Source organism: Nostoc sp. C96 (assembly GCF_059384975.1).
Genome location: NZ_CM182020.1, coordinates 3,344,798 through 3,575,483, shown reverse-complemented (window position 1 = coordinate 3,575,483; position 230,686 = coordinate 3,344,798). Strand labels below are relative to the sequence as shown.

Below are 230,686 nucleotides of genomic sequence, written 5' to 3'. Positions count from 1 at the left end.
CTTTGCTCCAAGTTAAAAGTAAAAAATAAAAAGACAAAAGTAAGAAGTAAAAATAAATATGAATCACTAAAATTTCTATAAATTCTCTTTTTACTTTTAACTTTTTACTTTTAACTTATAGTTGTTGTTCCATGACAGCAACTAAAGATTGCAAGTCGAAATCGCGATCGCGTCCACTCAGACAAATACCAGAACTAATTACCGTCAAATCAGTTTTAGCGATCGCACTACTGTGACGCACACCATCCGCAGTTGTCCAATCAACTGTCCAGTAATCACCGCGATCATGAAATTGGTTTAATTCACCACCACCCATCTGCAAAGCTTTTTTCAATCGCTTTTCATCTTGTTTGGTTTGATCAAAACCCTCAATCCGCTTAGTTGCTAATTCATACACAGTGCGAATTTCTGGAGTCAAGTCCTTAAACTGCAATTCCTCCACTGGAATCAGTCGCTTCACAGCAGATTGTAGAGTTTCTACAATTATCGGATCTGTACGGCGATCAAGATCCTCAAACCAGCAAGATTGTCCATTCCTACGAGCGATAATTTGCTCAAATACTCCAGCCTCAGTTACTAAATGTACTGCGATCGGCTTTACTACCTGCGATCGTTGACGCACATCTACTTCATTCACCGGATATGCTAACCAAGTTTTTCCCTGTAATTGAAGTGCTAACCGCAACCTGATTTGAGGAAAATGTTGCAAGTATTCTCCAATGTGGGGTAAGTCGGCTTCTTCGACAACCTTTGCTGTCTTCGTATCCACAGGCTGAAAAATACCCCAACCTTCAAATTTACTCGGCTTTGGTATGAAGGTGTAAACCATCCCCGCAACCTTTGTGCGAACTCGTCCACCTTTGACACAAGGCGCGAGAAATTCGGTAGTAAATAACTCGGCTTCTGCATTAGCAATTTGATTAATTAGCTTACGTATATTAGTCATAGCGAAGAGTGATTTACGCAAAATTACATAAGTTTTTTATAAAATTTAAGTATATAAATGATATGTCACTTTTAGTGGCAAATTAGAGATTAAATTAAGAAAAACAGAAGGCATTTACACCAAGTTTGAATAGGTTGTAAAAAAGAAGATATTTAAATCTCACGCAAAGGCGCAAAGACGCAAAGAGTATGAAGACATAGTATGTTCATTTGCTACTTGGAATTGCTATATTTGCACCATCAAAGTAAAAATCATGACTACAGAAATACAAGAGTTATCAGAGTCTCGGAAAAAGTTAGCATCTGCTTATCGAGCAGTTTACGCAATTGGTGTTTTGTGTACCTTTTTCGGTTTAGTAGTTTTAATTGCCGTAATTTTAAGTGATGAGCATCGAAACGCTGAAGATTTGGTATTAGGAATTTGTTTTTTATTTTTTGGTATACTCTATACATTTTTAGGTTTTTTTGTCCAACGTAAATCTAAAATTGCATTAGGTATTGCAGTCGGATTAATGTCGATAAATGTGTTCAATGGCATTTACAATTTGATTCAAACTGGTAAACCATTTGGCTTACTCATTCCCCTCGTATTTTTTAGTCAGACATTAGAAGGATTCAAAGCCATACAATTATTAAAATCCAAGACTTGAGGTAAATTTGAATCTTGTTATTGCTTCCCAACTATGAATATAATCCCGCGTGCAAGTTGATGGAGCATTGCGTTTTCTTAGTTACTAGAGGGACTCCACTGGTGAGTTATTACACACTCTTTAAAAGATGGCTACTTTCAAGCCAACTTCCCAGGTTCTTCGCACTCCCCGTTCACAAACGCCCACTGCATTTGACAGTGTTACTTTTCCTCTCGTACTAGTATGTAGGCTCCAATAGTCAGGTCACGCAAGAGATGAATTAAGGTTTTTAGCAAAGAGTAAATATTGATTTTTTGCGCCCTTGCGCGAAACAAAAAACATTCTACTAATCAGCAACACCAAAATTGCTTGAGGTTATTAAGTGCGTCAAGTATAAACATAACGCACCCCTTTTCGATTCTACTTATCCTCACGCACAGGCAATGGCATATCTAGAATCTCCATTAGCAAGTCTAGGCGAGAGGGACGTGTTAGCAGTGGAACAAGATTAGGCAAGCTGTAATAGTCGCCGGCGAAGGTGAAGGTTTCTACTGGTGCTTGCTGCTGCTTGAGTTGAGTTTCTAGCCAGTTGTAATAAGTACCAAGACGAACAATTACAACATTAGGCATAACTGCAAACTCACGACAGTAAGTCTTATAGGCTTCACTGAAGTAAGGTGTAGCATTTTCACCTTCATCTGTCACCAGAATAATTTGGTCAACTACCTGCTTTTTCTTCCGCATTGCTTCCAATGCACAGCCGATACTCGTACCACCGCCTGCATTGATGTGCTGGAAGGCACGCTCCCAATCTGTTAACTCTTTGCCTTTAGCGGTGACAGGGTAAGGAATGGTATCGAAGGCGTAGACAAACAATTCTGCTTGGGTGATACCAGAGATCAGCGCAGCAAGTTGCTTACCAAGAGCGATCGCATTATCCATTGAACCAGATTTGTCAATCAGCAAAGCGGTTGGACGCGCAATTGTTCCGCGTCGTTTCACCTGCTCATTAGTGACTTTTTCTAGTCGCGCAACGGTATCTGCGTCTAAGTCTGCGGTGTTTGCGGCAATCTGGGCTTTAAATGCAGCCACACGCCCACTTTTAGATGCTTCTTCCAGCTTAGAATCAATCAGCTTTTTGACTTCTGGATGATCCATTGCACCCCGCGCCTGGAGTGACTTGAGGTTATTGATCACTTCTTGGGGAGTCATGCTGTTGATTAACGCCACCAAAACAACTGGTGTGAGTTGTTGGATTGCACCGATCGCAATAGTATAGGGAATCTTGAATTCCACAATCAATCTTGCTTGTTCGGCGGTACTTTTTGCCTTAGCCAGTTGCTTCAGCACATTTGCCAAAGAACCCTCTGGTGGAGTGTCGCGGAATAAAATCGCATTTGCACGTTCGTTTGGTTTGATGTGCAGAGACGCATACAAATGCTTCATGGCTTTACGTCCTCGCAGCGCCGCGCGATCGAATAAAACCGGATTGCTTTCTCTGGTTTTGAGGTAACGTCGCACCGCAGTCCGCGCCGAACGTGGCATTTTATTCTGCTGCTGCTTCATAAAATCTACTACACGAGCCACCTGATAAGGCGGAAACTCTTGCAGCATCATAAAACCAGCTTCTCTGTGTTCAGTCAAATTGCTGGTGAGCAAGTGAGCCACAAACACTTCCTTGTGATCGCGGACATCACCATAACGCTGATACCAAACTGCCAAATGTCCGTAAAATATGGGGTCGAGTTCAACTATTAACTTATGAATTTCTGCAACTTGCTCAAGTTTGCGGTGAGGCGTTGTCAGCAAACTATTGAGCATTTCTAAACGCAAGTCGCGTTCTGTAGTATTCATAATACCTCCTCTAGTTATGTTGCATCAGGAGGCAGATGTTGCACGCGGGGTGATATTGTCACCGCGCAAGTTGTAGAAGCATTGGTGTAACTGATTCAGAGTTATGTAAGCTTCTGCGATCGGGGCGCGGCAACAACTGCCGATATTATGTTATTGGAGAGAAACAACAGCACCAGTTTCCTCTAGTTGCTGTTTGAGAGTTTCAGCCGCTACTTGATCCAATCCTGACTGCACCACTTTAGGAAGAGAATCTACAAAGTCTTTTGCTTCTTTGAGTCCCATTCCAGTTAGCGCACGGATGACCTTGAGTAAGGCAATCTTTTTCTCCGCCGGAACCGATACCAATAAAACATCAAATTCGGTCTGAATTTGCGGTTGAATTTCATCTTCATCTCGTTTACCAATCCGAACTAATTTCGGTGTGGAACTATCAACATTGAAGGTTGCTTCAATCTGCTTGACTAATTGAGTAGTTTCATTGGTAGTGAGAGACTTGATTTGTTCTAAAATTTCTAAAGTTTTCACAGACATATAGCAATCCTAAATCATTTATTAAATTCTCTTTGTTCTCTTTCTTTGTGTCCTTTGTGTCCTTTGTGGTTCGTTAAAAAAATATTTTTCACAACTCAGGCAGGATTGCTATATCAAACTCCAATGAGTTGCATTTAACTCATAATTTGTGATGAATAAAATCACTTCATGTAAGTCGAAAAAGCTGTTGATTCATACACGGGGGTTGTAGATGCCCTATGGGCAGCTTCCCGAAGGGTACCCGTAAACTCTTGCTTTTAAGTCAAGTGCCTATTCCAATTCGGCTAGTATGTATGCCTTTGCGGTTAGGACACGAAGTGAAAAATTTTAAGTTTGAGAAAGTTGTTTTAAAATCCATCGGAGTTGTTTTTTATTACACTGTTGTTTTTTCACAGCATAAATTCCACCGGCTGAACAATACTCATTAAGTACACCTTTAAAAATATCCTTTGTATAATCTTTTGGGTCATAGGGAAAATCTTCAAAAGTAACGAGATACCATATATCTTTTATTTTTTGGTATTGATGATAATTATCAATGGGAATAACATCATTATTGTTTGGGAGACTCCACCTATGAGTTACTCGCCTTGCTACACAAAGAATCCCAGTTTCTGGATGAACATAGAAACAATTGCGGTCAATCCCATCTAATTTAATTCCATACCACCGATAAGACTTCCCATACAAGACACCATCAATGATTTCTACGTGGCGTTCAACTAAATCCCACAAATGACCAATAACGTGCTGTCCTGTCATTGTGTTATTCTTTAAACGTTGACAGAGTTTGCTATAAACATCATCCCAAGGTTGTCCAACATTACAGCGCAAAAACCGACGCAAAGGGCCAAGCTGATCTGAAGGATACTTTGTTCTATGTCTGCGGTTAGTTTTAATTATGTAGGGATTGAATAACCCATATTCAGTTGCTTCTTGGGTGAGTTTATACAGTTGCTTTTGATAGCCTGTCTGCTTTTTTAAACTAATTCTTCGACCATGACGAGGACGTTCAATCACAACTTCGCTCAAACGATGTTCGCTCATAACTTATGTTATTCAAAAATAGTTTTACTGATGGGTTTTTGTGGCTACATAAGTTATGGAACATCATGGAAATCACCTCTCTATGATTGAATTAATGTTTTAGTTAAATACAATTTCAATTATTGGAATTCCGCACAAGTTAGCAAAGCTATTTCACAGTCGCCTTTACCAATTAGGCCACGCTCCCATTAGTGGAAGCGGTAGGAATTGAACCTACATATCCGTTGCCGGATGGTGTGTAGGCTTTACAAGTTAGGGCGCGGAATAAATTCTTAAAGAATTCCGTGCAAGTTCAAAAAGCTTTTTACAACTACGGCCGTTCTTACCAAATATTGGCAGTGGACACGCACGCTAAATCTGCGAGAGACTTAGAAATCATGCTTCGCTAGTTCGATCGCTCGAATTTTACTACCTTAGAGCCGTTATCAATATGTATGTATGCTTGATGTGTCAGGACACGGAAAATTAGGGTCTTCAACCGTAGACAGCTTCAGGACGCACAATCAAATCACCACTAGGGCGGCGATCTACGATGTAAGCAGAAAGGCGATCGCTATTGACATCTAAATGTCTAGCTACCTGTTCTTTGACTGCTACATCATTCATCTCTGCAACAATGCCTAGTTGTCTTTCTGCAACATCAACAGAACGTCCTTCAAATCGAATATGAACCATTGGAATCACCTCTTTTAAATTACAAATGAGTATTAGTGGATCTGATCGGAATTGAACCGATACCCTCCCTGTGAGAGTTGCACTCACTCCTCATGCAAGTTGAAAAAGCCGTGGTAACACACGCAGGAATCGCACCTGCAACTTATCGTTCTCAAGACGATCGCTCTACTTATTGAGCTAGTATGTAAGCTTTTTCGGTTAGGACACAAGTGGAATCCGGGAACTCTACCGTTAGAGCTACAGACCCATGTTTTCATGATTGCAATGCTCTGATTGAAATCAAAGTCATTGCAAATGGAGCCGTTGGGAATTGTAGGCTTTGCCTTCCCGAAGGGTACACAAATCCTGCAACCGTCCGTTTGTTGGTTTCGGAGCAGTCGAACGCCAATCGCGGCCCCAACAGTGGATAATGCCGAAAATAGCTGTGTTTATCGATTCATCAAGGTTCTGCAAGAATTCGTGTTTGCTTTTTGAGTGGGCTGCCACCTTTGTATTACATTTGTAGTATGTATTTCAAATAATGTCAAGAGGATAGTTAAAAGATTTAGGGAGGTAGCACCGCACCTCTACTTCGCTCGGCGACCAGCGTAAAGAAGATTCTTATACCGTTTCACGAAAAAAATGATAAAAGTTTATGGGTTTTTCATTCTTTCCCCCTGCTCCCAGCCCCCTGCGGTTTATTTGTATCAAACTTAAAGTGAAATGGTATTACCCCTTGCACCCAGCACCCAGCCCCTTATTCTCTTCAATAAGTCGGACATCTTTTTGGGCTATATATTGAAATGATTTTGTGAATATTCCGGGACGAATTTCACCGTATAAATACTATGAAAAAATATCATCCGTCTTGAATATTGTGGAAAATACGGTTATTTAACTAGTTTTAGTAAATGATATTTTATCCAGAATTTTATGCTGCATTTATCTAACATTAATTGAATAGAAACTACATTAGTAAGACAGTTATTTAGTCATACTAACAATGTCGATAAAACACAAAACAAAATTTGCTGTGATTCCTCTATCTCTAGCAACAGTTACCTTAGCGAGTTTAATAGAACCAGCTATGGCTGTTAATTTGGGAGTCGCGCAAGATTATAATGTCTTCGTGTTTGGAGACATGAATCAAAGTTCTGACTCTGAAGGTCGGGTAGCTGTTGGTGGTAATGCTACATTCAGCAATTTTGGGATTGCTGACCGTCTAGCTAATTCTAATGGTACAGATACTAGATTGATTGTAGGTGGAGATTTAACTTACAACGGCGGTCAAGTTTTTGGTGGTAATGCTGTCGTAGGTGGTAGTGTTAAAACCCCTGTTAATTTCAACTGTTCTCCAAACTGTGGTGTTCGTTCAGGTACACCGCTTAATTTTGAGACAGCCCGCCAAGAATTAACTTATCTTTCTGACTCTTTAGGTGGGTTAAGTGCAACAGGTACTACAGAGTATAAATGGAGTGGAATTCATCTTCAAGGCAACAATAGTGATTTAAATATTTTCACTATTGATGGTTCACAGTTTTCTAACAGCAGTTATTTGAATATTAGTGGAGTAGGTACTAATTCTACAGTAATTTTTAATATTTTAGGTAATAGCGTCAACATTAGTAACTTTGGACTTAATCTGAATGGACTGAATAAACAAAATATTTTGTTTAACTTTGTTGATGCTACTCAAGTAAAAACAACTGGGTTCTCTTTCTACGGTAGTGTACTTGCAACTAAAGCTAATGTCCTCTTTAATAACGGGAATGTAGAGGGAACTTTAGTAGCTTCTTCGTTATCTGGTAGTGGTGAGTTTCACAATACTCAGTTTGCTGGGAACTTACCTAACATACCCAAGCCACAGCCACAAACCCCAACTGAACCAACGAATCCAACTCCAGAAACACCTGTAACTCCAACGAATCCCACTCCGGAAACACCTGTAACTCCAACGAACCCCACTCCGGAAACACCTGTTTCAACTTCAGTACCAGAACCAAGTACGGTTATGGGGTTACTTTTTGTAGTTGGTTTATTTGGCTTTTCTCGCCGGAATAAATTATTCATTAAATCAGCCATAACTAGTGAGAAAATTTAGTCAGTAACATTCAATTATGTCTGAGAAACTAGATCCCCGATTTCTTTGAGAAGTCGGGGATCTAAGATTCTAAGTTATTAAATGTTTGATTTATAATTTTTGACATGAATCAAAATCAAATTCATTCCCAAAACTGGTTACAAGAAAGTTATATTAAGGCGTATAAATTTGCTGCGATCGCTCATCAAAATCAGAAGATGCCAGGTTCAGAACTGCCTTATATTATGCACCTGAGTTTTGTGAGTATGGAAATTATTGCAGCTTTGAGCGTGGAAACAGTAGCTGATGGTGATTTGGCAATTCAATGTGCAGTTTTACATGACACCATCGAAGACACAGATACAACTTTTGAGCAAATTAAAGCTGAGTTTGGTGAAGCAGTCGCCCAAGGTATACTTGCATTAACTAAAAATAATAATCTGGCAAAGCATCTTCAAATGGCGGATAGTTTAAGGCGGATAAAACAACAACCGCCAGAAGTCTGGATGGTAAAGTTGGCAGATAGAATCACTAACCTCCAAGCACCGCCACATTACTGGAATCAAGAAAAAATTGCCAAATACCGAGAAGAAGCTATGCAGATATACACAGCTTTGAAAGATGCAAGTCCATTTTTGGCTGCACGGTTGGCTAGTAAAATTGAAGGCTACAAGGCATTTATCAATTCAGAGGATGTTTAAACCAGTTGAAATCAGGTAAATTATGCACTGTTGATGTGAGTTTTTTGACTAGTAAGGGAAGACTACTATTAGTTGGGTGTCAATAGAACTAAAGGAAGGGATTTTGATATTTGATTGATTTTCCTTTAACACATTGCTATTGAAGATTCTTCTACGTAGATATCCAGGAAATAACTCCATTATGATTCAAACATCTTTACTCGACGACGAGATAAAATCGTTAGAACTACCGATAGAACGTGATCAGTTTCTGCGGACTATTATCCGAGAATTAGCTGGAACTTTACAAGATGTGGTTGGTATTGAAGAAGCAGCAGGTTTTTTGAATGTAGTTGGCTATCGAACTGGTCAGCACGTCAACCAGATATATCATAACGGCTTGCAACTATCCAATCTCTCCCGTGAGCAGGTAACAGCAGTTCTTGTCGATTGGAAACGCCGGATTCAAGGCGACTTTTATGTAATTGAAGAAAGTGATGAGAAAATAGTTTTAGGCAATCGCAGATGTCCCTTTGCAGAACAGGTAGAAGGGCGCGAAGCTATGTGTGTGATGACATCGAATATATTTGGTGCGATCGCAGCGGATAATCTCGGTTATGCAAGAGTCGAGTTAAAAGACACAATCGCTAGAGGTGCAAAGGAATGCACAGTGATTATTCATCTCAAACCGAGTGAAGAAGTAGAGGATTTTGCTGGACAAGAATACTTTAAAGTTTAGTAGCAGCATGAAGCTGATAATCTCGTGGCTGTAATATGTCTCGGCTGAAGTTGATTCCCTGAAACATAGCTGAGTCTTTTCACTTTTACTCTGTTCGTGTTCCGTGCAACAGCAAAGATACGGCTGCTATACCTCAAGATCATGACACCTGATCAATTTTTAACCTTTGCCCAGGTTTTGCCAGAACCTATGCTGCTGATAACTAGCACAGGTGAAATTTTAGCAGTCAATCAAGGTGCAACTAAATTGTTTAATAAACCTAGTAAAGCACTGATTGATCAGTCTTTTAGTGAGTTTGTCACTGATTCGCCAGAGAAGGTAGCTGATTATCTTAAAGCTTGCGCCCAAAGTCGTCAAATGATTTTGGGCGCTTTTAGTATTCACCAAGCCCAAGGAGAGGGAATTGCTTGTCGTAGTCAAGGGGGGGTAGTTCAGCCGCGATCGCCTCAAAGCCCCGCAATCATTTTACTACGGTTAGAAAAGCGCAAGAAAAATGAATTTGTTGTGCTTAACCAAAAAATTCATGCACTAAGTAAGGAAATTCAACAGCGCCAACGCATTCAGGTTGAACTAGCACAATCGAATGAAACCTTAAAACACACTCTGATCAAACTGCAAAATGCTCTGGAGGCTGTGCAAACAGAAAAAATGTCTGGGTTAGGACAGTTAGTTGCCGGAATTGCCCATGAAATTAATAATCCCATTAGCTTTATTCATGGAAATCTCGCTTATGCCAGTGAATACTATGATGATTTACTCAAACTAATTCACCTCTATCAACAAGAGTATCCCCAGCCAACACCTAAGATTGAGCAAGCAATTGACAACATAGATCTTGATTTTCTGCAAGAAGATATCCAAAAATTACTCCAGTCTATGCAGATGGGTTCTCAGCGGATTGCTGAGATTGTCAAATCTTTGCGAAACTTTTCTCGATTAGACGAAGCAAAATTCAAGTTAGTTGATATTCATGAGGGTTTAGAGGCGACATTGATGATTTTACAAAGTCGCCTCAAACCTAGCGCTGAGTATTCTGGCATTGAAGTGATTAAGGAATATGGTGAATTGCCGTTGATTTATTGTTCTCCTGGGCAACTCAATCAAGTATTTATGAACATTGTAAATAATGCGATTGATGCTTTAGAAGATGCGGAAAGATGGCGATCGCTGGCAGCGTCACCAGAATTAAAGCAAAATTATCCTAGTCGCATCTGGATTCATACAGAGAAACTCAACGATTGTTACATTGCCATTCGCATCAAGGATAACGGTAACGGTATACCCTCCCAGATTCATCACCAAATATTTAATCCTTTCTTTACTACTAAGCCTGTTGGTCAAGGCACAGGATTAGGCTTATCAATTAGTTACCAAATTATTGAGAGCCATAATGGTCGAATTAATGTGATGTCTGATCCAACCTGGGGAACTGAATTCAGCATTGAATTGCCGATTGTGGAAGAATCAGACCTAGAGTATTAAGCAACAACACAGACAGGTTATAAATTAACGCAGAATAGAGATATGGCTATAGTCCTTATAGCCTATTGTTTGTTTTACCTGAAATCCCTGTGCGTAACCGTAACCTGGAAGAAACTCATTTAAACCGCGCCCGTGCTAGTCTCCGACAAGCGTTATCTTGGTATGGATATCTTCGCAAGTCAGGACAGTTATCATTTAACCCAGAATTGGCGGGTTTGGTAAAGCCGGAATTAGAGGTTTTGAATGCCACACTCAGTAAACTGGATTCTAATTTAATTAAAATAGCTGTTTTTGGTTTGGTGAGTCGGGGAAAATCGGCAGTGTTGAATGCGTTGCTGGGAGAGAAGATTTTGCAAACAGGGCCGTTAAATGGGGTGACTCAATGGCCGCGTTCTGTGAGATGGCAACCAGCAGGAGGCAAGATAATTGTAGAGTTAATTGATACTCCGGGATTAGATGAAATTGCTGGGGAATCACGGGCGCAAATGGCGCGAGATGTGGCGCGTCAGGCAGATTTGATTTTATTTGTGGTGTCTGGTGATATTACGCGGACTGAATATCAAGCATTGCTAGATTTACGTCAGGCGCAAAAACCGCTGATTTTGGTATTTAACAAAATTGACCTTTACCCAGATACAGATAGAGGGGCAATTTATCAAAATTTACAACAACTTGGTGCAGGACATCCCCAAGGTAAGCCTTTGTTACCCGATGAAATTGTGATGGTGGCGGCGGAACCTGCACCGCTGGAAGTACGAGTAGAATGGCCGGATGGGCGAGTGAGTTATGAATGGGAAACGCCACCACCGCAAATTGAAGAACTTCAAGAAACTCTGTTGAAGATTCTTAATCGTGAAGGCCGATCGCTTTTGGCTTTAAATGCACTACTACAAGCACGGGAAGCAGAAGCGGCGATCGCGCAAAAAACTCTTGATTTACGCGAACAAGAAGCAGAAGCCATTATCTGGCAATTTACTAAATATAAAGCTTTAGCTGTAGCGCTCAACCCGATTGCTGTTTTAGATGTGCTTGGGGGAACTTTTGCCGATTTAGCTTTAATTCGGGCTTTGGCGCGGTTGTATGGTTTACCAATGACTAGCTATGAGGCGGGGAAAATTTTTAAAACTATTTTAATGAGTTCTGGTGGTTTATTAATTGGAGAATTAGGCAGTAGTTTTGTATTAGGATTAGGTAAAAGTACCGCAGCGATCGCTAGTGGTGATAATCCAGCAAATATTACTGGCTTTGCTGGTAGTGCGATCGCGCAAGCGGGAATTGCTGGTTATGGTGCTTATGCTGTTGGCAAAGCTGCTCAAGTTTATCTTGCAAAAGGCTGCACTTGGGGAGAATTAGGCGCTAGTACTGTGATTCAAGAAATTCTCTCGCAGGTTGACCAAAATACAATTCTGTATCGTTTGCAACAAGAATTAGGCTTGAAATATTGAGAATTTCAAAGAATTATTTCCCTAATTATTACTGTTTATCAGCCTTTATCAACTTGTATCAAATTCTGCTGATAATTGCCCTAGATGCCTAATTTACAATGCACTATAAAAGTGTGAAGTAGGAAATTTATAGCTAAACATAGCTATGCAGAAGCTAAAAACATTTTTAGTCTCTGAAAAGGCGATCAGTTTTATACTTTGAGACTTCAGACTTCTTACCTTTTTGCATCAAAAATGACAAGAGGGATTTCCCAATTAATTTAGTTTATTAAAAGAGGGTATTCACCACAGCAATATTTTTTTAGCTTATCTAAACTGAAAGTATTGGCTTGTGAATTTCACAGCAGCACACATCTCTCTCTATCTCAGTAAACAAAGGTAGATTTATCATGACAGCAACTTACGACAGATTCGACACTGCAAACCAATCTGAGCAAAATGGTAGCAAAACCATTGAACAAGCAATTTTTGAAGCGATCGCAGAAGCTCGTTCCACTTGTGAAGTAACCGGGGATGGATCTCCTAACTGTGCTGTAGCTTGGGATATCGTCGAAGAATTACAAGCTGAAAAATCTCATCAACAGCAAGCACAACACCGCAAAACCTCTCTAGAATCATTCTGCGACAGACACCCAGAAGCTTTAGAGTGTCTGATTTACGATGTTTAATTCTCGCGTAAATTAGCCATTGCTGATTTCGTCAATTGTTTAATTACATCTAAATTTGGCGGTGGTGTTTCACTTTCCATCCCTAACCATAAAAGATATTCTACATTCCCGGCCGGGCCTGTAATGGGCGACCAAGTTAAGCCTTTGTATTTCCAGCCTAATTGATCTGCGGCTTGTAATACCTGAAAGATGGCATCAGCTTGGTCGTTAAAATCACGCACTACACCTTTTTTGCCAACGCGGGATTTTCCTACTTCAAATTGTGGCTTCACTAACAATACGGCTTCACGGGGAGCTTGAGTTAATTGCCACAGTGCAGGCAAAATCTTGGTTAAGGAAATAAACGATACATCCACCACCGCTAAATCGGGAATGCGATCGCCTTCACTATACAATTGTTGGGGTTGTAGTTGTCGTAGATTTGTGCGTTCTCGCAAAATCACCCGTGCATCATTTCGCAACCGCCAATCAACTTGGCCGTAACCGACATCAATACCATAAACTAAACTGGCTCCTGCTTGGAGCAAACAATCAGTAAAGCCGCCTGTAGAAATTCCACCATCTAGACAAACCCGTTCAGCGGTAGGAATGGCGAATTTTTCTAAAGCTTTTGCGAGTTTTTCGCCTCCACGGGAAACAAACCGCGATCGCTCTTTAACTTTGATTTGCGCCGCAATATCTACTTCTGTTCCCGGTTTATCAACTATCTGCTGATTAACAGTCACTTCTCCCGCTTGAATTAGTCTTTGTGCTAAAGCGCGAGAAGTACATAAATTTAATTCTACTAATAATATATCGAGTCTTTGTTTAACCAACTAATATTAGTTCTCCTTTATTAAAAATCGAGTAGTTCAGATCCCCGACTTCTTTAAGAAGTCGGGGATCTTATTCTCCTGATAATATTAAGTCTAAAGCACGGTTAATAATTTCTTCGCTGTTAACCAGCTTTTCTAATTCTTCTGGTTCATAACGACCTTCTTCTACTTCTAAAGAAGCTTGATCAATGGCATTTAAATAAGCTTCTGCCAAAGTTTCTCGGAGTTCTTCTGACATGAGATAATAACCTCCGGCTTTACGGCGCTTATTTTCTCGTTGAATTTCTCGAACTGAATTCCGAATGGAGACATCCCAAGAACGAGTTGTGCGATTTTCAGCTTGTTGTTTAATTAGATGCAACAACAAAATTACAGCATAGCTACGAATCGTTTTGATGATGTCATTGCGGCTCATTTCTGCTAATTCTTCTACTATAATTAATGCTCCTGGGATATTACCTTGAAGCAGCAATTCTTTCAGAGTTAATAATTCTTCCATAATTAGCGCCTCATACCATTTTGCATTTTAGTACAAAAATAGTAAGGTGCGTTAAGAGGTTGTTTTAAAAGTCATAAAAGATACTAAAAACCCCTCTCCAAACCTCTCCCCGACGCGGAGAGAGGCTTTAAAACCCCCATTCCCTCGTAGGGAAGGGGGGCTGGGGGGTTAGGTTTTTAAGATTTTGATGTTCACAATAATACTTTCCAAACATCCTCTAAGAGAGTATTCCTAACGCACCGAAAATCTTGGATGGTGTAGGGTTATGTATTTTAAACTTTATTAGATATTTCTTCTGTGCTTCCTTTCAAGCGAGTGATTGAACTTTTGCGGATGCGATCGCTTTTGCGAACACCACCAGCCATCTCATATTCCGTGCTGTCATTGCCATATTTAAAAGCAACCCCAATTAGCATTTTTTCATTAAGAGCGCCTAATTTTTTTTCTAACTCTTTCATTGCCATTTTGGAAGAGTCAATCACAGCTAGAGCAGTATTATAAGCATCAATTTTGCTACGATATTGCTCAATTAGTTGTGTCATATTTTGCAAATTGCGCTCGTCTCCAAAATCCATATTTGGATCAATTGCTTTCAGTCCAGAGACTCTTAATTCAGCTTTTTCTAAAACGCGGGGTGTACGTTTTTTCAGAGACATAGCTATTCTCCTAATAATACTTCTAGAGCTAGTTTGTCTTAATCTAACTGCATTCCGCGTCAGCAAAATTCACAAACATTAATATTTGTTATCTGATTTTTTTGGGTAAAAACTGGTGTTTTTGCTTAAATTTAAAAGACGTTGCATTGCAACGTCTCTACATTTTGCTTATTGCATCAAAATTGACCTAGTTAAAATACTCATCACTTCGGCTGGATTGACGGTTGGGAGTAGTGGACTCCAATCTCCCACACTGGCGTAGCCAATTACTTGCAAATAGTGAATTGTACTGGTGACGGCTTTGGGTGAACCAATTAATAAATGTTTAATAGGTTCTCGGTGGGGAAATGGCTGTTGAGAAATTTGATTGAGGATGGAGGAATTGCTATCTTCGCCTAAGAACTGCGCTAATTTTGATTGGGCGGAATTTGGTAATTGTGCCATCATGATATTTATACTCCGATATTGGGGTTTGTATAAAGGCGATCGCTTTCTTCTTCGCGGGATTGGGCGATCGCTTTTATCATGTCTTTTAATGTAATGTATAATTTTATACTTGTCAATTACTAAAGCAAAGATTTTTGTTAAAAATTTGCTAGTTTTTACAGAGACAAATTATGTTGCGTCAGAGTAATCTTAGTAAGACTACTTAACAGAATTACTGCAATTGTGAACAGTGATTTAATTTAGATAAAGTTGATAATTTGGCTAAGTACAATTACTAAGTGAATATAGGATTTTGTATTGATTACTAACGACAAGGTTTCGTGTAGTGACGACAAGGTTCTGATTACTAACGACAGAGTTCTGTGTAGTGACGACAAGGTTCTGATTACTAACGACAGGGTTCTGTGTTGTGACGACAAGGTTCTAATTACTAACGACAGAGTTCTGTGTTGTGACGACAGGGTTCTGATTACTAACGACACAAGATGTAGATGTAGGTTAGATGTATAACGATGTGAAACCCAACATTTCCGAATTTTTATTAGAGGATATCTCAGAAGCATTCCTGCTAACATCTAAGTTTTAAAAACCTAGCCCCCTTCCCTACAAGGGAATGGGGGTTTCAAAGCCTCTCCCCGAAACGGAGAGAGGTTTGGAGAGGGGTTATTAGTATAATTTTCGACTTTTCAGACATCCTCTTAAGCTGAGTGAAGTGGAGCGCAGTCTACTCTTCTATGATTATTCAACTAAATGAACCCAAGGCAAAACAAAATGAACCTGATTAAATAAACGTTTATCACCTGTGTAGAAGTTTGCCTGAAATCTTTGGGCTAATGCTAAATAATGAGCATCATAAGTAGCTGGGAGGTTCAATTGTTGCGCGATTTCCCAAGCTTGTTGATGAAGTTGCTGATCACCGTAAAATTGAATAGATAAATTTAAAATATTATTGAGACATTCTTGAGCTTCTGTAGGCAATAATTGTTTTGCCAGTTGCATTCTATGAAATACATTTGTGACTTCGTAGCATAAAAGAGTTGGAGCAATAATCTGAGCTTGGTTCTGTTCCCAGTTATCCCATAAAGTCAAGTATGGCGATGTTTTTGAGGCTGAAGTAACTAACTTAACTAAAAAATTAGCATCTACACAAATAAATATTGCAGTCATGATTGTTGTTGACTGGGTAACTAATCTGCTAACAATTGTTGATCTCGTTCTTCTCGCATTTGATGAATTATTTGGTCAATATCTGGCTCAAAGGGTTGCCCATTATATCTTTGTTGAATAGCTTGAGCATGAGTTAAAATTTTGGTTCGTACCTCTTGCCAATTAGATTTATGTGCTAATTTTTGCTTTAATAGTTCTTGTTCTTCAACAGATAAAGCTTTGATGGCATTAACTAAAGATTCAACAAGCTGAATGTTCATAAGTTGTTGCAATATAATATTAAAATAAGCATTGTGTTGATTGTTAACTAAAGTAGCATAGTTGCAGTATCTAACAGTAAACTAGTTCGAGTCTATTGCAACGCATTGGATTTAAAATCTAAAGTTTTGCTTTAAATTGCGTAATTTAAGCCTAAATACTTGTGTTACTAAATAAGTAGGATGCACCTAAATTAAAGTAGCACATGGAACCTTTAACTACTGCTGACGACAAGCCGCCTCACGTCTACACACTTGACTCTGTAGCCACCACTAAAACCTTACAAAAAACGGGTAAGAGAACAGTTAAGAGATTATTAGCTGTAGGTGCAGTTTCTTTATCTTGCCTGTGGTTGTCTGTAGTGCCGATGGGTAAAGCATGGACGCAAACTAGCAAGAATGCAGAAGTTTCGACTTATATTAAAGAGTTAAAAGACAAAGATGCAGAGGTTCGCTACAAAGCTGCTGAAGCCCTGGCGGAGATGGGAGGAGAAGCAAAAGCGGCTATTCCGGCTTTGATTACGGCTTTGCAGTCTGACAAAGATGCAGAGGTTCGCTACAAAGCTGCTGTTGCTCTGGGGAAGATGGGAGGAGTAGCAAAGGCGGCAATTCCCGCTTTGATTACGGCTTTACAGTCTGACAAAGATGCAAGTGTTCGCTCCTTTGCTGCTATTGCCCTGGGGAGTATGGGAGGGGAAGCAAAGGCGGCAATTCCCGCTTTGATTACGGCTTTACAGTCTGACAAAGATGAAAGTGTTCTCTCCAATGCTGCTATTGTCCTGGGGAGTATGGGAAGGGAAGCAAAGGCGGCAATTCCCGCTTTGATTAAGGTTTTGCAGTCCGACAAAGATGCAAATGTTCGCTCCTTTGCTGCTGCTGCCCTGGGGAGTATAGGAGGGGAAGCAAAGGCGGCGATTCCGACTTTGATTACGGCTTTGCAGTCTGATAAAGATACAAGTGTTCGCTCCAATGCTGCTTATGCCCTGGGGAAGATGGGAGGAGAAGCAAAGGCGGCGATTCCGGCTTTGATTACGGCTTTGCAGTCCGACAAAGATGTAAATGTTCGCTCCTATGCTGCTATTGCCCTGGGGAGCATGGGAGAGGAAGCAAAGGCGGTGATTCCGGCTTTGATTACGGCTTTGCAGTCCGACAAAGATGTAAATGTTCGCTCCTTAGCTGCTGCTGCCTTGGGGAGCATAGGTGAAAGCTTTCAAGACAAAGCAGGTACTATGCCTTTTGCAAAGTTAGACAAAGCCATAGCAGATTTAGAAAAAGCACTCAAAGCCTTAAAAGATAGTAAAGATAAAAATTTAGGCAACAGCATCGCCTCTATCACTCGATCGCTTGATGCCTTAAAAACCAAAAGACAATCGCGCCTCCTCGACAGAACTCTAGAATGGATAGCAAAACACCCTTGGGTAACAGGGGCATTAATTTACATTATCTTCTTCCCTTCCCTCTGGCTTATCTTATTACGAGTGCGTCCTTTATGGATATTACACGTCAACAACGCCCTCAAACCTTTATCTAGTTTTAAATTACCCGATGCCTTTGGCGGTTTAACTTTCCCTATCCGCACATTATTATTTATCGAATTCTTTAACTATCACCCCAGAGTGCTTGATGCTTGGGTAGAAAAACGCCTCAATTCCGCCAAACAAGGATTTAACAAAAAGAAAACCGTCACAGAACGTTCTGTTTACGTCCCCATTCCCGTAGTTTTAGATAATCATAATCTCGCACAACTCACAGCCACAGATTTACAACCAATATTTAATCAAAAACGCGCAACATTATTAATTTGGGGAGAAGGTGGTGCTGGTAAAACTAGTCTCGCTTGTACTTTGGCGCAATGGGCAATGAATGACAATGAAACTCAGCGCCTTGCTAAACACCGGATGTTACCAGTGTTAATCGAACAAGAATTAGATCATCCTTTAAAAGAAACCATCGGCGGGCAATTGCAAGCACTAATTAGTGAAGCTCAAGCAATTGACAATGAATTATTAACAAACTTACTGCGCCAACGCCGCATCTTAGTTATAGTAGATCACTTTTCGGAAATGGGTGAAGCGACACGCAACAAAATTCATCCAGCCGAAACAGATTTCCCAGTAAACGCCCTCATTGTCACTTCTCGCTTAGAAGAAAAACTAGACGAAGTACCCAAAACCACAATTCAACCGTTGCGCGTTGCAGGTGATAAACTCTCATCTTTTATGGAAGCGTATTTAACCCAACGCCGCAAACGTGATTTGTTTACCGATGTGGAATATTTTGATGCTTGTCGTCGTCTTTCATTGATGGTAGGACAACGCAATATTACCGTATTGCTGGCAAAACTTTACGCCGAACAAATGATTGCTACAAAAGAAGGAACAGCAATTGATTTACCAGAAAATATTCCTGATTTAATGCTGGCATATATTAATGAACTAAATCGAGATAGATTAGCAACTGAACCAAATAATCGTACCGTTCAAAAAGATGCTCAAGTAATTGCTTGGCAATGTTTAAAAACAACATTTCATCCTACATCTGCCAAACTAGAAGATATTTTAGCTGCACTTGATGACAGTGACACAGCACCAGAGCGTTTACAATTTTTAGAAAAACGTTTGCGATTAATTCAAACAATCGGCGCAGCGCAAGATAAAGTTCGTTTGGCATTAGATCCATTAGCAGAATATCTCGCTGGTTTATATTTAATAGATACCTACGGTGCAGATACAGCATCATGGCAAGATTTTCTCACTCAAGTTAACGCTATATCAGATGTCGAATTAATTAAAGGTTTCTTGTTAGCTGTGCGAGATTGTTGTTTAGCCAAGGGTAAAGAAGCCGGAGTTCCAGATTTTGTAGCGGATGAATTAGCATTGAAGACTGGTTTAACTACGCCAGCACCTGCGGTATTAATTAATTCTTAATTTGTACTTTGTAATTATGTGATGTTTACAACGCGAGAAGTTCAGATACCCGACTTCTTAAAGAAGTCGGGTATCTCGTTGTATCAATAATCAACGTGCGATGGTTGTGCGGTAGGCGATCGCTATTTGTAGATAGAATAAATTAAAGTGATTTTCAAACAAAAACATCATCATGTCTTCGCTTCCCGTCAACGAAGCTCAAAAGCAGTTACAACAGCTAATCGACCAAGTTGCAGAACAAGGTCAACCTGTAATTATTCAAGGCGATCGCGGTAATGCTATTCTGCTGTCAGAAAAAGATTGGTCAGCAATTCAAGAAACTCTGTACTTATTATCTGTGCCTGGAATGCGAGAATCTATCAAAGAAGGACTAGCAACTCCTATTCAAGAATGCGATGAGGAATTGAATTGGTGAGTTGGCGTTTAGTTTACACAAAGCAAGCACAAAAAGATGCGAAGAAACTAGCCTCTAGTAATTTAAAAGAGAAAGCTGAGGAATTACTCGCCATCCTTGAACAAAACCCTTGGCAAAATCCTCCACCTTACGAAAAGCTAGTTGGCGACTTAACAGGTGCGTATTCTCGCAGAATAAATATACAGCACAGATTAGTATATGAAATCATTGAATCCGAGCAAGTAGTCAAAATAATTCGGATGTGGACACATTATGAGTAAATGCCTAAATGCGTAGAGACTCGTCTTCAGTCATCACCTTTCATCTTAAATAACTGTAGTATGCTTACATAACCCGTGTAAATCATACTAATGAGTTTGGTAAACCTAACTACAGCTAAAGTTTCAATTATTATTCCCACTCTCAACGAAGCCGGAAATATTAAAGGAGCGATCGCCAGCACTCAATCTAGTGCAAATATAGAAGTGATTGTGGTTGATGGTGGCTCTAGTGATGACACAATAGCAATTGCTCAATCATTAGGTGCTAAAGTTATTTCATCATCTCCCGGTCGTGCAGTGCAAATGAATGCAGGTGCGGTGGTAGCAAGTGGCGAGGTGTTGCTGTTTCTTCATGCAGATACTCGTTTACCTGTGGGGTTTGATGCAATGATACGCACAGCACTGCAACAGCCTGGAAGTGTCGCTGGTGCGTTTGATTTGCAAATTGATGCCGCAGGTTTAGGTTTAAGGTTGGTGGAATTGGGAGTAAAATGGCGATCGCATTTAATGCAAATGCCTTATGGTGATCAAGCAATCTTTTTAACTCAACAAGTATTTCAACAAATTGGTGGTTTTCCTGAGTTACCTATCATGGAAGACTTTGAATTAATCCGGCGATTAAAGTCTACAGGAAGCATTGTCATTATCAACACGCCAGTTATGACTTCAGCGCGGAGATGGGTAAAAAAAGGCATTATTCAAACTACCTTACTGAATCAAATTATTATTATTGCTTATTTGTTTGGCGTTTCCCCTGCGCGAATTCGTAGCTGGTATCGCCGGGAAAAGTTTAAGAGAATTTAAGCTATCTCTCATTTAAATAGCTTATCTTAATTAAAGACTATATAACGAACCACAGAGACCCAGAGAATACAGAGAGATGTTTGCACAAATGATTTAGGATGGACAAATCATGGTGACACAATCACAGCCAAAACTCAAGGGCAAACTTAAGTTTTTACTATTAACGATACTTGTAGCGGTAGTGATAATTGCTGCGAAAATTTTTAACCTTCCAGCAATTTTTACTACTTTAGTTGTTCAGGTCAACAGCCTGGGTGTTTGGGGTATAGTTGCTTATATAGGCATTTACAACTTAGCAACATTATTATTGATTCCTGGTTCAGTTCTAACTTTAAAAGCAGGTTGTTTATTTGGTTTGTTTTGGGGTTCAGTATATGTTTTAATTGCTGCCATTATTGGTGCAGTTTTAGCATTTATGATTGGACGTTATGTATCTAGAGATTGGGTGTCACGCCAAATTGAGCAACATCCTAAGTTAAAAGCCATTGATGTAGCAGTTGCTAAAGAAGGATGGAAAATTGTTTTGTTAACGCGGTTATGTCCCTTATTCCCCTTCAACTTATTAAATTATGTTTTTGGTGTCACGCAAGTTTCTCTTAAAGATTATGTATTAGGTTCTTTTGGCATTATTCCTGGAACAGTCATGTATGTCTATATTGGGACATTAGCAGGCAATTTAGCCATGAATAATATGCCAACTTCAGCCCTCACTCCAGAGACAAAAACTTATCAATTAATTATGCAAATTATTGGTTTACTGGCTACGGTGGCTGTAACTATTTATATTACTAAAATTGCCCATAAAGCTTTAAATCAAAGTATTGCGGAAATAGAACCAGTACAAGAGCAAACAGAAAAATATGGAAAATAAATTATTCATGCTCAGTTGGCGGAAATCAAGCCAATTGTTTCTGCCAATGTTAGCAATAATAACTGTAGCGATCGCAATTTTATTTCACCCAGAATCAGCCCTTGCTCAAACAGCAGCACCAACAACCTCATTCAACCCCCAAGTTATTTTACGGAATGCTTTGCAATGGATTGAGAGTTTAGGAACAGTTGGTGCATTAGCTTTTATTGGGTTGTATATTATTGCCACCGTGGCTTTTTTACCTGGTTCAATTCTCACCTTGGGCGCGGGTGTAGTTTTTGGTGTAGTTTGGGGTTCATTGTATGTATTTGTGGGTGCAACTCTGGGCGCAACAGCCGCATTTTTAGTCGGACGTTATTTAGCCAGGGGATGGGTTGCAAATAAAATTGCCAATAATCAAAATTTTGCTGCAATAGACCGCGCGGTAGGTCGAGAAGGATTAAAAATTGTTTTATTAACTAGACTTTCTCCCATATTTCCCTTCAACTTATTAAACTACGCCTTTGGTGTTACAGGAGTTTCCCTCAAAGATTATTTTATTGGCTCCGTTGGTATGATTCCTGGCACAATTATGTATGTTTATATTGGTTCCTTGGCGGGAAATTTAGCCCTAATTGGTACAGACAGTCAACCAAGTAACCCCACAATACAATGGGCTATTCGGCTAATTGGCTTTATCGCCACAGTTGCAGTCACAGTTTATGTCACCCGCATCGCCCGGAAAGCTTTAGCAGAAGAAGTAAAAATAAACGATGAAGCCTGAAATCTAAAATTTAGTACTTAATATTCTATAATTCACGCGATGTGCAACTTATTCTTGAAACCCCTCTCCAAACCTCTCCCCTGCAAGGAGGAGCCACTGCGTTGCGCGGGTTTACCGCGTTGTAGCAAGTGGCGTTAGAGGCTTTGAATCTTGCCCCCCTTCCCTTGTAGAGAAGGGGTTGGGCGTTAGGTTTGAGAGAAAGTTGCACACCAAGTTAATTCATAATTTACATTTCATACTTCATAATTCACACTTCATACTTCATTATGGAATTAGCAAGAGTCATTGTTCGCCCAGTAGATGAGTACAACCAAAAATTAGTGTCTCACGTACATCCTGCTAACTGGGTAAATCCCCAACCTGCTGATTGTTACGACTTGGTAGTTATTGGCGCAGGAACAGCGGGATTAGTTGTAGCCGCAGGTGCAGCAGGTTTAGATTTAGGTTTAAAAGTCGCATTAATCGAAAAGCATCTCATGGGTGGAGATTGCTTAAATGTGGGTTGTGTACCATCAAAATGTATTATCCGTTCTGCGCGGGTGATTGGTGAAATTTGGGACGCAAAAAATTTAGGAATTAATATTCCCAAACAACAAATTGAAATTGATTTTCCCGCAGTTATGGAACGGATGCGGCGAGTGCGGGCGGGTATTAGTCATCATGACTCGGCGGAACGTTTTAAAAATATTGGTGTTGATGTTTTCTTAGGTAATGGTCGATTTGCCAGCAATAATACTGTGGAAGTTGCAGGTAAAACTCTGCGGTTCAAAAAAGCGGTAATTACTACAGGTGCAAGGGCTGTAAAACCCTCTATCCCCGGTATTGAAAATGTTGGTTATTTGACTAACGAAACTGTTTTTTCCTTGATTCAACGCCCAGATAAGTTAGCTGTAATTGGTGGGGGGCCAATTGGTTGTGAATTAGCGCAAACCTTTCAACGTTTGGGTTGTGAAGTTACACTATTACATCGCGGTTCTCACCTGTTAAATAAAGAAGATGCTGACGCAGCAGAAATTGTGCAGAATGTCTTAATTCAAGAAGGCATTCGCGTGGTGTTAAATTGTCAATTAGAAGAAGTGGTGGCTGTGACCGAAGGAAAAAGACTTTACTTTTCGACTAACGGTTACAGAGATTCGGTGACAGTGGATGAAATTTTAGTAGGTGCGGGACGCGCGCCCAATGTCGAAGGTTTGAATTTAGAAGGTGTGGGTGTAGAATACGACACGCGGCGCGGTGTCAAGGTAAATGATTATCTGCAAACCACAAATCCTAAGATATATGCGGCTGGGGATATCTGCATGGATTGGAAATTTACCCATGCTGCTGATGCAGCGGCGCGAATTGTCATTAAAAATACCTTGTTTTCACCTTTTGGGTTAGGGCGTGCTAAACTCAGCAGTTTAATTATGCCGTGGGTGACATACACATCTCCAGAAATTGCCCATGTAGGAATGTATGAACATGAAGCGAAAAAACAAGGTATTGATGTAGCGACAATTAAGATTCCTTTTAGTAGTGTAGACCGCGCGATCGCAGATAATGAAGAAGCCGGATTTCTCAAAATTCTCCACAAAAAAGGCTCAGACGAAATTCTTGGTGCAACCATCGTTGCCAGTCATGCAGGTGAGATGATTTCGGAAGTTACTACCGCAATTGTCAATAAAATCGGTTTGAGTAAATTAAGCAGTGTCATTCATCCCTACCCCACCCAAGCCGAAGCGATTAAAAAAGCCGCCGATGCTTACCGTCGCACTCTGTTGACTGCGAATACCAAACGCATTCTCGGATTTTTGACCAAGTTATCCTAAAAATCTTGAGTGTTTAAGAAACATTGTCTTGAGAATATTGCTGAGTCAAATCAGCAGAATGAGACTCTACATTACAGTTGCCAGCATTAATTAACAGTGAATTTGCCACATTAACAGCGGAAATTAGATAGAAGTTGACTAAAGGTAAAAAAAGTTACACTCTTTAAGGTTTCATCTTCCCGCATTGTCTCATAGACTAGGGGCAGGAACCTTATTAAAACTGGCTGAGGAAAGTGGAAATTGACTGAGACGAACAACCTAAACTCTTCCTTTCAGGATGTGACCCGCAGAGAATTGCGCGATTTAGTGAGAAATCAACTGCAAATGCTGTTAGAAGCAGCAGATTTACAAGCAGCAAAAGCAATTCTTGTACCTGTACAGCCTGCGGATATTGCGGAAGCGATTGAAGGTTTACCAGAAGCAATGCACGCTTTAGCTTTTAGGTTGCTTTCTAAAGATGAAGCGATCGCAGTTTATGAATATCTTGACTATAGCGTGCAAGAAAGGCTAATTGAAGAATTAAAAAGTCAAGAAGTCCGTGATATTGTTGATCAAATGTCTTCAGATGACAGAGCTAGGCTATTTGATGAATTACCTGCAAAAGTTGTCAACCGCCTCCTAGAACAATTAAGTACTACAGAACGTCAGGCTACAGCTTTGCTGTTGGGTTATGAACCTAATACAGCCGGGCGAATTATGACTTTAGAGTTTATTTCTCTAAAAGAAAATATTACAGTTACTCAAGCTCTAGAGCGAATTCGCCGCTTGGCTAGTGCCAGTGAAATCATTTATTATCTTTATGTCACCGATGCAGAAAGACGGTTAACAGGGATTGTATCTTTGCGAGATTTGGTCACATCTCAGCCAGAACAAATCATTGGTGAAATTATGACCCGTGACGTTATATTTGTTCGCACAGATACAGACCAAGAAGAAGTAGCGAGAATAATTCAAAGATATGACTTTTTAGCTGTGCCTGTAGTGGATAAACAACAGCTTTTAGTCGGAATTGTTACAGTTGATGATGTCATTGATATTTTAGAAGAAGAAACCACCAAAGATATTTATGCTTTAGGTGGTGGTGTGCAGTCGAGTGGCGATAATTATTTCCAGATGAATTTAATGGAAGTAGCGCGTAAACGAGTGCTATGGTTATTTGTTTTATTAATCACTAATACAGTTACAGGCACAATTATTAAATCCCAAGAAGATATTTTAACCAAAGTAGTCACACTAACAGCTTTTATTCCTTTATTGACAGGAACTGGTGGTAACGTTGGCGCTCAATCTTCTACAGTAGTGATTCGTGGGATGAACACAGACGAAATTCGTTCCCTTGGGCCATTACAAGTAATTGGCAGAGAAGCGATCGCTGGTTTATTGTTAGGTGGTATGTTGGGGATAGTAGCTACAGTCTGGGCTTACTTTTTGCAAGGACGAATTGAAGTAGCGATCGCAGTTGGTAGTAGTTTAATTGCAATTTCCATCTTAGCTTCCGTGTCTGGTTCCGCACTGCCATTCTTATTTCGTCTGTTGCGTTTAGACCCAGCTTTAATGTCAGCACCATTTATTACCACAGCCGTCGATGTCTTAGGAGTTTTAATTTATTTCAATCTGGCACGAGTCATATTACAGTTATAAACAAGATAAAATCTCAAACTCTTGATTTTCTCTGCGTCTGTGCGCCTCTGCGTGAGCAAATTTACCCCGCATCGCTCAATTCCCCCAACTACTTAACTTCAAACCCCCGCAACCCTTCTGGTTTCTCATACTCAGTCACCACCTCTTGCACTATCGCCGCAGGTGGGCCAGCGTGACACCAGCGAAGCATTTCCTCTACAACCTCCCGCGCCCCTTCAAATACCGCTTCTACCCGACTATCAGGAAGATTTCGTACCCAACCAGTTAAACCCAACTGGCTGGCGGTATCAACTGTTGCATAGCGATAGCCCACTCCTTGAACTCTGCCAGAAATTAAGACATGGGCGCGAATTATTTTTGGTAGTTGTGTGGAATCTTGCATAAACTGGTCAATTCTTTACGATTTCCAGTCTACCTGTTATGTGAATCTAGTACAAAATTTTAATTGCCAACTCAATTTTTTGGCATATCAGTTGTTTAGCAAACATAACTGCTGTAATAGTAGCTAAAGATAATGATAAATTATTGTTTGTACATCGTCATAATCAGCGGATGCCTGCATCCCTAATTACAGATTACCATCTATCAATCTGCTAATTTTAAAATTTGAATTCTGCCTTACTTATGTCTAATTTACCACCTTTAAATCCCGATACAATTTGGGGAATCCTCAAAGATCAAATTGATGATGTTACAGTCAATCAGTTAGTTTGGTATTACTTAGGATATCGCTATAACTCCACAACAGATCAATGGGAAAATAACGAAGTTATCTCCGAATGGCGAAATGAATACCCAGAACCGCCTAACTTTCTCGAAAGTCGCCCTGCAACCATGAAGTTAACTCGTTCTATCCCCAAAGAATATAAACAGATTGTCAAAGAGAAATTGGGTTTTAAAGGTTACAAAATTGGGGAATTTACGCCTAGAGAAACACGCAGAGCCACAGCCGCCAATTGGTTGTTAAGTTATTGGCAGCAACAAAATCCCGAATTATAGTTACTTGGGAGGTTTAAGATATTCAATAAATCTTGAGTAGTTAAGCCCAAACTATAAGGCAACTTCATATAACCGCCATACTAATATTCAGTTGATATGAGAAGAGTTCAACTGAATATTATTTTTGAAATATCATATATAAAATTAATTTTACTTATTTGAAAAAATCTATCGGCTGATGGTAGATAGTTAATTATTGACGGATATTCTGTATTTTTCGTAATTATCCTGCAAAAAACACCCATTTAGATATTATCTAGTCTCTCCACAGATAGAGGAAGTGATTATTTAATTATTTCCGTAGACCGATTTGCAAATTGATTAATAATTACGAAAATACTCATATTCGCTTTATATACTTGAAAAATTTTTATGGCTAATCCCATTGAATTTACTTTATTTGCCCCTTATAACAAAGGCGCTGCATTAATTGGTTCTTTTTCAGATTGGCAAGACATTCCAATGGAAAAAGGAGAAGATGGTTATTTCCGCACAACTGTAGAATTAGAAGATGGTGCTTATCAATATAAATTTCGTGTGCAGTCAAAATCATGGTTCTTTGAAGCAGATCAGTGGGTAGAGGTAACAGACCCTTATGCAACTGATATTGACGAATTAGGTGGTAAAGATAATAGTATAATCCGCATTAAAGATGGACATAAAATTGTTGATACTTATGTCTGGCATCATGATGATAAATCCTTACCAGCAGACCATGAATTAGTTATTTATGAATTACATGTTGGGGATTTTTCTGGTGGTGAAGATGACCCTTATGCCAGAGGTAAATATAAACATGTTATTGAAAAGTTAGATTATTTATCTGATTTAGGAATTAACGCTATTGAGTTACTACCAGTTAAAGAATATCCTGGTGATTATAGTTGGGGTTATAACCCAAGATATTTTTTTGCAACTGAATCTAGCTATGGTTCTACAGAGGGTTTAAAGCAACTTATAGACGAATGTCATAGCCGGGGTATTCGAGTAATTATGGACGGGATTTATAATCACTCAGAATCTTCTAGTCCTTTAACTCAAATAGACCATGATTATTGGTATCACCATGCGCCGCGTGACCCTGATAATAGCTGGGGGCCAGAATTTAATTATGAGTTCTACGACGAAAATTTAGAGACTTATCCCGCACGCAAATTTATTGGTGATACAGTCCGTTTTTGGGTGCAAGAATATCATATAGATGGCATTCGCTACGATGCAGCTAGACAAATAGCTAATTATGATTTTATGCACTGGATAGTTCAAGAAGCGAAAAAAACTGCTGGTGCTAAACCTTTTTATAATGTTGCGGAACACATCCCAGAAACTACTAGTATTACCAACATTGATGGCCCGATGGATGGCTGTTGGCATGATAGTTTTATGCACACAGTCACAGCACATATTTGCGGTGATAGGTTTGATTTAGAAAACCTTAAGGATGTGATTGATCCGAAACGTCAAGGTTTTATGGGTGCGACTAATGTCGTTAATTATCTCACCAACCATGACCATAATCGCGTGATGGTTGAGTTAGGTAATCGGAATATTTTCGATGAAGAAGCTTTTAGGCGCATTAAATTAGGTGTGGCTATTTTGATGACGGCTGTTGGTGTACCTTTGGTATGGATGGGACAAGAGTTTGGCGAGTATAAACCTAAAACTCAAGAATCATCAAAAATTGATTGGACACTACTAGGTAATGATTTAAATCGGAGTTTATTTGATTACTACAAAGGCTTGATTCATTTACGGAAAAATAGTCATGCCTTATACACCGAAAATATTGATTTTATCCACGAAAACGCCGAAGCTAAGGTAGTGGCTTATAGCCGTTGGAATGATGAAGGTTCCCGTGTAGTTGTGGTAACAAATTTTTCCGAAAACTTTTTAGGCGGCTATCACGTTCCTAACTTTCCTTGTAGCGGTACTTGGCATGAGTGGACTGCCAATTATGATGTCGAGGCTGGCGATGATGGGATTATAACTGATCTTGGCCCTTATGAAGCTAAAGTATTCGTTTGGCAATAACAGGATTCTCTGACATTGAGTTAGGCAGATTATAACGAAGTTAAGGGGGTGATATTTGCCCCCTTTTTATTCATGATTAGACAATGGGCGATCGCCCCAATTTTCCCCGTAACCAATTACAGTTAAACTATCAATAGACTCAGGAATAAAGTCTGTTTAAATAAAAATCTATGAATTGATTGTTGTGCTTTTGACTTAAAATGTGTATATTACTTTTCACTCCAGCAACGAGATCATCAAAATCTCCAGAGTCTCTCCATGCACAACAAATTATCTAATACTAACATTAAAAGTTCACACATCTTATTAACGCCTCACGACGTTAAGACAAGATTGCCACTCACTAAATCGGCAGAACATACAGTTTTAAAATATAGAGAAGAACTAGAACATATTTTAGATTTTCAGGATAGCAGAAAATTTATTGTAGTTGGGCCTTGTTCTATCCACGACACAAAAGCAGCGATAGAATATGCTGAGAAATTAAAAATATTAGCGGATAAAGTCAAAGATAAACTCTTATTAGTTATGCGAGTTTACTTTGAAAAACCTAGAACAACAGTAGGCTGGAAAGGTCTAATTAATGACCCTGATATGGATGATTCTTTCCATGTGGAGAAAGGCTTATTAACTGCCAGAAGCTTACTATTAAAAATTACAGAATTAGAATTACCCGCTGGAACAGAAGCCTTAGATCCCATCATCCCACAATATATTAGTGAATTAATTACATGGTCAGCCATTGGGGCAAGAACCACAGAATCACAAACTCACAGAGAAATGTCTAGTGGACTTTCCATGCCTGTAGGTTTTAAAAATGGCACTGATGGTAATATTCAAGTAGCTTTAAATGCGCTCCACTCCGCTAAAAGTCCCCATAATTTTTTAGGGATTAATCACAAAGGACAAGTCAGCGTTTTTCAAACTAGAGGTAATCCCTACGGTCATGTAATTTTACGGGGTGGAAATCAGCCCAACTACGATGTAGCTAATGTCAAACTAGTAGAAGAAAAATTAAAAGAGTCTAACTTACCACCAAGAATTGTGATTGACTGTAGTCATGGCAATACAAATAAAGACTACAGATTGCAGTCTCAGGTATTTGAAGATGTGATTCAACAAATCGTTAATGGTAATACATCAATAGTAGGTATGATGTTGGAATCGCATTTATATGAAGGTAATCAACCATTAAATTGCCAGCCAGAAGAATTAAAGTATGGGGTTTCTGTAACCGATAAATGTATTGGCTGGGAAGAAACAGAAAGAATTATTTTAGCAGCCCATGAAAAATTGAGGTAGTAGCAGAGACGTTGCAATGCAACGTCTCTACATTAGATTCACAAAAGAGTGCTAACTTCTTTCAAATAAACTCTGGTAAATGGTTCATCTTCTCCCAAGGTGTAGTCTTCAATTAACCCTTTACGTTTAATGGAAACATCATTGCCTTTTTTAATTACTACTGTGGAACCATCAACCAAATCACGCACTAACATCATTTCGGTTTCAGTGGGGTTATCTAAAATGACAATGTTGCTACCTTGATAGAACATCCCCTCTGTATTCAAAGTCTCTGATTCATACTCAGCAATTAACAAATCTAGTTTGGGATTCCGCAGTAAACTTTGAAGATTGCTGTTGTAATCTGGGCGGAGAACTTTTTGTGAGCGATTAACAAAAACAGCTTCACGACAAACAGCGCCTATTGTCCATTCAGGATGTTGTAATAAAATATGGTCAATGGTTGTTTGTAGTTCCTGAACGGAGATTTTGTTAAAGGTAATAGTGGGAATTCTGGCATCAATTCCAGATGCAAAAAAAGTTTCTAAGATGCGAGAAGGAACATCAACACTTTCGCCCACGGCTGGGTTGAGGTGCATCAAAATACCAGGGGCGGCATTGATTTCTAAGATGGCAAAGTTCCCCTGTTTCCAAGATTCGGCTAAATCTTCGGTAATTACATCAATGCCAAGACAAGTTAGGCGAAAATGTTGGGCAATGTCTTGAGCCAGGATAATATTATCATCATGAATTGTATGGGTGGCATTGATACTCACGCCACCAGCAGAAAGATTGGCAACTTTCCGCAGGTAGATAGTTCTACCTTTTTCTAGAATACTCTTCAAAGACAAACGCTGTTCTTCTAGATACAATTCCATCGCCTCATCAATTTGAATTTTACTCATTGCTGAGGTGGGTGAATCTAAACGTTCAGGTTTGCGATTTTCTTGACGGATTAATTCGTTAATGCTGGAGTAACCATCACCTGTCACCGATGCGGGACGGCGTTCTGTGGCGGCGACAAATTTGCCGTTAACACACAGTAAGCGAAAATCTTTACCCGCAATGCTTTTTTCCACAATTATACGTGCAGGTTGATTATCGGGAATTGCTGCAAAGGCGCGACTATAAGCTGATTCCAACTCGTAAGAATCTTGTACTTCGGCGGTGACACCAATTCCTTTATGACCAACTACAGGTTTTACAGCTACTGGGTAGCCAATTTCTCTAGCTACTATCAAGGCTTCTTTTTCACTAGAGACAATTTCACCTTTGGGAACTGGAAAGCCTAAATTACCCAGAAAGTCTTTACAGTCATCTTTGCGGGTGGTGAAGTCAGAATCTATATGGCTATCACAGTCAAAGGTGGTAGCGACACCTCGAACGTGTTTTTTTCCCCAGCCGTATTGCATCAGTCCTTCATCCCAAAGATAAAAGGCGGGGATACCTTTTTCGTCGGCGGTGCGTAATAAGGCGTAGACTGTGGGGCCACCATAGACAGATTCGCGGAATCTGGTTTGTAAATTTACTAGTTGGTCATCAAAGAGAAAATCTTCGTCTTGACCGATCGCTTCAAACCAATCCCAAACACAATAAATTACGGCTCTAGTTGTGCGAGGATGCAGTGATTGAATGCTAATGCGGGTAAACTTGTCCTCTGGCTTGACATTGAAGTGGCCTAGGTGCAAGTCCATTTCCAGCTTTCCCACTTCTGAGGCGGTGCGTGCAAACAAATGGGCGTAAGATTCATAAGTTTGATTGCCTATAAGGGGATAGCGATCGCTAATTCTGGCAACATAATCTTCTATGGGCAAAGGTTCTCTATACCCAGTCAGCGCCACATCAAATACTAATGCGCCTCTATCTAGATAGGGGTTCGGCCCGGCGTAATGCTGGAAGTTGAAAACATCAAACACATCTGTTCTTCTGGCATTTACACGGACTAAATTGGTGCTTTTTTCTTGAATCATTGATTCTCAACCTTTGCTAAACACCCTGAAATTTCAACTTTAATTTGTGGTTGCTTAGACTCAATCAATTATTGTAGATTGATTCAATTTAACTTGGGCAAGCCATAACTTTGTCTTTGACTTTGTTAACCTCACCCTAATTGTAATCATTAAGTATTTTCAACTATCTCAGGGCATAATTAAATTCATCCAATATTGAATAAAAACAAGAGCATCTTACACGTAATTGGCAATGATAAAAATATACCCTTTGAAGGGTGATTTTTTTTTGAGAAAAAGATATAAGTAGAAAAATATGGTTTCGAGGAGACAGCCAAATATGAATAGCACAAAAGCTGATCTCAGAGATGAAGTTAGAGAACTTGCCGAGGAAGCTTTTCACTGTAAGCTGATTTCGGGCTATGGAGATGGCCCAGATATCAACGAATTTCAAATTGTCTACCAAGGTAAACCAAGACATTTACCTCTGGAACAAGCACGTTTATTTTTAGTGAACTTGCTTTACAAAATTCGTCCCCAGTAGGAATCTTTTTTTAGATGTGTAGATGACTATACTCAAATTCATTGAGCTAAGACAATAACACAAGCCAGTTATAACACTTCTCTTTTCAGCTTTATCATCATTGATAGAGCATATAAAATAGTCCCTAAAAACTATGAGGTTTTAGTGAGATTACTTGAGAAGAGTTATACATAAATTATTACTACATAAGTAATTGGTAATTCTGCCAAATGAATTACCAATTACGAAAAATGCTATATTTGACAACACTTTTTATATATACATAAAGTTATATATAATTTAACTTTTACTAGTAAAAATTAATCTGCCCAACGGCTGATTTGATTGTGATAATTGTCATGTTTTATTGAAATTAATCTAAATTAAATTCTAATCCGGTTATCCGGGGGGCATTATGACAGAAACTGCACATAAACGCCAGTTGGTAATTATTGGTGGCGCAGAAGATAAAGAAGGAGATTGTGTGATTCTGCGAGAATTTGTCCGTCGGGCTGGGGGTATAAAAGCCAATATTGTAATTATGACGGCCGCCACAGAACTGCCTAGAGAAGTGGGGGAAAATTATATTAGAGTTTTTGAACGGCTAGGTGCAGAACACGTTCGCATTATTGATACAGAAACTCGTGAAGATGCTAGGTCTTCTACGGCTTTAGAAGCTATTGCTAAGGCGACTGGGATATTTTTTACTGGAGGAGACCAAGCGCGAATTACTAGCATCCTCAAGGATACCGAAATTGATGCGGCTATTCATCAACGCTACGCTGAAGGTGCAGTGATCGCAGGTACTAGTGCGGGTGCGGCTGTGATGCCCGATAAAATGATTGTTGAGGGTGATTCTCAAAGTACACCACGGATGGAAATTGTGGAAATGGGGCCAGGTATGGGTTTTCTCCCAGGGGTAGTTATTGACCAACATTTCTTACAAAGGGGACGCTTAGGACGTTTAATTACAGCTTTAATTCACGAACCTGCGGTGTTAGGATTTGGAATTGATGAGAATACGGCGATCGCAGTGACTGATGACCAAATCGAAGTTATTGGTGAAGGTTCGGTCACAATTGTGGATGAATCGGAATCTACATATAATAATGCAGACCAAATTCTCCGCGATGAACCTTTAGCAATTTGCGGTGCGAAGCTGCACATTTTGCCACATGGTTATAAATTTAACCTGAAAACTCGGCAAGCGATTTTGACTAATGGTGTTGCGGCTAGTGAAGCTGTGAATGAATCTGTAGTAGGCGTTTAAGGAAAGTAGGTTGGGTGAAGCGACAGCGAAACCCAACAAACAGAATCTCATACGGTTTTTAACAAACCACAGAGACGCAGAGGTCGCTGAGAGAAGATCGCACTACACTTTATGATCAAACCACCAAGGGTCTTGATTTGAGTTGGTTTTAATCAAAAACGCTTTTTTCCGCAAAAATCGTTTGATGGCGGCTGCACCCATACGTGAACCGCCTAAACCGGAGAATTTGAAAGCGTTTTTTTCACCTTCGTGCATAATGGCGGTGAGGGCGGCATCATTAATACTGATAGCACCTGCATCTATTTGTTGGGCAACTGTGATAGCTTCAGTTTCGGTTTCCGCAAACACCGCTGCACTCAGTCCATAAATTGAATCGTTGGCTAAATTTACTGCTTCCTCTACTGTGGCAAAAGGCATGATTGGCATGATCGGGCCAAATGTCTCTTCGGTCATGACTTTCATTGTATGGTTAACATGAGTCAGTACTGTGGGATGACACCACCAACCACCGCCTAACTCTTCAACTTTACCGCCACAATGAATTACTGCACCTTTCTGCACTGCATCGGCGAGATGTTCGTTAATTATGCCGGCTTGTCTTTCAGCAATAATGGGGCCGATTTCGCCACTTTCAATCGCCGGATGGGCTAGTTGTAGGCGATGCGCTTTAGCTACTAACAGATGATAAAACTTTTCAAAGATAGATTCGGCAACGTAGATTCGCTCAATTGATAAACAAGACTGTCCGGTGTTAACGACAGAACCCCATAAAATCGCTGATGTGGCTAATTCTAAATCGGCAGATTCCAACACGAGCGCCGGATCTTTCCCGCCTAATTCCAAAAAAGCGGGGATAAATCTTTGTGCTGCGGCTTCTGCAACTTTGCGTCCAGTGGCGACACTACCTGTAAAACAAACTAAATCTACATTCTCAATCAAAGCCGCGCCAGTTTCTCCCGCACCTTCCACAAAACTGAAAACATCACGCAAGGCGGGAACTTGATTAATTGCAGCTATCAGTGGGGCGATGAAACGCGGTGCAATTTCACTGGGTTTAACAACTACAGCACAACCCGCCAACAGTGCGGGAATGGTATCTATCGTAGACAGCAACAGAGGGAAATTCCAAGGACTAATTACCCCAACTACAGGGTAAGGCGTTGATGTTTGTTGTAAGGCGATGAACGGAATTGAAGTATTTTTCGCCGAATCTTGTAATAAATCTGGCGCTAATCCACACCAGCGATCGATGCTAGAAAGGAATGAGTCGATTTCCATCACTGATATAGATAATCTACCCGTATCATTGACCAAAGCATCTGTGAGCTTTTCGCGTCCAGCCAAGATTGCTTGCTTCCATTCTTTTAAAGCTGCAACTCTCCCCTCTACGCCCAGTTTTTGCCAACGCACTTGCGCCCTTCGCGCCCGGTTACATTGCTGCGCCAGCAGTTTCGGCGGCGGTGGGATAATTACATAATCATATTTTCCCGTTCGCGGGTTACGGACTTCGATTGGTTTTGTCATTTGTCATTTGTCATTTGTCAATGGTCAATGGTCAAAAGAATCTAATTTCAGACTTCAGACTTTTAAATCACTCCTAACTGAGATAGGCGTTCTATAGTTTGTTGCTGTGTTTGGATGAAGTGTTGGCGATCGCACTCTTGATTTAGCATAGTGTTTGCTGGATAAAATTGTGACTGGCTATAGCTTTGGGCGTAGAGTTCAAATCGCTGGCGAGACAGTAAATTATTTAACCCTGGACGACGGCGATCGCGTCTTAAAGCAGTTAAATCTATCTCTGCAAAAGCTGCCATACTTTCGCCTGCACCTGTTTCTGCTAATACGATACCGCGATAGTCAACTATTTTTGAGCCACCATCAACAGAAGCGCTGGGTATAGAACTATTAGCTAGACCTGCGGTATTCGCAGACACAACGTAAGCCATATTTTCCACAGCGCGAGAAATTTTCGCCGCATCTTTAGGTGTGAGGTTTTTGCTATAAACTTCAGAGGTGGAATGCAGAAAAATTTCTGCACCACGCATTGCTAAACACCGCGCCACTTCTGGATACAAAATTTCTTCGGAAGCTAAAGCGGCTAAATTGCCAATTGCCGTTTTCGCCACAGGAAACACCCCTTCTAAGCCGTAACAATCAAGATATTTATCCCAAACATCATGAGGTGTTGGTGCAAATAACGAATTTAGCCGCCGATACCGCAAGACAATAGCACCAGCAGGGTCAATCACAAAGCAAGTTTGAAAGTATAAGCCAGGAAAATTGGGGTCGAGTTCGTAGGCGTTACCAGCTAAAAATATCTGATGTTTTTGGGCAATTTTACCGAGAGATTCATACTCGACACCGTGCATTTCTATACAAGCTTTTTCTCCCCAAACAGCCAAAGGTTCACCCATCGGGAAACCTGTCAGAAAATATTCTGGTAAAACAATTAAACGACAGTCAAAACCAATAAAAGCAATACTGGCGGCGATTTGTTGCGCCAAGCGGTTGATAGTATGATGAATGATTTCTTGGACAGCGTGGCGATCGCTCGCTTGATTCACAGCATGACAGCTAACTTGCAGTGCTAAGGCACGGTATGATGCGATGGAATTTGGAATATCTGCCATGCTGTTTGCTGCTCAAAAACGCCTCACTATCAATTTACTAGGATATGTTCACTCTTCCTAGGCGATCGCGCGACATTCCCATAAATTATGCCTCTACCGCATCATTGTTAAATTCATGGAAGCTTTACCTGATAATTGGTCAAATATTCAACCTGACATTGTATATTTTTCAACCAGTGGTTTGCTTGTGTCATTTGCAAACGAACAAATCAAGTTAGGATTGAAGTATGATTCCAAAGGAAAACATTTAAAAGCGATTGAGAAAGGACAAGTATCCCCTCGCGGTAATGTTGGTCTAGTGACTTCCCAAGAATTAGGCTACGATTTAAAGTCGAAAATCTTAGGTAAAGGTGGCGATGCCTGCGGCGGGCTGCGCCTACGCCGATTTCATGCAAAATTTATTGATGGTATATCGCACTTTCCCGGTTTAGTAACAGAACATTAAGCCCACATAAGCATGACAAGACTTCAATTAAAGAATCACCAAGTTTGGCAAGATTTAACTGAATTATTGGAAAATCTAGATGCCAATATTCTTGTTAAAGAACATCTTGAACAATGTGAGTATAAAATATTTGGCTACTGGGATGAACAAGATGAATACCATGAAACAATTACTTTACCTTGTGATTTAAAGGCTGAATTAGTCAGTAGTTCTATTGGTGTTAGTCAAAAAGAACGCTTTTTAAAATTAAAGTTTTTACTCATCGCTGCTGTTGATGCTACCACGCAAACACCAAATAATCACACACACAAAATTGGGGAATTAGTTCTTGTCTATGATGAAAACTTGGAATTTATTGATGAGAATTGGTTGTTAGATATCGATTCTCCAATGTTAATGCAATGATAAAAGAGAAGTAGCAAGCGCTTAACATAACGGTATTGTTTTAATTCCTTTACTCCTCACGGGAATGGAAACCTGTTGATCATGTCGGTTTCTTTACTTTTCCCCCTCACGGGGATGAAACCCTAGCAAATGACAATTGATCAAATAGCTGACTGTCAGCAATTGCTTACATATCAAAAATTCCGTATTGAACACAAAATAGTTAAGAATAGACGCATATTTAGCACCTACACCTAAAACCTGCGATGATAGTTTTCGCAGTTCTGGCAACTGGCTGGAGAATAAAGTAGTTTGAGTGGCTTGATCTGGTGTTGCCGATTTAACTATAAACTGACTATTAATGCTGCAACTTTTATTCTGCCAGTTTGGCTATTTATCGGGACTGTACCCGGAAGCCAGTAGGAAGGCGGGAATAAGTACTAGTAAATGACCAACAATTTTGCTGATGAGAATTTGGACTGCAATAGTTGTACTAACTTCTTCTTGGCTAGTTTCCGGGTTGGTAGCTTCTCAGCCAATCAATGCTACAGTAGCGATCGCCGACGAAAAAATAGCATCATCAGGGTCAATTTCTCAAGCAAACAATACTAAAAAGTCGGTAGCGATCGACAAAGCTGAGTTTGGCATAGCGAGAGTTGATGCTAGAGGTAAAGTTAACTTCATCCCCACATTCAGAGTCCCACTACAAGAAGGTAGTAAATATGGGTGGCGAATTCAACTCAAAGACTACCAAGGCGAAGTTACATGGCGAGAAGTCCTACGCTTACCAAAACCCCCAGAAACTTGGGCTACAGATGATGGTGAAAACTTCACAGTCTCCGCTGACGGTACAGAGTCGGTAATGAGGCGCAAAACCATAGCTAATGATGGTGTAATCGAAAACTATTGGACGATCGCCGCAGGTGATCCACCTGGTAAACATAAAATACAGGTATACGTTGATGATCGTCTAATTGCAACTTTCGATTTTGACGTTTTTCCCGTAGACAGACAACAATCAACAGGCAGAAATCGCAGCTTATAGCAATTTTAAATCATTAGTAAACAACAAAATACCCGACCTCTTAAAGAAGTCGGGTATTTTAGCGCTAATCCAAAATTGATATTAGCCAATAGATTCAAGATTCAGCTTGATAACCTTTTTCTTTTCTTCTTCGGCTTTAGGCAAAGTCAGAGTCAAAATACCATCTTTATAATCAGCAGTAACATTGGTATTTTGAATGCGAGTTGGTAAAGGAATCAAACGTTGGAATTTCCCATAATGGAATTCACTCTTGGTTACACCTTTCCCTTCTGCTTTAGTTTCAGATTTCCGTTCACCGCTGATATATACAGCTTTTTCTGTAACTTGCACATCTAGGTCTTTAGCTTCAATTCCTGGTAATTCTAGCTTGAGATGAATAGCTTCTTCAGATTCGTGTAATTCAGCCGCCGGAACTTTTGTAAGACTTCTTTCAAGTAAAGTAGATGGGAGCATTTCGTCTGCAAATAAATTGTTGATTTGTCTTTGGAGAGTGTTCATTTCTTGCCAAGGATTCCAACGTACTAATGTCATATCTCCACCTCGTTTAATTTCTAATTTTGTGTAGTCGATTTAGGTTTAAATCATTTGCGTTGTTTTTATAGTATTCACAATCCAGTACAGTGTAAATTCGGTTTTTATCACCAATTACATCATGATTTCCGAACCTTAGTATTAGTACGGTAAACCCCCATAATATTGGTGTGGTAAACTGAACTTTAGAGATTACCAACTTCTTTACTAATTCGGGAATATGAATATTTTGATTTTTGCCTATCTCATCAGCTAACTATAAATGTTGTCAAAATAGCAGAATTAGTTAATAGATTAAATATAGAATTTTGACTCATTATGCTTGTCGAAAAATCATATTCCCATCATCACCTTATAATCAATCAATAAACATGGTAAATAGTTGGCTTTATCTCATTGCAGCAATCTTATTTGAAGTTGCTGGTACAACTTCCATGAAATTGTCTGAGGGGTTTACAAGAACTATTCCCTCGGTTTTAATTTTTATCTGTTATGGAATTTGTTTTAGTTTTTTAACTTTAGCTCTTAAAAAAATTGAAGTCAGCATTGCGTATGCTGTTTGGTCAGGTTTAGGCACAACTGTAATCGCTACTATTGGGGTAATTTGGTTTCGTGAATCAATGTCTCTTACCAAACTTTTCTCAATAGCTTTAATTATCATTGGCGTAATAGGGGTAAATTCTGCCAAATAAAAAAAGCCCTCGTACATTTTGCGATGAACGAGGTGAGGATAGGAGTAATCAATGAGGACTTCCTGTTATATTTGTCCTTTTAGAGATAAAGAAGTTTGATGTCGATCGCTACAATAAAAACAGCAGCAATCTCTCAAAAGAGTGAGCAAAATAAGCAACCAACCTAAATCCGTCCGTTGTTAATGCTTTAGCATGTTTAGTGTAGTAAAAGTTGGTTTATCAAGCCCGCAAGTTATTTCCCATTCATAATTTAGCAGTGCGGCTTAGGTATATGTAGCCAACTTGGCAGGAATACAGTCAATATGCTTCAAAGCCAATATGAATTAGAATGTGTTACGGCTATGCAAGAATTTGTTAGTTTAAGAGAATAAGGATTAGCCGTAACGCACCGAGAGATATGGTGCATTAACCACTGCTATAAATAGATATGCAAAAACCCCTAGATATTAATTAATATCAGGGGCTTACGTCAATTAAAATTTTTCTTTTTTACATCAGGAGTATTAAGGCTTGCTGGCTACTCTTGGTTGGTCTAAATAGCCGTAAACAATTCGAGAAACTTGACTGATAAAATCTCGCGCTTTTAAATCATTAAAAGGTCTTCTGACAAAAATTCCGGCTAAGTAGCGCTTACCAGATGGCATTTGAATAATTCCGGCATCACCTAGTACAATGCCTAGAGTTCCGGTTTTGTGAGCAATTACCGCACCTTTACCCAAACCAGAGGGTAATAACTTGGTGTTGTGAACACGCTGCATAATATCCAAAACTTTGCTACGGCTAGAATCAGTCAATAATTGATTTTTTGCAACCAACGCAGACAGCCTGACTAAATCTTTAGCGCTAGTTGTATTAGTTCCCTTAAAGTCGCCGAGTAAATTCCGCACAACGGTGTTTTGCAGACCCCAACCACGAAAACGCTGATTTAACTTAGCTTTACCACCTAATCGGTCAATTACCATATTGGTAGCTGTGTTGTCGCTGATGGTAATCATCTTAGTCACGGTTTCTATCAGACTAAAACGAGTTCCCGCACGCTTGTATTGAAATTCTCCAGAACCTCCAGTTATTAAGTCACGCCGCATAACTAAGGTTTCATTCAGTTTGACTCTACCTGCATCTACTTCTTGAAATAACGCTACTAAAATGGGAAACTTGATTGTACTAGCAGCCGGAAAGACTTTCTCACCATTTAAATCTAGATAGTTACCAGTATCTAAATCTAAAAAGAACATTCCTGCATTCAAAGAACGATAACGAGCAGCTAAGGCTTGTACCTGCGATCGCAATTGTGGTATTTCCTTACCTAACGGTACAACTCCCGCAAACAAAGAAACATCACTCACGGAAACCGGAATTTGCTCTTCACTAGTTGAAGAAACATTATTATCAACAGGATTTTGAACCCGTTGTACCGATGGAAATTTCACTATCCAATGAGTGGAAGAATCACCTTGCAGCAGTAACTTGTTAGGGTCTACAGTGTATCCAGGTGCTAATTCAACTACTAATCTTGTTGTGTTATCGTCAACCTTACCAACACGGATTTCGCGTACTGTGGAACCAAAGTTTTTCCGAACTGTATTTGTGTTCAGTTGTGTACCAGGAAGATCGATAACTAACCGCGTGGGATTTTGAATTAAAAATGCTCTTGGTTTAACACCAGATACAGTAGTAATATTCAGTTGATTTTGTGCGGTGTCAAAACTCCAAGATTCTAAGCGAGATGCTCTTACTGGAGAAGAAAGCAGGACAATACTGACAACGCTAAACAGAAATAAGCGTAATCTCATGCGTGTGATTATGTAGAGCGAAAGTTGAATTTACTTGCACCAATTTTCGAGGATGTCTCGGTTGATCCGGACTAAACTCGAATCATAATTCGTTGCAAATCATTACGTCAAGACACGGAAACCGCATAATAGTTCCTTTACACCAAATTTAATTAGGAATAGAGGCAGAAAATAGAACTGATATGTATCGATTTTTGACGCTATGTTTTATAAACTTAGTTATAGAGTGTCAGCAATGATAAATTTTCTCTATAAAGGTTATTTTTGTCAAAACTCTACAATCTATAGTCAAAAATCAAGCTTCTTTGGACTAAAGACTATTGACAAAAAATTTGAGATTTTTTGGTTCAGATTAACTAGAAATATATGAAACGCCGCTTTAACCGTCAGATAATTGGCCTAATGGTGTCGGTAAACCATCAATGCTGATGCTGTTTTTCTGTTGTTGATATTCTCGGACTCCCTGTTCGCCTTTTTTAGCAGCCCAATTTACTAGTGTTTGGCGTTGACCTTGGTATTCGTAAAGAGGAACGCCGAAACCACAGGAACTTTGCACAATCTCAATATCTGCTACGATAATTTGACGAGTTCCTGGTAGCGGCGGAAACACTGAATATACAGAATCCCAATCAGGATAGCCCGGTAAAATTACGTATCCTTGACCGTACAGTCGCAAGATGCGCGCTGGTTCAGTAAAGGCGCAAAACATGAAGGTAATGCGACCATTTTCTTGCAGATGGGCTGAAGTTTCGTTACCGCTACCTGTGAGGTCGAGATAGGCGACTTTGTGGGGTGATAAAATCCGCAAGCAATCGAGACCTTTGGGTGATAAATTAACGTGACCTGTAGCACTCAGAGGCGCGGTTCCTACAAAGAAAAGGTTTTGGGCTGCAATAAACTCTTGCAGTTCTTCGGTGATTGAGTCAAATAGTTTAGCCATAGACGATTAAGAATACAAATGTCAGATATTCCAATGATGTAATTTTTTGGGCGTTGAGTAAGTTAGTACGCAAAATATACTTTAACTCTCAACGTCGGGCGATCGCTTCTCAAGCAAAGCTACAAACTACTGCTCTGTTTAAATTTGTTGCAAGTTCTTATTAGTAATTACTCTGTTCAAAACCACCTCTCGCAAAAGTCAAGCAATAAAGCCAAAAATTCCTGAGTTAGCTTTTCTCAACTGTATACTTACACAAATACTTCAATTATCAGGGTTGTAGCGAATCAAGCCTTGAACAAGAATGAATAATTATGTCATCAAAACTCAACCGAATTTGACATAGCTTTTTATTTTGTCTACTCCTTATTGATAAGATATATCATTTAGTACCGTAAACTGCTAGTCTAACTGTAACGTTGTCCATTTAGTTCCTAGAGATATTGCCCATGTATCAGTTGTTTGTAGCAGGTGGCGTAGTCATGTGGCCGCTGCTGGCGTTTAGTGTGGTGGGAATTGCTTTAATTATTGAGCGAGTGCGCTTTTGGTATCGCATCAATACTCGGCAAAACCGCATAGTCCGAGAAGTGTTGAATCTCTACCGCCTTGATAATGTTGTTGGCGCGTTGGATAAGTTGCAAAAGAATGCAGATTTGCCTGTAGCCCGGATTTTTTTAGCGGCGTTGCAATTAGAAGAACCAACCCCAGAAGAATTTCGGCTTGCACTAGAAAGTGAAGCGCAAGCCGAAATCCCGGTTCTCAAACGTTTTCAAAATATGTTTGACACAATTATTGGTCTTGCACCACTTTTAGGTCTACTTGGTACTGTATTGGGTTTGATTGCTTCTTTTGCATCATTAAACTTGGGTGATGTAGGCGGGACAAAAACCGCAGGAGTTACAGCAGGTATTAGTGAAGCGCTGGTATCCACAGCTTCAGGTTTAATTGTGGCTATTTTTATACTTTTATTTGCTAATACCTTTCGAGGGTTATATCAACGTCAGATTGCCGCAATACAAGAATATGGTGGACAATTAGAACTGCTCTATCGCCGCCGCTATGAACGAGGAGACAGAACCTATGCGTCTACAAGATGAGCCAGATTTACCACCGCAAATCAACATCGTGCCAATGATTGATGTGATATTTGCGATTTTGACATTTTTTATTATGTCAACATTATTTTTAACTCGCTCAGAAGGTTTACCCGTCAACTTACCCAAAGCTGCGACAGCTAAACAGCAGCAAGTTCCAGCTAAAATTACCGTTACAGTCGATAAAGATGGCATAGTCAGTGTCAACCGTCAACCAAGCACTGTTGAAGGTTTAGCTGGACAATTGCGTACCTTGGTAGGCGATAACCAAGAAGCATTAGTAATTGTGAATGCTGATGCAACAGTCACCCACGGTAAAGTAGTGGCAGTGATGGATCAAGTCAGACAAGTCCAGGGGGCAAAATTAGCGATCGCCACCCAAAAGCCTTAGTTTATTAGTTATGAGTAATTTGTCATTAGTCATTTGTCTTGACTAATGACACTCTTAACCTGTCTGCTACTTTTGCCTGCTGCTATAATCGATAAAATTCAGCTGATGACTCTCGTAGTTTTCCAGCATTGAGGAAAACTTATGAGCATTTACCAAAATTGACTATATAATTGATTCCCCACTCCCCATTACCAGCGGGATCTACCATCAATACGTGAGAGTCAATCATAATCTAGGGAAATATCGGGGTTAATTTAGTAAAAATTTTTATGCAGTTGCGCCTGTCAGATAATGATCTGCTGCTTAAATCCCGATTGTCCAAATCCCCTAAATCCCAAAGGAAAGCAGTTATGCCAAACTTGTAGCACCCCCTTGGTGCCACTATTAAGAAATCGCTTTCGGGTGATTCGGGTGCTTTCCGATGAGGGGGGATTTGGCAGAACTTATTTATCTGAAGATACCGATAAACTCAATGAACTGTGTGTAATTAAGCAATTAGCACCGAAATTTCAAGGAACTTGGTCGCAGAAAAAAGCAATGGAGTTATTTGCAGAAGAAGCCAAGCGACTGCAAGAACTCGGCGAACATCCGCAAATTCCCACACTAATTGCATACTTTGAACAAGATAACTGCCTTTATTTGGTGCAACAGTTTATTAATGGGCAGAACTTGTTAAAAGAGTTACAACAGCGCAAAGTCTATAAAGCGAATGAAATTCAAGCAATTTTACTTGATTTACTGCCTGTACTCAAATTCATTCACGATCGCGGTGTGATTCACCGAGACATTAAACCAGAAAATTTAATTCGCTGTCGATATGATGGGCGCTTAAGTTTGATTGATTTTGGTTCTTCTAAGCAATTAACCGAAAAAGTCAAGAATAAAAATGGTACATCCATTGGTTCGCATGGTTATTCTCCACTGGAACAAATCAGAGATGGGAAAGCTTACCCCGCTAGTGATTTGTTCAGTTTGGGCGCTACCTGTTTTCATCTGCTAACAGGAACATCCCCTTTTCAATTGTGGATGGAACATGGCTATGGCTGGGCGAACAGTTGGCGGGAATATTTGCGTAGTCCTTTGTCGCCAGAATTGGAAGGGGTGATGACAAAGCTGTTGCAAAAAGACTTAAGCCAACGCTACCAGTCAGCCGATGAAGTGATTAAAGATTTGATTCCCTCACTCCCACGCGCCTTACCCGCCGCTGGACAATCATCAGGAAAATTCACCGTAACTCAACCAAGGTCAAAGTTCTCCTTTAAATATGCTTTTGTCAAAAGTTTAGTTTTAGGCGCTGCTTTCATTTTGTTATTTGGTTTTAGTGATACTTGGTATCAAAAATATCACCAAATTCAAACTAGTTTGTTATCGAGACTAAAGCCAGGAAACTACAGTCCTACTCAGGGTGAAGTTGTTTTTGGTCAGTCACCCAATGTTCCCGTTAAAAATATTTCCTTAGCTAACACCCTCAAAGGAACAGCAAAATCTGTTGTCTCTGTCGCCATTAGTCCCGATGGGCGGACAATTGCTAGTAGTGGCGAAGGGGAACGCATAATTAAAATGTGGAATCTGACCACAGGAAAAGAAATACTAACCCTGAGTGGACATTCGCAAAAAGTTAATGCTGTGGCTATTAGTCCCAATGGCAAAACTTTGGTCAGCGGTAGTGATGATCAAACTATTAAAGCCTGGAATTTGGCAACAGGTAAAATAGTCTACACACTAACAGGACATACTGATTCCATTCAAGCATTAACAATTAGTCCCAATGGGAAAATTTTGGTGAGTGGTAGCGATGACAACACTCTCAAAGTTTGGAATTTAGGCACAGGAAAGCTAATTCGCACACTTAAAGGACATAAATATTGGGTGCGGTCAGTTGCTATTAGCCCAGATGGACGTAACTTAGCCAGTGGAAGTTTTGATAAAACCATTAAACTTTGGCATCTTTATCAAAATGACCCAGCCCGCACACTGACGGGAAATCCCAATACAATCACATCAGTAGCATTTAGTCCTGATAGTACCACCTTAGCCAGTGCCAGCCGCGATCGCACTATTAAACTTTGGGATGTCGCATCCGGCGAAGTTATTCGCACCTTAACAGGTCATGCAAACACCGTTACCTGTGTGGCTTTTAGCCCAGATGGTATGACATTAGCCAGTGCCAGCCGCGATCGTACCATCAAACTTTGGAATTTAGCCACAGGAGAAGTCTTAAATACATTAACAGGTCATGCAGATACAGTGACATCTGTCGCTTTTAGTGTTGATGGTAAGACTATTATCAGCGGCAGCGAAGATAATACCATCAAGGTTTGGCGTGTATCACAGTAAAGATGGCTTTTGGGTGATTGTATTTTAGTTTGTAGTGAGAGCGATCGCGTTTTATCCTTGAAGCTTCGGGTTTAAAACGCGACAGTTCAGGCTTGAAATGAGAATGTTCCTGTTCAAAACAAGAACGTTTTAGTTTGAAACTAGAATGCTTTAGTTTGAAACGAGAATATTCCTGTTTCAAATGAGAATGCTTTAGTTTGAAACGAGAATATTCCTGTTTCAAACGAGAACGTTCGAGTTCAAAAGCTGAAATTTGGTGTTCATAACTCAAAATGACACCATCAAAACACATCTAAAACTCTTCTTTGCGCCTTTGCGCCTTTGCGTGAGACAAAAATAGAGGACACAGAGAACACAGAGGGAGAGAAAAGAGGTGGTAATTTATCTACCAAAGATTTCATTGACTGTAATTGTGACATCAGAGAAACCTGGAATTGACAAACTTTCTCCACCAGCAAACTTTTGTATATGCTGATATCCTGTGGCGGTTGGTTGTTGATAAACTTCCACAACTTGCTCATTAATATCTACTAACCAAACCGCAATTATATTTGCTTCTGCATACAAAGGAATCTTTTCTTCTCGGTCATACATTATTGTTGAATCAGCAACTTCAATTAGTAAGAAAATATCTTGAGGTTGGGGGTGTGCGGTTGCATAAAAATCATCACGGGGTTTGAGTAATGCTACATCTGGCTGCGGTTGTGAATTATCGCTCAGTTCCACAGGGTCTTGAATAGCAATGAGAACTCTATCCCTTAACTTACTAGACAAGAGTTTATTTAAGCACTTTACACAAGCAGCGTGTTTTGTCCCAATAGGCGACATCTCAACAATTTCTCCCCGGATTAATTCAACTCGGTCATCTTCTGTGAGAATCCCCAACTCAAACATTTTGTGGTATTGCTGCACTGTGAATTTATATCTTAATAACTGCACAGTCATCACCGCCTCCACAGTCGCTTGTATTTTAATTATGTAATATCAATGACTGGAGCAAGCTAAAATACTCCTGAATCTTTGTGGTTAAAGCTCGATACTTACAGTTATTTTAAGAATAGATATACAATGCTTCTCGGATAAAGGTTGATTCATTCTAGATGCAGATCCCCCCGCCTACGGCGACCCCCTTAAAAAGGGGGTAAACAGAAAAATAGCCCCCCTTTTTTAAGGGGGGTTGGGGGGATCTGCAAGAACTCATAACGCTAAACCGAAAAGTATTGGGATAAGTGAGTTTTTTCTGTTGCCTTTTACTCTATGACAGCAATTACATTAAACCTAAATTCTATAATTCAACTCACAAGAGAACAATTTTATCAACTCTGTGAAGAAAATCCCGATTTAAAATTAGAACGCAATGCCCAAGGAGAATTAATTATCATGCCACCCACGGGAGGAGAGACAGGCAAAAGCAATTCTCATGTTAATGGTCAAATATGGTTCTGGAATGATCAAAATCAGTTAGGCGAAGTATTTGATTCATCTACTGGGTTTACTTTACCAAATGGTGCTGACCGTTCGCCCGATGTTTCTTGGGTAGCAAAATCTCGTTGGGATGCGTTAACGAAAGAGCAAAAAGAAAAATTTATTCCTCTGTGTCCTGATTTTGTCATTGAGATACTCTCACCTAATGACAGCTTAAAGAAAACTCAAAATAAAATGCAAGAGTATATGGAAAATGGCTGTCGTTTAGGTTGGTTGATTAATCGCAAACAACAAGAAGTAGAAATTTATCGTCCGGGAAAAGCTGTGGAAATTCTCAAATCACCTCAAATCCTTTCCGGTGAAGATGTGCTACCTGGATTTATCCTCAGTATGCAGAGAATTTGGGCGTGATGTCAGCAGGAATTTATGAGATTGAAATGAGAGAACAATGCTACATTGCTCAATTACAAATTCCGAATTAATATAACTTTCTCCTCACTCTCTGTACCTCTGTGCCTCTGTGTGAACCTTAAAATTTTTATTTTTAACTATTCCGCTAACGATATGTTTCTTTTAAAAACTTTGCATAATTTCCCCGCACAGTCATAGTATGAGGATGACCCACACCCAAACTACGCTCACAAATTGCCAAGGCTTGCTGAAAAAGAGGTTCGGCTTCACTGTACCTTCCTGTTGAATGGTAGAATAATGCCAAATTATTGAGGCTAGTAGCAACATCGGGATGTTCTTTTCCTAACAGGCGTTGTCTGAGTTCTAAAGCTTGCAGATACAGAGGTTCGGCTTCACTGTACCTCCCTGTCGCACGGTAGAGTGCTGCCAGATTATTCAGGTTAGTAGCGACATCGGGATGTTCTTTTCCTAACAGGCGTTTCAAAAGTTCTAAAGCTTGCAGATACAGAGGTTCGGCTTCACTGTACCTTCCTGTCGATTCGTAGAGTTCTGCCAGATTATTCAGGCTAGTAGCGACATCGGGATGTTCTTTTCCTAACAGGCGTTGTCTGAGTGCTAAAGCTTGCAGATACAGAGGTTCGGCTTCACTGTACCTTCCTGTCGCACGGTAGAGTAATGCCAGATTATTTAGGCTAGTAGCGATATCAGGATGTTCTTTTCCTAACAGGCGTTGTCTGAGTTCTAAAGCTTGCAGATACAGAGGTTCGGCTTCATTGTACCTTCCTGTCGCACGGTAGAGTTCTGCCAGATTATTCAGGCTAGTAGCGACATGGGGATGTTCTTTTCCTAACAGGCATTTCAAAAGTTCTAAAGCTTCCTGAAAAAGAGGTTCGGCTTCACTGTACCTTCCTGTCGATTCGTAGAGTGCTGCCAGATTATTCAGGCTAGAGGCGACATAGGGATGTTCTTTTCCTAACAGGCGTTGTCTGAGTTCTAAAGCTTCCTGAAAAAGAGGTTCGGCTTCACTGTACCTTCCTGTCGCAAGGTAGAGTTCTGCCAGATTATTCAGGCTTTGTGCGACATGGGGATGTTCTTTTCCTAACAGGCGTTTCAAAAGTTCTAAAGCTTCCTGAAAAAGAGGTTCGGCTTCACTGTACCTTCCTGTCGCACGGTAGAGTTCTGCCAAATTATTTAGGCTAGTGGCGACATGGCGATGTTCTGCACCAAGGCGACGTTTAATTGATTCTAAACACTGACTTAACCAAGGTTCTGCATCTTTATACAATCCTTGTCCTTGATAAAACCAACTTAATCCGGTAAAAGCCCAAATTAAATCTTCATCCTTAATGAATGCTGTTAAATGATTAGTAGCTTCTGCTAGATGAGAAATCAGGGGTGTGAGTTGTTGAATTAAATAAAGGCTAGGCTGTTGAGGGATTTGCTTTGCTATTTCTACCATCTGCACGGCATAAACTGTCTTCACCTCATCTGCATCACTTGACTCATCCAACTTTATTTGGAAATATTGCCGAATTAGAGGATGTAAACGAGAAATTCCTTTACTTTGCCGTTGTAATAAATGCAGTTTTAGCAAATCAGCAATGGCTTTCTCTTGAGTTTCTTGCTGTTCATCATCTTCCATTTCTTCCACATCAAAAGGAATATCAGCCAAAGCATATAAACTTAGCCGACAACCAAGTTCTTTTGCTTTCTCATCCAACTGTTCCCAACTCAAATCAAAAGCTTCAGCTACACCGTACTCATAACGCATCAACGGGTTAGCTTTAGCCATTGCTTCATGTTCCAGCCGCTTTCTCTCTAACCGTTTCAACAGAGTTTGCAGTAATAAATCTGGCATTGTATCCAGATATCGTCCCACCAACTCTAAAGCTAAAGGCAAATATCCCAAGAATTTACAGATTTCTCTCGCCACTAAAGGCTCATTTTTGAGTCTGTCTCTCCCCACCAGCGACTTTAATAATTGCATCGCCGCCAATGGTTTAAGAACACCGAGGCTTAATTGCGGTAGAGTTCTATCAGATCCCAGGCGAGTTGTAAGCAATACTTTAAACTTTGATGAGTTCGCAGGGAGATAAGGCTTAACTTGGGTTTTGTAGTCTGTGACATCATCAAACACCAGCAAAACATCCCCAGCATCCCACCTATCCCAGCAAAGTTTTACCCGGTCTACTAATTCCCTATCATCCGGCGCAATAAATTTAAACTTCGCTTCCGCAAATCTCAGAATTTGAATCCCTATATCAATACCCTGTGCTGATAACCAGCAAACCCCACCAGAATATTTTTGCAAATTTTGTTGAGCATACTGGGTTGCGAGTTCAGTTTTCCCCACACCACCCATCCCCGCCACCGCGACAATAGCAACTTGCTGAGATTGTTGTATCATCTCGTGCAGTCGTTGTAATTCCGCTTCTCTCCCAACAAACCTTTCCCAAGGTACAGCCGGGGGGATATTGTGCTGAATTTCTTTTTTCGGCTGGGTATCGCTGACACCTTTAGATTTTTTTGTTAGGTAAGCCTTTAATGTTTCCAGTTTTCCGCGTTTAGAGGTAGCTAACTCAGGACAACTCCCAGCAAACTTGTCATACACCTCAGTCATGCGCTTTTTGAACGCCGCCGCACTGATATTAATCTCGCTGGCTAGTTTCGCTTCACTTTTACCGGAGTTTTCCGCTTGTAACCTGACTACAAAGGCCGCCGTTTGCTCTGGGGATAACTCATGAGTAGCAGCTTCTTTTGTTAAAAACTCATCCCATTGCATAGACAGCCTGAAAAAATCTACTTGATTCTACTTATTTTCTATTTTGCTTCTACTTTATCTCTATTTCCCAGGAATTTCCGGCTGTGATGGCAAGAATACGATTTACACAGTCGAGTTTTTCACAAAGTTAACCATGAATAACACTTCTACTAACTCCCAAACTTCACAGTTAATTCCCGCAACTTCCCCAGTAATTGAAAAACCTTCTGCTTGGATACGCGATGGGTACAGTCCAACAGAAATCATTCTTGCAGCAGCAATTTTAACTTCCTTATTAATGGGCGGAACGGCTACTGTAATTATGGCAATGACTGGGTTAGTCAAAACTGTAGTCCCAAGACAAAAAAGAAAGTAGTCGCTTGTTAACTACCAGTACCATTAGCCAGTGAGTTTAATCGCTGGCTAATGGATATACCTTATGTCACCGAGAATTGATATAACCATCGAGGCGATCGCACAACCTTAGAAAATCTACCTGTATTAGTCCGATATAATATTGTGTCATTCTTTGTTTTCCTAACTGGAGAAACCAATGGGTCGCGCCAAAAAGGTTGTCTTAGCATATTCAGGTGGTGTAGATACTTCTGTGTGCATTCCTTACCTCAAGCAAGAGTGGGGTGTGGAGGAGGTGATTACTCTCGCAGCAGATTTAGGCCAGGGAGATGAATTAGAGCCAATTAAAGAAAAAGCGCTCAAATCGGGTGCTAGTGAGTCTCTGGTAATTGATGTCAAAGACAGCTTTGTGAAAGATTACGCTTTCCCGGCGATTCAAGCTAACGCCCTTTACGAAAATCGCTATCCTCTAGGAACGGCGCTGGCTCGTCCTTTAATTGCCAAGATATTAGTAGAAGCAGCAGAGAAGTATGGTGCTGATGCGATCGCACATGGTTGTACTGGTAAGGGTAATGATCAGGTACGCTTTGACGTTTCCTGTGCTGCCTTAAATCCCAGCCTGAAAATTTTAGCACCCGCGCGGGAATGGGGTATGAGCCGGGAAGCAACCATCGCTTATGGGGAAAAGTTTGGTATTCCTGCACCTGTGAAAAAATCTTCGCCTTTCAGTATTGATAAAAACTTACTCGGTCGCAGTATTGAAGCGGGTGTGTTGGAAGATCCAGCCGCCGAACCCCCAGAAGAAATTTATCAGATGACAAAAGCGATCGCAGATACTCCCAATGAGCCAGAATATATTGAGATTGGCTTTACCAAAGGTATACCCACAACCGTCAACGGTACAGCTAAAAACCCCGTTGAATTAATTGAAACACTCAACGAGTTAGCAGGCAATCATGGCATCGGTCGCATTGACATGATTGAAAACCGCTTAGTAGGCATCAAATCACGGGAAATCTACGAATCACCAGCCATGATCGTTTTAATTCAAGCCCACCGTGATTTAGAAAGCCTCACCTTAACCGCAGATGTCACCCACTACAAGCGCGGTATTGAAGACACTTATACCAAATTGGTCTATAACGGTTTGTGGTACAGTCCCCTAAAAGCCGCCCTAGATGCTTTCATTCACCAAACACAAGAACGCGTTTCGGGAACAGTGCGGGTGAAACTGTTCAAAGGTAACGCCACTATAGTTGGCCGCTGGAGTGACAACACACTTTACACCCCCGACTTAGCCACCTACGGCGCAGAAGACCAATTTGACCACAAAGCCGCCGAAGGCTTTATCTACGTTTGGGGTCTTCCCACCCGTATATGGGCGCAACAAGATAGATAAACTGGCTAATTAATAGATAAATTACGCAATGTGCGATTTTATCTCAAACCTAACCCCCAACCCCTTACGCCAGTTGCTACAACGGGGGAAACCCTCCGAAGTTTGCTCAACGGGGGAAACCCCCGCACGCAACTTCTCTCCGCAATGCACTGGCTCCCCTACAAGGGAAGGGGAGCCAGAATTAAAGCCTCTCTCCGTTGCGGGGAGAGGTTTGGAGAGGGGTTTTAAAAATAAGTCGCACATCGCGTTAAATGATGTTTCGCGCCTTTGCGTCTCTGAGCGAAACATTTTTTTATGCAGATAATTTTAAACACATCGGTGTTGAAATCTATGCTTTTTGTTACGGAAATCTGGTCAAAAAAATAAGTTATGTATGATATGTTAGGGATTTTAAATTATGCCAATAAATATTAACATTTAAAACGTGATACCCTTGCTGTGAGAGATTTACAAAGAATATTCTGAGTTAAAAATAATGCTGGAAAACAGCAATAATTGATACAACTGCTAATTTTTGAAAACTAGTCTTCATTACAACTTTAAAAATGATTTAGTCGCACAATGGGGGCAGAGAAAGATTACTAAATATTTGCGCTCGGAGACGAATAATGGTAGCGATCGCAGAAAATGTTCAGCATCGGCTTACTGTCCAAACTGTAGAAATTGCCCCAAACACCACGGCGATTCGCTGTCTTGACTGGGATCGCGATCGCTTCGATATCGAATTCGGATTGCAAAACGGTACGACTTACAATTCTTATTTAATTCGGGGCGAACAAACAGTTTTAATTGACACTTCTCACCAGAAGTTTCGCCAACTGTATTTAGACACCCTCAAAAGTATCGTCAACCCCAAGACTATTGATTACATTATTGTCAGCCACACAGAGCCAGACCATAGTGGCTTGGTGGAAGATGTATTGCAATTAGCGCCGCGAGCCACTGTTTTAGCTTCTAAAATTGCCTTGCAATTCTTAGAAGGTTTGGTACATGATCCTTTTTCCAAGCGGATTGTGAAAAGTGGCGATCGCATTGATATTGGCAAAGGTCACGAAATTGAATTCGTGAGCGCGCCTAACTTGCATTGGCCTGATACCATCTTTAGTTTTGATCGCAAAACCCAAACCATCTATACTTGCGATGCTTTTGGGATGCACTTCTGTGACGATCGCACCTTTGATGAAGATTTAGAAGCGATCGAAGCTGACTTTAGGTTTTATTATGACTGTCTCATGGGGCCAAATGCGCGATCGCTATTGAATGCGATGAAGCGGATGGGCGAACTCGGCAAGATTAAAATCATCGCAAACGGTCACGGGCCTTTACTTTATCATCATCTAGATATCCTCACCGAGTGCTATCAAAGCTGGAGCCAAAGACAAGCCACCGCCTTAACCACCGTTGGCTTATTCTACGCTTCTGATTATGGTTATAGCGATCGCCTCGGTCAAGCCATTTCTGAAGGCATTCAAAAAACTGGCGTTGGTGTAGAAATGCTCGACATCAGCACCGCCGAAGCTCAAGAAATTCAAGAACTCGCAGGTAGAGCCGCAGGTATTATCATTGGAATGCCTCCTTCTACTTCCGTTGCGGCGCAAGCTGGGATCAGTTCCTTAATATCAGTCGCTAAAGACAAACAATTCTTTGGCTTGTTTGAATGCTTTGGTGGTGATGATGAACCAATCGATACCCTGCGCCGGAAATTTATCGACTCAGGTGTCAAAGAAGCCTTCCCAGCAATTCGGATTAAACAGGCTCCTTCTGCATCCACATATCAATTATGTACAGAAGCTGGCACAGACTTAGGACAAGCCGTCACCCGTGAACGTAACATCAAGCAAATCAAAGCTCTTGATGTGAACATGGAAAAAGCCTTGGGACGGATTAGCAACGGCTTATATATTGTTACAACCAAAAAAGGTGATGTCAGTAGTGCGATGTTGGCTTCTTGGGTGAGCCAAGCCAGCTTGCAACCGTTAGGATTTACAATTGCCGTTGCTAAAGACCGCGCCATTGATGCTTTGATGCAAATAGGCGATCGCTTTGTGCTGAACGTCTTAGAAGAAGGTAACTATCAAGAACTGAAAAAACAATTCCTCAAACGCTTACATCCCGGTGCTGATAGATTCGCAGGTGTGAAAACCCAAACCGCCAAAAACGGTTCACCCATTTTGACAGATGCTCTCGCATACATGGAATGTGAAGTGCAAAGCAGTATGGAGTGCAGCGACCACTGGATTTTGTATTGCACAGTCCAAGACGGTCGTGTTTCCAAACCCGATGGCTTAACCGCAGTTCGCCATCGCAAAGTAGGTAATTACTACTAAATCAAGTCTGAATTATGAAGTCTGAAGGATGAATTGTTATGACTTCACACTTCATACTTCAATACGGTTCGGTTAAGATCCCCCCGCCTACGGCGACCCCCTTAAAAAGGGGGTAAAAGATAATTTTCCGCCCCCCTTAAAAAGGGGGGTTGGGGGGATCTCAAAATACTAAAACGTTAACCGAAGCGTATTGGGTAACAGACAACAGCATAAAAAGACTTTCCTATTTCCAACTTCATACTACCCTGTGGGAAGCCACCCAAAGGGTGTCTACACACTTCATACTTCATCATGTCTTTTACAGATTTTATTCAATCCGTTAAAGCTCGGTTTTTCCCCTTTTTATCTCCACATCACCCAACACCTATGAGCGATTCCAAACCCCGTGACGTACAGGTTTTTCCCATTGCGACAAACACCAGAGTTCTCAGAGCGCGTAGTCAGTCACGTTTGCGGTTTGAAATTGAATACGCATTAGAAAGAGGTACAACCTCTAATTGCTATGTCCTTGAAGGTGATAAAACTGCGATTATTGACCCACCTGCTGATACCTTCACCACAATTTTTTTGGAAGCGTTACAGCAGACCATCCATTTGAAAAAATTAGATTATGTTATTCTGGGACATTTTAGCCCTAACCGAGTGGGAACCCTCAAAGCATTACTGGAAGTTGCTCCCCAGATTACCTTTGTTTGTTCACTACCTGGTGCAGCTAATTTAAAGGCGGCTTTTCCAGATGATAGTTTAAATATTTTGGTGATGCGAGGGAAAGAAACCCTAGATTTAGGTAAGGGTCATGTGTTGAAATTCTTCCCCACTCCCAACCCCCGCTGGCCAGAAAGTCTTTGCACCTACGACCAGCAAACCCAAATTTTGTTCACTGATAAACTTTTCGGCGCACATATCTGCGGTGATGAAGTTTTTGATGACAACTGGGAACAAATCAAAGAAGACCAACGTTACTACTACAACTGTTTGATGGCTTCTCAAGCGAAGCACGTCGAAGCAGCTTTAGAAAAAATTTCTGATTTCCAAGTGCGGATGTATGCAGTTGGTCACGGGCCGATAGTTCGCACTAGCTTAATTGAACTGACCAAAGCATATAGCGACTGGAGCCGTTCTCAAAGAGATCGAGAAATTTCGGTGGCGTTACTATATGCCTCCGCTTACGGCAATACTGCCACATTAGCACGAGCGATCGCTTTGGGATTAACTAAGGGCGGCGTTGAAGTTCAATCTATCAACTGCGAATTTGCCAGTTCTGAAGAAATCCAGGCGGCGGTAGAAAAATCAGACGGTTTCATTATCGGTTCCCCTACTATCGGCGGTCATGCACCCACACCTATTCATAGTGCTTTGGGCATTGTCCTGAAAGTTGGCGATAACAACAAAGTTGCGGGTGTCTTCGGTTCCTACGGCTGGAGTGGCGAAGCCGTGGAAATGATTGAAGGTAAATTGCGCGATGCTGGCTATCGCCTTGGTTTTGAAACCTTAAAAGTTAAATTCAAACCCGACGATGTTACCCTCAAATTCTGCGAAGAACTCGGTACAGACTTCGCCCAAAATCTCAAAAAAGCCAGAAAAATCCGTGTTCCTCAACAAGCTGCAACACCAATAGAACAAGCAGTAGGCCGCATCGTGGGTTCAGTTTGTGTAATCACCGCCAAGCAAGGTGATGTTTCTACCGGAATGTTGGGCGCTTGGGTATCACAAGCCACCTTTAACCCACCAGGTTTAACTGTAGCGATCGCCAAAGAACGCGCCATAGAATCTCTCATGTATCCTGGTGGTAAGTTTGCCTTAAATATTTTGGCAGAAGGCAATCAACAAGAATATATGAAGCATTTCCGCAAGAACTTCGCTCCAGGCGAAGATAGATTCGCCAACTTTGGCACCACTGCGGCTGACAATGGTTGCACAGTTCTTACCGATGCTCTCGCCTACGTCGAATGCTCAGTTGAACAACGTATGGAATGTGGCGACCATTGGGTAGTTTACGCCACTGTTGACAACGGTAAATTAATTAAACCGGATGCGGTAACAGCAATTAATCACCGCAAAACAGGTACTCATTACTAACAAATTTCCCTTTTCCCTACCGCCCTGCGGACATTTACAATAAAAGCCAGTGCTGAATTTTCTAGGCAGCACTGGCTTTTTTTTGTTCCGTCACTAGATGTGATTTTTCCTAAATTTTGATGAGTATTTGTAGGGTAGACATTCTCTCGTAAAACCTCAATAAATCCAGAATATAGTATTTAATGCCTATCTTACAAAAAGCCAGGAATTAGTCAAAATTTCCTCTAAAGTTCTCAACTTCACGTCTAACTCTTCTGGGTGCGTCATTGTAGGGAACTTCCTGACATCCCCTTCTACCTCGGAACCAGTAATAGCCATCAGCATTGGTGACGTATCTGTCTCTGGGACAGGCATAAAAAACTCTAGGACGACGTTGACCGCCATTGATAAATTCAGATGCTTCATTGTCTAATTCTTGGAGTAAAGTAGAGGTTTCACTCATGATTTTTCCCTCCGATTTGACTAATTTAGTTAATTTTGCAATGATTAACAAAACAAATTTTTGTTCTGTACAAACTTAATATTCACTGCACGTAGTTTAAATAGTTCACTACTAATATATCGTCATACTATATGTATAATAAATTTAGTTAAAGTTAATTCTCTAGATAGAAGTATTCCAAAAATAAACTATTCGCATCTCTATTGCTTTCGCTCATCGGCGGTTTTCAATCCTTGCTCAAATTCATCAATAGCTTGAATTGAATCTGAAATTGTCAGACATTGTTCTAGCAAAGAAATATCTAATTCTGGCAGTATTTCACTTTGAGAGAGAGGTTCATACCCGTAAGTGTCAGGGTAAACAGTGGCTTGCTCTTTCTGAGAATTGTCTCGTAAATGATATAACTTAAACTGATTTCTCTCCCAAAACCAGACTTCTGTAACTCCTAATCTACGGTAGATTTCCAGTTTGCTGACACTGCCACTTGTTAAAACTACTTCTATGGCTAAATCTGGTACTTTTTTCTCTTCACCTATACAGTAACACTCGTCTGGTTCTGCACCAGCTTTTTTTGCTTTGTTTTTAAAAGTAGAACTTCCCATAGGTACAAACCGAATGCGCTTGCTGTAAAAGAAACGCTCTAACAGCATCCCTAAATTCGTTTTGATTTTTTCATGTCTGATTGATGGCGACACGATTTCTAATATTCCATCTAAATAATTAACACGGTAATGAGAGTTATTTTCTAGTTTCGCCAATAGCGATTCATAGCTGTCCCAACTCACACCACTACTGATAAACCTTTCTTCTGGGTCGTTACTATGACCTAATTCTGGCTCATCAATTAGTTCTTTCAGGCTGCTGACCATTGTCATTTCTCCTGTTAATTTTTATATGGTAAATTGAACTGAGCGATCGCACAAATCAATTTTGATAAGCTTGGCATTGTTGGGTTACACTGCGTTTCACCCAACCTACATTTATTTTATTTTTATAAGTAAAACTTATTTAAGTATATTTCAGTAATAAATCGGTATTAAAATCAGACATTATCGCATTAAAATGCTTTTAATTAATGTATAAAAAGAGGCATATCATATTATTTAATGAGTAATAATTTTAATACTGTCAAAGAAGTAAAACAGTGGAGAAACTTTCGATTTAATGATCAACTCTACGATTTATCACATCTTAATGCACACTGGGCTGAATATCTTGACGACAGAGACGAGAGTAATCCAATTACATACAAGTTTATAGTAACGTATGGCTTACACTGCTTCACTAAAGAATCAAATGAGCTTTCCACCAGTACCGAATCACAATTATTGATATACCACGCACCAAACGAGTCCAGACAATTCAATTTTGAGAGATATGAACTCTCAAAGCAGTTACCTAGCATTATTAAGTCACTACATGAAAAGACAACATTAGTCTGCCACGCAGGTTACGGTAGGTTTGCAATTGTTAAAGTTTTAAATTCAAACAGTATTGAGGTTGATTATTTTGTTGTTTTCACAGTATTTAAAGAAAGCAAAAAACTTAGATTACAGGCGTTGCATAATAGAGGGATGACTTGAGGGTATCTACTGTGCAATGTCCATACTGCGGATCTACGAAAATTCGTAAGAACGGAAAGCGAAGAAGTAAACAAAATCACATTTGCGTATCATGCGCTCGCCAATTTATTGATTTGTACGAGCCACCAAAAGGATATTCTGAGGAATTGAAACAAGAATGCTTAAAAATGTACCTTAACGGTATGGGTTTTCGTGGGATTGAACGAGTCAAAGGAGTACATCATACTACTATTATTTATTGGGTCAAACAATTGGGAGAGAAACTTCCGGACGTACCGAAAGAAGATGTAATTCCAGAAGTTGGAGAACTTGATGAATTAGAGACATTTGTTGGTTCAAAAAAAACAAAATTTGGTTATGGACAGCAGTAAATCACTTTACTCAAGGTATTTTAGCCTGGGTTTTGGGAGACCATAGTGCCGAAACTTTTGAGCCATTGTGGAAAATTGCTAAACAATGGAAAAGCTATTTTTATGTGACAGATGGCTGGAAAGTTTACCCAAGCTTTATTCCAGATGGAGACCAAATTGTCAGTAAAACATATATGACACGAGTTGAAAATGAAAACACTAGGCTTAGACATTATTTAGCACGCCTTCACCGAAAAACTTTATGCTATTCCAAGACAGAAGAAATGCTGAGATACTCGGTTAAATTATTACTTCATTATTTGAAGTATCAAACTGTACCTACATAAATCGATTCATCCCTTCATTCAGCAACGCCAGATTACATATTATGAGTGCTTACCCTAAAGACGAACGCATAGGTAAAGTAAAAAAAGTAAGCTTTTTCATCATAGCCAAAAACTTATTGAATAATAAAAAATTACCGAGTTCATAAATAACAAAGGCTCCTTGAGGAGCCTTCGCCAAAAAATTTTTTTTGGTATTCAGAACGTCTTTACCGGAATTCCTCGACCTCTAAGGGTAACGGGATGTCATGTTCAAAACATGTCTGCTGCATCCATATCAATAGTATAGTGCATACTTCTAATTGGGTCAAGTCAAGTAACAATAGTTTAATGGCAACTGTTTAGCCCACATTCCGCAGGTGATTTGTAAATCTGGCTATTTTCCATAACCCATATAGAGCAATGCTTTGAGGTATTTAACCTTTATTCTGCATTCTGCGATCGCAACTGAGTTGAGCGTCAAAATGAAGCTTATTGATACTATTCTCAATAAATTTAGTCTGTTTGACCTTCCATACTTCTATAACCCCCTATAGATAATAAAAAGCCTGAAGTGTTTGTAAAAGTTGAGTTTTAGCCATTTTGTAAAAATTTGGATTTTGGCAAAAATACCTGCGGAGAGCAAAATTTTGAGTATATTTACTCATGCGGAATATGGGGTTTAGGAAAGTTTTCGACCAAAATAACGATAATTTCTTTGCTGACCTGCAAAAATCAAAATATTAGTTGTAGGATAAGTCAATTGCTCATCCCACAAAACTGTAAAAATCCATTGTAATTATTAACTACGCTGCCAGATTTTAATGGTTTTATCTAAGCTGGCGCTGACTAACATATCACCGGAAGTAGTGAAGGCTAAGGCTGTAACTATATTGCTATGTCCGGTAAATGTGCCAAGTAATTCTCCGGTGTTGAAATGCCATAGTTTAATGGTTTTATCTGCACTACCACTGGCGATAATTTGTTCGTCTGGACTAAGAGCGATCGCATATACTCGATCAGCATGGCCTTTGAGAGTGCGAATTAATCTCCCTGTCTCTAAATGCCAGATTTTGATTGTCTGATCCCAACTACCACTAATTAGCCACTGGCCATCAGCACTGATGGTTAAGGAACGCACAATGTGAGAATGTCCGGTTAAACTATGCAGTGGTTCGATTTCTTGCAGGGCGTTACATTCTGAGAGTTGGGCTGTTTTCCAGACTTTGATTTTGCGGTAACTACCAGTCACCAAGGTTTTGCCATCTGGACTCAAGGCGAGGGCATGGGCGGCTGTATCATCTAAAGATAGAGCGACCGCTACCTGACGATACATTAAATCCCAAAAAAGCACTTTTCGATCATCGCCACCAGTCGCTACCATTCGCCCATCGGGGGTAAAGGCTGTACAGCGCACTACACCATTATGTTTGTGCAGAATATCGATTAGTTCTGGTGCGCCGACGTGCCAAATTTTCACTGTGGAATCTGCGCCAACACTGACTAATGTATGACCATCGGGACTGAAAGAGATAGAATTCACATCATCCACTAACCTTGATGCTATCCAAGGAGATTCGGATAATGTATCAATTAATTCACCTTTGCTTAAATCCCATAATCTTGTTTCGCCGCGACTCCCACTAGCTAAAATTGGCATGACATTGCCATTGTGACAGCGAGAAGTAAAATCAAGGCAATGAATACCTTTTGTATGACCTTTTAATGTCTGCCAAAATTCCCAATCACCAATGATTTCTTTTTGGGGATGATCTGATGAAACAATTTGAATGTTTTCCGCGATCGTTTGCTCTTCAACTGTCGGCAATATATCTTTTTTAGTAGTCTTTTTCGCTGTTAATGACTCTAAATACCAACTTAATCCCCCCGCATATAACAAGTTACTAGGAGTAACAGATAATTTAGTTTCTGTGAATTCCAGTTGATAACTAGGCAAAAAGCCAGCAATTACAGCGTGCTTTTCATAGCCTAATTTGCCATTAGATGGATAAAACAGACACAAGAAAATTAATACTTGGTGGTTGAGTAAATCATCTTGCGTGACTGACCACCTAATTTTATCTTTCTTGATACCGTTAAAACTTTCTCCATCGGCAGCATAAACTAACACACTCTGTTTGGGATTATCAGCCAGGAAGTATGTAAATTTACTTTCACCACGTAAATTGCCTTCATCATCTAACACCATATTTTGGATAGTGTCTTGGGGCAACTTTTTCACTAATTTACCTAAACGTTCCGCCATCACTTGTTCAACAATTTGCTCTCGCAAAAGATAATCTTCGGCTTGTTGTTGAAAGTGTTTAGGGTAAGGAATCACCCTATCAGGCGGTTCGGGATATTCTGGCGGTATAGGCGGCGGATTTTTGGCGAGAATTTCGGCTTGGTGGCGCGAAAATTCTTGAATTTTTGCCAATGAATCACCCCAAAATGCCATAATTTCGCTGTGACAACCTTTAACTTGACTGTCTAATAAAGATAAGTCGTAAGTTTTAGGTTTTTTCACACGTTGAAGGAAATCAGCTTGCTGGGCTTTGAGTAAGCTAATCCAATCCATTTGCATTCCAACGGCACAATGTTGCATACCTACGGTAAGCTATACCAACGCAATGACTCAAGTTTATAACTTCTAGTAAAATAAAAATTCGGTAATCTTCGCAGTCTAACAGAACACATTTATGGATATGTATCTGTAAAATTCAGTGTGAGAACATCATTTAAATCTAGTCACAATGATCTAATTGATACCAATCTGGGATCAGCAAGCTGCTTGGAGATTGTTCAGAGAAACTTTTAGTTCAAACTTTTTTCCGACAATCTCAAATCAGCAATTGGTATGAGTTAGATAGAATTAAATGATGTCAAATAATTCTATCGAAACTAGAGAATAAGATACTGTTTCTAGGAAACAGTAATCTTGTTCAAGACGAGTATGATTTAAACAGAACTTGCAAGTTATTAGCATAGTTACTCAAATTCAAGCTGATAATAAATATTTTTGCTAAATTATTGAGATTATGCTCTCAAAGTTGCAGAAATATTTCCCATAATTGTGTATACTAAAAAGCTGCAAAAATGCGTGATGTAATAAGTATTTAGGAAATAGAATGATGATTGCGATCGCTTGATTCTAGCTGTTTAATTTTTTTCTGTAAATCAAATTCTTCATTACTCACGATCGTTTCTAAATTAGCTATTCTTTGCTCTAATAGTTTCAATTGCTGTGGTTGTAAAGAAGCAGCTTTGGATTTCTTATCATCAGCACGCCATATAGCGATTGTCCCAGCTGTAGCACCACCAATAGCAGCTAAAGGAAGTAGCGCACCACTTCTAGTCACAGCAGAAAGGGGAATACAAACTGCTAAAATACCCACTGTGATTCCCCAAATTCGTGTGGTAGATATTACTCTTACATCTTGAGATTTTTTAGTCATCAGTCTTGCTCTATATAGAGTTACTGACTAGATTCGCATGATCATCAGCAAAAATACCTCCTACGATGGGATTAATTAGTTGAGACTGGGTGTGTGGAGGTAAGGTTATGGGGGTGTAAGGGTTTTAAATACCTACGCCCTAGTTACTGAACGCATTCGAAGTACACTCTCATACCCCTCAACACTGCGCTAAAATTTGAACTTTTCGTTTTTTTGCGTAAGTCTTAACTTTGATAAAATCCCTGGAGCGAAAGTAATTACTAATTCAGCAATTAATCATGACAAGTGAATCATACATTTTTCTGGCTGGGGCAAGTCGTGGCGTTGGTAAAGAAATTGCCAACTGTTTAACAGCACAAAAACTCCCAGTCAAAGCACTTTTGAGAAATGAATCGGCTGCGGCTGAATTAACAGCAACAGGTGTTGAGGTAGTTATCGGTGATGCGTTGCATGTTAATGATGTGGAAGCAGCCATGATTACCAATGAACCAATCCATACTGTAATTAGTACGATTGGCGGTTTACCCACAGACACAGAAAAACCAGATTACCTGGCTAATAAAAATCTCATCGATGCTGCAATCAAAGCTAGAGTCCAAAAATTTATTCTAGTGACTTCTATTGGTACTGGTAATAGTATTGGCGCATTATCTCCACAAGCATTAGCTGCACTGCAATCAGTTTTAGTAGAAAAAGACAAAGCCGAACAATATTTAATTGCTAGTGGACTCACCTATACTATTATTCGTCCTGGTGGGCTGAAAACAGAACCCGCCACAGGCAATGGCATTTTAACCGAAGACACAGGTATTATTGGCAGTATCCATCGTGCCGATGTGGCGCAATTAGTTTGTCGTTGTTTAAATACTGAGCGTACCAATAATAAAATTTTGTCAGCAGTAGACAAAAATATGCTATTCGGACAAATAGAATTTGCCCCATTTAGTTTAGATTAGCGAGTAGGCAAGATAGCGCCAGAAATTGATATGCTAAAAACCGAGACCAGTGAAGCAGAGCAGAAATAATTTTAAAAAATCTTACCTCCTGCCTCCTGCCTCCTGCCTTCTGCCTCCTGTCTCCTGCCTTCATCATCATTTTTGTAAACAATGCCTGCGCCTACTATCACTCCAAGCGTCGCCTCCTTTCCCTTGACTGCCGTAGTCGGTCAAGAAGCGATAAAATTAGCCTTGCTGTTAGCAGCGGTCGATCCTGGTTTGGGGGGAGTGGCGATCGCAGGTCGTCGCGGTACGGCAAAATCTGTTATGGCGCGTGCTATTCACGCCTTAATACCACCAATTGAAGTTGTTCCCGGTTCAATTAGCAACTGCGATCCCATCCGCCCCGATGAATGGGACAATTTACTATTAGCCGAATACGCCGAAAAAGAGATTCAGGATGTCCCTACACAAATCATTCCTGCGCCGTTTGTGCAGATTCCTCTCGGTGTCACTGAAGACCGACTTTTAGGTTCTGTGGATGTGGAACAGTCGGTTAAACAAGGAGATACAATTTTTCAGCCTGGTTTACTCGCCTCTGCTCACCGCGGGGTACTATACGTAGATGAAATCAATTTATTAGATGACCAGATATCAAATCAACTTTTAACAGTATTATCCGAAGGTCGCAACCAAATTGAGCGAGAAGGCATTAGTTTTCAGCATCCTTGCAGACCATTATTTATTGCTACTTATAACCCAGAAGAAGGCGCACTGCGAGAACATTTACTCGATAGAATTGCGATCGCCCTTTCTGCTGATGGCGTACTTGGTCTAGATCAACGAGTCCAAGCAGTAGAACAAGCGATCGCTTTTTCTCAATCTCCCCAAGAATTTCTCCAGCAATACTACGAAGACCTCGACGGACTAAAAACCCAAATTATCCTAGCGCGGGAATGGTTAAAAGAAGTCACCATCACCCACGACCAAATCGCCTACTTAGTCAATGAAGCCATTCGTGGTGGTGTCCAAGGACACCGCGCCGAGTTATTTGCTGTGCGCGTTGCCAAAGCCGCAGCCGCCTTAGAAGGACGCACCACAGTCAACGCCGAAGATTTACGTCGGGCTGTCGAACTGGTAATTGTACCACGGGCAACTGTAGTTCAAACACCACCACCTGACCAACCGCCACCACCTCCCCCACCACCACCACAAAGTCAAGACGAGTCGGAAGAAGAACAACAAGAGGAAGAGGAAAACGACAAAGAAGAAGACCAGCCAGAAGAACCAGAAGAGCAAGAACCCCCCAGCATTCCCGAAGAATTTATCTTCGACCCAGAAGGTGTGATTCTAGATGAAAGCGTGCTGTATTTTGCTCAAATGTCCCAGCGTCAAGGTAAATCTGGGAGTCGCAGCATCATCTTCTCCGAAGACCGGGGACGTTACGTCAAGCCGATGTTACCCAAGGGCAAAGTCCGGCGCATTGCCGTAGATGCGACCCTGAGAGCCTCCGCACCCTACCAAAAAGCTCGGCGTGAAAGACAGCCAAACAAAAAGGTAATCGTTGAGCAAGGTGATATTCGCTCAAAACGCTTGGTACGTAAAGCGGGGGCGTTGGTAGTATTTGTGGTAGATGCTTCTGGCTCGATGGCTTTGAACCGAATGCAGTCAGCTAAGGGTGCGGTGATGCAACTGCTAACAGAAGCTTATCAAAACCGCGACCAAGTAGCGTTGATTCCCTTCCGGGGGGAACAGGCAGAAGTTTTATTACCCCCAACACGTTCTATTGCTTTAGCAAAAAACCGTCTAGAAAGATTACCCTGTGGCGGTGGTTCGCCTTTAGCACATGGTTTAACTCAAGCTGTGCGCGTTGGTTTAAATGCTCGGATGAGTGGCGATATTGGGCAAGTTGTAGTCGTCGCAATCACTGATGGCCGGGGGAATATTCCCTTAGCGCGTTCTTTAGGTGAACCCCAAGAAGCAGGAGAAAAACCGGATATCAAAGGCGAGTTATTAGAAATTGCTGGCAGATTTCGGGCTTTGGGAATGCAACTATTGGTAATTGATACCGAAAGTAAATTTGTTTCCACTGGTTTTGCCAAAGAACTAGCCCAAACAGCCGGAGGTAAGTATTATCATTTGCCAAAAGCAACAGATAAAGCCATTGCTGCCATGACCAAAGGTGCGATCGCTGATCTAAAATCACGGTAGTTAGTCTATTCTAGACATTTCATCACTATGGTTCAGTCTTCTAATGAACGTTTAACTGTGGAAGAATTTCTCGCACTTCCTGAAGGTGATGTTACATACGAACTTATCGATGGTCAAGCTGTTCCGAAATATAAAAATGATGAAATGTCACCAAAATTTTTTCATGGTGCGACGACTGGCGCTTTATTTATAATATTGTCTATATGGGCAGAGAAAAAAGGCCGGGTTGTAGTTGAGTGGGCAATCAAATTAACCCGCAATCAACAAGATTGGATGCCTATACCTGATTTAACTTATGTTTCTTATAACTGTCTTGCGGCTGATTGGTTGGAAGATGAAGCTTGTCCGGTTGCACCCGAATTAGTGATTGAAGTTATCTCACCCGGACAAACTTTTGGAGATATGGCCGAAAAAGCCACAGATTATCTCAACGCTGGTGTTTCGCGTGTTTGGGTTGTCGATACACAAGCTAGAACTATTACTGTATTTGCCCCAGCTTCCTTACCTATGACGTACCGAAATCATCAAGTAATTACTGATAATTTGTTAGCAGAATTAGAAATTACCCCTAATGCTATCTTTCAACGCGCAGGCTTAAATTCCTAAAATTTATTTTAATAGTGAAGTTTTTTCGGAGACGGCACCCTGAATATCAAGCCCATCATTACCAATATGAAGCATTCAATATAATAAGTGGTTGGGCAAGATTAAATTCATTAACTGAGCAAGAGAACTATTAACAGGAAAACAATGTGTTTAATTAATCTTGTCTAAGTACTTAAATCCAGAACTTGGTTTATTTATTAGAAGCGATTTGAGTTATGGAGTTTTCCTGTCAAAAAATTTTGTAGTATCGAACATCAAGACCCTGATGCCACTACTTGTGGTTGCAAATAATTGATCAAATCATTAATGCCCTTTTGCAGATACCGCGTTACGGTCATTGGACTAGTACCAATGTTTTTAGCAGCATCCTTGCGTGAAAGTTCTTTTAAGAAGACCATTTCTACTGCCATCCGGGGTTTGTCTTCTAGCATATTGATTGCCCCTTGGAGTTGTTGGCGTTCTTCTTCTTGTTGTTGCATCACAGCAGAACGAGGACAAGGAAGAGCTTCACCTAAAGTTATTTGACAATCAACATAGTGAACTGCTGTAGCATCCAAACTCAAAGGCATCCGATTTTGTGCAGCTAACTTAGTTTCTTGCCATTCTTGCACAGATACCTTCAGTACCTTAGCAATTTCTGAATCTTTGGGAGGACGACCCAACGCCAAAGCTAATTCTTTGCGAATTTTTTGTCCTTCATTGTACAGTTCTTGCCAACGACGAGGAATTTTTAATAGCGTACTGCGATCGCGCAAGAAATGCAGCATCTCACCGCGAATATATGGTACAGCAAAGGAACTAAACGCATATCCTTGACTAGGATCAAAACGCTCAATGGCCCTAATTAAACCAAAATAACCGATTTGTTCTAAATCTTCATAAGGTTCATTACATTGATGGCTGAATTTATGAGCCATCTTCCGCACTAAGCCAGTATGTAACTGTACAAGTTGATTACGAAGTTTAATTGAGGGATTCTGGTGGTATAAGTGTAATAACTCTATCCCATCAATTCGCATAGAAGACTCAATTGCTGCCATATCAATTCCTTTGTATTAACTCCTTTTCCTGAAAAAACGGAGTTGCGTATGTGTTCTTCAAAGCTGTAATTATTTTCCTTAGACCACGCTGATTAAACCATCGTCGTTCCACTGAACTTAATTCGCCGCTATCTCAGGCATTCAGTGTTTTTACGCACGATTTTACAGACTCTGTTGTTGCCGCTGATTTTTGTTTTATCTATAAACTTGCTGAGTTAATTAATGTTTATTTTTTGCGAATAACTCTAGCTATTTTCGTGGTTAAATGCTTGGCTTATACCCAGAGATTTAGCCCTAGGTAAGCAATAGAGAAAAACTCTACAACCTTAATTTTTAACTTAAGTTAAATATCTCTCCAGAAATAAAAATCGTAGCAGAACATTAATTTTAATATTTGCTTAATAAATCGTTGATTATAAAAATTAATAAAATACCTAAACCAGAAGCATATATAAATTCGCAAAAGTTCAGCCCAAAAGCTAAAACCAACATTATCAAGACTTTGTTGGCTTGAGCAACATCAAAACCGCACCTAATATTCTCTTAATAGAAGGGTGTATTGTGTGGTGAAAATGTATTTCTCGAAATGGTTTTTTAGTATTGCTGAATTTGAGTAATTCACTTCTACCATTCAAGACCCATAGTGGCGCATATCTCAGACAAAATGTATTGATCAACAATTAAGGCCGATTTTTCTAACAAAATACCCTAGCTGCTCAATGAAAATCTTGGTAACAATAGGAATATACAGCATTTTTTCCAGCGAAAAACTCAAGTATGAGCAATACAAGTAACTTTCGTGAAGCTATCCGAGACGCTAAAACACAAGCCCTCATTGGCCCTAATGTCATTGCCAACGCCCTACCTTACGTTGGTGGTGGTCTGGTTTTAACTGCATTAGGCACCTATGGTGGTTTAGGCGTTATCCGTACAAACCCTGGAATTTTCTTCCCTACCTTTATTGGTGCGGTAATTCTAGAGTTAATTCTCTTCTTTGTCGCCCAAAATGTTGCTGAAAAAGGTAAAAAAGCTATTGCCTTGCCTTTATTGGCAACCTATAGCCTCTTATCTGGGTATACTCTCAGTGGTTTAGTATTTGTCGCCTTAAGAACCCAAGGTGTCGGTATTCAAGGCATTGGTTTAGCCGCCCTCGGTTGCGGTGTCACCTTTATTGTTGCCCGTCAAATTGGTTCAAATCTGTCTGAACAAGACGGAATGGCTTTGTCAAAGACCATCAGTCTCGGTGTTATTGCCTTGCTGGTGGTCTGTGCAACACAATTTATCTTTGCTTTGTTTGGTGTTTATACCCCAACTTGGCTAGAAATCGGTATTTCTGGTTTAGGCGTATTTCTGTTTGTGGGCGTATCCGTTGTAGACTTCTACATCCTGCCCCGTACTTACCGCAACGACCAATACCTACCTGCGGCTTTGTCGATGTATCTTACCTACATCAACCTGTTTATCTTTATCTTACGGTTGCTGATTGCCCTCAATGGCCGTGATTAACTCACGATAAATAGCAAAATTTAATAAATTTTTAACCGTGGTGCAAAATTACTAGCCACGGTTTTTTCATTGTCGTGAGATATTGAAAGTTATTTCTCTAATACAATATATAGTCTATACAAGAGAACTTGGTTCAACTGCCGCTAAAATCAAAAAAACAAATAAAATCTAAAGAGCAAACTTAGAAAATCCATCCAAGTAGCTCTTAATTTAGCAAGCACTATGGAAGTCTTAGAACTCAAACGCGAAATCGAAACGTTGTCTAGCCGCCTGGGTAAAACCCAGGACTATCTTTGACGTACCTGCACTGACAGCGAAAATTCACGACTTAGAACAAATATCCGCGCAGCCAGAGTTTTGGGAAAATCAACCCGAAGCCCAAAAAACCCTGCAAGAACTTAACGATCTTAAATCCCATCTGGACACTTACAACCAGTGGCGAGCCAGTTTAGAAGATACTAAAGCAGTGGTGGAACTGTTGGAGTTAGAAACCGACGAGTCCCTACTGCAAGAAGCGGAATCTACTATCACTAAGCTCAACCGTGACCTTGACCAGTGGGAGTTACAACAGCTACTCTCTGGCCCCTACGATGCGGAAGGGGCGGTGTTGACAATTAACGCTGGTGCGGGTGGTACAGATGCTCAAGATTGGGCATTTATGCTGCTGCGGATGTATACCCGTTGGGCAGAAGCTCATGGTTATAAAGTAGCACTCAGTGAAGAATCTGAGGGTGATGAAGCGGGCATCAAATCAGCCACCCTCGAAATTACTGGGCGTTATGCTTATGGTTATTTGCGGTCAGAAACAGGTACACATCGCTTAGTGCGAATTTCACCTTTTAATGCCAATGGCAAACGGCAAACTAGTTTTGCTGGGGTGGAAGTTATGCCACAAATAGATAATTCTGTGCAGTTGGACATTCCAGAAAAAGATTTGGAAGTTACGACATCTAGGGCTGGCGGTAAAGGTGGACAAAACGTCAACAAAGTAGAAACAGCAGTACGAATTGTACATTTACCTACAGGTCTGGCTGTGCGCTGTACAGAAGAGCGATCGCAGCTGCAAAATAAAGAAAAAGCCCTCGCCCGTCTGAAAGCTAAACTGCTGGTTATCGCCCGTGAACAAAAGGCGCAAGAAATTGCCCAAATTCGCGGTGATATGGTGGAAGCTTCCTGGGGGAATCAAATTCGCAACTACGTATTCCATCCTTATCAGATGGTAAAAGATTTGCGTACCAATTCCGAAACAACTGCGATCGCTGATGTGATGAACGGCGACCTCGATATGTTCATCCAAGCCTATCTCCGCCAAGAAAATCAGCTAGTAGACAGTAATTCTGCTTAAAGTCAATCAACAATGGGTAACAGAGTCATCTATAACCCATTGCCTGACTTTCAAACCGAAAATAGACAAAATGGCAAGAGAACTCCCAGGAAACTGTTACATTTATATGTAAAAGAGTTTGTTACGAAATAATTATGAGTGACTCTCCTTCAACGGAACCTCAACCAAGCTACGTCAAACTTGCCATGCGGAATATGGTGCGTAAAGGCGGCACTTCCATCAAACATTTTTTGTTAAGTGCTGTAGGACTTTTAGCTGTTCTAATTGGTCTTGCTTACTTAACCCGTTAAACACCCATCAAAATTCAAAGTGCTGAGGAGCGTTTGTACTTGGTGCAAGTTGAACTAAATTTGCAAGATATTTTTTCCGAGTCTTCCCCACAATTAGCCGTAAATGTTGGGGATGAAACCTGGGAGAACTGGTTTCATCGCTGGTTAGAAAATCTTCAACCTCATCTACCGCCAGCGCCAAGCTATGAAATAGGGCTGCGTTTAACAGATGATGCAGAAATTCAATCATTAAATGCTCAATATAGACATCAAAATAAACCCACAGATGTTTTAGCCTTTGCTGCTTTAGAGACTGATTTGCCTTATTATGCGGAAATGCAGGATGAACCTATGTATTTAGGTGATATCGTGATTTCGGTAAATACAGCCCAACGGCAAGCCCAACAGCAAGGGCATAGTTTAGTAACTGAGTTAGCTTGGTTAGCATCTCATGGGCTTTTACACCTTTTGGGTTGGGATCATCCAGATGATGAGAGTTTAATGCAAATGCTCAAGCAGCAAGTAATAATACTGGAGACAGTTGGTATTGATATTGACATAGAATATTAAAGATTTTTATGCCTATCAGTGTTAATTTTTAAGCATCCTCTTATAATACTCCTGTAGAAAATTGCCTGAAGTTGACCGGATAACTTCAAACAGCGAAAATTCCCAGTTTACCTAACTTTATTGTTCTATTTTTTAGCTTATGTCCCAACAAGTTTCTCCTCCACCACCAAACCAGTTACCAAAACTGATAACGAAGGAAAGGGAATTTTCGTGGCAAGTTGCCGCCAATTTACTTGTTAGTTTTAAGTATGCTTGGGCTGGCATCACCTACAGTTTTCAAACTCAACGCAATTTTCGCATTCATGTGAGTTTTTGTGCTTTGGCGATCGCCCTCAGCGTATTCTTACATTTATCACCTGTAGAAATTGCAGTCATTGGCATTACTAGCGGCTTAGTTCTCGCACTCGAACTACTCAACACAGCAATAGAATCTTTGGTAGACTTGACAGTTAAGCAGACCTACCACGAATTGGCCAAAGTAGCCAAAGATTGTGCGGCGGGTGCTGTGCTGGTCTCAGCTTTAGTTGCAATCTTAGTCGCTTGTACTCTAATACTGCCGCGATTAATAGTATTGATTATGTCAAACTTCTAAGTTTAGACATTAATTACACTCATCCATAAAAATTTCTCAACTACAAATTAAATAATTACTGACGCTGACGGCTAAAATCTGGTAATGATCGCCAGGAGTGTAGGCCGTGATTGTAGTCATCGATAACTACGACAGTTTTACATACAATTTGGTGCAGTACCTCGGAGAACTAGCAGCAGAGTTCCCCATCGCATCAGATATTCAAGTTTTTCGCAACGATAAAATCACCATCGAAGAAATTCAAGGTTTGCATCCCGACCTTGTAGTCATTTCTCCTGGGCCAGGTCGTCCAGAAGATGCGGGTATATCTTTGGATTTGATTCAACAACTTGGCCCTAGTTTGCCAATTTTAGGCGTATGCTTGGGGCATCAAAGTATTGGTCAAGTATTTGGTGGTAAAATCGTCTCTGCTCCAGAGTTAATGCACGGCAAAACTTCCCAAGTGACTCACACTAATGTGGGTGTTTTTCAAGGATTAGAAAATCCGATGACCGCCACCAGATATCATAGTTTGGTGATTGAGCGCGAAACTTGCCCCGAAGTGTTAGAAATCACCGCGTGGGTTGAAGATGGCACAATTATGGGAGTGCGACATCGGAACTATCCTCATATCCAAGGAGTCCAGTTTCACCCAGAAAGTGTGCTAACTTCTTCAGGAAAACAGTTATTGCGAAACTTTCTGGAACAATTACAGACGAGAGAGTAATTAATGAAACGACGACAGTTGATTGGCTATGCTGGGGCGGGGTTAGTCACAGCTTTAGTTACTACAATAGGTTCTCACACTGAAGCTAACGCACAATCTGGCGGTTTATCAGTTCAGTGGTTGGGTCATACTTGTTTTCTAATTAGTGGTGGCGGAGTAAAAATTCTTGCCAATCCCTTCCGCACAGTTGGCTGTACTGCTCGTTATCGTGCGCCAAAAGTTAGTGCAAACTTGGTTTTGATTAGCAGCCAATTACTAGACGAAGGTGCAGTAGAAGATTTGCCAGGAAATCCCAAGTTAGTCTACGAAGCTGGAGTTTATGAGTTCCAGGGGATTAAATTTCAGGGAATTTCGACAGATCACGATCGCAAAGGTGGGAGACAATTCGGCAAAAACACCGCCTGGAGTTGGCAACAAGGTGGAATTAACATTCTGCACTTAGGTGGTATTGCTGCACCCATTTCTCTAGAACAAAAAATCTTGATGGGTCGCCCTGATGTTCTCTTCATCCCCGTAGGCGGTAGTGCTAAAGCCTATAATGCCCAAGAGGCTAAACAAGCAATAGATGTATTAAATCCTAAACTGGTGATTCCGACCCACTACCGCACCCAAGCTGCTGATGCGAATGCTTGTGATATTTCGCCCTTAGATGATTTTCTCAACTTGGTGCAAGGTATCACGGTACGTCGTAGTAATAGTGACACTATCAGCATCACTGCTAATAAGTTACCAGAAGATAAGGTGATTCAAGTTTTAAGCTACAAATTTTAAGCTAAGTCTAATTCCTTATCATTATTAATAAATGTAGGTTTGGGCAATGTCCACAATGTAAAAATTAGGTTTTGACCGACTTTTCCGCATTGCCCGCCTAACTTAAAAGATATAACTTATCGGCTCAATGGATTTATATTCTGCACTGCCGAATTTACCTCTTTTGACCTTGTAATAAATCAACCAGACACCAAGGGAAGTGCGATGATTTTTGATCAACCACTCCCGCCATTGATGGCGATCGCTAGCATAAATCGATTGTAATTGCTCCTCAAATTTTAGCATGACCAAAAATAGGGGTAGTGTGAAGGTAGCTGCGGCCAGGAGCAAACTAAATGGTTTAGTTTATCTAACTATGGGCGAATATAGCTGACAAGAGTACTGCAAAGTATTCTATAAGCTTTACAAGATAAGCGCTTCAGGATTTGGCGCACTTTTTGAGAGAGCAATCAGCGATGCTGCGCTATGAGCGATCGCAACCATGTGCTCGATTTGGTATGAGACGCGACAAAAGGGTTAAGCTTGAAAATGACACGCACGGGTAAGGGTCATGGCGGATTCGGTCAAAATATTCAATGAGTATTCAAATCGAGACTTAGAGCAACGGAAAGTTTGGTACACGCCAGTTGTGGAAGCTTATGATCGAGGCAGACCCCGCTATCCTGAAGCATTAATTCAGCGAGCGATGGAAGCCGCTCACCTTTGTGCTGATTCAACTATTCTCGAAGTCGGCGGCGGTTCAGGAATTGCGACAATTCACTTTGCTCAGTTAGGATGTGCAATCGATGTGGTAGAACCGAATCCAGCATTCTCCCAAGTGGCAGAACGTCGTCTTGCAGCATTTCCTTTGGTTCAACTCTTTCAGCAATCCTTCGAGGAGTGGCAAGTTAAACCGCAAGCGTATGACATTGTACTAGCAGCAAATGCTTGGCACTGGATATCATCCGATATCAAGTATGTGAAAGCATCACAGACTTTACGGGCGGATGGTTCTCTCGTTTTACTTTGGAATATGACGCTTGAACCGAGCCATGAAATGTATCAAGTCTTGAATCAGGTGTATCAAGCTTACGCGCCCGCGATCGCACCGGAGTACGAAGGTCGAGAGAAACAAGCTGAAATCGTCGCAGGCTTGGGAAAACCTGTCTCTTATTCAGGATTGTTTGAGCCTCCCTCCACAGAGATCATTCCTTGCTCCCAAACCTATAGTGTTGATCGGTATCTCGATTATTTGAGTAGCGGCTCACAATATGTTGCCTTAGAGTCGCAAGTGAGAGCAAATCTATTTTTGGGATTGAGAACTGCGATCGAACAGCAATTCGAGGGCGAAATTCAACTGTTTAATTTAGCTGCATTGCAAATTGCACGGAAGATCTAATTAGTTTGCCCCTGGCCGCAGCTTCCGTAACATTACCCCTAATAGGTGATTAGCTAAATTAATATTCTCCTAACATTAATAGCGAATGCGTGGGTCAACATAAGCATTAATAATGTCAATCAAAATGCTTGCGCCAACCACAATCGCCCCAAAGAATACCAATAAACCTTGGACTGTGGGATAATCGCGATCGCTGATTGCTTGATACAAACGATTGGCTAACCCAGGCCAAGAAAATGTCACTTCCGTTAAAATCGCTCCACCCAACAAAGAGGCAAAGGTTAACCCTAAGACCGTAATTACTGGAATTAAGGCATTTTTCATGGCGTGAGAGACTAAAATCTTATTTTCTGCAATTCCTCTCGCTCTAGCCGCTTCTACATAGTCAGCACGCAAAGTTTGTTTTAAATTCACCCGCACAATACGCTCAAAAATTCCACTCAGTAAAATTCCTAAAGTGAGGCTGGGGAGCGCAAGATGGTGCAAAGAAGCAAAAAACTGTGTCAAGTTACCACTAAGTAAGCTATCAAAGGTATACAACCCAGTAATTGGTGATGGCGGCGGTAACGTCGGCGGAAAACGGTTAGAGTTGGGAAACCAACCCAGTTGTACAGAAAAAACTAATTGTAACAGCATTCCCGCCCAAAACATCGGTAAAGCATAAGTAATAATCCCAAATAACCGCCCGCCCACATCAAAATATGTTCCAGGGCGAGAAGCGGAAAGCGTACCTACCAAAATACCAACAATGAGGGCAACAGCCATACTAAATACGGCTAACTCCACTGTCGCTGGAAAATATTGTCCGATGATGTCCCAAACATTTTGCCCGCGACTTGTTAAAGAAGTTCCTAAATCAAAACGCAGTATATTTCCCAAATAATTTAAATACTGTAGCCAAATAGGTAAATTTAATCCTAATTGTTTGCGTAATTCTTCTTTGGCTGCTTCTGGCGCACGTCCACCCAAAATCGCATCGGCTGGATCTCCTGGTGTCGCTCGCAATAATAAAAATACGATAGTAATGATAGTTAATAGTTGTAGCGGTGCTAGGAGCAACCGCGAGACAATGTAATACTGTAGGGCTTTTGAGCGAGACATATTTTAAGTTATGAGTCAAGAGTCAATGGTCAAGAGTCAATGGTGAGCCAGTGCGTTGGGCGGGTTTCCCGACTTGTTCGCGTAGCGTCTCCGATTAGGAGAAGCAACTGGCGTTAGCGACGCAGGAGCGTCACCCGAAGGGTCAAGAGTCAATGGTCAATAGATAGTAATTGTGCTAATTCAATGAATCAAACTTTTATAATTACTAACTTTTGACTATGGACTTTTGACACTTGACTAATGACTATTTTTTGATGGTTTTATAAATCAAATTTTGGGTAGGGTCAAGTTGCACATTAGCTACACCTTTTTGGGCAAATACATAGTCTTTGTTTTGCCAAAGCGGGACGTAAGGTACATCATTAGCTACTTGGGTTTGAATTTGAGCGAAAATCTTCTCTCGTGCAGCGGGGTTTTGTTCTTTGCGTTGTTGGTCGATGAGTTTATTCATGGTTTCGCTATAGTAAAACGAACCTTGAGTTTGACTACCGCCATCTTCACAGCCTTTTGCATCAGAACCTTTTTGACAAGCTAAGAAGGGTTGGACGTAATTATCAGGATCTAAAAAGTCGGGATACCAATCAAGCAAAGCTGCGGGATATAAACCTTTAGAAATGTCTTTAAAGAAAGTCGGCCCTTCTACTGTGTTGACTTCTAATTGGACAATGCCATCCATTTTAGTATCGGCAAGGGATTTGAGCGTCTGGGCTGCTAAACTCCGAGTTGGTGAACTTGAAGGATACCAAACTGGGATTTTGACAGGATTTTCTTTTGAGTAGCCAGCTTTAGTTAATAATTCTTTAGCTTGATCAAATTTACCATCACCATATTTATCTTTAAATAATGGTTGGGAAACGTTGAATGTAGTAGGAATCATACTGTAAAGCGCATCAGCTTGACCGTATAAAACTCGCTCATTTAATAATGGACGATCAATAATTGCGGCGATCGCTTGTCTAACTTCTGGTTTATCTAAGGGTTTTTGATTGCGATTTAATACCAGATAACTTACCACACTACCTTGAGCCGTAATCGCTTGCCAATCTCCTTTTTTACTACCATCTTCCAAACTGCGAATTTGATCAGGTTGTAATGATAAATAAGCTACATCTACTGCACCTGTCCGAAAAGCATTAAACAAGTTAACTGGACTTGTTTGAATTTGTACGTTAACGCCTTGATTGGCTGGTTTGTCTCCCCAATATTTATCAAATACATCCATCCGCAATGAGTCTGTACCATACTGGGCTAATTTGTAAGGGCCAGTACCGACAAATGTATTAGGTTTAAATTTACCCGCACCAATTTCGTAAGCTTTGGGTGACACTGCACATACTCCAGAAAACGCGAGTAAGGAGGGAAATGCAGCAAAGGGTTTTTTGAGCTTGATTGTTAGCTCGTTTTCACCTGTAGCGGTTACTGAGTTTACTGTATCAGCTAATAAAAAAGAAGGTTTACCTTTATTTTCAATAAATCGCTGAATACTAAACTCCATTGCTTTAGCATTGAAGGGTGTGCCATCGTGGAACACTACTCCTTGGCGTAGGGGTATGGTGTAAGTTAAACCATCTGGGCTGACTTTTGGTAAACTTGTCGCCAGTTGGGGCTTAATTTCTGTACTACCTGGTTCGTAAGTGTACAGGCGATCGCTCATATTAAACACTAAACCCAACGATGCCAACTCATAAGCATCCGCCGGATCTAAAGTTCTCGGCTTTGCAGTTGTACCAATAGTAATGCGTCCATCACCCCCAGGAGTATTTGCATTACCTGACGGCGTGGTATTTGCTTGTTGTCGCGTACCACAACTGATGACTAAAAATAAACACAGACAAAATAGAGATAGGAATTGGCTAACCCGACCCCACCTTCGCACAGACAAGGGAAACAAAGTCATACCTTTCAAATTTTTCAAATCAGCGGTCAGTAATCATACTATATGTCTGGCAATAATACCCAATTTTTCCCATTGATGCAGGTTTAAGATAAGCGATCGCTATTTATTTGCTATGCAAACGAGCAATGTTATCTGAGTATTACAGAAGCTAAAAGCACAATTATTGAATTTTATTTAACTATTGAGTTATATCAAAAAATGTTACAAAATCTAATTTTGCTCACTAAGTATTTTAATGTAATATTTTAAACTCATTAGTTTAAAAATTCTGCCGACCTTATCAGACAATCTCTGCGTTTAAAAATCCGTAGAACTTGATTATTTAATTTGAATTTTGCCTACCAAATGAAATTATCTTAAATTAATAAGATTTTGTGAAAGAAAATTTGTTAAGCTGCTCAATTAGCTTTAGTTGTTAACATTTAAAGTTAGCCTATTAACTAATAAGGATAGGTTTTAAAGAGAATTATCAGGAACATTGCCATCATAGCTTCAGTGGCAAGGCAGCTTTACTTACTACATCTACCGAGAAAGTTTAGAGGGTGTTGATATCAAAATTTATAGTCAAAATAGCGAGATAAAACCGTGAAATATTTTTTTCTTTCTGAAGGATGGAATATAGGTAGAGTATGGTCATCCGATGGATTGTGGCAAATCACCGCATGGCGACGACAACCAGATATTCAGCGGATGAATATTTGTATAGTAGAAAACAATGAATTGCTCTGGCTTTATCGTACAGAAGAAGCTGTTTTAACAATAGAAGTTAAACCATCAACCTCAGAAATTGCCAGCCAAACAATTGGTCAAGTAGTGCTAAAGCGTCTAATGAGTTCCGAACAGGTAATTGAACGTCTGAATACGGCGGAAGCTAAGTGTCAGCTACAAAATATCCACTTGGTGACACAGTAATTTAGCTGAGTCAGGAATTACGTACAAAAATTGCCAGTTGAAACTGGGTGTAGGTGAGGATCTTTAAACTTATAAGTAACGCGATGTGGCACTCCTACTCCCTTACGCCCTTATATTCTCATATCCCTACACCCCTTCCTCTTCCCATTACCAGAACATACGTAAATGAAATTGTGACGGAGATTTGTGAGAAAATAACACAGATGGGATATTGATCGCATCTATTTACACGCTTGCAAACAGTTCCATCAATAGTTACACTTTTTAAAACATTCTCATTTTTGTATGGCAATTGCGTAGACGACCAAAAGGCGGCTGCCACAAAGGTAGCTCGCTCTATTACCCAAATACTCGCAAGGTATTTGCCAAGTTCTCTCAGAATAAGGGTTGGTTAAAAAAGCGATCTCTACCCCACAAGGTACAGCTACCACAGCGTCTAAGTGTTGCCAAATAAGCCACACAGTCTGAATCATCAAGACTGAGCCGTGGTTAAACTCAGAACCCTGGCAATAAAAAAACTCAGAGATTTCTTTGAGAAGCGGTCTTCGCCTATCTGAGAAATTCAGTAAAAAAATTGCTTTGTAAACATAACTCTTCGAGGAGGAGCGTAGTCGATGGGACTACCTTGGTACCGAGTACATACAGTTGTTCTGAACGATCCAGGGCGGCTGATTTCTGTACACTTGATGCACACAGCCCTGGTGGCAGGCTGGGCTGGTTCAATGGCGTTGTATGAACTAGCCATTTACGACCCCAGCGATCCAGTTCTTAACCCCATGTGGCGACAAGGGATGTTCGTGCTGCCCTTCATGGCACGTCTAGGCGTTACCCAATCTTGGGGTGGCTGGAGCGTCACAGGTGGCCCGGCGAGTGACCCTGGTTTCTGGTCTTTTGAAGGTGTAGCTGCTGCTCACATCGTACTTTCTGGTTTATTGTTCCTAGCCGCAGTTTGGCACTGGGTTTACTGGGATTTAGAACTATTTAGAGATCCCCGCACTGGTGAACCAGCCTTAGATCTGCCCAAGATGTTTGGGATTCACCTGTTCTTATCTGGTTTACTTTGTTTTGGTTTTGGCGCATTCCACCTCACCGGACTTTACGGCCCAGGTATGTGGATTTCTGACGCTTACGGAGTCACCGGAAGCGTGCAAGCGGTAGCACCAGAATGGGGGCCAGATGGCTTTAACCCCTTTAACCCCGGTGGTATTGTGGCTCACCACATAGCTGCTGGTGTTGTTGGCATTATTGCTGGTTTATTCCACCTCACAGTCAGACCTCCCGAAAGGCTATACAAAGCTCTACGGATGGGTAACATTGAAACCGTACTTTCCAGCAGTATTGCTGCGGTATTCTTTGCAGCTTTCGTCGTTGCCGGCACTATGTGGTACGGTAGCGCTACAACCCCAATTGAACTTTTTGGCCCTACCCGCTACCAATGGGATCAAGGCTACTTCCGTCAAGAAATTGACCGTCGTGTTCAAGCTAGTGTTGCTAACGGTGCAAGCTTGTCTGAAGCTTGGTCACAAATTCCTGAAAAGCTGGCATTCTACGATTACGTTGGTAATAGCCCCGCCAAAGGTGGTCTGTTCCGTACAGGGCCTATGGTTAAGGGTGATGGTATTGCTCAGTCTTGGCAAGGTCACGCCGTCTTCACAGATGCTGAAGGTAGAGAATTGACTGTACGTCGTCTACCTAACTTCTTTGAAACCTTCCCCGTAATTTTGACCGACAGCGATGGTGTTGTTCGCGCTGACATTCCTTTCCGTCGGGCAGAATCCAAGTATAGTTTTGAACAAACTGGTGTCACTGTTAGCTTCTACGGTGGCGACTTAAATGGTAAGACCTTCACAGATCCTGCTGATGTGAAGAAATATGCCCGTAAAGCTCAAGGCGGTGAAATCTTTGAATTTGACCGGGAAACCTTGAATTCTGACGGTGTATTCCGTACCAGTCCTAGAGGTTGGTTTACCTTTGGACACGCGGTATTTGCTTTATTATTCTTCTTCGGTCACTTATGGCACGGCGCTCGGACAATTTACCGAGACGTATTTGCTGGTGTAGAAGCCGATCTAGAAGAGCAAGTCGAATGGGGTCTATTCCAGAAAGTGGGTGATAAATCAACCCGCCGGAAGGAAGCCCTCTAAACAAGTATGAAGGGTGAAGTCTGAAGTATGAAATTCATTGCTTCACTCTTTATGTTTCATTTTTTACTGGCTGGATAAGCAGGAGCTTTTGATATGGAAAGCGTTGCATACATCTTAATTTTTACTTTGTGTATAGGCGTTCTGTTTTTTGCGATCGCCTTCCGCGAACCCCCCCGCATTGAGAAAAAAGACGAGTAGTAGATTACTATTCCTCAGCTTTGCAAAATATCCGCTGTTATTTAGCGATAACAGCGGATATTTTACTTATTTATATATATATATAATCGCCTTATACCATTCGGCAGATTGCAAAAGGCAATTTGTTATGTGATATAATCTTCTATCTGGAAGTCGATATGTGTTAACACTAGCTTTCTACGCTAGGATTAATAAGGATGTAAGTGTACACTGGTCTTCAGTGACTTACACAGGCATTACGATTATGTCACAAAAATTTACGGAGACTAGAACCAGGAACAAATCAGCATGGTCAATCAGAACATAACCGCTACAGAAATTGGATTTACTCACGAAGATTTCGCTGCTCTACTTGACAAATACGACTATCACTTTAGCCCTGGAGATATTGTACCAGGAACGGTTTTCAGTATAGAGCCGCGCGGCGCTCTGATTGACATCGGTGCTAAAACAGCAGCATATATACCTATACAAGAAATGTCTATCAACCGGGTAGACAGCCCGGAAGAAGTATTACAGTCAAACGAAACACGGGAATTTTTCATCCTCACCGATGAAAACGAAGATGGTCAGTTGACCCTTTCAATCCGCCGTATTGAATACATGCGGGCTTGGGAGCGTGTACGTCAGTTGCAAGCAGAAGATGCAACTGTGCGTTCTGGTGTATTTGCGACAAACCGTGGTGGTGCATTGGTACGCATTGAGGGATTGCGTGGATTTATCCCTGGTTCCCACATTAGCACCCGCAAGCCTAAAGAAGAATTAGTGGGTGAAGAACTACCATTGAAGTTCTTGGAAGTAGATGAAGAACGTAACCGCCTAGTTCTATCTCATCGTCGGGCGCTAGTTGAGCGTAAGATGAACCGCCTGGAAGTTGGCGAAGTAGTAATTGGGACAGTTCGTGGTATCAAGCCTTACGGTGCTTTCATCGATATTGGTGGTGTTAGCGGCTTGTTGCACATCTCAGAAATTTCTCACGAACATATTGATACACCTCATAGCGTGTTCAATGTCAATGATGAAGTGAAAGTGATGATCATTGATTTGGATGCAGAAAGAGGCCGGATTTCCTTGTCTACCAAGCAGTTAGAACCAGAACCCGGTGATATGATTAAAAACCGTGATTTGGTCTACGATAAAGCTGAAGAAATGGCAGCTAAGTATCGTGAGCAACTGTTAGCTAAACAACAAGGTATAACTTTAACACCAACTGCTGAAGAAGTTGTTGCTGAAGAAGATATTCCAGCAGCTACCGAAACTGAAGAAGAAATCCCAGCAGCTATTGAAGAAGAAATACCAGTAGCTATTGAAGAGTAAAATCAGTAGATAATTGCATTAAAACCTGAAAAAAGAGGGGTAATCCCTCTTTTTTTGTTGTTTATTCATAATTTGAATCTTTTTTAGCGGGGTGAAAGATTTTGGTAACTATTAAATGTCAAAATGTAAGTTTTTCTAATATTCAGGCAATTTTTTTTGACAAAAACGGTACATTAGAAGACTCTGAAGATTATTTGCGATCGCTGGGACAAAAAGCAGCACGAATTGTTGATGCTCAATTTCCCGGAATTGGCGAACCATTATTAATGGCTTTTGGGATCAATGGCAATTCTATCGATCCGGCGGGTTTATTGACAGTCGCCAGTCGCCGAGAAACCGAAATTGCTACCGCAGCTTATATTGCTGAAACTGGTAGAGGATGGTTTGAATCACTCAGAATCGCCCGTCAAAGTTTAAACGAAGCCGAGAAATATCTCGAAGCCTCTCCCGCACCTCTTTATCCTGGTAGTTTGGAATTGTTACAATCTCTCTCAACCGCAGGACTCAAACTCGGTATAATCTCAGCAGCCGTAACAGCTGAAGTTCAAGCTTTTGTCGCTAGGTATGATTTGGGTGATTATCTCCAAGCTCAAATCGGTGTGGATGATGGCCCTGGTAAACCAGATCCAGCTTTGTTTTTGCAAGCCTGTGAAGTTGTGGGAGTAGAACCAAACACTGCACTGATGGTAGGTGATGCGGTTGGCGATATGCTTATGGCAAAAAACGCCAAAGCCGCAGGTTGTATTGGGATAACCTGGATTGGAAAATCAGATCATGTCCAAGGTGCGGATGTGGTGATTCATCAACTAAATGAAATTCAAGTATTAGGTGTCTGATTTTAGTTGGATTCCAGCCTGAACTAAATCAAAATCTGGGGGAAAATGAGTACTGCGATCGCAATCTGCTTTTTCTAACTTTGCACCTTGGAGATCAGCTTGGCGGAGATCAGCTGACATCAATAATGCTCCCCGCAAATCTGCATTTCTCAAATTAGCTTGCGAAAGGTCACAAAAGCTGAAGTCAGTCCCTCGGAGATTAGCATCTGCAAGATTCGCACTGTTTAAGTCAGCATAACTTAGGTCTGAACCTTTGAGGTTTACCCCTGCCAAATCAGCATCACCGAGTTCGGCTTTACTAAAATCTCGTTCTCCCTCAGCATATTTTTCTAAAAGAGTAGCCACCGTATTAATCGGCTGTTGATAATTTATTTCAGACATAAAACAGCCTCAAATATTTTTGTTTCAAATTCATCATAAAACTGCTGATGCACAAAATTACAAGAGAAATTGCATCAATTTATCAAATTATAGTAATAGTAATTTACAGGAATTTTCTTATTCCTCACAAGTTCCTCAAATTCTTTTTATAGGTTCAAATCATGAACCATCAAAACTAATTACATTTTAAACGTGCAGATTTAAAACTAATTTTTAGTGCATGAAAGCAAGCGAAAAACATGAATGCAACCGTTATGGTAATTGGTTACGGTAATGACTTGCGTAGTGATGATGGCATTGGTCAAAGAATAGCAGATGAAATTGCCTCTTGGCATTTATCGGCGGTGAAATCCTTAGCAGTTCACCAACTAACACCCGAATTAGCTGATGCTTTGGCAAATGCAGAATTGGCAATTTTTATTGATGCTTATGTGCCTTCAGAATCTTTTGATGTGCAGGTGCGATCGCTTTCACCTTCTAGGGAAAATGAGATCGCTGGTCATGCAGCCGATCCCCAATCACTTCTAGCTTTAACCCAAACACTCTATGGCCACTGTCCGCCTGCTGTGTGGGTGACAGTACCCGGAGTTAACTTTGAATTTGGCGATCGCATCTCACAGATCACTGAAACAGGTAAAGCAATCGCACTCGGAAAAATTATGCAGATTCTCGACAAGTTTAAAAATTTCTGGATGAAATCAAACCTGTGCTGAACTCAAGCATAGACTGAAAACAAAATATGACTTACACACAAAGATTGTCTATTGAGACCGGGTATAGCGGGTAAGGGTTTTAAACCTTAATTGTTCGTTTTCTGGCGAAAAATTCATTCATTACTCAGCGAGAACTTGCGTGCGCGGGTTCCCCGCGTTGAGCAAAGTTCGGTGACTCAGCACTATTACTTAAGGAGGATTGATGCAGAAATCTCTCAAGCCCACAAGCGATCGCGCCTTTGATATCTTGCAGGCAGAGAAGCTTAATCCTCTTGATGCTATTTTTGCACCAAAGACTGTAGCTGTGATTGGTGCTAGTGAAACACCTGGTAGCGTAGGACGCACTCTGCTATGGAACTTAATCACGAATCCGTTTGGGGGAACTGTTTTTCCCGTTAATCCCAAGCGCCATAGTGTGTTGGGAATCAAAGCCTATCCCAAAATTGCCGATATCCCCGAAACTGTAGATTTAGCTGTGATTGCCACACCAGCACCCACAGTTCCAGGAATCATTGCGGAGTGTGTAGATGCGGGGGTGAAAAGTGCGATTGTCATCTCTGCGGGTTTTAAAGAAGCTGGTGCAACAGGTATCGCTTTAGAACAAGAAATTTTGACACAAGCCCGTCGTGGTAACATTCGCATTATTGGCCCTAACTGCTTAGGAGTGATGAGTCCCCTAAGTGGCTTAAATGCGACCTTTGCCAGTGCAATGGCGCGTCCGGGAAATGTCGGCTTTATTAGTCAAAGTGGCGCGCTGTGTACGGCGATTCTGGACTGGAGTTTTCAGGAAAACGTCGGTTTTAGTGCCTTTGTTTCCATCGGTTCAATGTTAGATGTGGGTTGGGGTGATTTGATTTACTATCTCGGTGATGACCCCCACACCAAAAGTATTGTGATTTACATGGAATCTATTGGTGATGCGCGGTCTTTTATTTCCGCCGCGCGAGAAGTTGCTCTCACCAAGCCAATCATTGTCATTAAAGCGGGGCGTACAGAAGCAGCCGCCAAAGCCGCAGCTTCCCATACAGGCGCGTTGGCGGGAAGTGATGCAGTGTTAGATGCAGCTTTTCGCCGTTGTGGGGTGTTGCGGGTTAATAGTATTTCTGACTTATTTGATGTGGCGGAGGTATTAGCAAAACAGCCACGTCCCAAGGGGCCGCGCTTGACTATTTTAACCAACGCAGGCGGGCCAGGAGTCTTGGCGACCGATGCTTTGATTGAAGCTGGTGGCGAACTAACAGCAATTTCCTCAGAGGCGATCGCATCTTTTGACAAAATCCTCCCCACTCACTGGAGCCACAACAACCCAATTGATATTCTGGGAGATGCTGATCCCCAACGTTATACCCAAGCTTTAGAAATTGCGGCGAATGATCCCAATAGTGACGGCTTGTTGGTTATTCTCACACCCCAAGCCATGACAGACCCCACCCAAACCGCCGAACAATTGAAAACTTACGCCAAAATCCCCGGTAAACCAATTCTCGCTAGTTGGATGGGTGGTGCAGAAGTTACGGCTGGTGAAACGATTCTCAATCGTCAATCTATTCCTACTTATCGCTATCCAGATACGGCGACGCGGGTATTTAGTTATATGTGGCAGTCTAGCTACAACTTGCGTGGTATCTACGAAACCCCTGTTTTACCTGCGGTTGATCCCAACTCAGGTATACCAGACCGCAACTTAGTCACCAAAATTATTTCCGCTGCTCGTCAAGACGGGCGAACAATCCTGACAGAGTTTGAATCTAAGCAAATATTAGCAGCCTATGGCATTCCAGTTGTAGAAACTTGTGTAGCAAAAAGTGAGGATGAAGCAGTTAAATGTGCTGAGGGTATTGGCTATCCCGTAGTTGTCAAACTGTATTCCCACGTCATTACTCATAAAACCGATGTCGGCGGTGTGCAGTTAAATCTTCGAGATACGAAAGCAGTCAGACAAGCCTATCGCACCATCAAATCCTCCATTGAAGAAAAAATAGCCAAAGACCCTCACTACTCAGCACTAAAAACTCAAAACTCAGCACTCTTCTTAGGCGTAACAGTACAGCCAATGGTGAAAACCGACGGCTACGAACTGATTATTGGCAGTAGTCTTGATCCCCAATTTGGGCCAGTGCTGTTGTTTGGTACTGGAGGGCAACTAGTAGAAGTATTTCAGGATCGAGCGATCGCTCTGCCTCCCCTGAACACAACTTTAGCGCGGCGGATGATGGAACACACCAAAATTTACAAAGCCCTCAAAGGTGTGCGGGGAAGAGAAAGTGTTGATATGGCAGCCCTGGAACAATTGATGGTGGCATTTAGCCAGTTGGTAGTAGAACAACCGTGGATTAAAGAAATAGATATCAACCCGTTGCTGGCAATTCCTCCAACTGCTTTAAACTCTGGAGGATTGATTGCTTTGGATGGGCGCATTGTTCTGCACACCCCAGATATTCAAGAACAGCAACTACCAAAATTAGCCATTCGTCCCTATCCCAGCCAATACATTAGCGAGTGGGCAATGAAAAACGGTATGTCAGTTACCATTCGTCCCATTCGCCCAGAAGATGAACCATTGATGGTGCAGTTTCACCAGACGCTATCAGAAGAAAGCGTTTATTTTCGTTACTTTCACTTGATTAAGCTGAGTCAGCGCATTACTCACGAACGACTCACGCGCATTTGCTTTATTGATTATGACCGCGAAATGGCGCTGGTAGCAGAACACCAAAATCCACAAACAAAAACAAAGCAGATTTTGGCAGTTGGGCGATTAAGTAAACTGCACGGTACCGATGCAGCGGAATTCGCTATGATTGTGAGCGATCGCTATCAGTGTCAGGGTTTAGGTACAGAACTAGTCCGGCGGTTACTACAAGTTAGTCGTCAAGAAAACATTGGCCGGGTTACAGCCAACATCCTGAGTGATAATCACGGAATGCAACGAGTTTGTGAGCAACTTGGTTTTCATCTTCAACCTACGAGTGACTCAACTGTGATGCAAGCTGAAATTGCTTTGTAATAAATTGAAAAAGCGCCGCTTGAAATACTAGCGACGCTTTTTTTAGGATGATTAACTAAAGTAAGTGCAGTTTACTCCGAGCTTTTATGCAGTTGATATGTCAGGGGTTGCTGATTATTGGGTACATCATTGGATGAATAATGAGCGATGACAAATAGAGGTAGCGTTAAAGTTAACAGAGCGATCGCGGTTCCCACAAGGTCTGCCAAACGATGGGAATATGTAGCGGTAGGGTTAGCAGACTGACTATTTGAATCCATACAAATTTGAACTTCTTCAACTCACTTGATAAGTTTTATCTCTCGGAGAGATTCTTGATGCCATTTTAGCGATTTTTTACTGACTACTGTGTAGCAGTCAAAAAAGTGAACCAGTTTGGCAGGTGTCATAACAATAATTTTATCTCCGACAAGATTGATACAAAGTTCAAGAAAAACATTTCGGAATTATCTAAGTGAATATTATGTTACAGTCTCTTGCTATGATTTGCCATCTTTTGGTTAAGCAGAGGTTAATAAATTGCATCAAAAACTACATTTTTTCTTTTGTGCTGATATAAATTATTAACTTATATTAGAGCAATTGCTTTCATTATAACATCTGCAAATACTCGATACAGGCTGGTTTTAGAGTTTAGATAATTTTACTCACAAGCAAAGTCTACCGAAATATTACTGAAGACTTTGATGATTTTTACTATGCCACTCAGCATAACAAGCAACCAATTAAAATTGGCTAATCATAATTAAATGAGCAGATAAAAATATACTCTCAATCAGCATAGACATATTCACTGACTAGTAATTGCAAATTCAGTAATCACACGAAAAATAAATTTGTTAATTTACTATACTAGTGTTATGTAACATTACTTTGGGTTTGTCAATCTATACATAGGTAGAGTACAAATACCTGAAGAATTAGAGCAGGCGATCGCCAAATATTTCTGATTTACGACTATTAAATAAATCAAAGTTTGATGACAAATTCATTACATAAAAAACCGCCACTAAATGATGGCGGTTGTCTGGTTAAGCAATCGGAGGGTAATTAAAGATTACTCTGGGAATTTTAGAGTTGCTGTAGCCGAATTTGCACTTACTGATTCTCTAAAATTGCCCATTTAAACTAACCTCTGCTATATGTATTCATCGGTTCCTTGATAAATCGAATGTAAAGATGTTTAAACGTAGACTTGATCACGCGGGGCATAGCAAAATCAATTGGCATTAATTTATCTGGTAAGCGCCAATCTGAGATTTGTAATAAATCAGGATGTAACAGCGGAAATTCAATTTCATCTAGTTCAGGACAAACCCCAAGTCTTTGGGAAGCAGCAACAGTTGGAACTTGCTGAGGTGAAACATTGAGAATTTCTAACATCGCCCTATCTAAAGCAAATACATTTGATGCTGCGGCTAAAATTCCTAAATTCCTAGGTTCTCCACCACTAGGGCCATTGCCTTCATGACCAATAATGCCATCTAAAATTGTCAAATCTGGGTTGATTGTTTTAGCCGTTTCTACTAACATCTCTCCAAAACGGTTAGCATCTTTCCCAGTTTCCATGTGCCACCAAGCTTTCATCTTACCGGGAACGCAACCAAATAAATTTTTCACGCCCATTGTTAAAGTCAATTGCAGATGTGATTTAACTTTGGGCAAATTAATAATTACATCAGCTTCCATCGCCTCTTTGCACAGTAGCAAATGGTTGAAATTTTCGCTGACTGTTTGGTAACGCTGACCATGAAATTCGACGATGGGAAGATTGAGTTCTTGAATTAAAGGTAGATAACCATTCGCAATGGCGACTCCCTTCGCACTTCCAAAAGCGGGACTATCGCCTAAAAACGGTTTACCACCAGCTTCGATAACCATTTTGGCAACTTCGTAAACCAGTTCAGCGCGGGTAGTACATTCCTTGGTAGGACGTGCGCCTGTGAGGAGATTAGGCTTGAGTAATACCTTTTGTCCGGGTTTGACAAAAGCGGTTATTCCTCCCAAGGGTTCTAGCAAAGTGGTTAAAGATTCCCGTAAAGCTGCGCTTTCGTAAGACGTAGCCCTAATTAAGCTGACAGATGGTTTGTATGTCTGCATAGGTAAATAATTGCGTGTAGTGAAGATAGGAGAAAGATAAATTTCTTTCTTGTTCTATCTTCCTACGTTGTTTGAATCGATAGATTAAGATTCTGTCTTGAGGGGTACAATACTACTCATTTGTTCTAGATTTAACACTTCGGCTAATTGGGCTTCTGTCATCAGCCCTTTTTCTAAAACAATCTGTCGTAAAGATTTACCACTAGCTAAGGATTCTTTGGCGACTTCCGCAGCATTGAGATAACCAATATGATTGTTGAGTGCGGTTACTAAAGCTAAACTACCTTCAGCATAAGCCAAACAACGATCGCGGTTGGCAGTAATATTTTGAATACAGCGTTCTGTCAGCACGGCGATGGTATTGCCCAGAATTTCAATGCTGTGAATCAGATCATAAGCAATTAACGGCATCATCACATTCAATTCTAATTGTCCCGCTTGGGCGGCAAGAGCGATCGCACTGTCGTAACCCATCACCTGGAAACACACCATTGATGTCATCTCTGCCATCACTGGGTTATATTTTCCTGGCATAATCGAGGAACCTGGTTGCACTGGGGGAAGTTGAATTTCCTTCAAACCAGTTTTCGGCCCAGAGTCCATCAATCGCAAATCGTGAGATATTTTGACTAAATCCTGGGCTAAGTTGCGTAAAGCCCCAGAAACGTTGACAAACGGTGCCATACTCTGCATAGCTGCCATTAGCTGAGGTGCAGGTTCTAAAGGCATATTCAGCAATTCTGAGAGAACTTCCACCACACGGGCGCGATACAAAGGATGGGTATTCATCCCTGTACCCGACGCACTACCACCCAAACCCAGCACCATCAAATCTCCAGATGCAGTATAGATGCGGTTTTGATGGTCTGTGAGAATTTGCGCCCAAGCTGCAAAAGTATCACCCAAACGCACAGGTACAGCGTCCTGCATGTGGGTTCTGCCAGATTTGACAATATCTTGAAATTCTACCGCTTTGCTTTCTAAGGCAGCGATCGCTTTTTCTAAAGCTGGGTGCAATGTATGAGTCAGTGCTAATAAACCACCAATCCGAATCGCTGTGGGGATGACATCATTGGTAGACTGGCCGTAGTTTACATGGTCGTTAGGATTAACTTTTTTGTAATTACCTTTTTCATCACCGAGAATTTCTAACGCCCGATTTGCTAAAACTTCGTTAACATTCATGTGGTGAGAAGTTCCAGCACCAGCTTGATAAACATCTACCACAAACTGATCGCGTAATTGTCCGGCGAGGATTTCATCGGTGGCTTTGACAATTGCTTGACTAACATCTTGAGAAATACAGCCTAATTCACCGTTAACAATTGCAGTAGCTTTTTTAATTATCAAGCAAGCATCTACGTAAGTAGGTAAAGGTTTGATACCGCTGATAGGGAAGTTTTCTGTGGCGCGTAAAGTTTGGATGCCGTAATAAACGTTACTAGAAATTTGGCGATCGCCCATTGAGTCGCGCTCAATGCGAAAATTTATATTGTCAGTCATACTATTGTTTTGGATGATCTCAAAATACAGATCATGCCATGTAAATGACCCTCAGGCCTTGTTTACTATCTGCAATCTTTCAGCAACAAATCAATTGATTTACGCTAAACTCCAGTTTAAATACGTGCAGGTAAATATTATGATTAAAACACCAACTCGCCGGATATCTTTAGAAGAATTTTTACAATTACCAGAAACTAAACCAGCAAGTGAATATATTGATGGTGAAATTATTCAAAAACCTATGCCTCAAGGTAAACATAGCATACTTCAAGGTGAATTAGTTACGACAATTAACGGTGTAGGCAAACCTAAAAAGGCTGCACGTGCTTTTCCAGAACTACGCTGTACTTTTGGTGGACGTTCCACTGTTCCAGATGTCGCTGTATTTGCTTGGAATCGGATTCCAGTAGATGAAAAGGGTAACATTGCCAATGTTTTTAATACATATCCAGACTGGACAATTGAAATCCTCTCTCCTGAACAAAGTACAACCAAAGTTACCAAAAACATTTTACATTGTTTAAATCATGGTACTAGCTTAGGTTGGTTAATTGATCCAGAAGAATATTGTGTTTTAGTTTATCCGCCTCACCAGCAAATAATATATTTAGAAAACGAAGAAGATATATTACCAGTTCCCGATTTAGTCAGGGATTTAAATTTGACATTGGGGCAATTATTTGGTTGGTTAAAATTATAAATAATTCCTCAACCCAAATCATGACTTTACCCAACTGGATTACTTTTTCTCGCCTTCTGGGTGTCCCATTTCTGCTATACGGTTTGTATAATCCTACTTCTCAGGCTAGGTGGATATGTTTGGCGATTTTTCTTGTGGCGGCGTTAACTGACTGGTTAGATGGATATTTAGCGCGGAAACTCAACCAAGTTAGTGATTTAGGTAAATTTTTAGATCCTTTAGTCGATAAATTTTTGGTGCTTGCGCCGTTGATGGTATTGATTGAGTTAGGGAAAGTTCCAGCTTGGGGAGTGTTTTTGATTTTAGCGCGAGAATTAGCGATCGCAGGTTGGCGGGTGAATCAAACGACGATCACCGGGGCGAATATTTGGGGTAAGCTGAAAACGGTGAGTCAAATAGTAGCGATCGCATTTTTGATTGCACCTTTATCATCACAATGGCAAACTCTATCATTAATTGCCTTTTGGATTTCGGTTGCTTTAACTTTAATATCAGGGTTGATTTATCTTTTACCGCCAAAGGTGAGTACTGTGGAGTAAAATTTAAACGCAGAGGTGCGCTAAGTTTACGCGTAGGTACTCGGAGTTTTTAATGAGAATTAATGAAACATTTTGGTCTTTTTCTAGCAATGAGATAATCGTCTTCTAAAATTGAGATTAAATATTGACCATAGCTACTTTTAGCCATTGGTTTAATTAATTCTTTGAGTTGATTAGCATCTATATAACCTTGATTGTAGGCAATTTCTTCAATACAAGCTATTTTTAATCCTTGCCGTTCTTCTAACGTTTGGATAAAATTAGCAGCTTGATGTAAAGATTCATGAGTTCCTGCATCTAACCACGCATATCCTCTACCTAAAAGCTCAACTCTTAATTTTCCTTGCTTTAAATAAGCCATATTCACATCAGTGATTTCTAGTTCATTCCGCGCCGAAGGTTGAAGATTAGCTGCAATTTCTCCAATTTGAGCATCATAAAAATAAATTCCGGGAATTACATATTTAGATTTGGGTATTGCAGGTTTTTCTTCTATTCCTGTTACCCAACCATCCGCATCAAATTCAATCACGCCATAAGGCCGCGGATCTTTTACTTGATAGCCAAAAACCAGTCCACCTTCTTTTAGTTGTGCGGCTCTCAGTAATACTTCTCTTAAACCATTACCATAAAATAGATTGTCACCCAAAATTAAGCAGACTGGCTGATTGGCAATAAACTCTTTTCCTAAAATAAAAGCATGAGCTAAACCTTCTGGATAAAGCTGTTCAATATAGCTAAACTGTAAACCCCATTGACTACCATATTTTAAAAGTTCCTGTAATAATGGCAAATCATTTGGTGTAGAAATAATTAAAATTTCTCGAATTCCTGCCAACATTAATACAGACAAGGGATAATAAATCATCGGCTTGTCATAAATCGGCATAAGTTGTTTACTCACAACATTAGTAATCGGATAAAGACGTGTACCAAAGCCACCCGCTAAAATAATTCCTTTCATTTGCGATTTTCGTAGTTTTGTTTCAACCAGTTTAGGTAAGTTGCTGAACGTACTTGATTGACCCAATCTGAATTATCAAGATACCATTGCACGGTTTTTCTTAAACCACTATCAAAGTTTTCTTGAGGTTGCCAACCTAAATCACGCCTGATTTTACTACAATCAATTGCATATCTTCGGTCATGTCCAGGGCGGTCTGGAACAAAATTTATCAAAGAGGAATAGGAAAAATTAGGTTTTGGTACTAATTCATCAAGTATGGCACAGATTTTGTTTACAACTGTTAAATTTGTTTGTTCGTTCAGTCCACCAATATTATAGGTTTCACCAATTTTTCCCTGTTGGAAAACTAAATATATAGCCTCACAATGGTCGATCACATAAAGCCAATCTCGAATATTCTGGCCATCACCATATATAGGTAAAGGCTTACCATCTAGAGCATTTAAAATTATCAAAGGAATGAGTTTTTCGGGAAATTGACGCATTCCATAATTGTTTGAGCAATTGGTTGTTAAAGTAGGCAATTTATATGTGTGATAGTATGCCCGCACAAAATGATCCGCTGCGGCTTTAGAAGCGGCGTAAGGACTATTAGGTGCGTAGGGTGTATCTTCTCGAAAGGCTGGGTCATCAGGTTGAAGTGAGCCATATACTTCATCTGTAGATACGTGTAGAAACCGAAATTGTTGCTGTTTTTCTGGTGAAAGTTTTTGCCAATAAAATCGACTGGCTTCTAGTAAATTAAATGTACCAAATACATTAGTTTGAATAAAAAGCTGCGGACTAAAAATAGAGCGGTCAACATGAGTTTCCGCAGCGAAGTTGATAATTACATCAGGTTGATATTGATTTAACAAATAACTCACTAATTCAATGTTACTAATATCGCCTTGCACAAAATGATAGTTGTGATCGCCTTTTAATTCCGCCAAATTTTCTAAGTTACTAGCATAGGTTAGTTTGTCTAAATTAATAATGTTAAACCAATTATTTTTTCGGGCTAAAAGAATAAAGTTTGCACCGATAAATCCAGCACCACCAGTTACTAATGCTGTGAGCATACATCTTTAAGATTTGATTTATTATTTAACTTATATATAATTGAACTTATATTAAGTATGTTTCTATAAACAAAACTAACACTAGACGAAATCTCTATTTATTTTTACTCCTCCGAATAATAATAATATGTATCAAACAGACCCTCCTCGTCCCGCAAAAAAATTCTTACCTACAATGTATGAGCTTCCTAGTGAAGATCCAAAGGAACCTGGCTTGCCCGACCAATTTCATATTTGGCAATCTCGCCTGTTAGAAGACACTTTCTCTCCACCAGAATACCCTGGAGATGAAATATTTATTGCTAGTGATTTAAATCTCTATTATGACCCTCACTATCCACTATGGTACAAGCACCCAGACTGGTTTGCGGTTGTAGGTGGTTCTCGTCTTTATGAACAAAAAGATTTACGTTTAAGTTACGTGATGTGGCAAGAAGGTATTGCACCTTTTGTAGTAGTTGAATTCCTATCTCCAGGAACAGAAAAAGAAGATGTGGGACAAACTCTGCGGGAGGTTAACCAACCGCCAACAAAATGGGAAGTTTACGAACGACTTTTGCGAGTTCCTTACTATATTGTCTTTGACCGCTACACTGATAAATTACAAGCTTTCCAAATGATCGCAGGGCGCTACAGTGAAATGGATTTAACTACACCAAGAATTTGGATGCCGAGTTTACAGTTGGGGTTAGGACTTTGGCAAGGAACTTATCAAGGAATTGAGCGATTGTGGTTACGCTGGTATGATGCAGATGGAAATTGGATTCCTACTCCCGTGGAGCAGGAAAGCCAGAAGGCTGAACAATTAGCCGCAAAGTTAAGAGAATTGGGAATTGATCCCAACCAAATATAAATCGCTACACGGCTTTTAAAATATCGTCATCTACAGAGAAATCAACTTCTTTCTTATCCCTGCCATTGGCTAGATAATCATTGTTCAAGGAATCTGTTAACCCAGAAATTAAATCATATTCGGGCTGCCAATTTAATTCTGTTTGCGCTTTTTGTACCGATGCGAAGAAATGTTGAACGCGCATCGGAAAAGCTTTGCGCTTGCCAAAATCAAACTTTTTCGGGTCGTAGTGAACTATTTTAATTGCATCTGGTGATTTGCCAGCCGCTACAGCGCAAGCACGGGCTAAACCATCAAAAGTCAGGAAGCGATCGCCTGAAATATTATAAATCTGTCCCATCGCTTTTTCATTACCCACAACCAAAGACATGGCTGTTGCTAAATCTTGCACATGACCTAACTGGGTAATATGTAATCCATTACCCGGAATGGCAATTGGGCGATCGCGCACAATTCTATCAAAAAACCAGCTTTCTAATTCGTTGTAATTACTCGGCCCGTAAATATACGTTGGGCGAATAGAGGTAAAGGGTAAGCCTTGTTCAGCCAAGTAAGCTTCTGTTTCATGTTTACCCTTATGACGACTTTTAGGGTCTACCGCATCCCCTTCAACATGGGGTAACTGGTCAGATTTGAGATATACTCCCGCCGAACTCATGTAAATAAACTGCTGCACTCTACCTTGGAAAATTTCTGCCAATGGCTGACTATCACTGAGTTCTCGACCATTATTGTCAAAAATGATGTCAAAATTTTCTTGTGATAATTTTTCTTTCAGCTGTGCTGCATCCGTGCGATCGCCTATAATTTGTCCTACTCCTGACGGTACAGAACGATTACCACGATTGAACAGTACCACCTCATGGCCTTGTTTTAAAAGTATTTGAGTTAGGTAAACACCAATGAACCTAGTGCCACCCATAATCAAAATTCGCATAAATTCCCCTTTTATATCTAATGCAGAGGCTAAAGGTTAGAGGTGAGAGGTTAGAGGCTAGAGCTTAGAAGTTAGATATATAAAATTATCTATCGGTTTTTGATACTCATCCCTAGTCCCTAGCCCCTCATCCCTACGCCCCATGTCCTACTACCCCATTTGAGGTTATCAGGTTGTTGCATCCCTCTGGAACCACTTGTGCTGGAATTCCGTCGGAAGTTCAATCTGGGGCGCTTCCTTACAATTTGTCTGACTATATTTTCCACCTACTCAAGTTAACTGTGTCCTTGAAATATGCTCTGGTTCATGAGTGGTTAACACCTAAAGCCACCGGTGGTTCAGAACTAGTTGTACAAGAAATTCTGAATCACGTTGATGCTGATTTATATGCCCTAATTGACTTTGAATCCAGCAATTCTGAAAGTTACTTGTACAAACGTCAAATTGGTACGACCTTCTTACAAAACTTTCCTTATGCGAGGAATGGAGTGCAAAAATATTTGCCTTTGTTACCCTTGGCAATTGAACAACTGGATTTGCGTCAATATGACGTAATTTTGTCTTCTTCTCATGCTGTAGCTAAAGGAGTTCTAACTACCCCTGACCAGCTGCATATTTGCTACTGTCACAGTCCTATGCGTTATGCCTGGGACTTGACTTTTGATTATCTCCAGCAAAGTAAACTAGGTAGTGGTTTACCAGGGTGGTTAACAAAGCATCTACTACATCAGTTGCGCCAGTGGGATGTCTTAAGTGCCAATCGCGTTGATTACTTTATTGCCAATTCCCAGCACACAGCGAGAAGAATTTGGCGTTGCTACCGACGAGAAGCCGCAGTTATTTATCCACCAGTTAATGTAGAAGCTTTTCCGCTTTTTCTCCAAAAAGAAAATTTTTACTTGACTGTTTCCCGTTTAGTTAGCTATAAGCAAGTATCTTTAATTGTCCAAGCTTTCAATAAATTGCAGTTACCATTGGTCATAATTGGTACAGGTTCAGAAATGGAAAAAATTCGCCAAATCGCCAACTCTAACATTAAAATACTGGGTTGGCAGCCTGATGATGTAGTAAAAAAATATATGGCTCAAGCCAGGGCATTTGTGTATGCAGCTTGTGAAGATTTTGGCATTGCCTTAGTAGAAGCACAAGCTTGTGGTACTCCAGTAATTGCTTATGGGGCTGGGGGTGCTTTAGAAACAGTGCAGGATGTGCGATCGCACAAAGAACAAGGAACTGGTATATTTTTTCCAGAACAAACAGTAGCAGCCTTGACAGAGGCAGTGGAAAAATTTGAAATGTATCGCAATGCCATCAATCCTGAGTATTTGCGATCGCACGCTACCCAGTTTTCACCGCAAGTTTTTGCACAGCGTTATCTAGATTTTCTCAACAAGTGCCACAAAAACAGACCCTACTTAGAATAATGGTCGAAATTTGTGTACGGAAATTGTGTATGCTTTTGGAACTTCCCTCCAGAAGCACCTCATTTTGGCTTTAAGATTGGGACTATGTGTGGTGTGGATTATTAAGGAGTATGATGACTGCCCAGAGCTCACTCCTCTCCGGCAAGCGAAGCCTACGGCAAGACGCTAGCTCGTCTACGCGTACTTTCTTAAAACGTAGTAAAAAAACCAAGACACCCAAGGTAAAACCCAAGGGTTTGTCCGTTCAGGCTTTAAACGGAGAGTTTGTTAAGCGACTATTCGACATCGGGTTTTCGCTATCAGTACTGATTTTGTTTTTTCCCCTTTACTTAATTTTGGCCTTACTGATTGCACTAAGCTCAGAAGGCCCGATTTTTTATGTCCAAGAACGGGTAGGTAAAAACTACAAACGCTTCAATTGTATTAAATTCCGCACAATGGTGAGCAATGCAGACGAAATACTCGTGCAAATGATGGAAACATCGCCCCAATTGCGGCAAGAATTTGAAAGCAGTTTTAAGCTGAAACATGACCCGCGAATTACCACAATTGGGAGATTTCTCCGTATTACTAGCTTGGACGAATTTCCTCAATTTTGGAATGTTTTAAAAGGAGACATGAGCGTCGTTGGGCCGCGCCCCCTAGTAACAGAAGAATTACCAAAATACGGGAATCACATTGGTCAGATATTAACAATCCGACCAGGAATTACTGGCTTGTGGCAGGTTTCAGGACGTAATGACATCCCTTACCCCAGAAGAGTTCAAATAGACCTACACTATGTGAAATTTCGGAATTTCTGGCTTGATTTGTGGATAATACTCAAAACGATTGATGTGGTCATCATGCCTAAAAATAACGGAGCTTACTGAGCAAGACTCAACATTGATCATAGGGGCAATAAATGCCCCTATTTAACTATCTATTTAGTCTTCTAGTTTCAATTTTTACCAGTCTTTAAGCCAACAACCTAATAAATAAATCCCTCAAATTTTCAATTGATCTAGGCTTAACAAAAATCAAGACTATATAAAGTTTTGGTAAAATTTACGCAATAAATTAAAAATTTACTCCAATCATTGAGTTAATCTACTCAAAATTGACTTGTTAAATAATTCTTAATTAAGTATATTTGTTTACGGCAAAATTCTGCTATCAATTAAGACCCGTAAGTTTCCCATTAGGCAATTTAGCCATTAGCTGCTAGGTTGTATCAGTTGGAATGGAACTATACAGATCAAAAATCACAAGGGATAATTGAGCATGGTGCAAACTAAGCGAGCGTTGATTACTGGTATTACAGGTCAAGATGGTTCATATCTAAGTGAGTTTTTGTTAGAGCAAGGTTACGAAGTTCATGGAATTATTCGTCGGACTTCCACCTTCAATACAGACCGCATTGATCATATTTACGAAGACCCCCACAAAGATGGTGTGCGGTTATTGCTTCACTATGGTGACTTGACGGATGGTACAACGCTGCGACGAATTTTAGAAGAAGTTCAACCAACCGAAATATACAATTTGGGAGCGCAATCCCATGTGAGGGTGAGCTTTGATTCACCAGAGTATACAGTTGATGCAGTGGGTATGGGTACACTGCGTCTATTAGAAGCGATTCGAGATTATCAGCAACGCACTGGTACTGAAGTCCGTTTCTATCAAGCCGGTTCTTCCGAAATGTATGGTTTAGTCCAAGCAGTACCGCAAAGCGAGACAACACCATTTTATCCCCGCAGTCCTTACGCTTGTGCAAAAGTTTACGCTCACTGGCAAACAGTAAATTACCGCGAATCTTACAATTTGTTTGCTTGTAACGGTATTTTGTTTAACCACGAGTCTCCACGCCGTGGAGAAACTTTTGTTACCCGTAAAATTACCAGAGCAGTAGCGAGAATTGTAGCTGGCAAGCAGAAAAAGCTGTATATGGGTAATCTTGATGCTAAACGAGATTGGGGTTACGCAAAAGATTACGTCCGAGCTATGTGGTTGATGTTACAAAAAGAACAGCCAGATGATTATGTAATTGCAACTGGTGAAACCCACTCAGTGAAAGAATTTTTAGAGTTAGCTTTTGGTTACGTCAATCTCAATTGGCAAGATTACATAGAGTTTGACGATCGCTACCTGCGTCCCGCCGAAGTAGACTTATTGATCGGTGATCCTACTAAGGCAAAACAAAAGTTAGGTTGGGAACCGTCAGTTACCTTTGAAGGATTAGTCTCCCTCATGGTGGAAGCAGATTTACAAGCATTGGGTCACACTTCACCCAATGGCAATGGTTCATCAATGCCTGTAGATATTGCTACTATTCGTCAAGAATTGGGCGCTCTCCACTTCTGATTCACACCTCTGAGGATAAAAATATGACCGCCTTAGAACTGAAAAACAAAAGGATTCTCGTCACAGGTGGGGCGGGATTCCTCGGTCGTCAGGTAATAGATCAGCTGTGTAAGGCTGGGGCTGATAATGCGAAAATTACAGTACCGCGATCGCGTGAATGTGACATCCGTGTTTGGGAAAACTGTCAACGCGCAGTTGACCAACAAGATATCATTATCCATCTAGCGGCTCACGTCGGTGGCATTGGTCTCAACCGCGAAAAGCCAGCAGAGTTATTCTACGACAACTTAATTATGGGAACCCAGCTAATTCATGCTGCCCATCAAGCTGGAGTAGAAAAATTCGTTTGTGTTGGTACAATCTGTGCCTACCCTAAATTTACACCAGTGCCATTTAAAGAAGATGACCTTTGGAATGGCTACCCAGAAGAAACTAACGCACCCTACGGTGTGGCGAAGAAGGCGTTGTTAGTTCAGCTGCAATCTTACCGCCAGCAATATGGATTCAATGGAATTTACCTATTACCTGTGAATTTATACGGGCCAGAAGATAACTTTGACCCCAGAAGTTCTCACGTAATTCCCGCATTAATTCGCAAAGTTCACGAAGCCCAAATTAACGGAGATAAACAACTTCCAGTTTGGGGTGATGGTAGTCCTACCCGCGAGTTTCTTTATTCTGAAGATGCAGCACGGGGAATTGTTATGGGGACGCAAAACTACCATGAATCGGAACCAGTGAACTTAGGTACTGGTTATGAAATCACCATCCGTGATTTGATTACCCTGATTTGCGAATTGATGGAGTTTGACGGTGAAATTGTTTGGGAAACCGACAAACCCAATGGTCAACCCCGCAGATGTTTAGATACAGAACGCGCCAAGCAAGCTTTTGGCTTTACCGCACAAGTTGGCTTTAGAGAAGGGCTGAAAAATACCATTGATTGGTATCGTCAAAACGCTGCTTAAATACAATACAAATGCTCTAGGCTAGGTTTGTAGAGACGCTGCTACGCAGCGTCTCTACAATTTTTATGAATAGATTTTTATATGGATATAGTTGATATACAGCTAGATAAAGTTAAACTACGCCGCACATTACTAAAAAAACGGCAATTGATGTCTGTTGAAGAATGGAGAGAAAAAAGCGATCGCATTTGCACTCAAATACAAACTTTTATTTTTTATAGTGACGCAAAAACAATACTCGCATATTTCAGCTTTCGCCAAGAACCTGATTTAAGTCCCTTATTTGCAGATACTAAATATCAATGGGGATTTCCGCGCTGCGTTGGTAATTCCCTATCTTGGCATATTTGGCAATCTGGAGACTCACTGCAAATTAACAGCTATGGTATTAGCGAACCATATACCGATGCACCAACTATAGACCCTAGTGAAGTCGATTTAATTCTTGTGCCTAGTGTAGCTTGCGACTCTCGCGGATATCGCTTGGGTTATGGTGGTGGATATTATGACCGCTTACTCAGTTCTCCTGAATGGACAAATAAATCAACTATAGGTATAGTATTTGATTTTGCTTACTTGCAGCGAATACCGATCGCACCTTGGGATAAACCTCTAAAAATTGTTGTGAGTGAAACTGGCTTGACTGGAAAAGATTAAAGCTTCAGGATAATGAAGACACATAATCAAATATTTTCTATGAATAATCCAGTATCATCTACCACTGAGCAGGAAGCACTGCTTGATGAGATTATAGCAACTAGTCTTCAAGCTCAACAGCAAACAGGCCCAGACCTCCGCCAAATTCATAGCAAAAGTCATGGACTCCTTTGGGGAGAGTTGATTATTGAACCCCATCTTTCTGAAGACTTGAGAGTAGGTTTGTTTAAAACCCCTCAAACTTATCCTGTGTGGATTCGTTTTTCTAATGGTGGTGCGCCTCAAAAACGTGGTACGTTCAACTCCGATAGCCAGCCTGATGTTCGCGGTATCGCCATCAAGGTGATCAATGTAGATGGACAAAAAGTGCTAGATGACGAAGAAAAAACACAAGATTTTATTCTCAACAACTATCCTATTTTCTTGACTAAAGATGTTCGTGATTATGCCGATTTAGCCAAAGCAGGTAGTGGACAACTTACACCAGAGCGAATGGAAGAACTGACTTACGCCTTTGCTATTTTGCAAAAAATTGGTAGTAAGAAGATAGGTAATCCACTTTTAATTCAATATTGGAGTATGGCTCCATTTAAGTTTGGCGATAAATTTGTCAAATTTTCCGTCAAACCACAACAGCCGGAACAACCTCCCGAAACAATTCCAGAATCGGAAAACTACCTACGGGAAGCAATAGTCAAATATTTGACGCTAGAAGGTAAAGAAGCCTCTTTTGACTTCCTGATTCAGTTTTATATAGATGATGAAAAGACACCAATTGAAAACCATATTCAGGAATGGCAAGAAGCAGATTCACCATTTATTAAAGTTGCAACTGTGCGTATTCCTAGTCAAAAATTCGATTTTGAAGAACGCAAGCGTTTAGATGAAGGTATGTTATTCTCACCTTGGCATACACTCTTAGAACATGAGCCTGTTGGCAGTGTGAATCTCTCGCGCAAGCGGCTTTACAGCGAACTTGCACAATATCGCCGAGAGCAAATTGCCCAACGCTTGCGGGAACCACAACCTCATACAGTAGTTCAAGATGAACCACTGTAAATCAGATTGAAACTGCTTAAGTTCAGGGGTTATATTATATTCGATAGCTTGCGTTAGAGACAATTGTTTCTGACGCAAAAAATACAAATTTATGTAGATAGAGATATGTAATTATCGATGATCTTTACATTGCAAACTTTAGTAGATGGCACAATAAGTTTAGAGATTTTTGATTGCAGAATTACGTTTTAATTATTTGAATAATTCCAGGTTTATAATTAGATTTCCAATTATAAAAATTAGGTTAATTATGAAATTTATCAAGCACAATCCCAAATTAAATATTTTATTAATTTATATAGTTTTAGGAGCGATCGCACTATTAACACTATTTCCGCTGCTGTGGTTAATTAGTACAGCGTTGAAATCACCCACCGAAAATATATTACAGTCGCCGCCACAATTACTTCCTAGCCAACCGACCCTAGGCAATTTTGTGAGTGTTTGGCAATCTTTACCATTTGCCCAATATTTATATAACAGTACTTTGGTTTCTGTACTGACTGTTGGTTTAAATTTATTATTTTGTGCTTTGGCTGCTTACCCTTTAGCCAGACTATCATTTCCAGGGAGAGACTGGATTTTTGTGGCGATCGTCTCGACAATCATGATTCCCTTTCAGATTGTCATGATTCCCTTATACATCCTGACAGTCCAGCTAGGTTTAGTAAACACCTATTGGGGAATGATGTTTCCTAGTTTAGCCTCGGCTTTTGGCATTTTTTTACTGCGACAAGCTTTTATAGGTGTTCCTAAAGAAATTGAAGAAGCTGCGCGGATGGATGGTAGTTCAGAGTTAGGCTTGTGGTGGCACATAATGTTACCAGCCATTCGTCCTGCGTTAGTAACTCTAGCAATTTTCGTTTTTATCGGCTCTTGGAGTGATTTTCTCTGGCCGTTAATTGTTATTCAAGACGAAAAACTCTATACCTTACCTTTAGGCGTGGCAAAATTAGCGGGTACTTTTTCTTTAGACTGGCGCTTAGTAGCTGCTGGTTCGATAATTTCCATCGCCCCAGTACTAATATTATTTCTGTTTTTACAACGCTACATCGTACCGACTGAAACTGGTAGTGGTGTTAAGGGTTAATTTTAACTAACAAGCTCCACTCTTATTCAATACAACCCAGATGGTTTTAAATATCAGCATCAGGTCATAAACTATAGACCATTTACGTTGATAATCAACATCCATTTTTACAATAGTTTCAAAATCTTTGATGCTGGAACGTCCATGAACTTGCCATTCTCCCGTCATACCTGGCTTAACTTTTAATCTTTCCCAGTGATGCGGTGCATAGTGTATAACTTCATCAGGCGTAGGGGGGCGCGTTCCCACTAAGCTCATTTCTCCCTTGAGAACATTCCAAAACTGGGGAAATTCATCTAAGCTAGTACGACGCAAGAATTTACCAATGGGAGTGATGCGGGGGTCATCAACAGCTTTAAATATGTGACCTTGAGCTTGATTTTTGACCAAATGCTTGATTTGCTCGGCATTTACTACCATTGAACGGAACTTCCAAATACGGAACGGCTTACCGTTGATACCACAGCGAATTTGAGAGTAAAATATGGGGCCGGGACTAGTGGTTTTGATGATAATTCCTATAGGAATTGCCACAATGCTTGTGATGATTAGTCCAACAATAGCCCCTAGAATGTCTATTAATCTTTTTGTGATGCTTGAGGTTGATCTGTGTAAGGGCTGTTTGACAAAATTAGCTGCTGGACGTTGATTAGCAAGAGCTAACACATCTACAGCATAACCTCCTGTATGAGGATTAACAGTAGGTCTTGACATCATAAGAAGTTACAGTTAAAGAGGGTATCGTGATCTGCCTACATCTGTACTGAGTGATAATATAAACAAAAATTGCAGCAGTAATAAATTTCGCACTCAAAATTTATCCAATCTTTGAATTCAATGGCGGATTTTAAATTTCTGGTATTGAATGTATAAAGTGATTCTAGTTAAAAGACTATTAATACCCACATACTAGCTGCCAACCCAATAGTTGCTAAATGTTGCCAAAAAAGCGATCGCAACGGTTGACGGGCTATTTTTTGTGTTAATACCATGGTTAAAAGCACGGAGAAAATTAAAGTAGCGCCTTGCAAAAAGCTGATGACTGCTGGATGTGCTATCAATACAGGCAAATGTGCGCTATTCAAGCCAAAAGTAGCCAAAGTCACGGGTAAAATTCGCCCCCCTTCTGCCAAACCTAAATGTAGGTAGTGAGCTAAATTTCCGCCTAGCACCAATGGTAAGTAGCTATATGCAAGTTCGGTGAATGATTTTGGCTTGCGTTGAAAATTGAATAGCTTGATCAAACCATATCCTACCCAAGCCACAGCAGCGGGGATAAGTAAAACTAAGAGTGATAACCCTAAATGCTGCCAAAAATCATTTAAATCCAGTTGCAGACCCAACCATGACTGCAATTCTGGTAAACGATGCAGATATACACCACCCCAGAGTAAAAATAACAATGCAACCTCATATTTGCGTGGTACATGAGTTGTCCACAGTTCAATTCCGGGGGGACGCAAGTTAAATTCAACGGAACGATGGGGACAGGCTTTTAAACAAGTCATGCACAAAACACAATCTCTGTTATCTTCTAACTGGGCTGGATGAGAATATAACGGACAGCCATTGGTTTCCATACCTTCGCCTTTTTGCGGCCCACCTTTATAACATTGATAGGTGGTGCAGGTAGCAGAACAAATACCTTGTTGCGCCCGTAGTTCCGTCATAGAGAGTTTGGCAAATAAACCATTCATTCCGCCGATGGGGCAAAGATAGCGACACCAAAACCGCCGTTCAAATATGGCGGAGAAAATCATGGCTCCGGCGGTAATTAACAACAGCAAACAAGCAGATAAGTAAGCTGTGTTTTCTAAGTGCCAGAGTTCTTCCCAAAGGAAAATTAAAGTAAATAAGCCAAATAAAAACCATCCGCCCCATTTCTCGGCTTTTTCTCGCGGCCAGCGTTTGAGTTGACGGGGAAATAACCACAGAGATAGCTTTTGGGTAATTTCGCCGTAAATCATGAAAGGACAGACGCTACACCACACGCGACCTAAAAAGGGAAAGATCAATAAAAAGAATGGCCACCACCAAGCCCAAAATAAATTTAAAGCAAAATTGCGATCGCGTGTTTGCGGCCCCACAAATAACACTGCAATGAGGATGGGAAAAACTACCACAGTAAAGCCATAGTTAATCCGGTCGGGCCACCAGTCACTGCGTAAGAACTTCCGCAACCCAGGATAGGAATTCAACAAGTTGACGCGAAATTCTTTTTTCTTGGTTTGGGCTGACCAGAAGATTTCTTCGGTTAATTCTTGTCTTACTCCAGCTTGAACAATTGCTCGTTCTACTAAATTTTTTAACTCCTTGAGATTGCCAGGAAAGTCATAGGACTGCAAGCGACGTAAGGCTTCTGGTGTAACACGGGGTTTTGGCAGTCCGCGCGATCGCACATAAAGACTGATGTAATATTCTACCTGTGCTTTAATATCAGTTTTTCGCACGCGCACTGGCGGGACTTTAATTACCCGACCGACGCAGCGTTCAATTTTCGATTGAGTTTTCTCGGAAATTATCAAAATCCGGGCTTGACTGGAACGAGGTGCAGCGGTTGGTTCGCCAGTACGAGTTACGGGGTTATAAGTGCCTGTTTTGATTAACTGCACCATTGCTGGTAATAATTCTGGGGGCAATTCTTGGATGTTGTTGAGTACTAAAGTGCCTTCTCCCAACCATTCCAACAGGCCTGGTTTGCCACCTGCACGACCAAATAAGTCTATACCGCTAGTTTGGAGAATGCCACAATTGATTTTGATAATCGGTTCCCGACGTTTAGGTGAACCGTAGTGAATGAGAGCGGCTATATTATCCTTTTCTAAGCCTGGTTCACCGAAGATTTCTACAGATTTGCGGTCAGCGGCGGCTTCTCGTATTTGTTCGCGTAAGCGTACTGCATAGCGACTTGTACCCACAATACCCCGTTGAGCTTTGGTAACTAAATAGGGACGCAACGCAACAGAACGTTCTTGTTCGTAAGTTAAAGCTGATGTGACTTGGGCTAATTCTTGCGCTAAAGAGCGAGATAAGGCTTGGGTTATTTCTGGGTATTGGCTGGCTAAGGTGCGAAATTCCGCCGCCGGGATAGCCCATAAATGACATTCCATGAGGGCAACAATTGTCGATGGAGTTAACTCATCTAACAGCAGTTCTTTGAGGTTAATTACTGCCCCTGGAAGAAAGCCACAAGCGGGGGCAAAGTTACCTTTGTTGCTAGTCTCGCTTTCAATGTGACCGTCTTTAAGGATATAAAGGGCTTCCGGGGGAGTACCTGCGCTGACTAAGTGACTGTCTTCTGGTACAACTGTTTCTTCTAGAGCTTGGGCGATCGCATTCAACGCCGCAGATGAGAGAATTCCTAAAGTCGTATGTTCTTGTAGCCAAATGACTATTTCTTGTGATGTCATTGTGGGTTATCCGTGCAGGCTGCTTGCTGTATAAATGGAATTATCCCTGATCGGAATGGTAAAAGTACTGTGTGATGAGTTTGTCTGATGTGCCTAATCTTTGGGTTCCCTTGGCGCTTTTAGGTTTAATTGTCTTGGCGGCGCTATTTTTTACCCGTAGCTAGAATTATCTGCGATCGCATAATTTTCATATAAATGTGATAACACTGTCACATTCGCTTGCTATCTTATATTTCAGTAAACAAATAGTTTGCTTCTCACATCATACCGTCTGCCCTTTTGCTTTTGAAAAGCAGTAGGGCTTTTTCAATACATCATCTTATTTGATAATTTATTTTAAGCTAATTTTTAGGTATCACTATAAACTAACTTTTAGGTTTCAATTCTAAATTGATTATGTAATTTTTATCAGTATTAGTATATACATACATCAGCCATTAGCTAGGTTATTTCTCTATCTAATGGAGGAATGAATATACCTCAAATAAGTACTAAATAAGATACTATTCCGATCACCTGACGAACTATAAATTTGAATCTTCTCGTTGCTATTTAGCGGCGGGAGATTTTTTCATAGGAGGTTATAAGTTACAGAGTTAGCAAAATCATACTCTTTTCTACTCCCTACTCAAAATCAAACCAGACTACTAAGGATTACAATACATACATTGGGCTGGGTCAGCAAATTCTCTACCATTAGGAAATAATTTTTCTTGCTTAAAACCACATTTTTGACAATGATAAATAACTGAAAGTGTCAAACTAGTGGGTATAGAACACATTTCACATGGTAGACCTGCTATTTTTTCAGTTATGGCAAAACCAGGTGCAGAACATTGTGGACATAAGCTTTTAGTTTTATTTAATAAATCTAAGGTGGCTTTGGCAATATTTTTCATGCGGGTTGGATTATAAAGCGCCCGCATATCTGTTTCTACGCTAACTTTACCATCTACAGAATTATTCAAGGCAGTTTGGATAGTTTCTTGGAGTTTTGCTGCTGTTGTAATTCCTTTGATTATTTCCATACTATTTTTAGCAGAATCTTTCCAGGAAACAACAAGACCATGTTCAGGAAATCCCACTTTTTTAGCAAAATCGTATGCTTCTGGGAGATTTTCAACGACCTGATGATTAAAGTTCGTTTCTATAGAAAATTCCTCGCCAATAATTTCTATCTCGTTTTGTTTATCTAATAAAATAACAATTTCTCGATTGGAGTAAATGTATGGTACAAGTGGATGAGGTACAAAACTACCTTCACTAGCGATCGCTAAAGTTTCACCAGTCAAGTTTAACGCTTTTTCCGCTTTTAATTTTGCGGCTGTAATTTGATTTCCAGGGCGTTTTATTTCTCTAGTAAATGTGCCAAAAACATCAGTATTAAAATTAGTTGGTACTATAGTTTTAATATCTAATTCTTGTTCTAATAATGGCGCAATCACCTTTTCTTTTTGGTGCATTGTCGCAATTACACCAACTCTTTTGCTAAATAATTGCTGAATTTGCATTGTGCAATTACCTCTTAATACGAATTAAAATAAAGCATAGGTGCGCTAACAAAGTTAAACGCACCCGAAAGAATTAAGTTTCTCAATTCATATCAGATGAAAGAGGAATTATCTTACCCAAATTTTTTGTGAAAGAGCTACTTCTCTAACTTTGTTCTTGAGGAACTTGGTTTATCTGCGCCATCAATTGTTCTTTATCACGCTTGCGTTTCTTAGCGTATAGCTGAATAGTAACCGCCATGAAAATTATCAAACCAAAAATCCCCCAAGCGGTGATATCTGTTGGTAGATTATTTTTGAATACAGCCAATAGTACAATCACCACCAACATAACTGTAGGTGCTTCGTTTAAAGCTCGTAATTGTTGACCACTCCAGCGACATTCATCCTTCGCTAACTTTTTCATCAAACGACCGCAGTAATGATGATAAGCCAATAAAATGGCAACAAATAGCAGTTTGAAGTGTAGCCAACCTTGTTTTAAAACCTCTGGTTCGGTACTCAGCAAACCTATCGCCATCGCTACTGTAACTAACATTCCGGGAGTAGTGATAATGCGATAAAGACGTAGTTCCATGATTTGATACTGATTTTTCAGTATCGTGCGTGCTGGTTCTGGTTCTTGTTCGGCTTCAACATGGTAGATAAACAGACGCACGAGATAAAATAACCCAGCGAACCAAACTACAATGCCAATAATATGAAATGCTTTAAACCAAGAATAAGCCATGAATTCTCTTCTCCATTAAGGTGGCTTTAATACATCGTAAGTTATGAAGTAGAAGGCAGGAGTAACAACCTTTGATATCAGCGAATATCTTTGATTTGCATTTTACATTTGATTATGTCTACCTACTTAGTTAACTTTCTACATTCGCTTAAGTTCGCATTAAATGCTGTGCCAAATCATCTAATTAGCTATTGGTTAAACACAGATAAATTATCTATATTTATCTATGGGTTCGTTTTTTATAATATTGATTTTTGCCAAATTTATTTCTGACTAATTATTTACACGTCTGACAAAAGGCAATAAGTCTTCTAAAATTGTTTTATGGTAATGTTCTTGAGGGTAATGCCCAACATTATTAAGCTTTACTAATTCTACATTGGGGGCAGAATCACTAAATTTTTGTGCTATGTCTATGGATAACCAAGGGTCAATCATGCCCCATTGAAGTAGAATTGGTTGTTCCCATTTTTGAAAGCCAGATTCAATTTCTGTCATTGCTTCTGGTAGTTGTAAATTACGGATAGTTGATAACAAACCTCTACCAGCCGCAGATGTTTTCAAAAAAGGTCGGCGGTAAATGTCTAAATCTTTATCTTCGATGCGGTAGCGACTACCACCTTCTAGGGTGCGGTCAACTAATAATGGGTCTTGCGTCATCATTTCACCTGCTAAAGGTAAACCCATTTGTTTGATTTTCCAAGGTAATTTAGCAGTAGTTGAAATCGGTGCATTTAAAATAGCAATGTTGGCAATTTTTTCAGGATGTCTCAAGGCATATTGTAAGCCAACAGAACCTAAAAATCCTTGAACAACTAAAGAAAATTTTTCGATTTTTAGTTCTTGAATAAATCTGTCTAAAGCTGTAATAAATGCGTCAGGAGTGTAGGCAAAATCACGTTTTTCTGGCATTGAAGAAAAGCCATAACCAATCCAATCAGGTGCGATCGCTCTTGTTCCTTGACTGGCTAAAGCTGGTAGAATATTACGCCAGCTATAACTTTGAGACACTATTCCGTGCAGTAAGATTACAGGTACTAAATCACTTTGTCCAATCGGTTCAGCTTCCCGATAAAACCACTCTAATGAATCAATTTTTACTTTATTTTCGGTTACAGACACGCTACTTTCCTAATAAAAACTGAGAATTCAGAATACAGAAGGAATATTAATTCTGAATTCTGACTTCTAAATTCTCAAATAATCATCTCACGAATCGCAGATGCTGTTGCAGGTGCTAGTAACACACCGTTACGATAATGTCCGGTGGCGAGAAGGACATTGTTAAATCCTGGCAGTTTTTCAATTATTGGTGCTGGGCAACCTTCTGGGCGGGGGCGTAACCCTGACCATGTACGGGTAATTGTGGCTGAGGCGAGTTCTGGACAAAAGGCGATCGCTTGTTGTCTAACATCGTCTAATAGTTGATGATTAGGTGGGATTTCATCGCTATCAGTCGGAAATTCCACCGTTGCGCCTAGCCAATAATTTCCGCCACCTACAGGAACGATATGTACATCATTGCAGGTAATCATCGGCTGAAACTCAGGATTACCGATGGGATTTGCTAAATGTACTTGTAATGCTTGTCCTAGAACAGGGCGGATATCAACTTTTTGGTTTAACTGGGCTGTTAGTAGTGTGGAACCCAGTCCAGCAGCCACCACAATCCAATCAGCGGCAATTTCTCCTGCTGTAGTTTCGATTGATTTTGGTGAGATATTTAGAACATTCACACCAAATTGGAAGTTCACGCCTTTTTTTTGGGCAGCGTCCACTAAGGCTAAGGTAAGGGCGGTAGGGTCAAGTTGACGGTCTTGAGGTGAATAAACTGCGCCAGTGATTTTGTCATTATGGACTTGGGGACACATACTCTTGAGTTTCGCCCTGTCCCAAATTTCTAGATTCCAACCTTGGGAATGACGAATTTCTACTAATTTTTCCCAATTCTCAAAATTTTCCTCTTCCCAACACAAGTGAAGTATACCTTGACGATTGAAAGGGATGTTACGCCCAGTTAATGCTTCCAAGTCAGGAATTAAAGTTTCGTAGCGTTCAATACTAGTTTGCCGCAACCGCCAAGCTTTGCCCTTGATTTTTTGACTGATAGCACCCATCAAAACCCCAAGGGCTGCACCTGTGGAAGCTTGTGCAGGTTGTTGTTGGTCAATAACAGTAATTTGTAACCCTGTTACTTGACTCAGTTCATAGGCGATCGCGGCTCCAATGACACCACAACCGATAATAATTACATGACTCATTGCTTGAATATTGAAGAGTTATGAGCTAGAACCGCAAGACGGAAGTCAAAAGGAGCCAGTGCGTTGGGGAGACAGCGCGGTGGGCGGGTTTCCCGACTTAAAGCGACTGTCGTCGGCTTTGCCGACTTGTAGACGCGCTCTGCGCGGCTTCTCGCAGAGTAGCAACTGGCGTTCAAAAGTCAAAAGTCAAAAAGCTTACTATACAGGCTTCTTCATTTCCGACTTCAAACTTCAGCCTTTGTTCTTCTAACTCATAACTTATCACTCAAAAATCACTGCTTACGAATCAGCTTGCTTGTTACCTTCAGGCAACAGTTGTAGAAATTTGTCAACATCTGTAAAAGCAGCTTTGTAGTTACTTGAGGCCAGTAGACTATTGCCATTACTAGCCGCTTGATCGACTTTCACCAAGTGATTTAATAAATCTTTGGTGATTTGACGGGCTGTGGTTTGGTCTTTGGGTAAAAGATGGGGTGTGATGTAAGTCATGGTCAGTCTAGCTTCTGCCATTGGGCCATGAATAAAGTTACCCACCTTGATCCACTCATTTTTTTGGATGAGGTCTTTTAGTTCGTCTGCGCGATCGCGCACAGTCTGAATTTCAGGCACATATTCCTGAATTTGGGCAATTTGATCTGCTGTATAAGTTGGAGGTGCAACGGCGACCCCAGGGCCACCACAACTAATGAGGAATGTAGCTAATAATACCAGAATGATTGAGAAAATCGAGCGTTGACGCGCCATAAACTGAACTTAACTTTTTTTAACGTTTGCCAGCTAACAGTGTAATTTTAGATCGCCAGGGTAATTTATCGTTCTAGCCAGTAGATGATTTTGCGGAAAATTCTCAAATTTTTCTTAGACCATTATTGAACGAGGGTAAAGTCTCAGACACTTTCCTAAAATTTTAAGTATAATTACTCATATATCTATATCTGAAGTTTCATACTTCATATTTCACACTTCATACTTCATACCTGAGTAATTGTTAAGGAAAGGTAATCTTTTAGTTGCGAAATTTAAAACGTCTTGATAAGCTGAAACACTAATAAGATAAGCTTTCTGGCGGTTTTCTGTCGTCGCATTGCCCTTAGCTGACTAACTATTTAGGAGTGTTTTTTAGTGAACGCATCTGAACAGGCAACTAACCTTGAACTAGCCAGCAAGATTGCCACGGTAGTTAATTTATTCAAATTCCAGTTTCCTGATGCGAAATCGGATTTGAAACCTTGGAAGAATGACCCCGAAACCAGAGAATTAGTTGATCCAGATTCGATAGACATTGGCTTTCACTTTCCTGGAATCAGCAAATCCTGGCGTAGTCGTAGTGTATTAATTCAAATTCGCTTTCATCAAGATCCAATCACAAACTTACGTCGGGCAATTGGCATAGAAGTAGCTGGATTTGATCATCGTGGTGAAGCGTGGCGACTTTCGACAGTGGAAAACTGGAACATTGTGGGTGAATCTGTACCGTCTCTACAAATCGGCGACAAGCTAAAACAATTTTGTCGGCAGATTTTAGAACTGTTTAATGAGAAGTCTGAAGTCTGAATTCTGAAATTTCCGAGACTGATGATTAAATATCAGGGTCTTCGCCTAATTCCCTTAACCGGGCGGCTAAACGTTCAGCGCGTGCTTGGGCGGCTTGGGCTTGTGCCTGTGCAGCTTCAGCTTGTGCCTGTGCAACTTCAGCTTGTGCTTGGGCGGCTTCTTCTGGTAGAGGTACAAGATTACCATCAGAGTCATAAAACCGTAGCCAGATTGCTGTTTCTCGGTCTATTGTGCCTTCCCAAGTTCCTAACCATAAACTTAAACGCTGACACCACAGCCAGCCGTGTTCATTTGCTGTTAAGGGCTGATAGTTTTGATTTGCATCTAAATGCCACCCTTGTAAAGAATTAGGGTCAAAGGGGTCATAGACAAAATAATCTGGTGTGCGGAAGGTTTGTTGATAAATCTCCTTTTTCGTCACTTTATCAACCCGCGCCGTAGATGGTGACATCAATTCCACAATGACATCTGGGTAACGGCCGTTTTCTTCCCAAACGACCCAACCTTGTCTGGGGATAGTACCATCAACGTTGAGTACAGCGAAAAAATCGGGGCCGCGGAAATCATTGTTACGTGCTTGGGTACTGCTGTAGTAGATGAACATATTACCACCTGTGTAAAAGTCGTTTCGGTCAGCCCAAGCTTGTTGCAATGACCGAATTAAGACATTCATGGCAATACGGTGGCGATTTGATTCCAATGGTTCTCCATCATCAAATATTAAATCTGTGGGTGGCATGGGGGGTTGCCAGTCCACAATATCATCTACGATATCAGTCGTTTGGGATGTTATTTCTAAATCTGGCTTACTTACTGTCATACCAACCCCCTAAAGTAGACTGTCAAGAACTGTGCATACACTAATCATGACCAATTTTGCAGCCACCATCCACACAGTAGGCTGATTGATAAGTAGTATCACGCTTGCCAAACAGAGTATAACGATTATCGCGGATTTGTTCGTAGAAGCGATCGCCTACCCATTTCATTCCCGGTAAAGCACGGTAAGCATCGACAAATAGACTTCCCATTGGCAGTAACTTGCCAATTTCTTCAGCAGCATCGCTACCTTGCCAACGTCGTTCAGGGGCATTAGCGTCAATTAATATCATTCCTTGTTGACAATCTTGAGATGTTATTCCCCACTGCGTAAGTTGTTGCTCGTTTTGCATAGAAGTATAAAGAAACAGCTTGCCTTTGTCTAATGTTTCTAAAAATTGCACTAAAGTAACGCAGAGATTGCAATTTCCGTCATATATTACGTAATAACTCATTGAAATAGCACCTCTTTTCGTATTACGGTTTAAGTATAGTGTTACACATAAATTAATTATCTCTGCGGTGAGAATGATGCAGGAAGAGACTATCTTAAAAGTTGATTTTACTCAAGAAGATGCTTGTGCAGAAGTTCTGCCGCGATCGCACATCAATTCTAGTTACCATGCTCAATGGGATAGTATTCGTTTAGATATTTACCAACAGCCTGCCCACGAAACCCCCGAACATTCGCCCCAACAACATATCATCTCTATTAACACAGCCCATCGTTTAACTAAAGCAGAACGCGTAATAGATGGACACTTTCAGCAGGAATACATCTTTAATGGTGATGTAGCGATTGTTCCTGCCAACACCCATCATATTTCCCGTTGGACATCACAAACTGAATTTTTGCTTCTTAGTTTGGAACCTGCATTTTTCAATCGCATCATCTTAGAGTCGGTTGATTTACAAGGTGTGGAGTTAACACCTTACTTTGCTGCACCGGAACCATTAATTCAGCAAATTGCTTTAGCACTGAAGTCAGAATTAGAATCAGGTGGTATGGGTAGCCAACTTTATATTGAGTCTCTCAAAACAACACTCTGCATTCACTTGCTGAAACACCACTCAATAGCCAGCGATAAAATTCCCCAATTTGCAAATAACAAAGGACTTTCGCCCAGAAAATTACGTCAAGCTATTTCATATATTCATGAAAACCTAGAAAGAGATTTGACTCTGGCGGAAATTGCTGCGGTTGTAGGAATGAGTATGTATCATTTTTCTCGCCTATTTAAACAGTCTACAGGTTTTGCACCTCATCAATATGTGCTGAATAGCCGAATTGCTAAGGCAAAAAAACTCTTGAGTGCAACTGAAAAAAGTATTGAACAAATCTCTGAACAAGTTGGTTTTCAAAGCCAGAGTCATTTTACTAATGTGTTTCGTAAATTTATGGGAATAACACCCAAAACATACAGAGAACAGGTGAAAATTTGATAATAAATAGAATCCAGTAGTCAGACAATTTTGGATTCTAGATTTGACATTTTAGATGGAAAATCTTATTTTTCAGTTAGCTGAATATCGCATTGTATTGTTCTGACTCCTGAATTTTGCTTCAAATTTTCCCGCTCATAATTCCTGACCATTGGACTTTTTTTTGTTGTTCACGACGGTAAGAAAAGAAATGTTCAGGAGTTTGGTATGTACAATAAGGAGCGATCGCTACCTGTTCTGCACTAATCCCCAAATTTTCTAACTGCAAAATATTTACCTGTCGCACATCAACTCTCACCTTTCCTGCTTCCGGGTCAGCTAATAAGGGAGAATTGGGTAGTTCGTGTAACACCTGAACAATTTTTTGGGTGTCGTTATGTGATATAATACTGGCTCCAATTTCCGCAGCTACCTCAACCGAGACTTGGTAAACTTCACCAGCGATCGCGGGGCCAAGGGCAACTCTTAAGTCCTCTAATTTACTGCCTTGGGCTTGTAACCGAGCGATCGCTTGGGGGACAATCTTCGCCGCTGTACCCCGCCAGCCTGCGTGTAATGCAGCTACCTGTCCAGTTCGCACATCTCCAATTAACACAGGTGTACAATCGGCACTTGCTACCCACACCGCTTGTAAAGGTGCTTCGGTGATTAAACCATCAGCCGAGGCAAAAGCCGATTCTTCATCTTCGGCAATTTCCCTGACTTGCGAGTCAACTTCTTGGGGAGTGAGAACTGTATTGCCATGTACCTGTTTTAAGCGATACGTTGATGCTTCTGGGTGCAGAACTGGAGTTAAATCTTGGGGCGATCGTGGCCAGAACTGGTGAGTAAAAAAGCCGTGTTGCCAATTTTCTAAAAGACTACAGGTAAGGTATGGCAGTCCTTCCCAATTGCGCCAATGCCAAGTGTGCATCTTGAACCTAACCAAAATAGAGGGTATTGAGCATAAGGTTTTGGTGATACGGGATGAAAAAATAATTTTTTTCTCCCAACTCCCAACTCCCTATTCCCTTTTATCAAAATCAGCCAATTAATGTTAACTTGAACAACGGGATTTCGGTTCATGCCTGTGGAATTTGATCGGCAAAAGTTGGAATTAGCGTTAAAAGCAGCAAGAAACTGGGAGAATTCCCCATTCTCGCTGCACATTTTTGATAGTGTCACTTCCACTAACCAAACATTGTGGAATTTGTTAGCACAAGGGGAAAAAACTGGGTCTGTGGTAATTGCCACACAACAAACTGCGGGTAGAGGACAATGGGGAAGACAATGGATTTCTCATACTGGCGGGTTATACCTTTCGATGGCGATCGCGCCTAAACTAGAAGCTAGTGCCAGTTATCAATTAACTCTTGCTAGTGCTTGGGGCATTGCTTCTCAACTGCGTTGTTGTGGCGTAGATGTGGGAATTAAATGGCCGAATGATCTAGTTTTAAATGGTCGCAAATTAGGCGGCATTTTAACAGAAACTAAAATAAATAACGGGTATATTACCCAAGCAGTAATTGGAGTTGGCATTAACTGGACAAACCCAGTACCCGAAACCGGAATTAACCTCGAAATGTGGCAAGCCTCCTACGCTACTAAACCGATTTCTTGTCTGGAAATTCTCACTTCCACCGTTTTACGGGGGATAGAATCCGGTATGGAGTGCCTTGTTCAAGAAGGAATAAATATACTCTTGTCTCGCTATTTAGAATTACTAACTAATGTGGGTGACAAGGTATATATTAATGATTTGGCAGGCACTGTAGTTGGTGTTACTTCTCAGGGTAAATTACGTGTTTCTTTGGAAACTTATGATACAACAGACATAAAAACAACAGAACTTTATATTGAACCAGGTACAATCAGTCTGGGGTACCGTAAATCTTCTGTCCCATTATAGGTTTGTTATGAATTTCGCTCTTTGGGCAAGACAAACCACTGGCATCATCTCTTTAGGCAAATTTAAAACAACTGAGAGAACCAATGACGCAGCGCAATACATCTGCCCATAATCCTTCCCACGGCTTGAATCAGCAAGGTATGACGAAAAAACGTTTTGTATCTACCCTGCCAGCCCAGAGTCTCTGTTTACTAAGTAGCTTCAGCCTGCTTAGTAGTGGCTTCGTATTTGCCCAAACAGAAACATCCATAGATAACATTGTTCCTGTAGAAAATTCCCAGTCAACAGGTAAAACAAATTTCATAAAAAAAGATATTGTTATCCCAGAAGCCCCCAAAGTACAAGGGGAATTTTCGCAAAGACGTGCTAACCTCAGCCAAAGACTCCGCAAACCAGAGGTTGCACAATCCAAAGAACCTGTTAGACAGTCAAAACCTCAAACTGAAACAGCCGTTGAGCCAGTTTTTACAACTCGCCGCCGCACCCCAGCCGTAACTGCACAGCCAAAACCAGTTAACGTCCGCACCGCCAAAACCAAGCCGGAAGTTGCTCAACCAAGTATTGGCGTGAGAGAAGAGATAGTCAAACCAGTTGCGCCTCGCACCATCCCAGAAAAACTTCCAGAAGTTGCCCAACCAGTTAATAACTCGAACAGCACGGCTGAAGCGACCACAGGAAAAATCAAAGACTCTAACAACGCCTATATTGACCCCAACAATTACGGCACTTCCGCTACAAATACCTATCAAGCACCTAATTCTGTAATCATCACAGAACGTTCTAGTGGTTGTCGCACAATTTTGCCATCGGGACAGGCTATATCACTGGGTTTTTGTAACCAAGCTCAACCTGCGGCTAATCAGCGTGTGGCTAATTCCGAAAGTAAACCAGCCCCCACTTGGCTCAAAAAAAGTCAAAATGCTCAGTTAGCTAGTGTTCCACCAGTACGGACTGGGATAACTGCTGGTAATAACTCTAAAGGCGTTGCTTATAGTGGGGAAGTCAAGACGGCTTTTCGTCCGAATCGGTTTATCCCTAATGCCAACGAATTCGGTGCTACCAGAGTCAGTAGTACTCCTGTTGCGCCCAGTGCTGGTGCTTTACCCGCACCCATGATTGAAGGGAATTTGGCACCCCGTGTAAGTACTGTGGCTTACGATATTCCCTTAGCATCAGTTCTGCCACAAATTCCATATACCAATACAATTGCTTATCGTGGCGGTAGTGGCATTAACTATCCTCTTTCGGTTCCAGCCACAATTACTTCACTGTTTGGTTGGCGCGTTCATCCGATAACAGGCGATCGCCGTTTCCACGCTGGTACAGATTTGGGTGCGCCGATGGGTACACCAATTCTCGCCGCTGCTAAAGGTCAGGTGGATACAGCCGGCTGGGTTGGTGGTTATGGTTTAACTGTCATCCTGACTCACAGTTCTGCCCAACAAACCCTTTACGGTCACATGTCCGAAATCTTTGTTCAACCCGGTCAAGTGGTAGAACCAGGTATGGTCATTGGAAGAGTTGGTAGTACTGGCAACTCCACAGGGCCTCACCTGCACTTTGAAGTACGTCACCTCACACAAGACGGATGGGTTGCTGTTGACCCAGGTGGGCAATTACAAGCAGGTCTCAGTCAGTTGATACAAACCATGCGTACAGCCCAAGTAATTGGCGAACCAGGAAGTTAAAAGTCAAAAGTAAAAAGGCAAAAGTAAAAAGAAAAATCTTTTGCCTTTCTATTTTTACTTTTTACAAATACCCGTGTTCTGCTAAAAATGCGGGACTAATTTCATTAAATCCAGTCTCATCTGTCGATGTTGACTGTTTTTTGCCAGGGTAAAGAAATTTTTCCACATATTTGCCGAGAATATCCCCTTCTAAATTCACCCAACTGCCAGGGGCAAGATAGCGAAGATTAGTATCAGAGTATGTGAGGGGGATAACAGCTACAGTGAAGTGCGAAAGTTCTGGTTCGTAGGCGGCTACCGTAAGACTAATGCCATTCACTGCTATGCTACCTTTAGGGACAATGTAGTGCGCGATCGCTTCAGGTGCAGTGAATGTCATTTCCCAAGAAGTCGCGGTCTGTTCTGCTGTGAGTAATCTACCTACACCGTCTACATGACCCATCACAAAATGTCCGCCAACTTTGCTACCCACTCGCAGCGAAGCTTCTAAATTCACATATTTTTGTTGTGTTTCCTCCAGCCCTAGCGTAGTGCGGCGCAGCGTTTCTGGGGAAGCCGTGGCAATAAACCCGTCTTTTAAAATTTCTTCAACAGTCAAGCAAACCCCATCTACAGCAACGCTATCACCATAAGCTAAATCCTGCATAATGACATTAGATGGCTGATTCACACAAGTAATTTGCCAAGAATCACCCCCTAAGGGTTTTATTGTTCCTAAAGTTTGGACTAATCCTGTAAACACGGCTGTTCTTTGAAACTAACTCTATTTATTGCCTAATTTTGCCGAAAATCAACTGGTATTTCTTACAAGAATGCAAGACATTTTAAGTATAATTTCTGACTGTTTTTATTATAAGGTTGATAACACATTCACATCTTTCTCAAGGCATACTTGGTTAAGAAGGTTATTGTCTATGTAGACTCCTTTAACTTACTCTGGTGTTCACACCAAGTTCGGAGTTTAATAGAAGCAATTATAGAGAACCTGCCTATGTTTATTCCTTCTCGATACAGCCCAAAAAAAGAGTATAAATTGTTACAATGTCTCAAACTCTCCCAGGATTGTAGAGGCTTCGCCAATGATTGAAATGAAAGTCGCTGGCATAGCATTAGATGCCATAACTCGCAGCCCGATTGTACTGTTAAAAGATGCCTCAGATCGGCGTGCTTTGCCAATTTATATTGGTCAAGAACAAGCTAGGGCAATTATGGGGGCGCTGGAGAATCAAAAGCCGCCCAGACCATTAACCCATGACCTAATTGTGAATATTCTAGAGACGTGGAACATGACTCTAGAAAAGGTGATTATTCATTCCTTGCAGAAGGATACATTTTATGCGGCTTTAATTGTGCAGCAAGGCGAAGTCAAAAAAGAAATTGATGCTCGTCCCAGTGATGCGATCGCTGTTGCCCTCCGTACAAATACGCCAATTTGGGTAATGGAAGAAGTAGTTGCTGATGCCTCAATTCCGGTAGATCGTGATGCTGATGAAGCAGAACAAGAAGCCTTTCGGGAATTTATCTCCAATCTCCGTCCTGAAGATTTGATTAAGCGCTTCGGTAATGGCGATAGCTAAAGAAAGTGCTAATTAATGAGTGCGGAGTGCTGAGAAAGAAAGATTTCAAGAATTAAAGAAGTAAAATAATTTTTCCTTCTTTCTTTTTCGCACTTCATTCTCGTACCATTGTGAATTTTAGATTTGGAACTTGGGATTGTAAAACAGTTATTTTATAAGCTTTTAGGCAATCCATCTGTCCTCATCATTTTTCCAATGGGTATCACTTCTGGTAACTTGAAGTAATGCAATACCGACGCTTTGGCAAAACAAATCTCCACCTCTCGGTTTTTTCTTTAGGGACAATGCGTTATTTGGCTGATGCTGAAAATGCTCAAAAAACTATCGCTCAAGCCTTAGCGCTAGGAATTAATCATATCGAAACAGCCAGGGGTTACGGTAAAAGTGAGGAGTTTCTTGGCCAAGCACTTCAAAGCGGGTTGTCTGTACCTCGTTCTCAACTGCATATTACTACTAAAGTTCCGCCAACAGCCGACGCTGATAGTATGCGTCGGTACATTGATGAATCCCTACAACGATTACATCTAGATTATTTAGATTGTTTGGGAATTCATGGTTTAAACACTTGGGAGCATTTACAGTGGGTACAAGCCAAAACTGGCTGTATGCAGGCCGTGCAAGAAGCGGTTGGAGATGGTCGAGTGCGACACGTTGGCTTTTCCACCCACGGAACTTTAGAAGTGATAGAGGCAGCAATAAATACAGATTTATTTGAATTTGTCAATCTGCATTACTACTATTTCTTTCAACGTCACGCCGCAGCAATTCAGTTAGCAGCTGGAAAAGACATGGGTGTATTTATCATTTCCCCAGCTGACAAAGGTGGAAAACTCTACACACCACCTCAAACCCTCAAAGATTTATGCCAACCCTATTCACCTTTAGAATTAAATTATCGATTTTTACTGAGTGACAACCGCATTACTACTTTGAGTATCGGAGCAGCCCAGCCAGAAGAATTAATCGAACCTTTACAAGTTGCTGATAGTAATAGTGAATTAACATCAACAGAAATTTCTATTTTTCAGCGTTTAGAAAATCATCAAAAAACTATTTTAAACACTGATGAGTGTAGCCAGTGCTATGCTTGTTTACCTTGCCCTGAAAATATCAATATTCCAGAGGTATTGCGGTTACGTAATTTAGCTGTGGCATACAAGATGACAGACTACGGGCAATATCGTTATGGGATGTTTGAAAATGCTGGTCATTGGTTTCCCGGAATGAAAGCTAATCGCTGTACAGAATGCGGTGATTGTTTACCGAGATGTCCACAAGAGTTAGATATTCCAGCTTTATTAAATGATGCTCACGCAAGATTAAAAGGTAAAACTGGTAGAAGATTGTGGGGATAAGTTAGCAAGTAAAGCACGGTAGAAAGCGTCAGATACCCGTCTTTTCCAAGAAGTCAGGTATCTTGTTGTTTACAAATGATTTAGGACTGCTATATACACAAGATTACTCCTGTTAAGTTAGCCTAAAATTTTCAAGACTTAACAGACAAACTTAGATTCATTGACTCTTCAAATTTACAGGTGTAATTACCCGCAGTGGCAAAAGCTTTGGCTATATGTAACACTTTTTCTTGTAAGATATCTAGCAATTCTTCACCTTCATAATCAGCAATATGTGCCATTTTTAACATATTGTAGTTAATGGTATCGTGAGGTAATTTTAGCTGCTCAAAATCTGGAGTTAAATCATACTCGCCATCCTGTAATATATGCTGATCTCCAGCATGATAATGGACATCAAACCAATCTCTTGGTATTCCTCTTCCACTTGGTGAAAAAAGTATTTGAGAATCTGGAGAATCAATGACACATTCTGAAATACCTACAGCGATAAACTCAATAGCTAACATGGCAATTAAGGCGTTTCGCATATCGGTTTCTTTATTGATTAAAGTATCCATTGCGATAATTGGTTCTGCTTGTTCAAGCTGCGCTATGAGTTTCGCTCCTTCTGGAGAAAGTTTACCTGTATGGGAATCAGCCATTATTCCGACAGAAGCCATTAACTTCTTCCAATAATCTAAATGACTACCTTCTTCAAAACCATAATCTTTGGCGATACCAGAGATTCCATATTGTAGGGAAGCTAAGATTGTTTCTCGTTCTTTACCTGTATAGTTAAAGACTAAAAGCAAATTACGACTAGAATTTTTGTCGGAAAAACGATTCAAAAACTTTTTGACATTTTTGATCACAGTTCGAGGAAAAGTTTTGACTATTCCCCAGTAAATTGCTGAATATGTTACCAGAGAAAAATAATCGCCTGCACACATCCCTTGTACTACATTAGAACCAGCCATAATTTGTTTAACTCTATGAGAGAGTTGGATTAACTCATCAGGCATTTCTGTTAGCAATCCCAACTCATCAACAAGAATTTTACCTTGTTGTAATTCTTCCAATTTAATCAAGGGTGTATTCATGATCGTTCTATTTTTACAACTGTGTGGATTCAGACTAAAGTGAACAATTATGAACCAAATTAGAGGGTGTTTTAAAAGTTGTTGCTTGTGATTATAAGTATTGGTTAAAACCCATATTTCAAGCCAATTATTACCCTAATTTTCAGGTTTTCCTGTGGAGTAAGGGAAGTTTGTAGAGTGTGTCTACAAGTTGGTATGACAAAGTTTGCGTCAGGTCGGCACAGCCGTCCACAGCGCTTTGTCACCAACATAATGGCTCCTCTTTTGCTAGAGGTATCTAATACTTTTTGTTAATAACAAGAAGGCTTTTAAAGCATTCTCTAAAGAGGATATTTGAGAAGTGTTACGTATTTATCCTAGCCCTCCAAAAATGCTTTAAAGTCTCACTTTTAAGCGTTATTTAGGAGGTTATGCAAATCTTAGCTACAACTTCAAAAAGTTTTCAAACATCCTTTAAGAGTAAGGTTAATTACATTCAAACTAATAAGTAGTATAACGTAGGTTTTTTTGATGCTCAATGAATTATTGACAATAAGTGTCACACATATTTCTCACAAATAATAAAAAATAAATTTAAATAACCTGATATAATGCTTGCTCTTTTTAATACACATTATCTTCAAATAGGCTCAAATAAATTAAGTAATAATACGTAAACTAAAAAATAGAAATGTAGATTAGTATTAACAGATTTTAATATAAATTCTCTGTTTATGAATTCATGTTTATCTCGCAAAACTCTTTTGTAGTAAGCAAAATACACTCTATATAGTATTTAAATAATCGGGTTAGATAGTAGTAATATTAAAAACAAATTTTTGATTACACTATAATTTAAGTCTTTATACAGTTCAGAGTTTTAGTATAAAAAATAAATAAATTTTACGTATATTCTTGGGGTAAATTTTAAGTTTTTGCATAAATCTTTAACTAAACTACATTTATTTTCTAGCTAGATATTTATAATTTGCTAAATCTGAAATAAAGGAAGCGAAGAAGTTGTCGCTACTAGTAGTAACCCAGTTTTGCTGAACAAATAAATTTTGGCATTGCTGAATGAAAAGATGAATTGATTTATTTGGGTACAATTTTAGGACTTACGCAAAAAAACTCTCAAAATCTAATTTCATAGTTGGAGCTTGTGGAGTCTCCAGAAGAAATCGTGGGGGCTGAAGAATTGAGGTAGGGAAGCGATCGCCTATTTTTTGTAAAATATTTATTGTTGGTTATAGCTGTTTTATTTACTCTGTATTTTTTCCTAGTTACGCAGCCAGTATAAAAAGTTGATTAATTAAAATTCTTGGGTAAAAAGTTTCAAACCTTGAGGAGTTGTGAAATCCTTTGAGGATTACTAGAGTGAACTGCGGAAGATATGTAGTTTTGGGACAATATAATGCAAACTAATTGGAAAATTGGAACTTTATTCGGCATCCCGTTGTTTTTAGACCCTCTGTGGTTCGTGATTTTAGGACTAGCAACCTTGAATTTTGGCGTGGCTTACCAAGAGTGGGGGTCTACCATAGCTTGGAGTGCGGGGATAGTTATGGCATTGTTGCTATTTGGTTCGGTATTGTTACACGAACTAGGTCACAGTTTGGCAGCGCGATCGCAAGGCATTAAAGTTAATTCCATCACTCTATTTTTGTTTGGTGGGATTGCAGCTATTGAAGAAGAATCAAAAACTCCGGGTAAAGCCTTTCAAGTAGCCATAGCTGGGCCGTTGGTAAGTATTGGGTTGTTTTTCCTACTCAGGGTTGTAGCAATCTTCATACCTGAGACTAATCCCCTCAACGTTATGGTGGGAGATTTGGCCAGAATTAACTTAGTTGTCGCCTTATTTAACTTGATTCCTGGTTTACCGTTAGATGGTGGTCAGGTGTTAAAAGCAGCACTATGGAAAGTTACAGGCGATCGCTTTCAAGCGGTACACTGGGCAGCAAGATCAGGGCAGATTTTGGGTTATGCGGCGATCGCTTTAGGATTTGCGATAGATTTCTTTACAAGAGAATTAGCCCTTGGTTTGTGGATTGCGATGATTGGTTGGTTTGGCATTCGTAACGCCAACACCTACGACCGTGTAACTACATTACAAGAAACTTTGTTGAAGATGGTAGCTAGTGAGGCGATGACACGGGACTTTCGCGTAGTTGATGCTGATCAAAGTTTACGCGCCTTTGCTGACGCATATCTATTAGATAGCGCTACACCGCAAGTTTATTTTGCGGCTTCTGATGGACGTTATCGCGGTATGGTTGCCATTGACGATTTACGCTTAGTAGAAAGAAGTGAATGGGAAACTCGCACTCTTCAAAGTATTGTTCATCCTCTCACAGAAATAGCGACTGTTACCGAATCAACTGCGATCGCTGAAGTTATCAATAAACTCGAAAATGAACAATTACCACGCGTCACGGTGCTTTCTCCGGCTGGTGCAGTAGCTGGTGTAATTGATCGGGGTGATATTGTTAGTGCAGTTGCACAAAAGTTAAATATTCCATTCACCGATGTGGAAATTAAGCGGATTAAAGAAGAAGGTAGTTATCCGCCAGGGTTGCAGTTGGGAGTAATTGCTAAGTCTACTGTTAATTAAATTTTTAACCGCTGATATACGCGGATGAACGCTGATAGTTAGGGAAGATTATCTGTGTTGATTCGTGAGTGTTGGCGGTTATTGTTTGATATCAGAATTTACTAGATTGATATAATCTGACTTTTTGCTTTGCTGCTTTCTGTCTAATACATTTAGTTTCGGCTTTATTTGGTACATGAGGTCTTTCACTTAATACTTGTTTTAATTCTTCGTAGGTAATTTTAATCCCAGAGCCTTGAGGAAAATCACCATTGTTATAGATAACATAACCACCGCGATGGAAGAACCACTCATAACAATCATTTTTAATGCCGAGAATTTGCTTTGTATGCAATGTTCTTAACCAATCTATTCCGTTCATTCATCTCTCCAGAACAATAATCAACTGCAATCAAAGTTTAAATTTACTCTTCCATTCTTCTTTGCACCTCCGCGCACGCCAGTCGCCTCAATGGGAGGAAACCCCGCACAGCGCTGACTTCTCTGCGTGAGATAAATGTTTTTTCGTGTATGGCACACTACCTTTAGTTATTAAAAATAATATAACCCACGAAAGAGTTAGAGATTAGATGTATTTTCTAACATCAGGGAAGATAGCTGAATTTTCAAGTGACATTCATGGGAGCGTATGACCGAGTAATTGCTTCTGGCTACTGACTCAAAGCTGGTTACAACATCTTGCTGCTAAAAAGGCGATCGCTTCCTATAATTGTGCGCGGGTATTTCTGCACAATGAAAAGCTAATTTCTTAGACATTCAAACAAGCGGAAAATTCTATTAAATCAAAAATGACATTTATTTTTAGAGATTCATAACTCTATATAGATGCACTAACAAAATTGCAATAAGGAAAATATGGTAACAAAAAACAGTATCCGTGCATTAGGCGTATTTGCTAACTCTCAACAATTAGAGCAAGCTATTAATAATTTGAAGGCTTCTGGCTTTTCGATGGACAGCGTTTCTGTGATTGCGAAAGATGTGGAGCAGGGAGAAAATATAGGTGAAGCGCAACTGAGCGATCGCATAGGTAATCAAGATGTGAATGCAAGCGCACCAGTCGGAGATACTCTCACAGCAACTAGTTGGGGTAGTTTGTTAATAGGTTTGAGCAGTCTGGCGCTTCCTGGCTTGGGTGCTGTACTAGCCGCAGGTTCTGTAGGTGTAGCCTTAGTTAGTAGCGTTGCAGGTGTGGCTGTAGGCGCAGCAGCAAATCAAAACTTGGTCAAAGCCTTAACTGATTTGGGTGTTCCAGAAGAGAGAGCGAGAATTTATAGCGATCGCCTGCAACAAAGTTATTATTTGCTCATCCTAGAAGGCTCAGAAGCCGAAATTCATCGCGCTGAAGCAATATTGCGCGAACAAGATATTCAAAATTGGGGTGTTTATGAGTCTAAATAGGCTGAAGTGTGAAATGAAGCAAACCTGATAGAGTTTTTTGGCGTTGCTGAATGAAGGGATGAATCGATTTATGTAGGTACAGTTTGATACTTCAAATAATGAAGTAATAATTTAACCGAGTATCTCAGCATTTCTTCTGTCTTGGAATAGCATAAAGTTTTTCGGTGAAGGCGTGCTAAATAATGTCTAAGCCTAGTGTTTTCATTTTCAACTCGTGTCATATATGTTTTACTGACAATTTGGTCTCCATCTGGAATAAAGCTTGGGTAAACTTTCCAGCCATCTGTCACATAAAAATAGCTTTTCCATTGTTTAGCAATTTTCCACAATGGCTCAAAAGTTTCGGCACTATGGTCTCCCAAAACCCAGGCTAAAATACCTTGAGTAAAGTGATTTACTGCTGTCCATAACCAAATTTTGTTTTTTTTGAACCAACAAATGTCTCTAATTCATCAAGTTCTCCAACTTCTGGAATTACATCTTCTTTCGGTACGTCCGGAAGTTTCTCTCCCAATTGTTTGACCCAATAAATAATAGTAGTATGATGTACTCCTTTGACTCGTTCAATCCCACGAAAACCCATACCGTTAAGGTACATTTTTAAGCATTCTTGTTTCAATTCCTCAGAATATCCTTTTGGTGGCTCGTACAAATCAATAAATTGGCGAGCGCATGATACGCAAATGTGATTTTGTTTACTTCTTCGCTTTCCGTTCTTACGAATTTTCGTAGATCCGCAGTATGGACATTGCACAGTAGATACCCTCAAGTCATCCCTCTATTATGCAACGCCAGTTTTTTTACTCAGCGCCTTCAAGTCAAATGAGAAGTTTATCTTTTTAAGAGTATCTATGCAGTTAAAGCCAATCAATCAGCAAGTCGTTGCAGTCGTTGGTGCTTCCAGCGGTATTGGACGCAAAGCCGCTTTGGAATTTGCTCAACGTGGTGCAAAGGTAGTTGTTTCTGCGCGTGGTGAGTTGAAGTTGAAGTCTTTAGTCGAGGAAATTCGCGGCTTTGGTGGAGAAGCAACTTATATTGTTGCTGATGTGCAAGAATTCGATCAAGTAAAAGCGATCGCCGATAAAACTGTCGAGATATACGGAAGACTTGATACTTGGGTTCATGCTGCGGCGATCGGGATGTTTGCGACGTTTGAACAAACAACCCCAGAGGAGTTTAAGCATGTTATTGATGTGAGTTTAATGGGTCAAGTGCATGGTGCAATGGCGGCATTACCTCATCTCAAGCGTGAAGGACGGGGCGCACTAATTCATGTATCTTCAATGGAAGGTAGGCGATCGCTTCCTTATCAAAGTGCTTATTCCTGCGCCAAACACGGGGTTGAGGGCTTTCTAGAAGCTATGCGCGTCGAATTAATCCATGAAAAATGGCCTATCAATGTCACAAGTATTAAGCCAGCCGTAATTAACACTCCATTTTGGAATAATGGCTTAACTAAATTAGGTGTGAAACCAGCAGGAATACCACCTTACTATGATCCAAAAATTGTAGCTGATGCCATCCTCTACGCAGCAGAACACCCCATTCGTGATTTGTTAGTTGGAGACATAGCTAAATTACTAGATTTAGCTCAAAAAATATCACCTTCGTTGGTAGATTCTTTGTTATTGTTGTTTGGCTTTAATCTACAACGTAGTAGTGGCGAACTAAAATCTGAAGATGCACCCAACAATTTTTATTACCCTGTTCCAGACGAGAGCAGAGTTGATGGAGATTATCAAAATTTAGTCATACCTAGTATTACTGATGCCCTTGGTAAATTACCACTTTTTCAATTAGGAACAGGAGCTTTATTAGCTTTAATAGCAGCACAAGTATTCAAACAAATTGAGTAATTTGCAGTTACAATTTGCAGTTACATAGACTGAAAGTAAAGTTAATGCTCATACATACCTTTTGATAGAGTTTAAATTTGAGATTTCCAGTTGAATAGAAAGTATGATATGTTGCCAAATAATCAGATTAACCAGATTGATATCTATAAGAGGTTAGTTGGCAATTATCCCAATTCTCTAAACTTATATTTGCAACAGCTTTAAATCTACAAACATTGAGGCTGTCAAAACTGTAGAGATTGTGAATTGGAATTACTATTCTCAAAAATTGAACCATAACAAGAGTAACAAAGAACATGGAAAATATCCAGACCGCAAAGATGGTAGAACGTTACTGCACTTTAACCATTGGAATTCTCTTTTTATTATTAGGTTTGGCAGGATTTACACCTGCTTTGGTATCTTTACCAGGAACTAGTGAATCCTTCGTCCCTTTAGATGCTTCTCCTAACGCTTACGCTGCGGGATTTGGTTATATATTTGGTTTATTTCCTACCAATTTTCTGCACAATTTAGTGCGTTGTGCTGTCGGACTATTAGGTATTGCTTCTTATAACAGTGCTAAAAGCGCTCGGTTATTTAATGGCGCTTTTGCGATTGCATATTTAGTAATAGCAATCATGGGATTATTACCATTTGCCAAGACATTTTTCGGGTTTATGCCACTTTTTGGTAATAATGTTTGGGTCAATTTCCTATCAGCGATCGCGGCTGCTTATTATGGCTTAGTAATTCCATCAAAAGTGGCTGGTGTGAATTTATCACAAAATGTTTAATCTCTCAAAAATTACTTAGACGAATTCCAGGAAAAAATCAGGCAAACAACAAGAATATTTTCTCAAGTATCTTTCCCTAGCTCCAGTTTTAGCGGTGATTACAATCTCAGTAGCTTTTTCTACCTGGGCAATTTTTAATTACTTTTTCCCTGATCTTCTCTTCCATCCTATGCCATAATTCAGGCAATTTTGGCTCTGAGATTTTGGATTGATTTTATAGCGTAATAGGTGCTTGTACCATCAAGGAATTATTATTCATAGATAATGAAATTCCAATTTGGTCTGAGAACACCAATTCAGTATATTTTTAAACCCCTCTCCTATGAGAAGAGGGGTATTTATTTCAAGACTAAGATTAGTTTTTGCTAAATCAATCGGTTTATTGATAGCAAATATCTGTTATTAAGATGAGAATTATATCATCTCATGCTTGATTTATATTTAGGCTAATGTTAACTGAGTTTTACTCCATCCCCTTGTAAACCTCTGGTAATCTCCACCAAGGAACATTAGGATATTCGTGATGTTCTTTGTGATAACCAAAATGGTAGCAGCTGATAAATGACCAAAAAATAGGTAGTGCAATACTTCTTGTTTGATGCACACTTGTATATCCTGATTCGAGCCTTCTATGAGGTAGGAATGTACCAAAATAAAATAATTGTATTGAACTACAAATAGATGGTATTACCCAAAATAAAATTAGATTAATTTGCAATATATTTAAGACATATCTCAAAATAATAAATACAACTATAAATCCAAGATGTTGCTTCCAACTCCAATAAGATTTTATGAAGTTAAAATACCAAGCAAAAAAGTTTTGGTATTGGTTATCGTAAAAATCTGGATCGTCTTTAGTACTAGGATAACGGTGATGTAAACAATGCTTTTTTAATAACTCTTGATAAGGAAATAGCCCATACAACAATACAAATATCTTACCTATCCAATTATTGACTTTAGGATTCTGGGGAAACACTACGCCGTGCATAGCATCATGAGCAGTAATAAATAATCCTGTATATATAAATGTCTGCCATAACATGCCTAAAAATATTAATACAATAGGAATTTTAGAAATATTTAATGACAAAAATAAAGTGATAGTTATTGTCCACAATACTAAAATAATGCAAGCGATAAAAATACCTTTGTTATTGTTTTTTTCAGTATTGATAATAAAATCTAGCTTTTTTGATTGTGAAGATACTAAATTAATCTGACTCATGCCGTAAACTCTTGATTTATGTGTTATGGGTTATCTACAAAAGCAATTATTAATTGTTGATTAGTATATTAATTAATTGACCATAAGTAAGAAAAATTTTCCAAATTAAACAGATATATGATGAGCTTAGAAAGTGACACTTATATAATTGAACAACATTAAATTACTATCTGCTTCTTAGTAACTTTTTAGTAATTTAATAATAGCTATGAACTCTAACTAAACTCTCTATCTATAGTTTCAATAGATATACTGTACCAAAGCAATATATTGGTAATACATTTTATGTATCGCCAAATACCTAATTAACTATTTAAATATAAATTGATAAAGAGATAGGAATTAATTAACTACTATATAAATGGTATTTATTAGTTTACTATATTTTTGGTATAGATATTTTTAGTTTTAGTATAAAATATTTATAGCGTTGTTTATACACCACACAAATTTATCCTGATTAATTTGGATTTCTCATCAGATTTAGGTACTATACCCATCCTCAATTAATTGTGAAATTACTTGTTGAGCTAGGGAAGAGTGAAAAGAAAAAAAGGATTTGCAAACTTACTTCGCTTTTTCACGCATGATTTAGGAATCCTATAGCAGAATTCAGAATAAGATTAGGATCTAAACTTAGCTTTAAGACTTGAATGATATACTTCACTTACTAGAAATATGCGGTATATGTTCTATGTCATGACTTTGGTGGGGGTACCAAATAATATTCTTAAATCTCATAAATCTCTAGAGGCAAGTTATCAGGGTCTGGAAAAAAAGTAAACTTTTTGCCAGTAATTTCATCAATTCTAATATTTTCTATCTCTATATTATGCAATTTTAAGTAAACAACAGTCTCTTCTATATTCTCAACACAAAAAGCTAAATGTCTTAAGCCACAAGCTTCGGGATTGCTTAATCGTTTGGGGGTATTAGGAAAAGAAAATAACTCAATTTGAGTATGCTCATTAATACGTAAATCTAATTTATAAGAATTTCTTTCGGCTCGAAATGTTTCTTTGATAATCGCAAAACCTAAAACGTTTACATAAAATTTTTTCGATTGTTCGTAGTTAGAACAAATAATCGCTATATGATGAATGCCACTCGTCTTCATAAAAACTTCTAAAAGTGTAGTAACATTCTAACAAGGCATCATCTACGAAGAAGTGATCGCGTTTTAATCTTTGATAGGGATTAATAGAAATTGTAATCGCGCCCTTACTTCATTCAATATCGGCTAATTAAAGATAAGAAAATTAAATTAATATGTAAGAATGCCTGCTTCTATCCATCTTTCCCATTTTGGGGGGTTGGCATTATGTAGTCGCAACGACTCAGCAATTTGTTGATGCTGCAACTGAATTTGACAAGCGTTATCCAGTGTTTCTTTGACACGAAAATCTGTTGCGTAGGAAGCTTTAAGCTCTCCTAGCATGATGAGGATCTCTACTACAGCAGGTATCTTAGTTGGGCGAAATTTTCCAGAATTGGGATAGATACCTACAGCTTTCAACTGATTAAATGCCTGTTGAAGTTCTTTATCTTTGGGAGATTGCCATTGCCGATCAACTCGATTGTGAGCTTTGATGTCTAGCCTCCATGTTTTGCAACGTTTTGGATTTATCCAGTTTTTAGTCTTAAGAACCAGCAAACACCACAAAACTACTTCTGCTTCACCTGGAGTGGAGTCGGCGTTGTGTAGCCTATCATCTAATAGGTCATCAATGTCATCATTCAGTGGGTTATCGGATTCATCATCCAAAAGGTCATAATTCCAATGCTCCTGCATCCATTTGTCATAGGATGAATCAAACCAGTTCAGTGAAGGAACGTCTCGCTCTTTTTTGTTGTGTTTTTGCCACAGTTGAATATAGGCATCACTTTTTACAGCATAGTGTCCTATTTCATGTAGCACATTCCACCATTCTTCATAACCATCAAAGATTGGGATATTCTCAATCCCAATTTCCTTTCCGAATAATTTCACTTCGGCAACTGTAGGTGTAAGTTTCATAGGTTTTCTTTTATCCACAGGTATTGAGAAAGTTGAATGAAATAGCGTGACACTACATCGAGACTTTTAAATCTACAAATGCACAGAAGCAAATTTCACAAAACATTCGTAAATTCGCTATGGGACTTATATTTAATATTTGAAAAACCTAGGAATTACGTAAAAATTGCCAAGAAGTTGCAAAAAATTATCAAATTATTAATATAAAAGCAAAATCAAAAATTATCTTGATGGAATCCAGCCATTTTCAGAACAAACTCCGATTTCTGCCCTTGGCGGGATACACCAATAATTCTGTCCATCAAATACCAAACCTTCTTTGATGGAATTTAACTCAGAAATTGGGTTCCATTCTTTATTTCCTTCTTCGTCATAATATCGATACTGTTTTCCTCTGACTTCCAGACCTTGATCTGTTCCTCCGAGGATATAAAATCCATCTTTAATAGGAGTAGATGATAATTCGAGCAAAGATGACTCACAAACTGTTCCTTCGCCTTTACAACCTTTTGCTATTTGTCCATTAGATAATAGGCTGTAAATTTTTCCGTCTTTTAAAAGTAGTCCTAAGCCACTGCCATCTTGCAAGATAATAGGATTGGCGAACTTACCATTATATTGAATTGAACTTTCAAATGTACCGTTCAGCTTAACTATGGTGGTTCCGTCAGGTGCGATCGCAATCGATTGACCTGTGCCACTTCCACCTAAAAAATTAAACAAGCGAGTGCCGATAAATGGTGGTTTCTCTGAATCAACAGACAGCACAGTTTGTTGATTATTATTTGTCTTTTTCTCAATTGACCAACGCCAAACTAGCCGTTCTGTATTACTGCGGTCAGCGATCGTTGCCGAAATCGACAAAAGTTCTCCAGCTTGGTTAGTAAATTCAAATAGACAAGCCCCAATTCCTGTCCCCGCACAGTCTTTCACCTCTTTATATCCGAAATCATATAATTCTTTCACAGAGGCATCCCGAAGATTAGGTGCATCACCTTGTAAATTAGGTCGCCAACCTTGTTGAATTACAAGTTCTCGTGCTTGTTGATATGGCATACCTTCTTGGAGAACAGGCTTTTTGACGGGATTGTCAGAATTTTTAGGCTGGGTTGGATTGGCCGCTGTTGATGAGTTTTTGTCTCCTTTGTCTGCAACAGTTTGACTGAGAGCATTAATATTTATACTGTTGCTTTGCTGCACATTGGGAGTTGCAAAACTGGTACATCCACTGGCGATCGCACCTAGTAAACTTGTCACAATAGCTCCAGCAAGCATAAACCCACAGAATTTCATATTTTTTAATATCAGTTATGTACCTTGATAAAAACGCCAAACTTTCAATCTCAGAAATCAATAATTTACTTAGAGTTCAAACTACAGTTGTAAATTGCGTGATTCCTAAAGTACCACTTAATCCTGTCACTTCAATCACTGTATCCGTATTAGCATTAAACCCAGCTATACTATCATTGATAACTACAAAAGCACGGCTACCAAAAGTAAATCGAGCAGCAAAGTTAGAGCCAAAATTAGACATAGTTAATCTAGCTTGAATTCCACTTGTATCAAGACTTGTAACCGAGCCAGCATTTAAAAATCCAGCGCGTGTACTTGCCACTAGAAATAGATCATTACCTGTATTAGCATTGAAATCGGTGATTCTATCAAATTTATTGAGGAGAGAATCAGTTAACTGGCGGTAGTCAAACCTATCTACACCTAAACCTCCAGATAAAGTATCAATCCCAACACCACCAAATAATCTGTCATTACCAGCACCACCACTGAGGATATTGTTACCAGAGTTGCCTGTAATAATGTTATTAGCTGCATTACCAGTACCATTAATTGCTGCTGTGCCTGTCAAAGTCAAATTTTCGATATTTGCTAAAGCAGCGATGCTGAAAGTGACACTAGAAGAAACTGTATCTACACCTGCTCCTGCATTTTCGATAATGGTGTCAGTCGTGGTATCAACAATATAACTATCATTACCTAAACCTCCCGATAAAGTATCAATCCCCGCACCACCAATAAGTCTGTCATTACCAGCACCACCACTGAGGATATTGTTACCAGAGTTGCCTGTAATAATGTTATTAGCTGCATTACCAGTACCATTAATTGCTGCTGTGCCTGTCAAAGTCAAATTTTCGATATTTGGTAAAGCAGCGAGACTAAAAGTGACACTAGAAAAAACTGTATCTACACCTGCTCCTGCATTTTCGATAATAGTGTCAGTCGTGGTATCAACAATATAAGTATCATCGCCTAAACCTCCCGATAAAGTATCAATCCCCGCACCACCAATAAGTCTGTCATTACCAGCACCACCATTGATAATATTGTTATTTAAAGTTCCATACAGAACATAATTTGTTGGATTTCCATAGCTAGACAAAATAAAGTCTGTCGTGTTAACTGCATAATTACCAAAGTCATTAAAATACCTAAAAATTGATGTATTAATTTCATCGAAAAGATAGGTTTTGTAATAACTGAGGTTAAATTGACTTGTCGTGAAATCTATTAAACTCTTTTGATTTAACTGTGCTAGTATCTCTGCCGCAGCAATACCGCCGCGTAAATGCGCCCCGCCTAGAATACCAGATAAAGAAATAGTAGTTTGCTCTGTATATATGATTCGGTTTCCGTTCACATCTCTCTCGAAGTCAGTGCGAGCAGCATTTAATCTGTAATATCTAACTGTTTTAACTCCTTGATTAGCAGAGTTAGATAAATAAGTCTCAATATTGCTGATGCTTCTTGCACTTAATCCAGAATTGATATAGCCATAATTGACAAAAAATGCTTCCCGAATTGCTGTTTCTTGAGCAAATGGATTTGTCTTCCAAGACTCAAAGCTAGTTACTCTATTCTTGCCTGTCCAAGTTCCATTAAAAATTCCATCATAATCATTACCATCACTATTGTAGTAATCTAAGTCTACAAATAAAACTTCTGAAAACTGGTACTTACCTACAGCATTTGTGTTTAAGTTTTGTGCGCTGTACTGGAGTGGATCTCCTGATTGTCTTCCCGATTCTAATGCTCCTAAAGCTTCTAAAAATTGCTCAAAATTTCCCTTTGACATTATAAAACTCCTAATAAATTAACTCAAAAACATATTTAGCGGTTATGGCAAGTAGGTATAGACAAAGATGTATTAGGTGTGGCTGTGAAATTATGAGCCACTAGTGTCACTTGGCCTTGATTATTAAATATCCAGCCAGTAGCAGGAATCAGATTTGGGATATCAACAACTTTTGGTAATTGTGTATGTGTAGCTCTAGATTGATTTATTGACGCTGTCCTATTTCTTAAGCGTGTATCTGACCAAATAACTTCACTACTTAGAGGTTCATTAGGAGTAACAGGAAGTCCACCACGCCCAGTCACTGTAAGTTGACTACCTTGAGAACTATTAACAGCAGCACAGCTTTGCTCAATTAGTTGAGAGGGATCGATAATATTTGTTGATAAAACTAAAACACTACGCGTAGGATCAACATCAGGGGTATTAATATTCACTACTCCATTAATCCCAAATTGGGAACTTGCTGTAATATCACTTGCTGGAGTATTAAAAGGTCGGCTCTGAATTCCAAATAAGTTTTGCGCTGTAATATCAATTCTTCCTCCACTGCCTGTAAAAGCATTAGCAGTAATGTCAGTATTTTCTGAAGGGATAGCGACAACAAAACCATTTGGGATATTGATTTTGATATTTCCACCATTACCACCGGATGCGTTTGTACCTGCTGTGGTAGAAATTGTACTGCCACGACGTAAGAATAATAAATTAGCAATACTTAAGTTGATATCACCACCATTGCCAGATAAAGTCTGGGCTGTAATCTTACCGCCATCTAACCGGACTAAACCGGCTGTGACATCTATATTTCCTGCCTCTGCTAAATTTCCAGTACTACTCACGGAAACTTGCGACCCATTTTGAACACGTAAAGTATCAGATGCCTTGATAATGACATTTCCACCCTTGCCAGTTGCTAAAGTGGCTGCGGATATTTCTGCACCATCCAAAATACGTAATTCAGGAGTTGTAATTCTTATTGCTCCGGCATTGCCTGTACCTTGAGTTTGACTAAACAAACCACTGGCAAATCTTTGATCTGATGATCTTCCAATCAACTCTACTGTTTTGGTAGCATTTACAGTCAAGTTACCACCTTGACCTGTACCCAAAGTACCAGCTGATACTTGTGCGCCATCAAAAACTTGAAGTATGGGAGTGTTAATTGTTAAGTCTCCTGAACTGCCTGTAGCTTGACGTTCAGCTTGAGCAAACAACCCACTGGCAAATTGACCATCTTGGGAACGACCGATGAGTTGGGTTGATTCGGTGGCATTTACAGTCAAGTTACCACCTTTACCTGCACTCAAAGTACCTGCGGAGACTTGTGCGCCATCCAATATCCGCAGTATGGGAGTGGTAATGATGATGTTGCCAGCGTTTCCTGAGCCTTGGGTTTGAGCAAACAACCCACTGGCAAATTGACCATCTTGGGAACGACCGATGAGTTGGGTTGATTCGGTGGCATTTACAGTCAAGTTACCACCTTTACCTGCACTCAAAGTACCTGCGGAGACTTGTGCGCCATCCAATATCCGCAGTATGGGAGTGGTAATGATGATGTTGCCAGCGTTTCCTGAGCCTTGGGTTTGAGCAAACAACCCACTGGCAAATTGACCATCTTGAGAACGACCGATGAGTTGGGTTGATTCGGTGGCGTTTACAGTCAAGTTACCACCTTTACCTGCACTCAAAGTACCTGCGGAGACTTGTGCGCCATCCAATATCCGCAGTATGGGAGTGGTAATGATGATGTTGCCAGCGTTTCCTGAGCCTTGGGTTTGAGCAAACAACCCACTGGCAAATTGACCATCTTGTGAACGACCAATGAGTTGGGTTGATTCGGTGGCGTTCACTGTCAAATTACCACCTTTACCTGCACCTAAAGTACTTACGGAAATTTGTCCGCCATCCAATATCCGCAGTATGGGAGTGGTAATAGTTAAATTACCTGTGTCGCCTAAGCCTTGAGCTTGAGTCAGTAAGCGACTATCTCTGCCTACCAATTCTACTGATTTAGTAGCATTGACTGTTAAGTTTCCACCGTCACCTGCGCCCAAAGAATTGACTGATATCTGTCCTCTATTTTGAATCAATAAATTACCACTATGAATTGTCAAATTTCCACTATCACCTGCATTTGCGGCGGTACTTTCTGTTTGTGTAAACAAACGGCTCCCACTACCAGTTACTTGCAATAATTGGGAAGCATTAATATTTAAATTCCCGCTTTTGCGAACTCCTGTTGTGGAAGACACAACCTCTGCCCCATCTTGGAGAAGTAATATAGGGCTGGTGATGGTTAAATCTCCAGATATAGCAGTACCTTCATTGAGAGTAAATAAGCGATTGTTACTCCCAATTAATTGCACTGATTCTGAAGCATTGACTGTCAAACCTTCACCAATACCATTGCCAAAAATCCCGACTTGAACCAACGAACCATCAGTCAGCGAAATGTTAGCGCCTTGTAGGTGAATACTGCCGCCTAGACTGCCTATTGTTGTGGCAGTAGCTTGCCGCAGATTAATATTCTGAAAGTCGTTTACACCTTCATAGTTGAGGATGTAACCTATAGATGTTGGTGTCAGGTTCACCACACTATTACTACCAACACTTCCCAGTTCAATTCGTCCATTAGGTGCTGTTACCACACCTCCTGTTAGGGTTAAATCACCACCTACAAGTGCCAACGTTGTATTTGCCTGCACTTGTAAACCTATCAACTGATTGAGGCTATCAGTAGTTCTAGACTGATTCTCAATTCTTCCTGGATTTGTACCAAACTGTAAACCAATAGGCTGGTTGATAGTTAATAAAGCATTAGCATCAGGATTTGTCGCACTAAATTCTATTCCATCTGCAAATGTCACACTACTAGCAGTACTGGCAATGAAAGAACCACCAATATTTAATCTGGCATTCGGCCCAAAAATAATCCCTTGAGGATTAATTAGAAAGAGGTTTGCTGTACCGTTAGCGCGAATTGTGCCTTGAATGTTAGATGGCATGGAACCTGTCACCCGACTAATGATATTCTGCACTGTTGTAGCGTTGTTGAAAAACGCTTCACTGCCTACTGGTACAGAAAATTCACTAAAGCTATGAAATAAATTTGTGCTTTGTGTGGCTCCACCATCAATCTGAAAATTAGGGCTGTTGTTAGTTACTTGGGTTCTTTGATTTATGGGTAAGTAGACATCAGCTTTGATTTGTTGAGCTAACGTGTAGGGCATACGCGTATAAGCAATAGCGGCCAACAAACTTAAGTTACTTGCCAGCTTCAGCCACATTATGTACCCCCACCTCAAAAATTGAGCTACTGTTTAGTATCGGCTTTTTTGCTTTAAACTTTGACGATCATACTATTTTTTGCCTGATCAAGTTACTTGCTTTTACTGTTAGTGGCACAGTTGAGTCACCTAACTCTTACACTCAGTAGACCGAAAAGTTCTGCGATCGCTCTTTTGTGAATACCTGCCCAAGTGTTTTTTCTCTAAAATCTGAACATACTTGCGCTGCACCACCAATAGATAAAGCCAGCGATAATAGTAGCGCTGCACAATATGAAACGCATCAAGTTATTTCGCGGCATTTGCTGGTTATTTTCGTACAGTATCAATCTACGCCATTATAATGCTCAAAATGAGTGTAGCAATACTCGTTAAATGTGCAGTGAGTTATAGTATTTCACGAAAAAAATGATACAAATTTATCAGTTTTCCATTCTTTCCCCTTGCTCCCTGCGGTCTATTTGTATCAAAAATTAAAGTGAAACAGTATTAGTAATAGACTGGGTTGTCCAAGTAGGGACTTGGCAGCGTGGCCCTTGTGGATTATTTTGTGCATTTTTATGCGACTTTTTTAAATTGAAAAAGAAAATTATTTAGCATATTTTAGCCACAAACTTGGGATAAATTATGACTGATATTATGCTATGAAAGTATAAAAAATAGTGTGATGCGTTATAGCTTCAGCCTAACGCACCACACTAGCGATTTACTAAAAACTAGATTAAGTCTAAAAACAATGCAAATCGGTGTTAATCATACAACCAAGTATTAGCAGCGAAATCATCTTTAGTTTCTGCTGGCATATCGGGGAGTATGTCTGGTGAGCGATGAGATTTTCTATAATCAACTGGATTGTAATATTCCTTCTTCTGGGGGACAATACTTGCCTTTGGTTGTTGTAGAGCTTTATTTTCTTCGATTAACTTAGAATTAGCTTCGGCAAGTTGCAGTGCTGTTTTTTTCGTTTCATCAAGCTCTTGTGTGAGGTGTTCTATTGATAGTTTTTGTTCAGATAAAGCTGATTGTAATTCTTTAATCTGCTTTTGCAGAGCTTTTTCTGTGGCCTGATTTTTTTCTAAAGTTGTTTGTAAGTCTTTAATAGTAGCTTCTAAATCTGCTTTTGTAGAAGTATTCCGTTTAGCAGTTGCTGACTCAGCTATTTCTGCATCTGCGGCTGCTGTTTGTTCTTCTGTAACTTCCACAGCCGGGACTTCGATTGCACCTTCATCAACTGCACTATTAGGTGTTAATTTTTGTGCTTCTGCTTGAATTAAGTCAGAGAGATTTTGTTTCCTAGCCATTATTTTCTCCAATCACGCTGTAGTTCATCAGCCACGCGGCGGTAGTCTGATTCCGCCTCCCAAGCATTCTTGCCTCGCCATTGATTGATTGCGACACCCTCTAATGCGGCTCGTTCGTGGGCTTTATAGGTACGGATGAAGCCTTTACAAACAGGGATACCTAGCTTTACGAGAGTGTTTTGCGCTTCCATAGCTTCACCAATACTCCGCGCATCGACTTTAGTTAAGAGTACACGATGAGGAACTCCTGTGGGGACGACAGCTGATTTTACTGTTTCAATGAGAACAGCTAAATCCATTGCTGCTGGGGGTGTAGGTAAAACTATATAATCTGCGATCGCTACTACTGTTGCCAATGCTTCAGAGTGCAGCGCCGGAGGCGTATCCACTACTACTAAATCGTAACCTTTTATTTTACGTAAATTTCCTAAAAGTTGAGGATCTGTCTCTTGAGATAAATCAAAGCCCATTCCTTGCTCATTGCGCCCAAACCACCAACTGGCAGAACCTTGAATATCTGCATCTACTACTAGCACTTTTCTTTGCTTGGCAAACTGTGCAGCTAAATTGATAGAGGTAGTCGTTTTGCCGACTCCTCCTTTACCGTTGAGGATAGCGACGATTTTTGGCACTGCTTATGCTTACTTCCGATCCTGCCATACAAGAATATACCGCTTTGTGTGTCCCGCAGTAGCAGAAAAACTCGCCAAAATAAAAATAGTCTTGATAAATGCAAATGCTGGCAAAATATTATGACAGTAACGAAAAGTTTGCCTGATGGGCCAAGAATCCCGTACTGGCTACGAATCATTAAGTTTATTTTTCGGCCGATAGAGTATGTTGAAGATTTTGCCAAAGTTTATGGTGACAACTTTACGGTTTGGCGTAAAGGCGATAATCATTTGGTGTATTTCAGTCATCCCCAAGCATTAGAGCAGATTTTTACTACTGATGCTAGTCACTTTGCGACTGGTGGTGGAGGAGGCGTTTTAAAATATTTGCTTGGTGAGAATTCCTTGATTTTACTAGATGGCGATCGCCACCAACGCCAACGCCAATTACTCACACCGCCTTTTCATGGTGAGAGAATGCGGGCTTACGGTCAAGCTATCCAGGAAATCACTCAACAAGTTAGCAATGAGTGGGTGATAGGTAAACCCTTTAACATCCGCGCTTCTATGCAGGAAATTACCTTGCGTGTGATTTTGCGCGTGGTGTTTGGTGTGGATGAAGGAAGCAAGTTTCAACAACTGCGCCAATTACTCAGTTCTGTCTTAGACCTCATCAGTTCTTCCCGAATGTCCGCCGCCTTATTTTTTCAGGTTATGCAACGCGATTGGGGTAAATGGAGTCCTTGGGGAAGGTTTTTAAGCCAACTGCAACAAATTGATCAACTAATTGACTCATTGATTCAAGAACGTCGTGCCGAATCTGGGCAGAATCGTCAAGATATCCTCAGTTTATTGATTTCGGCTCGTTATGATGATGGCAAGCCTATGTCAGATGCAGAATTACGCGATGAATTAATGACAATGTTAGTTGCGGGACATGAAACCACTGCTTCTGCATTGACTTGGGCTTTGTACTGGATTGACCGTTTACCAGAAGTCCGCGAAAAATTACTCCAAGAATTGCATACTTTGGGAGTTAACCCCGAACCCAGTATTGTTGCCAAATTACCTTATTTAACAGCAGTTTGCCAAGAAACCTTGCGAATTTACCCAATTGTGATCAATGGCTTCTTTAGAATCGTCAAGTCGCCAATTGAAATTATGGGTTACAAGTTACCTAAAGGAACAGCAGTTGTCCCTAGTATTTATTTAGCGCATCATCGAGAAGCGGTTTACCCACAGCCTAACTTATTTAAACCAGAACGCTTTTTAGAGAGACAATTTTCTCCTTACGAATATTTACCCTTTGGTGGCGGAAACCGTCGTTGTATTGGTTTGGCCTTTGCTCAGTATGAAATGAAAATTGCCCTGGCAACAATTTTGTCTCAGTTTCAAGTATCTTCTGTCAACAAACGCCCTGTGCATCCCGTGCGTCGTGGTTTAACTCTAGCCACACCAGCCGGGATGCAGATGGTAGCGACACCGCAAGTCAAGCAGGTGAATACACCTGTGAAAGTGTAAATTTACTAAGCAACTAGTACCGCTACGCGGAAGTTAAAAGTCAAAAGTCAAAAGTCAAAAAGCTTATATTACAAGCTTTTCACTAACTTGAAATGGTATCTTTATTTCCGCCGCGTTGTACTAGGCATATTGATTTCTCATTTTGCCTAATTGCTTGATCAAATTTTAAGTTGTTGAATTTCTGCTTGCAGATTAGCTCTAGCAGACTGTTCTCCTACCTCAAACATCAGAGGCGTAAAATATATATGCTGTCGTTGCAAAAATTTTTCTAGTACTTGTTTGCGACCTTGAATATATTCAACTTCTGCTACCCAAGCGTATTCTTGACGGATAGCGTGAGCATATTTTTGATAATCCACTGGGTCAGCAGCTAAAATTGCTAAATCAGCATCTAATAAAATGTGACTATCAATATCGTCAATAGCCGCTTGGTGGTGTTTTGTGTTGAGAATGAGACGCTGAACAATTGTGATTTGACTGATAGGAATTGCCAAATTAGTTAATAACTGACAAGCATATTCCGCACTTTTGGCTTCGTTGTCGTTAGCTTGAGGATCATAAACCACATCATGAAACCAAGCTGCAAGTTGTACAGCAGGTAAATTTTGGGTATAGGCTTGCAAAGTCTGAATGTTATTCAGAACATGATGAATATGTTGCAGTGTATGGTAATAACGGCCAGCAGTACAATATGCCGCAACTAATTGAGTAAAAGTTGCGGCAATTTTGAATTGGTCAACGCCAAAAAATTGTAGTGTGTACTGCCAGTGATTAAATAAGATATCTATTTTCTTATTCCCCACTACTTACTTCCTATTTCTTACTGTTAGTTAACTGAGAAGATAGCGCCTCCCAGTTAATTACAGCAGGTTTTGTTCCTTGGCGATCGCACCTGAGTTTAAGTTTGTTAATATTGCGGTTGAGCCTCAGTTGCTGGTGGAGTTTGATTATCAGCTTCTGGCGCAGGGTTCGGTGCTGCTTCAGGACTTGGGGTAGGATTAGCCTGCGGCGGCTGATTATTACTTGTCCCCGCAACTCTAAATTTCGGCATCTTATATATTTTCGCTAAAGCTTCAATCAGCGAAAAATCATAGACACTCAGAGCTTTATCATCGTAGCAATTGGGAGCATCTGGAGATTTTGTCATCATCTCCGGTACAAGACTTGAGAGTGCTTCAGGAACATTAGTAATATTTTCTGTGTATCTCATCTGCTCAGTTGTGATGTGTGCAAAACACAAAGCTCTAATCTGAAGCGCATCTTTTACAGGAATTTTCAGGTAATTCAATTCATCCAAATTTGATTTAAAAATACCAGCTACACCTTCAGTCCAATAGCGCTGACGATATTCTTCATCCTGCAAAGCACCATCTTTTGGAGATACTAATAAATCTTTAACTGCGCTAATAAGTGCGCCATTTGTGCGAGCTAATTGAGTTAAATTCAATAATTCTTTGTTGAGTTTTTCGGGAGTTTGCTCATTTTTAGCCAACAATTTTGAGATTTTCAGCCAAGCACGCTGATTAAAAAGATGAGCTTGTCTGAGGTTTTCATCAGTGATTGAAGGTTGAATTCTGGAATCTGGTGGATTTTTGAGGAAGAAATCAACCATGCTGAGTCGAGCATAGCGAGTCATACCTTCAATATTGTCCAGAGATGCAGCTTTTTTGTAATATTCTTTAGCTTTGACTAAATCTCCTAAATGTTCCGAAGACTCCCCTAAACCAATTTCTACTTTGGCTTTGTCTTCATCACTACTAATGAATTTTTTGGCCTGAAGAAAACTATCTTGAGCTTTCAGCCAGTTAGTATTTTGTAAATATCCTTGTCCTTGAGTAATATAAACTTTTCCCCATGCTGGTAATGATGTCGCCACAGAACCTGTAATAGCTGTCATTCCTGCGGCGATCGCTAAGGCTGTGGGTGCTTGTTTGGTAGGCGGTAACTGTAAGTTTGTAAATAGTTTTTCGAGGGTTTTTCTCCCACCACTGGTTAAGGCTGCTGCGCCACCTGCACCCAAACCGATGACTTGTAATACCGCCGCCATGTTTTGTGATAAGTCGGCTTGTTGAACTTCTTGTCCTTCAACTTTCTGGAAAAATACTTGGCTGCTATAAGCTGTAAAAGCAGCACCAACACCCAGACAAAGTACAGCCAAAGTATTGAGTAACCAGTCACGGCGTGTACCCGGTTCTTCTTCAGAACCAACGATCGCAGGTTTGAGTTCCCACCACCAGCGATTTTGCCGTTTTAAGCTATCCTTCCATTGTCTGATTTGGTTATCTTTGTTCAAATCAAGTCGGTATTGTTTTAATTTGTTGTCTAAAGTAATTAGCTGTCTAGCCAATTTTTCAGGAACAGGTTTATTGCGATACGCTTGTTCTAATGCTTCTTCTACTCCATCACGAGCCAAAAGTGCTTCTAAAAGTTGATCGGAGGACGGTGGTTTACTACTTTCAATGACATCAATTGTTTTTTCGTAACGAGCGATCGCTTCATTTGGCAAAGGAACAGAACGAGTAAAAGACCACCACCAATTCATCTCTGGTGGCTTCAGGTTATTTTTCCATTCATCAACGATATCATCGTTAGCAAAAGACCAAGATTGCGCTTTTAAGCGCTTGTCTAATTCAATAATTTTTTCAGTGAGATGACGCGGTGGTTGTTGTTGCTTAGTCCAAGCTTTCTCTACAGCGTCCCGTGCTAACAACACTTCTAATAATTCTTCTGAAGCCGCTTTTGGTGGAGCTTCCATTTCATCCAGAGCTTCTTGATAACGCTTAATTGCTTGTGCTGGGAGTGGTTCAATGTTACTTAATTCCCACCACCAAGTATTAGATGTAGTTTTACTTAAACTCTTTTTCCAATACTCCAACTTACCATCTCTAGTAATCACATCCGAGAGCGATCGCAACTTTTCATCCAGGTCGATGACAATTTTAGCGACATGTTCTGGTAAAGGTTGATTATCACGAGAAGTTTCAATGGCATCGCGTGCCAGTAATACTTCTAAAATTTGTTCTTGAGTAGGATGGGGAAGCGCTGCTGATAATGCAGAGATAGCTTGTTGATAGCGTTTTGCTACCTGGGTAGGTGACATAGCTAACGGATATTTTAAATGCCACCACCACATATTTGGAGGAGCATTGAGACTATCTTTCCATTGTGCTAGTTCATCATCCTCGCTGAGAACTTTTACTTGTGCTTTGAGACGCTCATCTAAACTCAATAATCTGGCATAAGTAATACCAGTGGGGTTTTGATCCATTTGCCTTTTCTTCTCTACCCCATCACGCGCTACTAACACAGCCACTTTTTGGTCAAATGTTGCTTGTATCGGTGATTCTTCTAAGGCAATTAGAGCGTCTTCATAAACATCAATTGCTATATCTAGTTGTGATTTTGAAGATACAGCAGGCTGTCCATTTGTATGAACCATTCTTGGAATATTCCTTGGCTAATCTATATTTGTATGAGCGATTTTATGTTTTTATATACTTTGCATTTTCTAGCATTTATCTGCTTACTCAAAAGTATCTATATTCAAAAAAATCATAAATATTAGTGCCAACGCAATGATGACACTAATATCTATATCTGCCACAGTAAATGCTTGACCTTTTATTTTTTAGAACGCTGCCAAAATCAAAATAGAGAGGACTCACCTCTCAAGTTATCTGCTACAGAATACTAGTTATTTAACAGCCTTGAGACATTAACGCATACCAAGTATTAGGGCCAACAATCCCATCAGGGTTCAAACCCTGTGTCATTTGAAAGTGTCGGACAGCATTTTCTGTTATCGGGCCAAATGCACCATCAGCACTTAGAGAATATCCCAATGCTTGCAAAGTTTGCTGCACCATATATACATCTTGGGTTTCACAGCCTTGTTGCAACAAATAACCTGGATAAGACATTTTCTCTCCTATGTTTAAAATGTTAATTTTCTGTCAAACTTTTATAGTTAATGATGTTATTTAAATCCCTTTACATGAGATTTAAAAATTCTTTATTAATCATAATTATTTGACTGATTACCACTTCCAAACAAGCCTATCAAATGCGATCAAATTGACTTGATAGAAATTTGATATTGTGAATTAATTTGGAATTGCATTTTGAGAAATTAAGTATATTTTTGTTTGCAAATTAGCGAATGTCATCAGTTGAATTACGTAAGAAGTCTAGGTAAGATATATTGCGTTTGATGAAGCTAGACGACGATTTTTGGACTTATGCAAAACTATATGCGGTAGGGGAAAGCAAAAAATGTTGGGGAGGATGGGTAACAATTCAACGGGGTAATAAACATTAATCCTCCCAACAAACTTAAACCCTGGCTCCCAGTCTCAACGGACAACTTTTCTACATCAGCCCAATGATTAATGGTTTTTAAGCTTTGCTAGTATTCTAAAATGACCAAATGCCTTGTTAATGTATAGCTTTCGAGAGGATACTCCATGACTATTTGGGTAAATGAGCAAATTGATCCATCGGGTATGATTTATGCCTGCATTGCCTGTTGTAATGAGTCTCAAGCCAAAGATTGTCATGAGTCCTTTGCAAATAATTTGACTGAGAAACAAAAAGCCGACGGTTGGACAGCAATATTACGGATAGTCGATTCTTGGGATGAAGTACCAGTTAATGCCTTAAAACTCGATTGATGAGTTGAGATGAGGTGTTAGAGACTGGTGAGAGTACCTGATGCAATTAATAACTGCGATATTTTAAGGTTAAAATAATCAGGCTTCTGAGATATCCAACTCTCAGCAGCCGTATTTTGCCTGTCACAGATAACATTTATATATGAATGCTACACAAGAACAATTAAAAATCAAATTTGAGCAGGCAATGGTGGCTGCTTTTGGTGATGAATACGCCACAGTAGACCCTATTTTAGTGCCAGCGGGGAATCCGAAATTTGGTGATTATCAAGCGAATGTAGCCTTATCGATCAGTAAAAAATTAGGACAGCAACCCAGAGCGATCGCCTCTGCTATAGTCGAAAAGTTAGATGTCTCGCAAATCTGCGAACCACCAGAAATTGCTGGCCCCGGTTTTATCAACCTCAGACTCAAAACAGCCTACCTACAAGCACAACTCCAGGCTATTTACCCAGACTCTAGATTAGGCGTTCCCCAAGCAAAAACACCCCAGCGAGAAATTGTCGATTTTTCCAGTCCGAATATTGCCAAAGAAATGCACGTCGGACATTTGCGTTCCACAATTATTGGTGATTCTATCGCCAGAATTCTAGAATTTCGCGGTCATGATGTTTTACGGTTAAACCATGTGGGTGATTGGGGTACGCAATTTGGTATGCTTATTGCTTACCTGCGAGAAGTTTACCCCCAAGCTTTAACTACTGCCAACGCCTTAGATATCGGTGATTTAGTCAGCTTTTATCGCCAAGCTAAACAGCGGTTTGATGCTGATGAAACTTTCCAAGAAACAGCACGCCAAGAAGTTGTGCAATTACAAGCAGGCGCAGCAGATACCCTTCATGCTTGGAAACTGCTGTGTGAACAATCCCGCAAAGAATTTCAAGTTATTTATGATTTGCTAGATATCCATTTAAATGAGCGAGGAGAATCTTTTTACAACCCATTGCTACCCGCCATTGTGGAAGATTTAGCCAAATCCGGCTTACTTGTCGAAGACCAAGGCGCAAAAGTTGTTTTCTTAGAAGGCTATACCAATAGAGAAGGTGAACCTTTACCTTTAATTGTGCAGAAAACTGATGGTGGTTACAACTATGCCACCACAGATTTAGCCGCCTTACGCTACCGCATTCAACAAGATGCAGCCAAACGCATCATTTATGTGACCGATGCAGGACAAAGTAATCACTTTGCTCAATTTTTCCAAGTCGCACGCAAAGCTGGCTGGATTCCAGATGATGTGGAACTAGTGCATGTTCCCTTTGGCTTGGTGTTAGGGGAAGATGGGAAAAGAATCAAAACTCGTGCTGGGGAAAGTGTAAGATTACGAGATTTGCTCGATGAAGCAATTATCCGCGCTCGTACTGATTTAGAACAGAGATTACAAGAAGATAATCGTACTGAAACAGCAGAATTTATTGCTAATGTTGCCCAAGTGATTGGTATTAGTGCAGTTAAGTATGCCGACTTAAGCCAAAACCGCACCAGTAACTACATCTTTAGCTATAACAAAATGCTGGATCTCAAAGGCAATACCGCGCCTTATATGCTTTATGCTTATGCACGGATTCAAGGTATTAGCCGTAAGGGTGGCATTAACTTTGAAGAATTGGGTAATAATGCTCAAGTCATATTAGAGCATGAAACAGAATTTGCCCTAGCAAAGTATTTACTACAATTGGGTGAAGTTGTTAGTAATGTGGAACAAGATTTATTGCCCAATCGTTTATGTGAATATCTGTACGAATTGAGTAAAAAGTTTAATGTATTCTACGATCGCACTCATGGAGTTAGGGTATTGGATGCAGAAGAACCACAGCGCACATCTCGCTTGGTTTTGTGTGATTTAACCGCCAGAACCTTAAAACTGGGATTATCACTGTTGGGAATTCAAGTCTTGGAAAGAATGTAGGTTAAAAAGGGAGTAGGGAGTAGAAAATAAACTTTGTTAATGTTTGGCAGAAAAAAACATTTTCAAAGTGTACATATCAACAGCAGTAATATTTTACCTTCTGCCTTCTACTTTACCTTTACCCAATTTTCAAGATGCAATGTGTAAGCCTACTGTATCATGAAAAAGACCAAGCTGTAGCTATGATGGGGAGGCTGTTTAACATCGGGAGCCATTTATCTGCTCATTCAGGATTCAGGACTCAAAACGCAAAATATCTATGTTAGCAGGCAAAATTTTGCAGGGTGGAAAATATACCCTCACCCAAGAAATCGGACACGGTGGCTTTGGTATTACGTTTAAGGCTACGCATCACTACTTAGGTCAAGATGTAGTGATGAAAACTATTAACGAACGCTTGCGGCAACATCCAGATTTTGCCAAGTTCGAGCGCCAATTCCAAGATGAAGCCAGACGACTAGCTACTTGTATCCATCCCAACATTGTACGGGTCAGCGACTTTTTTATCGAAGAAGGGCTACCTTATATGGTGATGGAATATATTCCTGGTGACACTTTAGGTAATGCTTTTGTCCTACCAGGGATACCCTTACCCGAAGCCACAGCTATTCATTACATCCGCCAAATTGGCGCAGCTTTACAGGTAGTTCACAATAATGGTTTGCTGCACCGCGATATCAAACCAGATAATATTATCCTCCGCCAAGGAACTCAAGAGGTAATATTAATTGATTTTGGGATTGCGCGGGAATTTAATAGTGGTGTCAAACAAACTCACACAGGAATAGTTTCTGAAGGCTACGCACCCATTGAGCAATACCTAACACAAGCACCGCGCACCCCAGCTACAGATGTTTATGGTTTAGCCGCAACCTTGTATGCTTTGTTAACAGCACAGGTTCCTATGCCAGCATTATTGCGCGATCGCGAAAAAATGGCTTCCCCAAAAGAATTACAACCCCACCTAAGTGCAGCAGTCAATCAAGCTGTGATGCGGGGTATGGCGGTTGATTCGCGCTTTCGTCCATCGACTGTGGCAGAATGGTTACAACTATTGCCTGGTAGCGAAAGCAATGGCATAGTTCCAGGCGTAGCAACTAATATAGTCGCCACCGTTGATTTATCATCCCAGCCAAGACGAGGTGTTTTCGGTAAGAAACACAAGCAAGCGCGTCTAAATCCGATTACAGCATTTACCAAACAACTAGCTGGTTTTCAAGCCTTAATTGGTGTGGGTGTAGCCTTAGTTGCAGCTACCGCAGGTTTTGGCATAACTCATCTATTCTCCTCAAATACACAGCCAGAGTCATCTTCCAAACCACTGTTTACTAACCCAATCACCAAAACAGGGGAAAACAATACTAATCCCCAAGGTTCACAGTCATCTGTGGAAGAAGCAACTAACACTAACAAAAATACTCAAAATACGGCTGTTACTGAATCAGCCTATATTCCCAAACGCCGCAGAAATAATCGTCCTGCACCCACGCCAGCAGCAACAACTAGTAGAGAAAATCCTTCCGCAACTAACTCAGAAACCTCATCTCGGCAAAATCCTGAACAAGCTGCTGTTGCGCCTAACACCTCACCTACACCATCACTAGTAGATAAACTGAGAGCTTACCGTTCTTATCGGGAAATTAATCGGGAAGGTTCAGCCAAGCGATCGCCTGATAATACTTCACCAGCTACTAGTAATCAAGCTACCCCAAATCCATCAGGCAAGCGAGCAAATCCTGTAGTGATACCAGTACCACCACCAACCACAGAATCAAAAAGCTCAGATTCTTCGGCTGTCGTTGTCCCAACTATCGAACGTAAGCAAAATTCTTCTAGTGACAATCCATCTTCCAAAGATGAAAAGCCACCAACAGATAGTAATACTAGTAACTAAGTAGTTTAGGGTCTTAACGTAAAAATGCTATCGTCTGGTGATGATGTAGGTGCAGGGATCATGAATGGTAACATCTCTGGTTCAGCCGTAGTAGCAGCGTTGGATGGTTGCAACTGTCCAAAGCGAATGAAAATACCAATCCCCAGACCAAAACAAAAGCAAAAACTAATAAAACCAAACGAAAGTAATTGCATCAATTTTTGGTTTACCATCATGCACTCCTCAAAAGATGGTATTAGTTTACTGCAACAAAACTGAAACGGGGAGATTTTTGGCTAATAGATTAAGGTGGTGAAGAAATCAGTCAATGATTCACCTGGACAACAGAATACTTTTAACGCTGTAACCTGCAACCTATCACCTATTACCTGTCCACTTTTTCCTATTATATATGGGTGTAAGGTTGTAAAAAATTAATTAGATTGATGGTGGATAGATATGTTAAAAGGTGATGGTTTTGTATTTCTCACCAAACAAGAGTATGTCTTTAATGTTTTGATGTTAAATGCTGCTCTTAATTCAATGGCTGAAATTTCGGGAACGCCAGTTGAACAAATATTTAACTACATTCGAGAAATGACAAGTGAACAGTATCAGCAACTCACTGTCGAACAAATTGAGCAAATAATTGCTGTGAATGAAGAAAAACGAGAATAATTTAATCAATTATCTGGGTAAATATTAATTAGGGTATGTGATGGCTACGTCTAGCTTTGAGCATTCGGAAGTATCATCAATAGCCGTAACGCGCCATATTTTTGGGTGCATTGCAGCAGCAAACGCTACTTGAGAGTAATCAACGGAGAGGGGGGGATTTGAACCCCCGAAGAACTTACATCCTTAACGCATTTCGAGTGCGCCGCATTCAACCACTCTGCCACCTCTCCAGATATTGAGAAATGCGAATATGTTCCTAAGTCATGATAACATCCCGATACAAAGAGCGATCGCTTGTGCTGAAAATCAGCATCAGACGATGATGATTTAAAATTTACGTGAAACTTCAGCGTTAAGCAAAACGTCAGTGTTTCAGCCATCACTTATCCCAAGCTATTCCAGATTGTAGAGGTTATCGCTGGAGAAAGTACTTGAGATAATGAGTATACAATCGGAAATCCTGAACCCCAAATTTCTATGAAGCCCTGCAATCAACTGCTAACATCACAAATACGACGCTTTGGTCTAGCCTTGGTATTACCAACCGCACTCTTGGGTGCGTTGACATTTCCTAGCCAAACGCAAACAGCAACGGCTCAATCTGCTGCGGGTAATCGCCCTTTAACCATCCGTTCTGATATCCAAGAATATGACGCTAAAAGTCAAATTATTACAGCGCGTGGTAATGTGCAAATGTTGTATCCAGCGCGGCAAATCCAAGCAACTTCGGCTCAAGCACAATATTTTAGCAAAGAACGCCGCATAGATTTCAGTGGCAATGTCTATATTTTGCAACAAGGCGGCAATAGTATTCGCGCCGAGAAAGTGACATATTTAATTGATGAAGGAAGGTTTGTGGCTTTACCCCAAGGCAATCGCCAAGTAGAGTCAATTTATATGGTGGAAGACTCAGAACTAGGCGGACAAAACACTACACCAGCCCCCAAAACACCAAATCTCAAGCCTGCCAATTAATATTTAAGTAGAACTGCTGAGAATAATCTTCTAGCTTATCCTCACAATCATAATTATGCAGGTCAACTTACTTAGTATCAATAAACGCAGATAGTGAAAATTGTTTTAGAGAATATTCACAAATCTTACGGCAAGAGAGCCATTGTCAATCGTGTCAATCTTTCCGTTATTCAAGGCGAGGTCGTTGGTTTATTAGGCCCAAATGGCGCTGGTAAAACCACGACCTTTTACATTGCGACAGGTTTAGAAAGACCAAATCAAGGGCGCGTTTGGCTAGACACTCAGGATATTACTGGTATAGCAATGCACAAAAGGGCGCGTTTGGGTATTGGCTATCTAGCGCAGGAAGCTAGTATATTTCGCCAACTGAGTGTGCAAGATAATATCCTCTTGGTTTTAGAACAAACAAATGTCCCCAAACGGGAGTGGTCGAAGCGATTAAATACTTTGCTGCGGGAGTTTCGGTTAGAAAAAGTAGCGCACAGCAAAGGAATTCAACTTTCTGGTGGTGAAAGACGGCGGACGGAATTAGCCAGAGCTTTAGCGGCTGGACAAGAAGGGCCAAAATTCCTACTGTTAGATGAACCATTTGCAGGGGTTGATCCTATCGCTGTGGCGGAAATTCAAGAAATTGTGGCAAAACTACGCGATCGCGGTATGGGAATCTTAATTACAGATCATAATGTGCGTGAAACTCTCGCCATTACTGACCGCGCCTATATTATGCGTGAAGGACAAATTCTCGCGGCTGGCACATCAGACGAACTTTACAGCAATCCTCTAGTAAGGCAATACTATTTAGGTGATAATTTTCACATTTAAATATTTAAATTCATAAATTACGAATTAACCAGGGTTGACCAATCAAATTTTGTTTGCTTATGATTGCTACAAATCAAAAGTCTTTTTATAGTATTAATTCACTGCTGCCATTTACGATTATGGATCGTTATTTGCTCAGTGAATTGCTCCCACCATTTTTGTTTGGGGTTGGGGCATTTTCTTCAATTGGCGTGACAATTGATGCGGTATTTGATCTCATCAGAAAAATTGTTGAATCTGGTCTACCTGTAGGCATCGCTATTCAAGTTTTCTTGTTAAAGATGCCATATTTTATTGTGTTAGCTTTTCCTATGTCTACGCTGTTGGCTACTTTAATGACCTACAGCCGTCTTTCTAGCGAAAGTGAACTAATTGCCCTACGCGGCTGTGGGGTGAGTGTCTATCGGATGGTGCTACCTGCGGTGATGTTAAGCTTGATAGTTACAGGTATGACATTTATCTTTAACGAACAAGTTACACCAACGGCTAATTATCAAGCAAATCGAATTCTAGACAGCGCCCTAAAATCAGACAAACCAATTTTAAAACAGCAAAATATTTTTTATCCAGAATACCGCGATATTCAAGAGGCCGATGGAAGTAAAACAAAGCGACTAGCACGGCTTTTTTATGCTGACCAATTTGATGGTAAACGGATGAAAGGTTTAACAATTATTGATAGAGCTACAGAAGGGCTAAATCAGGTAGTTGTGGCAGAATCGGCGCAATGGAATGGTTCGCAAAGTGTCTGGGATTTTTATAATGGAACTATTTATTTAGTTGCTCCTAATGGTTCTTATCGCAATATTTTAAGATTTGAACAGCAACAACTCAAACTCCCCCGCACACCGCTGAGTCTGGTAGAAAAAAGCCGCGACTACGGTGAGATGAATATTTCCGAATCATTAGAACAGTTAACAGTGGAGAAATTGGGAGGCGATCGCCAAAAAATCCGCAAGCTGCAAGTGAGAATTCAACAAAAAATTGCTTTACCGTTTGTCTGTTTAGTTTTTGGCTTAGTAGGCGCAGCAATGGGAACTGTACCTCAGCGTACTGGGAGAGGTACCAGTTTTGGCGTATGTGTGATTGTGATTTTTACTTACTATTTAATGTTTTTTATTAGTGGAGCGATCGGACAAGCAGGTATTATCTCTCCCTTTTTGGGTGCTTGGTTGCCTAATTTTATTTTCTTAGTTATAGGTTTATTTTTATTGATGCGAGTAGCTAGACGTTAACCTTGAATTTCATCAAAGTGCTTAACGCACCGTTTTATCCGGTGGTGCGTTTGGCTAAAGCCGTAACACACCCTACTAAAGATTTACTACTCCAAAATAAAGACAATGAGGGGAAAATGGAAAATGAGCGACAACTTGGTAGAATCCTACTAGCCGATCATAAAGAGATAGAGAAAAGGGTAAAGAAACATTGCAACTTAAAGACGCTTTTGCTGTTTTTTTGGCTGCGGTGTTTCTCCCTTCACCAAAGTTTGCATTTGCAAGTTTCTAGTTATACCCTCTGAATTTTAAATTTTTGCGACAATTTTTCTGATGACAACAGCAATTTCTGATCAAAATACTGCCGATTTAGCCGCTGATGATTATGTCGTTATTGGCTTGGCAACCTGCTTTATTAAAGAAGATGGGGAAGTTCATCAAGTTGAAGTAATTGAACCAATTCCCTCTGCGTCTTTAGAGGCATTAATGAAAGATATTCCGACTTCTTACAAACTGGCTTATGCTACAACCTTGGGAGCAGTATTAGATGGTGAGACACCATTATTACCCGCAGGCTTCCCCACATCGGCACAGTTTGGGGAAGAATTTGCTCAACGGGTGTTTGCAGCGGTGCGGACTTATAAACGCACCGAAAGCAGCAAAAATCTGATTCCTTTAGGGACAACTTACACTGATTTTAAGTATTCCATTGAACGCAAACGCGTGTTGAATGCTGCCAGAGTTGTGAATAAAGAAGACAATGTGAAACAGCATTCACATACACATAAAGTTCTTTAAATACAAGGAATTATGCTAAAACTTTACGGTGGTGCTTTTAGTCGGGCGGCGATCGCCAAATGGTATCTCGAAGAACTCGAAATTCCCTATCAGTTTGTTCAGTTAGATATGCAAGCTGGCGAACATCGTCAGCCAGAATATTTGCAGATTAACCCAATGGGTAAAGTCCCGGCAATAGTTGATGGCGATTTTCAACTTTGGGAATCGGGAGCAATTTTGCTGTATTTGAATGAGAAGTATGGTAAATCTTCAACTTCTCTAGAGGAACGTGCAGAAATATATCAATGGGTGTTGTTTGCTAACTCTACCCTCGCATCAGGAATTTTTACAGAATCCACCAGAGAGCGAGAAGTACCCAATTTGTTAACTCCGTTGAATGAGATTTTTCAACAAAAACCCTTCGTATTGGGCGATAAATTTAGCGTTGCGGATGTGGCGGTGGGATCGGTTCTTGCTTACATACCCATGATGCTGAAACTAGATCTCAGCGCGTACCCAGCAGTTGTGGAATATATCAACCGCATATCTGAACGCCCAGCGTTTAAAAAAGGAATTGGTGGAAAGCCTTAAAAGTAAAAAGTAAAAAGTAAAAAGTGAAAGGTAAAAAGTAAAAAGATAATCCCCATAAATAAATGGAAAATTTAGGGGATGTCGAGGATACTTTTAAAGTATCCTCTAAGGCAATTTTCTTTACTTTTGCCTTTTGACTTTTAACTTTTAACTTTTACTTTTACCTTGTTAACCTGTGATTTTAGCTAGTGCTTTATCCAAAGCTTGCAAAGCTTGGTCAACTTCAGCCTTACTCACAATGAGCGGTGGGACAAAGCGGACAACCTTTGGCCCTGCGGGGACAAGTAATAAACCTTCTGCAATGGCGGCGTTGACAACTTCACCAGCAGTTAGCTCGATGTCTGCTGCTAATTCCATACCATTGATTAAGCCCCAACCCCGCACCTCAGAAATATAATTAGGGTATTTGGTGGCGATCGCTCTTAATCCAGAACGCAGCTGTTCTCCCCTCTCTTGAACATTCTGCAAAATATTCTCTTTTTCCAAGGTTTGGCAAACACTCAGCGCCACACCACAAACAAAGGGATTCCCACCAAAAGTGCTGGCGTGTTCTCCTGGTTGAAAAACAGCACAGAATTTTTTACTCATCATTGCACCAATGGGAATTCCACCGCCTAAACCTTTGGCGCTGGTGAAGATATCTGGTTCGACACCCAGATGTTCATAACCCCATAAATGACCACTGCGCCCCATCCCGACTTGCACTTCATCAAAAATCAATAAAATGCCGGTTTCATCACAAATCCGCCGTAGTTTTTGGAAGTAAGCCACATCACCAGGACGCACGCCGCCTTCGCCTTGTAATGGTTCGATTAAAATTGCTGCAACCTGATAATCTCCTTCATCTAACTCACTAATAGCTGTTTCGACAGCGGTAATATCGTTGTAAGGTACGTAATGGAAACCAGGAACCAAGGGATCAAAATATTTTTGATACTTGGGTTGTCCGGTAGCGGTAATCGTTGCCAAAGTCCGCCCGTGGAAGCTGGCGTTAGCCGTTAAAATAATTGGCTTGTCTATTTCTAGAACTGTATGGGCATATTTACGTGCTAATTTAATCGCCGCTTCATTAGCTTCTGCACCAGAGTTGCAGAAAAATACGCGATCAGCACAAGAATGTTGGATAATCCATTTGGCTAATTCCCCTTGTTCAGGAATGTAGTACAAATTAGAAACATGATGCAGCTTTTGAATTTGGCGTGTCACAGCTTCAACCATTGCTGGGTGGGCGTGTCCTAGTGTGCAAGTGGCAATTCCTGCCACAAAATCTAGATATTCCTGCCCCTGTGTATCCCAAACCCGGCATCCTGCACCCTTGTCCAGGGCTAAAGGAAACCGACCATAAGTTGACATCACGGCTTCGTTAAAGCTATCCGTATCAAAAGGAATAGATGACACTGAACCTGATGCTGGGGGGATGCTGGCTTCTTCAACTAGAGTTTGAAAGCTCACTACCGCTCCTCCTGAAAATATTTCATCTTAGACTTACTTACTAGTTTCCTCGAAATTGTTAAAAATTTCTTGGGATTGATCGCAAATTATGATTTCTTTTAGGCTAACGCTTAAATATCCTTAAACGAAGAACACTGGTGAAAAATAACTTTGTATTCCACTCTTGAGATAAAATATCAACGCATTCAAAAAGAGTTAATGGCAGGAGCGATCGCCCTTGGGGGTGTGTTCCTGATTGGCACTTTATGGTACAGATTCGTTGAGGCGTGGTCATGGGAAGATGCCGCGTACATGACAGTCATTACCTTGGCGACTGTGGGATACGGAGAAACACACCCTCTGGGCAGCCGTGGACGCTTATTTACCATTGCCTTGATTTTATTGGGCGTAGTTAATATTGGTTATATTGTCAATAGATTTACAGAAGCCATCATTGAAGGCTACTTTCAAGAAGGAATTCGGCTACGACAACAGAGGCGGGTAATGGAATCCTTGACAGGACATTATATTATTTGTGGATTTAGTCGTACTGGTCGGCAAATTGCCAGAGAATTTCGGGCAGAAAGTGTACCCTTTGTCATCATAGATTCGGAGATTGAATCTGTACAACGGGCGCAGATGGAAGGTTATATAGTATATCAGGGTGATGCCACACTAGATGATACATTGTTCCATGTGGGGATTGAACGAGCCATTTGTATAGTTGCGGCACTACCTTCTGATGCAGAAAATTTATACACAGTATTATCGGCAAAAACATTAAATCCAGAGATTCGGGCGATCGCTCGCGCCAGTACAGAAGAAGCATTACAAAAGTTACAGCGTGGTGGTGCAGATGCCGTAATTTCACCATATATTACCGGAGGAAAACGGATGGCCGCAGCTGCCCTCAGACCGCAAGTATTAGATTTTGTCGATGGGATTCTTTCGGGTGCAGACAGACAACTGTATATGGAAGAATTTTTACTTGATCCCGCCTTCTCTCCCTTTGTGGGACAAACACTGCAAAAAGCCAAACTGCGATCGCAAACTGGTGCATTAGTCCTAGCCATTCGCCGTAGCGATGGTAATCTCATCGGTGGCCCCACTGGTGACACAATATTAATGTCAGGAGATACCCTAATTTGTATGGGTACAGCCGAACAGTTGCGGAGTTTGAATCAAGTTCTCGTTCCCATTGGTTCGCAAAAATTACGCAAGCCGAAAAATCAGTGATAGGTGATAGGGGACAGGTGATAGGTGATAGGTTACAGGGGACAGGGGATGTATGGCTCATCTTGAAAAGAGCGATCGCAATTTTTACCTCTAAACGGCTATCTTTGCAACAATAATAATAGTTATATAAATTTACTCCTACCTTCTGCCTTTTCTGCCTTCTGCCTCCTGCCTCCTACAGAGTCATCTACCCGAAACCTTATGCTTACCCAAGATAAACAACAACGGAATTGGCAACCTATTATCAAAGCATTTGAGGCTGTCCTTGGTAAAAATGGTGTAATTCAACGCCGCGAAGAATTAATTACCTATGAGTGCGATGGTTTGACTAGCTATCGTCAACGTCCCGCTGTGGCTGTATTACCAAGAACCACAGAACAAGTCGCTGCGGTAGTGAAAATATGTAATCAGTATGCTGTCCCCTTTATTGCCCGTGGTTCCGGTACAGGATTATCTGGCGGGGCTTTACCATTAGAAGACTCTGTATTGATTGTCACCTCATTAATGCGACAAATCCTTAGCGTTGATTTAGACAACCAGCGCATAGTTGTACAGCCAGGAGTAATTAATAGTTGGGTAACGCAAACTGTTAGCGGTGCAGGTTTTTATTATGCACCAGATCCTTCCAGTCAAATTATCTGTTCTATTGGCGGCAATGTTGCTGAAAATTCTGGTGGAGTGCATTGTTTAAAATATGGTGTCACAACCAATCACGTTTTTGGGTTAAAAATCGTCACACCAGAAGGCGAAATTGTCGATTTAGGCGGACAAATTCCCGAAACACCGGGATATGATTTAACAGGTATATTTGTTGGTTCGGAAGGGACTTTAGGAATCGCCACAGAAATTACTCTCAGAATTCTCAAAAGTGCCGAATCAATTTGTGTATTATTAGCAGACTTTACAAGTGTAGAAGCTGCGGGAGCCAGTGTTTCTGATATCATCAGTGCCGGGATAATTCCTGGTGGCATGGAAATGATGGATAACATTAGCATCAATGCTGTAGAAGATGTTGTGGCAACTAATTGTTATCCGCGAGATGCTACCGCTATTTTATTGGTGGAAATTGATGGTTTAGAAGTAGAAGTTGCAGTAATTAAACAACGCATTACCGAAATTTGTCAACAGAACGGAGCGCGGAATGTAACTGCTGCAAGTGACCCAGAAACCCGCTTAAAATTGTGGAAAGGACGCAAAGCTGCTTTTGCTGCGGCTGGACATTTAAGCCCAGATTATTATGTCCAAGATGGTGTAATTCCGCGAACTCAATTGCCTTACGTGCTGCAAGAAATTGAAAACTTAAGTCAACAGTATGGTTATAAAATTGCTAACGTCTTTCATGCTGGCGATGGCAATCTTCACCCTCTAGTTCTTTATGATAATTCTGTACCTGGTGCATTAGAAAAAGTTGAAGAATTAGGTGGAGAAATTCTTAAACTCTGCGTAAAAGTTGGTGGTAGTCTTTCTGGTGAACATGGTATTGGCTCAGATAAAAAATGCTATATGCCAGAAATGTTTAACAGCATAGATTTAGAATCAATGCAATGGGTACGACAAGTATTTAATCCCCAAGGTTTAGCCAACCCAGAGAAGATATTCCCCACACCCCGCACCTGTGGCGAAGCCGCAAATGCTATGAATCACAAGCAGTTTGAAGGTGTGGAAAGATATTAACCAATGTATTTTTACACGTAGATTTAAACCTAACAGCTTGTCAAACTGACTGATCAAATTTGTTTTGCATAAAATATTTGCACAAGTTTGATCAAGTCACTTTTGGCAGGTTCACCATTATGCAACCATTTTATTAAATCATGAGGATATAACCAAACGCTCTCAACAAAATCATTTTTATTGTAATTAGGTTCATAATCTAATTCAATTTCATAAACTTTCATAAAAGCAGATACCTTATGTTGATGTGGCGTTAAATATCCTAATAAACTAAATTTAACCTTGTTTAACTCTAAGTTCAATTCTTCATTAAGTTCACGTCGCAAAGCATCTTCATAATTTTCTCCACTTTCAACATGACCTCCCATACTCACATCAAGGCAAAGAGGAAAAATCCTTTTTTCTGCTGAACGTCGAGGTATCCATAACTGACCTAATGAGTTAGTAACAAAAGCATTAACAACTCTAAAATTGCATAGTCCTTGACAATATATGTCTGAACGTCTTTTCTTTCCAATAATGCAATCTTTCTCATCTACAATATCTAGTAACTCATCATCTTGGAGCATAATAAAATTCCTCTATTAAATTTTGCGTGCAACAAACTTCAAATTAAATCGCCTAAATAGAAGTACTATTATCCGGAAGATGCTAAATTATCTTGTATTTATAAGTGTCCTTTTCAAACGCAGTCAAACCTACTAATGAATCGGTTGACTAAACATTGGATTATTTACTTAATATCTTTAGAATTTATACTTTGCATCACAGTATTTTCTCTCCCTTCTTTTTCATTTTATTCTCAACCAAAGAACCAGCAAATCGTTACAGAAATTCGTGGGGTTTGGTTAACTAATGTCGCTAGTGGTGTTCTATTTGTGCCTTGGGGAATTGACCGCGCTATCAATCAATTATCAGCATTGCATTTTAATACGATTTATCCTGTGGTGTGGAACCGAGGTAATACTTTTTATAAAAGTATTGTGGCAAAAAATATTATTGGTGAAGAAGCTGAACCTGTGCTGAATTTTATCCACGGTGGACAGGATGTTTTAACAAAGATAATTAAACTTGCTAAACCAAAAGGTATAGCGGTTATTCCGTGGTTTGAATATGGTTTTATGACACCGCCAAATTCTCAGTTAGCCAAACTTTATCCTAATTGGTTAACTATTGGGCAAGAAGGTGTAAATTCTGTGAAAGAATTTTTGCCGGAAGATGTTAACAATGGGGCTGTAAGTAAGCAGGCTTGGTTAAATCCTCTACATCCAGAAGTTCAAGAGTTTATTTTAGGGATGATTTTGGAAGTTGTGAGTAATTACAATATAGATGGTATTCAACTTGATGACCATTTTGGGATGCCTGTACAATTTGGTTACGATCGCTTCACAGTCCAACTCTACAAGCAAGAACATCAAGGTAAAAATCCGCCTAATGACCCGTTTAACAAAGAATGGATGCGTTGGCGGGCTGACAAAATTACCGCTTTTATGGGTAGAATCTATCGCAGCATCAAAGAAATTGAACCGAATGCTAAATTATCGCTGTCTCCGAATGCACAAGCTTTTGCTTATAAATACTATCTGCAAGACTGGGAAACTTGGGTAAAAAATGGCTGGGTGGATGAGTTGGTGCTGCAAGTATACCGCCATAACCAAAATAGTTTTAGAACAGAACTGCAACAATCAGCGGTGAAATTAGCCCAAACTAAAATTCCTGTAGTTATTGGTATCTCTACGGGAACTTTGCGAAATCCGGTGAGAATTTCTCAAATTAAAGAACAAATTGATATGGTGCGCGATCGCTCTTTTTCTGGTACCTCTTTTTTTTATTGGGAAAGTTTATGGGGCTACATCGCACCCGAAACACCCCACAAACGGCGCAAAGTTTTCCAAGAACTGTTTAACACTAAAGCTATTAGACCTTTACCCGTAGACGAAACAGGTAGCAGACTCAGGCTTTGATCAAGGGGGGGCGCTAAGTATAGCAGAAGGCAGGAGGCAGAAGGCAGAAGGCAGAAGGCAGGAGGCAGAAGGAAAAGTCTATTCCTGGCATTCAAGCTTTCAAGTTGTCCTAACATATCTGACTACCGCTATAACTAATGACCATTGACCATTGACTCTTGACCACATTTGAACTTTTTTGATTTTTCTCGCGCTGTATAGTAATCTCTACCGTGCTTTACTGGCGAGAATTTCATGTTCTTCACATCTACTAAAACTCAATTTAGTTTTACATTGCAGTGGGCGATCGCTACTGTGGGCGGTTTTCTGGTAAGTTTGTGCTGGATTGAAGTCGGTGAAAAGTCAGATGTGGGGGTAGCGCAAGCTTCTTTGGGAGGTTTGGCGATCGCATTTCCCCAAAGTTTGATCATTCGCGATCATATTTTGTCTGGGCGCTGGGTGTTAGTTACTTTGTTAGCTTGGGCGACAATCACCGCTATTGGTGTGGGTGCTGTGGGTTGGATTGTTCCTAATACACAAACTTTTCCCCTCAGAGTATTTTGGGGGACAACTTTAGGTGCTGTTGGCGGCTTTGTGATTGGCTTGGCGCAATGGACAGCCATCCGCAAGTCTGTGGCTTTGTCATGGCGCTGGATATTTATCAGTGCGATTAGTTGGGCGATCGCTGTACCCAGCGGTTCAATTGTGGGAATAGTTTTATTACGCTTCACACGGTTATTTTTAGGTGAAGTTGCTGGTTTAGCAATTACTTGGATTGTGGTGGCAATCTTAACAGGGATCAATGCTTACCGACTATTGCGATAGTTTCTCATCACTGAGGAAGTTCAAATAATCTTGCAATATTTTGTTATTATGATGTTAATTGCTTTGTATATTAAAATAATATTAAGAAATGTAAGTTTTGGCAAATATTGCTTTTGAGTATACTTAGATATGTGCAACAATCTTAAATCATTCTTCATAAACAATGTTCAATAAGTTTGCATCCAATTGCAAATGTACTCTTACCTTCAAGGAGCTATATTTGTTGAGTTTACTGCTATTAAATTTCTGCTATTTCTGATAAGAAATAACAGAAGAACCAAATATCAGTCAAGCAAAGACTGACAATGCTTTGCTGTAGCGCTAAAAAGCATTTTTCATGACTTAGCATCATCAGGGGTAGCGCTTAGAGAAGTCATTAATAGCAGACAGGGACGCTCCGATGAATATAAATCCGGGTGAATCAACCATTGAGTTGAAACAACAATTGCATTCTCAGGTTCTCTTTGACACAGAATTAGACAAACACAGTAGCAGTAGTGAACAGTTTTTACTGAGCATCTATAATTCTGTGCAGACATCTATATTTATTGTGGATGTTCTCGAAGATGGAGATTTTCGCTACGTAGCTTTAAATCCAACCCATGAGCGATGGCTAGGAATTAGTTCCGAAAATCTGAAGGGGAAACAACCCGAAGATATTCTCTCACCAGTTGATGCGGCAAAAGTGCGTCAGCATTATGCTGACTGTGTGCGTTTTGGTAAAACCATTTCCTACGAACAATGCTTGCAATTTCAGGGAGTGGCGACTTGGTGGAGTACCACACTCACACCATTGCGGGATGCGAACTCTAGAATTTACAGACTGATTGGCACAAGTAGTAATATCACTCCCGTGAAGCAAGTAGCCCAAGCGAAAGAAATACAGACAGCCCAAGAGCAACTTTTAGAAGCGATCGCCCAATGGATTCGAGAATCGCTAGACTTAGATACACTGCTGCATCAACTTGTGAAAGAAGTGCGGCATTGTTTGGGTGGCGATCGCATTTTGGTTTACTCTATTCAACCTGACGAAACTGGTGTAGTCATTGCCGAATCGACAGTCACAGCTAATTCATGTATAGGGCAGAAATTCCCCGATTCTAGCTTGATTGGCAAATATCAAGAACGTCATGGACGTGGTTGTATTCAAATTATCGAAGATATTTATACAGTCGGCTTACATCCTAGCCAAGTCAAGTTGCTAGAATCTTGGCCAGTCAGGGCTAATTTAGTCGTACCGATTTGGTCACAACAGCAGTTGTGGGGGCTGATAACTGCCCAGCATTGCCATCAACCCCATCAATGGCAAGAAATCGAAATTGACTTACTCAAACAACTCGCAACCCAAATTGGTATAGCAGTCCACCAAGCCAAACTACATGAGCAAGTACAACATCTGCAAACCCAGCTAGAATTACAAAAACAGCTGCATCAAGTCCAAATACAGCAAGCCCAGAACTTTCAACTACTAGTGCGCCGCATTACCGAACAAATCCGCGATCATCAACCAGCAACTCTGGTAATGCAGACAGCCACTCAAGAACTAACTCAGTTATTGCAACTCCAGTCTTGTTACATTGAGATTTACAGTGCTTGCGAAACACAAACAACCGTTACTTATGAACACACAACTACCTCACCCGAATATCAAGGACTGACCAGAAAAATTGCAGACTTGCCAGCAGTTTATCAACCATTGTTAGCAAAACAACCTTGGCAATCTTTAGAAATAGTTCCCGGATGGCACCCGCAATTACAAGTTCTCACCCAGTTAGCTTGTGCAATTTTTGACGACCAAGGCATTTTGGGTAACTTGTGGCTCAATCGAGCTACCCAAGATATGTTTGATGAATGGGAAATTAGTTTAGTGCAGCAGGTCGCCAACGAATGTGCGATCGCCCTTCGCCAAGCTAAAATTGACTCTACCAATCAAGTACAAAAGCAAGTATTAGCACAGCAAGAACGCCTGAAAAACGAATTTTTAAGAACCCTTTCCCACGAACTACGCACACCCATAACTAGCATTAGCCTCGCCGCCCAAACCCTTGAAAGTGTGCTTACCCCAGAAGGCATCTTAGATATCGAAATCGTACCCCAACTATTGCAGATTTTGCAGAACGAGTGTGGGCGAGAAAGCAAGTTAATCAGCGATTTAATGCAACTCTCATATCTCGAAGCCGAACCGCAGACTCCCACATTCATCGCCATTGATTTACAAACATGGCTACCTCCTATTGTGGAATCTTTTCGAGACCTTTCCCATTGCCAAAGACAAAAATTGTACCTCAATATTAATCAGCAACTCCCACCTCTAGAAACAGACATCACTGATTTAGAACGGATTATTACCGAACTTTTAAACTATGCGTGCAAATATACCCCATCAGGCGAAGCAATTAGCGTGTTCGCTGATTTCACAGTCGATGCAGTACAACTGAAGATTAGCAACTCCGGCTTAGAAATTCCGGCTAGTGAAATGCCGCGAATTTTTGAACCATTCCATCGTCTGATGAAAAATGATCCTTGGACATATAGTGGTACAGGATTAGAAATGGCTTTAGTACAGAAGATGGTGAAGCATTTAGGTGGCTCAATCAATGTAGAGAGTGTAAATGGTCAAACTACCTTCATGATCAAATTTCCGAGATAAAGCAAAATTCAGAAGTCAGAATGAATCGTGACGACTGACTTCTGAATTTTGTTTGATCAACTACACTGTAATCCGCTGCCTGATTAACTTTACGTTGGCAAAACCAGAAAAAATCTGCTATAATCGTAATCTGTGCGGGTGACTAGCTCAACGGTAGAGCAGTAGACTCTTAATCTATTGGTTGCGGGTTCAAATCCCTCGTCACCCACTGCTTTCAGGAATTTAGAGGCAACGGCGATCGCGTTCTAAATCATAAATCACTTTTTCGAGATACCAGTTATCAGACTTACCTTTATGTAATTGCCTTTGACGCTTCAGCAATCGTTTGGCTGTTGCACTGTCGCCACGAAGCATTTCTATTAACTTATGTTGTAGTTCTCTGTTTTTTGGGTCGGTTATGTATGAACGGGAATACTTCTGGTTGCGACGTGGCTGATGTTGAGCCTTTGGTGCTGGAAATCCGTATGGTACTCTTGGTTGGAAGAGATGTTTTAGCAATTCCCATAAATAGCTGATTTTCCAAATCAGATGTATTACCAAACGCAAGAGATAAAGCAGTTGTGCTAGAACTTCCATAGATTAAGTCGCATTACCAACTCAATCCACCATGCGAAATTTTCTCAGACTTCAGCATCAGAATTTTCGCGCATTTGTTTTTAAAATTACTTTGTTGCTTCATCGCCATACTGAGAAATAGCAATCTTTGATTTGGCGATCGCAATTAGCAAAAACTGTGGTCGAGTGTGTACTTTTAAACAGGTATTAGATGAGTAGCAGATTCATCAATAAAAGCTGAATCTACTTGTAGGCGTAGTATATCAGAGATAGTGTTGTTTCAGGATTGCAATATCTGGGAACACTAAGATCTCACAGGCTGAAGGATTTAGTGGTATGTTGACAATTCCTGGATATCAATTGAGGGAAGAACTCTACAACGGTTTAAGAACACTAGTTTATCGCGGATATCGAGAAGCTGACAACAAACCTGTAGTAATTAAACTGCTAAAAAACCCTTATCCGAATTTCAGTGAACTGGTGCAGTTTCGTAATCAATACACCATTGCTAAAAATCTGCATACACCAGGAATTATTGAAACTTATAGCCTGGAAGCTTACCAAAACGGCTATGTCATAGTCATGGAAGATTTTGGGGGAATTTCTCTCAAGGATTATTTTATTTCTCAAAAACCACAATTTCATGAGTTTTTACGAGAGTTTTTAGAAATAGCGATCGCCCTCTGCAATATATTAGATAAACTGTATCGTGATGGCATCATTCATAAAGATATTAAACCAAGCAATATTTTAATTAATCCCACAACTAAACAAGTCAAGTTAATTGACTTTAGTATTGCATCGTTATTGCCCAGAGAAACTCAAACCCTAATTAATCTCAATGTTTTAGAAGGTACACTAGCTTATATTTCTCCAGAACAAACTGGAAGAATGAATCGCCTAATTGATTACCGCACTGATTTTTATTCTTTGGGTGTTACTTTCTATGAGTTACTAACTGGAGAATTACCTTTTCAATCAGACGATGTCATGGAATTACTGCATTGTCATATTGCTAAAAAGCCTCAAGAAATTACAAGTACACACATTCCCCAGGTATTTTCAGATATTGTCATAAAATTAATGGCAAAAAATGCTGAAGACCGCTATCAGAGCGCCTTAGGACTAAAGTATGATTTGGAAAATTGTTTAACTCAACTCCTAGAAACTGGACTAATTCAAAGTTTCCCAATTGCGCGGCGGGATCTGTGCGATCGTTTTATCATTCCCGAAAAACTTTATGGGCGTGAACAAGAGGTTGAAACTCTCCTAAAAGCATTTGAACGAGTTGCTAATGGTACAACGGAAATCATGTTAGTGGCTGGTTTTTCTGGGATTGGAAAAACGGCGGTTGTGAATGAAGTTCATAAACCAATTGTGAAACAACGTGGTTATTTTATTCAAGGTAAATTTGACCAATTTAACCGCAATATTCCCTTTTCGGCATTTGTACAAGCTTTCCGCGATTTAATGGGACAATTACTCACCGAAAGCGATCAGCAAATTCAACAATGGCAAGATAAAATTACGGAAACATTAGGTGAAAATGCCCAGGTAATTATTGAAGTGATACCCGAATTAGAACTAATTATTGGCAAACAATCACCTGCATCAGAAATATCGGGTAGTGCAGCCCAAAATAGATTTAATTTGCTATTACAAAAATTTATTAAACTATTTAGCACTCAAGAACATCCGTTAGTCATATTTCTAGATGATTTACAGTGGATTGATTCTGCCTCATTAAAACTTGTCCAATCATTAATTGGTGAGGCAAATGCTGAACATTTACTACTTATTGGTGCTTATCGAGATAATGAAGTTTCTGCGGCACATCATTTAACATTAGCATTAGATGAAATTGCTCAACAGGGGATAAAAGTAAATACAATAACCTTAAAACCACTAAATGAACTTAAATTAAATATGTTAGTGGCTGATACTTTAGCTTGTACAGAAAATTTGGCTTTACCACTATCACAATTAATTTATCAAAAAACTCAAGGAAATCCATTTTTTGCAACCCAGTTTATCAAAGCCTTACACAAAGATGGGTTAATTTCTTTTAATTATGATCAAAGACACTGGCAATGTGACATAGCACAAATAAATCAGCGATCGCTCACAAATGATGTCGTTGAGTTTATGGCATTACAATTACAAAAGTTACCACAACCAACGCAAGATGTTTTAAAACTAGCAGCATGTATCGGGAATCAATTTGATTTAGAAACATTAGCCATTATTTCTCAAAAATCAAAAACAGAAACAGCAATATGTTTGTGGAGAGCCTTAAAAGAAGGTTTAATTCTACCTCAAAGTGATGTTTATAAATTTTTCATAGAGACAGAAAATCCAACTGCTAATCAAGAAAATTTGGAAATTATTCCCTATAAATTCCTGCATGATCGCATACAACAAGCCGCTTATTCTTTGATTCCTGTAGAAGATAAACAATTGACTCATTTAAATATCGGTCAATTATTATTAATCAATACTCCCAAACATCAACAGCAAGAAAAAATATTTGCTATTGTTAATCAACTTAACTGGGGCATAAAATTACTTACTACAGTTGAACAACGAGATGAATTAGCACAGTTAAATCTCAATGCAGCGGAAAAAGCTAAAGCATCAACAGCATATAGTGCTGCTTGGGAATACTGCACAGTCAGCCTAAAACTGTTACCTGAAAATAGCTGGCAATCTCAATATGAATTTACTTTAACAGTATATGAAACAGCAATAGAAGTAGCTTATCTCAGTGGCAACTTTGCAGACATAGAAAGGTTAGCAGAAATTTTACTGCAACAAGCTAAAACAATCCTTGATACAATCAAAGTCTATGAAGTTAAAAGTCAGGCTTTAGCTGCTCAAAATCAACCATTAGTAGCTGTGAATACAGTACTACAAATTTTGAAATCATTGGGTGTAGAATTCCCAGAAACACCAACTCCTAATGATATTGGTTTAGCATTACAAGAGACACAATTAGCTTATCAAGGTAAAGAAATAGGGGAGTTAATCAACTTACCATTGATGACTGATCCCATGCAATTGGCAATCATGCGCTTAATATCTAGTATTTTACCTGCGGCTTTTCTTTCATCTCCTATCCTCTATGTATTACTCACATTTAAAGAGGTAAAAATATCAGTAGAATATGGCAATAATTCTATTTCTAGCCATAGTTATGCCTGTTATGCTGCAATTCTTTGTGGAGGAATGGGAGATACTGAAAATGGTTATAAATTTGGGCAACTAGCTTTAGATTTATTAAATAAGCTTAATTCTCAAGAACTGCAATGTAAAGTGAATTCTTTAGTTTATGGCTTTATTAAACATTGGCAAGATGCCCTTATTACAACTTTAATACCTCTGCGCGATGCTTATACTGTGGGATTAGAAACTGGAGATTTGCAATTTGCTGGATATGCAGCAGTCATGTACTGTGCATTTATCTACTTTGCCGGGATAGACAAGGAATTATTAGAGCTTGAACAGGAAGTATTAGCTTTTCATGATTCTATTTATCAAGTCAAGCAAATTACCGCAGTTTATTACTTTCAAATGTTGCAACAGGCAATCCAAGATTGTCAATTGGGGAGAAGTTCATCTCAACACTTGCAAGGAGATTTCTTCGATGAACAAATAATGTTACCCAAGTACATAGAATCGAACGATCGCCTGGGCATATTTTACCTAAACTTTCATAAATTATGCTTAAATTATTTATTTGAAGATTATCAACAAGCAATTATTGATGCTGATTTAACAGAACAATATTTAGATGGGGCTGTTGGTTTTCCTTATATTCCTATTTTCTATTTTTATGATTCTCTATCACGCATAGCTGCGTATAAAGAAACACCACAGGTTGAACTAGATAAGTTACTGCAAAAAATAGCTGAAAATCAGCAAAAGATGAAAAATTTTGCTGATCATGCTCCCATGAATTATCTGCATAAATTTGAATTAGTCGCAGCCGAATGTCACCAGTTATATGGCAATCACTGGGAAGCAATTGAAAGTTATGATCGTGCTATTGCGGGAGCTAGAAAAAATTGCTATATGCGTGAAGAAGCACTGGCGAATGAGCTTTTGGCTAAATTTTATCTGAAGTTAAATAAAGAACAAGCGGCTCAAGGATATATGCAGGAAGCATATTATTGCTATGCCAGATGGGGAACAAAGGCTAAAACCGATGATTTAGAAAAACGCTACCCGCAACTACTCAAACTTATCCAGCAACAGCAAAGACTTAATTTTAATTTATTAGAAACTATTGCAACAATTGCTCAAACATCCACTACTAATAGCACCAGTATTACTGATGCCATAAATTTTTCCTCCGTCCTCAAAGCTGCTCAAACTATCTCCAGAACCATTGAATTAGATGAACTTGTTACCAGCTTAACTCAAATTATTTTAGAAAACTCTGGGGCGAAAAAAGCTGCATTAATTCTCCCTGAAGAACAGGGTAATTGGCAAGTTAAAGCAATTACTTGGATCAATCATCAAGCAAATTCTCAAGGTAATATCGAATCTATAATTAACTCACAACCTATAGAGACTTGCCCAGATATTCCTAAAAGAATTATCAATTATGTCAAAAATACTCAACAAACAATTATCATCGATAATTGCAAAATAGATATTCCTGGCATAATTGGGGAATATATGCTGAAGCATCAACCTAAAAGTGTATTATGTATACCAATTATTCAACAAAGACATTTAGTCGGTATTCTCTACTTAGAAAATAAGCTCACAGGAGGGGTGTTTAATAGAGATCGCCTCGAAGTAATCCAAATGTTATCAGCCCAAGCAGCTATTTCGTTAGAAAATGCCCGTCTGTATCGAGAATCGCAAGTAAAAGCCCAACAGCTACAACAATCTCTCCAGCAACAAAAAACCTTATTTCAAGTTGTGACGCAGATTCGAGAATCTTTAGACTTAGATGCGATTTTTGCCGCAGTTACCCAAAATATTCGGCAAATTTTGAATGCTGATCGGGTGGGAATTTATCAATTTCATCTAAATGGGGATTATGAATATGGGGAATTTATCGCTGAGGATGTCTTACCGCAGTTTACTTCTGCTTTGGCTGTGAAAGTTCAAGATCATTGCTTTGGTGACAATTTTGCCACTTTGTACAAACAAGGACGCTATTGCGCCATTGATGATATCAACACAGATGCAGTCATCGATTGTCATCGAGCAATTTTAGCGCAATTTCAAGTGAGAGCATCATTAGTAGTGCCAATCATGCAAGATGACGAACTTTGGGGTTTACTCTGCATTCATCAATGCGATCGCCCCCGTCATTGGGAACAATTTGAGATTCAATTTGCCCAGCAAGTTGGCGCACAAATGGGAGTTGCACTTCAACAAACAGATTTATTAATCGAAACTCAAAAACAAGCCACCCAACTTGAACAAACACTGCAACATCTCCAGCAAACTCAACTGCAATTAGTCCAAAATGAAAAGATGTCTGCATTGGGTAATCTGGTTGCTGGTGTGGCGCACGAAATGAATAATCCCCTTGGTTTTATTTCTGCTAGTCTGGAACAAGCTAAACCAATGTTGGCTGATATTATTCAACATTTACATCTGTATCAAGAAAGCTCAACTGCTGCTAATCCTAATATTCTCAAACATGCCCAAAAAATAGATTTAGATTTTTGTTTAGAAGATATGCCACAGATGCTCGCTTCTATGATTTTAGCTTGCGATCGCTTAAAAAATATCAGCATCAGTTTACGCACTTTCTCCCGTGCTGATCAAGACTACAAGGTGCTTTTCAATATTCATGAAGGTATCGATAGTACAATTTTAATTCTCAAACATCGCCTCAAAGCTAACAACCAACGTCCAGCAATTATAGTAATTACTGATTACGGTGATTTACCAAAGATTGAGTGCTTTCCTGGACAATTAAATCAAGTATTTATGAATATTTTAGCTAATGCTATTGATGCTTTGGATGAATCAAATGTTGGGCGCACATTTGCAGAAATTGAGGCAAATCCCAATCAAATCAAAATTACAACTTCAATAGTAGAGCAGCAAATGATCATGTCTATTACTGACAATGGTAGGGGAATGAGTGAAGCAGTCAAACAGAAAATATTTGACCATTTATTTACGACAAAAGGAGTGGGAAAAGGTACAGGATTAGGATTGGCGATCGCGCGTCAAATTGTAGAAGAAACCCACGGTGGAAAATTAACCTGTAACTCTGTTCTCGGTGAGGGTACAGAATTTCTGCTGCAACTTCCTCTATAACCATCGATAATATAAAGGCTGAGTCTGTACTCTAGAATTGGTAATATTGTATTGAACTTAAGAGGCTGAAATTAGCATTTCATGAATGTTCGGGCATTTTTCCAAGCTGCGACAGTTGAAGATAGTTCTTCACCCTACAACAGCATTCACTTGAAAGTTTTCTACCCAGCCCAATTATCAGGTAGTGAACCAGAAGGGAATTTGGGTTTTGTTCCTGCTAATTCTCAAGAATCTAAGTTTCCAGTTGTTATTCTTTTCAACGGAATTAACTGTGGCCCTGAAATTTATCAATGGTTGGCGATTAAATTAGCACAGCGTGGGCTTGTTGTCGTTACATTTTCCTGGATTGCCGAAAATTTGCCTGGGCTGGTGGCTCTCACTCCAGGTATTGATCTGAAAATGTTACCTCCTATTATGTATGGCAAAGGCCCGACAGCTGCCGCTTTACCAACACTACTAAGGGTGTTAGAGAGTTTACAACAGGAAGGGATTTTGGCTGGCTTACTTGACTTAGACAAGATCATTCTAGGTGGACATTCAGCGGGTGGTAGAGTGGCGATTGAAAGTGCAGAGCCAAGATTTTGCTCACAAGTAGTAGCCGCCTTTGCTTATGGCGCACATACAGCAGCAAATGTAAACCTAGGATATGAAGCCGGCACAATCTTACCTTTACCTGATTCTTTACCTTTATTAATGATTGGCGGAACCTGTGATGGAGTGATTGCAAAGAGTAGCCATAGTTATGGAGTGACTTGGGAACAACCTACAACTCCGATTATTCGGACGTTCCAAGAAGCGATCGCAGGTGGTAGAAAAGATAGTTATTTACTTCTTTTGGAAGGAGCTAACCATTTTTCTATTACCCATCCATTTGATTCCACAACTAGTAGACCATTTCTAGACTTTCCAGCTACACAGCCAGAAGAACAACTGCGAAATTTAATCGCCGAAACGATTGGTTTATTCATTGATGCTCACGTTCGTTACCAAACAATTGCCCTGGAAGCTCTCAATCAAATGTTAGTATCTAAAAATTATTTAATTGCATTATTTGACCGTAAATGACCATGTTTTCATCTTCAATAATGCTTTTTTATGCAACAAAGTTAATAGGAAGAATAATCTCAAATTCTGTTTCTTTAGTTGGGTGCGATCGCATAGTTAAAGTGCCGTGATGTTGTTGGATAATTGAATAGCTGACAAATAACCCCAAACCTGTACCACGACCAATGGGTTTTGTCGTAAAGAACGGTTCAAAGATGCGGTTTTGAATCTCTACGGGAATTGTACTATCTGTATTGGCAATCGCAATGCGTAAGCGTTGATTGTCTATGACTTCAGTGCGAATCCGAATTTGTGGTTTTTCACCGCATTGAAAATTATCTCGTATGGCATCAATGGCATTATTGATAATATTTAGAAAAACTTGATTTAAGTGGCTAGGATAGCATTTCACCAGAGGTAAGTTACCATACTCCTTGATTACTAGGATTTCGGGTTGATTTACCGCATATTGCAAGCGATGTTGTAAAATTAAGAGTGTGCTTTCAATACCGCTGTGTAAATCTACCAGTTTAATTCCCGATTCATCCACCCGCGAAAAATTGCGTAAACTTAATACAATCTGGCTAATGCGATCGCTCCCTACATCCATTGATTCGAGAACTTTATTCACATCCTGAAACAGAAAATCAATATCAATAGCTTGACTTTTGGTTTTAATAGCTGGACTAGGTTCTGGATATTCTTGTTGATAAAGTGTTAGCAAACTCATTATGTCTTGGAAGTAACCCTTTGTATAAGTGATATTTCCTTTGATAAAACTGACTGGATTATTAATTTCGTGAGCAATTCCTGCTACTAATTGCCCCAAAGATGACATTTTTTCTGTATGAATTAATTGGGCTTGAGTTTGTTGTAACTTTGTTAAAGTTTGCTCTAAATCTTGGGCTTTTTGGTTGAGAGCTTGGGTTTTTTGCTCTACCTCTGCTTCTAAAATACAAGAATAATTTTCGATTTGTTGGTACAAGCGAGCATTTTCTAAAGAAATAGCAGCTTGAATACAAAGAAAGTTGAGAATTAGGATGCGATCGCTAGTAAACACACCGCTGGTGTTGTGATTCTTTAAATATAAAATCCCCATTAAATGTCCTTGATTAATAATGGGCAAACACAACAAACTTTTTGGTTGTTGTTGCCGTAAATATTCATCAATTACAGGTAAATTGGTTTTGAGTTCATCAATCACCACAATTTCTTGAGTATTTTTCACATATTGGATTAACTTGACAGGTAAATTGGGATGATCCTTCTAAAGGTTCGGCAAAAAGTTCTGTGTTCTCAGGTGTAGCAATGGCTCTCAACAGCCATTCTCCTTGATTATTCAGCAAAATTAAGGCACAGCGATCGCCACCAGAATTTTGCAAAATTATCTGAGTTAGTTGGTGCAGTAGTTCATTAAGTTGAATCTGACTAGAGATGGTTTGAGAAGCTTTGAGAATGGCAGCAAAATCTAGCGTTGCATTAATCGACGAGCTAGAAGAAAGGGAAGTTGTCAAGGAAGAATGAATCACAACATTGGCGGTAGACAGACTCGCTAGTGTGTCCAATGGATTCCAGTTCTGTGTAGTTTTTTGCAGAATTGGACGCAATAAATTGGGGTAGCGTTTTTCTAAATCATCAGTTTTGGCTTTTGCACCCCAATGAGCATAGCAGTAGTAAGCTTCCTGCATATAACCTGCGGCGACTTTCTCTTTGTGCCAATTGAGGTAGAATTTGGCAGCGAGTTCGTTTGCTAATGCTTCTTCTTGGATGTAATTATTTTCTTTAGCGTTGGCGATCGCCTGATCATATAATTCCATTGCAACGTAAGGTTTGCCCAAAACACGGCAGCATTCGGCTTCTACTAAATTCAATTTGTGCAAATGATTTTGGGGAACTAAATCTGCCCATTGCTGAAGTTTTGCTTGATGAAGTTGAACGCGCTCTAAACTAACTGATGCTTCACCTTCAGATCCTTGATTCAACATAGCTAACTGGGCTAAAGCATCGTAAAAAGGCAGCAAAACGCTGACAAATAACCCCGGAACGCCATCTAAGTATTGTGCAGCCATAGCAGCCTCAGCGATCGCCTGCTCATACTCACCAAATAAATAGCAGAGAATCAGTTTGTTAATCTTGGCGTGATACACAGCCGGACGATCATTAACTTCTTGATGTTGGGGTAACATTAAGTCTTCGTTGTAAACCTCCCCGATTAACTTAAAAGGAGTTTCACTACAACCCAGTAAGTTTAAAGTAGCTTGGTGATAGGTTTTTTGATAATTAAGTGCTGTGGTTTGCTTGAGTTGGGCGATCGCCTTACTATATATAGCTAACTCTTGTTCTAATGCCGTTAATTCTTTGCCAGCGCAATAAGAGTGGAAACTATAACCAAATATGCACCACACAGCCCATTCCAAATCTCCTGTTTCCCATCCACTTTGGTAGCCTTGTAATAAAGATATCAATGTAGATGTGAGAGGATCTTGCCAATGTCTAATGCAATTATTAAATACTGCTTCTATCTTGGCACGCAGTTGTTGGGCGCATAACTTCTCCATTAAATTTAAAGCTAATTGCCCAAATTCATAGCTTGTTTTCATTGCACCGGTAAAAGCACAAAGAATTAAACCATAACTTGCATAGGCAAAAGCAGATAAAGCTGTATTACCATGTTGAATAGATAAATTAACTTGCTCACAAATAATTAAAGGCAACATTTCCGGACAGCCATTATAAGCAGCCCCAAACGTACTCGACAAAATCCGCATTGCAGCATGGGCGCGAGTATCTGTCATTAAAGACAAATCGATTAATTCTGCGGTGGTTTTTCCCACCAATACTGAGTGAGTTTTCTCTAATGCTTGATTAATATCTTGGTAAGTTGGTTGAGTAGGTAAATTTATCCCCAACTGATGCAGAACCGCCACAGATATATCTAGTCCTAACCGCAGTTGATTTTGGGCAATACAAGCTTGAATTTTAATTTCATAAATAGGTACGCTATCCCAAATATTGTTAACTTTACTTAGTACTATTTTCGATAGCTGTTCCATCTGCCCAAAATCAGTATTTAGATAAGCAGCTTCCGTCGCTTCAGTGTAGATTGCCAGCATTAAGTTATATGATTCTTGCCAATGATCATTGGCTAACAATTTTCTAGCTGTTGCATAATACTGGACAGATGTGGCGTAAGCCGTGGCCATTTTAGCTCTGCGTCCGGCAATTAAGTTCAATTCAGCTAAATATTTCTGCTCTTGAGTGGTAACTAAATCGATTCCTAGTTTGAATTGATTGACCAAATCAAAGATTTTTTCTTCAAGTTCTGCTTTGTCGGTATGCTGGAGTAGCAGTTGTCCAATTTGATAATGAGTAGCTGCTTTTTGGTCTTTTGGAATTAAATAGTAAGCAGCTTGTTGAATGCGATCGTGCAGAAATCGATAGGTAATATTTTTGATATGGCTATTATTGCCGTTGGCTTGCGTGTTGCTCAAATAAAATTTATATAGTTCACTTTGGGGCAAAATCAAACCTTCATGCAAAGCTTTCCATAATGCGGTTGCAGTAGTAGTGAAAGACTGCTGAGAAACTATGGCTAAAGTTTTTAAATCAAAAGCATTACCAATACAAGCAGCTAACTGCAAAACATTTTGCGTTGGTTGAGGTAACTTCTGCAACTGTTTGGCGACAAATTTCACGACATCATCAGTAAGAGATAGGGACTGAATTTGGGTAATATCACATTCCCAATAACCTTGCTGATGATTAAATGTAATTTCCCCATCTTCATATAACGCCTTGAGAAACTGGGTAATAAAAAACGGATTACCTTGAGTTTTACGCTCAATTAATTTTGTCAGAGGTTGCGCTCGCTCGGTTTTACAACGTAAAGTATCAGCTACTAACTGATTTGTATCCTGCTCAATCAGCGGTGCTAGAGTAATAGTATTAATCGTCGTTCCAGCTTTCTTCATCTCTTCCACCATCAACATTAACGGATGTGAGGGCGACACTTCATTATTCCGATAAGCACCCAACAACAACAGATAGTTTTTATCTTCCATCAACAGTTTAATTAACCCAAAAGAAGCCAAATCTGCCCACTGTAAATCATCCAAAAATATCACCAGTGGATGTTCCGCTGTCGTCAACACCGCAATAAACTTTTGAAACAGCAAATTAAACCGATTTTGTGCCGCAGTTCCCGATAGTGACGGTGCTGGAAGTTGTTTACCAATCACTCGTTCTAGTTCGGGAATTACCTCAATCAAAACTTGTCCATTTTCTCCCACCACTGCTAAAATTTGACTGCGCCACTGTGCCAATTTTGCATCCGATTCTGATAACAACTGTCCCATCAAATCTCGCAAAGCCTGGACAAAGGCACTGAAGGGAATATTCCGATTAAATTGGTCAAATTTACCTTTGATAAAATAGCCTTGCTGACGGGTAATTGGTTTGTGGACTTCATTAATGACAGCGGTTTTGCCAATCCCGGAAAATCCCGCTACTAACATCATTTCTGATGTGCCATTGGCGACGCGCTCAAAGGCTTGTAATAAGCGATTAACTTCGGTTTCTCTACCATATAGTTTTTCGGGAATTAAGAAGCGATCGCAAATATCCCGTTCACCGATGAGAAAATCTGTAATTGCTCCTGTATCTTGGAGTTGCGCTAAACAAAGTTCTAAATCATACTTTAATCCCAAAGCACTTTGATATCTATCTTCGGCATTTTTCGCCATTAATTTCAACACAATATCTGAAAGCACTTGCGGAATTTCTTCCCTGTTCCCGATGACTGTTGGCATTTTCGCTAAATGACAATGCACCAATTCCATTGGGTCAGTGCTATTAAATGGTAATTCTCCGGTTAACAATTCATAGAATGTCACACCCAAAGAATAATAATCACTCCGGTAGTCAATGGCGCGGTTCATTCTCCCGGTTTGTTCTGGGGAGATATAAGCTAAGGTTCCTTCCAAAACATTGGGATTTTTGATTTCTTGGGTTTCTTTGGGTAGTAATGAAGCGATGCTAAAATCAATGATTTGGACTTGTTTTGTTTGGGGATGAATTAAGATATTTGCGGGTTTAATATCTTTATGAATCACTCGATTTTGATGTAATTCATGGAGACTGGTGGTGAGTTGCAGGGCTATACTCAAAAATTCTGCCAGGGAGAGGGGATGAGTTTGCATATATTCGCGTAATGCGATTCCCCCTGTATCTGCCATCACCAGAATATAACTGTTGTGATATGTTTCTAATGATAATGGCTGAATAATGCCGACAATGTTGAGATTTTTGCTAATGGTGTATTGATTGCGGAGTTGCAGTAGTTCTTGAAAGGTAGGGTATTCTGAGGTTAATAGCTTGATGACGACGGGGAGTTGATCTGATTCGCGGATAGCCCGATATACTTGGGTTCTGGAGCCTGCGTACAGTTGTGCGCTTATTTCATATCCGGGAATGATGGGGGTAGTGTTTACTGTCACCATCTATACATACCTCATGTCAGCAAAAAGTAGTGCAGAGCTTGTCTACACTCCGTTAGTATTCCCATTAACGAGATGTTGACTAACAATATATGGACAGAAGCATAGGCTTTTTACTAACTAGCGTTGCATCCATACAGGATGAATTCAGATGTTTAACTAAAATAAAAGATTTATTCTTAACGCCTTTGCGCCGACTCTGCGAGTTCCGCCTCAGTGGTGAACGAAATAAAATTCATTAAGGCATATTTGGTTTTTGTTGACATCTGTGAATAAAAAAGTGAAGCAGGGAACACTAAAACTAAGTATTTCATTTTCAAAAACTTTATGGCAACAAACGATTATGATGTATCAAAATCAGTACAAGAATGTCATAAACAGTTGGGGCTTGCTGTTCAATACCAAAAAATCTTGGCCAGGATTTTAGCGAAGATTCGGGCATCTATAAATTTAGAATCTCTGTGTTCAACTTCTTGTCAAGACATTTGTCGGCAGTTGCAGATTGAGCGTGTGGCAATCTATCAATTCAATGCTGACTGGAGTGGTAGTTTCATCAATTGTTTGGGCTTTGCTGAACCACCTTGGGATGCAATGACAGCCTTTGGACAGGATTTAGTATGGCAAGATTCCTATTTGCAAGAAACTCAGGGAGGGCGATATCGCAAAAATGAGCCGTTTGCTGTGGCTGACATGTACGACGCGGGTCATGCGCGTTGTCATATTGAAGTATTAGAACAGTTTCAGATTCGGGCCTATGCGATCGCACCTATTTTTATTGGTGCCAAACTGTGGGGTTTACTAGCTGCTTATCAACACTCTGCTCCACGACAATGGGATCGTAACGAAGTTGAATTTTTAGCTCAAGCTGCCAGCCATATTGGTGTGGCTATGCAGCAAGCAGAAATCATTGAACAAACCAAACAACGTACCGCAGAACTGCAAGATGCGATCGCTCGTCAACGTGCATTGACGGAAGTGGTCGGGAATATTCGCTCATCAGTAAATCCTGAAATTATTCTCAACACTGCTTGTCAAGAAGTCTGTAAGCTTTTAAAGCTAGAGAGGGCAGCAGTTTTTCGCTTTGATGAAGACTGGAGTGGAGAATTTGTTAGCCAATTCGGTATGGTCGAGGCGCAGTGGAATAGAACCAATCCCTTTGGCAAAAATTTAGTTTGGCAAGATACTCACCTGCAAGAAACCAAAGGTGGGCGCTACCGCAACAACGAAAGTTTTGCCGTCAATGACATTTATCAAGCCGGACATAGCCGATGCCACATTGACATTCTTGAGCAATTCAAGATTCGGGCTTATGCCTTAGCGCCTATCTTTACCGGGACAAAACTATGGGGACTGATTGCAGCCTATCAACACTCTGGGACGCGCCAATGGGCAAATTACGAAGTTGAATTTTTAGCACAAGTTGGAGCGCAATTGGGTGTGGCGATTCAACAAGCTGAGAACTTGACCCAATCAAAACAACAAGCCATTGCCCTACAAGATGCGATCGCTCGCCAACGCGCATTAACAGAAGTCGTCGGCAAAATTCGCTCTTCCCTAGATATTGATTTGATTTTGAAAACTACATGCCAAGAAGTATGTAAACTGCTGCGAGTAGAGCGAGTCGGAGTTTACCGTTTTCACGAAGATTGGAGTGGCGAATTCGTCAGTCATTTTGGCATGTTGGAAGCTCAATGGGACAGCATCAATCCTTTTGGCAAAAATCTCGTTTGGGAAGATACCTATCTCCAAGAAACCAAAGGTGGGCGCTATCGCAACAATGAAAATTTTGCTGTCAACGACATCTACCAAGTTGGACACTCGCGCTGTCACCTAGACATTTTAGAGCAATTCAAAATTCGCGCCTATGTATTAACCCCAATTTTTGTCGGACGGAATCTGTGGGGATTGCTGGCAGCTTATCAACATTCTGCACCACGTCACTGGGAGACTGTAGAAGTAGAATTTTTGGGACAAGTAGCTAGTCAACTTGGAGTAGCACTCCAAGGTTCTCAAATGGTCAGCCAAATTCAAACTCGCGCTGACGAAATGCACCAATCGGCAGAACAGCGGCGGATTTTATTTGATTTAGTCGTCAAAATTCGAGAATCATTAGATTTAGAGACCATCCTGAAGACTACAGTACACGAAGTGCGGCGATCGCTAACAGCAGATCGAGTCGGCATATTTCGCTTTGACCCTAATGTTGGTTTTTGCAGTGGTGAATTTATTGTTGAAGATGTGCTACCCAAATTCGATTCTACCTTGTCTATAAAGGTGCAAGATTATTGCTTCGGCGACCAGTTCGCACCGCAATATCGTCAAGGGCAATTGCAAGTCATTTCTGATGTCAACAGCATTGGTTCCAAAGTACCTCATTTGGATGTAATTGAACGCTTCCAAGTCAAAGCGCAGATTGTTGTGCCATTGATGGAAGGTGATGAATTATGGGGATTGTTGTGTATTCACCAATGCACCCATGCACGTCATTGGGAAGAAGAAGAACTAGAATTTGTCACCCAAGTAGCAGCGCAAATCAGCGTCGCTTTACATCAAGCCAACTTATTTCAACAATCTAGTTTGCTGGGTCAAACCCGTGAAGAAGCTAATCAACTCGCCCAAGCGTTGAATGAGCTACGTACTGCCCAAATGCAAATTATCCACGCAGAAAAAATGGCTAGTTTAGGGCAATTAGTCGCGGGAGTTGCCCACGAAATTAACAACCCAATTAATTTCATTTACGGTAACTTAGAACACGCTCACCAATATACCCAAGATTTACTGCACTGTGTGAAACTTTATCGGCAATATCATCCTCATCCTGCGCCTGAAATCCAAGAGTTTTTCAAGAAGACTGAAATAGACTTCTTATTTGACGATTTACCAAAAATATTTCAGTCTATGCAAGTCGGTAGTGAAAGAATTTGCGAAATTGTGACATCGTTGCGAAATTTTTCCCGTCTAGATGAAGCTGATTTTAAAGTCGCAAATATTCACGAAGGCATTGATAGTACATTAATGATTTTGCAACACCGCTTGAAGCCTTCAGGTGATGCTGCTCCTATTCATGTTATCAAAGAATATGATTCCTTACCTTTAATAGAATGCTATCCCGGTCAGTTGAATCAGGTATTTATGAATTTGTTATCCAATGCGATTGATGTGTTAGAAGAGCGAAACTTGAAATCTGCTCCCGAAGTAATAGCCGCAAAACCTAGCGAAATTCGCATTTCTACTTCCATACTCAATAAAGATTGGATTGTTATTCGGATTGCTGATAATGGACTCGGTATGCAGGAAAATATCCTGTCTCGACTATTTGATCCTTTTTTTACTACTAAAGTTGTCGGTAAAGGCACAGGACTAGGGCTTTCTATCAGCTATCAAATTGTCACAGATAAACACAACGGTAAAATATATTGCCACTCTGAAATCGGCCAAGGCTCAGAGTTTGTAGTTGAACTACCGATTCATCAGGTGACGAATAATAAATCGTTAGCTAAAGTCAATTTATCAGAGCAAAAATAATAAGTCTTGACACATAAATATCATTGTCTTGATATTTAAGAGAATTGGCTAACCTTAAATTTAAATGTTTGACCTTCTCTATTGATAAAGTATCGATTCAGTAATCAAAAAACACCAGTCTCTATCCTGATATCAGGAGAGATTATTCTATGATTACTGAATTTTTTTATATCTACTTTGGGCTTATACCATTTTGAATTTTAGATTTTGCGGAAAGTTGCGTGGGCGGGTTCCCCGACTTGAGCAAACTTTTCAAGACGATTTTGGATTGATAAAGGGTTTACTGGTAAGCTGTTCAGAAATCCATTTGTCGCAATCATTTTTCAAATTGGTATTATTTAAGCTAAACATCCTTTTTGTATTTCCAAAATTCATATTATTAAATATAGGACTTACGCAAAATTATGAAAAAACGTAGACGCGCAAGCAGCTTCCCGCAGGGTAGGACACGAAGTTATAAGAATTTGAGAGAGTTCTTGCGTAAATCTTCAAACAAATAAGTGTTTCTAAAAACAATGGGTTGAAAAAAAATTAACTTATCTATTACACTTCAGTCATAATTGGAGTATTGCTCAAAAGATAAGTTATGGCTATGCAATAAATGTTGGTATTACTTGTATATGTACAACAAGTGGGTTACTTGTCGCATACAACTATGAAAATTATGCCCACAAACAGCTAATGCGTGCTTATCGGATAATTTTGTCAAATCCCCAAGGAAATGTTATGAATAATTTTTAATCCCCTATTGTTAGAACTAATTCGATGACTATCTACTTTTATAGCACCCGTGAACAATATGGCTGCTTTTCTAACTTTTCAGACCACGGCTTTGTTTTGGATGATTTATACTGGTATACTAGTGAACATTATTTTCAAGCGCAAAAGTTTGTTGGCACATTCCATTTAGAACAAATTCGTTTGTTAAAAACTCCCAAAGAAGCAGCAAAAATGGGCAGAGAAAGAAGTCGTCCTCTGCGTCAAGATTGGGAGCAAGTTAAAGACGATATCATGAAGAAAGCCGTGTTATGTAAGTTTGAGACTCATTTAGATATTCAGGAAATATTACTAAATACAGGTAATACCGAAATTGTCGAAAATTCTCCCATTGATTATTATTGGGGTTGTGGAGCCGATGGTAGCGGTAAAAATATGTTAGGGATAATTTTAATGGAAGTGCGCGATATCCTACGCTCAAATGGTGGCACAAAACTGGGAAATGTTACGGTAAAATAAACTAATTGCTGTTAATATTAGCCCTTGCAGTTATCACAAGTTCAGCAATCGAGGGAGATATATTTACCAGTAATTATGACTAACAATATTTGTTAGATAAATTTATTAATCAATGTTTACTTAGAATTCCTAAAAGTAGATTGTTTATAAATTTAATTTAAGCCTAACAGAATTAGCCAGGAGGAAACAAAGGAGGCAAAAAGATGCTCTTATCAAAAATTAAAGTCAAGCAATATTGTAAATGGTTTTGGGAGGAAAGCTTGGGAGGTGAATATGATGTTTGGGGTACGAGTACTTATTTTATCGAAATTGGTGATAATCGATATCCCATAAGACAAATAGAAGTTTACGAAAATGGCAACGTGTTATTTTATGACAGTAGCCACTGTGCAGATAATTACGGTATGTTATGTGATAAAGCAATACAGGAAGAGGATATTCAAGAATTTGGGATTACTGAAGCCGAATTTGAAAAAGTATGGAATACAAAAATCCCCATAAATCGATAAGTTGGGGTAGTAGAGATAAAGTATTGCTGACTTGATTAAATAGACACATGACAACTTCGTTCCATAGTCCAATGGCGATCGCTTGATTGATACACTCTCACACCAACCAAACCCACGCTAGTAACCAACTGATTCACTTCATTTAGTGTGAGTGCAGCGTGGAGAGAATCACGAAACAATTTTTGCTGACGGTGATCAAATTCATTACCAATGCTGTCTACTAAAGCATTCATGGTGGTTTCATCTACTGGACGTAATAAATCACGAATGAGCAAACCGCCGTTAGGTTTGGTGACTCGTTTAATTTCTTGAAAAAATGGCACAGGATCAGGTAAATGGTGAATCAAGCTATTGGAAATCACCAAATCAAACATTCCATCTGCGTAGGGTAACTGTTTGGCATCCACTAATGCCAAACTAATTTGCTCATACAATCCAGCTTGCTGAATATGTTGCGCGGCAATTTTGAGCATATTTTGAGCTAAATCAATGGCCATCAATTGCCATTGGGGACGCATTTGACAGAGCAGAACAGGAATGCGACCAGTACCAGTCCCCGCATCCAGCACTAAACATTGTTCTGTCGGACAAAGCGCGATCGCTTCCTTGGCAAACGCTGTATTAACCTCGGTAAAATCCATTGCATCATAATCAATGGCTTCTTCCCAAGTGTCCATTACTTCTGGTTCCAACACTCTTTCCATGATCAATCCTGGCGTGAAATCAACAATACTAAAGTAATCTTTCTGAATGAAAGATAAACATTGATTTTGGGAACACTTGATTTACCAGCTTAGTTTAATGGTAATTGGTCAATGTCAGACGGTGAATGGAAAAATAACAAAAATACCTCTCCTACGTCAGTGCCTACAACCCGCCTTACGCCAATCAAGCGTAATACCATTACCCATGAATTTGATCCAAGTGCGGCTGACGCAATGTTTGCTGAAGACAGTGACACTCAGTTATGGGAAGCATCTGAACTATTGCGCCAAGGAATGCAACAACAACAAGCTGGAGAACTGATTGCGGCGTTGAAGTCTTTGCAAAAATCTCTAGAGTTGTTTGAGGTAATTGGAGATATACAACAACAAGAGCAGGCACTTTCTTTTTTAGCCGTAGTCACCTACGCTTCTGGAGATTATAAAAGTACTATTTCTTATGCCCAACAGTGTTTAACTTTGAAAAAAGAGACACCTGATCCATCTATACAGATGCAGGCGTTTTCTCATTTAGGTAATGCTTACAGACACTTAAATGACCATAACAAAGCGATTAAATATTTAGAAGAGTGTTTAAAAATTACCCGCAACTTGCAAGACAAACGTAGTCAAGTTGCAGCATTAAATAACCTAGGATTAGTTTATAAAGCAGCAGGCAACTTAAAACAAGCGATTGAGTATCAAGAGCAAAGCTTAAAACTCGTGCAAGAACTCCAAGATAACTGGGGTATAGAACAGGTACTAAAAAATCTGGGTAATGCTTGGTATGCTTTGGACAATTATCCTAAAGCGATCGCCCACTATGAACAGTGTGTCAAAGTAGCACGCATTCTCAACAACCCGCGTAGTGCCATTCAAGTACTCAAGAATTTAGGCAATGCCTGTTATGCTACCAGTGATTATGGCAAAGCCATGACTTATTATGAAGAACGTTTGCAACTAGCCAGAGAATTAAAAGACAAGCGTAGTGAAGAACAATCTCTTGGGAGTTTAGGCGTTACCTGTGAAGCTCTGGGAGATTACAGCCAAGCAATCAAATATTATGAACAACGCTTACTCTTAGCTAGAAGTATTAAAGACCGTCGCATCGAAGAACAAGCTCTAGCTAGTTTAAAAGTTGCTTGTTATGCCTTGGGTGATTACGCTAAAGCTATGCAGTATCAGGAATAGTCACACGATTTTGGATTCTAGATTTTAGATTGACCCCATGCCTAAAGTCAGGGGAACCTGTTATACAATTTTGGATTTTAGATTTATTAACCGAATAAATTCGGGGGAACCTGTCACCTTTTTAAATTTTGAATTTTGAATCTTCAATCCAAAATTTAAAATCTAAAATTCGGTCAAGGGTTATTGATTGTTTTACACCCCTTGCTCTCTTACATCCTTGCTTCTTGAAGATAAACTAGCGCTTCCTCCGTTTCCACTTGAGGAAATTCTGTATAAAAATTACTGACACTACGGAAAAACTCTGGTGTTTCTAAGAAAATCAGGCGATCGCACCACTGGTGTAACCAAGGAAGCAACTCTGGTGGTGCGACTGGCGCACATAGCCAAACTGCCGCTGGAGCCAGCTTTTTTATAGTAATTGCTGCTACCGCCATAGTCATCCCAGTAGCAATCCCATCATCAACTAAAATCAGCGTCGCCCCTGCTGGATGCACTGATGGACAAGCCGAACTCAAATATGCTTCTAACTCTTGAGCTTGATTCATCGCTAGATTGAGTGCAGTTTCTTGCCAGCGCGATGTATATTTCCAGCGACAAAGCTTGGGTTGGTTCCACAACACATCACCAGCCGCAGTTACTGCACCAATTGCCAACTCTGGGTTATCTGGATGACTAATTTTTTTAGCTACAACTATTGTCAAAGGACAATCTAAAAGTTGGGCAATTGGTGCTGCTACTGGTATACCCCCTCTTGGCAAAGCATAGACAATTGGTACAGGCTTAATACCAGAGTCAATTGTTTGTTGAGTCAGCATATTATGAATCACTCGCGCTAACTCAGCACCCGCCTGGGTACGATTCTCAAAAAGAGGGGTGTGTAACATACTTTTCTTGAGGGCATTGTTTTTATCATGACTTAAATTCGCTGCTACAATAAAACTCATACCAATTTCAGTATTGAGCAACAGATAAATCTAGCGAGATTTTACTGAAATTCAACATCAGGTGCTGATCCCAACAAGCGTAGTTTCATGAGCAGTGATATTCAACTCAGTCTCTTTGGTGAATCTAACTTCTCTCAAAAAGAACTGATTCCTACAGATGCCAAAATTCCCATTCTGACGGGAACCTACAACAATATGACCGAGTTGGCACAACACTGCAATCAGTGCCAGCGTTGCGAATTAGGACAAACTCGCACTCATGCGGTGGTAGGGCGTGGTCATCTCAAAGCCCCAATCATGATTGTGGGAGAAGCACCAGGGCAGAACGAAGATGAAACAGGCTTACCATTTGTTGGTAGATCTGGGCAGTTGCTAGAGAAAATCTTGGAATCTGTGAATTTAACTACTGAGCATGATGTATACATTGGTAACATCAATAAATGCAGACCACCCAATAATCGTGTTCCTACTCCTCAGGAAATGGCCGCTTGCATTCCATATTTGTTAGAACAAATTCGCTTAGTTGATCCAAAAATCATTTTGTTAACAGGTGCAACGGCAGTTAAAGGATTAACTGGCGAAAAACAGGGAATCACCAAAATTCGTGGTCAGTGGATAGAGTGGCAAGGCCGTTTATGTATGCCAATTTTTCATCCCTCCTACTTATTGCGTAACCCATCTAAGGAAAAAGGCAGCCCAAAATGGTTGATGTGGCAAGATATCCAAGCAGTACGCGCTAAGTATGATGAACTTAAACAAAATCTTTGAGAATGAAAGTCACAAAGTTTAAATCAATCTTAATTTTTACAATTTAGCTGAGAAATTTGGTACGAGAATACGGCTGATAATGAAAAATTTTGTATTCTGAAATTATTAGCAACAATCTAGTTGAACCTAATTTGATCACTATTCAATTAAATAATATTTGTCAAAATAGAATTCTGGATACATTCTGTATGAGTGGTGGATGAATAAATTGAGTTTAAAACCTCCACCAATCCTAAAAATTAGTGGGTGATTTAATTAGTCACTAAGGGATTGTGATTCTTGAATTATTCTTTAAGCTGGTGTTTTTTTTGTAGATGTTTGATAAATTACTAAAGAAATTCTCTAAATTTGCCCTAACTCGTAATTAGTGTAACTGTGCAAATTCATTCTCACCAAGAATTTGACCCCAGATCAAACAAACCTGTTGAACAGGGGTTGCGAAGAGTTTTAGATCGCTTGGTTAGCACAATGCAGCGTGATGCCTTGATTAGACAAACGACTAATCAATTGAGAGAATCGCTTCAGGCCGATCGCGTTGTTTTATATTACTTTTATTGGCAATGGCAGGGACAGGTTACTTTTGAATCCTTAAGTTCAGATAAATATTCAATCTTAGGTTCCACAGGGCAAGATAATTGTTTTACTGATGAATATGCAGCTTTGTATTTAGCTGGCAGAATTAGAGCGATCGCTGATATTGATCAAGAATCATTAGAAAGCTGTCACCGAGAATTTCTGCAAAGCATCCAGGTACGTGCTAACTTAGTTGTGCCTATTTTAGTCCCCAAAGGATTGTGGGGTTTACTCGTGGCGCATCAATGTCAAGCACCCCGTATTTGGTCGCAAGCAGATATCAACTTAATGCAAACAGCAGCCAAAACCCTAGCCACAGACTACAACATTTTAGGAAGTTAAATTATGCAAACGGCGAATCTGTGATCATTTCGCCGATAGGAGCATCTACAATAAAGTTAAGTGAATTAAGTTTCGAGGCAAACTCTTCAGGGCAGACACTTAACTAATTGCTGATAAAACTGTCGTTGATTCAGAGTTTAAGCTGTAATTCCACCATCAATCTTCAGACTCGCACCAGTGACAAAGGCGGCTCCGGGGCTTGCAAGATATGCAACCATATCGGCAATCTCGTCGGCTTGACCGTAACGACCGATGGCGATCGCTTTTTTTAACTGCTCGGCAAAAGCTCCATCGGCTGGGTTCATATCAGTATCAACGGGGCCAGGCTGAATATTGTTGACCGTGATACCACGTTCCCCCAGATCGCGGGCAAGTCCACGGGTAAAACTGGCGATCGCACCCTTAGTCAACGCATAGACAGAGCCACCCACAAAGGGAACAACATCGCTATTAATGCTACCAATCATGATAATTCGTCCCCCTTTGCCCATGTGACGTAATGCCTCCTGAGTCGCCACAAAGACTCCCTTAATGTTCACTGCAATCAATCTATCAAACTCATCGAGCGAGAACTGATCAATCGGGGCTAAGACAGCAACTCCAGCATTATTCACTAAGATATCGAGGCGACCAAAAGTTTTTACGGTTTGGGCGATCGCGTTTTTCACTGCTTCAACATCTGTACTATCCGCACGAATTGCCAACGCCTGACCGCCTGTCGCTTGAATGGCTTGCGCTAAATCCTCTGCTTTCTGTGACGAACTAGTGTATGTAAAAGCGACAGCAGCACCCTCCTGGGCAAGACGTTTGGCGATCGCAGTACCAATGCCACGCGAACCGCCAGTAACCAATGCAACTTTATCTATGAGTGGTTGATTCATTTTGGTAGATTTTTATACTATTAACATCTGCGAAGACTGGGTGTAGAGGATTAAGGGTATCTCACAAGTGTAGATTGACTCTAAAAATCATAATTTAATCAGAGTTCCATTACCCCTTACACCCTCACACCCTTCTCTAAAACCCTAATTTTTCGTTTTCTTGCGTAAGTCCTATGGTTGATATTAATTGGGATTTCCAGTTAGCTAAGTCTGCTAAAGAGCGATCGCGATAACGTCCATAACGCTCTTGTTTATTTTTGATTTTTGCACCTAAATCCGGCAAAATCCCGAAGTTGGGCGGCATTGGTTGAAAATGTTTGGGAGAAGCCGAACTAATAAAATCTAATAACGCCCCTAGCATTGTTGTTGGCGGTACAATCAACGGTTCTTTACCCAAAGCCAGTCGGGCTGCATTGGTTCCCGCCAGCCAACCACCAGCGGCGGCGGCGGTGTAACCTTCCGTCCCAATTAACTGTCCCGCCGCTAATAACGTAGGACGTTGTTTAAATTGTAATGTCGGTTGCATCAGTTGGGGTGCATTGATAAAAGTATTACGGTGCATAACTCCCAGCCGCACAAACTCAGCTTTTTCTAAACCAGGGATCAGTTGAAATACGCGCTTTTGTTCACCCCAACGCAGATTAGTTTGAAAGCCTACCATATTCCACAGTTGTCCGGCTTTATCTTCTTGGCGTAACTGCACCACAGCGTAGGGACGCTCCCCCGTGCGGCTATCAGATAAACCCACTGGCTTTAAGGGGCCGTAACGCATGGTATCTTCGCCCCGTTGTGCTAATTCTTCAATTGGTAAACAAGCTTCAAAAAACTTTGCCGTTTCTCTCTCAAAGTCCTTCAGTTCTGTTTGTTCGGCTTGACACAGAGCTTGCCAAAACTGCAAATACTGTTCTTTATTCATCGGACAGTTGAGATAGGCGGCTTCACCTTTGTCATAACGAGATGCCATAAAGGCAATGTCACGATTAATTGACTCACCAACAATAATCGGACTAGCCGCATCAAAAAAGCTCATGTACTCCATTCCGGTGAAGCGGTGCAAGTCTGCGGCTAAGTCAGGACTAGTTAACGGCCCGGTTGCTAACACTACAATGCCTTCGGGGATAGCATTGACTTCACCACGCCGAAATTCTACTAAAGGATGGTTTGATACAGCTGCTGTTAAATCTTGACTAAATTGGCCTCTGTCTACCGCCAGCGCCCCACCAGCCGGAACCGCGTGTTCATCAGCTTTAGATATAACAATAGAACCTAATTGTCGCAGTTCTTCGTGGAGTAATCCAGCAGCGCGATCGCTAGCCATCGCCCCAAAAGAATTACTACAAACTAACTCTGCCAAATGTTCTGTATGATGGGCAGGGCTAAAGCGTTTGGGACGCATTTCATGAAAAATTACAGGTACTCCCGCCTGGGCAATTTGCCATGCTGCTTCTGTCCCAGCTAGTCCACCTCCAATTACTTGTATCGGTTGTTGTTCCATAATCATCTGCGTTTATCTGCGGTTAATTACCACTGTAATGTATTAGTTCATCACATATAATTCAGGATGGTTAAAAGGGAACAGAGAACAGGAAACAGAGTGGTTTTGGAGGAGGATTTAGACCTCCCACAAAACGCTTGTCTTTCAAGACGGGGCTTCATACCCAAATGCTTTCGGGTGATTGGTAATTCCCCAGAAGCTGGGATAGTCATCTATGACGCAACAACCAATGCCATCCTGAACCTTTGCGAGTCAGCCAGGAATCATTAAAGTTAGTATGATGCTCGTCTAAATAAGGGTTATAGGCTGGATAAACATCAAAAATTGCATCATTTTCGACGCGAATTTTGAGATGACGACAACTGCCTGCAATTTCAATAGTAACAGTATCAGCAGTGGAATTACTCTCATAGGGCTTTAAAAGATACTCTCTGATGGCTGCTTGTTTTAGACGAGAAAGACAACGCACCCGCACTGTTGAATTTTGGTCAGGACTATCTAATAAATATGGTAGAAGTTGGGAGTTTTGCGGAGTATGTTTGGGAATTTCGGCATTTGCTAAAGCTGGCACTAACAGCGCCATAATTGCACTAGTAAACATGATTTTGTTCATAAATTTTTCCAAAAGCTAAAAATTGCCAAGGCGCTAACCTTGGCGTTTTCCCGTTAATTATTTTTGTATTTTTTGTAGGATGAACATTCTGCCCATCCTCATATTGAAAGTTGAATTATTTATCTTCAAGTAGTTGGTTAACTTGTTGTCCGCGACGACCAGTTTTAATTTCATAACGGCGAGTCAGGTTGTCTTGGTAGTTCATGTCTCTAGCCGCAGCAGCGTTAACGAAAGCATCGCAATTTCTACCTTGAACAACGGTTGAAGAACTACTGCTATTTTCTTCTGTGCGGTTATTGTTGTTATCACGAGATTCGCTATTATTTTGGCTACCTTGACTAGCACCACTACCGCTAACACCAATCCCAAAAATGCTGACACCACCTCCACCGCCATCATTGTGGCTGCGAGAAGCACTAGAACGAGTGCTGGTAGAGGTTGCTAAGGCGATTTTGCTGGAACTATTGCGAGTATTGTTACCTAAACCAACATCGCTACACAAGGCGCGGGGATCGTTGGCAAGAGTTTTGGGATCAACCCAAGATTGATGGTCGCCTAAACCTTGAATTTCACTATTACCTACTGGGTTACTGGGTGCAGAATTATTCACATTTGCATTACCGACAGCGCCAGGAATCACATTACCTGGTCTGAAGATACCCGCAGGTCTAACATCAAAGGGGCCTGCAAAAGCAGGGAATGTAGTGGTCAAAAGTGCAGTAGCAGTCAACAAAGAACTGGTGATATGGCAGAATTTCATGGTTGGTCTCCTAAAATTTAAGTGTTTTTCGCTTGGGTTTAACCCCTACACTCACTCAATAGGTTGACCTTGATTTTTTTATGCAGCCCCTTGGCAGATTTGTGAAAAAATTCTTTGATGTCGCCATGATGAGCAACTGTGATCACAGGAATGATCAGAGAAATAGGCGATCGCACTTTTCATCATCTATTTCCGATAAAGTAATATATCAATATGTATATATTATTTACATAATTGTAGGTAATTTACTGGTTTTGGGATTAATAGAGCAATCAACCTTGTTGCTTCTATTCAATCATGCAGTATCCTCTGGAACTTACTTTTAAATTTTGGGCATTAGCACCGCAAATCTCTATTGTTAACGCTCAGGGTAATTTGGCTTTCTACGTTAAACAGAAACTTTTTAAGCTCAAAGAAGCAATTACAATTTTTGCTGATGCTGAACAAACTAATCCTTTATACTACATCAAAGCCGATCGCATTATTGACTTCTCGGCTAGTTATGAATTTGCTGACACTAATGGGACAAATATCGGTGCAGTGAAACGTCGGGGCTTAAAATCTATTTGGCGTGCGCGTTATGACATCTTTGATGGCGACAGTACTTATTTAACTATCCAAGAGAAAAATCCTTGGGTGAAAGTTGCAGATGCTTTATTTGCCGAAATACCTATTTTGGGTATGTTTACTGGTTATGTATTCAACCCCGTCTATTTGGTGAGTCGGGCGGATGGTACGGTGGTGATGCGTTTGGAGAAAATTCCCACTTTTTTGTCACGGAAATTTATTATCAAAGCTGTTGATCAAATGAGCGATCGCGAAGAGCAGCAGATTTTGTTAAGTTTAATTATGATGCTGCTACTAGAAAAAAATCGTGGCTAATATCAATAGGCAAAATAAAATTAATATTAATTTTATTTTGCCTAACTACATAACTAAATAATTAGCCAATTAGTTTTTGCCAAGAATTTGGCCCAACAATTCCATCAGCAGTTAAACCGTTTTGCTGTTGGTATTTCTTGATGGCAGCTTCTGTTTGTGGGCCGTAAACACCATCAGCTTCCACACCAACACGGTATTGTAAATATCGCACCACCGTTCCCCCAGCGTGGTTGGGGCGGATAATACGTTTGGCTAAAATCAAATTTATCGCATTCCATGTAGATGTGTTAGCCACTCCAGATGGGGCTATTCCCACAATTTTTTGAAAGTTCTCTACAGCAGAACTAGTTATTTCTCCCAAGACATTATCTTCTACTAATGGCTTACCATTTTTATCGGTAATTTTTAAACGATTTAAAGCTTTTTGTAATCTGAGCGTTGTGGTATCAACATTCTGTTCTTCATCTGGAACTGGAGGAACAGGAGTGGTAGGAACTTTACCCGTTAAGCCTTTGACAATAGCATTAGCCATTGCTTCCGAGTTAAAAAGATTCACATCTTTTTGGGAATCAATAAAGCAACCTTCGACTAAAATCGCAGGCATATTAGTATTGCGGATCACGAATAAGTGAGAACCACTTTTAACACCCCGATTAAAAAAGCCTAATTTGACAATTTCATCTAATACAGGCTTCGCTATTTTTCTACTTGTCTCACTACCTGCAAACACTTCTGTGCCGTTGGCTTGGCCGTTAAAGGAATTAAAATGTATAGAGACAAATACTTCCACTCGATTAGCATTGGCTTTATTGACTCTTTGTGAAAGTGAATCTTTCACAGAAGAGCTAGGGCGGTCTGGTCTACATGAAATGACTTCATGCCCCAAAGCCTTTAATTTTTCTATAACTTTATTGCCGACTTCTAATGTTAAATTATCTTCTATTTTTATTCCTCTAGCTCCAGTGTCTGGGGGAGAATTATGTCCGATATCAATGCCAAATTTCATGTGCTAGTCCTTGTTTTTATTTGATACTAATTTAACGCTTGAAAGCATAAGCTTTTACTTTCAAGTACTCCATATTTGCCTAAATTTACTATTTATAATAAACTTCCACTTAATTCATTTTTATTTTAACAAATGCTAATTGTTATTTACTTTATTTATTAACATAAACGAAATTATAATAATTTGTTAATTTTTTGGTCAGAAAAAAATATCAACTCTCTTACTGCGTTAACTACATAGCGCAGTGAGGCTACTGCGTCTGATTTCAGAACGCTTGGGAATTAATCCTCCGCATAGGTTTTAAGCAAAACAAATTAAGAATAGCATGTGATCCAGGCTTGTTTCCCAGATGCTTAAGTTCACTTCATAACTCCAGTTATGGCGTATGAAGTGGTAATCAAGGTGCGATCGCCGCTAAAATGCCTACTAACAGTTGTAATATGAACGCCCGTTAGAGACATATAGCAGGAGGCAGGAGGCAGAAGGCAGAAGGAAAAGTTTTACTATACCTTGCATTCAAGCTTTCAAACTGTCCTAACATATCTGACTATCGCTATAACATCGTAATATCTCTAATTGGTGTAGTGGATTTTCCTGAAATTGAGCCGAATGAAATCTTTTGCCCTAATATTGCTCCTCATACTCTCCAGTTTCTACATATTTCCAGCTTATGCTTCTGTATGCCGTAATTACGACGGTCATCAGATTTGCATTATCAGTATTAATCGCAGCGCCAAAAATTATTGGGAATATCGGGCTATTGTGAGTGTGGATGGTGAAAAAAGACCCCTTGAGCTATACAACTGTCGTCAAAAAGTGAGAATTAAGTTAGATGGGACTGTTGTACCCTTTGAAAATAAAGACCCTGGCCAGTTCATCTGTAGCTTTTTCAAGAAACCCTGACTAATAGACAAGGGTGTAGAGAAGAGATTGACGTTTGTCTCCTCAGTTAAAAATATGCAAATTAAATGTGACTTCTAGGGTATTTATTTTCTCTGTGCGGCAAACACACAACCAATGATAAACACCGTGAATCCCACGTAACCCAATACAGTTACCCATTCTTGCCAGTCAAATGTATTATTCATCTGTAATCACAACCATACTCTCCTTTAAAATCCTAAAGGCTGGCGTTGCCACTTATTCCTGGGTGTTGTCCAAACATAGTCAGATAAATTCCCAAAAAATTTTTCTCGCTTTCCGGAATTAGTCTCGGTGCAGTGGTATTACCTATCAGTACAGCGATTTATACAGAAACTCTATATTTAAATTTGGGCAATATTGCCCCACTGCCTTTCTTAAAAGCCCGGCCATTATGGCTGGGCTTTTGAGTATAAGCAATAAGCTGGTGTACTTCCTACGACTGATACCATTTCACGAAAAAAATGATGCAAATTTATGGGTTTTTCATTTTTTCCCCCTGCCCCCTTCCCCTCTACTTCTTCGGTCAGCGTTTCATGATGACCGCTGTTTGGTGTAGTCTGGATATTTATAATTGCGTTGTAGTGCTAAATACCTTGACGAATCAAATTTAGTGCTGGTCTTCTTCATACTGAGTTAGATACCATATTGCAACGGTTAAGTGTGCTGAATGATTCGATTCAGAATCAGCTAAAGTGCATTGGTTGAATCTTGTGAGCAGTTCTCAATCTCGTAAATTGTTGGATATTACTGGTTTCTCTGACTGATTGTGCATAATTAGTTTAATTTTAGTTTTATAAATAAAATTAGATTATGGGACTCAGATATGAAGGCGATGCCGTCAAAGAGCAAATCCCTATTCTGAGTTTTTTACTGTTAATAGCTGAGAAATAATATTGAAGAAAGTTAAGTAGAAAATGTACTAAATATTCTCAGGTTGACACGGAAAGGCTGAAGAGAAGAGTTCATTTTTTGTAGCAGATGAATGGCGATCGCCCATAGGCGTACCAAGCAACTATACCTATGAGTTTGTATCTTTAACTTGAATGGCGATCGCCCAAAAATAGCCCATAATCTAAATTAGATTTTTTTATATCAAATTATGATAAATTTTTGCCGAAAAATTATGTAATTTTGCGTATAATCAAAAAGTGTCTGCTCAAACTATAAACATTAAATTTTTTCTATTGACACTCAACTGTCAGAAATTAAAATAAAAACTAATTCTCAATCCACTCCATCCTATCCCTTGTGGGATAGTTCGTCTGTCATATCAAAAAAGACGAGAAATCCCCATTGATTTTTCTGGAGAAAAGATGTACCTAGCACATTCATTCATCAGTGATGGCAAGCAGCAGAACTCTCAGAAGCCTTTAATTTTGGCAGTGGAAGATAATGATGATAATCTCCTGCTAATTAGTTATGCTCTTGAGTCGCTAGGCTGTCAATTCATTTGTCAATCAGACAGTTCCGCAACGTTTTTGGTAGCTAAAGAGTATCAGCCAGACTTGATCATGCTAGATATTTTGTTACCTAGTCTCAGTGGGATTGAAGTTGTCCGTTATCTGAAGAACGATTCGCTAACTTACAAAATTCCCGTACTTGCGGTTACAGCTTTAGCCACCAGAGAAGATCGAGAACGCATTCTCCAGGCTGGATTTGATGACTACATTAGCAAACCATTCTTAATTGAGGATTTAGAAACGGTGGTGCGCCGTCTGCTAAGGGGAAAACTAGAGCCGCATTCCAGTTATGAACTGTGTCAGGATTAGGACAAATTCGCTACTCTTTGCTTTCTTCAAGACTTTTTGGTAGTCGTACTGTAAACACACTGCCTTTACCTAGTTCAGAGGCAACTGTAATATTACCACCGTGTGCTTCGGCAATTCTATAGGAGAGATGCAGCCCTAAACCACTACCAGATCGCTTATTTCTGCCTTGACGAAATCGCTCAAAAATTCCTGCTAGGTCTTCTGGGGCGATACCATAGCCTGTATCTTCAATTGTGATGATGACCCAAGTTTTACCTTGAAGGTTGTTTGTTTCTTCCGAGAAGCGAATTGTTATTCCGCCTGTATCGGTAAATTTGATGGCGTTACCGAGGAGGTTATTGAACACCCGACGTAGTTCTAAAGCATCGCCCATCACAATACCAGGATCTGTGGGATTTGGCGCTAAACCACTGGTATCTACTTCTACATATAAATTTTTCTCACTAGTTAGGGGTGATAATTCGCTAACTACTTCTTGAACTATTTCTGGTAAGTTGCAAACTTCATCGTTAAAGGTCTTTTTCCCTGCCTCTAAACGATAAACTTCTAGCAAGGTATTGACCATTTGCATTAAGTTTTGGTTGCTGCGAATCATGACGGAAATCGCTTGTTTCATTTCTGGAGAAATTTTGCAGAATGTTTCGTCTTGAAACAAACCCAGCATTCGATCAGCCGCTACTAGAGGGGTACGCAAATCATGGGTGAGGCGAGATACAAAATCTTCTCGTTGGCGAGACATTTTTTGCTGTTCGTCTAAACTGTGCTTGAGTCGCAAAAGCGATCGCACTCTCGCTAAGAGTTCATCTGTATCAAAAGGTTTGCGAATAAAATCATCAGCACCATTGTCAAGTCCTTCCACAACGCTCGATTCATGAAAGGCGGTGATTAGCAGAATCGGAATATAACTTTTAATTTCTGGGTTCTGACGAATGCGACGGGTAACTTCATAACCATCCATCCCTGGCATCATCACATCAAGCAGAATTAAATCAGGTGGAGATTGTTCCACATATTTTAAAGCTGATTTACCGTCGGAAACTAAATCAATTTGATAACCTTCACTTTCTAAAATTGTTTGCACCAAAATCAGGTTATCTTTAGTGTCATCAACAGCAAGAATCCGATCAATTTTAGGCTTTTCCACTACAGACATGATTAATCTACTTTTGTGCTAGGGATTTATAGTTTTAGGTGAGGATACCTCATCAATGAGCGACGGGATGGGGGAGAAGATTGATGAGGATTATGAGCCGAGAAAAAAATATTTTCACCATCAACATTTAAAGCCGGGATGTTTCCGGCTCCATTTTGGGATAATATTTGTCGTGGTAGTTCAACTTTAAACATCGAACCAACTCCTAATTCGCTCTCAATAAAGATGATGCCACGCATCATCCTGACTAAGGAATCGACAATGGCTAAACCCAATCCTGTACCCGGATATTTCCGCGTCAGACTTTGATCGACTTGGCGGAAGGCTTCAAAAATGTGTTGAAAATCTTTGGGTGCTATCCCAATACCTGTATCACGAACTGCGATCGCTATCCGATTCTCAGGAAGTTCTTTGATTTCTACCCAAATAGAACCTGTTTCGGTAAACTTAATCGCATTCGATAGCAAATTGACTAAGATTTGGCGTACACGTACCGAATCATTAAATACCCAAGGGTTATCTAAATTTATCTGTATTTGCAAAGCTATTTTTTTAGCTTCTGCTAGGGATTGCATCTCGCTGACAGTTGCATTGACTACTTTTGTTAAATCAAATAATTCCGACTTTAATTCTAATCTTCCGGCTTCCAATTTAGAAAAGTCTAGAACTTCATTTAATAACATCAATAAATGCTTGCCGTTATTCAGAACCCTCTCAACCATATCAGTTTGTTGAGGTGTTAATTGACCAAATTTTGGCCGCAATAATATTTGCGAAAATCCAATAATCGCATTCATTGGTGTTCGCAATTCGTGAGACATCGTAGCTAAAAATTGCGTTTTTAGTCTTGATGCTTCGATTAACTTGAAGTTTTGCAGTTGAATTTGTTGCCGTTGTCTTTCGAGTTCTTGATTTTTGCGGATGAGTTGTTCGTGACTTTCTTTTAACTGTTGGAGTGCTAAATTTGCTTGCATTTCGGCGCGATATACTCGCATAGCATTGCGTAAAACTTGTGCCAATGTTTCTGAAGATACGCGTGATTTAGAAAGATAGTCTGTAGCACCAGCTTTCATCAATTCGACAGCAATTTGTTCATCTCCTTGTGCTGTCAGAACAACTAAAGGAACTTTGATTTCTGATGCGTGTATCCTGTGAATTAGTGTTAAGCCATCTTGATCTGGTAAGCGATAATCTAGGAAAACACAATTAAATGTGGTATTTGTCAAAGCGAGTAGTGCTTCATGGCCATTACCAGCCTCCGACAGTTCCATTTTGACACCTGCTTGTATCAAGGCGCGGCGTACTGCCATCCGGTCTACTTCATCATCATCTACAACCAAAATTCTCAGCGCTTCTTCCATTTGCTTTTATTTTCGCTGTCCAATGCGATTTGAGGTATATCATTTTTATTTTCAAGCTATCCAAATAAAAAGTATGAGAGTTGAGTTAAATGTTTGGATATAGGAATTTTTAAAAAAATTATATCTTGAGGACATTTGTCTATTCATTAATAATATCCCGATTTGGGAATTATTTTGCGGAATATTGTCAATCTTAAATTATTATTTTAGCTGGCTTTATATTTATTCCCTCCTCTGTTGTACATATTTGCTATCAACTTTTAGTAAATTAAGGTAGTTCACACAATATCCAGTATTTGTTTAGGGCGGACATTGTATCGACAAATTTATTGAATGTGAGAGGTTTGAGGATATAACCAGCAACATTTAAGTTATAAGCTTGTACTCTATCTTGATCCTGGTTTGAGGTTGTCATCACAACTACAGGGGTTGTGCATAAATTGGGATCGGCACGCAATTCTTGGAGAAATTCAATGCCGTTCATTTTTGGCATATTTAAATCTAGTAAAACTAATCTTCTCTCAGTTGGTAAATAGGGAAATTGATCTTGATTACTCCGCAACATAGCGAGGGCTTCTAAACCATTACTTGCTAGGTAAATGGGATTGGTAATATTAACTTTCTTAAATGCTCGCTTGACATTCATGACATCAACTTCATCATCCTCCACTAGTAGTATATTAGTAACCCTTTCTATCATCTTTTTAGGAAACAACTGGAAATTTTGTTTTTGTCAAATAAATCACTAATTAAAATAAATTTGATTATTAGCATTTAATTACTTATGATATTTTTAAAGTTAGTAATTAATAACTGCATAATCATCAAAGAGAAAAGCCTAAATAAGCTCACTATTATTGTAAATGAGCCTGTTAATGCCTGTCCTCAGCCATTAGTGAGAGTTGTAAACAAATATTTTGCCCCCTCAGCTTGAGCAGTTTTACTCTTGTGATTGTTTCTTCCAGGTGAAGTGAAAACTGCTACCGATACCAGAGTTTGAATCTAAATTGATCGTACCGCCTTCTGTTTCCACAATTTTTTTGACGATCGCCAATCCAATGCCTGTGTTTTCCTGGCGATCGCGGGCGGTTAAAGTTTGAAAGATGCTAAACACTTTCTGCTGATATTCTGGGGCAATACCAGGCCCGTCATCGGCTACAGTAAATTTGTAGTGACTACCTTGGTCTGTTACAGAAATATTGACCAGGCCATCAAGGCGTGAGTGATGCTTAATCGCATTTTCGATCAAGTTGATAAATACTTGTTGTAATGGCATCCGCTTCGTCATCAAAATAGGCATGTTTGATGCAACTTCAATTTTAAAAGTTGCTGGTGGTGAAACAAAATCAATTACTTCTTGGAGTAATTCGCCGACATTGACCCAACATAAATCGGTATGAGTACGCCCAATCCGCGAGTATTCCAACAAGCCATTAATCAATCCTTCCATGCGCCGAACTCGACCACGCAACAAATTTAACTGTTGCTGGTTTTCTTGGGGGAGTTGACCATTCAGGTCTTCTTCTAACCATTGTGAGAGATTAGCGATCGCTCTGAGTGGTGCTTTTAAATCATGAGAGGCGACATAAGCAAACTGATCTAATTCCTGATTCCGCTTTTGTAGAATAGCCGTAGTTTGGGTCAGGACTGTATTTAAGTCAGTCAGTTCTTTTGTACGTTCTTGGAGTGATAGTTCGATTTGTTTGCGATCGCTAATATCAATACATGAACCAATAAACCCGACAAACACACCATCCTGAGAAAACCTTGGTGTACCTGTATCTAAAACCCAGCGATATTCTCCATCAAATCGGCGCAGGCGGTACTCCATCACAAATGAGTTGCGGGCATCAAATGCCGTCGTATAAATATTGATACACCGTGCCAAATCTTCTGGATGAACGCTTTCCGTCCAACCGTGACCTAACTCTTGCACTATTGTGCGGCCAGTAAATTCTAACCAGCCTTGATTAAAAAATGTACAGCCTTGATCCAGACCAGACATCCAAATCATTACAGGTGCGGTATCTGCCATGATGCGAAATCTGGCTTCGCTTTCTTCTAAAGCTTGCTGGGTGGGTTGCTGTTCATTGAGATCAATGACTGTGCCGATATAGCCAATCACTGCGCCGTTAGCTTGAGTTTCCGCCACGGCTTGACAAAACACCCAGACAATCTTGTCTGGAGAATGGCGAAAGCGAAATTCACATCGCAAAGGCTGTAAATCTGGGACACTGCGTCGCCAGGCCTGATCTAGCATTGGCAAATCATCGGGGTGAATCGCCCTACGCCAACCTTGACCAAAGGACAATTCTGCCGCACAACCAGCTAATTCACACCATCGCTCATTCACATAAAGGTAGTTACCTGACAAATCTGTGCGAAAAATGGCGACTGGTGACATTTGTGCTAAGGAAGCATAACGATGCTCATTGTCTCGTAATTTTTGTTCATTTAGCTGGCGTTGCCTTAAATTACTCTCAGCAATTTCTGGGGAGTGATGCGATAATGAGGCCACAGATTGATCATCAGCAGTGGGTGAATCAGGCAGATTTTGACCTTGTAAAATTAAAAAAATAATTTGTCCTTGTTGATTAGTGATCGGCTTAATGGAAAAATTAAAAGTTAATAAGCGATCGCCTGCTCCTAATATCTCAACTTCGTAATGTACAGATTTACCTGTGGCGGCAGAAGCAACGGCTATTTTTATCGCTTCTTGGGTTGGCGGCGAGTTATGCCACCAGCAAGCTTCCCATAAAGGTCTACCCAGTACGTCGCTACTAGTCAATCCACAAAAATTTAACGCTGACTGATTAATTTCTAGGAGGTTGCCCTCTGGTTGCATTAATCCGATGAATTTGATAGTGTCAGACAAAATATGTTTGAGAAATTGCGAGTGTTGACTTTTGGCTAAAGCAATTTTAAGTTTTTCTAATTTATCCATTTTGTTCAGCTTTTCAGCTACTAATTATGATTAAATATTCGGGGTATTGACTATTTTGTGAATCATCATTAAAGGTTGTTAAAAGCGATAAATTGCCACAAATATTTCATATTTGGTTGTACAATATCTATATATCTCAGGCTAGATATTTAAATCTATCTATTTGAAAAAATTAAAAAATCCTACTTCTATCGGTGGATGCAAGCCGTTTGCAAGATCATCTATCTTTGGTTTGGGAAAACATAGATAAAGTGGCTGACAAAAGCGGTACTTATTAAAAGACGCAATCAATGAAGAGTGAGTGTAGCAATGAACGAAATCAGCATTATTTTAATTGAGGATCACGATCTCACAAGAATGGGTCTGAAGGCTGCATTGCAGTCTCACAGCGGATTAAAAGTAATTGGGGAAGCAGCAAATGCCACCCAAGGGATGAAACTATTAGAAACAGCCAAGCCAGATGTAGCAGTGGTAGATATTGGCTTACCTGACATGGATGGGATTGAACTCACCCGCAAATATAGACGTTATCAAGCCGAGACAGGACAAACAGCTACCAAAATCCTGATCTTGACAATGGATCATACAGAGGATGCGGTATTAGCGGCGTTTGCGGCTGGTGCAGACTCTTATTACATGAAAGAAACCAGCATTAGCAAGTTAACAGAGGCCATACAAGCAACTCACGGTGGTAACTCCTGGATTGATCCGGCGATCGCCAATGTGGTATTACGCAAAATGCGTCAAGGTATACCAGGGGAAAACCAAAAAGGTGATCAGCCCAAGACCGTGAAAATCGAAGCATTAGCCACAGAATACGAGCAAGTTCTAGAAACCTATCCTCTCACCCAACGAGAATTAGAAATTTTAGAATTAATCGTCGCTGGATGCAGCAACGGTCAAATTGCTGAGAAACTATATATCACCGTTGGGACAGTAAAAACCCACGTCCGCAACATCTTAAATAAACTCTGTGCTGATGACCGTACCCAAGCCGCCGTACGTGCTTTACGTTCTGGATTAGTCGCATAGAGAAGTTAAAAGGCAAAAGGCAAAAGTTATAGCTGTAGTTACTGGATTGATGCTCAAAAATTAGCACTTTACTCCCAAACAAGAGAGTCTTTTACCTTTTTACTTTTTGCTTTTTAAAACTAATCTTTCGGCTAAACAATCAGCAATTCGCTGTGCAGCACCCGGTTGACCCATTCGCCGCAAACCATTCTCAGCGATAACTTGTAAGCTGTCAGGGTTTTGTAGCAGCGATCGCATCACCTTCGCTGCTTGGGCTGGCTGTTCAATTAAAATCAAAGACTCTCCTAAAAGACGGCTTTGGGCTTCGGCAAAAGCATAATTGTATTGTGGCCCTTGACCAGGAATGGCGATCGCCGGCTTGCCTAAACCAACAAATTGTTCTGTAGCAGTTCCCGCCATTGCGATCGCCACATCGCCCAAATGCAAGCAATCGTTATAAGCTTGTTGGGAGATGAGTAAATAGGCATTGCGTTGCTTAAAAATTAAAGTATTAGCATCAGGTAGAGAAATCGGGGATTCCGTGTGGGGTCGCCAGCCTTGAACCTGTAAGCTAGAAGTTAATTGGCTGGTATCGAGACTGGGTGCGATCGCCGCTAAAAACACTACACTACCAGAAGTATGCCCAACTGCATCTCGTTCTTGAAAACTCGCCAGCAACGCAGAGACAACTTCCAGAATCACTTGCCAATTATTATAAGCTTCTGGTGGGCGAGAACCCGGAAGCAGAGTCACAACTAAAGGTCGTGCGAGTTCTTTTTGTTGGGTATCAACAGTATAAAATCGTTGCATCCCAAAGCTGGGCGCTAAACCATCCATCATCGGATTTCCCACATCCACAGCCGGAATCGGCCATTGTTTTAATATCTGTGTAGTCAAAGCATCTCTGGGAAACACCGCCCGACAACGGCGACGACTCATCAACCAACGTTCCCAAGGATGGTAAATTGAACCAGAAAAATTTTCCCAACGGGCAGATTTTGATTTACGTGGTAACAATCCTGTTTCATCCTGCACATAATACTCAGATTTTGCCGTACCGACAAAAGCATAATTCGCGCCACTAAAATAGGCAAATAACAGCGGGACAATATCACCCACCGCTAAAATCCCCGCTGGCTTACCTGATTTTTTTTGCGAACTCACCCACCGTCGCATTGCTTGAATTTGGCTGAGAGTCAACTGTACTAAACCACCGCGCACATCTCGCATCAGTTGACGGTTATCCATATATATAAAACCACCAGAAGGCATCGTCCGTACTGAACCAATCAAAGGAATACCCAAATTTTGATAGGCGTGTCCTTCTCCCACCAACGGTAAAGCAAAAATTTCTGGTGGGTTTGCTTGTTCCTGAAAAGCTTGCAAAATTCGGACTGCTATTATATCTTCGCCATGACCGTTACTTAAAACCAGTAAGCGTAACCGAGAACTTGTAGATGGTGACTGACTCATAAGAAACAAAACATCAAGATTTACTGTCAAAATAATTTGTAATTGATAATTCGTAATTAACCCATAGAAGTTAGCTAAGGGCTTAAAGCTTATTACTTCCGTCAATAAATTGAGGGAACCACGGCTGTTTTTACTCAGCCAGTGGCGTAGGCTTGCATCCTTTAATTACGAATTACGAATTAGTAATTATTTGTTATGCAAATTTCTAAAACCGCAATTTTAACTTTAGCTACTTTAGCGGCTAGTAATGTCACTCAACAAGCCCTAGCTGCACCAACTACCCCAGCCAAGGAGACGAAAAAAGACATAGTCGTTCCGGTAATTGAAGAAACTCCCATACGTACCGAAGCAGTTTCAGCACCAGAAACTGTGGTTACGCCGCAATTTTCCCAAAAATCCCCAGTTATTAGCAAAAATTCGCCAGTCGTACTAACTCCAGTTAATCAAAACAAGACTACTTTACCGACAGATAATAACTTAGTCGTCACAGCGACAGATGTCCAGATAGTAGGCGCAACTCCCGAATTGCAAGAAATTGTCCGCCGAGTTATCAAAACCCAGCTTGGGGGAGACACCAGCCAAAACCAGTTACAACAAGATGTCGCCGCAATTTTAGAAACTGGTTTATTTACCACTGCCAACGTCAACAGCCGCAGCACCGCCACAGGGTTGAGTGTAACCTATCAGGTGCAACCAGTCATAGTGCGATCGCTGCAACTTTCCGGTGCAAAGGTACTAACTTATCAAACTGTTCTCGAACGGTTCCAACCTCAATTTAATAGCGCCATCAGCCCCGCAGGATTGCAAAAAGCTGTGGAACAAGTCAACAAATGGTACACTGATAATGGTTATAATTTGGCGCGGGTGCTATCAATTAAACCCAGTCGTGAGGGAATTCTTAACATTAATGTCGCGGAAGGTTTGGTAAGTGAGATTAAATTTCGCTTTGTCAACGATGAAGGTCAAACCGTTGATAGTAAAGGTAATCCTGTTAGCGGACGCACCAAACCAGACTTTTTACGGCAGCAAATTCAACTCAAATCAGGGCAAATATTTCAAGAAAAATTAGTCCAACAAGATATTCAGCAACTATATCGCACAGGCTTATTTTCGAGTGTAAATGTTGCTTTAGAAGGTGATGCCACCAAGTTAGATTTAGTTTATGAACTCAAAGAAAATGGGGCGCGGGCGATTAACTTAGGTGGGAGTTATAACGCCGATCAAGGAATAATTGGTACTGTTAACTATCAAGACCAAAATGTTGCCGGAAAGAACAATATTTTAAATTTGAATGTGGGTGTCAGTAGCCGTGACTTACAATTTGATGGGAAATTAATCAACCCTTATCGCCCCAACAATCCCGATCGCCTAGGATACACCGTCAACGGCTTCCGTCGCCAAGAACTTTCTGAAACCTTTGACGACACCATCAAATTAGCCAACGGCGATAAAGTGCGAGAAGGGCAAATTGGCGGGAGTGTCAGCTTGCAAAGACCGATTGACGGTTGGGATGCTTCTCTCGGATTGAATTATACCAGAACCACAATCCGCGATCGCCAAGGTAATGTTACCGCCACCGATGCCCAAAATAAACCCCTATCTGCCAGCGGTACAGGTATTGATGACTTAACTACCGTATCTTTCACCGCCGCCAAAGACAACAGAAATAACCCACTCAACCCCACTCAAGGTTCCTTACTCAAATTAAGTACAGAACAATCTATCCCCATCGGTCAAGGTAATATTTCTCTCAACCGCGTCACCGCCAATTTCAGCCAATATGTACCAGTCAAGGTATTCGATAGTAAGCAACCGCAAGTATTCGCTTTAAATGTCCAAGCTGGTACTGTCATTGGGGATTTACCACCTTACGAAGCCTTTAATTTGGGTGGTTCCAACTCTATACGCGGTTACGATGGCGGCAAAGTTGGGAGTGGACGCAGTTACGTTTTAGCTTCCGCAGAGTACCGCTTCCCCATCCTACCCATAGTTGGCGGTGTGTTATTTGCTGATTTCGGCTCAGACTTAGGTTCTGGTAGCACCGTTTTAGGAGACCCTGCTGGTGCGCGTGATAAACCCGGTTACGGTTTTGGCTACGGTGCAGGTGTGCGTTTAGATTCCCCTCTGGGGTTAATTCGGGCTGACTACGGCGTTAACGACCAAGGAGAAAGTAAAGTGCATCTGGGCATAGGGCAGCGATTTTAACAGTGTTTACTATTGACTCTGGTTGGATATGACGGTATTTAAATGCTTAACACCCTGTAATAACTCCAACCATGTCTACCGAACAAAACAAAGCCATTGCCCTGGAATTCTACCAAGCCTTTGATACGGGAAGTATTGAACAAGCCAAAAAAATCATCGCCGCAAATTTTACAGCCCATACAACAGGCGCATCCGAACCTCTTGATTTAGATGGTTTTATCGAGTATGGGTTGATGATGCGTAATGCTTTTCCTGATGGAAAGCATACATTTGCAGATGTGATTGTTGAGAATGATAAAGTTGTCACCCGTGGCACATTCAGCGGAACTCATCAGGGAGAATTACTAGGTTTTCCGCCCACAGGTCAGCAAGTTAAATTTGCCGTGATGCACATCAATCATATTATTGATGGCAAAATCGCCGAACATTGGGGACAGGCAGATATCATGGCTTTGATGCAACAACTAGGTATTCTTCCCCCATCAATGTAAGTAAAAACTCAGCACTACTTTGCGCTTACTCCGCGTTACTCTGCGTTGGAAAAATTGTTGATTAATTTGGCTGGCTCATATAACCGTAGCACTACATCAAAAACCCAAGGCATTTTTAGGTATAACTGCCTTTATCGTCGGGACACAATATTGTATACTTAAAAAATGGCTGTCATCTGTCTTTAGATATAAAAACAATAGACTAAAGTAAATATAGCAGGGAAGCCTCTTAATTGATGAGCTTGCTTCCAACTATTATGTTTAAACTGCTGAGATATGCCAGTATTTTTCTAATTGCTACCTATTTGCTATTTGCTTGTTATGGTTCAGTACCGACTGAATTGAAACTTCCTCCCTTAAAAGTACAATTCGGCTCTTTTGTTGGGGAGTATCCAGGCATAATTGCTCAAGAAAAAGGATTCTTCAAAGCCCAAGGGGTAGATGTAGAAGTAATTTATAAAGGATACACCCAATTGGAACAAGCAAATTTCAGTGCGGGTAAGTATCATGGTATTTCCTTATCTTTAGGAAGTTTTATCGTCTTGAGTGCCACAAATCCCGATATACAAGGCGTTGTTGTGATAGATGAATCAATAGGTGCAGATGTGGTAGTCGCTCAACCACAAATTAAAACCGTTGCTGACTTAAGAGGGAAAAAACTAGGAGCAAATCTCGGCGGTTTTAGCGAAGTTTTCGTGATTGAGATGTTGAAAACTGCTCAATTAACTACCGATGATGTGAACTTAGTTAAATTAGAGGCTTCAGAAATTCCTCAATCCCTGAAAAATAATTTTATTCAAGCCGGACATACTTGGGAACCTCATCTTTCTGAAGCGATTAAATTAGGAGAAGATATTCTATTTACCAGCAAACAAACCCCTGGCTTGATTTTAGATATGATTGTTTTTCGCAGTGATATAATCCGCGATCGCCCTAATGATATTCGTGCATTTGTGCGAGGATGGTTGCAAGCATCAAACTACTGGAAAGCAAATCTTCAGGAAGGAAATGCTATCATCAGCAGGGTGTTAAAAATTCCTAACAATACAATCTCTTTAGAGGGAATAAACCTAACTGATTTAGGTGCAAATCAAAAATTATTTCAATCTAGTAACCCTAACTCTATATACAAAACTGCCAAAATCTATGCAGATTTTTTTATTCGTGCTGGAAGCGTGACGCGCCTTCCTGAGCTACAAAGTTTGTTTAATTCTTCTTTCTTAAATCCTGCTTCCTAGTTTAGAGCCATGCAGCACTTTCTTTTGGGTAGCATCCGCACAAAGTTGATTGCCTCATTTATCGTTGTTGCGTTGATTCCGTTGCTGTTATTGGCATTTATTAACAAAGAAACAACTAAAAAAGCCCTAACGGAAAACGTTCAACAAGCCTTATCTGCGGCGGCTAACCAAACCAGTAACAGAATAGATGCTTTTATTGAAAGAAGTCTGAATGCTGTGCGTGTAGAAGCACTTTTACCAGGCTTGGCAAGCTACCTCAGCTTAACTCCAAAAGAGCGAGATAATAGCCCCGAAAAGCAATTGGCAACAGAAACATTAAGCCGCCTCAGTCGCAAAGATATGCTCAATATTATCTCATACTCTTTGCTCGACTTAAACGGAAAAAATGTGTTAAATACAACAAATACACTGGACATTAGTCAAGATGAATCAGATCAAGATTATTTTAAAGAACCACTGCAAACTAAATTACCTTTTGTTTCTAGCATGAAGCGATCGCCAAAAATTCATGACCTTGTTACCATCTTTTTTAGTAGTCCAGTTCGCAATGCCAAGGGAGACATATTGGGTGTATTGCGTGTTTCATACAATGCTACAGTCATTCAGCAGTTAGTAACTAGAGAAATTAAACAGACTGGAGATAAAACTTTTGCAATTCTTTTAGATGAAAATAATATTTATCTAGCGCATAGTACTGCACCAGAGCTAGTTTTTCAATCAATTGTACCGCTGCCTTTTGATGTTTTTAATCAACTGCCAATTGAAGAGAATTATATACCAAAATTGGCAACTAATGAGTTAAAACTGAAGCAAGCTTTGGACAACAAACAGGTATATTTAACTGCTACTCTGTCAGCAACAGGGCATCAGGTTAATATGATTGCGATCGCGCATTTAAAATATAAACCTTGGTCTGTATTATTTGCACGGCCTCTTGCTGTTGCCTTAGCACCAGTAGAAAAGCAAATTCGTGACACAATGTTTTTATTTGCATTGATTGCTTCAATCGTGACAATTATTGCTTTTGCTATTGGGCAGTTGCTAACAAAGCCAATCATTTATCTGACCAATATCGTTTTACATTTTAGCGCAGGTAACTTAGAGATCCGCGCCAAAATCAACTCCAAAGACGAAATCGGTCAACTGGCGAAATCTTTTAACAATATGGCACTTCAGTTGCAAACATCTTTGGCAACTTTGGAGCAACGCGTACAAGAGAGAACCGCAGAGTTAGTCATTGCTAAAGAAACAGCCGAAAATGCCAATCAGAAACTAGAACAACTGGTAAATCTCGATGGTTTAACTCAGATAGCGAACCGTCGCTGCTTTGATGGACGACTACAAGCAGAATGGAAACGCCTCGCGCGAGAACAACAACCCCTCTCGCTAATTTTATTTGATGTTGATAAATTCAAACTTTACAACGATTACTATGGTCATCTTGCAGGCGATGATTGTCTCATCAGAGTAGCGCAAACTGTCCAACAGACTGTTCATCGTCCGACTGATTTGGTAGTGCGTTACGGTGGAGAAGAATTTTTGGTATTACTACCCAATACTGACTTAGCAGGAGCGATCAAGGTAGTGCAAAGAATTCAGCAAACAATTCATGATCTAGCGATTCCTCATGCAGAGTCTGATGTCAAGAATATCGTCACTGTGAGTTTGGGTATTACTTGTGTTATTCCCACCTTAGACATCAAGCCAAATACACTCATCGCCTTAGCTGATCAAGCACTGTACAATGCCAAAGTACAGGGACGCGATCGCTATTGCATAGCAGTATCAGAGGATACAGTATAGTTACATTAACCCGGCTGATTCATATAACCGTTGCAACATAGCGATAATTTTCGCACCATAGTCTAAATCTGCTGACCAACGACCGGAAAGTTGACTAATTAACGGCGCAATTCCGCGAGTCACAAAGCGAAATCTGGGGTCAACAACTTCATTCACCAAAGGTTCTAAACTGGCGTAAGCTTTTAAATGTTGAATATGCGCCCTAACTCCAATTCTGGCACTTTCAAAGGAAGCTGCGGCTGCGCCACCACCAATACTACCAAGTCCAGCAAAATTATTTTGTTCTGCTCTAATATCACCACCAAATCGTAAAAATCCGGTTTCTAAACACATTTGACAAAAAGCAATATCATAGTTGACACCTTCGATTGTGGCTTCTTCTCGATAGAGTTTTGGTAAATCAGGAAACTTGCCTAAAGCATTTTCATTGTTATTTCGCAAAAATAGTTGTAGCTGCACTTCTGAAGTATTTCCGCGGGAAATAATTTGATCCATTTGACCTTTGCAAATCACTAAAATTGAACGTAAGTTAACAGTGCGCGTTCCACCATCCCACGCCACAGAAATATTAAAATCTCGTAATTCTACAGCTTTCACATACACTACTCTGCGGTAAGTAATCCGGTTGACATTCTGTGCTGTTGTTAAGTCAATCCGCAGCCGATCTACTAAATCAATAGGAATATAAGCATTACCATTGACTAATATTCCTTGTTCTGAGTAATTCTGTCCGTTGATGTTGATATTGATAGATGGATAAGTTGGTTCAGTTGGAGTTCCTGGCATGGGGTCAATGACACGACTCCAAGAAGCCAGCCCATCAGCAATACCTAACGCAAAATCACGGCGACGATTTTGCAGCAAGGCGCGGTCATCAGGACTACTGAGAAATCCGACTTGCATTAATAATGAAGGCAGTGTAGTTTGACGACAAAAGGCTAAACGTCCCAAGCCACTATCTGTATCTGGCTTAACTCCACGATTGGGTAATTGGGGAATACGGCGTAACAAACCGACTAACAGCAGTTCACCATTACTTTTACGCTCATTATTATTGGCAATATAAAATACACTAGCCCCACGTACAGTTGGGCTACTGGCTGCATCAGCATGAATTTCTAGGGCGACATCACCCCGACGACCACGAGAATTTATCCAAGCGATGGAGTCAGCCGCACTTAAATCATCAGGAACTGCTAAAACTTCAAAAGTCCGCGCCCGCAGTTCTGTGACAATTAAATCTCGCAGCAGAATCATTTCTCTAGCTTCGGTGGTTCCCCCAGCGATCGAACCTGGATCGATTCCTCCTGCTTCTTTGCCTCCGTGAGCCGCCGAAATAAATATACGCCCCATCTTCAGTATTTCCTCTTAAAAAATTAAGCGTAAGCAATTTTATACATAATTCTTCGCCTAGCCACAAGAATATAATAGTTATTAAGAGTCGATGGTCATTAGTCAATAGTCCATTGTGTTGACCATTGACCATTGACCCTTGACAAATGACTAATATGCACATTCCCCGCTTGCACCCAGACACAATTGAGGAAATTAAACAACGTGCTGACATTGTGGATGTTGTCTCAGAACACGTAGTTTTACGCAAGCGTGGTAAAGATTTTGTCGGGTTGTGTCCGTTCCATAATGAGAAAAGTCCTAGCTTTACAGTCAGCCAGAGTAAGCAAATGTATTATTGCTTCGGCTGTCAAGCTGGGGGAAATGCGATTAAATTTTTGATGGATTTGGGGAAACAGTCTTTCACCGAAGTTGTGCTGGATTTGGCGCGGCGTTATCAAGTGAATGTACAAACTCTAGAACCTGAACAAAGACAAGAATTACAGCGTCAAATGTCATTGCGTGAACAGTTGTATGAAGTTCTCGCGGCGACAGCAAATTTTTATCAACACGCCCTGCGCCAAACCCAGGCGCAAAAAGCGTTACAGTATTTACTTTCTCAGCGTCAACTCAAGGAAGAAACAATTCAGCAGTTTGGCTTGGGTTATGCCCCCGCAGGTTGGGAAACGCTATATCGCTATTTGGTGGAGAATAAACATTATCCAGTGCAATTGGTGGAAAAAGCGGGATTGATTAAGCCGCGCAAGGAAGGAGGCGGTTATTATGATGTATTTCGCGATCGCCTGATGATTCCCATCCGTGATATTCAAGGGCGCGTGATTGCGTTTGGTGGACGCACATTGACTGAGGAACAGCCAAAATATCTTAATTCACCCGAAACGGAACTATTTAATAAAGGTAAAACCTTATTCGCCATTGACCTAGCTAAAAATGGGATTGCACAACTTGACCAAGCTGTGGTGGTAGAAGGATATTTTGATGCGATCGCTCTCCACGCGGCGGGGATTAATAACGCTGTCGCTTCTCTGGGTACAGCTTTGAGTTTAGAACAAGTCCGCTTGGTACTACGTTACACCGACTCTAAACAGTTAGTTCTCAACTTTGATGCTGATAAAGCCGGGACAAATGCAGCAGAACGGGCGATCGGCGAAATTGCAGATTTAGCATATAAAGGTGAAGTTCAACTTAAGATTCTCAATATCCCAGATGGTAAAGATGCTGATGAATATTTGCACAGCCACAGTACAGCAGAATACCAAGAATTGTTAAAAAATGCGCCACTTTGGTTAGATTGGCAAATTCAGCAAGTTACTCAAGATAGAGACTTAAAACAGGCGACCGACTTTCAACAGGTAACTCAGCAGATAGTAAAATTACTGAAGAATATCACTAATAATGATACGCGCAACTATTATGTGGGTCGTTGTGCCGAAATTCTCAGTTTGGGCGATACAAACTTGATATCCTTAAGAGCAGAAAATTTGTTAACTCAAATTGCTCCATCTACAACTGCTTATTCTCAGCCAATATCCACAAAAAGAGAATGGAGTAGTAAAAAAACATCCCCATCTCCCATACCCACTACAGAACGCAGTCTTTTAGAACACGCCGAAGCTTTATTACTGCGGATATACCTGCATTGTCCCGAACAGCGACCAGCAATTATTCACGAACTTGAAGAACGAAATTTAGATTTTAGCTTGTCTCACCATCGTTCGTTGTGGCGGCAGATTGTCGAATTAACAAACGGTCAAGTTAATCTAATCTCCAGTTTACAAGACAAATACTTAGAATTAGCAGAAGAAATAGAATTAATTTCCCATCTATTTCATTTGAATGAGACAGGTAAAAAAGAAATATTACGTACCCCGCAAGTTGTCCAAGCTGCAACTGCTTGTATGGAAAGAGTATTGCGCGAAAAACGCTATCGTTACTTTTTAGAACTGTGGCAAGAAACTGATCCAGAAACAGAACCAGAAAAATGGCGATCGTATTATCAGGCATTCTACACCGAAAAAATCAAACTTCAAGAACTAGATCGCCAGCGACAATTTTCCATCACTGATTTGCTGTAGTAGGCTGACTAAATCTCATGCTTTATTTTAAGTTCGCGGTTAATTTTTTCTCAATGATTTGGCGAAAAACCTTAACCTAAATTTGTACTAATTTTAACTCATCCTTTGCTCATACTGTCTGTCTTCATCAGAAGATTATGGGGTAACGAAAATAAAATACGCTAAATCTATCAAGTTTTAGTTGTATTGATCATATCAACCTTGGACAGAAGTCAAATGGGAGTTATTCATGCGGTTGAATAAATTCAAAATCGCACATTAATAAAACTTTCAAATACTGAAGTCTAGACCTGAAAAAGACGAGATGCTGCCCAGCATCAACCATCATATTGGGATTTTTTGTGTGGATTTTTTGATTGAACGTGAGGAGTACAAATGCTTGAGGCTATCGTTGTTGCTTGGCTATTATTGTTTTTTGGTGATTTTTTATCTACATTTGTTTACCACATACCTGAGCATGTTTTTGGTAGCCTCCACTTAAGAACACATCATTCTTGGAAGAAAGATTTTCGCCACTATGCCATATTAACGTTAAATCTTCAGGTACTGTTAGATGGTATTTTGGGAGCTTTGCCTTATTTAATTATGGCAGTTATGCTTTGGTCTTTCTCTCCCATTGGTGTAATTTCTGGACTGCTATTAGGGCAGTTTCATGTATGGTGGAGACACGTTAGTATTTTAGGTTGGCAAACTCCAAATATTGTGAATATTGTGTGCCAATTTCTCTTCATTACAACTCCCGAAAGACACTGGCTACACCATCATAAAACTAACCTGGGCTTTGGGGATATTTTTACTTTCTTTGAGCAACCTGCACAAGTTTGGCTCCGATGGTTGCGTCTTGTGAGAGTACGTCTGCGTTATATCAATTTTGGATTTTAGACTTTGCGGAAAGTTGAGCCAGTGCGTTGCGGAGGTTCCCTCCGTTGTAGCAACTGGCGTTGCGTGGGCGGGTTCCCCGACTTGAGCAAACTTTTCAAGACGATTTTGGATTGTAAACTGATAAAAAAGCCTCCCATATTGGGAGGCTGAAACTTTAGCGGAGACAACTTGTTAGCCTATGGGAGTAACAGCGATCGCACCACCAAATGCGGCGAAAATAGCAGAAACGACGGCTGTGGCAAATAACCACCAAGCGGCTGAGGCTGCGGCTTTGCGGGTTTCTTCGGCTTGCTTTTGGGCTTGATGCTTGACTTCCTCTAAACGGCGTTGGGCTTCATGTTGGATGCGTTCAGCACGTTGTAATACTGTGTTACGGGCGCGTTCAACTTGATCAATAATCCGGTTGGCATCTTCCTCAGAGATATCCTCACGGGAACTCATGATGGCGACTAGAGTATCACGGTTGAATGCAGATAAGCGATCGCGCAAAGCATCAAATCCTGCTTGGGGATCGTCAAATAACTGGCGTACATCGCGCTTAACTCCATCATAGTTAAGTTCTGGGCGATCTAAAGAGTTGAGATAGTTGCGGATACGGGCAAAAACTCCGTCAACTACATCCTGTATCCGTCGTTGAATACTCCGCACTTGCTCAACAAATTGATCCCGTACAGAAATCATATTATCAGCGATTCTAGCGGCTTCTTCATCGCTCATATCTTCCCGAATCTTCAGCAAGGCAATGATGGTAGAACGGTCAAAATGAGTTAGGCGATCGCTCAAACTTTCCACTCCTACCCGTGGATCATGCAGCAATAATTGCAAGTCACGCTTAATGCCTTCAGGGTTGAGTTCTTCTTTACCAGTTTGCCGCAGATATTCTTCTAAATAAGCTTTGAATGTATCCATTCTTTGCTGTGTACGCGTCGCCAACCGACGCGGCGCACGGACAACATTGCGGATGGATGTTTGCACAGAGTCAATCACTTCGTTAACTTGTTCTTCACTCAAGTCTTGGCGTTGACTCAACAATTTGACTAAGGTATCTCGGTCTACCTGCGATAACCGCCGCCGCAATGCAACTGCACCTTCTTTGGGGTTTTCAAACAAACGATTCAAATCTCGTTGAATTCCTTCGGGGTTGAGTTCTGCTTTACCAGTGTTCCGCAGATAATCTGTAATTGTGGTTGTTACAGAATCATATTGCTCTTTGGCTCTGTCGGCTACAGCTTGCGGTGCATGGCGAAGACTATGCCAAGAATCTTCAACAACATTGATAATGTCATTAACTTGGTCTTCGCTCAAATCTTGGCGCTGACTCAACAACTGCACTAAAGTATCACGGTCAAAGCGAGACAATCTCGTCCGAATTGCACTCATCCCGGCTTGGGGATCTTCTAATAATCGCTTGAGATCAGCACGAATCGCATCAGGGTTTAATTCCGCTTTGCCTGTGTTACGCAGATATGATTCCACATTCAACCACAGAGTTTCTGCTTGATATTTTGCCTGTTCTGCTATACCTTGCGCTTCAATCAAAACGCGATCGCGCTGTTTTTCCAACTCATCTAGAATTGGTTCAACTTCATATACCTGGACATCGTTGCGTTCTAGGAGGATTTTCCGCATTTCTTCACGGTCAATCACTGCTAGACGACGTGAGACAGTTTCAAAATCTGCATCTGAATCTGTCAATAAAGGATGGAAATTTTTTTCAATTCCTTCCGCGCTCAATTCTGCTTTTGGTGTCACCAGCAAATAGCTTTCGACTCGCCGTTGCAAATCTTGAGTAATTTCTCTTTCTTCTTCGGCTGTAACTGTGACTAAGACTGATTGACGCACAGCTTCTAAGCGATCGGCAATTCGCCCAATTTCGCCTTGGGTGAGTAATCCCCGCTGTTGGAGGATATTCACAAAATCATTGCGGGAAAGCCGTTCTAATTCTCTTTTAATGATCCCAGGATCGGCGGCTGGGTCATAGATAACATCCCGGAATTCTTGAGCGATTCTTTCTTGACTTAATTGCCAAGCGAATGTGTTATGCAGATAGTTCTCAACATCAGCGCGAATTGGGCTGTAAGGTTGGGATGGGGTAGGAAGACCTAGTTTATCTGCTTGTTCTGTGACTTTATCTTTAGCTGTAGATAGGGATTGCCAGATTTTTTCCACATCGATATCTGACAAATCAGTGCGTCCCAAAACAATCCCCGTCAGGGCTGTGAATCCTTGTTGTAATGTCCGCTGAATCAGGCTGGGGGCGGCTTCCTGGGTTGCTTCTTTAGAGGAACGAGTTTCGGCAATTAACTGTTCTAGTTTGGCGTTCAGTTCGTCGGTTCTGGTTTGTCCTGGTGGTAAAGATTTGAGATAGTCAACTAATTCGCCTAGACGGTCTTGAGTAGGCTGATGTTGTCCTAGTGTTTGTTGCCAAACACTATACAGTGTATCTGCGATACGCTTAACGTCACGTTTAGAAAGGTCAGTGCGACTGCTGACTAAATCAATAAATTTTTGGCGGTCGATATTGCGTAAATCTGGACTGCCAGCGATCGCTTTTAATTGCGGATCATTGAGTAATTTTTCAAATTCACCCCTGATTCTTGATACATCCAGTTCGGGGGGACGGAGTTTTTCTAAATAATCTTCGACATTTTCCCGAATGCTGATGGGGTCAATAGCACTGCCTAATTCGCGCCGTACAGCGGCGGCGGCGGCTTCTGCGGTTGCTACCACTTGCTGATTGACGGCTTTAGCGCCAAGGGCGGCAGTTGCAGTTCCCATAATCGCTTGAAAACCGGAGGTAGCAGTGTTAACCACTGAACCAATTAAAGAACCTACGGTAGTGGAACTTACCCATACTAGTAATAAGAAGTATGCGCCCCAAATTACTAAACCAAGAATGGCTCCTAGTCTGGGATCGAAAATAACTAAGCTTAATTTTACTGCTAAGAAACTGGCAATTAATAAGGCGATGGTGACGGTAACTAGTGTCCAAATTCCCACAGCCGTGCCAATTTTGCGAATGGTTCCACCAAAACTGCCAGTTTCTCCATGATTTGCATCCGCATCGGATGAATGTCCGAGGTAGGAAATACCCGCTGCAACGGAGAGATTTGTTAGCACTAGTTGAAAAGCAAAAGCAAGAATCACGCCGGAGATTAAGGCGACAAAAAAGCGTGGCCCGGATGTCAGCACCGATGCCTGCGCTGGCGTGACGCTTGAGGGATCTACAGAAATTTGTGCTACCCATAATAATGGTTTGTAGAGTCCCAACATAATTCCCGTACTTTGAATCATTGTATTTCCTTCTTTTAAAGTTTAACTTTGGAGGGATTTAAGAATGGTGTGAGCAGCAACTATGAAATTTATGTCTGTAACTATCGCCATACCTAACTCTCGTAAATCTCAGAATCCTGGAATTTAGGCGATTTCAGCATCCATCTGAAGTTTGAACAATATATCTAGCGTCGGGTAGAAGTTTGTTTATCCATAAGATTTAATTTTTAGGATATTTGTTGAATTAATAAAGCAAAACGCCCATTTATTACCAAATTTAGGCGTTTAATTCCTATTTATTAAAACTAGATAAATTACTATGTTTTAATCTTAGCCTAAGCAAAATTTAGTTAATAGTAATTTACATTTATTTACAAATATGATTTTTATCACCCTCTGAAGGCGGAGATGTTGAGACTTTCAGGCTTTTTTTAATCGTCCACAAGAAGTGCTTGGAGTTTGTACCTACAGACGGAAAGCAATCTATCAATAAATAGCTAACGTTAAGTTAAGTAACAAATGAGTTTGGAATCAAACAATGGAAACTCGCTCCTCCACGAATTTGCCAACAGTTGCTACTGAATATAACGGTATTGATCGTAATGCTTTCGTCTACGGTTGGACTCCTCAAGCTGAACTATGGAATGGTCGTTTAGCGGCGATTGGTTTTGTGGCTTATTTATTGTGGGATTTAGCAGGTTATAGTGTCCTGCGCGATGTATTACACCTAATTGGTTACTAAAACAAAAATTTGGAAATATTAGCTAATTTTTGGAGGAAAAAATGCAATCTCGGACTACAGAAACTCGTTCTTCTACCGACTTACCAGGTGTTGCTCAAGCTTATAACGGCATAGACCGCAATGCGTTTATTTTTGGTTGGAATCCCCAAGCAGAATTGTGGAATGGTCGTTTAGCGGCGATTGGTTTTGTGGCTTATTTATTGTGGGATTTAGCCGGTTATAGCGTCCTGCGGGATGTATTTCACCTAATTGGTTACTAAAGAAAAAAGTCGAAAAAACTAGTTTATTTTTGGGAGAAAAATCATGGAAACTCGTGAAACTCGTTCATCTACTGATTTACCAGTGATTGCTAATGCTTATAACGGCCGCGATCGCAATGAATTTCTGTTTGGCTGGACTCCCCAAGCGGAATTATGGAATGGTCGTTTAGCAGCGATTGGTTTTGTCGCTTATTTGCTGTGGGATTTAGCCGGTTATAGTGTTCTACGTGATGTATTGCATCTGATTGGTTATTAAGTTTAGGGAACAGGTTATAGGAAGTAGGGAACAGTAAATGAGGGTAATAGTTTTACTTACCTACACCCTTACACCTGTCAGCAGGGGGGCAGAGGGGAATGGGCAGTACTCCCCTGCTCCCCTGCTGTCTTTACGAGTAAATTTCAGAGCCGAACCGTATTCCTTACATCCCTATACCCCTAGCCTTGGGAAGGCGGAACCAAAATCTGGAACCGCCTTCTTGACGTGCTGAATAACCTATACTTCCGCCCCAATGCTCAATCGTCATACGGCAAAAATAAAGACCAATACCGCCTCTACCTGAACGATTTTGACCTTGGGAAAATTTTTGAAATAAATTATCTACCATTTCTGGTGGTACACCTTCACCTTCATCATCGATAGTGAAGCGAATATATTCTGCTTCTGCTTGTAAACCTATAGTGACAGTAGAATTTTCTGGACTGTGGCGATAAGCATTTTCCATCAGATTTGTAATGACCCGATCTAAACGCGATTGTTCACCAACAACTTTCCAATCTGCTGTGATATCAACGTCAGCAGCAAGATTTAACTGCTGATTAGTCAGAGCAAAAGTAGCTTGGAATAGCTCTATTACTTCTTGTATAGCCACTAAAATATCTGGAGACGTATGAGTATCTACGATAAAACTTTCTAGCGATCGCACCTCAGCCGAAAAAGCATCTAAAATATTTCTAATTAACATTTCTTGCTTAATAGATTGCTTGCGGGCAATTTCTAAATGTTCTTTGCCTCTATCTGTTAAATTTTCAAATTCTAGCAATGCTAAACAGCAGTTAATTGCATTTAGTTGCCCTGCTATATCATGGATGATGCAATTAATTAATACTTCTTTTTTTTGATTTTCTTTTAATAATTGCTGATAATTTAATTGTTGTTCTCTCCCTGCTTGGATTAAGTGTTGCTTGTATTTAAATTTATCTTGGGCTAATTCAATTAACAAAATTTTACTTTCATGGACACACAAAGCATAAGCTTCTAGTTGTTCTTCATAACCATTTAAATTTTTTTGACTCCAGATACCAGAACTTAGCTTGCCAATGCTATTGCTAGACCAAACATCTTCGGCATCAAACAAAAAATTTTCTAAAAAAGCAAATTCCTCTTGGGGAATTAACATATTCATACCAAATTTTAATTCTTGGCTACAAAAACGCCTCAACCAATTAGGTGGTTGAGCCGTAACTCTAAATAATCCAATATCAATTTTTTCTAAAACTAAAATATTTAAAGCTAAAAATAAGTCAGATAATATAGTTTTATTCATAACATAAATATATAGAATTTAATTATTTATTCTTTAGGTGGTTGATTGAGTAATTTATCAGATTTTTCTTGTAATAAGTTGGAACGATTTGCTTCTTGTTGCATAGCAGAGAGATGTTTTTCATCTAAAATACTATTTAATAATAATATCCAATCACCTTCCTCTGAGGGAAAAATATGGATGTCTGCACAGATACCAACCTCCATTTTAATCAAGGGTAAAAATATAGGAGTATCATCTAAAGGTAGTAAACCCTCTAGGAAAAAAACTTGCTGGCATATAGATATTCCTGGACTAAGATTCATAATGCCATACTCAGATAGTTTTCCACCCCAGGCTACTAGACAACCATCTTTTTTGACTAATAAATAGGCAAGCGATCGCTCTTCTATAATAAAGTTGAGAAGATATAAAATCACAGCATGGGGAATGTCTACCATTTATCCATTTAAGATTTTATTAGTAAGAGTTTGAAAAACTTCTTCTACACCCTGCCCAGTTTTAGCACTAGTATTAATCACAGTCCAACCTTGTTGGATAATGACATCTAGTTCATGAGCTTCGATTTCCCATTCATTGGTCATATCCCACTTGTTAAATACCAAAATAAAAGGGACTTTACCAATACTTTCTTCTACTTTAGTTTGTAGCTCAAAAGCTTTATCCAGAGTATTGCGCCGAGTGCCATCTACAACTAATATATAACCAGATGAACCTCTGAGATATGACATCCGAACTTTTTGAAACTCGTCTTCACCATAAAGATCCCAAAGGATTAAATTGACATTATTCCCCTGAAAATCCAGAGTCTTTTTGTCAATTTTGACACCTACGGTAGTATAATATTTTTCCGAAAAAATGCTGTAGATAAACCTGGAGACTAAACTTGTTTTACCTGTAGCAAATGCACCTACCATACAAACTTTTTTCTGAAGCATATTTATTTAGTTTTATCAATTATTAAGACTTGAAAAGATACTCGGCGATTTAGCCGTTTAGCATCTAAATTAACTTCGCTCTGGTAAGGTAGTTTAGAACCTACAGCCACAAGTTTAAATTTATTGATGTTAATTCCTGGAGAATTGAAATAAGCTAAGATTTTATTCGCACGGGCTTGACTGAGAAACAAATTTTGTCGTTCTGTTCCCGTATTATCAGTGTGTCCTCTAATTTGAATCTGCACATCTTTGTCGATAGAGTTGGCTGTATTGAAAAGCTTTTGTATAACGTTGCGTAAATCTGGTAGCTTGTTAGTTTCTCCGGGAATAAAATTATCTTTTCCTTCTGCAAATAAAAGTACTGTTGCGTCAATTTTCTTTTTAGCTGACTCTAATTCTCTCAGTTCAGTGGATATAAGATTTTTAGTTTGAAATTGTGTCACTCCTGGTACAAAACGCCATAGTTTCTGAGATTCCAAAATCCAGTTGTGTGGTGCATAGCCAGTGGCAGAAAGAATGCCATTATGATCAACTTCTAGCACTACAGTTTTTGGTGGTTGTAGTAGTTTGGCTGTTCTTTTAGCTATTAGTTGTGGTTCCAAAGATAGGTAAGATTGCCACTTACTAATTACTTTGTCAGGATTGAGATTTGTCGGTTGTATTAATGTGTTGGGATCTACAGCCAACGGATCACGCATTCCTGAAATAAAATGCTTCCCGTTGTAATAGCGCGTATTCACCACTACAATTCCTGGCTGAGAGTTGAGTTTATGGAGATAAGTTTGCCAACGGATATTTTCTCTGAGAGTAAAAAAGCCCCAAGTTCCAGCTGCGATCGCCATTAAACCTAAAAAAGCCCAGGCATAAGTATAATTTTGCTTTGACGCAGTTTTATACTGAATGGCTAAACAACTTTCTAAATAAGGTTCACTAGCTTGAAATGGTTCTGTTTCTCCCGCAAAGCTATACAGTTCTGTACCTAGTTTAAGATGAATTTTTTCAATAGCTGCTTGAAAAACTGCGCGTAATTCTTGCGGCGGTTTACCACGAACAATCCCGGCGATGATTGCTTGTGGCCCTGCTTCAATCCAAATTGTTAGTTCGCCAAATCGCAAACTACGTAATGTATCTTCTTGCCGGACACCAAAAGAATCTTTGACAAAATCTTGAATTGCTGTCAACATCGCCGCTACTAAATCAGGATCTTGAACAGCTAATTGCTGGAACATTACATGGTGCAGCAATAATCCTGTTTGTTTGTGAATCAGAAATATTTGTTCAACGCGGTAAATTAAAGTTCGCAGCAGGACAATTTCCGCAAATGATTTCCCTGTACGTTGTGCTTCTAACCTCCACTTTACACTTTGTAGCGACAAACTATGTTCTAGAGCTTGATTGAGCGATTGCATCATCTCATCTAAAGATGTGGCGATCGCTTTTCGCGCCGCTGGACCGATGATGGGAAAAAATGCTTCTGAAAGTACATTTTCGTCTTGGGTGACAGAAGCTTGAATTGCTTCTTCCACAGTTGAAACCATTGCTTCTACTAGTTGTTTATCTTGCTTAGAACGCAAAACAACAGCTTCGGGAAGCAAATGACTGATATCTTCTGGGAGAATTTGGGGATTATTTAATCGTTCGTAAAGTTTATTCAGTTGACTTGGTTCAACACCGAGAAGGACACTACGAAGTAAATTCAGTTCATCTTGATTGAGCGAATCTAAGTTAGAAGATTCCCCATTACGGCTTGTAGCTTCTAGAGGTACTCGATTCGGGGGATAGTTATTCATTACCCAAATCCCTTAATTTACAATTAACATGCAGTTGCATTCTATTAAATCAACTAACAAGACAATTAATTTACAATGTCTCTAGCGTAGTTGTTCTACTAAATTAATAGTCTTTGAGAGGGAACCGAATAAAGCAGTATTATTCAGGAATAATGCGAGAATATGAGCTTGATGCTCTATACACTGAAAAACATGTGAAATTCAGGATTTATTATCTGTATTCAAGCGAATTGCTAATTCTGTGAATAAAGCTGCCAGCTTAGAACGGTCTGTTTTCTCTTTTTGGAGTTCTTGGGTTTCTCGTTTCAGCACCGTTAAAATTTCTTCATACTTTTGCTGAAGGTCATCTTGTAAATTTTTCGATTGGGTCAATATCTGTTCACGCAATTCTCGTTGACGGTTAGAGGTTTGTGCGTCAACTTGAGCAATTTTATTTTCTAAAGATAGGTTAATATTTTTTTGTTCTTCAGAGTGCGATCGCATCATCCCATCGCGTTCTAGCTGCTCTTTTTTCACCTGTTCTGTTAAAGAATCAACCTCTTGTCTCACATAACTTTCTAAAGCATCTAAACGTTTGCGCGTCTCATCCCGCATATTCACAAGTTCAGCAATTAAACGGTCTTCCAAACGGGCAAATCTTTTGTCAACATCGCGTATCTGGCTACCAAAAAGAATATCTCTGACTTTATCTAAGCTGTTAGTTTCACCAATCCCATTAGTACTAAATTGCAGCTTATTGTTGACTGAATTTGACCCCCCTTGCCCTGGTTCTACAGTATTTTGATTGATATATTCTTCAGGCGGGTTCATAAGTTTGATCCTTCTTGAAGCTGAATTTGGTTTTGTTCTTATACTTATGATGCTACATTTAGAGCCTATGCAAAACCATACACTTAAGTATATTTAAGCACATTTGATAAAAAACATCCTCCTTAAGAAGGATATATTATAGATTTATGTTAATTTTAAATAAGAAACCGCACTAACACGTATAACCCCGACGTTACCAATTGCAAAAACATTACAGGAATACCGTAATGCAGAAAAGTTTTAAATGAAATGCGACGACCATGCTGTTCAGAAATACCAGCGGCAACTATATTAGAAGAAGCTCCGACAAGTGTACCGTTACCTCCCAAAGTTGCCCCAAACATCATGGCGTAAAACAAAGGTAAAACTTCAGCCGGAAACTGCCCTTGAAAGTCTTGTGCTAAAACTTCTGCTGGTGCTAATCCTACAGTCACAAGATATTGTTTAATTAAAGGAACCATCGCCACCACTAAGGGAATATTCGGCACCACACTAGATAATATCCCGACAAAAAATAATAAAAAGAGGGAACCGAGAACAATATTTTTCCCTAAAATAATTGCCAAAAACCCCGATAAACCATTAATTACTCCTGTTTTTTCTAACCCTCCAATCAATACAAAAATACTCATAAAAAATATTAATGTACTCCAATCTACATCCCGCAAAATGTTATTAACTGTATCAATGCGGGTGTGATGAGATAGTAACAAAGCTAAAGCCGCACCTAATAAAGCCACAGCCGCAGGAGAAATCGGAACTGGTAAAGATTCACCAATCACAAAAAATACTAATACGAACGCAATGATAACTGCGCCCACAGCGATAACCCGTGGATGATTAATTTGGGGATGAGGCAATTCTTCCAGGCTATCAAGTTTGGTATGCCAAATTTTCCGAAATAAAAATGGGAGTGTGGTTACGATTGTGGCAACTGCAATCACTCCTCCTAAACTTAATTGCCATAAATATTCTGTAAAACTAATATTAATGGCATCCCCAACAATAAAAGTAGCAGGATCACCTACTAAAGTTAAGAGACCAGCACTATTAGCTATAAAGACCATTAATATTAATAATGGTACAAAATTAATACCTATTTCTTGCGCCATTGGGGGAATAAGCGGCGCTAATAACATAACTGTTGTGGCATTGGGTAACACTGCACAAATAGGAGTAACAATCCCCACAATACTGAGTAACAGTCGTTTGCCGTCGCCTTTAGCTAAGATGACAATTTGAGTGGCTAAATAATCAAATATTTTTGTCGGTTCAAATGCCCGCACAAGCACCATAACACCAAAGAATAAGCCTAATGTTCCATGACTATTGCCGATATATCCTACGGCTTCTTTTAATGTCATAACGTTGGTGAAAACTAGTAACAATGCTCCCAATAAAGCCGCAATAGTCAGATGTATCCATTCCGTCATAACTAGGATAATTACACCCAAAAATGTGAAAATGCTCAGGAGAGCTTGCAAGTTTTCCACGTTGTTCCTCTTGATTTGTGCTTAATTGCATACTACAGAAAAAGCCACCTAAAGTATAGGTGACTTTTTATAAGCCTTATTTAACTAAAAGGATATCTAGAAAATTTTTGGTTTTGTAATTAAGATTTGGCTATCCCTCTTCTTTGAGGAGGGATAGGGGGATCAGGTTAAATATTTAATACTTCTCAGACATCCTCTAAAAAATTACTGCTATTTGCGACAGCAGTTATTCATCAATGCCATTGGGTATGCCTAAAATAGCACAAGGAAAATTAAAACCTAGGGTCTGAATAATTGCATGATTAATGGATCTACACCCCAGAAATAGAACATTAGCTGCCTCTAATTCCACAACTTTTGTCAGTTCTGTAGCAACATCACCGAACCGCAAATGCGATTTAAAAGAACCTTGCCATTCTTCAGCTAAACTTCGGGCTTGCCAAAGAATTCTGTCTGCTTCTTCTAGAGGAGCTACAATTTGTGCTTGTAGATGTTGGGTGATGCCTTTAAGTTTTGGTTGAGTTAATACGGATGTTGTCGATTGGTATACATCACTTACTCCACATTCGCATGGTGTTAAATAATTTGCCCAATTTACTTTATCCAAATACTTATCATTTTGGTTTTCTTCTACTACATAAACTGCTTGGACTGTAACTTGCTGATTTGTAGCTAAACGCGTTTGATGAGCAATCCAAAAAGCGAGATCTAGTGCGGTATGACTATTAGGTGAAGCGTTGTAAGCAACAATTAAGTTGACTGATGGTGCTGTTTGATAATTTGTAAAAGAACATCTTTTTGGCTCTGGTATTAATACCATTTGCTCAACTAAATCATTTCTACCTATGGCGCTTTGCAGGCGTACTAACATTGGCTTAATGTTCACAGTTTCACTTCTCCTAAAGAAAATAAATGATGAATGAGAAGCAGGGTAAATGAACTATGAAGTATGAAGTGTGAAGTATGAAATTAATAGTAAAAATTTCATCCTTGAGACTTGATCCTTCAAGATTCATTTTTGATCCTTTCTTTAAAGAAACCCCAATAACAACTGCTATTACAGCCAAATTTTTGGGAGTTCCTTCCATTACCGACGGAGTTAGCTGACGGGCTAAGACTGGAAGGTGTCTTTCTTAAAGATTAGCCCCATATATTTGGTTCCTCCGTTTCAAATCATGATTGTTGATGGATTTGAATTAGGCGACCCGCTAAAAGAAATAATAAACTAATTTACTCATTTTGGGTGAAATATCTATCGAGGAAATTCAAGGCATAATTACGCAATTCAAAATATTCTTGGGAATTACGCATAGCGGCTCGATCGCGCGGATGATCGAAAGGTACTTCTAAAATTTCCCCAATATTAGCGGCTGGGCCATTAGTCATTAAGACGATGCGATCGCTCATATAAATAGCTTCATCAACATCGTGAGTAATCATCATTACGGCTTGGCGATTATTTTCCCAAATATCTAATACTTGTCGTTGTAATTTACCTCTAGTTAAGGCATCTAAGGCTCCAAAAGGTTCATCCATCAGCAACATTTTTGGACGAATTGCTAAAGCTCTTGCAATGCCTACTCGTTGTTTCATACCTCCAGAGATTTCATCAGGATACTTATCTGCTGCCGGGGTTAAGTTTACCATTGCCAAGTGTTCGTTAACAATGCTAATTTTTTCGGCACGATTTGCATTTTTTAACACTTCATCTACGGCTAAACGGATGTTTTCTCTGACGGTTAACCAAGGTAATAAAGAATAATTTTGAAAGACCATCATCCTTTCTGCACCTGGCTTACGGATTTCCTTTCCATCTAGTCGCACTGACCCAGAAGTTGCTGTTTCTAAGCCAGCAACAATTTTTAATAAAGTTGATTTACCACAACCAGAATGACCAATTACGGAAATAAATTCATCTTCACCAATGCTGAGATTGACACCATCCAGAACCACAAAATTACTTTTATCTGGTGTCGGATAAGACTTGACTAAATTTTCAATTTCTAAGAAGTTATTACGAGACATAACTTGCTGTTCAGTATCGATTGAAGTGGGTGTATATTTCATCATCAAAGGCTCCGCTAAAATTTGAACTATTTGTTAGTCAATATTGAGAATTAATACCTAAGACATAAAAAAACGCACCGGAGATTTAGCCCGAATTTCAAAACTGTTGAGATAGCCTACCGGGTCACTAGGGTCAAAGCGTTTTTTGTCAATAAATACTTCTGCTGCTTCAACTTTGTAATCGTCTTTAGGGCATTCAATACCCATTTCTGAGGCTATTTCTCGATATAAATCTGTTCTCCAACCTTTTTCGGCTAATTCCTCGGCATCTTTAGGAAATTCCTTGATTTGTCCCCACCGGGCGGCTTGAGTCATTAACCAAATACTTCTCGACTGCCACATAAATGTTGAGTGTTCATTTGGCTGTTTGGGCAAGTTATCGGGAATATCGTAAAAGATGGTGGTGTCAGCAGCTTGGATGGTGCGGTCTTTGCCATCAAACCCGCCATAGTTGTAACTTCCCAAAATGCCTGGGGCTGTAAATTTGGTAATTGGGGCATTCTTGTTTTTTGGTCTAGCACCAGTAAAGGAACGGTTGGTAAGTAGTTCGGCGACTTCTTGGCGATTTTCTGGTTTACTACAATATTGACAAGCTTCAATCATCGCCTTTACCAAAGAACGATAGGTTTTAGGATATTTATCGATGAAGAATTCCATCACACCTAATAATCTATCGGGATGTCCTAGCCAGACTTCCTTACCTTGGGCGAAGGTAAAACCAACACCTTCGTTACCTGCAATTGCTCTGGTGTTCCAAGGTTCGGCTACCATATAAGCTTGCATTGCCCCAATTCGCACGTTTGTCACCATCTGGGGAGGTGGGACGATAATGACGCGAAACTCTTTGAGAGGGTCAACACCAGCCGCCGCAGATATATAACGCACGAAGTATTCGTAAATCGCAGAACTTAGAACTACTGCCCAAACTTTATTTTCGGCTGATTGCTTGTCAAAATAAGCGCGGAAATCTTTACCAAAGGCTTCTAATGCGCCTTCGCCATACTGTTGTTGATATTCGTACCACGGACGCAAGCCAAAATCCCACATAGCTTTGTTCATCGTCATGGCGTTACCGTGGCGATGAATGGTCATAGCTGCACACAAGGGTGCGTGGCGTGCGCCTTCCGCCCCAATTCTGGCGTTAGTTACAGCACCCGATACGACAGGCGCAGCATCTAAACGACCAAAAATTAGACCATCGCGAGAAGTTGCCCAACTCGCTTCGCGGTTGAGTTTGACGTTTAAACCATACTTGCGAAAGAAACCTTTTTTCCAGGCGATCGCAAATGGCGCACAATCATTAACAGGAACGTAACCAACAGTAATATCCGGTTTCTCTAGGTCTTGAGGCCTGACTACGGGTTTGACGGCTAAAGCTTCTTCTGTCAATCCTGATGCAGATCTATCTCCTGAAATTCCACAGGAAGATAGGGCAATTCCGGCTGTTGTTGTGCCTATTCCTAATAAAAAATCTCTTCTAGTCCAGTTATTATCACCCATTTTTGTAGCTCCACTGGTGACGAATCTTTTCTATTTCGCACAAAGGTTAATTAATGTCAGTTGGGTGAACCTCTCCCCAACCCCTCTCCGCGTCGGAGAGGGGCAAAAAATCCTTGTATTTGAGAAATAATTAGGTTTTCAAAGCCTCTCCCATCGTGGGGGAGAGGTTTGGAGAGGGGTTTTTAACATCCTTACTTTGTGTATTAATGACTGCTGAATTCTGTTATTTCGCGGTTGTTGGGCGATGAGTAACTAATTCTTGGAGTTTACCAACGGCGGAATCGAGAATTAGTCCAGTTAAACCAATAACAAATACTGCAAGGAACACTGAACTCAGATTCAACCGACTCCATTCATCCCAAACAAAGAAGCCGATACCGATACCGCCTGTCAGCATTTCTACAGCGACGATAACTAACCAAGCAATGCCTAAACTAATTCGCAAGCCTGTGAAGATATAAGGTAAACTGGCAGGCCAAATAATTTTGGTAATTCTCCGCCAGCGCGGCATTTCTAACACCCGTGCTACATCTAA

197 protein-coding genes, 2 tRNA genes, 1 pseudogene and 1 riboswitch (1 of these 201 only partly in view) are annotated in these 230,686 nt (G+C 40.2%); of the genes and pseudogenes, 109 read left to right on the top strand and 91 right to left on the bottom strand.

The annotated features are described in order from the left end of the window. Positions 1-115: 115 nt before the first annotated feature. Positions 116-946 (bottom strand): hypothetical protein, encoded by an 831-nt coding sequence (locus AC504W_RS15220; protein ID WP_494873151.1) that lies wholly within the window; start codon positions 944-946, stop codon positions 116-118. Between the two features lie 253 nt (positions 947-1,199). Here AC504W_RS15220 and AC504W_RS15215 point away from each other — a divergent pair, with 253 nt between their 5' ends. Further along, complete coding sequence (locus AC504W_RS15215; protein ID WP_494873150.1) at positions 1,200-1,595, top strand: hypothetical protein; 396 nt, start codon at positions 1,200-1,202, stop codon at positions 1,593-1,595. A 399-nt stretch (positions 1,596-1,994) separates the two neighbouring features. Here AC504W_RS15215 and AC504W_RS15210 read toward each other — a convergent pair whose 3' ends face one another. The 4 genes from AC504W_RS15210 to AC504W_RS15195 all read right to left on the bottom strand — a co-directional run bounded on the left by AC504W_RS15210 (position 1,995) and on the right by AC504W_RS15195 (position 5,681). Then, positions 1,995-3,428 (bottom strand): vWA domain-containing protein, encoded by a 1,434-nt coding sequence (locus AC504W_RS15210; RefSeq protein ID WP_494873149.1) that lies wholly within the window; start codon positions 3,426-3,428, stop codon positions 1,995-1,997. A 150-nt stretch (positions 3,429-3,578) separates the two neighbouring features. Further along, positions 3,579-3,959: a 50S ribosomal protein L7/L12 gene (rplL, locus tag AC504W_RS15205; RefSeq protein WP_494873148.1), complete on the bottom strand. Its 381-nt coding sequence runs from the start codon at positions 3,957-3,959 to the stop codon at positions 3,579-3,581. Positions 3,960-4,286: 327 nt separating this feature from the next. Beyond that, positions 4,287-5,006 (bottom strand): hypothetical protein, encoded by a 720-nt coding sequence (locus AC504W_RS15200; protein ID WP_494873147.1) that lies wholly within the window; start codon positions 5,004-5,006, stop codon positions 4,287-4,289. A 474-nt stretch (positions 5,007-5,480) separates the two neighbouring features. Further along, a complete protein-coding gene (locus AC504W_RS15195) occupies positions 5,481-5,681 on the bottom strand; it encodes a hypothetical protein (RefSeq protein ID WP_494873146.1) in 201 nt (66 codons plus the stop codon). Between the two features lie 982 nt (positions 5,682-6,663). On the opposite strand from AC504W_RS15195, the gene AC504W_RS15190 reads away from it, so the two are divergent. From AC504W_RS15190 to AC504W_RS15165, 6 genes are all read left to right on the top strand, one after another. Next, a complete protein-coding gene (locus AC504W_RS15190; protein WP_494873145.1) occupies positions 6,664-7,761 on the top strand; it encodes a choice-of-anchor A family protein in 1,098 nt (365 codons plus the stop codon). Positions 7,762-7,865: 104 nt separating this feature from the next. Then, complete coding sequence (locus tag AC504W_RS15185; protein WP_494873144.1) at positions 7,866-8,441, top strand: HD domain-containing protein; 576 nt, start codon at positions 7,866-7,868, stop codon at positions 8,439-8,441. A gap of 181 nt (positions 8,442-8,622) precedes the next feature. Then, positions 8,623-9,159, top strand: coding sequence for a methanogen output domain 1-containing protein (locus tag AC504W_RS15180; protein ID WP_103126699.1), 537 nt, complete (start codon positions 8,623-8,625; stop codon positions 9,157-9,159). Between the two features lie 141 nt (positions 9,160-9,300). After that, positions 9,301-10,641 (top strand): ATP-binding protein, encoded by a 1,341-nt coding sequence (locus AC504W_RS15175; RefSeq protein WP_494873143.1) that lies wholly within the window; start codon positions 9,301-9,303, stop codon positions 10,639-10,641. 89 nt (positions 10,642-10,730) lie between these two features. Next, entirely contained in the window at positions 10,731-12,086 is a 1,356-nt protein-coding gene (locus AC504W_RS15170) for a DUF697 domain-containing protein (protein WP_103126697.1), read from the top strand. Positions 12,087-12,475: 389 nt separating this feature from the next. Beyond that, entirely contained in the window at positions 12,476-12,754 is a 279-nt protein-coding gene (locus AC504W_RS15165; protein ID WP_096577635.1) for a Calvin cycle protein CP12, read from the top strand. Here the strand turns inward: AC504W_RS15165 and AC504W_RS15160 are convergent. The 6 genes from AC504W_RS15160 to AC504W_RS15135 all read right to left on the bottom strand — a co-directional run bounded on the left by AC504W_RS15160 (position 12,751) and on the right by AC504W_RS15135 (position 16,598). Further along, positions 12,751-13,569 carry a TlyA family RNA methyltransferase gene (locus AC504W_RS15160; RefSeq protein ID WP_494873142.1) on the bottom strand — a complete coding sequence of 273 codons (819 nt, stop codon included), beginning with the start codon at positions 13,567-13,569 and terminating at the stop codon, positions 12,751-12,753. The genes AC504W_RS15165 and AC504W_RS15160 overlap by 4 nt on opposite strands. A 70-nt stretch (positions 13,570-13,639) precedes the next feature. Further along, positions 13,640-14,068 carry a DUF29 family protein gene (locus AC504W_RS15155; protein WP_494873141.1) on the bottom strand — a complete coding sequence of 143 codons (429 nt, stop codon included), beginning with the start codon at positions 14,066-14,068 and terminating at the stop codon, positions 13,640-13,642. Between the two features lie 272 nt (positions 14,069-14,340). Next, entirely contained in the window at positions 14,341-14,724 is a 384-nt protein-coding gene (locus AC504W_RS15150; protein ID WP_494873140.1) for a hypothetical protein, read from the bottom strand. Positions 14,725-14,892: 168 nt separating this feature from the next. Further along, on the bottom strand, positions 14,893-15,171 hold the full coding sequence (locus AC504W_RS15145; RefSeq protein WP_494873139.1) for a hypothetical protein: 279 nt from the start codon (positions 15,169-15,171) through the stop codon (positions 14,893-14,895). A gap of 738 nt (positions 15,172-15,909) precedes the next feature. Then, entirely contained in the window at positions 15,910-16,338 is a 429-nt protein-coding gene (locus AC504W_RS15140; protein ID WP_494873138.1) for a type II toxin-antitoxin system VapC family toxin, read from the bottom strand. A 20-nt stretch (positions 16,339-16,358) separates the two neighbouring features. Continuing rightward, a complete protein-coding gene (locus tag AC504W_RS15135) occupies positions 16,359-16,598 on the bottom strand; it encodes a hypothetical protein (RefSeq protein ID WP_494873137.1) in 240 nt (79 codons plus the stop codon). Between the two features lie 203 nt (positions 16,599-16,801). Between AC504W_RS15135 and AC504W_RS15130 the strand changes: the two genes are divergently transcribed. The 8 genes from AC504W_RS15130 to mgtE all read left to right on the top strand — a co-directional run bounded on the left by AC504W_RS15130 (position 16,802) and on the right by mgtE (position 26,084). Further along, complete coding sequence (locus AC504W_RS15130; protein ID WP_494873136.1) at positions 16,802-19,522, top strand: HEAT repeat domain-containing protein; 2,721 nt, start codon at positions 16,802-16,804, stop codon at positions 19,520-19,522. 172 nt (positions 19,523-19,694) lie between these two features. Beyond that, complete coding sequence (locus AC504W_RS15125; RefSeq protein WP_494873135.1) at positions 19,695-19,937, top strand: type II toxin-antitoxin system Phd/YefM family antitoxin; 243 nt, start codon at positions 19,695-19,697, stop codon at positions 19,935-19,937. Further along, the gene (locus AC504W_RS15120) at positions 19,934-20,197 is read left to right on the top strand and encodes a Txe/YoeB family addiction module toxin (protein WP_190981658.1); all 264 of its coding nucleotides are present in this window, start codon (positions 19,934-19,936) and stop codon (positions 20,195-20,197) included. Before AC504W_RS15125 ends, AC504W_RS15120 begins: the two co-directional genes overlap by 4 nt. A 90-nt stretch (positions 20,198-20,287) precedes the next feature. Continuing rightward, positions 20,288-21,001, top strand: a complete 714-nt coding sequence (locus AC504W_RS15115; RefSeq protein ID WP_494873134.1) for a TIGR04283 family arsenosugar biosynthesis glycosyltransferase — start codon at positions 20,288-20,290, stop codon at positions 20,999-21,001. Between the two features lie 109 nt (positions 21,002-21,110). Next, positions 21,111-21,872 (top strand): TVP38/TMEM64 family protein, encoded by a 762-nt coding sequence (locus AC504W_RS15110; protein ID WP_494873133.1) that lies wholly within the window; start codon positions 21,111-21,113, stop codon positions 21,870-21,872. Further along, entirely contained in the window at positions 21,862-22,635 is a 774-nt protein-coding gene (locus AC504W_RS15105) for a TVP38/TMEM64 family protein (protein ID WP_494873132.1), read from the top strand. Before AC504W_RS15110 ends, AC504W_RS15105 begins: the two co-directional genes overlap by 11 nt. Before the next feature lie 266 nt (positions 22,636-22,901). Next, positions 22,902-24,443 carry a mercuric reductase gene (locus AC504W_RS15100; protein WP_494873131.1) on the top strand — a complete coding sequence of 514 codons (1,542 nt, stop codon included), beginning with the start codon at positions 22,902-22,904 and terminating at the stop codon, positions 24,441-24,443. Positions 24,444-24,683: 240 nt separating this feature from the next. Further along, complete coding sequence (gene mgtE / locus AC504W_RS15095; protein ID WP_494873130.1) at positions 24,684-26,084, top strand: magnesium transporter; 1,401 nt, start codon at positions 24,684-24,686, stop codon at positions 26,082-26,084. Positions 26,085-26,172: 88 nt separating this feature from the next. Here mgtE and AC504W_RS15090 read toward each other — a convergent pair whose 3' ends face one another. After that, entirely contained in the window at positions 26,173-26,466 is a 294-nt protein-coding gene (locus tag AC504W_RS15090) for an acylphosphatase (RefSeq protein ID WP_494873129.1), read from the bottom strand. A 242-nt stretch (positions 26,467-26,708) separates the two neighbouring features. Between AC504W_RS15090 and AC504W_RS15085 the strand changes: the two genes are divergently transcribed. From AC504W_RS15085 to AC504W_RS15075, 3 genes are all read left to right on the top strand, one after another. After that, on the top strand, positions 26,709-27,083 hold the full coding sequence (locus AC504W_RS15085; RefSeq protein ID WP_494873128.1) for a DUF1823 family protein: 375 nt from the start codon (positions 26,709-26,711) through the stop codon (positions 27,081-27,083). Between the two features lie 372 nt (positions 27,084-27,455). Then, positions 27,456-29,114, top strand: coding sequence for an alpha-amylase family glycosyl hydrolase (locus AC504W_RS15080; protein ID WP_494873127.1), 1,659 nt, complete (start codon positions 27,456-27,458; stop codon positions 29,112-29,114). Between the two features lie 258 nt (positions 29,115-29,372). Then, complete coding sequence (locus AC504W_RS15075; protein WP_096577599.1) at positions 29,373-30,416, top strand: 3-deoxy-7-phosphoheptulonate synthase; 1,044 nt, start codon at positions 29,373-29,375, stop codon at positions 30,414-30,416. Positions 30,417-30,454: 38 nt separating this feature from the next. On the opposite strand, the gene AC504W_RS15070 is transcribed toward AC504W_RS15075, so the two are convergent. Continuing rightward, positions 30,455-32,365, bottom strand: a complete 1,911-nt coding sequence (locus tag AC504W_RS15070) for an ATP-binding protein (protein WP_494873126.1) — start codon at positions 32,363-32,365, stop codon at positions 30,455-30,457. Positions 32,366-32,684: 319 nt separating this feature from the next. Here AC504W_RS15070 and AC504W_RS15065 point away from each other — a divergent pair, with 319 nt between their 5' ends. Both AC504W_RS15065 and AC504W_RS15060 read left to right on the top strand, forming a co-directional pair. After that, positions 32,685-32,888, top strand: a complete 204-nt coding sequence (locus AC504W_RS15065) for a hypothetical protein (protein ID WP_015115767.1) — start codon at positions 32,685-32,687, stop codon at positions 32,886-32,888. A 394-nt stretch (positions 32,889-33,282) separates the two neighbouring features. Then, entirely contained in the window at positions 33,283-34,137 is an 855-nt protein-coding gene (locus AC504W_RS15060) for a cyanophycinase (protein WP_494873125.1), read from the top strand. Between the two features lie 102 nt (positions 34,138-34,239). Here AC504W_RS15060 and AC504W_RS15055 read toward each other — a convergent pair whose 3' ends face one another. Together AC504W_RS15055 and AC504W_RS15050 are read right to left on the bottom strand one after the other, a co-directional pair. Next, positions 34,240-35,661, bottom strand: coding sequence for an aldehyde dehydrogenase family protein (locus AC504W_RS15055; RefSeq protein WP_494873124.1), 1,422 nt, complete (start codon positions 35,659-35,661; stop codon positions 34,240-34,242). A 62-nt stretch (positions 35,662-35,723) separates the two neighbouring features. Beyond that, positions 35,724-36,767, bottom strand: coding sequence for a nitrilase-related carbon-nitrogen hydrolase (locus tag AC504W_RS15050; RefSeq protein ID WP_494873123.1), 1,044 nt, complete (start codon positions 36,765-36,767; stop codon positions 35,724-35,726). Positions 36,768-36,882: 115 nt separating this feature from the next. Here AC504W_RS15050 and AC504W_RS15045 point away from each other — a divergent pair, with 115 nt between their 5' ends. From AC504W_RS15045 to AC504W_RS15035, 3 genes are all read left to right on the top strand, one after another. Further along, the gene (locus tag AC504W_RS15045) at positions 36,883-37,212 is read left to right on the top strand and encodes a hypothetical protein (RefSeq protein WP_494879333.1); all 330 of its coding nucleotides are present in this window, start codon (positions 36,883-36,885) and stop codon (positions 37,210-37,212) included. Positions 37,213-37,224: 12 nt separating this feature from the next. Further along, positions 37,225-37,617: a hypothetical protein gene (locus AC504W_RS15040; protein ID WP_494873121.1), complete on the top strand. Its 393-nt coding sequence runs from the start codon at positions 37,225-37,227 to the stop codon at positions 37,615-37,617. Between the two features lie 445 nt (positions 37,618-38,062). Next, the gene (locus AC504W_RS15035) at positions 38,063-38,641 is read left to right on the top strand and encodes a PM0630 family protein (RefSeq protein WP_494873120.1); all 579 of its coding nucleotides are present in this window, start codon (positions 38,063-38,065) and stop codon (positions 38,639-38,641) included. A gap of 81 nt (positions 38,642-38,722) precedes the next feature. On the opposite strand, the gene AC504W_RS15030 is transcribed toward AC504W_RS15035, so the two are convergent. Next, the gene (locus AC504W_RS15030; protein WP_494873119.1) at positions 38,723-39,172 is read right to left on the bottom strand and encodes an Hsp20/alpha crystallin family protein; all 450 of its coding nucleotides are present in this window, start codon (positions 39,170-39,172) and stop codon (positions 38,723-38,725) included. A gap of 371 nt (positions 39,173-39,543) precedes the next feature. Here AC504W_RS15030 and AC504W_RS15025 point away from each other — a divergent pair, with 371 nt between their 5' ends. Beyond that, positions 39,544-39,864, top strand: a complete 321-nt coding sequence (locus AC504W_RS15025; RefSeq protein ID WP_096577583.1) for a DMT family transporter — start codon at positions 39,544-39,546, stop codon at positions 39,862-39,864. A 503-nt stretch (positions 39,865-40,367) separates the two neighbouring features. Here the strand turns inward: AC504W_RS15025 and AC504W_RS15020 are convergent. Further along, the gene (locus AC504W_RS15020; RefSeq protein WP_494873118.1) at positions 40,368-41,657 is read right to left on the bottom strand and encodes a serine hydrolase; all 1,290 of its coding nucleotides are present in this window, start codon (positions 41,655-41,657) and stop codon (positions 40,368-40,370) included. 379 nt (positions 41,658-42,036) lie between these two features. Then, positions 42,037-42,597 (bottom strand): pyridoxamine 5'-phosphate oxidase family protein, encoded by a 561-nt coding sequence (locus tag AC504W_RS15015; RefSeq protein ID WP_494873117.1) that lies wholly within the window; start codon positions 42,595-42,597, stop codon positions 42,037-42,039. Positions 42,598-43,043: 446 nt separating this feature from the next. Here AC504W_RS15015 and AC504W_RS15010 point away from each other — a divergent pair, with 446 nt between their 5' ends. The 3 genes from AC504W_RS15010 (at position 43,044) to AC504W_RS15000 (ending at position 46,416) form a co-directional block, all read left to right on the top strand. Next, the gene (locus tag AC504W_RS15010; RefSeq protein ID WP_494873116.1) at positions 43,044-43,691 is read left to right on the top strand and encodes a MotA/TolQ/ExbB proton channel family protein; all 648 of its coding nucleotides are present in this window, start codon (positions 43,044-43,046) and stop codon (positions 43,689-43,691) included. After that, complete coding sequence (locus AC504W_RS15005) at positions 43,675-44,079, top strand: ExbD/TolR family protein (protein ID WP_103126939.1); 405 nt, start codon at positions 43,675-43,677, stop codon at positions 44,077-44,079. The genes AC504W_RS15010 and AC504W_RS15005 overlap by 17 nt, the downstream gene beginning before the upstream one ends. Positions 44,080-44,370: 291 nt before the next feature. Next, entirely contained in the window at positions 44,371-46,416 is a 2,046-nt protein-coding gene (locus AC504W_RS15000) for a protein kinase domain-containing protein (protein WP_494873115.1), read from the top strand. Positions 46,417-46,797: 381 nt separating this feature from the next. On the opposite strand, the gene AC504W_RS14995 is transcribed toward AC504W_RS15000, so the two are convergent. Continuing rightward, positions 46,798-47,361, bottom strand: coding sequence for a Uma2 family endonuclease (locus AC504W_RS14995; protein WP_494873114.1), 564 nt, complete (start codon positions 47,359-47,361; stop codon positions 46,798-46,800). A 312-nt stretch (positions 47,362-47,673) separates the two neighbouring features. On the opposite strand from AC504W_RS14995, the gene AC504W_RS14990 reads away from it, so the two are divergent. Then, positions 47,674-48,252: a Uma2 family endonuclease gene (locus tag AC504W_RS14990; protein WP_494873113.1), complete on the top strand. Its 579-nt coding sequence runs from the start codon at positions 47,674-47,676 to the stop codon at positions 48,250-48,252. 145 nt (positions 48,253-48,397) lie between these two features. Here AC504W_RS14990 and AC504W_RS14985 read toward each other — a convergent pair whose 3' ends face one another. Next, positions 48,398-51,034, bottom strand: coding sequence for a tetratricopeptide repeat protein (locus tag AC504W_RS14985; protein ID WP_494873112.1), 2,637 nt, complete (start codon positions 51,032-51,034; stop codon positions 48,398-48,400). A gap of 133 nt (positions 51,035-51,167) precedes the next feature. Here AC504W_RS14985 and AC504W_RS14980 point away from each other — a divergent pair, with 133 nt between their 5' ends. The 4 genes from AC504W_RS14980 (at position 51,168) to AC504W_RS14965 (ending at position 57,172) form a co-directional block, all read left to right on the top strand. Then, positions 51,168-51,389, top strand: a complete 222-nt coding sequence (locus AC504W_RS14980) for a hypothetical protein (RefSeq protein WP_494873111.1) — start codon at positions 51,168-51,170, stop codon at positions 51,387-51,389. A gap of 177 nt (positions 51,390-51,566) precedes the next feature. Further along, the gene (locus AC504W_RS14975) at positions 51,567-52,766 is read left to right on the top strand and encodes an argininosuccinate synthase (protein ID WP_494873110.1); all 1,200 of its coding nucleotides are present in this window, start codon (positions 51,567-51,569) and stop codon (positions 52,764-52,766) included. 608 nt (positions 52,767-53,374) lie between these two features. After that, entirely contained in the window at positions 53,375-55,093 is a 1,719-nt protein-coding gene (locus AC504W_RS14970; RefSeq protein WP_494873109.1) for a diflavin flavoprotein, read from the top strand. 366 nt (positions 55,094-55,459) lie between these two features. Continuing rightward, complete coding sequence (locus tag AC504W_RS14965) at positions 55,460-57,172, top strand: diflavin flavoprotein (protein WP_494873108.1); 1,713 nt, start codon at positions 55,460-55,462, stop codon at positions 57,170-57,172. Positions 57,173-57,380: 208 nt separating this feature from the next. Here AC504W_RS14965 and AC504W_RS14960 read toward each other — a convergent pair whose 3' ends face one another. After that, complete coding sequence (locus AC504W_RS14960) at positions 57,381-57,614, bottom strand: hypothetical protein (RefSeq protein ID WP_494873107.1); 234 nt, start codon at positions 57,612-57,614, stop codon at positions 57,381-57,383. Between the two features lie 200 nt (positions 57,615-57,814). After that, positions 57,815-58,483 carry a Uma2 family endonuclease gene (locus AC504W_RS14955; protein ID WP_494873106.1) on the bottom strand — a complete coding sequence of 223 codons (669 nt, stop codon included), beginning with the start codon at positions 58,481-58,483 and terminating at the stop codon, positions 57,815-57,817. A 237-nt stretch (positions 58,484-58,720) separates the two neighbouring features. On the opposite strand from AC504W_RS14955, the gene AC504W_RS14950 reads away from it, so the two are divergent. Next, the gene (locus AC504W_RS14950) at positions 58,721-59,197 is read left to right on the top strand and encodes a YjaZ family protein (protein ID WP_494873105.1); all 477 of its coding nucleotides are present in this window, start codon (positions 58,721-58,723) and stop codon (positions 59,195-59,197) included. Positions 59,198-59,208: 11 nt separating this feature from the next. Next, positions 59,209-59,894, top strand: a protein-coding gene (locus AC504W_RS14945) for an IS1 family transposase (RefSeq protein WP_494873060.1) whose coding sequence is annotated in 2 segments (ribosomal slippage) — positions 59,209-59,548 and positions 59,548-59,894 — 687 coding nt in all. Because the reading frame shifts where the segments join, the coding sequence is not laid out codon by codon here. Between the two features lie 778 nt (positions 59,895-60,672). Here the strand turns inward: AC504W_RS14945 and AC504W_RS14940 are convergent. Both AC504W_RS14940 and AC504W_RS14935 read right to left on the bottom strand, forming a co-directional pair. Then, entirely contained in the window at positions 60,673-62,448 is a 1,776-nt protein-coding gene (locus tag AC504W_RS14940) for a WD40 repeat domain-containing protein (RefSeq protein ID WP_494873104.1), read from the bottom strand. 538 nt (positions 62,449-62,986) lie between these two features. Beyond that, the gene (locus AC504W_RS14935; protein WP_103126194.1) at positions 62,987-63,325 is read right to left on the bottom strand and encodes a hypothetical protein; all 339 of its coding nucleotides are present in this window, start codon (positions 63,323-63,325) and stop codon (positions 62,987-62,989) included. Between the two features lie 278 nt (positions 63,326-63,603). On the opposite strand from AC504W_RS14935, the gene AC504W_RS14930 reads away from it, so the two are divergent. The 3 genes from AC504W_RS14930 to AC504W_RS14920 all read left to right on the top strand — a co-directional run bounded on the left by AC504W_RS14930 (position 63,604) and on the right by AC504W_RS14920 (position 67,077). Next, the gene (locus AC504W_RS14930; RefSeq protein WP_494873103.1) at positions 63,604-64,281 is read left to right on the top strand and encodes an SDR family oxidoreductase; all 678 of its coding nucleotides are present in this window, start codon (positions 63,604-63,606) and stop codon (positions 64,279-64,281) included. Positions 64,282-64,431: 150 nt separating this feature from the next. Continuing rightward, the gene (gene bchD, locus AC504W_RS14925) at positions 64,432-66,471 is read left to right on the top strand and encodes a magnesium chelatase ATPase subunit D (RefSeq protein ID WP_494873102.1); all 2,040 of its coding nucleotides are present in this window, start codon (positions 64,432-64,434) and stop codon (positions 66,469-66,471) included. A gap of 27 nt (positions 66,472-66,498) precedes the next feature. After that, on the top strand, positions 66,499-67,077 hold the full coding sequence (locus tag AC504W_RS14920; RefSeq protein ID WP_494873101.1) for a Uma2 family endonuclease: 579 nt from the start codon (positions 66,499-66,501) through the stop codon (positions 67,075-67,077). Positions 67,078-67,331: 254 nt separating this feature from the next. Here AC504W_RS14920 and AC504W_RS14915 read toward each other — a convergent pair whose 3' ends face one another. After that, entirely contained in the window at positions 67,332-68,117 is a 786-nt protein-coding gene (locus AC504W_RS14915; RefSeq protein WP_096577541.1) for an RNA polymerase sigma factor SigF, read from the bottom strand. Positions 68,118-68,894: 777 nt separating this feature from the next. Between AC504W_RS14915 and AC504W_RS14910 the strand changes: the two genes are divergently transcribed. From AC504W_RS14910 to AC504W_RS14880, 7 genes are all read left to right on the top strand, one after another. Then, positions 68,895-69,623 (top strand): Bax inhibitor-1/YccA family protein, encoded by a 729-nt coding sequence (locus AC504W_RS14910; RefSeq protein ID WP_494873100.1) that lies wholly within the window; start codon positions 68,895-68,897, stop codon positions 69,621-69,623. Between the two features lie 222 nt (positions 69,624-69,845). Further along, positions 69,846-70,968, top strand: a protein-coding gene (gene prfB, locus AC504W_RS14905) for a peptide chain release factor 2 (RefSeq protein WP_494873099.1) whose coding sequence is annotated in 2 segments (ribosomal slippage) — positions 69,846-69,917 and positions 69,919-70,968 — 1,122 coding nt in all. Because the reading frame shifts where the segments join, the coding sequence is not laid out codon by codon here. A 134-nt stretch (positions 70,969-71,102) separates the two neighbouring features. Further along, positions 71,103-71,258 (top strand): DUF3285 domain-containing protein, encoded by a 156-nt coding sequence (locus AC504W_RS14900; protein ID WP_015115739.1) that lies wholly within the window; start codon positions 71,103-71,105, stop codon positions 71,256-71,258. 42 nt (positions 71,259-71,300) lie between these two features. Next, positions 71,301-71,807 (top strand): rRNA maturation RNase YbeY, encoded by a 507-nt coding sequence (ybeY, locus tag AC504W_RS14895; RefSeq protein WP_494878657.1) that lies wholly within the window; start codon positions 71,301-71,303, stop codon positions 71,805-71,807. 139 nt (positions 71,808-71,946) lie between these two features. Beyond that, positions 71,947-72,399, top strand: coding sequence for a diacylglycerol kinase family protein (locus tag AC504W_RS14890; protein ID WP_494873098.1), 453 nt, complete (start codon positions 71,947-71,949; stop codon positions 72,397-72,399). A gap of 106 nt (positions 72,400-72,505) precedes the next feature. Continuing rightward, positions 72,506-73,105 carry an anthranilate synthase component II gene (locus AC504W_RS14885; protein WP_096577533.1) on the top strand — a complete coding sequence of 200 codons (600 nt, stop codon included), beginning with the start codon at positions 72,506-72,508 and terminating at the stop codon, positions 73,103-73,105. A gap of 3 nt (positions 73,106-73,108) precedes the next feature. Further along, positions 73,109-73,876: an MBL fold metallo-hydrolase gene (locus tag AC504W_RS14880; protein WP_494873097.1), complete on the top strand. Its 768-nt coding sequence runs from the start codon at positions 73,109-73,111 to the stop codon at positions 73,874-73,876. 102 nt (positions 73,877-73,978) lie between these two features. Here the strand turns inward: AC504W_RS14880 and AC504W_RS14875 are convergent, their stop codons facing one another. After that, positions 73,979-74,161 carry a hypothetical protein gene (locus tag AC504W_RS14875; protein ID WP_494873096.1) on the bottom strand — a complete coding sequence of 61 codons (183 nt, stop codon included), beginning with the start codon at positions 74,159-74,161 and terminating at the stop codon, positions 73,979-73,981. A 265-nt stretch (positions 74,162-74,426) separates the two neighbouring features. On the opposite strand from AC504W_RS14875, the gene AC504W_RS14870 reads away from it, so the two are divergent. Next, positions 74,427-75,254, top strand: a complete 828-nt coding sequence (locus AC504W_RS14870) for a class I SAM-dependent methyltransferase (protein WP_494873095.1) — start codon at positions 74,427-74,429, stop codon at positions 75,252-75,254. A gap of 75 nt (positions 75,255-75,329) precedes the next feature. On the opposite strand, the gene AC504W_RS14865 is transcribed toward AC504W_RS14870, so the two are convergent. Continuing rightward, a complete protein-coding gene (locus AC504W_RS14865) occupies positions 75,330-76,355 on the bottom strand; it encodes an ABC transporter permease (protein ID WP_494873094.1) in 1,026 nt (341 codons plus the stop codon). A 244-nt stretch (positions 76,356-76,599) separates the two neighbouring features. Continuing rightward, positions 76,600-78,252: an ABC transporter substrate-binding protein gene (locus AC504W_RS14860; protein ID WP_494879330.1), complete on the bottom strand. Its 1,653-nt coding sequence runs from the start codon at positions 78,250-78,252 to the stop codon at positions 76,600-76,602. A gap of 585 nt (positions 78,253-78,837) precedes the next feature. On the opposite strand from AC504W_RS14860, the gene AC504W_RS14855 reads away from it, so the two are divergent. The 5 genes from AC504W_RS14855 to AC504W_RS14835 all read left to right on the top strand — a co-directional run bounded on the left by AC504W_RS14855 (position 78,838) and on the right by AC504W_RS14835 (position 83,659). After that, positions 78,838-79,164, top strand: a complete 327-nt coding sequence (locus AC504W_RS14855) for a hypothetical protein (RefSeq protein WP_096577521.1) — start codon at positions 78,838-78,840, stop codon at positions 79,162-79,164. 614 nt (positions 79,165-79,778) lie between these two features. Continuing rightward, positions 79,779-81,308 (top strand): photosystem II chlorophyll-binding protein CP47, encoded by a 1,530-nt coding sequence (gene psbB / locus AC504W_RS14850; RefSeq protein WP_096577519.1) that lies wholly within the window; start codon positions 79,779-79,781, stop codon positions 81,306-81,308. A 93-nt stretch (positions 81,309-81,401) separates the two neighbouring features. Beyond that, entirely contained in the window at positions 81,402-81,506 is a 105-nt protein-coding gene (locus AC504W_RS14845; protein WP_015115729.1) for a photosystem II reaction center protein T, read from the top strand. A 288-nt stretch (positions 81,507-81,794) separates the two neighbouring features. After that, a complete protein-coding gene (locus tag AC504W_RS14840; RefSeq protein WP_096577517.1) occupies positions 81,795-82,823 on the top strand; it encodes a 30S ribosomal protein S1 in 1,029 nt (342 codons plus the stop codon). A 101-nt stretch (positions 82,824-82,924) separates the two neighbouring features. After that, on the top strand, positions 82,925-83,659 hold the full coding sequence (locus AC504W_RS14835) for an HAD family hydrolase (protein WP_494873092.1): 735 nt from the start codon (positions 82,925-82,927) through the stop codon (positions 83,657-83,659). Here the strand turns inward: AC504W_RS14835 and AC504W_RS14830 are convergent. Further along, positions 83,648-84,040 carry an Alr5209 family pentapeptide repeat protein gene (locus AC504W_RS14830; RefSeq protein ID WP_494873091.1) on the bottom strand — a complete coding sequence of 131 codons (393 nt, stop codon included), beginning with the start codon at positions 84,038-84,040 and terminating at the stop codon, positions 83,648-83,650. The genes AC504W_RS14835 and AC504W_RS14830 overlap by 12 nt on opposite strands. 239 nt (positions 84,041-84,279) lie before the next feature. On the opposite strand from AC504W_RS14830, the gene AC504W_RS14825 reads away from it, so the two are divergent. Both AC504W_RS14825 and AC504W_RS14820 read left to right on the top strand, forming a co-directional pair. Further along, a complete protein-coding gene (locus tag AC504W_RS14825; RefSeq protein WP_494873090.1) occupies positions 84,280-84,753 on the top strand; it encodes a hydrogenase maturation protease in 474 nt (157 codons plus the stop codon). Positions 84,754-84,955: 202 nt separating this feature from the next. Further along, positions 84,956-87,760: a bifunctional acetate--CoA ligase family protein/GNAT family N-acetyltransferase gene (locus AC504W_RS14820; protein WP_494873089.1), complete on the top strand. Its 2,805-nt coding sequence runs from the start codon at positions 84,956-84,958 to the stop codon at positions 87,758-87,760. Positions 87,761-87,831: 71 nt separating this feature from the next. On the opposite strand, the gene AC504W_RS14815 is transcribed toward AC504W_RS14820, so the two are convergent. The 3 genes from AC504W_RS14815 to AC504W_RS14805 all read right to left on the bottom strand — a co-directional run bounded on the left by AC504W_RS14815 (position 87,832) and on the right by AC504W_RS14805 (position 91,363). Then, positions 87,832-88,020, bottom strand: a complete 189-nt coding sequence (locus tag AC504W_RS14815; protein WP_096577507.1) for a TLTLP motif-containing protein — start codon at positions 88,018-88,020, stop codon at positions 87,832-87,834. Between the two features lie 868 nt (positions 88,021-88,888). Then, on the bottom strand, positions 88,889-89,860 hold the full coding sequence (locus AC504W_RS14810; protein ID WP_494873088.1) for an Npun_F2552 family protein: 972 nt from the start codon (positions 89,858-89,860) through the stop codon (positions 88,889-88,891). Positions 89,861-89,944: 84 nt separating this feature from the next. Continuing rightward, entirely contained in the window at positions 89,945-91,363 is a 1,419-nt protein-coding gene (locus AC504W_RS14805; protein ID WP_494873087.1) for an aspartate ammonia-lyase, read from the bottom strand. Between the two features lie 139 nt (positions 91,364-91,502). Here AC504W_RS14805 and AC504W_RS14800 point away from each other — a divergent pair, with 139 nt between their 5' ends. Both AC504W_RS14800 and pgsA read left to right on the top strand, forming a co-directional pair. After that, complete coding sequence (locus AC504W_RS14800; RefSeq protein WP_494873086.1) at positions 91,503-92,066, top strand: Uma2 family endonuclease; 564 nt, start codon at positions 91,503-91,505, stop codon at positions 92,064-92,066. Positions 92,067-92,086: 20 nt separating this feature from the next. After that, the gene (pgsA, locus tag AC504W_RS14795) at positions 92,087-92,605 is read left to right on the top strand and encodes a CDP-diacylglycerol--glycerol-3-phosphate 3-phosphatidyltransferase (RefSeq protein ID WP_494873085.1); all 519 of its coding nucleotides are present in this window, start codon (positions 92,087-92,089) and stop codon (positions 92,603-92,605) included. 49 nt (positions 92,606-92,654) lie between these two features. On the opposite strand, the gene rfbA is transcribed toward pgsA, so the two are convergent. Both rfbA and rfbB read right to left on the bottom strand, forming a co-directional pair. After that, on the bottom strand, positions 92,655-93,569 hold the full coding sequence (gene rfbA / locus AC504W_RS14790; protein ID WP_494873084.1) for a glucose-1-phosphate thymidylyltransferase RfbA: 915 nt from the start codon (positions 93,567-93,569) through the stop codon (positions 92,655-92,657). Next, positions 93,566-94,633 carry a dTDP-glucose 4,6-dehydratase gene (gene rfbB / locus AC504W_RS14785; RefSeq protein WP_494873083.1) on the bottom strand — a complete coding sequence of 356 codons (1,068 nt, stop codon included), beginning with the start codon at positions 94,631-94,633 and terminating at the stop codon, positions 93,566-93,568. The genes rfbA and rfbB overlap by 4 nt, the downstream gene beginning before the upstream one ends. 127 nt (positions 94,634-94,760) lie before the next feature. Between rfbB and AC504W_RS14780 the strand changes: the two genes are divergently transcribed. Continuing rightward, entirely contained in the window at positions 94,761-95,486 is a 726-nt protein-coding gene (locus tag AC504W_RS14780; protein WP_494873082.1) for a Uma2 family endonuclease, read from the top strand. Positions 95,487-95,490: 4 nt separating this feature from the next. On the opposite strand, the gene AC504W_RS14775 is transcribed toward AC504W_RS14780, so the two are convergent. Beyond that, complete coding sequence (locus AC504W_RS14775) at positions 95,491-96,423, bottom strand: NAD-dependent epimerase/dehydratase family protein (protein WP_494873081.1); 933 nt, start codon at positions 96,421-96,423, stop codon at positions 95,491-95,493. A gap of 281 nt (positions 96,424-96,704) precedes the next feature. Between AC504W_RS14775 and AC504W_RS14770 the strand changes: the two genes are divergently transcribed. The 7 genes from AC504W_RS14770 to AC504W_RS14740 all read left to right on the top strand — a co-directional run bounded on the left by AC504W_RS14770 (position 96,705) and on the right by AC504W_RS14740 (position 103,964). After that, positions 96,705-97,847 carry a glycosyltransferase gene (locus AC504W_RS14770; protein WP_494879663.1) on the top strand — a complete coding sequence of 381 codons (1,143 nt, stop codon included), beginning with the start codon at positions 96,705-96,707 and terminating at the stop codon, positions 97,845-97,847. Between the two features lie 113 nt (positions 97,848-97,960). Then, complete coding sequence (locus tag AC504W_RS14765; protein WP_096584941.1) at positions 97,961-98,719, top strand: undecaprenyl-phosphate galactose phosphotransferase family protein; 759 nt, start codon at positions 97,961-97,963, stop codon at positions 98,717-98,719. A 391-nt stretch (positions 98,720-99,110) separates the two neighbouring features. Further along, positions 99,111-100,190 carry a GDP-mannose 4,6-dehydratase gene (gene gmd, locus AC504W_RS14760; RefSeq protein WP_096577489.1) on the top strand — a complete coding sequence of 360 codons (1,080 nt, stop codon included), beginning with the start codon at positions 99,111-99,113 and terminating at the stop codon, positions 100,188-100,190. 23 nt (positions 100,191-100,213) lie between these two features. Continuing rightward, on the top strand, positions 100,214-101,158 hold the full coding sequence (locus AC504W_RS14755) for a GDP-L-fucose synthase family protein (RefSeq protein ID WP_494873080.1): 945 nt from the start codon (positions 100,214-100,216) through the stop codon (positions 101,156-101,158). A gap of 81 nt (positions 101,159-101,239) precedes the next feature. Then, complete coding sequence (locus AC504W_RS14750; protein ID WP_494873079.1) at positions 101,240-101,815, top strand: 5-formyltetrahydrofolate cyclo-ligase; 576 nt, start codon at positions 101,240-101,242, stop codon at positions 101,813-101,815. 39 nt (positions 101,816-101,854) lie between these two features. Then, a complete protein-coding gene (locus AC504W_RS14745; RefSeq protein WP_494873078.1) occupies positions 101,855-102,874 on the top strand; it encodes a catalase family protein in 1,020 nt (339 codons plus the stop codon). A 250-nt stretch (positions 102,875-103,124) separates the two neighbouring features. Next, positions 103,125-103,964, top strand: coding sequence for a carbohydrate ABC transporter permease (locus tag AC504W_RS14740; RefSeq protein ID WP_103126169.1), 840 nt, complete (start codon positions 103,125-103,127; stop codon positions 103,962-103,964). Positions 103,965-103,970: 6 nt separating this feature from the next. On the opposite strand, the gene AC504W_RS14735 is transcribed toward AC504W_RS14740, so the two are convergent. The 7 genes from AC504W_RS14735 to psbQ all read right to left on the bottom strand — a co-directional run bounded on the left by AC504W_RS14735 (position 103,971) and on the right by psbQ (position 112,620). Then, positions 103,971-104,681 carry a sugar transferase gene (locus tag AC504W_RS14735; protein WP_494873077.1) on the bottom strand — a complete coding sequence of 237 codons (711 nt, stop codon included), beginning with the start codon at positions 104,679-104,681 and terminating at the stop codon, positions 103,971-103,973. Positions 104,682-104,848: 167 nt separating this feature from the next. Then, complete coding sequence (locus AC504W_RS14730; protein ID WP_494873076.1) at positions 104,849-107,374, bottom strand: AAA-type ATPase lid domain-containing protein; 2,526 nt, start codon at positions 107,372-107,374, stop codon at positions 104,849-104,851. 647 nt (positions 107,375-108,021) lie between these two features. Then, positions 108,022-108,885 carry a DUF6671 family protein gene (locus AC504W_RS14725; protein ID WP_494873075.1) on the bottom strand — a complete coding sequence of 288 codons (864 nt, stop codon included), beginning with the start codon at positions 108,883-108,885 and terminating at the stop codon, positions 108,022-108,024. A gap of 145 nt (positions 108,886-109,030) precedes the next feature. Beyond that, entirely contained in the window at positions 109,031-109,615 is a 585-nt protein-coding gene (hemJ, locus tag AC504W_RS14720; protein WP_096577471.1) for a protoporphyrinogen oxidase HemJ, read from the bottom strand. Positions 109,616-109,888: 273 nt separating this feature from the next. After that, positions 109,889-110,737: an alpha/beta fold hydrolase gene (locus AC504W_RS14715; protein WP_494873074.1), complete on the bottom strand. Its 849-nt coding sequence runs from the start codon at positions 110,735-110,737 to the stop codon at positions 109,889-109,891. Between the two features lie 74 nt (positions 110,738-110,811). After that, positions 110,812-111,876, bottom strand: a complete 1,065-nt coding sequence (locus AC504W_RS14710) for an NAD(P)/FAD-dependent oxidoreductase (RefSeq protein WP_494873073.1) — start codon at positions 111,874-111,876, stop codon at positions 110,812-110,814. 279 nt (positions 111,877-112,155) lie between these two features. Continuing rightward, positions 112,156-112,620 carry a photosystem II protein PsbQ gene (psbQ, locus tag AC504W_RS14705; protein WP_494873072.1) on the bottom strand — a complete coding sequence of 155 codons (465 nt, stop codon included), beginning with the start codon at positions 112,618-112,620 and terminating at the stop codon, positions 112,156-112,158. 378 nt (positions 112,621-112,998) lie between these two features. On the opposite strand from psbQ, the gene AC504W_RS14700 reads away from it, so the two are divergent. Next, complete coding sequence (locus AC504W_RS14700) at positions 112,999-113,430, top strand: Tery_1686 family protein (protein ID WP_096577415.1); 432 nt, start codon at positions 112,999-113,001, stop codon at positions 113,428-113,430. A 25-nt stretch (positions 113,431-113,455) separates the two neighbouring features. Here AC504W_RS14700 and AC504W_RS14695 read toward each other — a convergent pair whose 3' ends face one another. Next, complete coding sequence (locus AC504W_RS14695) at positions 113,456-114,250, bottom strand: Uma2 family endonuclease (RefSeq protein WP_494873071.1); 795 nt, start codon at positions 114,248-114,250, stop codon at positions 113,456-113,458. Between the two features lie 40 nt (positions 114,251-114,290). Further along, positions 114,291-114,704, bottom strand: a complete 414-nt coding sequence (locus tag AC504W_RS14690) for a thiol-disulfide oxidoreductase DCC family protein (RefSeq protein WP_494873070.1) — start codon at positions 114,702-114,704, stop codon at positions 114,291-114,293. 76 nt (positions 114,705-114,780) lie between these two features. Here AC504W_RS14690 and AC504W_RS14685 point away from each other — a divergent pair, with 76 nt between their 5' ends. Then, complete coding sequence (locus AC504W_RS14685; RefSeq protein WP_494878655.1) at positions 114,781-115,692, top strand: AraC family transcriptional regulator; 912 nt, start codon at positions 114,781-114,783, stop codon at positions 115,690-115,692. 121 nt (positions 115,693-115,813) lie between these two features. On the opposite strand, the gene pgeF is transcribed toward AC504W_RS14685, so the two are convergent. Next, a complete protein-coding gene (gene pgeF / locus AC504W_RS14680) occupies positions 115,814-116,605 on the bottom strand; it encodes a peptidoglycan editing factor PgeF (protein WP_494873069.1) in 792 nt (263 codons plus the stop codon). Positions 116,606-116,755: 150 nt separating this feature from the next. On the opposite strand from pgeF, the gene AC504W_RS14675 reads away from it, so the two are divergent. Both AC504W_RS14675 and AC504W_RS14670 read left to right on the top strand, forming a co-directional pair. Further along, positions 116,756-117,580, top strand: a complete 825-nt coding sequence (locus AC504W_RS14675; protein WP_494873068.1) for a biotin--[acetyl-CoA-carboxylase] ligase — start codon at positions 116,756-116,758, stop codon at positions 117,578-117,580. A gap of 83 nt (positions 117,581-117,663) precedes the next feature. Beyond that, positions 117,664-119,268, top strand: a complete 1,605-nt coding sequence (locus AC504W_RS14670; RefSeq protein WP_494873067.1) for a M23 family metallopeptidase — start codon at positions 117,664-117,666, stop codon at positions 119,266-119,268. A 61-nt stretch (positions 119,269-119,329) separates the two neighbouring features. On the opposite strand, the gene AC504W_RS14665 is transcribed toward AC504W_RS14670, so the two are convergent. Then, on the bottom strand, positions 119,330-120,010 hold the full coding sequence (locus tag AC504W_RS14665) for a riboflavin synthase (RefSeq protein WP_494873066.1): 681 nt from the start codon (positions 120,008-120,010) through the stop codon (positions 119,330-119,332). Positions 120,011-120,347: 337 nt separating this feature from the next. Here AC504W_RS14665 and AC504W_RS14660 point away from each other — a divergent pair, with 337 nt between their 5' ends. Beyond that, positions 120,348-120,845 carry a bifunctional nuclease family protein gene (locus AC504W_RS14660; protein ID WP_015115690.1) on the top strand — a complete coding sequence of 166 codons (498 nt, stop codon included), beginning with the start codon at positions 120,348-120,350 and terminating at the stop codon, positions 120,843-120,845. A gap of 224 nt (positions 120,846-121,069) precedes the next feature. Further along, positions 121,070-122,200: an aldo/keto reductase gene (locus AC504W_RS14655; RefSeq protein ID WP_494873065.1), complete on the top strand. Its 1,131-nt coding sequence runs from the start codon at positions 121,070-121,072 to the stop codon at positions 122,198-122,200. 131 nt (positions 122,201-122,331) lie between these two features. Here AC504W_RS14655 and AC504W_RS14650 read toward each other — a convergent pair whose 3' ends face one another. Beyond that, the gene (locus AC504W_RS14650; RefSeq protein ID WP_494873064.1) at positions 122,332-123,282 is read right to left on the bottom strand and encodes a hypothetical protein; all 951 of its coding nucleotides are present in this window, start codon (positions 123,280-123,282) and stop codon (positions 122,332-122,334) included. Between the two features lie 1,393 nt (positions 123,283-124,675). Between AC504W_RS14650 and AC504W_RS14645 the strand changes: the two genes are divergently transcribed. After that, positions 124,676-125,872, top strand: a complete 1,197-nt coding sequence (locus tag AC504W_RS14645; protein WP_494873063.1) for a site-2 protease family protein — start codon at positions 124,676-124,678, stop codon at positions 125,870-125,872. A 91-nt stretch (positions 125,873-125,963) separates the two neighbouring features. On the opposite strand, the gene AC504W_RS14640 is transcribed toward AC504W_RS14645, so the two are convergent. Beyond that, complete coding sequence (locus AC504W_RS14640; protein ID WP_494873062.1) at positions 125,964-126,233, bottom strand: hypothetical protein; 270 nt, start codon at positions 126,231-126,233, stop codon at positions 125,964-125,966. Between the two features lie 494 nt (positions 126,234-126,727). Between AC504W_RS14640 and AC504W_RS14635 the strand changes: the two genes are divergently transcribed. Further along, positions 126,728-127,273, top strand: a complete 546-nt coding sequence (locus tag AC504W_RS14635) for a hypothetical protein (protein WP_494873061.1) — start codon at positions 126,728-126,730, stop codon at positions 127,271-127,273. Positions 127,274-127,341: 68 nt separating this feature from the next. On the opposite strand, the gene AC504W_RS14630 is transcribed toward AC504W_RS14635, so the two are convergent. Continuing rightward, positions 127,342-128,027 (bottom strand): IS1 family transposase gene (locus tag AC504W_RS14630; RefSeq protein ID WP_494873060.1). Its coding sequence is split into 2 segments (ribosomal slippage): positions 127,342-127,688 and positions 127,688-128,027, totalling 687 coding nucleotides; the frame shifts between segments, so codons are not numbered across the junction. A 97-nt stretch (positions 128,028-128,124) separates the two neighbouring features. On the opposite strand from AC504W_RS14630, the gene AC504W_RS14625 reads away from it, so the two are divergent. The 3 genes and pseudogenes from AC504W_RS14625 to AC504W_RS14615 form a co-directional block, all read left to right on the top strand. Then, positions 128,125-129,129: an SDR family oxidoreductase gene (locus tag AC504W_RS14625; protein WP_494873059.1), complete on the top strand. Its 1,005-nt coding sequence runs from the start codon at positions 128,125-128,127 to the stop codon at positions 129,127-129,129. Positions 129,130-129,425: 296 nt separating this feature from the next. Next, a complete protein-coding gene (locus AC504W_RS14620; protein ID WP_494873058.1) occupies positions 129,426-129,905 on the top strand; it encodes a DUF4383 domain-containing protein in 480 nt (159 codons plus the stop codon). A gap of 46 nt (positions 129,906-129,951) precedes the next feature. Beyond that, positions 129,952-130,083, top strand: a pseudogene (locus AC504W_RS14615) (PsaJ protein); the annotation flags it as partial. A gap of 285 nt (positions 130,084-130,368) precedes the next feature. Here the strand turns inward: AC504W_RS14615 and crtW are convergent. The 8 genes from crtW to AC504W_RS14575 form a co-directional block, all read right to left on the bottom strand. After that, positions 130,369-131,136 (bottom strand): beta-carotene ketolase CrtW, encoded by a 768-nt coding sequence (crtW, locus tag AC504W_RS14610; protein WP_494873057.1) that lies wholly within the window; start codon positions 131,134-131,136, stop codon positions 130,369-130,371. Between the two features lie 730 nt (positions 131,137-131,866). Beyond that, positions 131,867-132,253 (bottom strand): SMU1112c/YaeR family gloxylase I-like metalloprotein, encoded by a 387-nt coding sequence (gloA2, locus tag AC504W_RS14605; RefSeq protein WP_494873056.1) that lies wholly within the window; start codon positions 132,251-132,253, stop codon positions 131,867-131,869. Between the two features lie 147 nt (positions 132,254-132,400). After that, the gene (locus AC504W_RS14600) at positions 132,401-133,153 is read right to left on the bottom strand and encodes a hypothetical protein (RefSeq protein WP_494873055.1); all 753 of its coding nucleotides are present in this window, start codon (positions 133,151-133,153) and stop codon (positions 132,401-132,403) included. A 222-nt stretch (positions 133,154-133,375) separates the two neighbouring features. Continuing rightward, complete coding sequence (locus AC504W_RS14595) at positions 133,376-134,410, bottom strand: hypothetical protein (protein ID WP_494873054.1); 1,035 nt, start codon at positions 134,408-134,410, stop codon at positions 133,376-133,378. Positions 134,411-134,522: 112 nt separating this feature from the next. Continuing rightward, positions 134,523-136,247 (bottom strand): bluetail domain-containing putative surface protein, encoded by a 1,725-nt coding sequence (locus tag AC504W_RS14590; protein ID WP_494873053.1) that lies wholly within the window; start codon positions 136,245-136,247, stop codon positions 134,523-134,525. A 35-nt stretch (positions 136,248-136,282) separates the two neighbouring features. After that, positions 136,283-139,540, bottom strand: a complete 3,258-nt coding sequence (locus tag AC504W_RS14585; RefSeq protein WP_494873052.1) for a two-partner secretion domain-containing protein — start codon at positions 139,538-139,540, stop codon at positions 136,283-136,285. A 749-nt stretch (positions 139,541-140,289) separates the two neighbouring features. Then, positions 140,290-140,841: a hypothetical protein gene (locus AC504W_RS14580; protein WP_494873051.1), complete on the bottom strand. Its 552-nt coding sequence runs from the start codon at positions 140,839-140,841 to the stop codon at positions 140,290-140,292. Next, positions 140,841-141,473 (bottom strand): ParA family protein, encoded by a 633-nt coding sequence (locus tag AC504W_RS14575; protein WP_096577371.1) that lies wholly within the window; start codon positions 141,471-141,473, stop codon positions 140,841-140,843. The genes AC504W_RS14580 and AC504W_RS14575 overlap by 1 nt, the downstream gene beginning before the upstream one ends. 120 nt (positions 141,474-141,593) lie before the next feature. On the opposite strand from AC504W_RS14575, the gene AC504W_RS14570 reads away from it, so the two are divergent. After that, entirely contained in the window at positions 141,594-142,973 is a 1,380-nt protein-coding gene (locus AC504W_RS14570) for a cytochrome P450 (RefSeq protein ID WP_494873050.1), read from the top strand. 158 nt (positions 142,974-143,131) lie between these two features. Here the strand turns inward: AC504W_RS14570 and AC504W_RS14565 are convergent, their stop codons facing one another. From AC504W_RS14565 to AC504W_RS14555, 3 genes are all read right to left on the bottom strand, one after another. Then, complete coding sequence (locus tag AC504W_RS14565; protein WP_494873049.1) at positions 143,132-143,776, bottom strand: HD domain-containing protein; 645 nt, start codon at positions 143,774-143,776, stop codon at positions 143,132-143,134. 104 nt (positions 143,777-143,880) lie between these two features. Further along, a complete protein-coding gene (locus AC504W_RS14560; RefSeq protein WP_494873048.1) occupies positions 143,881-146,412 on the bottom strand; it encodes a hypothetical protein in 2,532 nt (843 codons plus the stop codon). Positions 146,413-146,671: 259 nt separating this feature from the next. Continuing rightward, the gene (locus AC504W_RS14555) at positions 146,672-146,893 is read right to left on the bottom strand and encodes a peptidoglycan-binding domain-containing protein (RefSeq protein ID WP_103126141.1); all 222 of its coding nucleotides are present in this window, start codon (positions 146,891-146,893) and stop codon (positions 146,672-146,674) included. 543 nt (positions 146,894-147,436) lie between these two features. Between AC504W_RS14555 and AC504W_RS14550 the strand changes: the two genes are divergently transcribed. The 3 genes from AC504W_RS14550 to AC504W_RS14540 all read left to right on the top strand — a co-directional run bounded on the left by AC504W_RS14550 (position 147,437) and on the right by AC504W_RS14540 (position 151,446). Beyond that, positions 147,437-147,643 carry a glycogen debranching protein gene (locus AC504W_RS14550; RefSeq protein WP_096577364.1) on the top strand — a complete coding sequence of 69 codons (207 nt, stop codon included), beginning with the start codon at positions 147,437-147,439 and terminating at the stop codon, positions 147,641-147,643. A 142-nt stretch (positions 147,644-147,785) separates the two neighbouring features. Then, positions 147,786-149,552, top strand: coding sequence for an arginine--tRNA ligase (argS, locus tag AC504W_RS14545; RefSeq protein WP_494873047.1), 1,767 nt, complete (start codon positions 147,786-147,788; stop codon positions 149,550-149,552). A gap of 259 nt (positions 149,553-149,811) precedes the next feature. Further along, a complete protein-coding gene (locus tag AC504W_RS14540; protein WP_494873046.1) occupies positions 149,812-151,446 on the top strand; it encodes a serine/threonine protein kinase in 1,635 nt (544 codons plus the stop codon). 5 nt (positions 151,447-151,451) lie between these two features. Here the strand turns inward: AC504W_RS14540 and AC504W_RS14535 are convergent, their stop codons facing one another. Beyond that, a complete protein-coding gene (locus AC504W_RS14535) occupies positions 151,452-151,658 on the bottom strand; it encodes a capsule biosynthesis protein (protein ID WP_096577358.1) in 207 nt (68 codons plus the stop codon). Between the two features lie 226 nt (positions 151,659-151,884). On the opposite strand from AC504W_RS14535, the gene AC504W_RS14530 reads away from it, so the two are divergent. After that, positions 151,885-152,103, top strand: a complete 219-nt coding sequence (locus AC504W_RS14530) for a hypothetical protein (protein WP_096577356.1) — start codon at positions 151,885-151,887, stop codon at positions 152,101-152,103. Positions 152,104-152,246: 143 nt separating this feature from the next. Here AC504W_RS14530 and AC504W_RS14525 read toward each other — a convergent pair. After that, a tRNA-Ser gene (locus AC504W_RS14525) sits at positions 152,247-152,333 on the bottom strand. Between the two features lie 247 nt (positions 152,334-152,580). Between AC504W_RS14525 and AC504W_RS14520 the strand changes: the two genes are divergently transcribed. From AC504W_RS14520 to AC504W_RS14500, 5 genes are all read left to right on the top strand, one after another. Beyond that, positions 152,581-153,078 (top strand): LptA/OstA family protein, encoded by a 498-nt coding sequence (locus AC504W_RS14520; protein ID WP_494873044.1) that lies wholly within the window; start codon positions 152,581-152,583, stop codon positions 153,076-153,078. 93 nt (positions 153,079-153,171) lie between these two features. Continuing rightward, positions 153,172-153,900 (top strand): LPS export ABC transporter ATP-binding protein, encoded by a 729-nt coding sequence (gene lptB, locus AC504W_RS14515; RefSeq protein WP_494873043.1) that lies wholly within the window; start codon positions 153,172-153,174, stop codon positions 153,898-153,900. Positions 153,901-154,019: 119 nt separating this feature from the next. Next, positions 154,020-155,135 (top strand): LptF/LptG family permease, encoded by a 1,116-nt coding sequence (locus tag AC504W_RS14510; protein WP_494873042.1) that lies wholly within the window; start codon positions 154,020-154,022, stop codon positions 155,133-155,135. 312 nt (positions 155,136-155,447) lie between these two features. Next, positions 155,448-155,912 carry a hypothetical protein gene (locus AC504W_RS14505; protein WP_494873041.1) on the top strand — a complete coding sequence of 155 codons (465 nt, stop codon included), beginning with the start codon at positions 155,448-155,450 and terminating at the stop codon, positions 155,910-155,912. Positions 155,913-155,924: 12 nt separating this feature from the next. Continuing rightward, positions 155,925-156,482 carry a glutathione S-transferase family protein gene (locus tag AC504W_RS14500; RefSeq protein WP_494873040.1) on the top strand — a complete coding sequence of 186 codons (558 nt, stop codon included), beginning with the start codon at positions 155,925-155,927 and terminating at the stop codon, positions 156,480-156,482. Between the two features lie 168 nt (positions 156,483-156,650). On the opposite strand, the gene AC504W_RS14495 is transcribed toward AC504W_RS14500, so the two are convergent. After that, a complete protein-coding gene (locus tag AC504W_RS14495; protein WP_494873039.1) occupies positions 156,651-157,934 on the bottom strand; it encodes an aspartate aminotransferase family protein in 1,284 nt (427 codons plus the stop codon). A 150-nt stretch (positions 157,935-158,084) separates the two neighbouring features. Between AC504W_RS14495 and AC504W_RS14490 the strand changes: the two genes are divergently transcribed. Together AC504W_RS14490 and glcD are read left to right on the top strand one after the other, a co-directional pair. Beyond that, entirely contained in the window at positions 158,085-159,149 is a 1,065-nt protein-coding gene (locus tag AC504W_RS14490; RefSeq protein ID WP_494873038.1) for a potassium channel family protein, read from the top strand. A 201-nt stretch (positions 159,150-159,350) separates the two neighbouring features. Beyond that, positions 159,351-160,823 (top strand): glycolate oxidase subunit GlcD, encoded by a 1,473-nt coding sequence (glcD, locus tag AC504W_RS14485; RefSeq protein ID WP_494873037.1) that lies wholly within the window; start codon positions 159,351-159,353, stop codon positions 160,821-160,823. A 53-nt stretch (positions 160,824-160,876) separates the two neighbouring features. Here the strand turns inward: glcD and AC504W_RS14480 are convergent, their stop codons facing one another. Further along, entirely contained in the window at positions 160,877-161,392 is a 516-nt protein-coding gene (locus AC504W_RS14480; protein WP_494873036.1) for an NUDIX hydrolase, read from the bottom strand. A gap of 135 nt (positions 161,393-161,527) precedes the next feature. On the opposite strand from AC504W_RS14480, the gene AC504W_RS14475 reads away from it, so the two are divergent. The 4 genes from AC504W_RS14475 to AC504W_RS14460 all read left to right on the top strand — a co-directional run bounded on the left by AC504W_RS14475 (position 161,528) and on the right by AC504W_RS14460 (position 166,449). Then, positions 161,528-162,787: a glycoside hydrolase family 10-like protein gene (locus AC504W_RS14475; RefSeq protein ID WP_494873035.1), complete on the top strand. Its 1,260-nt coding sequence runs from the start codon at positions 161,528-161,530 to the stop codon at positions 162,785-162,787. Between the two features lie 234 nt (positions 162,788-163,021). Further along, positions 163,022-163,591: a hypothetical protein gene (locus AC504W_RS14470; protein ID WP_494873034.1), complete on the top strand. Its 570-nt coding sequence runs from the start codon at positions 163,022-163,024 to the stop codon at positions 163,589-163,591. Positions 163,592-163,991: 400 nt separating this feature from the next. Continuing rightward, positions 163,992-166,241: a sensor histidine kinase gene (locus tag AC504W_RS14465; protein ID WP_494873033.1), complete on the top strand. Its 2,250-nt coding sequence runs from the start codon at positions 163,992-163,994 to the stop codon at positions 166,239-166,241. 136 nt (positions 166,242-166,377) lie between these two features. Continuing rightward, a tRNA-Lys gene (locus AC504W_RS14460) sits at positions 166,378-166,449 on the top strand. Positions 166,450-166,463: 14 nt separating this feature from the next. Here the strand turns inward: AC504W_RS14460 and AC504W_RS14455 are convergent. Then, positions 166,464-166,817, bottom strand: a complete 354-nt coding sequence (locus AC504W_RS14455; protein ID WP_494873032.1) for a hypothetical protein — start codon at positions 166,815-166,817, stop codon at positions 166,464-166,466. A gap of 315 nt (positions 166,818-167,132) precedes the next feature. Between AC504W_RS14455 and AC504W_RS14450 the strand changes: the two genes are divergently transcribed. Both AC504W_RS14450 and AC504W_RS14445 read left to right on the top strand, forming a co-directional pair. Next, positions 167,133-173,087, top strand: a complete 5,955-nt coding sequence (locus tag AC504W_RS14450; RefSeq protein WP_494873031.1) for an AAA family ATPase — start codon at positions 167,133-167,135, stop codon at positions 173,085-173,087. An 81-nt stretch (positions 173,088-173,168) separates the two neighbouring features. Further along, entirely contained in the window at positions 173,169-174,152 is a 984-nt protein-coding gene (locus AC504W_RS14445; RefSeq protein WP_494873030.1) for an alpha/beta hydrolase family protein, read from the top strand. A 28-nt stretch (positions 174,153-174,180) separates the two neighbouring features. Here AC504W_RS14445 and AC504W_RS14440 read toward each other — a convergent pair whose 3' ends face one another. Then, the gene (locus tag AC504W_RS14440) at positions 174,181-175,359 is read right to left on the bottom strand and encodes a GAF domain-containing sensor histidine kinase (RefSeq protein WP_494879326.1); all 1,179 of its coding nucleotides are present in this window, start codon (positions 175,357-175,359) and stop codon (positions 174,181-174,183) included. Continuing rightward, positions 175,328-179,629, bottom strand: coding sequence for an ATP-binding protein (locus AC504W_RS14435; RefSeq protein WP_494879324.1), 4,302 nt, complete (start codon positions 179,627-179,629; stop codon positions 175,328-175,330). The genes AC504W_RS14440 and AC504W_RS14435 overlap by 32 nt, the downstream gene beginning before the upstream one ends. A 324-nt stretch (positions 179,630-179,953) precedes the next feature. Between AC504W_RS14435 and AC504W_RS14430 the strand changes: the two genes are divergently transcribed. From AC504W_RS14430 to AC504W_RS14420, 3 genes are all read left to right on the top strand, one after another. After that, complete coding sequence (locus tag AC504W_RS14430) at positions 179,954-183,151, top strand: GAF domain-containing sensor histidine kinase (protein ID WP_494873028.1); 3,198 nt, start codon at positions 179,954-179,956, stop codon at positions 183,149-183,151. A gap of 765 nt (positions 183,152-183,916) precedes the next feature. Beyond that, positions 183,917-184,387 (top strand): riboflavin biosynthesis intermediates N-glycosidase, encoded by a 471-nt coding sequence (gene ybiA, locus AC504W_RS14425; protein ID WP_494873027.1) that lies wholly within the window; start codon positions 183,917-183,919, stop codon positions 184,385-184,387. A gap of 203 nt (positions 184,388-184,590) precedes the next feature. Then, on the top strand, positions 184,591-184,896 hold the full coding sequence (locus AC504W_RS14420; protein ID WP_494873026.1) for a DUF6881 domain-containing protein: 306 nt from the start codon (positions 184,591-184,593) through the stop codon (positions 184,894-184,896). A gap of 35 nt (positions 184,897-184,931) precedes the next feature. Here the strand turns inward: AC504W_RS14420 and AC504W_RS14415 are convergent, their stop codons facing one another. Beyond that, complete coding sequence (locus AC504W_RS14415) at positions 184,932-185,600, bottom strand: class I SAM-dependent methyltransferase (RefSeq protein WP_494873025.1); 669 nt, start codon at positions 185,598-185,600, stop codon at positions 184,932-184,934. A gap of 111 nt (positions 185,601-185,711) precedes the next feature. On the opposite strand from AC504W_RS14415, the gene AC504W_RS14410 reads away from it, so the two are divergent. After that, positions 185,712-186,788 carry a tetratricopeptide repeat protein gene (locus AC504W_RS14410; protein WP_494873024.1) on the top strand — a complete coding sequence of 359 codons (1,077 nt, stop codon included), beginning with the start codon at positions 185,712-185,714 and terminating at the stop codon, positions 186,786-186,788. Positions 186,789-186,997: 209 nt separating this feature from the next. Here AC504W_RS14410 and AC504W_RS14405 read toward each other — a convergent pair whose 3' ends face one another. Then, positions 186,998-187,672, bottom strand: coding sequence for a phosphoribosyltransferase (locus AC504W_RS14405; protein WP_494878654.1), 675 nt, complete (start codon positions 187,670-187,672; stop codon positions 186,998-187,000). A gap of 147 nt (positions 187,673-187,819) precedes the next feature. Here AC504W_RS14405 and AC504W_RS14400 point away from each other — a divergent pair, with 147 nt between their 5' ends. Both AC504W_RS14400 and AC504W_RS14395 read left to right on the top strand, forming a co-directional pair. After that, positions 187,820-188,500: a uracil-DNA glycosylase gene (locus tag AC504W_RS14400; RefSeq protein WP_103126124.1), complete on the top strand. Its 681-nt coding sequence runs from the start codon at positions 187,820-187,822 to the stop codon at positions 188,498-188,500. Positions 188,501-188,875: 375 nt separating this feature from the next. After that, positions 188,876-189,415, top strand: a complete 540-nt coding sequence (locus tag AC504W_RS14395; RefSeq protein ID WP_494873023.1) for a GAF domain-containing protein — start codon at positions 188,876-188,878, stop codon at positions 189,413-189,415. A gap of 137 nt (positions 189,416-189,552) precedes the next feature. On the opposite strand, the gene AC504W_RS14390 is transcribed toward AC504W_RS14395, so the two are convergent. The 4 genes from AC504W_RS14390 to AC504W_RS14375 form a co-directional block, all read right to left on the bottom strand. Then, positions 189,553-190,296: a 3-oxoacyl-ACP reductase family protein gene (locus AC504W_RS14390; protein ID WP_494873022.1), complete on the bottom strand. Its 744-nt coding sequence runs from the start codon at positions 190,294-190,296 to the stop codon at positions 189,553-189,555. Between the two features lie 136 nt (positions 190,297-190,432). Continuing rightward, positions 190,433-191,791, bottom strand: coding sequence for an FADH(2)-oxidizing methylenetetrahydrofolate--tRNA-(uracil(54)-C(5))-methyltransferase TrmFO (gene trmFO, locus AC504W_RS14385; RefSeq protein WP_494873021.1), 1,359 nt, complete (start codon positions 191,789-191,791; stop codon positions 190,433-190,435). Positions 191,792-191,999: 208 nt separating this feature from the next. Continuing rightward, entirely contained in the window at positions 192,000-192,404 is a 405-nt protein-coding gene (locus AC504W_RS14380; protein ID WP_494873020.1) for a hypothetical protein, read from the bottom strand. Positions 192,405-192,519: 115 nt separating this feature from the next. Then, entirely contained in the window at positions 192,520-193,164 is a 645-nt protein-coding gene (locus AC504W_RS14375) for a hypothetical protein (RefSeq protein ID WP_494873019.1), read from the bottom strand. 297 nt (positions 193,165-193,461) lie between these two features. On the opposite strand from AC504W_RS14375, the gene AC504W_RS14370 reads away from it, so the two are divergent. Further along, a complete protein-coding gene (locus tag AC504W_RS14370; RefSeq protein WP_494873018.1) occupies positions 193,462-194,046 on the top strand; it encodes an LURP-one-related family protein in 585 nt (194 codons plus the stop codon). A gap of 61 nt (positions 194,047-194,107) precedes the next feature. Here AC504W_RS14370 and AC504W_RS14365 read toward each other — a convergent pair whose 3' ends face one another. Then, positions 194,108-195,052, bottom strand: a complete 945-nt coding sequence (locus AC504W_RS14365; protein WP_494873017.1) for an N-acetylmuramoyl-L-alanine amidase — start codon at positions 195,050-195,052, stop codon at positions 194,108-194,110. Positions 195,053-197,289: 2,237 nt separating this feature from the next. Between AC504W_RS14365 and AC504W_RS14360 the strand changes: the two genes are divergently transcribed. Beyond that, on the top strand, positions 197,290-197,745 hold the full coding sequence (locus tag AC504W_RS14360; protein WP_494873016.1) for a response regulator: 456 nt from the start codon (positions 197,290-197,292) through the stop codon (positions 197,743-197,745). Positions 197,746-197,755: 10 nt separating this feature from the next. On the opposite strand, the gene AC504W_RS14355 is transcribed toward AC504W_RS14360, so the two are convergent. The 4 genes from AC504W_RS14355 to AC504W_RS14340 all read right to left on the bottom strand — a co-directional run bounded on the left by AC504W_RS14355 (position 197,756) and on the right by AC504W_RS14340 (position 203,203). Beyond that, a complete protein-coding gene (locus AC504W_RS14355; protein ID WP_494873015.1) occupies positions 197,756-198,898 on the bottom strand; it encodes a hybrid sensor histidine kinase/response regulator in 1,143 nt (380 codons plus the stop codon). Positions 198,899-198,924: 26 nt separating this feature from the next. Continuing rightward, the gene (locus tag AC504W_RS14350; RefSeq protein WP_494873014.1) at positions 198,925-200,259 is read right to left on the bottom strand and encodes an ATP-binding response regulator; all 1,335 of its coding nucleotides are present in this window, start codon (positions 200,257-200,259) and stop codon (positions 198,925-198,927) included. Between the two features lie 268 nt (positions 200,260-200,527). Then, positions 200,528-200,959, bottom strand: coding sequence for a response regulator (locus tag AC504W_RS14345; protein ID WP_494873013.1), 432 nt, complete (start codon positions 200,957-200,959; stop codon positions 200,528-200,530). Between the two features lie 240 nt (positions 200,960-201,199). Further along, positions 201,200-203,203 carry a PAS domain-containing sensor histidine kinase gene (locus AC504W_RS14340; RefSeq protein ID WP_494873012.1) on the bottom strand — a complete coding sequence of 668 codons (2,004 nt, stop codon included), beginning with the start codon at positions 203,201-203,203 and terminating at the stop codon, positions 201,200-201,202. A 309-nt stretch (positions 203,204-203,512) separates the two neighbouring features. Here AC504W_RS14340 and AC504W_RS14335 point away from each other — a divergent pair, with 309 nt between their 5' ends. Beyond that, complete coding sequence (locus tag AC504W_RS14335; protein ID WP_015115609.1) at positions 203,513-204,235, top strand: response regulator transcription factor; 723 nt, start codon at positions 203,513-203,515, stop codon at positions 204,233-204,235. Positions 204,236-204,334: 99 nt separating this feature from the next. On the opposite strand, the gene AC504W_RS14330 is transcribed toward AC504W_RS14335, so the two are convergent. Continuing rightward, on the bottom strand, positions 204,335-205,687 hold the full coding sequence (locus AC504W_RS14330) for a lipid-A-disaccharide synthase-related protein (RefSeq protein WP_494873011.1): 1,353 nt from the start codon (positions 205,685-205,687) through the stop codon (positions 204,335-204,337). Between the two features lie 195 nt (positions 205,688-205,882). Between AC504W_RS14330 and AC504W_RS14325 the strand changes: the two genes are divergently transcribed. The 4 genes from AC504W_RS14325 to AC504W_RS14310 all read left to right on the top strand — a co-directional run bounded on the left by AC504W_RS14325 (position 205,883) and on the right by AC504W_RS14310 (position 211,424). After that, complete coding sequence (locus AC504W_RS14325) at positions 205,883-207,892, top strand: BamA/TamA family outer membrane protein (protein WP_494878519.1); 2,010 nt, start codon at positions 205,883-205,885, stop codon at positions 207,890-207,892. Between the two features lie 71 nt (positions 207,893-207,963). Further along, positions 207,964-208,383, top strand: coding sequence for an ester cyclase (locus AC504W_RS14320; RefSeq protein ID WP_494878517.1), 420 nt, complete (start codon positions 207,964-207,966; stop codon positions 208,381-208,383). A gap of 257 nt (positions 208,384-208,640) precedes the next feature. Next, on the top strand, positions 208,641-209,621 hold the full coding sequence (locus AC504W_RS14315; RefSeq protein ID WP_494878515.1) for an ABC transporter substrate-binding protein: 981 nt from the start codon (positions 208,641-208,643) through the stop codon (positions 209,619-209,621). A 9-nt stretch (positions 209,622-209,630) separates the two neighbouring features. Next, positions 209,631-211,424 (top strand): diguanylate cyclase domain-containing protein, encoded by a 1,794-nt coding sequence (locus tag AC504W_RS14310; RefSeq protein ID WP_494878513.1) that lies wholly within the window; start codon positions 209,631-209,633, stop codon positions 211,422-211,424. Here the strand turns inward: AC504W_RS14310 and tftA are convergent, their stop codons facing one another. Continuing rightward, a complete protein-coding gene (gene tftA, locus AC504W_RS14305; RefSeq protein ID WP_494878511.1) occupies positions 211,425-212,777 on the bottom strand; it encodes a hormogonium tapered terminus morphoprotein TftA in 1,353 nt (450 codons plus the stop codon). A 155-nt stretch (positions 212,778-212,932) separates the two neighbouring features. On the opposite strand from tftA, the gene dnaG reads away from it, so the two are divergent. Both dnaG and AC504W_RS14295 read left to right on the top strand, forming a co-directional pair. Further along, positions 212,933-214,852: a DNA primase gene (dnaG, locus tag AC504W_RS14300; RefSeq protein WP_494878653.1), complete on the top strand. Its 1,920-nt coding sequence runs from the start codon at positions 212,933-212,935 to the stop codon at positions 214,850-214,852. A 375-nt stretch (positions 214,853-215,227) separates the two neighbouring features. Beyond that, positions 215,228-215,734, top strand: a complete 507-nt coding sequence (locus AC504W_RS14295) for a fatty acid hydroxylase (RefSeq protein WP_096577237.1) — start codon at positions 215,228-215,230, stop codon at positions 215,732-215,734. Positions 215,735-215,905: 171 nt separating this feature from the next. Here the strand turns inward: AC504W_RS14295 and AC504W_RS14290 are convergent, their stop codons facing one another. Then, positions 215,906-219,028, bottom strand: a complete 3,123-nt coding sequence (locus AC504W_RS14290; protein WP_494878509.1) for an MFS transporter — start codon at positions 219,026-219,028, stop codon at positions 215,906-215,908. A gap of 517 nt (positions 219,029-219,545) precedes the next feature. On the opposite strand from AC504W_RS14290, the gene AC504W_RS14285 reads away from it, so the two are divergent. The 3 genes from AC504W_RS14285 to AC504W_RS14275 are packed head-to-tail and all read left to right on the top strand — an operon-like array spanning position 219,546 to position 220,265. Further along, positions 219,546-219,749, top strand: a complete 204-nt coding sequence (locus AC504W_RS14285; RefSeq protein WP_096577233.1) for a high light inducible protein — start codon at positions 219,546-219,548, stop codon at positions 219,747-219,749. 41 nt (positions 219,750-219,790) lie between these two features. Further along, positions 219,791-220,009: a high light inducible protein gene (locus tag AC504W_RS14280; protein ID WP_096577231.1), complete on the top strand. Its 219-nt coding sequence runs from the start codon at positions 219,791-219,793 to the stop codon at positions 220,007-220,009. A 43-nt stretch (positions 220,010-220,052) separates the two neighbouring features. Further along, the gene (locus AC504W_RS14275; RefSeq protein WP_494878506.1) at positions 220,053-220,265 is read left to right on the top strand and encodes a high light inducible protein; all 213 of its coding nucleotides are present in this window, start codon (positions 220,053-220,055) and stop codon (positions 220,263-220,265) included. Between the two features lie 163 nt (positions 220,266-220,428). Here AC504W_RS14275 and AC504W_RS14270 read toward each other — a convergent pair whose 3' ends face one another. From AC504W_RS14270 to ntrB, 10 genes are all read right to left on the bottom strand, one after another. Next, entirely contained in the window at positions 220,429-221,553 is a 1,125-nt protein-coding gene (locus AC504W_RS14270; protein ID WP_494878505.1) for a sensor histidine kinase, read from the bottom strand. Positions 221,554-221,579: 26 nt separating this feature from the next. Continuing rightward, positions 221,580-221,993, bottom strand: a complete 414-nt coding sequence (locus tag AC504W_RS14265; RefSeq protein WP_494878504.1) for a hypothetical protein — start codon at positions 221,991-221,993, stop codon at positions 221,580-221,582. Continuing rightward, entirely contained in the window at positions 221,994-222,491 is a 498-nt protein-coding gene (locus tag AC504W_RS14260) for a Rab family GTPase (protein WP_096577223.1), read from the bottom strand. Positions 222,492-222,493: 2 nt separating this feature from the next. Further along, the gene (locus AC504W_RS14255; protein WP_494878503.1) at positions 222,494-224,281 is read right to left on the bottom strand and encodes an OmpA family protein; all 1,788 of its coding nucleotides are present in this window, start codon (positions 224,279-224,281) and stop codon (positions 222,494-222,496) included. A 201-nt stretch (positions 224,282-224,482) separates the two neighbouring features. Continuing rightward, positions 224,483-225,091 (bottom strand): hypothetical protein, encoded by a 609-nt coding sequence (locus AC504W_RS14250; protein ID WP_494878502.1) that lies wholly within the window; start codon positions 225,089-225,091, stop codon positions 224,483-224,485. A gap of 155 nt (positions 225,092-225,246) precedes the next feature. Further along, positions 225,247-226,584, bottom strand: coding sequence for an SLC13 family permease (locus AC504W_RS14245; RefSeq protein ID WP_494878500.1), 1,338 nt, complete (start codon positions 226,582-226,584; stop codon positions 225,247-225,249). A 226-nt stretch (positions 226,585-226,810) separates the two neighbouring features. Next, positions 226,811-227,455: a universal stress protein gene (locus AC504W_RS14240; RefSeq protein ID WP_494878652.1), complete on the bottom strand. Its 645-nt coding sequence runs from the start codon at positions 227,453-227,455 to the stop codon at positions 226,811-226,813. Between the two features lie 205 nt (positions 227,456-227,660). Continuing rightward, positions 227,661-227,797, bottom strand: a riboswitch (cyclic di-AMP (ydaO/yuaA leader). 17 nt (positions 227,798-227,814) lie between these two features. Further along, complete coding sequence (locus tag AC504W_RS14235; protein WP_494878651.1) at positions 227,815-228,651, bottom strand: ABC transporter ATP-binding protein; 837 nt, start codon at positions 228,649-228,651, stop codon at positions 227,815-227,817. Between the two features lie 57 nt (positions 228,652-228,708). After that, complete coding sequence (locus tag AC504W_RS14230) at positions 228,709-230,151, bottom strand: ABC transporter substrate-binding protein (protein WP_494878498.1); 1,443 nt, start codon at positions 230,149-230,151, stop codon at positions 228,709-228,711. A 223-nt stretch (positions 230,152-230,374) separates the two neighbouring features. Next, positions 230,375-230,686, bottom strand: partial view of a nitrate ABC transporter permease gene (ntrB, locus tag AC504W_RS14225; RefSeq protein ID WP_494878497.1) — the 3' end only. Its footprint extends 540 nt past the window's final position; 312 of the gene's 852 nt are visible here — the last part of the coding sequence; its start codon lies off the right edge, out of view; its stop codon occupies positions 230,375-230,377.

Excerpts from the sequence above, each read along its gene's own strand:
- AC504W_RS15220 (WP_494873151.1), bottom strand. The coding sequence starts at position 946 with ATGACTAATATACGTAAGCTAATTAATCAAATTGCTAATGCAGAAGCC.
- AC504W_RS15215 (WP_494873150.1), top strand. The coding sequence starts at position 1,200 with ATGACTACAGAAATACAAGAGTTATCAGAGTCTCGGAAAAAGTTAGCA.
- AC504W_RS15210 (WP_494873149.1), bottom strand. The coding sequence starts at position 3,428 with ATGAATACTACAGAACGCGACTTGCGTTTAGAAATGCTCAATAGTTTG.
- rplL (WP_494873148.1), bottom strand. The coding sequence starts at position 3,959 with ATGTCTGTGAAAACTTTAGAAATTTTAGAACAAATCAAGTCTCTCACT.
- AC504W_RS15200 (WP_494873147.1), bottom strand. The coding sequence starts at position 5,006 with ATGAGCGAACATCGTTTGAGCGAAGTTGTGATTGAACGTCCTCGTCAT.
- AC504W_RS15195 (WP_494873146.1), bottom strand. The coding sequence starts at position 5,681 with ATGGTTCATATTCGATTTGAAGGACGTTCTGTTGATGTTGCAGAAAGA.
- AC504W_RS15190 (WP_494873145.1), top strand. The coding sequence starts at position 6,664 with ATGTCGATAAAACACAAAACAAAATTTGCTGTGATTCCTCTATCTCTA.
- AC504W_RS15185 (WP_494873144.1), top strand. The coding sequence starts at position 7,866 with ATGAATCAAAATCAAATTCATTCCCAAAACTGGTTACAAGAAAGTTAT.
- AC504W_RS15180 (WP_103126699.1), top strand. The coding sequence starts at position 8,623 with ATGATTCAAACATCTTTACTCGACGACGAGATAAAATCGTTAGAACTA.
- AC504W_RS15175 (WP_494873143.1), top strand. The coding sequence starts at position 9,301 with ATGACACCTGATCAATTTTTAACCTTTGCCCAGGTTTTGCCAGAACCT.
- AC504W_RS15165 (WP_096577635.1), top strand. The coding sequence starts at position 12,476 with ATGACAGCAACTTACGACAGATTCGACACTGCAAACCAATCTGAGCAA.
- AC504W_RS15155 (WP_494873141.1), bottom strand. The coding sequence starts at position 14,068 with ATGGAAGAATTATTAACTCTGAAAGAATTGCTGCTTCAAGGTAATATC.
- AC504W_RS15150 (WP_494873140.1), bottom strand. The coding sequence starts at position 14,724 with ATGTCTCTGAAAAAACGTACACCCCGCGTTTTAGAAAAAGCTGAATTA.
- AC504W_RS15145 (WP_494873139.1), bottom strand. The coding sequence starts at position 15,171 with ATGATGGCACAATTACCAAATTCCGCCCAATCAAAATTAGCGCAGTTC.
- AC504W_RS15140 (WP_494873138.1), bottom strand. The coding sequence starts at position 16,338 with ATGACTGCAATATTTATTTGTGTAGATGCTAATTTTTTAGTTAAGTTA.
- AC504W_RS15135 (WP_494873137.1), bottom strand. The coding sequence starts at position 16,598 with ATGAACATTCAGCTTGTTGAATCTTTAGTTAATGCCATCAAAGCTTTA.
- AC504W_RS15130 (WP_494873136.1), top strand. The coding sequence starts at position 16,802 with ATGGAACCTTTAACTACTGCTGACGACAAGCCGCCTCACGTCTACACA.
- AC504W_RS15125 (WP_494873135.1), top strand. The coding sequence starts at position 19,695 with ATGTCTTCGCTTCCCGTCAACGAAGCTCAAAAGCAGTTACAACAGCTA.
- AC504W_RS15115 (WP_494873134.1), top strand. The coding sequence starts at position 20,288 with ATGAGTTTGGTAAACCTAACTACAGCTAAAGTTTCAATTATTATTCCC.
- AC504W_RS15110 (WP_494873133.1), top strand. The coding sequence starts at position 21,111 with ATGGTGACACAATCACAGCCAAAACTCAAGGGCAAACTTAAGTTTTTA.
- AC504W_RS15105 (WP_494873132.1), top strand. The coding sequence starts at position 21,862 with ATGGAAAATAAATTATTCATGCTCAGTTGGCGGAAATCAAGCCAATTG.
- AC504W_RS15100 (WP_494873131.1), top strand. The coding sequence starts at position 22,902 with ATGGAATTAGCAAGAGTCATTGTTCGCCCAGTAGATGAGTACAACCAA.
- AC504W_RS15090 (WP_494873129.1), bottom strand. The coding sequence starts at position 26,466 with ATGCAAGATTCCACACAACTACCAAAAATAATTCGCGCCCATGTCTTA.
- AC504W_RS15085 (WP_494873128.1), top strand. The coding sequence starts at position 26,709 with ATGTCTAATTTACCACCTTTAAATCCCGATACAATTTGGGGAATCCTC.
- AC504W_RS15080 (WP_494873127.1), top strand. The coding sequence starts at position 27,456 with ATGGCTAATCCCATTGAATTTACTTTATTTGCCCCTTATAACAAAGGC.
- AC504W_RS15075 (WP_096577599.1), top strand. The coding sequence starts at position 29,373 with ATGCACAACAAATTATCTAATACTAACATTAAAAGTTCACACATCTTA.
- AC504W_RS15070 (WP_494873126.1), bottom strand. The coding sequence starts at position 32,365 with ATGATTCAAGAAAAAAGCACCAATTTAGTCCGTGTAAATGCCAGAAGA.
- AC504W_RS15065 (WP_015115767.1), top strand. The coding sequence starts at position 32,685 with ATGAATAGCACAAAAGCTGATCTCAGAGATGAAGTTAGAGAACTTGCC.
- AC504W_RS15060 (WP_494873125.1), top strand. The coding sequence starts at position 33,283 with ATGACAGAAACTGCACATAAACGCCAGTTGGTAATTATTGGTGGCGCA.
- AC504W_RS15055 (WP_494873124.1), bottom strand. The coding sequence starts at position 35,661 with ATGACAAAACCAATCGAAGTCCGTAACCCGCGAACGGGAAAATATGAT.
- AC504W_RS15050 (WP_494873123.1), bottom strand. The coding sequence starts at position 36,767 with ATGGCAGATATTCCAAATTCCATCGCATCATACCGTGCCTTAGCACTG.
- AC504W_RS15045 (WP_494879333.1), top strand. The coding sequence starts at position 36,883 with ATGGAAGCTTTACCTGATAATTGGTCAAATATTCAACCTGACATTGTA.
- AC504W_RS15040 (WP_494873121.1), top strand. The coding sequence starts at position 37,225 with ATGACAAGACTTCAATTAAAGAATCACCAAGTTTGGCAAGATTTAACT.
- AC504W_RS15035 (WP_494873120.1), top strand. The coding sequence starts at position 38,063 with ATGAGAATTTGGACTGCAATAGTTGTACTAACTTCTTCTTGGCTAGTT.
- AC504W_RS15030 (WP_494873119.1), bottom strand. The coding sequence starts at position 39,172 with ATGACATTAGTACGTTGGAATCCTTGGCAAGAAATGAACACTCTCCAA.
- AC504W_RS15025 (WP_096577583.1), top strand. The coding sequence starts at position 39,544 with ATGGTAAATAGTTGGCTTTATCTCATTGCAGCAATCTTATTTGAAGTT.
- AC504W_RS15020 (WP_494873118.1), bottom strand. The coding sequence starts at position 41,657 with ATGAGATTACGCTTATTTCTGTTTAGCGTTGTCAGTATTGTCCTGCTT.
- AC504W_RS15015 (WP_494873117.1), bottom strand. The coding sequence starts at position 42,597 with ATGGCTAAACTATTTGACTCAATCACCGAAGAACTGCAAGAGTTTATT.
- AC504W_RS15010 (WP_494873116.1), top strand. The coding sequence starts at position 43,044 with ATGTATCAGTTGTTTGTAGCAGGTGGCGTAGTCATGTGGCCGCTGCTG.
- AC504W_RS15005 (WP_103126939.1), top strand. The coding sequence starts at position 43,675 with ATGCGTCTACAAGATGAGCCAGATTTACCACCGCAAATCAACATCGTG.
- AC504W_RS15000 (WP_494873115.1), top strand. The coding sequence starts at position 44,371 with ATGATCTGCTGCTTAAATCCCGATTGTCCAAATCCCCTAAATCCCAAA.
- AC504W_RS14995 (WP_494873114.1), bottom strand. The coding sequence starts at position 47,361 with ATGACTGTGCAGTTATTAAGATATAAATTCACAGTGCAGCAATACCAC.
- AC504W_RS14990 (WP_494873113.1), top strand. The coding sequence starts at position 47,674 with ATGACAGCAATTACATTAAACCTAAATTCTATAATTCAACTCACAAGA.
- AC504W_RS14985 (WP_494873112.1), bottom strand. The coding sequence starts at position 51,034 with ATGCAATGGGATGAGTTTTTAACAAAAGAAGCTGCTACTCATGAGTTA.
- AC504W_RS14980 (WP_494873111.1), top strand. The coding sequence starts at position 51,168 with ATGAATAACACTTCTACTAACTCCCAAACTTCACAGTTAATTCCCGCA.
- AC504W_RS14975 (WP_494873110.1), top strand. The coding sequence starts at position 51,567 with ATGGGTCGCGCCAAAAAGGTTGTCTTAGCATATTCAGGTGGTGTAGAT.
- AC504W_RS14970 (WP_494873109.1), top strand. The coding sequence starts at position 53,375 with ATGGTAGCGATCGCAGAAAATGTTCAGCATCGGCTTACTGTCCAAACT.
- AC504W_RS14965 (WP_494873108.1), top strand. The coding sequence starts at position 55,460 with ATGAGCGATTCCAAACCCCGTGACGTACAGGTTTTTCCCATTGCGACA.
- AC504W_RS14960 (WP_494873107.1), bottom strand. The coding sequence starts at position 57,614 with ATGAGTGAAACCTCTACTTTACTCCAAGAATTAGACAATGAAGCATCT.
- AC504W_RS14955 (WP_494873106.1), bottom strand. The coding sequence starts at position 58,483 with ATGGTCAGCAGCCTGAAAGAACTAATTGATGAGCCAGAATTAGGTCAT.
- AC504W_RS14950 (WP_494873105.1), top strand. The coding sequence starts at position 58,721 with ATGAGTAATAATTTTAATACTGTCAAAGAAGTAAAACAGTGGAGAAAC.
- AC504W_RS14940 (WP_494873104.1), bottom strand. The coding sequence starts at position 62,448 with ATGGATTGGATTAGCTTACTCAAAGCCCAGCAAGCTGATTTCCTTCAA.
- AC504W_RS14935 (WP_103126194.1), bottom strand. The coding sequence starts at position 63,325 with ATGACTAAAAAATCTCAAGATGTAAGAGTAATATCTACCACACGAATT.
- AC504W_RS14930 (WP_494873103.1), top strand. The coding sequence starts at position 63,604 with ATGACAAGTGAATCATACATTTTTCTGGCTGGGGCAAGTCGTGGCGTT.
- bchD (WP_494873102.1), top strand. The coding sequence starts at position 64,432 with ATGCCTGCGCCTACTATCACTCCAAGCGTCGCCTCCTTTCCCTTGACT.
- AC504W_RS14920 (WP_494873101.1), top strand. The coding sequence starts at position 66,499 with ATGGTTCAGTCTTCTAATGAACGTTTAACTGTGGAAGAATTTCTCGCA.
- AC504W_RS14915 (WP_096577541.1), bottom strand. The coding sequence starts at position 68,117 with ATGGCAGCAATTGAGTCTTCTATGCGAATTGATGGGATAGAGTTATTA.
- AC504W_RS14910 (WP_494873100.1), top strand. The coding sequence starts at position 68,895 with ATGAGCAATACAAGTAACTTTCGTGAAGCTATCCGAGACGCTAAAACA.
- AC504W_RS14900 (WP_015115739.1), top strand. The coding sequence starts at position 71,103 with ATGAGTGACTCTCCTTCAACGGAACCTCAACCAAGCTACGTCAAACTT.
- AC504W_RS14890 (WP_494873098.1), top strand. The coding sequence starts at position 71,947 with ATGTCCCAACAAGTTTCTCCTCCACCACCAAACCAGTTACCAAAACTG.
- AC504W_RS14880 (WP_494873097.1), top strand. The coding sequence starts at position 73,109 with ATGAAACGACGACAGTTGATTGGCTATGCTGGGGCGGGGTTAGTCACA.
- AC504W_RS14875 (WP_494873096.1), bottom strand. The coding sequence starts at position 74,161 with ATGCTAAAATTTGAGGAGCAATTACAATCGATTTATGCTAGCGATCGC.
- AC504W_RS14870 (WP_494873095.1), top strand. The coding sequence starts at position 74,427 with ATGGCGGATTCGGTCAAAATATTCAATGAGTATTCAAATCGAGACTTA.
- AC504W_RS14865 (WP_494873094.1), bottom strand. The coding sequence starts at position 76,355 with ATGTCTCGCTCAAAAGCCCTACAGTATTACATTGTCTCGCGGTTGCTC.
- AC504W_RS14860 (WP_494879330.1), bottom strand. The coding sequence starts at position 78,252 with ATGACTTTGTTTCCCTTGTCTGTGCGAAGGTGGGGTCGGGTTAGCCAA.
- psbB (WP_096577519.1), top strand. The coding sequence starts at position 79,779 with ATGGGACTACCTTGGTACCGAGTACATACAGTTGTTCTGAACGATCCA.
- AC504W_RS14845 (WP_015115729.1), top strand. The coding sequence starts at position 81,402 with ATGGAAAGCGTTGCATACATCTTAATTTTTACTTTGTGTATAGGCGTT.
- AC504W_RS14840 (WP_096577517.1), top strand. The coding sequence starts at position 81,795 with ATGGTCAATCAGAACATAACCGCTACAGAAATTGGATTTACTCACGAA.
- AC504W_RS14830 (WP_494873091.1), bottom strand. The coding sequence starts at position 84,040 with ATGTCTGAAATAAATTATCAACAGCCGATTAATACGGTGGCTACTCTT.
- AC504W_RS14825 (WP_494873090.1), top strand. The coding sequence starts at position 84,280 with ATGAATGCAACCGTTATGGTAATTGGTTACGGTAATGACTTGCGTAGT.
- AC504W_RS14820 (WP_494873089.1), top strand. The coding sequence starts at position 84,956 with ATGCAGAAATCTCTCAAGCCCACAAGCGATCGCGCCTTTGATATCTTG.
- AC504W_RS14815 (WP_096577507.1), bottom strand. The coding sequence starts at position 88,020 with ATGGATTCAAATAGTCAGTCTGCTAACCCTACCGCTACATATTCCCAT.
- AC504W_RS14810 (WP_494873088.1), bottom strand. The coding sequence starts at position 89,860 with ATGCAGACATACAAACCATCTGTCAGCTTAATTAGGGCTACGTCTTAC.
- AC504W_RS14805 (WP_494873087.1), bottom strand. The coding sequence starts at position 91,363 with ATGACTGACAATATAAATTTTCGCATTGAGCGCGACTCAATGGGCGAT.
- AC504W_RS14800 (WP_494873086.1), top strand. The coding sequence starts at position 91,503 with ATGATTAAAACACCAACTCGCCGGATATCTTTAGAAGAATTTTTACAA.
- pgsA (WP_494873085.1), top strand. The coding sequence starts at position 92,087 with ATGACTTTACCCAACTGGATTACTTTTTCTCGCCTTCTGGGTGTCCCA.
- rfbA (WP_494873084.1), bottom strand. The coding sequence starts at position 93,569 with ATGAAAGGAATTATTTTAGCGGGTGGCTTTGGTACACGTCTTTATCCG.
- rfbB (WP_494873083.1), bottom strand. The coding sequence starts at position 94,633 with ATGCTCACAGCATTAGTAACTGGTGGTGCTGGATTTATCGGTGCAAAC.
- AC504W_RS14780 (WP_494873082.1), top strand. The coding sequence starts at position 94,761 with ATGTATCAAACAGACCCTCCTCGTCCCGCAAAAAAATTCTTACCTACA.
- AC504W_RS14775 (WP_494873081.1), bottom strand. The coding sequence starts at position 96,423 with ATGCGAATTTTGATTATGGGTGGCACTAGGTTCATTGGTGTTTACCTA.
- AC504W_RS14765 (WP_096584941.1), top strand. The coding sequence starts at position 97,961 with ATGACTGCCCAGAGCTCACTCCTCTCCGGCAAGCGAAGCCTACGGCAA.
- gmd (WP_096577489.1), top strand. The coding sequence starts at position 99,111 with ATGGTGCAAACTAAGCGAGCGTTGATTACTGGTATTACAGGTCAAGAT.
- AC504W_RS14755 (WP_494873080.1), top strand. The coding sequence starts at position 100,214 with ATGACCGCCTTAGAACTGAAAAACAAAAGGATTCTCGTCACAGGTGGG.
- AC504W_RS14750 (WP_494873079.1), top strand. The coding sequence starts at position 101,240 with ATGGATATAGTTGATATACAGCTAGATAAAGTTAAACTACGCCGCACA.
- AC504W_RS14745 (WP_494873078.1), top strand. The coding sequence starts at position 101,855 with ATGAATAATCCAGTATCATCTACCACTGAGCAGGAAGCACTGCTTGAT.
- AC504W_RS14740 (WP_103126169.1), top strand. The coding sequence starts at position 103,125 with ATGAAATTTATCAAGCACAATCCCAAATTAAATATTTTATTAATTTAT.
- AC504W_RS14735 (WP_494873077.1), bottom strand. The coding sequence starts at position 104,681 with ATGATGTCAAGACCTACTGTTAATCCTCATACAGGAGGTTATGCTGTA.
- AC504W_RS14730 (WP_494873076.1), bottom strand. The coding sequence starts at position 107,374 with ATGACATCACAAGAAATAGTCATTTGGCTACAAGAACATACGACTTTA.
- AC504W_RS14725 (WP_494873075.1), bottom strand. The coding sequence starts at position 108,885 with ATGCAAATTCAGCAATTATTTAGCAAAAGAGTTGGTGTAATTGCGACA.
- hemJ (WP_096577471.1), bottom strand. The coding sequence starts at position 109,615 with ATGGCTTATTCTTGGTTTAAAGCATTTCATATTATTGGCATTGTAGTT.
- AC504W_RS14710 (WP_494873073.1), bottom strand. The coding sequence starts at position 111,876 with ATGAGTCATGTAATTATTATCGGTTGTGGTGTCATTGGAGCCGCGATC.
- psbQ (WP_494873072.1), bottom strand. The coding sequence starts at position 112,620 with ATGGCGCGTCAACGCTCGATTTTCTCAATCATTCTGGTATTATTAGCT.
- AC504W_RS14695 (WP_494873071.1), bottom strand. The coding sequence starts at position 114,250 with ATGACAGTAAGTAAGCCAGATTTAGAAATAACATCCCAAACGACTGAT.
- AC504W_RS14690 (WP_494873070.1), bottom strand. The coding sequence starts at position 114,704 with ATGAGTTATTACGTAATATATGACGGAAATTGCAATCTCTGCGTTACT.
- AC504W_RS14685 (WP_494878655.1), top strand. The coding sequence starts at position 114,781 with ATGCAGGAAGAGACTATCTTAAAAGTTGATTTTACTCAAGAAGATGCT.
- pgeF (WP_494873069.1), bottom strand. The coding sequence starts at position 116,605 with ATGCACACTTGGCATTGGCGCAATTGGGAAGGACTGCCATACCTTACC.
- AC504W_RS14675 (WP_494873068.1), top strand. The coding sequence starts at position 116,756 with ATGCCTGTGGAATTTGATCGGCAAAAGTTGGAATTAGCGTTAAAAGCA.
- AC504W_RS14670 (WP_494873067.1), top strand. The coding sequence starts at position 117,664 with ATGACGCAGCGCAATACATCTGCCCATAATCCTTCCCACGGCTTGAAT.
- AC504W_RS14660 (WP_015115690.1), top strand. The coding sequence starts at position 120,348 with ATGATTGAAATGAAAGTCGCTGGCATAGCATTAGATGCCATAACTCGC.
- AC504W_RS14655 (WP_494873065.1), top strand. The coding sequence starts at position 121,070 with ATGCAATACCGACGCTTTGGCAAAACAAATCTCCACCTCTCGGTTTTT.
- AC504W_RS14650 (WP_494873064.1), bottom strand. The coding sequence starts at position 123,282 with ATGAATACACCCTTGATTAAATTGGAAGAATTACAACAAGGTAAAATT.
- AC504W_RS14645 (WP_494873063.1), top strand. The coding sequence starts at position 124,676 with ATGCAAACTAATTGGAAAATTGGAACTTTATTCGGCATCCCGTTGTTT.
- AC504W_RS14640 (WP_494873062.1), bottom strand. The coding sequence starts at position 126,233 with ATGAACGGAATAGATTGGTTAAGAACATTGCATACAAAGCAAATTCTC.
- AC504W_RS14635 (WP_494873061.1), top strand. The coding sequence starts at position 126,728 with ATGGTAACAAAAAACAGTATCCGTGCATTAGGCGTATTTGCTAACTCT.
- AC504W_RS14625 (WP_494873059.1), top strand. The coding sequence starts at position 128,125 with ATGCAGTTAAAGCCAATCAATCAGCAAGTCGTTGCAGTCGTTGGTGCT.
- AC504W_RS14620 (WP_494873058.1), top strand. The coding sequence starts at position 129,426 with ATGGAAAATATCCAGACCGCAAAGATGGTAGAACGTTACTGCACTTTA.
- crtW (WP_494873057.1), bottom strand. The coding sequence starts at position 131,136 with ATGAGTCAGATTAATTTAGTATCTTCACAATCAAAAAAGCTAGATTTT.
- gloA2 (WP_494873056.1), bottom strand. The coding sequence starts at position 132,253 with ATGAAGACGAGTGGCATTCATCATATAGCGATTATTTGTTCTAACTAC.
- AC504W_RS14600 (WP_494873055.1), bottom strand. The coding sequence starts at position 133,153 with ATGAAACTTACACCTACAGTTGCCGAAGTGAAATTATTCGGAAAGGAA.
- AC504W_RS14590 (WP_494873053.1), bottom strand. The coding sequence starts at position 136,247 with ATGTCAAAGGGAAATTTTGAGCAATTTTTAGAAGCTTTAGGAGCATTA.
- AC504W_RS14585 (WP_494873052.1), bottom strand. The coding sequence starts at position 139,540 with ATGTGGCTGAAGCTGGCAAGTAACTTAAGTTTGTTGGCCGCTATTGCT.
- AC504W_RS14580 (WP_494873051.1), bottom strand. The coding sequence starts at position 140,841 with ATGGCTAGGAAACAAAATCTCTCTGACTTAATTCAAGCAGAAGCACAA.
- AC504W_RS14570 (WP_494873050.1), top strand. The coding sequence starts at position 141,594 with ATGACAGTAACGAAAAGTTTGCCTGATGGGCCAAGAATCCCGTACTGG.
- AC504W_RS14560 (WP_494873048.1), bottom strand. The coding sequence starts at position 146,412 with ATGGTTCATACAAATGGACAGCCTGCTGTATCTTCAAAATCACAACTA.
- AC504W_RS14555 (WP_103126141.1), bottom strand. The coding sequence starts at position 146,893 with ATGTCTTATCCAGGTTATTTGTTGCAACAAGGCTGTGAAACCCAAGAT.
- AC504W_RS14550 (WP_096577364.1), top strand. The coding sequence starts at position 147,437 with ATGACTATTTGGGTAAATGAGCAAATTGATCCATCGGGTATGATTTAT.
- argS (WP_494873047.1), top strand. The coding sequence starts at position 147,786 with ATGAATGCTACACAAGAACAATTAAAAATCAAATTTGAGCAGGCAATG.
- AC504W_RS14540 (WP_494873046.1), top strand. The coding sequence starts at position 149,812 with ATGTTAGCAGGCAAAATTTTGCAGGGTGGAAAATATACCCTCACCCAA.
- AC504W_RS14535 (WP_096577358.1), bottom strand. The coding sequence starts at position 151,658 with ATGGTAAACCAAAAATTGATGCAATTACTTTCGTTTGGTTTTATTAGT.
- AC504W_RS14530 (WP_096577356.1), top strand. The coding sequence starts at position 151,885 with ATGTTAAAAGGTGATGGTTTTGTATTTCTCACCAAACAAGAGTATGTC.
- AC504W_RS14520 (WP_494873044.1), top strand. The coding sequence starts at position 152,581 with ATGAAGCCCTGCAATCAACTGCTAACATCACAAATACGACGCTTTGGT.
- AC504W_RS14510 (WP_494873042.1), top strand. The coding sequence starts at position 154,020 with ATGGATCGTTATTTGCTCAGTGAATTGCTCCCACCATTTTTGTTTGGG.
- AC504W_RS14505 (WP_494873041.1), top strand. The coding sequence starts at position 155,448 with ATGACAACAGCAATTTCTGATCAAAATACTGCCGATTTAGCCGCTGAT.
- AC504W_RS14500 (WP_494873040.1), top strand. The coding sequence starts at position 155,925 with ATGCTAAAACTTTACGGTGGTGCTTTTAGTCGGGCGGCGATCGCCAAA.
- glcD (WP_494873037.1), top strand. The coding sequence starts at position 159,351 with ATGCTTACCCAAGATAAACAACAACGGAATTGGCAACCTATTATCAAA.
- AC504W_RS14480 (WP_494873036.1), bottom strand. The coding sequence starts at position 161,392 with ATGCTCCAAGATGATGAGTTACTAGATATTGTAGATGAGAAAGATTGC.
- AC504W_RS14475 (WP_494873035.1), top strand. The coding sequence starts at position 161,528 with ATGAATCGGTTGACTAAACATTGGATTATTTACTTAATATCTTTAGAA.
- AC504W_RS14470 (WP_494873034.1), top strand. The coding sequence starts at position 163,022 with ATGTTCTTCACATCTACTAAAACTCAATTTAGTTTTACATTGCAGTGG.
- AC504W_RS14465 (WP_494873033.1), top strand. The coding sequence starts at position 163,992 with ATGAATATAAATCCGGGTGAATCAACCATTGAGTTGAAACAACAATTG.
- AC504W_RS14455 (WP_494873032.1), bottom strand. The coding sequence starts at position 166,817 with ATGGAAGTTCTAGCACAACTGCTTTATCTCTTGCGTTTGGTAATACAT.
- AC504W_RS14450 (WP_494873031.1), top strand. The coding sequence starts at position 167,133 with ATGTTGACAATTCCTGGATATCAATTGAGGGAAGAACTCTACAACGGT.
- AC504W_RS14445 (WP_494873030.1), top strand. The coding sequence starts at position 173,169 with ATGAATGTTCGGGCATTTTTCCAAGCTGCGACAGTTGAAGATAGTTCT.
- AC504W_RS14435 (WP_494879324.1), bottom strand. The coding sequence starts at position 179,629 with ATGGTGACAGTAAACACTACCCCCATCATTCCCGGATATGAAATAAGC.
- AC504W_RS14430 (WP_494873028.1), top strand. The coding sequence starts at position 179,954 with ATGGCAACAAACGATTATGATGTATCAAAATCAGTACAAGAATGTCAT.
- ybiA (WP_494873027.1), top strand. The coding sequence starts at position 183,917 with ATGACTATCTACTTTTATAGCACCCGTGAACAATATGGCTGCTTTTCT.
- AC504W_RS14420 (WP_494873026.1), top strand. The coding sequence starts at position 184,591 with ATGCTCTTATCAAAAATTAAAGTCAAGCAATATTGTAAATGGTTTTGG.
- AC504W_RS14415 (WP_494873025.1), bottom strand. The coding sequence starts at position 185,600 with ATGGAAAGAGTGTTGGAACCAGAAGTAATGGACACTTGGGAAGAAGCC.
- AC504W_RS14410 (WP_494873024.1), top strand. The coding sequence starts at position 185,712 with ATGTCAGACGGTGAATGGAAAAATAACAAAAATACCTCTCCTACGTCA.
- AC504W_RS14405 (WP_494878654.1), bottom strand. The coding sequence starts at position 187,672 with ATGTTACACACCCCTCTTTTTGAGAATCGTACCCAGGCGGGTGCTGAG.
- AC504W_RS14400 (WP_103126124.1), top strand. The coding sequence starts at position 187,820 with ATGAGCAGTGATATTCAACTCAGTCTCTTTGGTGAATCTAACTTCTCT.
- AC504W_RS14390 (WP_494873022.1), bottom strand. The coding sequence starts at position 190,296 with ATGAATCAACCACTCATAGATAAAGTTGCATTGGTTACTGGCGGTTCG.
- trmFO (WP_494873021.1), bottom strand. The coding sequence starts at position 191,791 with ATGGAACAACAACCGATACAAGTAATTGGAGGTGGACTAGCTGGGACA.
- AC504W_RS14380 (WP_494873020.1), bottom strand. The coding sequence starts at position 192,404 with ATGAACAAAATCATGTTTACTAGTGCAATTATGGCGCTGTTAGTGCCA.
- AC504W_RS14375 (WP_494873019.1), bottom strand. The coding sequence starts at position 193,164 with ATGAAATTCTGCCATATCACCAGTTCTTTGTTGACTGCTACTGCACTT.
- AC504W_RS14370 (WP_494873018.1), top strand. The coding sequence starts at position 193,462 with ATGCAGTATCCTCTGGAACTTACTTTTAAATTTTGGGCATTAGCACCG.
- AC504W_RS14365 (WP_494873017.1), bottom strand. The coding sequence starts at position 195,052 with ATGAAATTTGGCATTGATATCGGACATAATTCTCCCCCAGACACTGGA.
- AC504W_RS14360 (WP_494873016.1), top strand. The coding sequence starts at position 197,290 with ATGTACCTAGCACATTCATTCATCAGTGATGGCAAGCAGCAGAACTCT.
- AC504W_RS14355 (WP_494873015.1), bottom strand. The coding sequence starts at position 198,898 with ATGTCTGTAGTGGAAAAGCCTAAAATTGATCGGATTCTTGCTGTTGAT.
- AC504W_RS14350 (WP_494873014.1), bottom strand. The coding sequence starts at position 200,259 with ATGGAAGAAGCGCTGAGAATTTTGGTTGTAGATGATGATGAAGTAGAC.
- AC504W_RS14345 (WP_494873013.1), bottom strand. The coding sequence starts at position 200,959 with ATGATAGAAAGGGTTACTAATATACTACTAGTGGAGGATGATGAAGTT.
- AC504W_RS14340 (WP_494873012.1), bottom strand. The coding sequence starts at position 203,203 with ATGGATAAATTAGAAAAACTTAAAATTGCTTTAGCCAAAAGTCAACAC.
- AC504W_RS14335 (WP_015115609.1), top strand. The coding sequence starts at position 203,513 with ATGAACGAAATCAGCATTATTTTAATTGAGGATCACGATCTCACAAGA.
- AC504W_RS14330 (WP_494873011.1), bottom strand. The coding sequence starts at position 205,687 with ATGAGTCAGTCACCATCTACAAGTTCTCGGTTACGCTTACTGGTTTTA.
- AC504W_RS14325 (WP_494878519.1), top strand. The coding sequence starts at position 205,883 with ATGCAAATTTCTAAAACCGCAATTTTAACTTTAGCTACTTTAGCGGCT.
- AC504W_RS14320 (WP_494878517.1), top strand. The coding sequence starts at position 207,964 with ATGTCTACCGAACAAAACAAAGCCATTGCCCTGGAATTCTACCAAGCC.
- AC504W_RS14315 (WP_494878515.1), top strand. The coding sequence starts at position 208,641 with ATGTTTAAACTGCTGAGATATGCCAGTATTTTTCTAATTGCTACCTAT.
- AC504W_RS14310 (WP_494878513.1), top strand. The coding sequence starts at position 209,631 with ATGCAGCACTTTCTTTTGGGTAGCATCCGCACAAAGTTGATTGCCTCA.
- tftA (WP_494878511.1), bottom strand. The coding sequence starts at position 212,777 with ATGGGGCGTATATTTATTTCGGCGGCTCACGGAGGCAAAGAAGCAGGA.
- dnaG (WP_494878653.1), top strand. The coding sequence starts at position 212,933 with ATGCACATTCCCCGCTTGCACCCAGACACAATTGAGGAAATTAAACAA.
- AC504W_RS14295 (WP_096577237.1), top strand. The coding sequence starts at position 215,228 with ATGCTTGAGGCTATCGTTGTTGCTTGGCTATTATTGTTTTTTGGTGAT.
- AC504W_RS14290 (WP_494878509.1), bottom strand. The coding sequence starts at position 219,028 with ATGATTCAAAGTACGGGAATTATGTTGGGACTCTACAAACCATTATTA.
- AC504W_RS14285 (WP_096577233.1), top strand. The coding sequence starts at position 219,546 with ATGGAAACTCGCTCCTCCACGAATTTGCCAACAGTTGCTACTGAATAT.
- AC504W_RS14280 (WP_096577231.1), top strand. The coding sequence starts at position 219,791 with ATGCAATCTCGGACTACAGAAACTCGTTCTTCTACCGACTTACCAGGT.
- AC504W_RS14275 (WP_494878506.1), top strand. The coding sequence starts at position 220,053 with ATGGAAACTCGTGAAACTCGTTCATCTACTGATTTACCAGTGATTGCT.
- AC504W_RS14270 (WP_494878505.1), bottom strand. The coding sequence starts at position 221,553 with ATGAATAAAACTATATTATCTGACTTATTTTTAGCTTTAAATATTTTA.
- AC504W_RS14265 (WP_494878504.1), bottom strand. The coding sequence starts at position 221,993 with ATGGTAGACATTCCCCATGCTGTGATTTTATATCTTCTCAACTTTATT.
- AC504W_RS14260 (WP_096577223.1), bottom strand. The coding sequence starts at position 222,491 with ATGCTTCAGAAAAAAGTTTGTATGGTAGGTGCATTTGCTACAGGTAAA.
- AC504W_RS14255 (WP_494878503.1), bottom strand. The coding sequence starts at position 224,281 with ATGAATAACTATCCCCCGAATCGAGTACCTCTAGAAGCTACAAGCCGT.
- AC504W_RS14250 (WP_494878502.1), bottom strand. The coding sequence starts at position 225,091 with ATGAACCCGCCTGAAGAATATATCAATCAAAATACTGTAGAACCAGGG.
- AC504W_RS14240 (WP_494878652.1), bottom strand. The coding sequence starts at position 227,455 with ATGTTAGTACGCCTGCAAAGCGCCATAGGTAGAAATGATTTAGTTGAG.
- AC504W_RS14235 (WP_494878651.1), bottom strand. The coding sequence starts at position 228,651 with ATGAAATATACACCCACTTCAATCGATACTGAACAGCAAGTTATGTCT.
- AC504W_RS14230 (WP_494878498.1), bottom strand. The coding sequence starts at position 230,151 with ATGGGTGATAATAACTGGACTAGAAGAGATTTTTTATTAGGAATAGGC.